We start from the raw sequence: 230,686 nt of genomic DNA, 5'->3' as shown, positions 1-230,686 counted from the left end.
ACTAAATAAGTTAGGTTATTCCAATGCCGCAGTGAGTGGAGACACGCGTTTTGACCGCGTCGCCCGCCAGCGCACCTACGATAACAGGCTTGATTTTATTGAGGAGTTCAGGCAGGATCAAGTGCTTCTGGTTTGCGGAAGTACCTGGCCTGAAGATGAAAAGCTGTTGATCGATTTTATTAACAATACCGCGGCTAAGGTCGTAGTCGCTCCACATAAAATTGAAGCAGAAAAAGTAGATCGTTTTATCAAACAACTTAAGCGTAAGACGCAGAAGTATTCCGGTTACGACAAAGACCAGCTGAGATCTGCAGGTGTTTTGGTATTGGACCATGTGGGGCTTTTGAGCAAAGTTTACTACTATGCAGATGTGGCCTATGTAGGCGGGGCTGCCGGTAACACAGGTCTGCATAATATACTCGAACCGGCAACCTTTGGTATTCCCATCGTTACCGGAATGCATATCGAAAAGTTTCAGGAGGCTCAGGATCTGCGGAAATTAGCAGGATTATTTACAGTGTCAAATCCTGACGAAGCAAATTCTGTTTTAAATAAACTAATAGCTGATAAAGCCTTCCGGGAACAAACCGGGATGATAGCCGGGCACTTTATATCGAGCCAAACCGGGGCAACCAAAACAATTTTAGATTATCTCAACTCTCAGACACTCACCGCCTGATTAAGATAGTTGCGAAAGGGCAGCATTTCTTTATAAACATCGATCACAATTTCTTCAAAATCGTCGCCTGTTACAATTTTCTGAGTAAGGTCATACTGTACGGCAAAGGACTTCATGCGCAATAATTCAATATACCTGTGTTCCTGAGAAAAACCCTTGGGGGCTGTTTTCAGACTGTCGCCGTCATCAATTAAACTGCCAAATTTCTCTTTAAACGAGGGTTTTTCAAGAATTTCAATAAACTCTTCTCCATTGTAATCGAGTGCTTGTCTTATACTATGCAGTAATTCATTCTTCGGTTTATAAAACCCGCCTGCTATAAAACTTTCTGAAGTGCCCAGATGAATGTAAAAATCCCCGTGATTGGGAGCCACATCAAGACCGGCACCAAAATGATCTTTATAGATGGGTTTATTAGGATGGTATAGTAAGTTATTATTGATGCGGTTTATGGCTTTCTTGCCCGTTGTAGGATGATAATCAGGGTCCACATCAGCAAGTTTCATATCCATTTGGTTCAGCCAGGCGATGTAAAAATCACGTACCTCGTGATAGTAGCTACGGTGTTCATCCATCCATTCTTTTGAATTGTTTTTCTGTAACTCCCGTAGAAAATCATACAATTTGTAAAAGCTCATTTTTGCTTTAAAAATACTGGGAATACCTCTGGAAAAGCCTTAAAACACTCGTATTTAACGCATTGTTAGGCTAGTTTTGGCAATCATTTATAATTGTTACAAACCAACACAATTAAAATCCTGCTACTTTTGAACATTGAATTAAACCTAATTAATTATGAAAAAGGCAATTTTATTCTTGACTTTAAGCCTTTCTGCTTTAGTAACTTTTTCATGTAGGGAAGCCGAAGAAAAGGAAAAAGAAACGGTTATAGTAAAAGAAGTTGAAGTTGAGAAACCCGCAGAACGTGAAGGCATTCTGGAGCGTACTGCCAAGAAAGTAGATGAGGAAGTCAATAAAGAAATTGATCAGGAAATCGATAACATCGGAGACGATAACAAATAATAAGATTATGAAACGTTATAGCTATTTAGCAGTAGTTCTTCTCGGTTTAACTTTGTCAGTAACATCCTGTCGCGAAAAAAGTGAAAAGGAAAAACTGATTGAAGAAATGAAAGAGGATGGGGCTAACATCAAAGAAAAATCAGACGACGGGGATTACAAACTCAAGATGGAAACTGATGACAAAGAGGTTAAAATCAAGGAGGATGCCGACGGCGAAACCAAAATAAAGATAGACAACTAGTCGCAATCATCATCACTTAGTACTAAAACCACCGGATTTCCGGTGGTTTTTTATGGGTATCGCAAGAAGGCTATACTGATGCTTGCCTTGAAATTAAAAAAGCATGCCCCGACGGGCTTCTATTAGTGGGTTATTGCAGGTTGCGCATTTGGTTTTTCAATTCTTCCATTCCCTGTTGTAATTCGCGCAACAAACTGCTTTCTGAAGGGGCATCAAGATTAAAGGTAAGTTTGCTGTTTACCTGCCACAATTCCTGAATATCACTCACCTGAACCTCGTAAGGCACGTATTCCTGATTAATTGAAATCAAAAGAACTTTTGAAGGATCGGGTAATTTCTGAAGTTTTTTAACTACAACGGCATCGGGCATGACCACCACATATACCTTGTTGGACGTTACCTCGTTCATGCTGGCAACGGCTTTGCCCAGCACCCAGTCATCAGGCATAAAATTTGGCAACATACTGTCTCCCTCAACCTGAAAACCGCGATAGGTGGCGTTTCGGTATTGCGGAAGCGGTAAATCAAAGGCCGGTAACTGCTGGTACCACTCCACATCCTGAACATTCTGCGGGTATCCGGCAGCAGCTTTTTGGTTAACCATAACCAGGTTTTCCTGATCTGCAGAGTCTACCGTTACCACTTTTGGGCTTACATCCCCTTTACCGGCGTGAATCAGCTTTTGATTACTGTAACCAAAAAGCCATAATGGATTTACATTGTACAGGCGCAACAACTCGGTTACTACCTGACCGGAAAGTTTTGTTCTTCCGCGCTCTATGTCTGCGGTAGAATTTTTAATGCCTAAAGCCTCGGCAAACTCGGTTTGCGTAAGGTTTTGTTCTTCCCGTATTTGTTTAAATCGGCGAATATCGCCGGTTACATCGTTGATTCCCATAACGTAAAAATAGTATTATTTGGAAAAAATCCTATTTAAAGTTAGGAAAAAATCCGTAATACGGAAAAATTCTTTATTTTCGTAAATATTCCGAATCGATTGCAGGCACAATGGTATTTGATTATTACAATGCCTGAAAGCCAAAACCTTAATCTGCCAGACTTTTAAATTATGAATTTTGAACGCCTTCGCGAAAAACTGAATATCCTTGCAGATGCTGCCAAATACGACGTGTCCTGTTCCAGCAGCGGCAGCAAGCGCACCAATACAAATAAAGGTCTGGGCGACAGTAGTGGAATGGGCATTTGCCACAGCTACACCGAAGATGGTCGCTGTATCTCACTGCTCAAAATTTTACTTACCAACCATTGTATTTTTGATTGCGCCTATTGCGTAAGCCGAAAGAGTAATGACATCAAACGTGCAGGATTTAAAATTCAGGAAGTTGTAGATCTTACCATCAATTTTTACCGGCGTAACTATATAGAGGGTTTGTTTTTGAGCAGCGGTATTTTTTCAAGTCCTGATTATACGATGGAACGGCTTATTGCGGTAGCCAAAAAACTGCGCCTCGAAGAAAATTTCAACGGGTATATTCACCTGAAATCCATACCCGGATGCAGTGATGAGTTGATGCAGGAGGCCGGTCTTTATGCAGACCGACTTTCCATAAATATAGAAATCCCTACGGTCTCCGGGCTTAAATTATTAGCTCCCGAGAAAGATCATAAGGATTTTATAAGACCTATGGAAACGGTAAAGAATAGCATTTCCATTTATCAGGCCGAGAAAAAACTATTCCGGAAAACACCGGTTTATGCTCCTGCGGGTCAAAGCACCCAGATGATTGTGGGGGCAACCGGGGAGAGTGACAAAGACATTATGTACAGTGCCGTGCATTATTACAGCACCTACAAGATGAAAAGGGTTTATTATTCGGGTTATGTTCCTGTTTTGGAAGATAACAGGCTACCGGCATTGGGAACCGAAGTGCCGATGCTTCGGGAAAACCGCTTGTATCAAACAGATTGGCTGTTGCGGTTCTACGGGTTTGATGTGCGCGAACTTTTAAATAAAGACCATCCCAATCTGGATGTGGATATAGACCCTAAACTCAGCTGGGCACTGCGCAACCTGCAGCATTTTCCGGTGGATGTTAACAAGGCAGATAAGCGCATGCTTGCCCGCATTCCGGGACTGGGGATGAAATCGGTTTATAAAATTATTAATGCACGCAGATACCGAAAGCTCAATTGGGAACATCTTAAGGCAATAGGTATTGCGATGAACCGGGCCAAGTATTTTATGGTGTGCGATTCTAAAGACTGGGAGCGCAGGGATCTCGAGCCGCAACGCATCAAAAGCATGATTTTACAAAGCAGTCAAAGCAAATATCAGAAAATGTATAACCAGCAATTGCAATTATTTTAAAGCAATTATGACCAGACTCATTTATGACGGAAGTTTTGAGGGTTTGTTAACCGCAATTTTTCAGGTGTATGAAGAGCGCCTGCAGGACGTTGCTATAATTCCTGTAAGCAGTTTGCAACCCGATTTTTTTAGTGAAGATCTTAGGGTGTATACCGACGCAAATAAGGCAGATCGCGTATGGCAGGGGCTAAGCTCTTTTAGTTTATTAAAACAGATGATTTATAAAGCCTATTTGAGAGAAGCGGCAGGAGCCGAAAAGAGTATTCTGGAAGCCGTGCGCTATGTGCTCAAAACCAAAAATGAAAAAGATTACGGGCATCCTGCAATTTTGCAATTGGCAAACTGGACTAAAGAGGTAGGCCGTGAGAAGCATCGCATGGAGGCTTTTGTGCGTTTTAAGCGGGCTAGAGATGATACCTATATCGCAGTCATAGAACCTGATTTCAATGTGTTGCCGCTTATTGCCAAACATTTTAAAAACAGATATGCAGATCAGGTTTTTGTGATTTATGATCTGAAGCGTGACTACGGCATCTTTTACGATCTTCACAAAACCGAATTTATAAGTCTTGATGCTGCCCGTCTAAATAATTTAAACGCGATCATCCACGAAGAAGAACGCGGCTATGATGCGATGTGGCAGGATTATTTTAAAAGTACCGGGATTAAAAGCAGGGTGAATAAGAAACTGCACCTAAGGCACGTTCCCAAACGCTATTGGAAATATTTAAATGAAAAAAATCCCGATTAAAGAGAAAAGAGTAATTTTAGTTTAAACAATAAACCATTATTATGAAACGTATTTTTTTAAGTTTTGCGATGCTTGCAATCCTGGCCACAACCTATTCGTGTAGAGAAACCACTCAGGAAAAAACCGAAGATGCGGTAGAAGCCATAGGAGAGGATATTGAGGATGCGGCCGAAGAAACAGGGGAAGCAATTAAGGAAGGAGCAGATGAACTCAACGATGAGATTCAGGGCAACGATGATATGTAATTAATATTAGAAAGCCTTTTTCAACGCAATTAAACCGTAAAAAAGCATCTTAAAATTCAATTTTAAGGTGCTTTTTAGTTTGGGTAATACTTCGGAATTTTGAAAAAATAAAATTCAACCCACTTATAATCATTAAATTAATTTATGTGTTGCACAATTTTTATCAAAAATATAATTCGTTAAAAAATTTAATAAAAATTAAGAATAAGCCTCATTAATTTATATACATTTGACAGCAATTAACGCTAATTAAATTTAATACGATTATGAAAAAATTTATGTTTAGTGCTTTCGCACTTTTACTAATGGTTTCTGTTTCTGCTTGTCGCGAAACAACTGAAGAAAAAGCTGAAGATGCAATGGAAAGCGCTGCTGACGACATGGGTGATGCTATGGATGATGCAGGTGATGCTGTTGAAGAAGCTGCTGAAGATACCGGAGATGCAATCGAAGAAGGTGCTCAGGAAGTAGAAGATGAAGTTGAAGGAAACGACGACAACATGTAATCTCTTCTTAGAGAAATATATTAAAAGCCCGGTTTTACCGGGCTTTTTTAGTTTTAAAATAGTGCTATTTAACCGCCATACACTCTGGCGTGTTACACCGAAGCGCTGCTGGTCTCTGCATTGCGATCTACTTTTTTGACCAGACCCTGCAACACTTTACCTGGGCCAACTTCTATAAATTGAGTAGCACCGTCCTTAAGCATATTTTCAACACTTTGAGTCCATTTTACCGGAGCGGTTAATTGGAATAAAAGGTTCTTTTTAATTTCAGCAGGATCGGTTACTGCAGTGGTGCTTACATTTTGATAAATAGGGCAGCTGGGTTCGCTAAATGTGGTTTTCTCAATTGCAGCAGCAAGTTCTTCACGCGCAGGCTCCATAAGAGGCGAGTGAAATGCACCGCCTACAGGAAGCAGAAGTGCGCGTTTTGCCCCACGCTCCTTGAGTCTTTCGCAGGCCTCTTCAACCGCTTTAATTTCTCCTGATATGATGAGCTGGCCGGGGCAATTGTAATTTGCAGCGACTACAACTCCGTCTACGTCGGCGCATACGGCTTCAACAAGTGCGTCCTCAAGACCTAAAATTGCTGCCATAGTCGAAGGTACGTGGTCACAGGCTTTTTGCATAGCCTGCGCTCTTTGGGCTACAAGTCGTAGACCGTCTTCAAAACCTAAAACCCCATTAGCAACAAGCGCCGAAATTTCACCAAGCGAATGCCCGGCAACCATTTGCGGAGTGGCTTCTGATCCCAATGCTTTAAAAAGAGCTACCGAATGTAAAAAAATAGCAGGCTGCGTAACTTTGGTTTCCTTAAGCTCATCGGCGGTGCCTTCAAACATAATTTTGGTAAGGTCAAAACCCAGAATTTCATTAGCTTTTTCAAACAATTCACGGGCTGTGGCAGAGGCTTCATAAACGTCTTTACCCATTCCTGTAAATTGTGCTCCCTGTCCGGGGAAAATATATGCTTTCATAATTTGATTTTTCTAGTTAATGCAAAAATACACATACCATTAGGTATTTAGAAATTTAAAAGCTTCTTCAAAATCCCTACATTTAAATCTGAAATCTGTATTATGAAATTTACACTGCTCATCTTTTTCCTCAGTTTTTCTCTGGCTGTTTGCGCACAAACAGAAAAGCCAGACGAATTGATGCTCTCTACCACTGCGCCCAAAGATACCTGGTATTATCAGGGTAAAAAGGCTGCGCTTAAGGAGGCAACAATGCAGTTAGAATACGCACTTACGCGCCCAGATTCGCTTAGCTATCTATTTGTAGTAGATGGCCAGTATTTGTCACTACAGAAGTTTAAAGATTATAAAACGAGTATTCTGCAGCAGCTGCTTAGCCTGCATTTTGTAAAATCTATAGACAGCCTTATGGGCTATCCTTCACCTGGAAATCGTACGCTGGTTTTAATCACAACGGAAGATTAGCAGCCTAAACTTGTAATGATCCGGTTTCTCCTAAATCTGTTTTTTCTCCCGTAACGGCTCCGTAGGCCATTTTTAAAAGGCTTACGAGTTTATTGGATTTTGAATCCCAATACTGAGCGCTGATGGGTCTAAATTTAATCGCAGTTAAATTAGGATCGTCTTTCCCATCAAACCAGGCGTCGTCACTTTTACCATACAATTCACCTAAAATAGTGCGATCACGCGTAATCTCAGCCTTACCGTACACGCTTAAAAATTCAAAATCTCCTGGCTTTGAGTAAAATAGCTGCGCTTTAGGGTCATTTTGAATATTTGCGTTGTGATCACTATTTGCGTTGCTCAAAAACCAAATGCTTCCGTCATCATCAACCCTCTTTGTAGACATGGGTATTGCATCAATGGGCTGGTTTTTAAGGTCTGTTGCCAAGAAGGCAAAGTCAATTGAGGTTGCGAGTTTTTTTAATTTCTTAAGGGCTTCGGTATTCTTTAAATTTTCGGTACTCATGATTTTTTCTTTTAAAGGTACAGCGAAGGCGTATTTGGAAACTTTAATTTGAAGCCAATTATTTCGGTCAAAAAACTAAAGTTTGTTAAGGCTACAAATACTGCTTAAGTATCGCTTTCGCGGAAGCATAATAAGGACCGCCAAAAAGATTTACGTGAACCAGAATGTAGTAAAGTTGCCAGAGTTTAATACGGCTTTCCCAATCTTGGGTTAATGGGTGGGAAGAATTATAAGCTTCAAAAGTAAGGGAAGAAAAACCGCCGAAGAGCTGCATCAGGGCTAAATCCATTTCCCGCGGGGCGTAGCAGGTAGCGGGATCAATGAGTGCGGGTTTACCCGCTTCGCTTACCATATAATTACCGGACCACAAATCGCCGTGAATTAGCGCAGCGGGTTCCCTTGGAATCAGGCTTTCGATGTTTTTGTAAAAAGGATCTAATTTCTCGAACGAATAGCCGCGTTCGCGGGCCATTTTAAACTGAGGTTCAAGACGTTGATTGATGTAAAACGAAACCGCATCGGGCTCCTCGGTGTTAGCTTGTGGTAAACTGCCTATATAATTATCTTTTACAAAGCCAAAGGCCGCCGTGTTGCGATGCATTGCAGCAAGCTGTTCGCCAAAGCTTTGGTCAAAGGTTTCGGCCTTGGGCGCAGCGTCTATATATTCGAGAATCAGAAAACTTTGATCTTCAAAAGTGCCGGTATGCAATACTTCGGGGATTCGAAAGGTTTTGGTTTTTGCAAGCTCTTCAAGCCCCAGTTTCTCCAACTCAAACATATTGGGGAAGGCTGTGGCATCATTTACTTTAACCACAAAACTTTTGGTAACCGTATCTATTTTGTAGACATCATTGATATCACCTCCTGTCAATGCTGCGGTGTTTGTGATGTTTTGGTCTAAATGGTCTGAAAGGTGTTTTTTAAGATTTTCGTTTAGCATAAGTGAGGTACGTAAATGCGTAGTCGTGCCGCTCATCGGTATCGTGAAACGCGCTTGAAACCAGTTCCCACTTGTCGGGATCAATTTCAGGAAAAAAAGCGTCTGCTTCAAAGCTGCCGTGAACACGGGTGAGTTCTATATGCGTTGCCGGTTCCAGGGCAAGTTTATAAATCTCTCCACCGCCAATTATCCAGATTTGCTCCTCTTTTTCAGCCATTTTGAGTGCTTCTTCCAGATTTTTGGCCACAAGAACGCCTTCAAATTTTGGCTGATAATTTTCTTGTCTGGTGATGACGATGTGGGTGCGATTGGGTAAGGGAGTTGGAAAAGACTCCAGTGTTTTTCTACCCATAATGATGTAATGATGGGAGGTAAGCTTTTTAAAGCGTTTGAAATCATCGGGCAAATGCCAGATCATTTGATTGTCTTTACCAAGGGCATTATTTTCGGCTGCTGCTGCAATAAGGGTAATCATAGGGGTTCAGGAATTAAAAGGTCGGTCTGTTGCAGAGGTAATGCCCGAGTTGCTTTTAGGAAGCGGATGATCGTTTTCTGCTTTTGTCTGAAGTTTGGCAATTTTGGCTTTTTGTTTGGCTACCAGTTTGTCTAATTGCTCATTTTCCCATTTTTTAGTCATAAAAGAATTGAGCAAAAACACATTTAAGGCGTGTATAAGAAACAGGAAGAACCAAATCAACACTGCCCATACAAACCAGTCTACCGAAGCCGGCCGGAATGCCGAACCAAAATCAAGAAACTTATTGAGAATGATAAAGAGCACACCGCCTGCCAGAAAAACAATAAAATGTCTGAAGAGGTTTTTTTTCTGTTTAACCCGTTTTTGCGCATACTCGATGAGTTCGCGCTGCTCCGGATCAATTTTGGAACTTTCCTGTTTTTTTGAGAACATAGTTATAGGGTAAATGTATTTGTATAAATAGATTTTGCAGATTAACAGCAAATTGTAAAGTAATGCGCTATCTGGGCTTTACCTTTACTGGAACTGGTTAAATTTACAAGAAATACTTATGCTTTTACCTTATGAAAAACCTAAAAAAGGAATTTCCTCTTACATCAAGTTACGTACATCTTAATACTGCCGGGTCTGGATTATTGTCCGAAACGGTTTTAGACTTCAGACAAAATCACGATCTTGACTATCTCGTGCTGGGTAGTATTTTGAAAGATGAGCAGGGGGCATTTATTGATAAGGTGCGCGAAGATGTTGCCCGTTTTTTTCACCATACCCCGCAATATACCTCGCTGCATCCCAGCTTTTCGATTGGTTTTAATGCCTTGCTGGAAGCATTTGACGCCAACACCCGTTTTTTGCTGCTTGATGTAGATTACCCATCTATAAACTGGGCGGTAGAGCAGCGTGGTTTTGATATCCAGTATGCGCGAATTGATGAATGGCTCGAAGATAATATTGAGCAGGCCGTTATAAAACACAAACCCGATGTACTTTGCCTGAGTCTGATTCAATATTTGAATGGAATACGCATTGATTTTGAATTTCTGAAGCAATTAAAGGAGAATAACCCCGGCCTGCTGATTATTGCAGACGGTACCCAATATGTGGGGATAGAAGATTTTGATTTTGGCCAAAGCGGAATAGACATCCTTGGGGCCAGCGCTTATAAATGGTTGAATGCCGGTTATGGGAATGCTTTTTTCCTCTTTAAACCCGCAGTAGAAGAACGCCTGAAGCCCAAAAATCTGGGTTTTGGCTCAGATAGAGGTAAGTATAAGTCTGAAGATTTTAATTTAATAAGCCGAATGGAGCCCGGTCATCTGGACACCTTAAATATGGGTAGCCTACAGGCGGCACTAGGTTTGGTAAGGAAAATAGGTTTTGCTTCGATCACCGATCAAATTCAAAAATTACAGCAGTTTGCATTTGAAGCTTTCGCAGAACGCAATTTGCTTAGTGACGAAGTGCTCAAGCGAAAAATTCACGGGCCTTTTTACACGATTAAAGGCGATGAGAAAACTTTCGAAAAGCTTCGGGCTAATGATGTCATCTGCTCTTTGCGCGGATCGGGAATTCGGGTTAGTTTCCATTATTTTAATACAGAATCAGACATACAGAAGCTTTTGAAGTTAATTTAGCATTATCGATAAGGTTTTGAGCGTTAATATATTATGGATTTATTTTTCAAAAACGATTTCGTAATCAGGAATATAAGATAGTTATCCGCTCTGACTGAGATATTCGAAAAAATGAGCATAAATACCTGATTTTTTGGGTTTTATGCGATTTCAGTTTTAAATTTGAACCAACTTAAATGAATTTGTTATGCCAATTACGAAACAATTTTTAAAATCGAAACCCGAGTGTAAAGTTACTTTTACCGTGCTTGATGCTGATGCAAATGCAGTGGCTGTTGCCGGTGATTTTAACGACTGGGAAAAGACTGAACTTAAAAAACTAAAAAACGGTTCTTTTAAAGGACAACTCAATATACCTGTTGATGCTACTTACGAATTTCGTTATTCTGTAGATGGAGAATGGGTAAATGAGCCTGAAGCAGACGGCTATAAGTTTAATGAATTTGCCGGAGCCGAAAACAGTCTTTTGACGCTTTAGCAGAAAGTGTTGTACACCTCAAAAGCCGTCAAAACCATTAGGTCCTGACGGCTTTTTTAGTTACCGCTTTTTTAAAAGGAGTTCTGTGTTTTAAAGTTTTTTAAACACGTAGTCTGTAAAATAGCGTTTTGAATCTTCAAATTGTTGAATAACCCGAAGACCAGATTGGCGTGCAAGCCAGTCAACAATGTGGTCGTCATACTTTTGGGATATTTCGGTATGAATGCTTTCCCAGGGCGATAGGTTAATCTCGAGGTTCAACTTATTCAGATTTACTTTTTGGGCTTTGGTGCTAACCAAAAAGCTCTTTGTTGTACCCGTCTCGGGATCGTAAGTGGGCCAGTGTTTAAAGGCTTCGCAATCAAAATTAGCGTCTAGGCTTTTATTGATGCGTTTCAGTACATTTTTATTAAATGCTTCGGTCACACCCTGACTGTCATTATAGGCATTTAGAATAACCGTGGGATCTTTTTTCCGATCAAAGCCCATAAACAGCAAGTCATCTGCCGTCATGCATTTTTGAATGTCTGAAAGGAAACTCACGGCGTGCTCGTGATTGAGATTACCTATGTTAGAACCCAAAACCATTATTACGGTCTTCTTTTGGCCAGATCGCTTGCACAGCTTTTCTAAAACCTCAAAGTAAGTTCCCTGTTGGGTTACAACCTGTAAATCCGGTAAGCTTATCTGTAAATCCTGTTCCAGATTGTCTAAAGCATTTTGACTGATGTCAATAGGCTTGTAGGTTACGGGAATGTTTTTGGCTACGAGATGGTTTAGTAAAACCTTTGTTTTTTTACCGTCACCGGCGCCCAGTTCTACCAGTTCAAAGCCATCTTTTCCTGAAAATAAAGAAGCAATTTCGTTAGTATGAGTATCTAAAATTTCATACTCACAACCGGTAAGGTAATATTCCGGAAGATGCATGATTTGCTGAAAAAGATGATCTCCTTCCTTATCGTAGAACCATTTGGAAGAAATGTATTTCGGGAAGGCAGTAAGGCCCTCGTAAATTTCCTTATGAAAGGTAGTGTCGAACTGCTGTCCGGTTTTTTTCGTCTTCATAATGCTGTTATTTCGCTAAACGAATCCCGGTGAATTGCCAGCGTAGATGGGGATGGAAAAAATTGCGGTAGGTAGGACGGGTATGATTTGCTGAAGTGGCTACCGAACCACCGCGAAGCGTTTTTTGATTAACCATAAATTTGCCGTTGTATTCACCCAATGCTCCCGGAGCTTTGGTGTAACCGGGGTAAGGCAAATAAGCACTTTCGGTCCATTCCCAACGCTCTCCCCAATTGAAATGCTCCTGAGCAGCTTCCCACTCATACTCGGTAGGAAGGCGCAGACCGCGCCACTGGGCATAGGCGAAAGCTTCGTAATAGGAGATGTGCGTCACGGGTGCTTCAAGATTAAGGGGTTTATAACCGCCGAGGGTATAATGCATGCTCACACCGTCTGCGGTATGCCAGTATTGAGGTGCTTTAATGGTGTTTGCAGAAACCCAGGCCCAGCCTTCACTATGCCAGAGCAGGGCATGCTCATAGCCGCCTGCCTCTATGAATTCAAGATATTCTGCATTGGTGACCAGTGTGTTTGAAATCTCAAATGGGTTGAGATATACCTTGTGCCTGCCCAATTCATTATCGTAACAGAAATCTGAGCCCTCGTGGCCTATTTCATAAATTCCGGCGTCGATCTGAATCCATTTTTGAGAATCAGAAACAGGCTTATTTTCCTGAAAACTTTCAGAATAAGTGGGCAGCAGCGGATTATTTCCCAGAATGTATTTGATGTCGGTAAGCAACAGTTCCTGATGCTGTTTTTCGTGATGAATGCCTATTTCTACAAGGCTCTCAATTTCGGGCGTCAGGTTTTTTTCATCGCTCAGCCAATCTTTCAATTGTGCAGTGACGTAGTTGCGGTAGTCGTAAATCTCATTAACTGTGGGGCGTGAAAGGTTTCCGCGATCGGTGCGCACCACGCGGGCACCCATACTTTCGTAGTAACTGTTGAAAACAAAGGAAAATTGCGAATTGTATTCTTTGTAACCGGGTTTGTGTTTTTTCAGAATAAAATCTTCAAAAAACCAGGTGGTGTGACCCAAATGCCATTTTGGCGGCGATACATCTTCGATAGGCTGCACCACGTAATCCTCGATCTGTAAAGGTTTACATAGGGTCTCGCTATGCTTGCGGGTTTCCAATAAAAAGTCGAGAAGAGCAGTTGTGCTAACAATCATACCAATGAATTATAACTAAGAGTTATTCTCAAAGTTACAATTTAAAAAGTATAGCTCCTGATTGCTAGAAGTTAAGCCCGCGTTAAAAGGTAAAGGGCATCGAGTATTTAATAGCCCGGGGTTTACCGCCTGCCTGTCCCGGTGTCATTTGAGGGATGGCCATTATGTTGCGCTTGGCTTCTTCCTGAAGGGGTTTAGTGCCTCCTTTAACACCTAGGATTTGCGGTTTCCCCTCTTCATTGATCACAAAATCAACGATTACCGGTTCTTTAACCGTTCCTTTTTTATAACCTTCCGGAAATTTGAAATTGGTAACTACGTGATTTACCAGTTGTTTTTTGAAGCAGGCTTTTTTGTCTGCATCAGAACCTGAGCAACCCGGCCACACCGGTGGAACTTCACGGATGCTAATGGCATTTCCCGATACGGTGATTCCTTCCTGTGCATAGGTGTTGCCAAAAAAGGCCAGAAGGGCGATGATTAAGAATTTTTTCATGACTTGAAGATTTGGGGTTATACAGCGACTGCTCCTTTAATATGAGGATGCGGGTCGTAATTTTCTAAAGTAAAGTCCTCAAACGTAAAACTAAATAAGTCTTTTACTTCAGGATTTAATTTAATCGTCGGTAAGTTGCGTATTTCCCGGCTCAATTGCAAATTTAATTGCTCGATGTGGTTGTTGTAGATGTGGGCATCGCCAAAGGTGTGTACAAAATCACCGGGAGCATAATCGCAAACCTGAGCGACCATCATCGTAAAAAGTGCGTAGGAAGCGATATTGAAGGGCACTCCCAGAAATACATCTGCACTGCGCTGATAAAGCTGGCAGGATAAGCGGGGGCGTTTGTCTTCGGCATCGGGATTACCGGGTGCCACATAGAACTGAAAAAACGCGTGGCAGGGAGGCAGCGCTGCTTTGCCGTTAGCCACATTTTCTGCAAACGATTTGCGGGTATCTGGCATTACACTGGGATTCCAAGCCGAAACGAGCATGCGTCTGCTGTTGGGGTTGGTTTTTAGCGTTTCAACAACTTCGGTGATCTGGTCGATCTCCTCACTGTTCCAGTTGCGCCATTGATGGCCGTAAACAGGGCCAAGATCTCCATTTTCATCGGCCCATTCATTCCAGATGCGAACCCCATTTTCCTGTAGATAGGCAATATTGGTGTCTCCTTTTAAAAACCAGAGCAATTCGTAAATAATCGATTTCAGATGCAGTTTTTTAGTGGTTACCATCGGGAAACCTTCACTTAAGTCAAAGCGCATTTGATAGCCAAAAACGCTCAGGGTTCCTGTACCGGTGCGGTCTCCCTTTTGAACGCCTTCATTCAGAATATGTTTTACTAAGTCGTGATATTGCTTCATAGTTTGAAAATTTTCAGCCTTTAAAATTAAATATAAGCTCTGCTTTGAAACTCCAATTTTGGAATTTTTACTAAATACTTATTAACGTATATTCGCTCACTCGTTTTTACAATAATTTGTTACTTTTATTCGATGCTGTTAAAAACCATTACCTATTCCTTCGGAGAGGCAAAATATTACGCCAAGTTCATTCATTTCAAGTTTAATGAAGACTTGAAGGAGGTTGTACTCGAAAATTCTAAACAAATTTTTGCCGATGTTGAAAGCTTTTACGGCTCTGATAAGTACGTATTTATTTCTGAAAGAGGTCTGGGGACCTCACTAGATCCCAGTTTTATTAAATCGCTGAATCTTTCTAAAATGAAAGCGGTAGCGGTTGTTTCTCCGGATGTGGCTAAAAGGCGCGATGAATTGATTAAAGAGCAGAATTACATCAAAGGCTCTTTTGCTTTTTTTACAAGCTACGAAGCTGCAGAGCACTGGGCACGAACCTTCGATTAACGCTTCCGGCTTCTTTATCCTATAATCATACCTGCTATAGTTGCAGATAGCAAGGACGCAAGCGTACCACCAATCACGGCTTTTAAACCAAATTCAGACAAGGTTTTTCGTTGTTTAGGTGCCAAAGAACCAATGCCGCCTATTTGTATTCCGATAGAGGCAAAATTGGCAAATCCACAGAGCATATAGGTAGCCATAATCACCGACTTTTGATAGGTAAAGCTCAATTCGTTAAGCGGATTTTTAAGCTCGGCCAGCTGAATGTATCCTACAAACTCACTCGCAGCGAGTTTGATACCCAGCAATTGTCCCATAAGCATCACATCTTCTGAAGCAACACCTATAAGCCACATAAGCGGGGCAAATAAAGTCCCCAAAACAGACTCTAAGGAGAATTTAGGATACGGGGTGTTTTCCGCTAGGAAGCTGTTGAGCGTGGTGACTTCACCTATTTTTTCGAAGCCGTAGTTGATCATCGCTATAAATGCTACAAAAACCAGTAACATCGCACCAACGTTTGCGGCAAGTTTTAGACCCTCGGTTGTACCTGTAGCAATAGCGTCAAGAATATTTGCGCCAATTTTATCCTGCGAAACTTCCACACGGGAATCAATAGGCTCCTGTTGCGGATATAAAAGTTTTGAAATCACGATTGCTCCTGGTGCTGCCATTACCGAAGCAGCAAGCAAATGCCTCGCAAACTCAAGTCTTAAGGCGTTGTCATCGCCTCCTAAAAAACCTATGTATGCAGCGAGTACGCCGCCGGCCACAGTAGCCATTCCGCCAATCATGACCAGCAGGATTTCAGAACGCGTCATACGCTCCAGATAGGCTTTAATCATCAGTGGGGCTTCGGTTTGTCCCAGAAATATGTTTCCGGCAACCGATAAACTTTCGGCACCTGAGATATTCATTAATTTGGTAAGTACCCAGGCCATTCCCTTTACAACGATCTGCACAACGCCCAGATAAAAAAGAACTGAAGTAAGTGCTGAGAAAAAGATGATTGTGGGCAATACCTGAAAAATAAAAATAAAGCCATAACTGTTAACGTCCATCATTCCGCCCAAAAGAAACTCACTTCCTGCTGCGGTAAAATCAAGGATTTTGACGAATATTTTGCCTACAAACTCGAAGGCTCTCTGCACAAACGGGACGCGCAAAACGCCAATGGCCAGTAAAAGCTGTGCTGCAAGCCCAACCCCAATGGTTTTCCAGTTTATCGCTTTCCTGTTGTTGCTCAATAAGTAGGCGATCACCAATAGGCAAAGCATTCCCAAAACCCCGCGCCAAAGGCTGTCAAATGAAAAACCGGCGTTTGGGATAATTTCTTTAGAAGCGGCTACCGGTAAGGTTTCCTGCAGACTTTGCGCAAATGAACTAACTGTACTTAAAAGAAGGATGAGTAACGGGAGTAATTTTCGCATCAAGTTTAATTGCGTTTAGAAATTTCGTCCCTGATTTTAGCTGCGGCTTCGTAGTCTTCAGCCGCAACGGCTTGCTCGAGCAGGGAATTGAGTTCACTAAGCGAAAGCTTTTTGTAATCGCTTCTTGGCTCTGCTTCTTCAGGATCGTCAACAACCAGCTGATCTACCAGTACATCATCTTCGGGTCTGGAATCACTTTCAGAACCTTTTAAATAGATACCGGCTTTTTCCAGAATATTTTTATAGGTAAAAATAGGAGCGTTAAAACGCAGCGCCAGCGAGATTGCGTCACTGGTGCGGGCATCGATGATCTCTTCGGTGCCCTCGCGCTCGCAGATAATGCTGCTGTAAAACACCCCGTCTACAAGCTTGTGAATAATCACCTGCTTTACCTGAATGTCAAACCGGTCTGCAAAATTTTTAAAAAGATCGTGGGTAAGCGGCCGTGGAGGCTTGATCTCTTTCTCTAAAGCGATAGCGATAGATTGAGCTTCAAAGGCTCCTATGACAATAGGCAACTTACGGTCACCTTCTACTTCACTCAGAATTAATGCGTACGCGCCGTTTTGCGTCTGGCTGTACGATATCCCTTTTATATTTAAGCGCACTAAACTCATAGGGTGTAAAAATATAAAAAAGGCTGTTTAAAACCGGATTAACATCACAATTTAAACAGCCTTTAGACTTTTATGCTTTTAAAACTAGGAGTTGTTTGCTTTAAACTCTTTTAATTTTTCATTTAAACGGGGCACCACATCAAAAGCATCACCTACAATCCCGTAGTCTGCGGCCTTGAAAAAGGGAGCTTCAGGATCGGTATTGATGACTACTTTGGTTTTAGAGGCATTGATTCCTGCGAGGTGCTGTATCGCTCCGGAAATACCAATAGCAATGTACAGGTTAGAGGCTACAGGCTTACCGGTTTGCCCCACGTGCTCGCCGTGCGGTCTCCATCCCATATCTGATACGGGTTTAGAACAAGCGGTAGCGGCACCCAGAATATCAGCCATTTCTTCAATCATTCCCCAGTTTTCAGGGCCTTTAAGTCCGCGACCACCGCTAACTACGATTTCTGCATCGGCAATGGTAACCTTGTCTTTGGCCTTGTCAACAGATTTTACTTCAATATTGAAATGTTTATCATCAAGACCGGGTTCAAAAGCTGCTTCCGAAGCTTCTTTTTGAGACTCTTTAAGGCCAAAACTGTTTTTAGAAAGACCTACGATTTTCACATCGGTTTTAATTTCGGTATGATTGAACGCTTTATTGGTAAACGCCGTACGTTTTACTTTAAAAGGAGATTCGCTTTCCGGTAGCGCCACTACGTTTGAAGCATAGCCTGCTTGCAGGTCAATAGCGAGCAATGGAGCGAGGTATTTGGCATTAGCACTGCTGCTTAACACGATTACTTTAGCGCTTTCCTGTTGTGCTGCCTGAGTAATGGCTGCTGCGTAGGCATTGGCGTTAAATTTGCCGAGCTTGTCATTTTTAACGTGCATGACCTTGTCTGCACCATAAGTGCCCAGCGAAGCGGTTTCATCAGCATTAAACGCCACAGCGGTTACGGTGGTGCCCAGCATATCTGCAATACCACGGGCATAGCTTACTACTTCGTAAGCGGTCTTTTTAAATTTTCCTTCTTCTGATTCTGTATATACTAAAACTGACATATTCTTTATTTTTTTAGGATTTCGCAATTGCGAAAAAAAATTCGTTCCTGATTATTGAGGTTGATCTTAGATGGCCTTGGCCTCGTTGTGAAGCAAATCAATAAGTTGATCCAGATTATCAGGATCTATGAGTTTTACTTCGCCTTTTGGAGCAGGCTTTTCAAAAGATACTGCTGCGGTTTCTGCGGAAGCACCAGCGGGTTCTTTAACCGTAAGCGGTTTTTTACGGGCCATCATAATTCCGCGCATATTGGGGATGCGTAAATCGCTTTCTTCAACCAAACCTTTCTGACCACCTATAACAAGAGGCAGTTTTGCAGAAACGGTTTCCTTACCACCGTCTATTTCGCGAATGGCAGTAGCAGTATCTCCCTCTACTTCAAGGCTGATGCAGGTGTTTACAAAGCTGGCACCGATAAGGTTAGCCAACATTCCGGGAACCATCCCGCCGTTATAATCAATAGACTCACGACCGGCGATGATTAGATCGTAGTTGCCTTCTTTAGCTACAACACTCAGTTCTTTAGCAACCTGAAAACCATCAAGAGCTTCGGTGTCTATACGTATCGCAGTATCTGCGCCAATGGCCAGGGCCTTACGCAGGGTAGGCTCGGTTTCAGTACCACCAACATTTACAATATCTACAGTCGCACCCTGCTTTTCTTTAAACCACATAGCGCGGGTAAGGCCAAACTCGTCATTAGGATTTATCACAAACTGTACTCCGTTTGTGTCAAATTTGGTATTATTGTCTGTGAAATTGATTTTCGAGGTCGTATCAGGCACGTGACTGATGCACACTAAAATTTTCATATATATTGCTTTAAAAAGTAACTATTTCGTTTTCGCTACGAAAATAAGCATTAATATCTGAAATTTCCTATGCACGCATAACAAAATTTAGTTAAAAGCAATTCCTTGCCGACGATTTAATTCCTATTTTTGCTCTCCCTGTTTAAAATGGGGTTTTTCCTCAGAATGCAGTGATATATATGTCGTTCTAATGCGGTTGTTAGTTTCAGCATTAAAGGCATATCACATTAAAAATTAGTTGAAAGAAAAGACACGTTACATCCATTTTTATTTATGAAAACAATACAATTTAGGGAAGCCGTTTGCGAGGCTATGAGCGAAGAAATGCGTCGTGATGAGGCTGTTTACCTTATGGGTGAGGAAGTGGCAGAATACAACGGTGCCTATAAGGCTTCAAAAGGCATGCTCGATGAGTTTGGCCCAGACCGTGTGATCGACACTCCCATCTCTGAGCTTGGTTTTGCCGGGATTGCGATAGGTAGTGCTATGAACGGATGCCGCCCTATTGTAGAGTATATGACCTTTAACTTCTCTCTGGTAGGTATTGATCAGATCATCAATAACGCTGCAAAAATACGCCAGATGTCAGGAGGTCAGTTTAACTGTCCAATCGTTTTTAGAGGTCCTACGGCTTCTGCCGGTCAGTTAGGTGCCACGCACTCTCAGGCTTTTGAAAACTGGTTTGCAAATACTCCGGGTCTAAAAGTTATCGTGCCTTCTAACCCTGCTGATGCTAAAGGATTGCTTAAATCTGCCATCCGTGATGACGATCCGGTTATCTTTATGGAAAGTGAGCAGATGTATGGGGATAAAGGCGAAGTGCCCGAAGGTGAGTACCTGATTCCAATAGGTGTTGCAGACATCAAGCGTGAAGGTACCGATGTGACTATCGTTTCCTTTGGTAAAATCATCAAGGAAGCTTACACCGCTGCTGAAGAACTTGAAAAAGACGGAATCTCCTGCGAGATTATCGACCTGAGAACCGTTAGGCCACTGGATATTGATACCGTACTTAAGTCGGTAAAGAAAACAAACCGTCTGGTGATTCTTGAGGAGGCCTGGCCATTTGGTAACGTATCTACCGAGATCACGTATCAGGTTCAGGAAAAGGCATTTGATTTTCTGGATGCCCCAATCGTAAAAATAAATACTGCAGATACACCTGCACCGTATTCTCCTGTACTGCTTAAAGAATGGTTGCCTAATAGCAATGATGTTGTTAAAGCGGTTAAAAAAGTACTGTACAGGTAGTCTGAGACTACTATCTTTGAAGCTTCATTTGATCATTCAGATGAAGCTTTTTTTATTACTAGCGGTTTCTAATCAAAATAGTTTAGACCTTAGCGTAAGGAATTCCCCAAAAGCCTACTTAGCCTTTATGAAGTATTTAATTCTTGTTCTGCTACTTTTTACAACTCCTTTAATGCTAAACGCGCAGACCAAAGCAGGTGGACTCGTTGTAGATCAGGGTGGAAATGCCATACCTTTTGCAAATGTGGTTTTTGCAGGTTCTACTGAAGGTACCATAACAAATGAGGACGGAAGGTTTTACATTCAGTCTGATGCTACTTACAATCAATTGAAAGTTTCCTTTGTAGGTTTTGAGTCTCTCGTGGTCGATCTGCCCCAAAAGGTGAATTACAATCTCGAAATCACGCTTAAAGAAGAAACCGAAAGCTTAAGCGAAGTAGTTATTTATAGCGGAAAGCAATCTAAAAAGAACAACCCGGCGATTGATATCCTGCGAAAAATATGGGCAAACAAACGCTCTAACGGACTCAGCCAGTTTAAGCAGTATGAGTACGATAAATACGAGAAGGTAGAGTTTGACCTCAATACCATAGACAGTTCGCTTATAAACAGCAAGATTTTTAATAAAATGGAATTCATCTTTGACCAGATGGATACCTCCCGAATTACCGGAAAAACATACCTGCCCATCTTTATAAACGAGCGCAGCAGTAAGGTGTATGGAGATAATGTTTTGGGCAAGGAAAAAGAAGAGCTTAAAGGAAACCGAAACAGCGGTTTTAATACCAATCAAACCTTGATAGCTTTCATTCAGGAATTGTACAATGACTTCAACGTATATGACAATTACCTGAAGTTTTTTGATAAAAGTTTTGTGAGTCCGCTTTCTACAACCGGTATTGACACCTATAATTATGTGCTGGCAGACAGTGCTTTCATCAAAAACAAATGGTGTTACAACATCATTTACTACCCGCGGAGACCGGCTGAACTTACCTTTAAGGGAGATTTTTGGGTAAATGATACCACCTGGGCGATTAAGGAAATCAACCTGCAGGTTAATAAAAGTGCCAATATCAACTGGGTTAAGGAGATTTATATTGAGCAGGAGTTTGAGGTGCTAAACGATTCGGTTTTCCTGATCACACGGGATTATTTCCTTTCCGATTTCGCTTTGCGAAAAAAAGAAGGAAGCCGTGGTGTTTACGGGAAGCGTACCACGCTTTTTGACGATTACAAGTTTGATCAAAAGCGCGAAGAAGATTTTTACGATGAGCGCGTCACGCAGTACGATGAAACGGTCTATACCAAGCCCGATGATTTTTGGGAAGAGAAGCGCCTTGAGCCCTTAAGCAAGGACGAAAAGGGAGTTTATGTGATGCTCGATTCCCTTAAAAAAGTGCCTAAGTTTCAGCGGTTTTATGATGCCGGAGCCATGCTGGTAAGCGGTTATTATGAGTGGGATCGTGCCAATCTGGATATAGGCCCTATCTTTTCGGTATTTGGTTTTAATGATGTGGAAGGTTTGCGCTTGCGTCTGGGCGCCCGCACCTATTTTGGGCAAAATGATCCCTGGCGACTGGAAGGTTTTGGAGCTTACGGCTTTAAAGATGAGAAATTTAAGTTTGGTATTTCGGGTAAGGTATTGCTCGATGCTAAATCCCGACTCATTTTGAGTGGCGGTTACCGCCAGGATGTGGAGCAAATTGCCGCAAGTCTCACGACTTCTACCGATGTTTTGGGCAGAAACCTGGCCTCGTCTTCGCTCGTAACGGTGGGGAATAACGATCAGCTAACGAGTATTAAGTTGGCCAACTTTGCCATTGAAGCTGAATTTTTAAAGAACCTGAAAGTGCGTTATGATTTGTCGTATCGCACGCTTGAATCTGCTTCGCCTAGCTTCAATCTGGATTATTATACCGATTTTACGCAAAGCGAAATCAAATCTCAGGTAAAGCAAACCGAGATGGTGGTAAGCACCATTTTTGAGCCGGGTAAGCGCACCTCGGGATACGGGGTAGAGCGTACCACGAGCAACGAGTGGTTTCCTACCATTTTTGTGGGGTATACCAAAGGCGTTGAAGGACTTTTTGAAAGCGATTTTGACTACGAAAAAATTCAGCTTTCCTATAGACAACCCTGGCGAATGGGAGGTTTGGGGACCTTTAGTTCGGTTATTGAAGCCGGTAAAACTTTTGGTGAAGTGCCTTTGGGACTTATGAGTGTGATTCCCGGTAACCAAAACCTCTTTTCGATTTACGGTACGTTTCCGCAGTTGAACTTTTATGAGTTTGTGACAGACACCTACCTCACCGCGCATTTAGAGCATAATTTCGGCGGAAGAATCTTTGGTCGCATTCCCTTCTTAAGAAAATTGAATCTTCGGGAAATCGTGGGCATCAAGGGTGCCTGGGGATCGGTATCCGATGAAAACCGCCTCATCAATGCTTCGGGCGTTGAATACCTCGCTCCTGATGACAAACCCTATTATGAATACAGTTTTGGGGTAGGCAATATTCTTAAGGTTTTACGTATTGATTTCAACTTCAGAGGTAATTATCTGGATTTGCCTGAGGCGCGTAAATTTGGAATAACCGGGGCTTTAGAATTTTCATTTTAAAAATCAAGCTTCTGTAAATCAGTATTTAAAGAATTTCGTTTTACGAAAACGATATAAAATACCGGATGCTTTTCTTTTAACCTGTTTTACTTGTGACAGCCTGAGTTTTGGCCTATTTTTGCAGCCCTTTTAAGGCGAAAAGAAAATTTAACCAGAAATAAAATGACAGCAGATAAAATTACCACTTTTGATGTCCTGATCGAGATTCCAAAAGGAAGCCGCAATAAGTACGAGTACGACTTCAAGCTGAAAAAAATACGTTACGATCGTATGATTTTCTCTTCAATGATGTATCCTGCAGATTACGGTTTTATACCTAAAACACTTGCGTTAGATGGAGATCCACTTGACGTTTTGGTATTAGTGACAGAGCCTACTTTCCCCGGTTGTGTTATGGAGGTGAAGCCTATTGGTGTTTTTCATATGACCGACGAGAAAGGTCCTGATGAGAAAATTATCTGTGTACCTGTGAGCGATCCTATCGCAAGCAGCACTACAGATTTAAGTGAACTAAATCCACACCTTATCAAAGAAATCGAGCATTTCTTTCAGGTTTATAAAGATCTTGAAAAGAAAAAGGTAGATGTAGGAGGTTTTGGAGACGTGGCTGAAGCTAAGGAAATCATCGGTCAATGCATAGACCGTTACCGCACCAGTGATGTACCCAAAGAAGAAGTGAGTATCGATTAATTAAGATACCTTCAATAAATTTATAAAGGCCGCAATTTGCGGCCTTTTTTTGTTATATATTCTCGGTGAATTAAGCTTAAGTTTATATTTATCGCATTTTTGTTACATTAGCACTTCATTTTTAACAATCAAATACATATTTATGGAACAAAATATCATCTACGTGCCTATTGCACTGGCCGTTTTAGGACTGGTTTTTATGTTTATCAAAATGGCCTGGGTCAAGAAGCAGGCTGCCGGTAATGAGCGTATGCAAAGCATTTCAAAAAGTATTAAGGAAGGTGCACTTGCGTTTCTGGCTGCAGAATATCGCCTGTTACTCATCTTTGTGGTGATCGCTTCAGCCTTGTTATTTGGGATCTCGTATGTGGTAGATACCACCAGCTGGATGATTGTGCCCGCTTTTATCATCGGTGCATTTTTCTCTGCACTTGCCGGAAACATCGGGATGCGTATTGCTACAGATGCTAACGCCCGTACTGCAGAAGCTGCAAAAACCAGTTTGCCACAGGCGCTTAAAGTTAGTTTTGGTGGTGGAACTGTTATGGGGCTGGGTGTTGCCGGTCTTGCGGTTTTAGGTTTGAGTCTGATATTTTTATTCCTAATGGGAAGCTTCCTTACCGAAGGTGGAAACTTCTATAACGAAATGACTGTTGTTCTCGAAACCCTCGCCGGTTTCTCTCTGGGAGCAGAGTCTATTGCACTATTCGCCCGTGTGGGTGGCGGTATTTATACCAAGGCTGCCGACGTAGGTGCAGACCTTGTAGGTAAGGTAGAAGCAGGTATTCCTGAAGATGATCCGCGTAACCCGGCTACTATTGCCGATAACGTTGGAGATAATGTAGGGGATGTTGCGGGAATGGGTGCCGACCTTTTTGGCAGCTATGTAGCAACCGTACTTGCCGCAATGGTTTTGGGTAACTATCTGGTACAGGATATGTCTCAGGGCGCACAGTTTACCGATGCCTTTAACAATATGGGGCCTATTTTACTCCCGATAGTGATTGCGGGAGTTGGAATTTTGGCTTCCATCATTGGTACATTCCTCGTAAGCATTAAAAATAATGAAGCTAAAGAACCTCAGGTTCAGCGAGCGCTTGATTTAGGTAACTGGGTTGCGATCATCCTGACCCTGATCGCGAGTTATTTCCTCATCGACTGGATGCTACCTGAAATGATGTCTATGCAATTTTTTGGCGAAGGCTATAAAGACATTCCGTCTCTAAATGTGTTCTGGTCTGCGTGTATTGGCCTTGCTGTGGGCGCTTTAATTTCGGTGGTGACTGCACATTACACCAGTCTGGGTAAAGGTCCGGTTCTCGATATTGTGAAAAACTCGTCTACCGGAGCGGCGACTAACATCATCGCCGGTCTTGCGGTTGGGATGAAATCGACGTTCCTTTCGGTATTGCTTTTTGCTGCTGCGATCTACGGTTCGTATGAACTGGCCGGCTTTTATGGTGTTGCCCTTGCCGCTTCAGCGATGATGGCGACCACAGCGATGCAATTGGCTATTGACGCTTTTGGACCTATTGCAGATAATGCCGGTGGAGTTGCCGAGATGAGTGAACTCGACGATCACGTGCGTGAGCGTACCGATATTCTGGATTCGGTAGGAAATACGACTGCTGCGGTAGGTAAAGGTTTTGCGATTGCTTCAGCAGCACTTACGGCTTTGGCACTTTTTGCTGCCTACGTAACTTTTACGGGAATTGACGGAATCAATATTTTTAAAGCCGATGTACTCGCCGCGCTGTTTGTAGGGGGAATGATTCCGGTTATATTCTCGGCTTTAGCGATGCAATCTGTAGGTAAAGCTGCGATGCAAATGGTGCAGGAAGTACGCAGACAGTTCCGTGAAATCCCCGGAATACTGGAAGGGACCGGTAAGCCGGAATACGGTAAGTGTGTGGCTATTTCTACGCAGGCTGCGCTGCGCGAAATGATTCTGCCCGGTTTGATAACTATCATCACGCCTATTCTTATGGGATTGATTTTTGGTGCAGAGCCTCTTGGGGGGTATATGGCAGGTGTTTGTGTTTCCGGAGTAATGTGGGCAATTTTTCAAAACAATGCCGGTGGTGCCTGGGATAATGCCAAGAAGTCATTTGAAGCCGGAGTAGAAATCAATGGTAAAATGACTTACAAAGGTAGTGATGCGCACAAAGCAGCCGTTACCGGAGATACGGTAGGGGATCCCTTTAAAGATACTTCAGGACCTTCAATGAACATTTTAATCAAGCTGACCTGTCTGGTAGGCCTTGTAATTGCTCCGATTTTAGGAGGGCATTCAGAAGAAATAACCGCTTCAAATGAAAATGATGTTCAAGTGGAGATGAGTGTTGTAGTCACTGGTGATGATGATGCCGTTGCTACTATTACAGAAACCAGAATTCTTGAAGGTGGTATAACTTCATCTATAAAAAAGGAAATTGAGGGAACTGAAGCTGAAGTAATGGCTGAACTCGCAAGAATCCAAAAAGAAAAACAATAACCAGAAGTTATTTTTCAGAATAAAGTTCTTCAGAAATCCCGGATTTACGTCCGGGATTTTTTCTTTTTGATCGATTGACTGCGCGGTTCTGGTAAGTTAAAAAAGGATTAATCTTTCGTAGGTTGTGTAAGAAGTGACTAACTTATAGTATGCTTAAAGATATACTACAACGCCTGAGATTACGGGCGAAAGACCCCCTGCAAATTCACGGTTACCAAAGTTATGGTACTGATGAACATTTATATCTTTTAGGTCGCGCACTTGAGGATGAAGGTGTTGATCTGGATAAAACAGGAGTGGCCAGTGTTTTTAAAAATGCCTGGCATCAGTTTCGCAGTGATGAACTGCCGCACGCAAAAATTAAAATACGTCTGCCTGATGATCAGGTTTTGTATACCAAAACCGATGCAGAGGGTTATTTTAAAGTAGATCAAAAGCTCAAGGGCCTTAGAACACTTACCAATGAAGAGGGTTGGTTGCAGGTGGAACTGGCTTATGATGATGAAAATCAAAAACGCCTCATCAAAAACAACAATCGCTTTTCGGGGCAGATGCTTATTCCTTCTGAAAAAGCAGAATATGGTGTGATCAGCGATATTGACGATACCATTTTAAAAACCGGTGTCACCTCGCTTTTAAAATGGCGTGTCATTTTAAATACGCTTTTTACCGGAGTGCAAAAGCGCTCCCCATTCAAAGGAGCTTCCAGCTTTTATACCAAACTGCATCAGGGCAAATCAGGTAAAGCGGCAAATCCTATGTTTTATGTAAGTAACAGTCCGTGGAATCTATACAAATACCTGGAAGCCTTTATTAAGCACAATGACTTTCCGAAAGGAGCAATTCTACTTCGTGATTTTAGAACGCCATTTGACCGCACTCCAAAACCCGAAAAACCCCATAAACAACACGAAATACGCAATATTTTAAAAACCTATCCCAATATGCAATTTGTTCTTATTGGGGATAGTGGCGAGCACGATGCTGATATTTATATTGAGATCGCCGAGGAATACCCCGAGCGAATCAAGGCGATTTATCTGCGAAGTGTAAATCACGAAAAGCGGGTTTTTCGCGTACGCGGACTTATAGAAAGTTTTGAGCTTACTCCTGCATTGCTGGTTAAAGACAGTCAGACTGCTGAAGAACATGCAAGGGAGATTGGCCTTATTCAATAGGAATGGAATAGTTTTTTGGGTCAAAAAACTCAAAAACCGGTAACGCCCCATTGCTTTGTGAAGCGTCAAAAAACGTGGCATTATCCCAATGCGAACCGGTGCCCCAGGGTGTGGAACAGGATGAAGTTACCCAGGCAGGCTCCCAATACATAACTCCAAGGCCGCCGGCATCCAAAACATTTTGAGTTAGCTGCAGCATGTAGTTTTTTTGACCTTCGGGTGTTGCAGTGTAGCCTTCAATCAACGCGTCTTCACCCAGAATATTTCCGGCGGCATCGGCATTATTAAGACTATGAGGATAGGCGGTTTCCACAATCACTACCTCTTTTTTAAACCGGGTCTTTAACGAATCAATCGCAATTGACAATTCTTCAATAGGATAGGTGGACCATTTGGAGTAATACGAAAGACCGATGATGTCAAAATCAGTCACCCGGTATTCTTCCGCTTTGCGGAACCAGTTCAGGGCATTTTCAGGCTGAGCGATGTGTAACACGCTTTTGATTTCGCTTGAAAAAGCCCTTTCTGCATCGCTTACGGCTTTCAAACCGCTGTTAAGCAGCATCGCGTTGCGTGACCAGTTAATTGTATCAATAATGATAGTATCAAGTGGCTGAAGGATTTCAATATTGGTTTCATTACCTACCTGAACCCATTGCGGTAACAGGTTTTCTTCAGCAAGACTGACCAGAGTTTCAAAAGTGTAGTTGTAAATACTATCTGCTAAAATACGATCATCGGTAATACCTGCCCAGGCTTTGGGTCGCACCTGTTTATGCGGGTCTGCCCAAAAATCGGAATAATGAAAATCAAGCAGCACAGCGACTCCAGCCTCGTGCGCCCGTCTGATTGATTTTTTGACATCCTCAAAATTGGAATAGGGCGAGTGCTCGGGAGCGTGCCACAAGCGTAACCGAATCACATTTGCTCCCCGCTCAGCAAAATAGGAGTAGGGATCAATCGTATCTCCTTCTGCTGTGTAATAGGCGCCACAGTCTTCAATCTCATTGACATAGGAAAGGTCGGCCCCTAAAATGGGTAATCGCGGCTGGGCAATGGTTTTGGATGTAGGTTTTTCACTCTGGCAAGCTGTAATAAGGGCTAGCAGCATTATAAAAACCCGGAAATAGTTCAAAGTGATACTGTTTTGGTTAAAAAAGTCCGTTGATCTCGGCGTCAATCTTATTGATAATATTCCCCAAATCTTCGGGATTGTCTACAAAGTTTACGTTGTCCACATCGATAATGAGAAGGTTCCCTTTGTTGTAATCGTGAATCCAGGCTTCGTAACGCTCGTTGAGTCGGCTTAAATAGTCAATAGAAATCGAATTTTCATACTCGCGGCCGCGTTTGTGAATCTGGGCTACCAGATTGGGGATGCTGCTGCGCAGGTAGATCAGCAAATCAGGACCTGCGACCACACTCTCCATCAGTTCAAAGAGGGAACGGTAGTTATTAAAATCCCGGTTTGTAAGCAAGCCCATCGCGTGCAGGTTAGGAGCAAAAATATAGGCGTCTTCATAGATCGTACGATCCTGAATCACGTCTTTCCCGCTGTCTTTGATCTCTAATAGCTGTCTGAAACGACTGTTTAAAAAGTACACCTGCAGGTTAAAAGACCAGCGTTCCATCGCGTTGTAAAAGTCATCGAGATAGGGATTGTCTACTACATCTTCAAACTGCGGCTGCCAGTTGTAATGTTTTGCAAGAAGTCTTGTAAGGGTTGTTTTTCCTGCGCCTATATTCCCGGCAATGGCTACGTGCATGAGTATTTTATTTAGGTAGATTAAGGTTATAGTAGCTTATAAAAGCAGAACGGTAAAGATAGAGGATTCCGCCCTTGTAATAAAACTGAAAACCCGCTTCAGGGATGTTTTTTACAGGGCATAGGCTGTTTTGAGTTTTAGCTTTCGCGAAAAGTTTCCCGTTTTGAAGTACGAAGAGCTGTTCATCATAAAGCGCTATCCTATCAAAATCGGCTATTGCCTGTTTGGAGATTAAACTGCCGTAGGCGTTGTATTGATAGAGCCAATTTGATGTAAGTACCCAGCAGGTATTAAAATCGCTGGCCAGATCAAGCGCGTTATCGGGTTGCGGAAGAAAATCACTCAGAATGCGGTTGGTGCGGTAATCAAAAAGCTCCAGGCGCTGCAAGTCGGTATTGAAAATCCAAACCTGACCATCCCTAGCAGTACGGGCGTGGCTTACATTTCTGAAGTTTTCGAGTTCGCTAAAAGTAACGCGGGTAATCTCATTCAGGGTGTTATCAAGAATAACAGCGGTCTGGGTTTCGGCGTAAAAGACGGTAATCTTTAACGGATTTAAAATATCTACCGTGCTGATTTCTCCCAGTCTCAAATCGCTAAATTGAATGCTTTGATTCGTTCCGGCTTTAAAAAGCGCCCGTCCTTTCAGGTAATAGATGTTGTCATAGGAATCAACACCTATAAATTGATCTGCCTTTAGCGGTGTTAGAGTATCCAGCACACTTGCCGCAACAGCAGTGGCTTCCTGAGCAAAGGATAAACCGGGAAGCATGAGTAGTAAAAAGACCAGTAGCCGCATTTCGGAAAAATACAAAAAAGGTGCTAAGCGCTTTGTTAAAAGAATTTTCAGCAGTTCAGATAAGTTTTTACATTGATCTGAGTTTGCTAAACTTAATTATTTCAAGTTAAATTTTTCAATTACGGTTTGTCTGATTGAGTCGTTGGCTATTGGAACTCCCATTTGTGTTCCGTAAATCTGATAGTCATATTTTGAAGAGTAAATACGATCGATCAACATCTTCAAAGGCGACGATTCAAGTTCTCCGGCTGCTACAGCATTGCCGATGACAGGTAAATAAAGCTCTATTGTTTTTACGTTGGAGTGCTGTATTACAAGCCACATTACATTTTTAAATTGAGGCCCAACCAATGAAGATCCTAAATATCGCTTGTGCTTCTTGTATAATGAATCAATACCTTTTAAGTTTTGAGAATCCAATTCTTTTTGCCTAAGTTCGAATTCGTCGATATTTTCAGATCTGAATTTTTGATCGTTGGAACGTATTAAATCAATTAATTGGATCAATTTTAAATCCAGCTTGTGCTCATTACAATAAGTTTCTAAATCAAAATTTGAGTCTTTTATCACATCACAGTTTATCAGGTACTGATCATATAAAGGTTTGATTTCTTCGTAAAAACCTGCGAGATCCCTAAACTCCTTTAGATAATCACAACCTTTTCCAGATTCTGCCATTTTGCGAAATGCTATCACCCATGAATTTTTGTCTTCCTGAAGTTTTCTTAACGCAAAAATTATATTCCAATAATCAGCTGTATTGAAATTTTCTACTTTGTTTTTGACCGCTATTTTGGTTTGGGATAAAACAACTTTACCTGTCGAATAATCGGTATCAGAGACTCCAGGTCTTTGCAGTGGATCATATTCTAGGACTTCACTTTCGAAATTTTCAAAAGTAAAACCAGAGTATTCTGAATCTTGAGAATATAGGTTTAAGGAAACGTGAAATAGAATAAGTATAGAAATAAAGATCGTTTTCATTAGGTTTTAGCAGGTCAATTTATACCCGTAACCGCGTACGTTGATGATTTGAATGCTTTCGTCCTGAGCCAGTTTTTTACGCAGTTTTGAGATAAACACATCCATACTGCGGGCGGCAAAAAAATCGTCAGAATTCCACAGTTTATTGAGGATGAGGCTACGGTCAAGCACCTGATTTTTATTTTTGATGAGGTGAAACAGCAAATGTGCTTCGCGATGCGTGAGCAAAACGAGTTCGTCATCCCGATACTGCAGTGTTTGTTTGGGGAAGTTGAAAAGGTAGCCACCAATCTCTAGCAATTCGGTGTTTTTCTGAAGCGTTTTGCGGCTCACCAGATTGTGAATGCGCACAATAAGCTCTTCCATACTAAAGGGCTTCTTGAGGTAATCGTTGCCACCGATACTGAAGCCTTCTACCACGTCTGCAGTTTGCGATTTTGCAGTGAGAAAAATGATGGGAATGCTATCGTCCTGCAAACGAATTTCTTTGGCCAGAGTAAAACCGTCTTTTTTAGGCATCATCACATCCAGCACCAGAGCATCGTAGTTGTTTTGGGTTGCCAGTTTTAATGCCTTTTCCCCGTCTTCGGCAAGGTCAACCTTAAAATCACGGGTTTCCAGACTTTCTTTGACGATCTGGCCCAGAGCGGCTTCATCTTCAGCAAGCAGGATGTAGGTTTTTTTAGCCATGGGGAAGTTCGATTTTAAAGGTGGTTTGTGGCGCAGTGGCAACGTTTATGCTTCCGCCGTGTTTTTCAATGATTTTTTTGGTGTAGTAAAGCCCAATGCCAAAGCCTTTTACATCGTGGGTGTTGCCTTTTGGCACCCGATAAAATTTCTCGAAAAGCTGTTTGGCTTCGGCTCTACCCAGCGTATTGCCCGAATCTGCCACCTCGATTATAACCTCTTTAGCAACGGATTTTAAAGTTACCGAAATGATTTCGCCCCCATATTTCACCGCGTTATCCAGTAAATTGTTGAGCGCGTTTTCCAGGTGAAAAGGATCGGCGTTCAGAATGATACCGTTTTCCGGGTGCTGAAACCTAAAGTTTTTTTGGGGAGCGAGCGTTTGATGCTTATTGATGAGGTTTTGTAAGAGTTCGTTTAGGTTGATGGCTTCGATATTCAGCGAAAGATCATCACCGTCAAGCGTTGCGGTTTCCAATAGTTTTTCGACCATCATCGAGAGTTTATTCAGCTGGTTTGCCGAAGTATTGACGTAGTTGCCGGTCTTCACCGGGTCGTTTTTGGTATTGAAATTTTTAATGCCTTCTAAAGCTACACTGATGGTGGCGATGGGCGTTTTAAACTCGTGGGTAATGTTGCTGATGAGGTCATTTTTAACTTCGGCGAGTTGTTTTTGACGTTTGATGATGTTGAGTAAAAACAACAGGCAGGCAATGACCGAAGCGACCAATAATGCAGAAAGCAAAATACCTAAAAGGTTGCGTTGCCATACTGTGCCGGCAATATTACTGTAATAGAGGGTGAAGTTGCTTTTGTTAGGGAGGTAGGCCGATTTGGCCTCGGCTTGGAGCGCGGTTGTATCAATTTTGTTGAGGTTATAGGGTTGATTGGTGCCGTTCTTTTTAAGAAAGCGATACGCATAGTCCAGATCCAGTTTTTTCTGATCTAGCTGCTCTCTGATATACCTGTTCATCTCGGGAATCTCAATAGAATCGGTAGTTATGGAAATGATGATGCGGTTGGCGAGGGCAAACTTTCCTTTAAGGCTGTCTGTATTCCGCGGGTTTAAAAAGGATTCGACCACATCTTTACGGTCGTCTGAAGTGATTTTAATGCTGGAAGCCAGCGTATCTATATTTAGGGCACGCAAACCTCTGAAAATTTTAATTTCGTGTAAATCTTCAGGATTAATACTGTCGAGACCGCTTAGCCCATCAGTTGAAAAATCCAGGCGCTTGGTAATCGTGTCCAGTCCTTTATTGTTGAGAATATCCCCGTCGTAAGCAAGACCAACGGTATTTTTTTCGGCTAAATCAATAAAATAATTGTCAATAGCGAGGTCGAGACTGCTTTGTACTTCGTTAATGAGTTGTTGCTTACCTGCCTGATAATTCTTAAAATTCCAATACACCTGAATGGCTAAAGTCGCAGCGATCACTGCGGCAATAAAGTAGATGAGGTAGGTGTATTTCTTGTTTTGCATAGTTCAAAAATAGGCCGAATATTTTTGTGCGGTCTTTTCGCTTAACACACGTTAACACTGGTTAACGCTTTGATATAGATTTCCTAATCATCTTTGCTTCAGAAATCAATCAAAAATCAAACAGTTATGAATTTTAAAATGCTATCTATCCTCGTCTTCGTTCTCGCTTTCGCGGAAGCGCTAAGCGCTCAGGATTTTCAGGGCGTCGCCACTTACAAGTCCAGACGTCAGGTTGATCTTAAAATGGAAGGTAAGAATATGACCGATGCGATGCAGCAACAGATCGCCGATCAGCTTAAAAAGCAATTTGAGAAAACCTACATCCTCACATTTGACCGCAATCAATCGCTTTACAAAGAAGATGAAAAGCTGGCCAAACCTGATTTGGGCGCTTCCGGCGGATTTCAGATAAAAGTGAGTCAAAGCCGCGATATTCTCTATAAAAATACGGCAGCCAGGCGCTACGAGCGGCAGGAAGATGTATTGGGTAAAATCTTCCTGGTGCAGGACAGCCTGCAGAAACCCGACTGGAAACTGGAAAAAGAAACCAAATCCATCGGCGATTATACCTGTTTTAAAGCCACCCGCACCGAAGAGGTGAACAGCCAGACCTTTGAGTCTGATTCCATGAAAACCAAAGACACCACCTTTACCAAAACCATTACCGCCTGGTACACGCCGCAAATTCCTGTGAGTCACGGCCCGGCGATGAACTGGGGTCTGCCCGGTCTTATTCTGGAAGTGCAGGACGGCAAAGAAAGCATTATGTGCAGCCAGATCGTGCTCAACCCCGAGGATAAGATAGTAATCGAAGCCCCTGAAGGCGGTAAAATTGTTGACGAAGCCAGTATGAAAGCCATTCAGGAAGAGAAGATGAACGAGTGGCTTGAGCGCAACAGCAGCAACGGCGAAGACGGTAAAACCTTCACCATAAAAATTGGGGGTTAACTTAAAAACTGCTGTTAAACCTATTTGAAAATCAGGAGTCCAAATGCGATAAACATGTTGACTTATGAAAATCTACAGCATACTCCTGGTCTTTGCAGTATTACTTGCGTTGCCTGTTCAGGCTCAAAAATTTGATGGCGGCATCGCTACTTATCAGTCTAAAACTTCGTTCGATATGAGCAATTTCGGCGGTCGCGAGATGAGCGAGCAGATGAAGAAGCAAATCGCCGAACGTATGAAAAGCCGTCTGGAGAAGACCTTTACGCTTTCTTTCAGTAAAGATGAATCTATTTATGAAGAGGAAGAAAAACTGGAAGCTCCCGGTGCGGGTGGCGGAATGCGCTTTATGGGTGGCGGTTTTTCGCAAGGCGGAATCTATAAAAATATCGCCGAGGATATTTACGCACGTCAAAACGAACTGATGGGCAAAACCTTTCTCGTTAAAGACACGCTCGCAAAACTGGACTGGAAGCTTGAAAAAGAAAGCAAAATGATAGGTCAGTATGCAGCTTTTAAGGCTACTGCGGTAAAAAAAGCAGAACAAAACCCCTGGGATGCGATGCGACGCAGTCGTAATGCAGATACTACAGCCTCAGAGGCGCCTAAGGAAATGGTGATTACGGCCTGGTACACGCCTCAAATTCCCGTAAGCCAGGGGCCTGATGAATACTGGGGTTTACCCGGTTTGATTCTCGAAGTAAGCGCCGGTCCCACCGTGATTTTATGCAACAAAATTGTCATCAATCCTAAGGAGGGTCTCGACATCGAGATGCCTAAAAAAGGCGATGAGATTAGCCGTGCCGAATATGAAAAAGTGGTGGCCGAAAAAACCAAAGAAATGAGTGAGCGTTTTGGCGGAGGTCGCGGCGGTTTCGGTGGTGGAAGAGGCTAGATCAACGCAAACTACATTCACAATCAACCAAAATTCATGAAATACATTTTCACCTTTTTTCTGTTGCTTAGCCTTACGGTGAAAGCCCAAAGCGTACGCGTAAGCGGTACGGTAAAAGACAGCATCGGCACACCGCTCGAGCTGGCTAATGTTATTGCCACCCGCGCCGATACCGGCGAAATGGAATCCTATGCGATTTCCAATTCTGAAGGACGCTATCAGTTTAACCTGCCCACCGGTGCCGGGTATTCACTGGTTGCCAGTTTCCTGGGATTGGCACCCACTACAAAAGAACTTACGATTGCTAAAGATGCAGCAGATATCGATCTTGATTTTGTGTTGATGCCTGCGGCAAACCAGCTTGATGACGTGGAGATCGTTTACGAAATGCCGGTTGTGGTTCGGGGCGATACCATCGTCTACAATACCGACAGTTTTACCAACGGAACCGAGCAGAAACTGGGCGACGTGCTTAAAAAACTTCCCGGGGTGACCGTAGACGAAGACGGGCAGATTCAGGTGGAAGGGCAGACCGTTTCTAAAGTGATGATCGAAGGAAAGGATTTTTTTGACGGCAGCTCGAAGCTGGCGGTTAAAAACATTCCGGCTGATGCTTTGAAAAAAGTGGAAGTTTTGAAAAATTACAATGAGGTTGACCAGATGCGTGGTTTGGGTAACGACCAGAACAATGTGGCGATCAACCTGAAGCTTAAAGAAGGCAAGAAGAATTTTTGGTTTGGCGAAGTGCAGGGCGGCATTGGCGACGGGGGAGAAACCCGCTATCTGGGCAGTGCCAAGTTGTTTTACTACAGCCCTAAAGGCAGCATCAACATTATTGGGAATACTAACAATACCGGTGACGTGCCGTTCACGTTTCGGGATTACTTCAATTTTACGGGAGGTTTCCGCAATTTTAACCAACGCGGGGGAACTTCATTCAATATTTCAGACAGCGGTTTGGGCTTTTTGGTTACCCAAAATAACCGTGCCCAGATGATCGAAACCAATTTTGCTGCGGCGAACTTCAGTTACGAGGCTTCAGATGCCTGGGATTTGAGCGGTTTTACCTTGTTTAGCGACAATTCAACCGATTTTATGCAGCGCTCCCTGCGCAATTACATCGCCACCGAAGCAACGGAGGTAAATTCTGAAACCAGCAACCAAAGCAACCAGCTGGCGATGGCAAAATTCAGCAGCATCTACAAACCCAACGATAAGCTGCAAATAGATTACGATGTTTTGGCCAAAAAATCGCAACAATCTGAAATGACCGATGCACTTTCAATTTTCACCGATGAGGACGGCATCGTAAACAACCCGATCACCGAGCAAAAAGACAATGACCCCTTTAGTTTAAATCAAAACTTAAACGCGTATTATACGCTTGACGACAAGAATATTTTTGCCGGTTTTGTACAGCATTTGTATCAAAATGAAGATCCGTTTTACAATGCAGTGGTTTCGCAGCAGCCCTTTACAGCAATTCTTCCGCTAGACACGCTTCAAAGCAAAACGCGTTTTGATATCAATCAGGACAAGCTCATCAAGACCAGTAAGCTGGACAGTAAGATTGATTATTATTACGTCATCAACGATAAAAGCAATCTCAACCTCACTTTAGGTACGACCCAGAGCAGACAGGATTTCAATTCTAACATATTTCAGATTTTACAGGACGGAACCGTCAACAACTTTGTAGGAGACACGCTTAATAATGATGTGACCTTTAAATTTAGTGACGTTTTTGTAGGGGCGCATTACAAGTTTAAAACCGGAATTTTTACCATTACACCCGGTCTTACGCTGCATAGATACGATGTGTCATCGGTGCAGTTGGGAAGAGAAACCGGGAACAATCAGTTTAAATTGCTTCCCGATCTTTTTGCAATTGCAGAATTTAAGCAAAGCGAAAGCCTACGCCTTAATTATCAAATGACGGCAGACTACACAGACGTCAACAATTTCGCCGAAGGCTATGTTTTTAATAACTACAACCGTATGTTTCGCGGTAACCGCGATATTGAGAATGCGATTTTTCATACGGCCAGCCTCAATTATTTCAACTTCAATATGTTCAACTTTACAAACCTGAATGGGGGCGTGAGTTATACCCGTCGTATTGATGCTATTAAGAATCAGACCGCGATAAACAGCATCAACCAGGCTTCGTCGCCCATCAACAGCAATTTTGTAGACGAGGTTTTGAGTGCAAACGGGCGTTTTCAAAAGACCTTTAGAAAGTGGAAAGCTAATTTAAGCGGAAACGTTTCGTATAGCGAACTCAATAATATTGTAAATAATGAACCGGCTTTGTCGCAAAATTTCACACAGAATTATACGGCGAGTGTGGAGACCAATTTTAAGAACGCGCCTAACTTTGAGTTGGGCTACAACCGAAGCATCAACAACTATCAAAATGGAAACAGCGATCGTACCTTTTTTACAGACCGTCCTTTTGCCAATGTAGATGTACGATTCTTAAAAGGCTTTACCTTTACGGCAGACTGGAGTTATTACAACTATTTTGATAAAGACGACACGGTACAAAACGAATATTCGTTTTTTGAAGCCTCGTTGCGGTATCAAAAACCCGAAAGCAAATGGGAATTCCGTCTGGATGGCACCAATTTGCTGAATGTAGACTCGTTGAACAACGATAGTTTCAATGAAAATTTCAGCACCACAACCGAGTATTTTGTGATGCCCCGCATCGTAATGCTCTCGGTGCGATACAACTTATAGAAAGCAATTTTAGTAGCGTTAAGAAGAAAACCCGGAGACTCAATTGAAGTTCCCGGGTTTTTGATTTTAGGAGAATAGGCTTTATTCAAGTTGTCAGTTTTGCTTTACCTCCACAATTTTAGTTTTTGTAATGCGGTACATATAAAATGAATCATCTTTTCTTTCACTTAGAATTACTTTAATTTTTTTCCAGTGCTTTAAAACTAAATATATTTTTTCCCAATATTTATGGCTGCCAAACTCAAAAGCAAAGACGGAAACTTTGTAACGTTTTAAAACCTTATAGTGAGCTTTTAACGCCTTACGATCGAACGTAATCCAAATGCCTTTGTTGTCTCCTATTTTCTTTATTAGAAGTTGATCTTTTATTCCAGTTTTAAATTCTGAAGATGTAGAAAAAATTTCATTCTCAGGTTCATGAATTTCTAGTGAATTTAATGCTTTAGGTATAGCAGGGGGGAAATTCTCATCGAAATAAAGCTTCATTATGCAGCCTTTTCGTGAAATTCAATTGCATCTTTAATACTCAAATTATCAATTTGATATATTTCGGAAATTAAATCAATTGTATCACCATCTTTATACATTTGATAAATTGTGCTTGTAAGAATATTAGTTCCTTTTATTGTAGGTTCACCAAATTGATGGACCGGATCTACGATTACATTGTGTTTTTTACCCAATGGATAAAATGCTTTTGCAATTTTTTTCGAGTTATATTCAATTTTTTGAGAAAAAGGCTCAATAATATCTCTAATAGCGAGTTGCTTTGCAGAATCGGCTTTAATCAATGTTTTGTCACGGTATTCGAACAAAATATCTGATCCAGAGGCATACAAAGTTGAATGAGCAAAAGGATAATTTGTATTAATCTCCTCGGATAAAAATTTATGAACCTCGAAAACCTTTTGGTAGGATATTCCAAATTCTTTTAGCGTGTAAAAAACTTTCAATTCGATTAATGTCTGAAAATTAACCGAAAGAGCCCCATCTATGTCATAGATAAAATTATGATTTCTATAATTTTTGATTTTGCCATTCCAATACTTTCTAACCAAGTAACTCACTTTGGTTCTTGGAATGCTTAGAATGCCGGCTATATCACTAATAGTGTAAAAGCCGTTTCCGATATCTATAATTTCTTGAGTTTCAGACATAGTAGTAAAAGTAGTTTAAATGTCTAGAAAAACCAATACTTAAAGAGTATACAAATATTCGTTAATACCCCTTTTTCTGCGAAACCGTGTTCTTTAATTCTTCGCCTTTTTCCATCCTTCGGTAATTCTCTGCAATTTGCGGTGCGACCGAAGCGGCGTTGCTCATACTGGCAACGTGCGGAGTGATCAGTATGTCTTTTCGGTTCCAGAATGGATGATCTTCGGGCAGGGGTTCTGTATGAAATACATCCAAAGCGGCACCGCTTAAGTGGTCTTTATCTAAGGCTTCAATCAAATCTGCATCAACCAGATGTCCGCCGCGGGCAACGTTGATGAGGTAGGCACCTTTAGGGAGTTTGCTGAACAGGGAGGCGTTTAAAATACCTTCCGTTTCTTCAGTCAGCGGGAGTAAGCACACTAGAATTTCAGCTTGCGCTAAAAAATCATCCAGCTCATCCTGGGTATAGCTTTTGATGCCTTCGATTTCTTTTCGCGAATGCGACCAGCCACTTACCTGAAAACCGGTTTGCTGAAGCGCCTGTCCTACCGCCTGCCCCAGGGTTCCAAAACCGAGAATACCAACCTGTACATCTGGTACACGCTTATACTGGGTGGGCTTCCATTGGGTTTGATCCTGCAGGTTGCGGTACAAAGGCAGATTTTTAATATGGCTCAGGCATAAAGTCAGCACAAATTCCTCCATATCGCTGGCAAGCTTTTCATCTACCACACGCGTCAGGGTGACATCTTTAGGCAAGGAGGGATCGTTGAACAAATGATCAACCCCCGCACCCATAGAACCGATGACTTTAAGATTGGGATAGGGCTCAAAGCTGCCGTTTGGGGCTTTCCAGGTAACCGCCATCGTAACCGAATTAGGGTCTTTTACCGTTTCGGGAGTTAGGACTTCAAGTGAAGGATCAGCTTCGTGAAGGGCGTCAATCCACGCCTCGTAATCTTTGTTGTTGCGAATAAGTAGCAGAGCCATATATGGAGATGTTTAGGTACAATTTAGAAAAAAGTTCTCAATCGTATTTTTAAGTGGAACATCCCCTCCAACCTCCCCTTCCAAGGGGAGGCTTTTTAAATTCGAGCTCCCTTCCTTTGAAGGAAGGGTTGGGGATGGATGTTTCTAAACTATCCCAAAGGCTTCTTTAACCCGGTCTACATAGTCCAGTTTTTCCCAGGTAAATAATTCCACTTCTTTTTCTACACGACCGCTGTAAGGGCTTTCAAACACTTTGGTTAGGATTTGCGGATCTTTCCCCATATGGCCGTAAGCGGCAGTCTCGCGGTAGATAGGGTTACGCAGTTTAAGACGTTCTTCAATTGCAGCTGGGCGCATATCAAATAACTCACGCACTTTTGCAGCGATTTCACCATTGCTAAGCGATACGTTTTTAGAACCGTAGGTGTCTACAAAGATTGAAGTAGGCTCAACCACACCAATGGCGTACGAAACCTGTACCAAAACTTCATCAGCAACACCGGCTGCAACCAGGTTTTTAGCGATATGACGCGCCGCGTATGCTGCAGAACGGTCTACTTTACTGGGGTCTTTACCGCTGAAAGCACCACCCCCGTGCGCACCTTTTCCGCCGTAGGTGTCTACGATAATTTTACGTCCGGTAAGGCCTGAATCTCCGTGCGGACCTCCAATTACAAATTTTCCGGTTGGGTTTATGTGGTAGATAATCTCGTCGTTAAACAGTTTTGCAAGCTCTTCAGGCAATGCATCTTTAACACGTGGAATCAATATCGAGATAATATCTTTTTTGATTTTAGCCAGCATTTTTTCGTCCTCATCAAACTCATCGTGCTGGGTAGAAACTACAATAGCGACTATCTTTTGCGGCACATTGTCGTCAGAATACTCAATAGTCACCTGAGCTTTGGCGTCAGGACGTAAATAGGTAATGTCTTTTTCCTCGCGGCGCAGCTTAGCCAGTTCGATCATAATGCGGTGCGAAATATCTAACGCAAGCGGCATATAATTCTCGGTTTCTTTGGTGGCATAGCCAAACATCATCCCCTGATCACCAGCACCCTGCTCTTCTTTTGAAGCGCGGTCCACACCCTGATTGATGTCTTGCGATTGCTCGTGAATAAGCGAAATCACACCGCAGCTGTCACCGCTAAACTGGTAGGCACCTTTGGTGTACCCAATGTCATTGATTACGCCGCGTGCGATGTTTTGCACATCGATATAGGTATTGCTTTTCACCTCTCCGGCAAGTACAACCTGACCTGTGGTTACCAGGGTTTCGCAGGCAACCTTAGACTCGGGGTCAAAAGCTAAAAAGTTATCGAGTAGGGTATCGCTGATTTGATCTGCGATTTTATCGGGGTGTCCTTCAGACACGCTTTCTGAGGTAAATAGATAAGCCATCTAAGCAATTTTTAACCACAATGTGGCACATTAAACGTTTTGAAACCAGATCTTTTTCGCGTTTTTAGCGCGCGTAAAAGTTGCTGTGAGTCGTTTGGGAAAGATTTGACAAATGCCGCGTAGGGTAGTGTGGTTACTGCCTTTAGCATTTTTTTAAATCAAAATAGTTTTGATTTAAGAGGTTGCAATCAGTCAAATCTTTCCTCTTTTGAGCGGCAAATGTAGGGATTTTGAAAGTATTACAAAACGCATGGTGTAATCTTGTGAAAAATTTACGCTTCTTAAAATTTCCCTGCTTTTGTTTGCATATCTATAAAAGGTTTTGCAATCTTTGTACCTCACAAAGTTCATACTTTTACTGAAATGTTATCAAGAAAGGCGGAGGGATTAGACCCTGTGAAGCCTTAGCAACCCTTCCCCCGGGATGAAGGTGCTACATTCTACAACAGCGCTGCTGATGATAGATAACTAACGAGTCATTTTTCTTTAAATGACTTTATTGATTTCTTAATAACATTTTTCTTGTAAATGATGCCGAAGGCCGGCAGCAGACTTTGGGTTTAATTTATTTTCAACTCAAAAAAACAGAAAAATGAGTACGCACCAATTTTCGACTCAGGCGCTACACGCCGGTCACGACACTACAGTTAACGGCGGTACCCGCGCGGTGCCTATTTATCAAACCACCAGCTACGTTTTTAACGACTCAGACCACGCGGCGGGTTTATTCAACCTTTCTCAGCCGGGTTACATTTACACCCGTTTGAACAATCCCACAAACGATATTCTCGAGCAACGTCTGGCTGCCCTTGAAGGCGGTATCGGTGCGGTGGTAACCGCGTCAGGTACGGCGGCGATCAACACCGCCCTGCTTACCTTGCTGCGTGCAGGAGATCATATCGTGGCCTCCAGCAGTTTGTATGGCGGGACCTACAATTTGCTTAGCGTAACGCTTCCGCGATTTGGGATCACCACCACTTTTGTAGACCCCTCAGAGGCTTCTAGTTTTAAAAATGCAGTACAGGAGAACACCCGTGCGGTTTTCGTAGAATCTTTGGGTAACCCAAAATTGGATGTACTGGATCTCGAAGCGATTTCCGCTGTCGCGAAAGAAAGCCGCGTTCCACTTATTGTAGACAACACCGTCGCTACACCGGCTTTGCTGAACCCCATCAAACACGGGGCGAATATTGTGATTCACTCGTTAACTAAATACATCAACGGCAACGGAACCTCATTAGGCGGTGCTATCATAGATGCCGGTACCTTTGACTGGTCTAGCGGAAAGTTTCCGGAGTTTACCGAGCCTTCTGCCGGTTATCATGGTTTGGTCTACCACGAGGCTTTAGGACCTGCGGCTTTTATTGCGAAAGTGCGGGTTGAAGGTTTACGCGATCACGGTGCAGCATTGAGTCCGTTTAACGCGTTTCAGATCATTCAGGGTTTGGAAACCCTTACGATACGCATCAGGCAACACAGCGCGAATGCTTTGGCCCTGGCCGAATGGCTCGAAGCTCAGCCCGAAGTAACCTGGGTAAACTATCCCGGCCTCAAGAGCAGTGCGTATTACGATTTGGCTCAAAAATACCTGCCTAAAGGACAAAGCGGTATCGTGACTTTTGGCCTAAAGAGTGGCTTTGAAGGCGCAAAAACCGTAGCCGATAAAACGCAAATCTTTTCCCTTCTGGCAAATATTGGAGATACCAAATCCTTAATTATTCACCCCGCGAGCACCACGCATCAGCAATTGCCTGACGAGGCGCAGGAAGCAACCGGCGTGACCAAAGATTTGATCCGTCTTTCGGTAGGTCTGGAAGATGTTGAAGATTTAAAAAATGATTTAAAAGCAGCTTTTGCACAGATTAAAAAAACGGCAAATGCTTAATAATAAAGCTAAAAGTTAGTGTTCGTGTCAAACTGAGCCTGTCGAAGTTGAGGCTTCGACAAGCTCAGCCTGACAACTATAATGAAGCTTTTTTTAAAAATAAGACTCCCTAAAATGTTACACAAACTGAACCTTCCCGGGTTTAAGACCTTATCCGGTTTTCAACTGGACTTGCCACTCAGCTACGAGACTTTTGGTCAGCAATTGGGCACGGCGCCGGTAATTTTGGTAAATCACGCCCTTACAGGAAATTCGCACGTAAGCGGTCCTGACGGCTGGTGGAATGAAATTATAGGCGACGATAAATGCATCGACACCCGCAAATACAGCATCCTGTCTTTTAATATCCCCGGTAACGGCTATGACGGCTTTTTAATCGAAAACTATAAAGATTTTGTTGCACAGGATGTCGCGCGGGCTTTTTTAGAAGGCCTTAAGGCTCTTGAGATTACCGAGCTTTTCGCCATTATTGGCGGCTCGCTGGGAGGCGGTATCGCGTGGGAAATTGTGACCCAGCAACCGGCGATTACCCAACATTTAATCCCTGTGGCGTCAGACTGGAAATCGACCGACTGGCTTATTGCCAACTGCCAGATTCAGGAGCAGATTCTCAAAAACTCCTCGCAGCCCGTACACGATGCCCGTATGCACGCAATGCTTTGCTATCGCACGCCGGAATCGTTTAAGAGTAAATTTCAGCGCAGCACCAATGAAGACCTCAATATCTTTAATGTGGAAAGCTGGCTCGATCATCACGGTCATAAGTTGAAAGACCGTTTTCAGCTTGCGGCGTATAGGTTGATGAATCAATTGCTGAAAACCATAGACGTGACCCGTGGCCGCGAAGGTTTTAATGAAATCCTGAGTCAGGTTGAAGCCAATATTCACATCATCGGGGTAGATTCAGATCTGTTTTTTACGCCTGCTGAAAACCGCGAGACCTACAAGCAGCTGGCGCAGGTTAAAAATAATGTGACCTATGGCGAAATCAATTCGGTACATGGGCACGATGCGTTTTTAATCGAATTTGAACAGCTTGAGCAGTTGCTGTATCCTGTTTTTAGAGCCGATAGCGCAAAGCTGAAAATTCTCAAATTTGGCGGAAAATCCCTTGCAAACGGAAACGGCCTTGACACGGTTTTGAATATTATTAAAACCAAAGTTGATACTGGCGAGCGCATTGCTGTGGTACTTTCGGCACGGGGTGGCGCCACCGATGAGTTGGAAGCCATTCTGGAAGCAGCATCTTCCGGACTCGAGTTTCAGCATCAATTTGAAGCTTTCAAAAGCTATCAGCAAAGTGATTTTGACGTAGATCTTTCCGATGAATTTAAAGAACTCAAGCGCCTGTTTGAAGGCGTGGCGCTTTTAGGGGATTACAGCAAAAAAGTAAAAGATGAGATTCTGTCTTATGGCGAATTGATTTCGGTAAAAACCGTTACGCATCTGCTGCAAAAGCAGGGAGTAAAAGCTCATTTTGCCGATTCGCGTAAGCTTATTACTACCAATGGAGCTTTTGGTAATGCCCAGCCCAATGACAAACGTTCCAAAGAGCAGGTGGTAAAGCATTTTGCCAAATACAACGGCGATAACGTAAATATTGTAACCGGTTTTATCGCCAGTGATGAAAACAATCATACCACGACTTTGGGTCGTAACGGCAGTAATTACACAGCTTCGCTACTGGCCAATTATCTGGATGCGGGCGAACTGCAAAACTACACCCATGTTGACGGAATTTTCACGGCTAACCCCGATTTGGTTCCCGATGCGCAGAAGATTGAACGGTTAACGTATAGTGAGGCAAATGAACTTGCGAATTTTGGGACATCGGTGTTGCATGCCAAGACCATTATTCCGTTGATTGAAAAGAATATTCCTCTCCGCATTCTCAATACTTTCAAGGCCGATGATGCCGGTACATTGATTACTGCGCAAACCGAGCAGGAGGGGATTAAGTCGCTTTCGGTTCTTAGCGAGATGGCCCTGATCAATCTGGAAGGTCGCGGCCTGCTGGGTAAAGTAGGGGTTGACGCCCGTATTTTTAGAGCCTTGGGGAATAGCGGTGTGAATGTAAGCATCATCGCTCAGGGTTCGTCAGAACGTGGGATTGGCCTGGTGGTAGAAGCCAAACAGGCGCAATTGGCGATTTCTTCGCTGCGTTTTGAGTTTGAAGCCGATTTTCAAAGTCAGGATGTTAACCGCATCGAGATTATTGATGAAGTTGCGGTGATTTCCATCATTGGGCAGGATCTGAGCAGTTTCCACAAACCGTATAGCGAACTCATCAAAAACGGGATTGTTCCGTTGTTGTTTAACAATACGGTAACGGGCAAAAACGTGAGTGTGGTGGTGCGCAAACCCCAATTGACCAAAGCCCTTAATGTGGTGCACGGCGAGATTTTTGGCATTGCCAAAAAAATAAACATCGCCATTTTTGGCCAGGGTCTGGTGGGCGGTACGCTTATCGACCAGATTGTGGCTTCGGCGGCCAGCATTCAGGAGCGCAAAGGCATTGCGCTGAATATTTTCGCGGTAGCAAATTCTAAAAACGTGTTGCTTAATAAAGACGGCGCTACAGAAACCTGGAAAACCGATTTTGAAAATAAGGCGCAGGAAGGCGGTGTGGCTGCGGTTATCGCTTTCGCGAAAGCGAATCACCTTGCAAACCTGATCGCGATAGACAATACGGCAAGTGCAACGTTTATTCAGAATTATCTGGAGCTTGCTAAAAACGGATTCGACCTCGTTTCTTCCAACAAGATCGCTAATACTGTTGGTTTTGATTTTTACCAAAAGCTGCGTCGCGTTTTAGATGAAAACAACAAGCGTTACCTGTATGAAACCAATGTGGGTGCAGGCTTACCGCTTATTGACACCATACGTTTGTTGCATCTTTCGGGCGATAACATTACCCGAATCAAAGGAGTTTTCAGCGGTTCGCTGAGTTATTTGTTCAATACCTTTTCGGTAGAAGACCAGTCTTTTTCAGAAGTCCTGCAACAGGCGATTGATAAAGGCTTTACAGAGCCTGATCCGCGTGAGGATCTGGGCGGAAACGATGTGGGGCGTAAACTTTTAATTCTTGCCCGCGAACTCGACTTACACAAAGAGTTTAGCGATGTGCAGATCGAAAACCTGATTCCCGAAAATTTGCGGGAAGGAGCAGCTTCAGACTTTTTAGGAAGGCTGAAAGAGCTCGATTCGGTTTTTGAAACGCGTAAAAAAGCCCTGAAAGAGGGTGAGGTTTTGCGATATGTTGGCGACCTTTACGGCGATTTATCTCAGGAAGACGGCGGAACCCTCGAGGTGAAGCTGGTGACGGTTTCTAAAAATTCGGCCCTGGGTCAGGTTAAAGGAAGCGACAGTATTTTTGAGATTTATACCGAGTCGTATGGCGAGAATCCGCTGGTGATTCAGGGAGCCGGGGCAGGAGCCGCGGTAACCGCACGTGGGGTTTTTGGCGACATACTCAAACTCGCAGAGCGGAATAGTTAAACGTATTGTTATTATTATTTCCATTATTATTTGGAAATTGAAAAAAGAACAGACCGATGTTTCACCTTTGAAGGGGGCTGAGGGGATGTTGAGGAATAACAATAGCAATAAAAATAATAATAGAATGAAAGTAACACTCGAACGTAAAAACAAAGATTACCTCTTTGAAGCCAAAGGAGCTTCGGGTAATCCTGTGATGATAGATAATAAAACCGGAGATGTGGTTCAGGGCAGCAGTCCCATGGAACTGCTCTTGATGGGAGTAGGCGGTTGCAGTGCGATTGACATCATTTCGATCTTAAAAAAGCAAAAGCTGGAAATTGATTCCTACCACGTGGAAGTTGAGGGCGATCGTATTGAAGTAGGCGGAGCAAAACCTTTTAATGCGATGCGCGTTCACGTGTATCTGGAAGGCGATATCCCGCCGGCAAAGGCCCTGCGCGCCGCCCAACTGAGTTTTGAAAAATACTGTTCGGTTTCAATTACGCTTCAGGCGAGTGTGAAGGTGACCTATAAGGTTTTTCTGAACGGGGAAGAGGTGGAATAGACCTGAGATCGGAGACGTGAGATTTTAGAACAAAGAATAAAGAACAAAGAATAGAGAGAGAAGAGGTAAGAAGTGAGAGGTGAAAAGTTGAAAATCAGTAAGCAGTCGCAGTTGGCAGTAAGCCGTTCTAGCCTGTCACACTGAGCTTGTCGAAGTGCTTTCTAGTGTAAAAATAAAAGAAGCGAGTAGCAGAGATAAAACGATTAAACAGTTCAACGATTCCACGATTAAACCTTTTTTCATAGTCTAAGAAAAACCAAAAAAATAGTATTAAAGTGTGGTAGCTTAGTGAATTACCCTGCGTAACGGGAAATTTGTACCGAAGCTAACCGAAAAACGAAAACCACCAGATTTTAGACCATGTATTTGAGCAAGATAATCCATCTCAAATCTTACGTCTAAAGTCTAATATCTAAGTATAATGAGTAAACATTTTGAAACCGAAGCAATCCGTACCCAATTAAACCGAAGTGAGTTTTTAGAGCATTCTGTGCCGTTATACCTGACTTCGAGTTTTATTTTTGAAGATGCTGAAGATATGCGGGCTTCGTTTACCGAAGAAAAAGAGCGCAACATTTACAGCCGGTTTACCAACCCCAATACCAGCGAGTTTGTTGAGAAAATCTGCAAGATGGAAGGTGCCGAAACCGGATATGCTTTTGCAACGGGGATGGCTGCCGTGTTTTCGACTTTTGCGGCGTTGTTGGATAGCGGTGATCACATCGTTTCGGCGCGTTCGGTTTTTGGTTCTACACACACCTTGTTTACCAAGTATCTGCCCAAATGGAATATTGAAACGTCGTATTTCAAAGTAGATGAGGTCGATAAAGTAGAAAGCCTCATCAAGCCCGAAACCAAAATTCTTTATGTGGAATCGCCTACCAATCCGGGTTGCGATGTGTTAGACCTGGAGCATCTGGGCAATTTGGCTAAAAAGCACAACCTCATATTTGTGGTAGATAACTGTTTTGCCACACCCTATTTACAACAACCCATTAAATTTGGAGCAGATATCGTGATCCATTCGGCAACCAAGATGATCGACGGGCAGGGTCGCGTTTTGGGCGGTGTAAGCGTAGGTCGCGCCGATTTGATACGCGAGATTTATTTGTTCTCTAGAAACACAGGTCCGGCGTTATCGCCTTTTAATGCCTGGGTACTTTCTAAAAGTCTGGAAACCCTGCATGTACGTGCAGACCGGCATTGCGAGAATGCGCTCAAGGTAGCCGAGTTTTTAGAAGCACACGACAAGGTTAATTTTGTGAAGTACCCATTCCTGAAATCGCATCCGCAGTACGAAGTGGCCAAAAAACAAATGCGGCACGGCGGAAATATCGTAGCTTTTGAAGTTAAAGGCGGAATCGATGCCGGACGCAAATTCTTAAATTCGATTAAGATGTGTTCGTTATCTGCAAATCTGGGCGATACCCGCACCATTGTGACGCATCCGGCCTCTACCACACATAGTAAACTGGCCGAGGAAGATCGTCTGGAAGTGGGCATCACCGATGGTCTGGTACGTTGTTCGGTAGGTTTGGAGCACGTAGAAGATATCATTGCAGATCTGGAGCAGGCGCTAAACGCTTAAGTTTCTAAGTTTTTGCCTACTTTTAGGCCGTGTTATCCAAGAAAACCAAATACGGTCTTAAAGCGCTTACCTATGTAGCCAAGCATCAGGGTGAAGATCCTGTGCAGATAGGTGCCATTGCCAAAAGTGAAAACATTTCCCAGAAATTCCTCGAAAGTATTATGCTTACCCTGCGTAAAGCCGGATTTTTAGGAAGCCGAAAAGGAAAAGGCGGCGGGTATTATTTGCGTCGCCAGCCCGAGGATATCAAAATGGTTGAGGTGATGCGCGTTTTGGAAGGTCCGGTATCTATGGTGCCGTGCGTGAGTCTTAATTTCTACGAAAAATGCGACGATTGTCCCGATGAGACTACCTGTTCAGTACACGTACTCATGGCGCAGTTACGCGACAGCAACCTCGCTGTTCTCAATAAGAATACCCTGGCCGACCTTATCGAGTAATGGTTGACAGATTCGGAATAATTGCTCCATTTTCTAAAAATCACTTAAAAATTTAAAAATAAATGCCAAAAGATTTGGTCACTAAGAAGACACACAATACTTTTGCTTTTAAATCCTAGTAATCCGATAGGATTTAAATAAAAATAGATATTCGGTTATGATTTTAGATCAGGTATATAGTCAAACAAAGACTGAAGAGACTCCAAAGGTCTCTTATAAAAAAGATACAACTTCAGAAAAGCCGCTGCGCAGCATCGTTAAATCAATAAGCTGGAGAATCGTGGGTACCATAGATACGGTTTTGATATCGTGGATTATCACCGGTACGCTGGCTCTTGCGTTTTCGATTGGAGCGGTGGAACTGGTGACCAAAATGGCTCTGTACTTTTTCCACGAGCGCATTTGGAATACTATAAACTGGGGAAGATAATGAGTTATTCAGCAGCAGAATTAGAACAGTTAAACGCAGATCTTCGGGAGAAATCGCCGGTTGAGATCGCACAATGGGCAGTGGCGCAAGCTAAAAATCCTATTGTAACTACCAATTTCAGGCCTTATGAGGCGGCAATTTTATTTGCAGCTACTCAGGCAAAACCCGAAATCCCGGTGGTTTGGTGCGATACCGGTTATAATACGCCCAATACCTATCGTCATGCAGAAGAAGTAATTGCCTTGCTTCAGCTTCACATTGACCTTTACGTGCCTCAGCAAACCGCAGCACACCGCGATGTAGTAATGGGAATCCCGCAGATTGACGATCCAAGACATAAAGTTTTTACCGAACAGGTAAAACTGGAGCCTTTCAAACGGGCGATGGCAAATCATAAACCCGATGTTTGGTTTACAAACCTTCGCAAAGGTCAGACAGCGCATCGCGATAACCTCGATATCTTAAGTCAGGGTGCAGACGGAGTACTTAAGGTGAGTCCGTTTTACTACTGGAGCGACGCCCAATTAGATACTTTTTTGGCAGAGCACGATTTGCCAAACGAACATAAATACTTTGATCCAACCAAAGTGTTGGAAAACCGGGAGTGTGGTTTACACGCCTAAAACCAATTGAGATGAGTACGATTTTAAAAACAAATGCATTAGAGAGCGAGGCGATTTACATCTTTAGAGAAGTAGTTGCCCAGTTTGAGAATCCGGTTTTGCTTTTTTCGGGTGGAAAAGACAGCATCACACTGGTGCGTTTGGCACAAAAAGCATTTTACCCTGCCAAGATTCCTTTCCCACTATTGCATGTAGATACAGGGCATAACTTTCCGGAAACTATAGAGTTTCGGGATAAACTGGTTGAGGAATTAGGATTAAATCTGATTGTACGCCATGTGCAGGATGCCATTGATGAAGGTAAGGTAACTGAAGAAACCGGTAAATATTCAAGCCGAAATATGCTTCAAACCACCACGCTTTTAGATGCGATTGAAGAATTTAAGTTTGACGCCTGTATTGGTGGTGCCCGTCGCGATGAAGAAAAGGCGAGAGCCAAGGAGCGCATCTTTTCAGTACGTGATGATTTTGGTCAGTGGGATGAAAAAAACCAGCGTCCGGAATTATTCGATCTGCTTAACGGGAAGATTGAAATTGGCCAGAATGTGCGTGTTTTTCCAATTTCTAACTGGACCGAACTGGATGTATGGAGTTACATCGAGAAAGAGAAAATCGAAATTCCTTCGATCTACTTTTCGCATAAGCGCAAAACCTTTGTACGCGACGGCCTGATCTGGAGTGCTTCAAAATATGTGTACCGCGAGGAAGACGAGGAAGTACTGGAGCGTATTGTGCGTTTCAGAACGGTGGGCGATATGACCTGTACCGCAGCTGTAGAGTCTGAAGCAGATACTATTGCGCGCATTGTGAGTGAGATCAAAACCTCTACTATTTCAGAGCGAGGTGCGCGTATAGATGATAAGCGCTCTGAAGCCGCAATGGAAAAACGCAAGCAACAGGGATACTTTTAGGTCCTCGAGACGACACCTTGAATAATAATAGTAATAGCAATACGAAGAATAACGTGGAAGTTCTAAAAATAGCAACAGCAGGAAGTGTAGATGATGGTAAAAGTACCTTGATAGGACGCCTGCTCTACGATACAAAGTCTTTAACAGATGATAAGCTTGAGGCCATTGAGCGCAACAGCAAAAAGAAGGGTTATGATTATCTGGATTTTTCGCTGGCAACAGACGGTCTTGTAGCCGAGCGTGAGCAGGGAATTACAATTGATGTGGCGCATATTTATTTTTCGACCAGAAAGAAAAGTTACATCATTGCCGACACTCCGGGTCACGTAGAATATACCCGTAACATGGTTACAGGGGCTTCTCAGGCGCAGGCATCCATTATTTTAATTGATGCCCGAAAAGGAGTTATAGAGCAAACCTACCGTCATTTCTTTATCAATAATTTACTGCGGGTTAAGCATGTAATTGTTGCGGTCAATAAAATGGATTTGGTAGATTATGACCAAAGCGTTTTTGAAAACATAAAAACCGATTTTGAAAAGCTGAACGCCCAAAGCAGTTATGCCGAGCAGGAAGTGACGTTCATTCCTATTAGCGCACTAAAAGGGGATAATGTTGCGCAGAAATCAGATACTATGCCATGGTTTAAAGGCGAAAGTGTACTCGATTATCTGGAAGCTTTAAAGCCCGGACAGGAAGAACATACAGCCGCGCGTTTCCCGGTGCAAACGGTAATCAGACCAAAACAGGATGAGTTTCATGACTATCGCGGTTACGCCGGAAAAATCTACGGAAGCAGTTTAAAAGTAGGCGATGCAGTAACGGTTTTACCTTCTTTAACTTCTTCAAAAATCAAGACCATTGAGTTTTTTGATCAAAAGTATGATGAAGCGGTAGCCGGAAGTTCGGTGACCATCACGTTAGAAGATGATATCAACATCACCAGAGGCGATGTTTTAGTGAAGTCTGATGAAGTGCCACAATCCTCAAAATCACTCACGGCAGCTGTTTGCTGGATGGATGGTAAAGCGCTGGTTCCGGGAGCGAAATATGAGATTCAACACAATACCAACCGCATTCTTGCTAAAATTGACAGCGTAGAAAGTGTTATCGCTACAGATTATTCAGGTGAAGACAGCTCTAAGAATCAGTTGACGTTGAATGAAATAGGCAAGGTGAATTTTAAACTGAGTAAAAATCTTTTTTACGATACCTATGCCGAAAATAAGGCAGGCGGTTCATTTATATTAATTGACCTGCAAAGCAACACCACAGCCGGCGTTGGTTTTATAGGCTAACATTTAAAATTAGGAGTATTGCCAATTACTTTGGATACTCTTTTTAAATAATCCTATTATTTCTATAGGATTAAAATAATTAAGAATTAAAAAATAATAAGCTATGCAAAGCTTTAGAACAGAAATAGAAAACCCCGTTGTAGAACGCGATATTATTGAACTTGAAAGAAAAATCAAGCTCTTTAAAGACGGAAAGATTGATGAGGAGCGCTTTAGAAGCCTGCGTTTAGCACGCGGTGTTTACGGTCAGCGTCAGGAAGGGGTACAAATGGTGCGCATCAAATTGCCTTACGGTAAAGTGACCAGCGATCAGCTGTTGCGTATAGCTGATGTTTCTGATGAATATTCCAAAGGACGTTTACACATCACCACCCGTCAGGATATTCAGATTCACTATGTGAGTCTCGACCGCACTCCTGAGCTTTGGGCCGAATTGGAAAAAAATGATGTGACCCTTCGCGAGGCCTGTGGTAACACGGTGCGTAACGTAACTGCGAGTGCAGATAGCGGGATCAACCCTGATGAGGCTTTTGACGCAACACCGTATGCACACGCTACCTTTCAGTTTTTTCTGCGAAATCCGGTTTGTCAGGAAATGGGCCGAAAGTTTAAAATGTCGTTTTCATCAACCGATGATGACTCGGCTTTGGCATTCATTCACGATTTGGGCTTTATCCCAAAAATCAAAGATGGCGAACGCGGCTTTAAAGTAATGCTGGGCGGCGGCCTGGGTTCGCAGCCACGCCACGCAGATGTGTTAACCGAATTTTTACCGGTGAATCAGCTTATCCCAACTATAGAAGGGGTGCTGCGGGTGTTTGACCGTCATGGGGAACGCTCCAGACGTTTAAAAGCGCGTATGAAATTCCTCATCAAAGATTTGGGGCAGGAAGGCTTTATGCAATTGGTGGAAGAAGAGCGAAAAGCATTAGCTTATAAAACGTATGAAATTGATACTGCAGCTTTTGATGGGACGCCAAAAGCTCCGTTGGCCGAAGCTCCACAAGTAGCTATTGAAGATACCAAAGCTTACGAAGCCTGGAAAGCGACCAATGTGTTTAAGCAAAAACAGGAAGGTCTTGTGGCTATTGGGATTCGTGTAAAACTGGGAGACTTTTATACCAAAGAAGCACGCGCTTTGGCGGGTTTGATTAAGAAATATGGTGGGGATGAGATGCGTCTTACCCTGCGTCAAAATATACTGTTAAGACATATACCGGAAGGGGCATTGCCTTTCTTTTACTCACAACTAGCCAACCTCGGCTTTGCCCGCCCGGGATATGAAACCACTACAGACATAACTGCGTGTCCCGGTACCGATACGTGTAACTTAGGGATTGCAAGTAGTACCGGTATCGCAGTTAAACTGGAAGAAGTGCTTGAGGCCGAATATCCCGAGTACTTAAACAATAAAGGCATTACCATTAAAATTAGTGGGTGTATGAACGCCTGCGGTCAGCACAATATGGCGCACATAGGCTTTCAGGGAATGTCTGTGCGTACACCGGAGAAACTGGTTGCTCCTGCACTGCAGGTGCTTTTAGGCGGTGGCGTTTTGGGTAATGGCGAAGGTCGTTTTGCAGACAAAGTGATCAAAATCCCCAGTAAGAGAGGTCCCGAGGCTTTGCGCGCGATTTTAGACGATTTCAAAGCAAACGCCGGTGATCTTGACTTTTTGAGTTATTACGACGAAAAAGGGCAACGGTATTTTTACGATTTCCTAAAACCACTTTCAGATACCGATAATCTGGTGGAGTCTGACTTTGTAGATTGGGGTAATGATGAAAAATACATTCAGGAAGTGGGTGTTGGAGAGTGTGCCGGAGTCGTGATTGATTTGGTTCAAACGCTTTTACTGGAAGCCAAAGACAAACTGGGCAGTGCCATCGAAGCTTTTGAAGAGCAAAAATGGGCAGACAGTATTTACCACACCTATGCGGGGCTGGTAAATGGAGCTAAAGCCATCTTGCTTTCTGAAGACGTAAAAACAAATACCCAGGCCAATATTATCGAGGAGTTTGACAATACCTTTGGTGAAAATGACACGCTTCTTGGAGAAACTTCGTTTGCAGATTTGGTTTACCAAATACAAAAAAACGAACCTACCCGCGAGTTTGCCGAAGCCTATTTAGCCGACGCAAACGCATTTTTTAACCGCGTTGATACCTTCCGCAAAAACCAGCTTGCCAATGTTTAAGAATCCAAAATTAACCGTAGTAGGAGCAGGACCCGGTGATGCAGATTTATTCACTCTAAAAGGCATCAAAGCCTTGCAAAGTGCCGATGTGGTTTTGTATGATGCGCTGGTAAATCCGGAGTTGTTAGAATATGCCGCTGATGCCGAACTCATTTTTGTGGGAAAGCGTAAAGGTTGTTATGCCTATCAGCAGGAGCAAATCAACGATCTTATTATCTCACGCGCTAAAAGTCATGGTCACGTGGTACGTTTAAAAGGCGGAGATCCGTTTATTTTTGGGCGCGGTGCAGAAGAGATGGAAATCGCAGCCGAAGCAGGAATTGAGGTTGCAGTTGTTCCGGGAATTTCTTCATCACTCGCGGTACCGGCTTACCAGAATATTCCGCTGACCAAAAGAGGCAGTTCAGAAAGTTTTTGGGTAATTACGGGTACCACCCGGGCGCATAAACTTTCAGAAGATGTAAAACTCGCAGCGCAATCTTCGGCTACCGTCGTGATTTTAATGGGGATGAGCAAGCTTGCTGAGATTACGGCATGCTTTCGCGAAAGCGGAAAAAACGACCTGCCTGTTGCCATTATTCAAAACGGAACAACGCCCGAAGAACGCATTGGGGTAGGCACCATAGACAGTATCGAAGAAGTTGTACAAGAGTTAAAGCTTACTAACCCATCAATTATCGTTATTGGTGAGGTGGTGCGCCATCGCGAGCAATTGCTTAACTTGCAAAATAAAATGGCATACGCTTCCTAAAATGTCGCAAGAAACCAATACACTTTATCCGGTTTTTCTCAAAGTTCGCAATCTGCAGGTGCTTATTGTGGGTGGCGGAAATGTTGCGCTTGAAAAACTCACGTTTTTGACCAAGTCGAGTCCGGACGCGGTGGTAGAGATGGTGGCTCCTTTTTTTAGAGCGGAAACTTTGGAGCGCGCGAAACAATACAACGTAAAAATCACCAAAAGGAAGTTTAGAAAGTCGATGTTGAAGAAGCGTCACATTGTGATTGCAACCACAGACAGCCCAAAAGTAAACAAGCGCGTTTATGAGCTGGCGCGAAAGCGTTTTTTGCTCTGCAATATTGCCGATGTGCCCGAACTTTGTGATTTTTATATGGGCGGAATTGTGACCAAAGGAAATGTCAAGATTGCGATCTCGACTAACGGAAAGTCACCCACTACCGCAAAACGCCTGCGGCAGTTTTTTGAAGAAGTAATACCGGATAATATTGACGATCTGGTACAAAATTTAAATGAATACCGAAAAACCATAAAAGGGGATTTTGAAGAGAAAGTAGAAACCCTGAATGAGTTTACTAAAGGATTGATCAAGAAGAATTAAGAGTAGAATGAGGAGCTAAGGCTCAAAGAACAGAACAGATGATAAAGACAGATATTTTAATTATTGGAGCAGGCCCTACCGGGTTATTCACCGTTTTTGAAGCAGGATTGTTAAAGCTGAAATGTCACATTATTGATGCGCTGGCGCAGCCCGGTGGTCAGTTGGCTGAGATTTATCCAAAGAAGCCTATTTATGATATTCCCGGTTTTCCTGAAGTGATGGCGGGCGAACTCGTAGACAATTTACTCGAGCAGGGCAAGCAATTTCAACCCGGTTTTACATTGGGTGAACGTGCAGAGACTATCGAAAAACAGGAAGACGGTAGTTTTATTGTAACCACCAATAAAGGTACACAGCATCACGCACCTGTGGTGGCAATTGCCGGTGGTTTGGGAAGTTTTGAGCCGCGCAAGCCGCTTATACCAAATATTCACCAGTTTGAAGACAAGGGTGTCGCCTATATGATTAAAGATCCTGAAGTGTATCGCGGTAAAAAAGTGGTCATTGCAGGTGGTGGTGATTCAGCATTGGACTGGAGTATTTTCCTTGCCGATGTGGCTGATGAAGTTACACTCATTCACCGTAGAAATGAATTTAGAGGTGCACTCGATTCTGTTGAAAAAGTACGTGAATTGAAAATGCTTGGCAAAATTAATCTCGTAACTCCTGCAGAAGTTGTAGGTCTCGCAGGAGCAGATGAGTTGGAGCAGGTAGTTATAGAACACGCCGATAAATCACAAAGCACACTGGAGGCTGATGCATTTATTCCTTTATTTGGGCTTTCGCCTAAATTAGGTCCTATCGCAGATTGGGGTCTTGAGATCGAAAAGAATGCGATCAAAGTTGATAACGCTTTAGATTACCAGACTAATATCCCCGGTGTATTTGCAATAGGTGATGTAAACACCTATCCCGGAAAATTAAAACTTATTTTATGTGGTTTCCACGAGGCCACGATGATGTGCCAGTCTGCATATCAAATCATCAATCCCGGTAAGCGCTATGTGATGAAATATACCACAGTGAGCGGTATAGATGGTTTTGACGGTACGCGTAAAGAAGCCGAAAAAGCGGTAGTGCAGGCTATAGACTAGCAGGCAGGGCGCAATTTATTTTTGAGGTCCAGAATGATATTCTTGTTGAGCGGTTTTATTAAAAAATCAATCACCTGATTATAATTCTGGGCTTTTTCTTTGTCCAGATCGCTTGTGCTTGAAGTTACAATTACAACCCGGGTCTGGTCATCTTTTTCTTTTAGTGCGTCTAAAAAGCTCCATCCGTTAATATCGGGCATATTCAAATCCAGAAAGATCAGGTCTGGTTTTTCCTTCTCCAGTTCAGAAAGAGCTGTACGCGGCAGGGTATAATCAATGATACTTTCGGCAAAATCAGTGACTTCGATAAGTTTTTTGTTGATGAAATTGGCCATTTTTTGATCATCAACCAGCATTATTTTAAGCAGCTTAGTCATACCCATTTTCAATTAAATTAGCATTTGAGGCAGTTTGTTCGCTCTGGCTAACCACTCTTCTAAAAATAAGGTCCAGTTCAAGAGCAGACTCTTTAAGTTTGGGAAGAATACTTTTTCGTAGATCTTCGTCGGTATAAAGTTCAGAGATTTCCAGAAAGCCCAGAATTCGGGTTAGAGGTTCTCTTAGATCGTGAGCATTAAGTTTTGAGAGTTCGAGAAGTTTCTTGTTTTTAAAATGCAATTCTTCCGTTCTGCGGAAAATAATATTTTGTTGATTGTTATTGATGCGCTCAATTTCGGTATTCTTGAGTTCTATTTCTGTAATTGCTTCTTTCAGCCTTAAGTTTTTGGTTTTTAATTGCTGACTCAGATAGATTTGAAAATACCTCGAGGTGATGTTATCAACCAGCAGATTGAGGATTTCCATATCACTGTGGTTAAAGCTTTCGGTATCATCTGAAATTAAGGAAAAGCAAATTTCCCGTTCGCCTGATGTCGTATGCCAGCCCCATAATTTTGGCTTATTCCAGTTTTCATAAAGAGCTGTAGCGTGACCTGGTAAATCGGTTGTGTTAAGCGCTCTCAAAAGAGGAATTTTTACTTTAAACAGTTGCTTTTCGTAATCGAGTAATTCATCGCTATCTACGATTTTTGGTTCTTTCGATTTAAGGAATGTAAAACTTACAGCAGTTTCGTTTTTAAAAAGCATAACAATCCTAAGCATCTTGAAATTAAACAAATACTTAAGATGCCTGTTAGCAACAATTCCAAGCTCTTCAACAGATTCTACTTTGCTGAGACTGCCTGATAACTTGGAAAATGCCTCGTAGGTAATGCGATACTTGGCTGAAGATAGATTCACAGGAATGTAAAGGTTTTAAGCCTGGGCTTCCATCAATTCGTTATCGATCTTAATACCGGAAACATCTGCAAGGGTATTCAGCATATTAACCAGATCGGCCTGAGCCATCAATTCCTGAATTTCAGACTCGTCAAAACCTGCATCGCTTAATGCCTTAAAATCTTCATCGTTGATCTGATTAGAGTGCAGAGCTGCCTTGGTCACCACTTTAATAGCAGTTCTAAAGCTTTCAGGAATCATGGGGCTATCCAGGTTTTCGGTCACTTTAAAGTTTGCCGTCTCATTAACCAGATTGCTCATGCTGTCTGCAAAAATCCCGTGAGCTTCGGCACAGTAGGAGCAATTGCGTTTTTTTGAAACGTTGTAAATAATGAGTTGCTTTAAAACGTTAGGCACGTTACCCTGCATTAGGGTAGCTTTTAATTTAGCCCAATTTCCGGCTAGTAAAATGGGATTAGAGCCCTGGCATTTAAACCAGTTTAGTACAAATGGGATTTGTAGCGTGCGTTTTGTGTCATCATAGATTTCTTTTACGGCATCAGAGGCATTCTCATAATCCACAATTGGAAATCTAGATTCCAGATAAGTAGCGTTTTGCATAGATAAATAGTTACGTTTCGTTATAAAAATGGGGACTACAAAATTAACTTAAATAATCAAACACACAACTCTGTAAATCAGATAGTTGATTTTTTAACAAGTATATTTATGCGTTTTTCGTCCGCATATATTGCCATTTGTCTAAAAAAGAGGCAGGTATTTTTTCAATTGTTTAAACATTAATCCCTTAAAATTTGGGTATTCTCCCGTTGTTTTTTAATCTTTGCAGTTCAGTTCATTATTTAATGCAGTTATCAAGAAAGGCAGAGGGATTAGACCCGATGAAGCCTTAGCAACCCTCCTCCCGGAGAAGGTGCTACATTCTACTCATATGTTGAGATAGATAACAAAAAACGAGTTTTACGAACTCCTCTTTTGCCTTCTTAATAACTTAATTTTGCGCTTTGTTTTGAGCAGATTTAACTGTGCTTAAAACCGAGAGGAGAGGCTACAAGCTTATACGAATTGATTATGAGTAAAGACAAATTATATCAGGCTTTAAAAGAGCGAATTTTGGTACTGGACGGCGCCATGGGGACCATGCTGCAGCGTTACAAGTTTACCGAGGAAGATTTCAGGGGAGAACGGTTTAAAGACTGGCCCAGCCCGGTACAGGGTAATAATGATATGTTGAGTATCACCCAACCCGAGGCGATTGCTAATGTACACGCCAGCTATTTTGCCGCAGGCGCAGACATCGTAGAGACCAATACCTTTAGCGGTACCACCATTGCAATGGCAGATTACGGAATGCAGGAGTTTGTGTATGAACTCAACTACGAGTCGGCTAAAATCGCCAGGAGAGTCGCGCAGGAGTTTACCGAAAAGCAACCCGACAAACCCCGTTTTGTTGCCGGTGCTATGGGACCTACCAATAAAACCGCGAGTATGTCACCAGATGTAAATGATCCCGGCTTTAGGGCAATTTCGTTTGACGAATTACGCATAGCCTACAAGCAACAGGCCGAGGCACTGCTAGACGGTGGCGTAGATATTCTTTTGGTTGAGACTATTTTTGATACGCTTAACGCGAAAGCGGCCCTTTTTGCTATCGAAGAGGTAAAAGACGAGCGCGGTATTGAGGTGCCTGTGATGGTAAGTGGCACGATTACCGATGCTTCCGGAAGAACACTTTCCGGTCAAACTGCGGAAGCTTTCCTGATTTCCATAGGCCATATGCCTTTGCTTTCAGTTGGCTTCAACTGTGCTTTGGGTGCAAACCAGCTTACTCCCTATCTCGAAGTGGTTTCATCCAAATCAGACTTTGCGATTTCGGCTTATCCCAACGCCGGTTTACCGAACGCTTTTGGAGAATATGACGAGACCGCAGAAGAAATGGCAGCGCAAATAAAAACCTACCTCGATAAACAGCTTATCAATATCGTAGGCGGCTGTTGCGGTACCACACCAGAACACATCAAGGCAATAGCAGATCTTGTAAAAGACTATAAACCCAGACCATTGCCCGCATTAGAACAAACGGCAGCTTTATAAAAACCAGTTATGAGTACTACTGTACAGGCAGCTAAGCATACTAAAAACTTCAAACCCCTTAAATTAAGCGGACTTGAGCCGCTGGTCATCACTCCCGAAAGCAATTTTGTGAATGTGGGTGAGCGAACCAATGTGGCAGGGTCACGCCGGTTTTTAAGACTTATTAATGAGGAGAAATTTGACGAGGCACTAGCCATTGCCCGCGATCAGGTAGAAGGCGGTGCGCAAATCATTGACGTCAATATGGACGATGGTCTTATTGACGGTAAAAAAGCAATGGTCAACTTCCTAAACCTGATTGCCGCCGAACCCGATATCGCCCGGGTGCCCATTATGATAGACAGTTCTAAATGGGAAATCATCGAGGCGGGTTTACAGGTCGTGCAGGGCAAATGTGTTGTGAATTCCATCAGTTTGAAGGAAGGCGAAGCCGAATTTATTAGCCACGCCAAAAAGATAAAGCGCTACGGTGCTGCCGTGGTCGTTATGGCTTTTGATGAGGTAGGCCAGGCAGACAATTACGAGCGCCGACTTGAAATCACCAAACGCAGTTATGATATACTCGTTAATCAGGTAAAGTTTCCGCCGGAAGACATCATTTTTGACCTGAATATCTTTCCGGTTGCTACCGGGATGGAGGAGCACCGTCGCAATGCTATTGACTTTATTGAAGCCACCCGCTGGGTGAAAGAAAATTTGCCTCACGTGCACGTGAGTGGTGGGGTGAGTAATGTTTCGTTTAGTTTCCGCGGAAATGATACCGTACGCGAAGCGATGCACTCGGTATTTCTCTACCATGCTATAAAGGCCGGGATGAATATCGGGATTGTAAATCCAACGATGCTTGAGGTCTATGACGACATCCCGAAAGATTTGCTGGAGCACGTTGAAGATGTGATTCTGGATCGCAGGGATGACGCAACCGAACGCCTGCTTGATTTTGCCGAAACCGTAAAAGGCAGTGCCAAAGAAAAAACCGTTGACCTTTCGTGGCGTGAAGAACCGCTTCAGGATCGTATTACACGAGCTCTGGTTAAAGGTATTGATACCTATATTTTAGAAGATGTGGAGGAAGCACGGCAGGCTTCAGAAAAGCCATTGCACGTGATTGAAGGACATTTGATGACCGGTATGAATGTGGTAGGCGATCTCTTTGGAGACGGAAAAATGTTCCTGCCTCAGGTGGTTAAATCGGCACGGGTAATGAAAAAGGCTGTGGCCTATTTATTACCGTATATTGAAGAGGAGAAATTGAAAAACGCAGCCCCCCAACCCCCAATGGGGGAGCAATACTGGCGCACGGCAGACCCGGTATTATATGATTTGCTTAAGGAATTTGCTCAAAAAATGCGTTACAACAATCCCACTCCGGCTGAAAAAGTGCTTTGGGATTATTTAAGCAACAAAAAACTACAGGGCTATAAATTTAGAAGGCAGCACATCATAGGCAAATACATTGCAGATTTTGTCTGTCTCAAAGAACGTTTGGTAATAGAAATTGATGGTTTAATTCATCAATTGCCCGAAAATAAGGAGCATGATCAGGTTCGTACAGAGTGGCTTCAGGAACAAGGGTTCAAGGTAATTCGCTTTTCAAATGTTGAGGTTTTAGAAAATACCGAAGCAGTTTTAGAACGCATCGTTGAAAAGATAGTGACCGAAACTCCCCCTCAGGGGGAAAGGGGGGCTGGCTTGGTTCTTATGGCAACCGTTAAAGGCGATGTACACGACATCGGTAAAAACATTGTTAGTGTGGTTTTGGCCTGTAACAACTATGAGATTATAGATATGGGCGTAATGGTGCCGCCTGAGAAGATAATCGCAACTGCCAAAGAGCGCAATGTTGATATCATAGGCCTTAGCGGACTCATAACACCATCATTGGATGAGATGGTTTTTCTGGCGAAAGAAATGAAGCGTCAGGACTTTACCGTGCCTTTACTCATAGGTGGTGCTACCACCAGTAAGGCGCACACGGCTGTAAAAATTGACCCGGAATATCCGGAAGCAGTGGTGCATGTGAATGACGCGTCCAGAGCGGTAACCGTGGTGGGCGATTTGCTCAATCCGGAAACCAGACTGAAGTATAAAGCAGATATCAAACAGGATTATGCCTTGTTCCGGGACCGCTTTTTAACCCGTGGTAAAAAACGCGACTTTTTAACGCTGGCACAGGCCCGCGAGAATAAATGGAAGCTCGACTGGGATGATTTTGAGGCTTTTAAACCCAACGAGCCCGGCATACAGGTAATCGAAGATTTTGAGCTGGAAAAACTGGTTGATTATATAGACTGGTCACCGTTTTTCCGCAGCTGGGATTTGCACGGTAAATATCCCGACATTCTCGAAGATGAGGTTGTAGGCGAGCAGGCACGCGAACTTTTTACTGACGCGAAAGCGATTCTTAAAAAGATTTTAGACGAAAAGTTGCTGACCGCGAAAGCCGTTTTTGGTCTTTTTGAAGCCAACACTGTAAACGACGACGATATTGAAATTGTAGTTCCCCCTTCGGGGGCCAGGGGGCTTTTTAGAACCTTACGCCAGCAAAGCAAAAAAGCTTCGGGTAAACCGAATATCGCTTTGGCCGATTTCATCGCGCCTAAAGAAACCGGCAAAACCGATTATATGGGTTGTTTTTGCGTTACTGCAGGTTTTGGTACGCAGGAATTGGCTGAAAAATATGAAGCGGAGCACGACGACTATAACAGCATTATGGTAAAAGCCCTGGCAGACCGTCTGGCAGAAGCTTTCGCCGAATACCTGCACGAGCGTGTGCGCAAGCAACATTGGGGTTATGCCAGCGATGAGGAGTTGTCTAATGACGAACTCATCAAAGAGGCGTATAAGGGCATCAGGCCGGCACCGGGTTATCCCGCCTGCCCGGACCATCTGGAAAAACTAACCATTTGGGATGTGCTCGATGTCAAAGAACGCATAGGAGTTGAATTGACTGAAAGCCTTGCGATGTGGCCGGCTGCTTCGGTGAGCGGGTATTATTTTGCACATCCGGAGGCGCGTTATTTTGGTTTGGGTAAAATCAAAATGGATCAGGTTGAAGATTTCGCAAAGCGGAAAGCTATCGAAGTGCGCACCGCTGAAAAGTGGTTAAACCCGAATATCGCAGATTAAAAGCGCCAGGGATTGAGCTGTTGTTGGAGCTCGTCGTGGCGGTAGCCAGGACAGCGACCAGCGAAAGCCCGGCCCGCAGGGAGGCGCCCAAAAATGAATATTAATAGAATAAATAAATCCGGTTCCCGTTCCTTTGGAGCGGGCGGAGGGAGCGAAATATGAAAATTACAGATCACATAAAAAAAGCAGACGGTAAAACCCTTTTTTCTTTTGAATTGATACCGCCACGCAAAGGCCGAAGCATTCAGGAATTGTACGATAATATTGACCCTTTGATGGAGTTTAAACCTCCGTTTATTGATGTGACGACTTCGCGTGAGGAGTTTGTGTATATCGAGAAAGAAGACGGTCTGCTCGACAAAAAAATCACGCGTATGCGACCCGGAACTCTGGGGATTTGCGCGTCTATTAAGCACAAATACGATGTGGATACCGTGCCGCACGTGCTTTGTGGCGGGTTTACCAAAGAAGAAACCGAATATCTGCTGGTAGATTGCCATTATCTGGGTATTCACAACGTGATGGCCTTGCGCGGTGACGCGATGAAAGAGCAGCAGTATTTTGAACCTACCAAAGGCGGGCACGAGTTTGCTTTGGGGCTGGTAGAGCAAATTGCCGATATGAATAAAGGCCGCTATCTTAATAATGTAATTGAAACTTCAGACTGTTCTGATTTCTGCATCGGTGTGGCAGGCTATCCGGAGAAGCATTTGGAAGCTCCTTCGTTAAAAACCGATCTAAAACGCCTTATTCAAAAAGTGGAGGCCGGTGCTGATTATGTGGTGACCCAAATGTTTTTTGATAATAAAAAATACTTCGAGTTTGTAGATATGGTGCGCGCTGAAGGAATTGATATTCCTATTATTCCGGGAATTAAGCCACTTGCGGTTAAACGCCATCTACAACTGCTGCCGCAGGTTTTTAAAATTGATTTGCCTCAGGATCTCATTGATGCTGTTGATGCCTGCAAAAACAACAATGACGTGCGTCAGGTAGGGATTGAGTGGGCGATACAGCAATCGCGCGAGCTTATGGAAGGCGGTGCGCCGGTATTGCACTATTATTCTATGGGGAAAAGCGACAACATCAAGGCAATTGCGGCTGAACTTTTTTAGGGGAATAAATTCGAATACTATTTGATACATTTGCCCGATAGTTAAAATCGAATGATCTACCGAATCCTGTTTTTAGTGTGTTGCGGCTTTTCTGTTATGGCCCAGGAAACCGAAGTTAAGCCGTACAGCCTGGATGCCAACTTTTTTTACGGAACCATCCTGCAGCACAATAAGGACATTGCGCATTTAATTACCGGGCATCCTACGGGTGTAATTCTGAGTTATAATCGTATGACCTATGGTTTTAACGATTGGGAAGCCCGTTACAATTACCCGGATTACGGGTTCTCATTTATTGCGCAGGATCAAAAGAATGAAAATCTGGGTCAGAATTTTGGACTCTACGGTCATTTTAACTTCTACGCCCTCAACCGAAGACTGATGCTGCGTATTGGTCAGGGTATTGCTGCGACGACTAAGCCTTTTGACCTGGATGATAACTTTAGAAATAATGCTTACGGTTCTACCTTGTTGAGTTCAACCTTTGTTATGGTAAACTATAAGCAACCCAATATTATAGATCGAATAGGTTTACAAACCGGTATTTCCTTAATCCATTATTCGAATGCTAATGTAAAGGCGCCTAATGCGAGTACCAACTCGTTTGCCTTCAACCTGGGTTTGAATTACCAGTTGGATGACGAAGAGCGACCCGAGTATATCCCAAATGTCAAAAGCCGCTATACTGAGCCTTTAAAACTGAATTTGGTTTTGCGTGGCGGGGTTAATGAAAGCGACTACATCGGTTTGGGGCAGCGTCCTTTTCTGGTTACTTCGGCATTTGTAGATAAGCGCATTACGCATAAAAGCACGCTTCAGGCGGGTGTTGACTTTTTTCTGAGTCCGTTTTTAAAAGACCAGATCGAGTACGAGAGTATTGCTCTGCCACGTCTGGGTACCACAGGAGACGAGGATTGGAAGCGTTTTGGAGTGTTTCTGGGACATGAACTTCGGTTTAACAAAAATGCCTTTGTAACGCAGTTTGGTTATTATGCTTATTATGACTACGACTTTGAAGGCCGGGTTTATTTCAGAGGCGGTTTAAAACGTTATTTTACCGATAAAATCTTCGGCGCTATCACGCTCAAATCTCACGGAGCAAAGGCTGAAGCGGTAGAATTTGGTATAGGTTACCGCCTTTAGTAATACACCGTCCACTTCTTCATTTTTTCAGCCTGAAAGCCTTGCAACAGGTATTGTAAACTGTCTGGCAGGGATTTCTTATTCTTAATCAGTAAAACGTTGTTTTTATCGGCCAGTAACTTTTTAAGTCGGTCGCTTTGCCCCGGTTCGTTTAGAGGAAGATAGGTTTCTTTCCAGTGATCTGTAGTTTCAAAGCGCGTATCCCGTTTGGCTTCAAAATTAGAGTTGTAGATGGTAATCACCCGGTCACCCAAATAAAAAGGGGCAGAAGACAGCAGATTGTCGTAGACCAAAACTTTATAATCACGATCAGTCCTTTCACTTTTAACAAACGCATACTTCGCTTTAGGTGAATTGATAAGCGTTTGGTTTTGCGCTGCAAAATCAGCATAAATCAAAATCAAAACACTCAACATCGCTGTACTTAAAACAAGCAGACGGTCTACCTGGGCAGCCTTTGACCGAAATAACAAATGAGTACCGAAAGCCAGAGAGATTCCTAGAAAAAGCAGTGTTTTATACCAGGTAAACGTGAATTGAGGAATAAAAAACAACGAGGTGATAATGAGTACTAAAAGCAGAAATGCACCTCTAAAAGAGAACTCGTAGATTTTTGAAAACCGGTTGCCATACTGGATGAAAACACTGCCGCAAAAGAGCGCCAAAAAGGGAAACATCGGGAGGATGTATAAGATTAATTTGGACGAAAAAAGGGAAAAGGCAATCAAAATGGACAATGCTGTATAACCGGTAATTTGAGTGGGTTTATCCCATTTTTCCTGTTTCACCTTAAAGATCGTAATCAGCGTAGGTACTATCCAGGGTAAGGAGAGGGCAGGAACCAATACCAGATAAAACCAAAAGGGTTTATCGCGGTGAAAGGTTTCGGCATGTACGCTTCGGTCGATGATTTGTTCCTGAATAAAATAATCCCAGAGTTCCGGTTTTTGCAGGATCAAAATGATAAACCAGGATGCCGAAATTCCCAGCAGTAAAATAAGTCCTAAAATAGAATGAATATTCACTTTGGGTTTTTCCCTATTGATGATTTTATAACAAAGAATGAATAAGGCAACAGGTAAAAATGCAACCGGACCTTTAGTGAGGCAGGCCAGTCCTAAAACAATATAAAACAGGTAGAGGTAAGTTATCTTTTCGTTTAATTTATTCTGAAGCCATAAATAAATCGCCCAGATAATAAACGTGGTTAAGAATGCATCTGTGGTTAAATTACGCACAGCTATAAGCGCCAGCGGAAATGAAAAATACGTTAGTGCCGAAGCCAGTGCGATTTTGTCGTCCTTAAACCAAAGCCGGGCAATTTTAAAGATAAGTAACAGCTGCAGGATTAAAGCCAGACTTAAAAAAAACCGGGCTCCAAACTCGTTGTAACCAAAAATTTTATACCCAATCGCCGTAATGGCGTAGGTAACAGGAGGCTTATGATAGTGAATGATTCCCAGTAGACTGGGGTTGATAAAATCATTGCTTAAGGCCATTTCGCGGCCAATCTCGGCATAGCGTGCTTCACTGCTTTCGGTAAGACCCCAGCTCCCTAGCCTGATCAGCAAAACGCCAAAAAGCACCACGAGAAGGACATAGAATTTTTTAGTCAAAATATTCCGGACGTTTAATACAACTAAGAATTCAAAGTTCTGTCTTTCTATGCATATGCTAAAATGTAGCCTGCTTATTTTTATTTTTTGAGAGGCACCTTGCTTTCAAAAAACAATCTGTGGGTAGGTTAGGACTTTTTTACCGTACTTTGTGGCGGTTGAGCCAAGGCTCAATGAGCGAGTTGAAGAAGTTTATGAGAAACCTGTTTTTATTTGCATTATTAGTTTTTACCGCCTGTGGTTCAGATAATGCCGGTGATTGTTTTGAAGGAGAAGGCGATCCTGTAGCCATTACCTACGATTTACCTGAGTTTACCAAACTGCGCAGTGAGACCGATGTGATTGTGTACATCAAGCAGGGTCCCGAGCAAAAAGTGGTGCTTAAAACCGGAGAAAATATGGTAAGTGATGCCGTAATCGAAGTGCTTGACGGCGGTATTTTACGCATCAAAAACGCCAAGCGCTGCAACCTGTTTCGCGATTATCAAAACTTTGTGGTCTACGTCACAACGCCAAATCTTACCGAAATACGTAATGCTTCAGGAAACGATATTTTTAGTGAGGGGGTGCTTAATTTTCCAAGTCTTATCCTTGCAAGCGATACGATCTATGATTTTGGAGATACGGCACCGCGGAAAAGCGGTAATTTTCACTTGGAAATAGAATCAACCAGGCTTGAAGTACGCGCAAATGGCAAGAGCGTGTTTTACTTAAGCGGGACTTCAACAAATCTAATTGCTTCTTTTTACAATGAAGGCCCAAGACTTGAAGCCCGGGATCTGGTTGCTCAAAATGTAACCGTAAATCAAACCTCTGCAAACAAGATGATTGTAAACCCACAGGCGAGTATTAAAGGAACCATTTTTGGAACCGGAGATGTTATTTCGGTAAACAGACCGGCTGTGGTTGAGGTTGAAGAAAAATACACCGGCCGCTTAATTTTTGAAAACTAATGCGCAGCATTCAACTTGTTTTACTTGCCGTATGTAGTTTTTCTTTTTACAGTCTGACCGCACAGGAAAACCCCGATTTGAAGGAGAAAAAACCGGTATCACTAGACGCCTCGTTTTTCTACGGAAGTATTCTGGAGCATAACCCCGACATCAATCACCTCATCACCGGTCATCCCACCGGTTTTATAGTAAGTTACAACCGCCGTACCTACGGTTTTAATGAGTGGGAACGCCGCTACAATTATCCCGATTGGGGATTTTCAGCTATTTATCAGGATCTGCACAACGAGTATCTGGGCGAAAACCTGAGTTTTTACGGGCATTTCAACTTTTATTTTTTGAATCGTAATGCCTATTTCCGCATCGGTCAGGGAGTCGCGGTTGCGGGCAGTCCGTATGATCCCGAAACCAATTACATAAACAATGCCTACGGCACCAAATTGCTGAGTTCGACCTACATCGCCCTGCAATACAACAAGCAAAACCTGTATAAAGGCTTCGGATTAAATGCCGGGTTTACGATCATTCATTACAGCAATGCCAATTTGCGCGCACCCAACAACAGTACCAATACCTTTGCCTTTAACGTCGGCGCTAATTACAACCTCGATTACGAGGAGTTTCCCGATTATATTCCCGAAGGCGAGCGTACCAAATATACCGAGCCGGTACATTTCAACCTGGCGCTACGCGGCGGGGCCAATGAAAGCGACATTGTAGGTCAGGGTCAGTTTCCGTTTTTTGTGGTTTCGGCATTTGCAGATAAGCGCATCAACCACAAAAGCACTCTCGTCGCAGGGACTGATGTGTTTTTTGCCTATTTCTTCAAAGAACTTATTAAGCTTCAGGCCGCTTCTTTCCCCGAAACCGGCGTTACCGGCGATGAAGACTGGAAACGTGTAGGGCTTTTCGTAGGTCACGAACTGCGCTTCAACAAGATCGCTTTTGTTTCGCATCTGGGTTATTACGTGTATTATCCGTACGAATTTGAAAACCGACTTTACAACAGACTGGGTCTTAAGCGCTATTTTACCGAAGATATCTCCGCTGCTGTTACCGTGAAAGCGCACGGCGCAAAAGCCGAAGGCGTAGAGTTTAGTCTGGGCTATCGTTTTTAAAAACCGGTAAAAGGCTGTTAGCCGAGTAAGTACTAGTTTTATTCCGCTCGTTTTTACATCTTTGCCAGTGATTTAAGTCATTCCATGATTCGATTTGTAGTTCTTTTGGCGCTTGCCCTAAACCTGTTTTCGTGTAAAGATCTCGAGACCAAAAAAATCTCTTCAGACGATCTGGTGCAGGAAGAACTCAAAACCCTCAATATGAACGAGGTTGAGGAGTATCCCACTTTTGCTTCCTGCGAGAACTTAAAAGATCAACAGGCGCGTTATTCCTGTTTTCAGAACGAATTACAGCGCAATTTTCAGCTTCAGCTTTCTAATAAAACGATGATTGTCGAGACCGAAATCAACGATACGGTCTGGCTTTACCTGAGCATCAGCGAGCTGGGTGATCTCACGATTGAAAAGGCACAAATTCCCGATACCATCGCCAGTCAATTGCCGCAACTGGAAGGTTGGCTTAAAGACAGCCTCGATTCGCTTCCTAAAATCATCGCGGCCCACAAAAGAGGTATTCCGGTTAAGACCAGCTTTAAAATGCCGGTAGTTGTGAAGGTTGAATAAGAGTTTTTAGCGTGCTTTTTGAAATTTTCAAACAGCACCCTTCCTTTGAAGGAAGCGTTGGGGATGGATGTTTACGTAGGTGTCTATTTCTTAAAATCCCTCCCTTTCCAGCTAAACTTACCAAACTGGCTCACCAAGGCTATATACAGGGTGAAAAACGGATAAACAAGCGCAACCCATAGATACTGTTTAAACGGTTTTTTTTGGGCGAAAAGATTTGCGGTGCACCAGATGAGGAGAAAATCTATAGCGACTTTTAGTATCAATAAGTAGTAGATTTCGGCAAAAAATAATCCGGCTACTACCGAAGCATTTCCCAAAAGAACCAAAACCGAAACCAGAACCGCAAACCGGCTTTTGTAGGCTGAGGCCTTCGCTGCCCAGCGTTTCCGTTGATTGATCAGCGATTTTAAATCGGGTTGCGGCGCTGTTGCTACCAACGCGTGCCGGGTTTTAAGATACCCAACCGCTTTAGCATCGGCTTCTAAAAACTGCTGCATTAAAAATACATCATCTCCGCTGGCGATGTGATTGTTCGCAGCATAACCATTCAGTTTTAAAAACGCACTTTTTAAAAATGCCAGATTGGCACCATTACACATAAACGGCCTCTCCAATCCAAAGCTGCCGATGGTTGCCCCTTGAAGGCTCAAAAAGTCGAGCTGTTGAAAGGCATCCAGCAATTTGTTTTGATCTTCATAAAAGCAAACCGGCCCGGCGATGAATGTGCAAGCCTCGCGAAGTATTTTGTAATTGTAATGCTTCAGCCAGTTTGACGGCACCCGGCAATCTGCATCGGTGGTAATGATCCAATCCATTTTTGCTTCAGCAATCCCCAGATTGAGCGCATCTTTTTTTGGTGAGCCTGAAACGCGTTTGTTGTTTAGTGTTTTCAGTTCTAGTCTTTGATGCGCAGCTAGAAAATTTTCAATTACTTCCAAAGACCTGTCTGTAGACCCATCGTTGATGAGAATGATTTCAAACAGCTCATCCGGATAATCCAAACAATCTAATGTTTCCAGTAAAGCTTCCAGATGCCGGGCTTCATTTCTAAACGGGATGACGATAGAAAATCTGGTTTTGATGTCTGAAAACATCTGGTTGTCAAAATTTGTGCTTTCGTTTTTCAGTCTAAAAAAACCAATGCAAAGCCCTGCGATGAGCAAAACATAGAAGATTAAGAGGAGGGCAATGACGATCACGCTTATAATGGTTAGCTTTGCGAAAGCTTCAAAGATGGAAAAAATTTAGCGCTTGAAATCAGAAAAAATCATTTTAGGGATTGACCCGGGAACCACGATTATGGGTTTTGGCCTTATACGCGTGGTCAATAAAAAAATGGAGTTTCTTCAGATGAATGAACTTCAGCTTAAAAAATACGACGACCCCTATATCAAACTCAAACTCATTTTTGAACGCACCATCGAACTTATAGACACCTACAATCCCGATGAGATGGCGCTCGAGGCTCCGTTTTTCGGAAAAAACGTACAGTCTATGCTTAAGTTGGGCAGAGCTCAGGGAGTGGCTATGGCAGCCGGTCTCTCGCGCCAGATCCCGGTAACCGAATACCTTCCGAAAAAAATAAAAATGGCCATCACCGGCAACGGTAACGCCAGTAAAGAACAGGTGGCTAAAATGCTGCAAAGCCTGCTCGGCCTCAAAACCCTGCCTAAAAATCTGGACAGTACAGATGGTCTGGCTGCCGCGGTTTGTCATCACTTTAACGCAGGTCGTGTCGAAACCGGTAAAAGTTATACCGGCTGGGATGCTTTTGTTAAACAGAATGAAAAGCGGGTAATATCCCCCAAACCCCCGAAGGGGGCTTAAAGCATTATTCTATGAAAATCGAAGATTTTCTACAAGACAGAAAAACTCCCCCTTCGGGGGCCGGGGGGCTGGGGATCGGTTTGTACATCCACATCCCGTTTTGTAAGCAGGCCTGTCATTATTGTGATTTTCACTTTTCGACCTCCTTGAAAAAGAAAGACCAACTTGTCGAGGCTCTGTGTGCTGAAATCATCTTGCGCAAAAACGAAATCCCAGGTGTTCTGCAAACCATTTATTTTGGTGGCGGAACGCCGAGTTTGCTTGATGCGGACGAACTCGAGCGTATTTTTAAAACCATTGATGCGCATTTCGCGATTACCGAAAATCCGGAGATCACTCTTGAAGCGAATCCCGATGATCTTACCGAAGAAAAGCTGAAGATGCTGGCGCAATCACGAATCAATCGACTCAGTATTGGCGTGCAGTCCTTTTTTGAAGCAGATTTAAAGCTGATGAACCGGGCGCATAATGCAGACGAGGCGGTGCGCTGTCTGGAACTAGCTAAAGCCTATTTTGACAACATTTCGATAGATCTTATCTACGGCATGCCCGATATGATAAATGCGCGCTGGAAAGAGAATCTGAACAAGGCATTGCAACTGGATATTCCGCATATATCAAGCTATGCGCTTACGGTGGAGCCCAATACGGCCCTTCAAAAGTTTATAGAAAAGGGTGTTGTAAAACCCGTTGACGATGCAGTGGCACAGGCGCATTTTGAGATTTTGGTCGATACGATGCAGCAGGCCGGTTTTGAAAATTATGAGTTTTCTAATTTTGGCAAACCCGGCTATTTTTCGCGAAACAACACCGCCTACTGGACCGGCAAAGCCTATTTGGGCATTGGTCCTTCGGCACACAGTTATGATGGAAATACCCGTAGCTGGAACATCAATAACAACCCCAAATACATCAAAGCTATTGAGGCCGGTGAGCTTCCGGTGGAGCGTGAAACACTTTCGCTTACCGATAAATACAACGAGTATGTAATGACCGGCTTACGCACCATTTGGGGCATTTCGCTTTCTAAAATCGAAGAATCCTTCGGTCTTAAATTTAAAGAATACGCGTTGCAACAGGCCGAAAAACATCTGGAAGAGCACTTGCTTTCTCGGGATGGCGATCGCATTGTAGTCACTAAAAAAGGTAAGTTTTTGAGCGACGGTCTGGCGAGCGATCTCTTCCTGCTCAATCTTTCTTAATTTTTTTAGCTGTAACTTTTTCTGAAAAGACTAACTTATAAGGCAACTTAATGAAATGCCTATGCGAGCAACAATTACTCTAAACAATAAACCCGTTACCGTAGATTTTAGCAAACCCATAGACATCAGCATTCCTGTAGTGAGTGGTGACGCTAATCCCGTGGCCTGGTATCTCAATCCGCCTAAGATTGAACCGGTAGTCGAGGGCAAATGGGTCGCTGCGGTGGCTCAGGGAGCGGTTGTGAATTTCAACAATATCTATTACAATCCGCACGCGCACGGCACGCATACCGAATGTGTGGGCCACATTACCGAAAAAGTGCACAGCATCAATCAAAACCTGAAAACCTTTATGTTTACTGCGGAAGTGATTACGCTGGTGCCCGAGCCGCATAACGAAGATTTTGTGTTTACTAAAAAACTGGCTCAGCGTGCCCTTCAGGGAAAAAATCCGGAAGCTGTGGTGATACGAACCTTGCCCAATACGGCAACCAAAAAAAGCAGAAAATGGTCGCATACCAACTGGCCGTATCTGCTGGAAGAGACGGCGGTGTTCTTTCGCGAAAGCGGAATCAAACACCTGCTTATCGATATGCCCAGCGTTGACCGCGAGGAAGATGGTGGCGTGCTCGCTGCACACAATGCATTTTGGAACACAGCCGGAAAATTAAGATTAGACGCCACCATCACCGAAATGATTTTCGTTCCCCACACCGTTCCGGACGGCTCGTATCTGCTCAATCTGCAAATCGCTTCTTTTGAAAACGATGCCAGCCCCAGTAAACCGGTTCTGTATGCTTTTGAGTAATTCAGAATTCAGAATGCTTGGTACAGAGTTTTCAATATCAAACCAAAAACCACTATTTGCCATAAAGATTTAAAGCATTGCAGGTTGCAGGTTGAAAGAAGCTCGGAAAGCTGAAGGCAAAAATGATTAAGTGCTGGCTGAGTAGATTTTGCGAAGGCCGTGGGCAGCAGAATTTGTATCGAAGGCAGTGCGAATTCTGATGTGTTAAATGACTTATAACTAATAATTTAATCCAAATATATCCTTTAGTTAAAAAGTAGCCTCCCTTTGAAGGGAGGTTTGGAGGGATGTTTTTTCAATGCAGAATGAAGAATTATGAGTTTCAAATAAGAAAGAGTGATTTCAAATAACCCAATAATCAATAACTTCATAAACAAACAGAACCCTTAACTTTACCGGAATACCGAATTTTCAACTTGCGTTATGGAATATCTATTCATAGGTCTCGCAGCAGGCAGTATCATTGCCTATTTTATTTTTTCGCGCTTTTCTAAAAGCCGAAGACAGCAAAATGCCCAGCAACAGTCTGTGGTGTTGATGGAAAAAATACGCAGCGTATGTAAATTCATCACTGTGGAAGGCGATTTTTCCGAAATCTACCATTACCAAAATGTGAAAGATAAATGGCTCAACTTATTTCTCGGGAGTAAAAAGGCCTTGGTGCTTATTGATGCCAAAGCCTATGTGGGTTTTGATCTCACCAAAATCAAAATGCACCCCGATGTGAAAAACCGTACGATTGTACTGACCGATTTTCCGCAGCCGGAATTGCTAAGCATCGAGACTGATTTCAAATATTACGACAAAAAAGAAGGTTGGGCCAACCCGTTTACCTCCACAGATTTAACCGAAATCAACCGGGAAGCCAAACAGCATATTATTGATAAAGTGCCGCAAAGCGGACTCTTTGGCGAAGCTTCAAAGCAGGCATTGAGCACGGTTTCATTAATGGAAAACCTGGTGCAGACCATAGGCTGGAAACTGGATTACAAAGCCCTTGAAACCGCAGCCGAAACCCCAAAATTGAAAGAAGGTGAAGTCTCAAAGTAGTTTTGAGGTAAAGCCTCTGGGCGAAAGGGACTGGCCGGTTTTAAAAAGTTTGGTAGACCGCGTCTGGCCGGTGACTTTTAAAGATATTCTGTCTGAAGAGCAGATCGCCTATATGATGGAGTTTATGTACAGCACTGCTTCGCTGAAAAAACAGGTAGAGACCGGAAGCCGTTTTTACATTTTGTATGAAGCAGCCGAACCTATAGGATACCTGGCGCTGATCCCCAATTACCGAAATGAGAAACTTTCCAAGGAGGGAAGTTGGATGAAGGTAGACAAACTCTACGTGATGCCCGAAAATCATGGCACCGGTGCAGGCCGTTTTCTGATGGATTTCGCTTTCGCGGAAGCTAAAAAAGAAGACGTACAGGGCGTAATGCTTAATGTGAACCGTGACAACAAAGCGGTCAAATTTTATGAGTATTACGGCTTTAAAACCGCCTATTCGGGCGACTTTGACATCGGTAAAGGATACCTGATGCAGGATTATATAATGGTGTATCCGTTCTAAAACATCTTGGAAAAGCGTAGGTACAAGAAGCTATCAAAAAACTTTAGGAGAGGTTATTAGATTTTTAAACCAAATACGAAAATTTAAAGAGTACTCAATTAACACACTTTAGAACCCATTAAATTTTAATATTCAAATCAACTGAAGCCGTTATTTAAAGGAATAGAAAATGGAAACTAACAAGCATTCGCACAAAGGGTTCAAGTTTGGAATTCTGGGAATAGGACTTATTTTAATTATTGTCATCCTTTCTCTACTTCTTCACCTATTGAAATATGATTTTATATCCTTAATAATTGGCTTAACAGTCTTTTCAATTGGAATCGTTAGTATAATAGGATTAATTAAATCTCTAAAAGGAATAAATGAACCTAATACTTTCAAGAAAATTATTGGGATTGTAATAAACTTTTGTCTCGTAGCATTTTTCTTGCTAGTATTTATTTCTGGGGGTTATGATCTATTTAGATTTTTGACAAACAACTAAAAATTCCCTCCCCCCGGGGGAGGGCTAGGGTGGGGACTATGAACATAGATAACTTCAGAACATACTGTTTACAAAAACCGGGTACAACCGAAGAATTTCCGTTTGATAACGAGACTTTGGTGTTTAAAGTAATGGGTAAAATGTATGCCCTAAGCGGACTCGAAAGTTGGGAGGCCGGCACACCGCGCATCAACCTCAAGTGCGATCCTGAGCGTGCACTGGAGCTGCGTGGGGAGTACCCCGAGAGTGTTTTGCCCGGCTGGCATATGAACAAACAGCATTGGAATACCGTGCTGTTAAACGGGGAGATTTCGCTAAAACAACTCTACGAATTCATCGATCACAGTTACGAGCTAATCGTAAACAGCCTTACCAAAAAGCTAAAAGAAGAATTGAAAGGCTTAAACTGATATGCATAAGTTAATTTTACATTTCTTGTTAAATACGTCTGATTGCGATTTAATAGAAAACCAAAAATTATAAAGCTTTTAAGCTTATGCAAAACCCAAAAGATACCTACACTTCCCTTGTAACCGACTATAAAGCGCAGCTAACCAAAGCCCAGTCGGCACTGTTTACTAGTAGTATGATTCGCTTGGCGGTCTTTTTGGTCGGGGTTATCGCAATCTATTTTTTATGGGCGCAGACGCGGTTGGTAATCGGGATTGTGGTGGCTGAGATTGTGCTGTTTCTCATTTTGGTCTCCCGGCACAACAAGCTTCAGTACAAACGCAATTTTTTGCAGGAATTGATTGCTTTAAATGAGACCGAATTACGGGTGTTGAATCGCGACTTTCACGATTTGCCTTCCGGCGAAAAATTTAAAAATCCGCTTCACGCTTTTAGTCAGGATGTAGATCTTTTTGGCCGCGGATCCTTTTTTCAGTACCTCAACCGCACCGCCCTCGAGAGCGGAACCCGCAAACTAGCCGAATTCCTCACCGCAAATGACATTACAGAAATTCCGCAGAAACAGGAAGCTGTGCAAGAACTTGCCGGGCATCTATCGTGGAGGCAGCAATTTCGAGCCACGGCGGCACTCGTCAAAGCCGACTATGATGCCAAAGAAATTCTCAGCTGGCTAAAAAACTACAGCAGTTTTATGCCCAAACTCATGCGTTGGGTGCCCAATAGCTACACCGGTATTTCACTGGTTGCTTTTGTGTTGGCCTATCTGGACCTTATTCCGGGAAATGTTGTGGCATGGTTGTTTTTTATCGGTTTGGGGATCTCCGGGATTTATGTGAAAAAAGTAAATGACCTCTGGGCCAATGCCAGCAAAATGCAATCTACGTTTGAGCAGTATCACAAACTGATGCTGCTGCTTGAAAAACAGGAATTTCAGTCGGTCTACCTGCAACGCCAACAGGTTAAAATCAAGTCGCAAAAGGCTAAAGCTTCGGCTGTAATTGAGCAGTTTTCAAAAATGCTGGGGATTTTAGACCAGCGTTCTAATATGCTTATGGGCATTATTATCAATTCTTTTTTCCTTTCCGATCTTAGACAATGCTACAACATCGAGCGTTGGATCGAAGCCAACGCAGGCGAGGTGGCCAATTGGTTTGAAGTCATCGCCTTTTTTGATGCGCAAAACAGCCTGGGGAATTTCAGCTTTAATCATCCCAATTACGCTTTCGCGAAAATTACAAAGGCCAGTCAAACCCTGGAAGCTAAAAGGCTTTCCCATCCGTTGCTGGATCCTAAAAAGGCCGTTCCCAATGATTTCAGTATCAAAAATGAGCAGTTTTTTATCATTACCGGGGCCAATATGGCCGGAAAAAGTACCTTTCTGCGTACGGTTTCGCTGGCTATCGTGATGAGCAACACCGGGCTTCCCATCTGTGCTCCCGAAGCGTCTTACCATCCCATTAAGCTCATCACCAGTATGCGCACCAGCGACTCACTCACCGATGATGAATCTTATTTCTTTTCAGAACTGAAGCGCCTGCAGTTTATTGTAAACGCCATTAAGGCCGATACTTATTTCATCATTCTCGACGAAATTCTCAAAGGAACGAACAGCACCGATAAGGCCATTGGCTCGCGTAAGTTTATTGAAAAACTGGTAGCTTCCAATTCTACCGGAATCATCGCCACCCACGACCTGAGCCTTTGCGAAGCGGCAGAAGATCTGGAACCGGTAAAGAATTACTATTTTGACGCCCAGATCATCAATGACGAACTCTTTTTTGACTACACTTTTAAAAAAGGAATTTGTCAAAATATGAACGCCTCGTTCCTACTGCGTAAAATGAACATAATCGACGCTTAGATGGATTCTCTAACACAAATTGTATTGGGTGCCGCGGTTGGCGAAGCCGTCCTCGGCAAGAAAGTGGGCAACAAGGCGATGTTGTATGGTGCTATTGCAGGTACGATTCCGGATTTGGATACCCTCGTGGGTAAATTTCTCGATCCGCTTACAGCGATTGAAATTCACCGTGGCATTAGCCACTCCATTGTATTTAGTATTGCGATGGCGCCGTTGCTGGGTTGGCTGGTTTCTAAAATTCATACAAAGGCACAGGCAACCTGGAAAGATTGGTCCTGGCTGTTCTTTTGGGGTTTGATCACACATCCGCTGTTAGACGCGCACACCACCTGGGGAACGCAGTTGTTTTGGCCTTTCGATCTGCGACTGGCCTATCAAAACATTTTTGTGATCGATCCGCTGTACACCCTACCGTTTCTGATCTTCCTGATTTTGGCAATGCGATTGCCTAAAACTTCGTCAAAACGCCGTAAGTGGAACCGATTGGGATTGATTGTAAGTTCGGTTTATATGCTGCTTACGCTCATTCTAAAAGGCATCAGCTATCAAAAATTTACCGATGCGCTTGAGGAGCAAAATATAGAATATACCGCGATTGATACCCGCCCCGCAGCCTTCAATACGATCTTATGGTATGCCAACGTAGATGTGGGAGACGCCTATCTGCTGGGAGATTATTCGTTTTTTGATACTAAACCCATTGAATTTCGATTTGTGCCGAAGGATCATCAGTTTTTAGGCGATTACAAGGATACCGAAACCATAAAGCGACTGGAAGCCATTGCCCAAAACTGGTACACGATTTACCGTAAAGACGGAAACCTGTATTTTAACGACCTGCGTTTTGGAGTCTACGATTTAGATGCCAAAAATCTGAGGTTTGTATTCAGCTATAAATTGATTCCTACCGAAACCGGACTTACCATAAAGGAAACCGAGCGTGACCCGGAAGCGATGAAGCAGGTGCTGCGCAGTTTGTGGGAACGGATGTGGGGGAATTAGATTTTAGACGTGAGATTTGAGAATATAGAATATAGAAAGTAGAAAGTAGAAAGTAGAAAGTAGAAAGTAGAAAGTAGAAAGTAGAAAGTAGAAAGTAGAAAGTAGAAAGTAGAAAGTAGAAAGTAGAAAGTAGAAAGTAGAAAGTAGAAAGTAGAAAGTAGAAATTACCTTTAATAACCCAATAACCCAAAATATGAACTATAAACTCTCAGACATTACTCCAAAAGAAATCATGCCGGGATACCATGGTAAACTGGTACATACTCAGAATACCTCTTTGGCTTTCTGGGAAGTGGAAGAAGGCGCTGAGGTTCCTGAGCACAGTCATATGAACGAGCAAATTATGCACGTAATTGAAGGCGAATTTGAGTTTACCCTCGACGGAAACACGCAGGTATACCATCCCGGCGATATTGTCGTGATCGCTCCGCACCTCAAACACAGCGGCAAAGCCCTTACACCCTGTAAATTACTGGATGTGTTTAGCCCTACACGGGAGGAGTATAGATAATTAGATTTTAGATTTGAGACATCAGACATTAGAATAGAGAGCAAAGACAAAAAACTGTTTGTTCCTTCCGGATGTGTCTCAAATACTAATAATAATAGCAATAAAAATAATCAATGAATATTAACTTAAGCGGAAAGAAAGCACTGGTAGGCGGAAGCACTTCAGGGATTGGGAAAGCAATTGCGATGCAACTTGCGGCAAGTGGCGCGACGGTGACCTTAATGTCGCGATCGCTGGAAAAGCTGGAAGCTGTAAAGGCAGAACTGCCTACTCATCATAAGCAGCAACATCAGATCCTTCAGGTTGATTTTACAGATTTTGAGGCCTACAAAACGATAATTTCAACATACTTTGAAAGCAACACGGTTGATATTCTGGTGAATAACACGCAAGGTCCGGCTGCGGGTACCGCGATCGAGAAGGAGGTAAGCGATTACCAGCAGGCGTTTGATTTGTTGTTTAAAAATGTGGTGCTCACTACCGAATTGGCGCTTAAAGCGATGCGCAAAGCGAAATGGGGACGTGTCATTAACGTTGCTTCGGTTTCGGTTAAAGAGCCGCTGGCACATTTGGTCCTGTCAAATTCCATCAGGGCTGCTGTAGTAACCTGGGCAAAAAGTCTGGCTACTGAAGTCGGTCCCGATCAAATTACGGTAAACAGTATTTTGACCGGCTATTTTGATACTGAACGTATCGCTTCCTTAAATGCTAAAAAAGCCCGGGAGCAGGGTATTTCGGAAGCAGCAGTTTTTAAACAACTCGAAGCCGGTGTGCCCGTACGCCGTATTGGTAAACCGGAAGAATACGGGTTTCTGGTTGCCTTTCTGGCTTCAGAGCAGGCGGCCTACATCACAGGCACTCAAATTCCCATTGATGGTGGTTTGTTGAGTAGTTTGTGAATTTCACTCTCGTTTTTATAAAACTTCTGATTTGAGCAATAAATGAATTTGGCGCGCATTGTTATAGCACTAAAATATTAGTCAAAATATTTTTCCGTTAGAGTCTATGATTTAAATGTTTAAGACTGAATTTTTTTATTTAAACAAGGATTAATTCTTACTCGAAACGGTGATACTATAAAGAAAACTGAGTGTGATCTGGAAGCGATGGTTAAGCAGCTTCTGAGATGGTATTTGTAATTAGACCTAAAATTTCAAATTAACAGATGGTAATAAAGCTATGTGTTCTAAACCATTCAATGAATAACCCAAACGACCCACTATTCCAAGATCTAAGGTTTGATTAATTTTAAAGAAATATCCGAGCGATAAGCTTACCCCAAAATTATCATCTCTTTGTTCATCATTAAAAAGAATATATACAGATTCGTTTTGAATATTGTCCAAATTAATTTCGTTATAATATTCATTATAGTAAAATACACCAAAGGTCAATTCTAATCGATTTTGAAATTTTTTTCTAAAATGAATGTCGTAGTAATTTTTTAGATGAGTTAAGCGATAATTATCTAAAATTAGTCCTCTTCCACTTGTTTGACCTAGGTTAGATTGATTAATATTTTTGGAGTGAATCTGCTTGCTAAAACCAAGCCCTATAAATCGATTTTTTGAAAGAGGTAAGTCTGCTTCCAGGTTAATTAGGGTTCCAATATTACTAAAGCTCAAATCAGGGTAATCCTGAGTGAAATCTTTTCCGTAATCAATTAGAGCTAAACCGTAGCTCAACCTTAATTGTAGTTTTGCATTAGTGGCGTTGTCTCCTTGAGCAATCGCAAAAAGGGGTATGAATAGAAAAAGGAATTTTAGAAAATTCATTAGGTTTTTTAAATTTAAAAAGAGTGTCCTAGAGTTAAAGATACATTATAATGGTCACCAGAAACAGGAATATCGGTCACACCAGATTTTATCGGAATACTATATAAATCAAAATTTAAGCCTATATGTAATTTTTTATGAAACCTATAGAATGTGTGTATACTTGGACTGAAGAAAAATTTGGTCTCGGTTTTAGTGGTTAAAATTTCAGAATAGGCGGTTATTTTTCCTATTTCAGTTGAAAAAATAAGTTCGTCAAGAGAATTATAAGAAGACTTTCCATTATAAAGACCTCCACCTATATTGAAGCTAAGATACCAGCGGTTGCTGTTGATAAATGAGTAATGTATGCGCACTCCCAAAAAATGTGCATTGATTTTATGCCAAAGCGAATAAAAAGCGAGACTTGAAGGATCTTCCGAGACTTCCGGTAGTAACTCATTGTAAAAATTTAGTGTTTCTTGCTGATTACCGTAAAATTCGGGGAATTCAGAACTACTGGCAAAATGGTAAAATGTTTCAAAAGAAAAACTTTCGGAAAAGCGGTTGATATAGGCGACCCCTAGCGTATACTCTTTATTATTCGAGGTCAGATCGTTAAAAAAAGGAACTCCTATTTCAATATTGATTAGTTGTTTATTGACTATTTGGCCAAAGGTAAACAGAGGTAAAAGCAAAAAGAGAATTTTCATTAAGAAAACAAGAATAAAAAATAATGAGTGTTTCTTTGTTACTACTGTTTAAATCAAAACTAACCTATATCTGTGTTTAAATCAAAAATTTATAATTTCAATTTTATGTATTCTTACATCATTACATTCTAATTAACTGGTGCGTTATTACACGTATGCAAATCGCAGACAATTTTTATTAAATTACTTTACTTATAAAATTCTTACTCTCTTTCTGGCTTCAGAGCAGGCGGCCTACATCACGGGTACTCAAATTCCCATTGTGGTGGTTTGTTGAGTAGTTTGTGATTATTACGCACTTAAATTTCGGTACTCGCGCGGCGACATCCCCTTTTCTTTTTTAAAATACCGGTTAAAGTTGGAAACCGAATTAAAACCTGCGGCATAGGCGATGTTAGCGATAGGTTCCTGCTGATCTGGGGTGCGCAGCAACTGGCACGCGTGCTCAATACGCAGGCCGGTCAGAAATTCGCTAAAGGTTTTGTTCGTCCGCTCTTTAAAAAACCGGCAAAAAGCGGTGGGACTCATCACAGCGATTTCCGCGATTTCCTCCAGGCTTATGCGCTCCTGAAAATGACTCAGGCAAAAGTCAAAAACCTTACTCATCCGCTGACCTTCCGTATCGGTATAGCGTGAATTTTCGGTGAAATTGGAGAGCAGTTCTTTAGGAGCTTCGGCGGTTTCGTAAAGCAGGTTGATAAAGTGTAAGAAGCGCTTCATCCCGGAATTCTTCAGTTGCATAAAGCATTTTTTAAAGCTTAAATCCCGGTCTTTAATGCGGAAACCCGACTGGGCCAGATTAAAAAAAGGTTCAAAATCGCGGAGTTCTTCCGTCTCGAAAAAATCGGCGCCAAAGCTTTCGCGGTTAAAAAAAACCGAGAGCATATGCGATTCGCTGTCTTCCTGTATATCGCTTCTAAATACATGCGGCAGATTTCCGCCAAAAACCAAAACTTCACCGGGCTCAAAGCGGGTTACGGTGTTTCCGGTTAACAAGGTGCCGGTGCCGCTCAGGACATAGCTCATCTGTATTTCGGGGTGTTGATGCAGCTTGTCGTAAAAGAGGAATTCGTGATCCTCCTGCACGATGAGGGCCTGCTTGCCCGATTTCGGTATTTTAAACGGTAAAACTTTCACTAAGTAGAATTTGACCTAAATAACTGCCTTAATTTGAAGGTCGCGCTAAAATATGCAAAGATTTGGTTAAATACTACAAAAGAAATGCTTTAGAACTCCAGTAGCTTTGCTAGAGTATTTAAAATTAAACCTATGCAAATCAATTGGGAAGGCGTAATGCCCGCAGTAACCACAAAATTTACTCAGGACGATAAACTGGATCTTGAACTTTTTGAACTAAATATTAAAGCGCAGCTTGATGCCGGTGTTCATGGCATCGTACTGGGCGGTACTCTGGGAGAAGCCAGTACCCTGAGCGATGAAGAGAAAAGTACCTTAACCCGCAAAACGGTTGAGATCGTTGCCGGTAAAGTGCCGGTTATGATGAATATCGCCGAGCAAACTACAAAAGGAGCGATCGTAGCTGCTAAAAAAGCTGAAGAAGATGGTGCAAGCGGACTCATGATGTTGCCTCCTATGCGTTACAAAGCCAGTGATCGCGAGGTGGTTGCTTACTTTAAAGCGGTGGCGCAAAGTACCTCGCTTCCTATTATGGTATATAACAATCCCGTTGATTATAAGATTGAAGTGACCCTCGATATGTTTGAAGAGTTGCTCGAAGAACCCAATATTCAGGCGGTAAAAGAGTCTACGCGCGACATTTCAAACGTGACGCGCATCAAGAACCGTTTTGGAGACCGTCTTAAAATTATGACCGGGGTTGATACGCTGGCTCTTGAAAGTTTATTGATGGGTGCAGACGGCTGGGTTGCTGGTTTGGTTTGTGCATTTCCTGCTGAAACTGTGGCGATTTATGAGCTGCAAAAAGCGGGTCGCATTGCCGAAGCACTTGAAATTTACCGCTGGTTCTTACCGCTTTTAGAGCTGGATATTGACGCTCAGTTGGTGCAAAACATTAAATTGGCAGAAGTACATACCAACATTGGGTCAGAATTCGTGCGGGCGCCGCGTCTTCCGCTTGCAGGAGCACGCAGGGAAGAGGTTCTTCAGATTATTAAGAAAGGTCTGGAAACCCGCCCTGAATTACCTGAATATAAAAACCTGAACGCAGGCGTAACTGCTTAAGCGTAAAACAACCTCGGGGTCAGGCCTTGAGGTATTTTACCCCTTGGCGGAGTCAATTAAATTGGTGAGAAAATGGATCGGAAGCTAGAAACATACTCATGTGCGGCTAAAACTAACTAACAAAGCAGAGGCCATGCCGAAGATCCATTTTTACCGATTTACCCTCGTTTAGGGTTTCAAATACAAGCCGGGCACCTTTCAGAGGTGCTTTCGCGCTAAATAAATACTGTTTTTGGCAGTTAAAGCTGAAAACTACAAGCTGATTTTTCAAAGTGTTTTTGAAAGTCAGACAATCAAAAATGATATGATTACAGGAAAAAATTACATAGGCAACAGCCTTTCGGCGAAAGGAACACAAACCTACAAAACGGTTAACCCGAAGCTTAACAGCGATAATGAGTGGGATTTTACCGAAGCCACAGAAGCTGAGGTAGATGAAGCCGCTCAAAAAGCGACGGAAGCTTTCGCAGTATATAAACAAAAAACAGATAAAGAACGCGCTGCATTTTTAAGAGCTATAGCAGCGGAAATCGAAGCTTTAGGTCAGGAAGTGATAGCTGCGTACACCGCAGAGTCAGGCCTGCCCGAAGGGCGTGCGATGGGCGAGCGCGGGCGGACTATTGGTCAACTCAATTCGTTTGCTGCTTTGCTTGAGCAGGGTGACTGGGTTCAGGCGACTATAGATCATGGCAACCCGGAGCGCACTCCCGCACCAAAACCCGATTTGCGCAAAATGCAAATCGCGGTAGGTCCCGTCGCCGTTTTTGGCGCCAGTAATTTTCCGTTTGCTTTTTCTACGGCTGGCGGTGATACGGCAAGCGCGCTGGCAGCAGGTTGCCCCGTTATTGTAAAAAGTCACCCGATGCATGCGGGTACGGGCGAACTCGTTTCTTCAGCGATTATTAAGGCTGCGGAAAAAACCGGAATGCCTGACGGCGTTTTCTCAAATCTGAATAGTAAAGGAATTACCGTAGGCGAGCAACTTGTTAAGCATCCTGCAATTAAAGCGGTGGGCTTTACCGGAAGCATCAAAGCCGGAACGGCATTGACCAAATTGGGTGCGGGCCGAAAAGAGCCTATCCCGGTTTATGCCGAAATGGGAAGTATAAATCCGGTTGTGATTTTACCCGAAGCTTTAAAAGCAAATGGCGAGGCCTGGGCACAGAAATATGCCGGAAGTATCAATCTGGGAGCAGGACAGTTTTGCACCAATCCCGGACTTATTTTAGGAATTGAAGGCGCTGAACTCGATACGTTTGGGAAGCACCTGGCTGCAGCATTAGGTCAGCAACCGGCTAATTGTATGTTGCACCCCAATATTCACAGTTCGTACGAGAGCGGAAAGCAAAAAATGCTCGACGCAAACGGCACTGAAGTTCTGGCGGTAGCGCTAGAGGCGGAAGGTGCAAATGACGGCAAACCCGCACTGGTCAAGGTAAACGCAGACGATTTTCTGGCTAATCCCGAATTGCATACCGAAGTTTTTGGTCCGTTTTCGATGCTGGTTGCCTGCGCTTCAAAAGCCCAGTTGCTTGAAGTGTTGAATACCTTGGAAGGTCAGTTGACCGGTTCGTTGATTGCCGAAGCCGCAGAAGTTTCAGCATATACCGATGTGATTGACGCCCTGCGTTCACGAGTAGGAAGAATTTTATTTAACGGGGTGCCAACCGGTGTAGAAGTATGCCCGGCGATGCACCACGGTGGTCCGTTTCCCTCAACTTCTGATGCGAAGTTTACATCTGTAGGAAATGACGCGATTTACCGCTGGGTACGCCCGGTTTCGTATCAGGACTGGCCGCAGGAACTACTACCCGAAGCTTTAAAAGACGGAAACCCTTTAGGTATTCTGCGTAAGGTGGACGGGGCATATATAAAATCTTAGCATTTATTTGTCAGTCTGAGCCTGTCGAAGACAAATAATTGTCAATGTATTCAAACTTCGACAAGCTCAGTTTGACAGGTTTCCTCAGTATGATGGACTTTAATATTTAAAACCAAAAGCTTATGAGAGCGTGTAGCTTACTTTTTGTAATTCTTATGAGTATTCCAACAGGCTGGGCTCAGCAAGTGGTTTCCCTGGACAGCATCATCAGCATTTATGAAAACCATCGGGATTACGATTGGCAGGATTATCCGTTGGGGCGTTACGATGAAGAATTGTATAAAGAGCGGGCTGCGTTTGCTCAGGAGCTTTTAGATAAGCTGGCGACCTTGAACGAAGAGGAGCTCACGGCAAGCCAAAAGATTTCAAGTGAGCTTTTAGCATTTGTGTTGCAGGATCAGGTAGCTGAGTACACTTACAAGATGCACCTCAACCCCATTCAGGCCGATCAGGGCTTTCACCTCAACCTCAATTATCAGGTGCGACCCATTCGCAGTTACGATCAGGCGGTGGCTTATCTCAACCGGCTAAAGGCCATTCCGTATTTTGCTGAAAGTCATTTCGCCCTGATGCGCGAAGGTTTTAAGCAGGGTATTGTGCAGCCACGCATCATTTTCAATGGGTATGAGTCCACCTACGAGACGCATATTGTCGACAATCCGCTGGAGAGTTATTTTTATTCGCCCTTTTTAGAATTGCCCGATAACATTTCGCAGTCGCGAAAAGATTCGCTGCTTACCGCCGCAAGGCAGGTAGTTGAAGATAGTGTGATCCCCAGTTTTAAAAAGATCAAAGCCTTTTTTGAGACCGAATATTTACCGGCAAGCCGGGATGCAATAGGAGTCTCGGCACAGCCCGGCGGAGCAGAATTTTACCAAAACCGAATTGATTTTTACACCACTTCGACTGATTATACAGCAAAAAGCATCCACGAGCTGGGCCTGAAAGAAGTCGCCCGCATCAAAGCCGAAATGCAAAAAATCATCAAGGAAGTCAATTTTGAAGGCAGCTTTGCCGATTTCCTAAAGTTTTTGCGTACCGATGCTCAGTTTTACGTTACTACCGGCGATGCTTTGTTAATGCACGCCCGAGATATTGCCAAGCGTATTGACAACGAGTTGCCAGCTTTCTTTTCGCGATTGCCGCGGCAGCCTTACGGTGTAATTAAAGTACCCGATGCGATTGCGCCTAAATATACCGGCGGGCGGTATTCCGGCAGCAGCATAAACGGAACGCAGGCCGGGCATTATTTGGTGAATACCTATCAGTTAGAGAGTAGGCCGCTGTACACCTTGCCATCGCTTACCGCGCACGAGGCCGTGCCGGGACATCACCTGCAGGGAGCCCTTAATCAGGAAATGAGTGACAGCATTCCGCAGTTTCGCAGAAATTTATACCTCTCCGCTTACGGTGAAGGTTGGGGGCTTTACTCCGAGTATCTGGCCGATGAGATGGGAATTTACAGAACGCCTTATGAGAAATTTGGTCAGCTCACCTATGAGATGTGGCGCGCCTGCCGTCTCGTGGTAGACACCGGGATTCACGCCATGGGCTGGAGCCGCCGGGATGTGGTAGACTATATGTCTCAAAACACGGCACTTTCCATACACGAGATCAATACTGAAACCGACCGCTATATCGCCTGGCCGGGGCAGGCACTCAGCTATAAAATAGGCGAACTCAAAATACGCGAATTGCGGGAGCGTGCTAAAAAAGCTTTGGGCGAAAACTTTGACATTAGGGCGTTTCACGAGATCATCCTCAGTGAAGGCACCGTGACCTTACCCATTTTGGAAGAACAGGTTGACGCCTACATCGCGAAGAATGTAAAAGGTTAAGGGTTAAAAGTTAATAGTACCATCAGTTAAGAAATAAACTACAATTAGAAAATAAGCTGTAGTTGAGGGATTGACCTGTAAAGAATCATCAATTCCAAATAATAAATAATAATAACAATAAGAATAGTAATACCGAATGCCCATCCACACTTTTCAATGTATAGACGCGCACACTTGTGGGAATCCTGTGCGTGTGGTTAAAACCGGCGGTCCCGAGCTGGTAGGTAAAACCATGAACGAGAAACGCCAGCATTTTTTAAAAGAATATGACTGGATACGCAAAGGGCTCATGTTTGAGCCCCGCGGTCACGATATGATGAGCGGGAGTATTTTGTTTCCGCCCCACGACCCTGCAAACGACTTTGCGATTTTATTTATTGAGACCAGCGGTTGCCTCCCCATGTGTGGTCACGGAACCATAGGCACCATTACCATTGCTATCGAAGAAGGCCTTATCACTCCTAAGGTGCCTGGTAAGATCAGGATGGAGGCGCCGGCAGGTCTCGTGGAAATTGAGTATCAGCAAACCGGAAACAAGGTAGACTGGGTAAAGCTTACCAACGTAAAAAGTTACCTCGCCGCACGCGATTTGACCATTGAATGCCCGGAACTTGGCGAACTCAAATTTGATGTGGCCTACGGCGGAAATTACTATGCGATTGTTGATCCGCAGAAGAACTTTAGCGGGGTGCAGGATTTTTCGGCATCCAAGATCGTACAGCTCAGTCAGGAATTGCGTCAGCGCATCAATCTGAAATACCCCGATCATTTCATACATCCTGAAAATGATACCATACGCGATGTAAGCCATATGTTGTGGACGGGCTCGCCCATTGATCCTGCTTCATCGGGACGCAACGCGGTTTTTTATGGCGACAAAGCCATTGACCGCTCACCCTGTGGTACCGGGACATCGGCACGTATCGCCCAGTTGCACGCCCGGGGATTGCTTCAGCCGAAGACCGATTTTATTCACGAGAGTTTTATAGGTTCCAAGTTTATTGGCCGTATCGAAGAAGTAACCACTTTGGGGAACTTTCCGGCGATTGTTCCCAGCATCAAAGGTTGGGCGCGTATCTACGGATATAACACGATGACTATTGATACGGAAGATCCGTATGCGTTCGGGTTTCAGGTGATTTAAGCCGCATTGAGGGTTTTGTTTTCGGGGCTTTGCATCGAAATTATGAATTGATTATCAAACCCATATCTCTTCGGCTTGCGCGAGGTTTTTAATAAATAAAATATGAAGGTTTTTAAGTTAAATATTCAGTATATCACGTTTACGCTTTTGTTGATTGCGGGTGTTTCTTTCGCCCAGGAAAAAATGACAAAGGCTGAATATCAGCAGGCGATTGACTATACCTACGGAAACGTGATCAATCAAAAAGCCTTCAACCTCAAAACGGAAGTGCACGAGTTTGAGGAAGGTTCAGGGATTTGGTTTCTGAACTACGATAAAGCCGGAAAAACCTATTTGGGTCTAAACTACAAAGACCTCAGGACGGCTCCGCTTTTTGATCATGTAAAATTGGCGGAAGCCTTATCCAAAGAGCTGGACAAAAACGTCGAGGCAAGAGATTTAGACCTTTCCCGCCTGGAACGCAAAGCAGAAAGCCTGTATTTTCTTTTTGATGGAAAGCCTTTTTCGTGGGATGGTGATAGCCTTAAGCCCGTTGATTCAAAAAATGACAAGGCCAGGGATTCCTGGCGCAACCGCGACCGAAGCACTTCAACTTCACCGGATGGTAAGTGGAACGCTTTTGTAGAAAATCACAATTTATTCCTTGAAGATGCCGGGTCGGGTAAGAGGGTGCAGCTTACCACAGACGGGGAGCCGGGTTACGATTACGCCAGCAGCATCGGTTGGTTTGATATTATAGAAGGCGAAGGCACCGAACGCCCACCGCATTTTGACGTACAATGGTCACCTGATTCCAAATACCTGGTGACGCAGGTGGTTGATACCCGCACTGCCGAAAAAATGTATTTGCTGGATTACAGCATAGACAGTCTGTATAAGCCCAAATTGCTGAGTTATTACCGCGGTTCGCCCGGCGATACCACGATGGTGACTTACAAGCCGGTATTTTTTAATGTGGAAACCAAAGAACAACTCGATATTGATCTGCCCAAAAAAATACACGTAAACAGCATCTGGCTTAAGTGGATGGATGACGAGCCGCATAAAATGATCGCCTCTTACCGCAGTCGCGGCTATAAAGATCAGTACTTAAAAGTGGTTGATCTGGATGTACAAAGCATCAGTCCGCTTTACGAAGAATCGGTTACGACCAGCATCGATAATTTTGAATTTCGTGAGGTTGAGGGTTGGCAGGACCTCGTTGTGCTTTCAGAGCGCAGCGGCTGGAAGCAGCTGTACCTTCTGAATAAACAAAGCGGCAAGCTAAAACCGCTTACAAACGGGGAATTTGTAGTTAATGAGATTGTCAATATCGATACCAAAAACAAGCTTATATACTATCTGGCTTCCGGTGTGGACAAAGCTGCAAATCCCTATCATCAGCAACTCTATAAAGTTTCCCTAAACGGAAAAATAACGAGCCTTACGCCTGAGCCTGTGAACCATGACATTCAGTTTTTAGAAGGATCAGCATATTTTGTGGATGTGCTTTCGGCCGTAGATAAACCTTCTAAAACCCTTTTGCGCAGCAAGAAAACCGGAAAAATTATAGAAACGCTTACCGAAGCAGATGTTGATGCCCTGACCGGCGAAGGCTGGCAATTGCCGGAAGTGTTCAGCCTAAAAGGTAAAGACGGTAAAACGCCTATTTACGGGGCCTTTTGGCGACCGGTAAACTTTGATGCCACAAAAAAATACCCTGTGATTGATGCGACTTATACCGGGCCGCATACGCAGATGTTTCCGCGTTCGTTTGACCGTGCGCTCAGTCATCAGGCTATGGCCAATCTGGGTTTTATCGTTGTGGCCGTTGATGGTCTGGGTACAGCTGCCCGTTCCAAGGCTTTTCGCGATGTTTCGTATATGAATATGGGCGACAACCTGCGCGATCATGTCAATGCGATTCGGTTTTTGGGCCAAAAGTACACCTGGGTAGACACAGACCGGGTCGGGATTTTTGGGCATTCGGCAGGCGGTTATGATGCGGCGCATGCGGTTTTGGCCTTTCCTGATTTTTATAAGGTGGCGGTTGCCAGCAGCGGGGATCACGATTTTAGAATGGAAAAAGCCTGGTGGCCCGAAATGTACATGGGCTACCCCATTGATGAGCGCTACGAGCAGGTCTCAAACGTGACTATGGCGCCCAATCTTAAAGGGAAATTATTGCTGGTTCATGGTGGGATTGACGATAATGTAAACCCTTCGGGAACCTTTAAACTGGCGGAAGCTTTAATCAAAGCCGATAAGGAGTTTGATCTGCTTATCATCCCAAGTCAGCGCCATGGATACAGTGGCAGATTCAACAGCTATTTTCAGAAAAAGCGCTGGAATTATTTTATAAAAAATTTGCTCAACAAAGAACCTTTGTGGGATTATAACATCAACTAACATGAGTAAGAAATGTGTTGTCATAGGCGGTGGGATTATTGGTTTATCCTGTGCTTATTATTTGCAAAAAACCGGTCATGAGGTAACGGTGATTGATCAAAGCGCTATGGATAGCGGTGCATCCTACGTTAACGCCGGTTATTTAACGCCCAGTCACATCATTCCGCTGGCGGCGCCCGGTGTGATGAAACAGGGTTTAAAATGGATGCTCAGCAGTAAGAGTCCGCTTTACATCAAGCCCCGGCTCAATGCAGGTTTTCTGAAGTGGACGATGGCCTTTAACAGCTCGTGTACCTATAAAAATGTAGCTAAAGCCATTCCGGCGATACGCGATATCAATTTGCTTTCAAGGGATTTGTATGCAGCTATCAAAGAAGCCGAAAATTTCAGTTTTCAGCTTGAGAAAAAAGGCTTGCTGATGTTGTGCCAAAGCGATCACATGCTGGAAGAGGAGGGGCATACCGTAGCCATGGCCCATAAAGAAGGTTTGCCCGCAAAAATGCTGAGCGCTGAAGAAGTACAGCAAAAAATGCCTGATGCGAAATTAAATATCAAAGGAGCGGCGTATTACGAGTGCGACTGGCATACCACCCCGGGCGAATTTATGCACGAGTTTAAAGTGTTTTTAGAAGACAGCGGCGTTAAGTTTTTAAAAAACGAGCAGGTAACCGATTTTGGAAAGCAGGGCGAAAAGATCACCAAAGTACAAACCCAATCGGGCAAGAAGATTGAAGCCGATGAGGTGATTCTCGCTACCGGAGCCTGGGCGGGAACACTGAATAAAAAATTAAATCTGAATATCCTGATGCAGGCCGGTAAAGGCTATCGCATCAATTCTACTGCAGAAACCGGAATCACGCTGCCTTCGATCTTATGCGAAGCCAAAGTGGCGATCACACCCATGAACGGCTTTACGCGTTTTGCCGGGACTATGGAAATCGCCGGGATCAATCACGACATCAACAACGCACGGGTAGATGCTATTGCCCGGGCTGTGCCCCGTTATTTTGAAAATGTAACAATCACCGAAGCCGAAAAGGCAGATGCGCAGTGCGGTTTACGCCCGGTAACCCCGGATGGTTTGCCGTATATAGGCCGTACGTCAAAATGGCAAAACCTCACGCTTGCAGCCGGTCACGCCATGATGGGCTGGAGTCTGGGCCCTGCCACCGGACTGCTGGTTTCTGAAGTGATTAATGGAACAAAACCTTCACTGGATTTGAGCGTGTACAATCCGGATCGAAAATTCTAGGTCTTGCAGCCCCGGCAAATAAAGAACTGCCCTCATCTCCCGTCAATCTTTTCCCTAAACCTTGGGGGAGAAGGGGGCTTTTTTCTTAGGCTGTTTTAGAACTATTCGTAAGTTACGAGACTTTCTAAAAAGGTATTCTGTATTGGATTGTCAGTCTGAGCCTGTCGAAGACTATTCGGGTATCTATAGCTTCAAAAACTTATACCCCCGAAGCATCGGGGTCAGTTTGACAGATTAGGTTGCTTTTAGAGCAGGCTCCTGAATTTTACAACAACTTACTCTGGCGTTTGTAAAATGCGTCCTGCTGTTTTTGCATGAGTTCGCGTGCCATTTTCTTTTTGTAATTGTAGAGTTCTTCTTCCTGAGCCAGATCGCCGTAGACTTTGTCGTTTAGCACATTGTCTGCATCGATAAGGTTGCGACGCTGGTTGGCTTTTTGAGTCGCCCAGGATTTGAGTTCGCCCTCAGCATCGGCCAGTTTCAGGTCGTATTCGCCGCGAGGCGAAATCAGTTTGGCAAAAATAGGCGTGGTCTCGATGGCCAGAAACAGCAAAAAGATAAAGAACGAAGGCAGCCAGGGCAATTCGTCTAAAGCTTCAATACGGGCCATGAGTCCGTCAAAATTATCGATGATCGGCTGGGTTTCGGCAACCCGGGTGTCGTAGATGTCGGCTAATTCGGTTTTTTGGGTTTCAAGTGCTGCGATTTTTTCGGTATTGGTTTGCTTCAGTTGTTGCAATTCGGCCAGGGCAGCATCGTGCTTGTCGCGTTTTTCTTTATAAACCGGACCTTTACCCAATCTGCCGGTTCCCGAAGTTCCTTCGGCTTCTGTGATATAGGTGTCGTAAAGTGCATTGACTTCGGCTTCCTTGGTCGTGATTTCGGTTTTCAGATCTTCAATCTGAGTATCCAAAGCAGTGATTTCAGGAGTAAACTGGTCTGCAATCTGGTTTTGATTGGCGAGGGTCAGATCGTTTTTTTGCTCGAGTAAAATACGATCGATTTCCTTTTCAAAGATTTTTAATTCCAGAGGCTTAGCGATAACTACAGCGATGATAAGTGCCAAAATCAAACGGGGGACAGCCTGTAAGAATTCGTCTAAAAAGTTATCCCGTTTTTTTAGGGTTGAAACGATAAAGCGATCCAGGTTGAAGATGAGCAAACCCCACAAAAACCCGAAGCCTATAGCGATGGCTACGTTGTCAAAAACCGTGTACAGCGCGTATCCCGAAGCAATAAAGGCCATTAAGGCGGTAAAGAACACCGTGGCGCCAATACCGGCATATTTGTTTTGCTCGCCGGGAGCGCAGGTGTCTAATAAGGCGTGATCAGCGCCCGAACAGAGAATAAAAAATTTTTTAAGCATAGTTTGATGATTGATGGTTCGACAAGCTCACCACGAGTTATTCGGCAGGCTCACCACAGGTTTTAAGGAAAGCTCTTACGCGCTTTTGAAAAGCCTGTTGTTAATAGCTAAATTTAGAATAACCCGCTGAATAAATTTCGCCTTGTTAATAAGAAGTAGAACGCTGAACCTGTGTGGTTTGTTGTATGGGTTGAAAAAAGAAGTCCTCAGTTGTATAAACAACTGAGGATTGAAAATTACGTCTGAGTTGTATGATCAATTTGCTTTTTCTACTTTTTGCTGAAGTTTTAAAACCTCCTTTTCGCTAAGTTGTTTTGCATAGCGATCGTAATAATTAAAGGCACCAGATTCGGTTTTTACATAATAATAGGTTTGATTATCTATTACTAAATACCCGGCCTTTTTGGTCATTTGTTCCGGGCTAAGGGGTGAGTTGTTTTGGGAATTTTCAGATTCCGCCGGAATTAAGGCTTTCTCCTGAGGTTCTCCGGCAATAATCACTTTGATGCTCTTAACACCGTAATCCCGAAGTGCTGATTTCACATCGGTGATGATACCCATTCTAACCGACGGATCTACGGTGATCTTTACGTCCATCACTTTGGCGCGTTCAGCTTTAGTATAGTCTGAATTATACCGGCTTAAGGCTTTTTCAATACGATCTGAGTCTATCATTTTAGAGTTGATGAAAACCTGATGGTTTTTATCAATTTCGATATAAATGTCTTCAAAAACCTGAATAATTTCAGACTCTTCGGGCACGGGTTTATTTGAAGTTTTATTTGATTTTACTGTTTTTGGTGCAGCAGGCGCTGGTGGCGGTGGTGGGGGAGTTCCTGATTTTGGTGCAGCTGGAGCCGGTGGGGGGATTAATTGTTGTGAAGGATTGATTTTAAACAATTCTGTCTTTTTAAATTCTTTATTTAGCTCTTTCAGAAACTCATCCATTCCCACTTGTGATTTTACATCAAGGATATAGTTTCTGTAGTCTTCAGGCGACCAGTCTGCCGTCATTGCATTAAGATCTTCTGCAAGTTTATCTTTTGAACTGGACTGGCTTATTAAGCTTACGCGATTATTTACTACATATACTGTAATAATCTTAGGAGCTTCTTTGATCTTCTTATAGGTATAGCCATCTGAGCTGGTCATATGGTTTCCATCAACTGTAAAGTAAATATCCTTATCGCCGTATGTGAAATAAAATCCCGTAGAAGTTAAGACGGGGTAATACCTATTTGTACCGAATTGATCTTTTATTGTCCAGATGGTGCCTCCGTTTTCTGAACGGATATAGAATTTCTGATCAATCTCAACTCCTTCCCAATCCCCGGCAAAAAGTTCTCTATAGCTATTTTCAGGCCGAATAAAGCTCTTGTCCTCCAAAAGGAGCTCGTTGTTTTCAGGTTTATAGCTTAGCGAAATCCTTTTATGTGCAGAAAGCGGCTTGTTTTTCCAAATCATTGTATATTGGTTCTTACCTTCTTGCTGTAGAAAAAAGGTATCTTTTGCGAACTTCATCCAGAGCTGTTTATCCTCTTTGTAAATTGTGAACTCTGAGAATTCCCTTTCTCGGTCAACCCATTTTCCCAATATAGAAGGAGACTCTTTTTGTACTACCGGCTTGGCGACAATCTCCTGATTGAAACAGTAGAAGCATAGGGCCAGCACAGGTACAAAAAGCACCAGTCGCAGAAGCATTTTTTTGACCGATTGGGTTTTTGATAACATAAGAATTCGTTTTTTGGTTAATGAATAATTGATCGGGCTTGATAACGCGGTGTGATGAGCACCACCCGAATAGGTAAATAAAAGATCAATATAATTTTCAGTAGTGGTATTTTGAGCCAGTGCGGCGCGGTCTGCGAGAAATTCATGATTCAAAGCAATGCTTCTTTTCAAAAAGACCAGCAGCGGATTAAACCAGAAAATAACCTGTAAAAATTCCACCGCCAGAATATCCCAGGTGTGCTTTTGCGTGACGTGTGCCTGCTCGTGGGCCAGAATTTCCGGAGCGATGGAGTTGGTTTTAAATTCGGTTTTAGGCAGGAAAATGAACTTAAGAAACGAATGCGGAATAACCTTTCCGCCCAGCAACACGTTGATGTGGGATTTTGCCTGTACTTTTTCGTTACTGGTTATTTTCTTTCGAAGCCTGATCAGATTCCGCAGAAACCGAAACCCAAAAAGCATAACACCGGCAACATAAACGATTCCTAAACCAATCAGTAGCCAGTTTGTAGGTTCTGCGACCGGTGCAGCAACCGGAGCTTCGTTAAAAACAGCCGGCTCAAAAACTACGGACTCAGCAACCACGGGTTGGGGTTCTACTTCAACTGTATAGCTAAACGTAATCAGCGGTAAAGTCAAAGCCAAACCCAAACTTCCCAACAGGTAAATCCGCTTAAAGTGGTGCGCAGCCGTTTGTTCTAAGGCGATTTTATAAAATCCCCAAAGCACCAGCAGGCACAAGATTGATTTGATGAGGTAGGCTGTCATGCTTCACATTTAAAATTATCTTTCAGATATTATTTAACAATAAACTGGTTTAATAATCATTTATTTGAACCATAGGGGGTTGGTAGTTATCTCCAAGAGTTGTATGAACAAAATAATTAGTGTTATTCTCTCCTTGTTTTCTTTTTAGAAGGGCTTCTGCTTTTTCAGCTGATATTTCCTTACTTTCATAAAAGAATGTAGCTTCCTTCTCATTCATGTATTCCACAAAACCAGCAGGATTTTCAGCAAAATACGGGATATTTTCTTTTCGAGTATCCCCTGAAGTTACGCTCATTCCTATTCCGACCCCTGCTTTAAACCTCTCAAGATTGTGTCCAAATTCTGAGGCAGAACGAACAACTTTCCCTTTTCCAAATTTGTATATTTCCGTGCCAACTTTACTTACAAAATCTCTGTCTGCATTAGGATATATCTGAATACTTATAAAGAGCTCTTTTTCCAGTCTATCTTCAGAAATTGAACTGTATTTATTTGTAAAATAGTTGTGAATATCCTCCAGTTTTATCAATTCACCATTAATCAGAATGCGATCTTCTAGTATTTCTATCAGTTCTACCTTTGTTTGATATTCATTTTGAGAAAGATTAAGGGGTTCTGAGCTAATTGGCTTCGCCACAATTTCCTGATTAAAGAAATAGAAGCACAAAGCGAGAACGGGTACAAAGAGTGCGATGCGGGCGGCCAGCTTTTTGACCGAGCGGGTTTTTGATAACATAAGAATTCGTTTTTTAGTTAATGAATAATTGATCGGGCTTGATAACGCGGTGTGATGAGCACCACCCGAATAGGTAAATAAAAGATTAGTATAGTTTTCAGTGGTAGTATTTTGAGCCAGTGCGGCGCGGTCTGCAAGAAATTCGTGATTCAAAGCAATGCTTCTCTTCAAAGAGACCAGCAGCGGATTAAACCAGAAAATAACCTGTAGAAATTCCACCGCCAGAATATCCCAGGTGTGCTTTTGCGTGACGTGTGCCTGCTCGTGCGCCAGGATTTCCGGGGCGATGGAGTTGGTTTTAAATTCGGTTTTAGGCAGAAAAATGAACTTAAGAAACGAATGCGGCACTACCTTTCCGACCAATAGGACGTTGATATGGGTTTTCGCCTGCACCTTTTCGTTACTGTTTATTTTCTTTCGAAGCCTGATCAGATTCCGCAGAAACCGAAACCCAAAAAGCATAACACCGGCAACATAAACGATTCCTAAACCAATCAGTAGCCAGTTTGTAGGTTCTGCGACCGGTGCAGCAACCGGAGCTTCGTTAAAAACAGCCGGCTCAAAAACTGCGGACTCAGCAACCACCGTTTGCGGTTCCACTTCAACCGTATAGCTAAACGTAATCAGCGGTAAAGTCAAAGCCAAAACCAAACTTCCCAAGAGGTAAATCCGCTTAAAGTGATGCGCAGCAGTCTGCTCTAAGGCGATTTTATAAAACCCCCAAAGCACCAGCAGGCATAATATTGATTTGATGAGGTAGGCTGTCATAATTGTTTTTTTAAGAGGGGGGAGTTAGAATCCCCCGTCATTTTTATGCTTACTTTTTAGGCCACAAGTATAGAGACATACTGTCCTTGGCTGTTTTTCGGTACTTTACGTAGTCGTATTTGTCGCTCTTCAAGAGGTCAAGCGCTTTGTCACTTGTAATTTTCAATGTATCGTTTAGGTAGAAATTCCCTCCTATGGTTAAAACCTCTTTAATTAGCAGTTCTGGACCTTTAGACATAGGCAATGCTAAGTTGTGAGACGGATCAATTTGATACAGCCTGGTTTTTTTGAAAAGCTTAGCAAGTTTTAGATAGGTAGGGTTTTCCTCACTGTCAAAAGCCAAATTGAGTTTGTAGAGCATAGCTTGCTCTTGCGACCAGTCTTGGGTAATGGAATTGAGTTTTTTCACGAAAAGGTCTATTTCAACATTTTCCCCGTTTATTTTAACGGTATTGCCACTGATAAAGATGGATAGTTCTTCATTACCTTCAATTTTGCGATGATTCTTTATTGCCCACCTCCAAGTTGTACAATTGATGAGAGGAATATTATTATGCTCGAGAAAGTCCTTTCTTTGCTGATACCACTCGAAATCAGGTATACTACTATGATAGTTTATGTTACTGTAATCAATAGAGTCTTTAACAAGCTCTGTATTCAATTTATTTGTAGACGGTAAATCTGTGAGGTAAACCGGCTTCGCCACAATTTCCTCATTAAAGAAATAAACACATAAAGCGAGTACGGGCACCAAAAGTGCGAGACGGGTGGCCAGTTTTTTGACCGATCGGGTTTTTGATAACATAAGAATTCGTTTTTTAGTTAATGAATAATTGATCGGGCTTGATAACGCGGTGTGATGAGCACCACCCGAATAGGTAAATAAAAGATCAATATAATTTTCAGTAGTGGTATTTTGAGCCAGTGCGGCGCGGTCTGCGAGAAATTCATGATTCAAAGCAATGCTTCTCTTCAAAAAAACAAGTAGCGGATTAAACCAGAAAATCACCTGTAAAAATTCCACCGCCAGAATATCCCAACTGTGTTTTTGCGTGACGTGTGCCTGCTCGTGCGCCAGAATTTCCGGGGCGATGGAGTTGGCTTTAAATTCGGATTTAGGGAGAAAAATGAACTTAAGAAACGAATGCGGGACAACCTTTCCGGGCAACAGCACAATGATGTGTGATTTCGCCTGTACTTTTTCGTTACTGCTTATTTTGTGGCGAAGCCTGATCAAATTCCGCAAAAACCGAAACCCAAAAAGCAGAACACCAGCACCATAAACGATTCCTAAACCAATGAGCAGCCAGTTTGTAGGTTCAGCGACCGTTTGCGCAACGGGCGTCTCGGTAAAAACAGCCGGCTCAAAAACAGCGGACTCAGCAACCACGGGTTGGGGTTCCACTTCAACCGTATAGCTAAACGTAATAAGCGGTAAAGTCAAAGCCAAAACCAAACTTCCCAACAGGTAAACGCGTTTAAAGTAGTGCGCAGCCGTTTGCTCTAAGGCGATTTTATAAAAACCCCAAAGCACCAGCAGGCATAAGATTGATTTGATGAGGTAGGCGAGCATCACTTTTTCAATTTTAGGCGTTCGTCAATCAATTTTTTAAGATCCTCCAGTTCCTGCGGGGACAAATCGGTTTCCTTCGTAAAAAAGGAAGCAAACTGCGCGGCAGAGTCGTTAAAGAAATTTTTGATCATTCCATTCACCTGCCTGGCAAAATAATCTTTCTTCTTCACTAGGGGGAAATACTCCCGTGACCGCCCGTATTGCACATAGTCCACAAAATCCTTGTCCTGCATACGCTTCAACAAGGTGGCGACGGTAGTCGTTGCAGGCCGTGGTTCGGGGTACGCCTCAATGAGGTCTTTCATAAAGGCTTTTTCCTGTTTCCACAAGATTTGCATCAATTGTTCTTCGGCATTGGAGAGGTTCATTTTCTACAAGTTTAGAATGTATTCTACAAATGTAGAAATAAATTTTAATTCTACAAGTGTAGAGTAAATTAATTTTGATGTTTAGGGCGATCCTTTGCCGGATTTTTTTTTGGGGACAGCCGAAAGATGTTGGTCTCCCGGCAAAGGCAGGCTTTCGGCAGTCGCTTTTTTGTACCCGCAGCGGTTGGATGATTGTACTAAAAGAAAACAGTATCGAAGCGCCGCGGGACAAAAAGAGCTCCAACAATGCCTCAATCCTTATCGCTTGATTTAACAATAATCTTAACTTTACCGCCCTAACCAATACTTAAAACTATGAGCCTCGAACAGGATTTAAGAGACCGAAGCGGCAATGTATGTGAACTATGCAGCAGCACAACCGATTTAGACGTGTATGCCGTGCCACATTCACCGGAAGGAGATACCGCAGACACCGCGATTTTTGCTTGTGGTACCTGCAGAACACAATTGGAAAATCCAGATCAGGTAGGGCCCAATCACTGGCGTTGCCTTAACGACAGTATGTGGAGCCCTGTGCCGGCGGTACAGGTAGTTGCTTATCGTATGTTGCACCAGCTTAAAGCCGAAGGCTGGCCGCAAGACCTGCTCGATATGATGTATATGGAAGAAGAGACGCGCGAGTGGGCCAAAGCAGGTGTGGCGCAGGAAGCTCCGGCAAATGCATTGGTGCACCGCGACAGCAATGGAGTTATTCTCGAAGCGGGCGATTCGGTGGTGTTGATCAAAGACCTCAAGGTAAAAGGCAGCAGTATGGTGGCCAAGCAGGGCACGGCTGTAAGACGTATTTCGCTAGATCACGAAAACGAAAAATACATTGAAGGTAAAGTTGACGGGCAGCAAATCGTTCTGGTAACTGATTATGTGAAAAAGATTTAGGCCTCATTGAGGCTTTTGATTTTTCCGTTCGTTTAAGTCCTCAATTTTCTGACATTTAGCAGTTTGTTGGGTTTATTATAACATCGGGTTGGGATAAGGCTGCCACGTATATGAATATATTGGCATCACTAACCAATCTGATACTCCAATGAACAATAAGAAAGAAAAACTGGCCCGTGTAGGTATGCTTGCCAAGGGTGTGGTTTATGCTATAATAGGAACGTTAACCGCAATGGCGGCCTTCAACCTGGGCGGTTCTAAAAGCGGAAACGAAAACGTACTTCAATTTTTAGCCGGTCAGCCTTTTGGCCAGGTGTTACTCGCACTTCTGGGCGTGGGTCTTTTTGGCTATACTTTCTACAGGTTTTATGAAGCTTTTAAAGGAAGCGGAGATTCGTGGGGTGAAGTCAAAGGATTTTTTAAGCGTACCGGCTTTATCGTAAGTGGTGTTTTTTATGGCGCACTGGGTGTTACGGCACTGCGTATGGTTTTGGGTGGAAGCTCAGGCTCAGGAGGCAGCTCTGTAATTTCTACCCTGATGGAAAAATCATACGGACCCTATCTCGTGGGATTTATCGCATTGTGTCTGGCCGGGAAAGCCATTTTTCAAATCTACAAGGCCTATTCCGGAACCTTTAGAGATGATGTCAATGAAAGTAGTCTGAGTCAACAGGAACAAAAAACATTAATACGCGCCGGAAAAATTGGCTTTATCAGCAGGGGGATCGTTTCGGGGATTGTGGCCTTTTTATTTTTTAAAGTGGCTACAGGAAGCGGTGGAGATACCGGTGGTAAAGTTGCCGCATTCGAATTTTTACAGGATAATTTTGGAGCAACCGTAATGGGTATTATAGCTCTGGGCCTTGTGGCCTATGCAGTCTTTATGTTTATACAGGCTAAATATGCACAGATTCGGATTTAAGGTTCAAGATTTAAAATTCAAAATTAAAAAACCCGTAGGCTTGATGCTGTGCGGGTTTTTTGTTTAGTTATTGAGTTATTGAGTTATTGAGTTATTGAGTTATTGAGTTATTGAGTTATTGAGTTATTGAGTTATTGAGTTATTGAGTTATTGAGTTATTGAGTTATTTTGGATATTAAACCTCAAAATCTATTTTTTTGGCAATCGTGTAATTCCTGATTTTTTATTCATTATTCAAATTCTGCATTCTTAATTCAGAATTTTCACAACTTGCTTTCGCTCACGGAAATTCACTCAGTCGCCAAATCTTTTATCTGAATACTGCAAACTGTGACTGCAAACTGAAACTGCCTTCGATACGAATTTCAGCTCGCTTTCGCTCACGGAAATTCACTCAGTCGCCAAATCTTTTATCTGAATACTGCTAACTGAGACTGCAAACTGAGATTGCCTTCGATACGAATTTCAGCTCGCTTTCGCTCACGGAAATTCACTCAGTCAGCTAGAAACTGCAAACTGAGGCTGCTTACTGCATACTGAAACCCTGCGTGAGGGATTGAAGCGGCATCCTTTTTAACGGGTCTCCGAGTGATTTGCCTGGTAAGGCAAATTGTATCGAGGAGCCCGATTAAAAAGATAAAGCGTAAAGCCCGACCCCGCCTTTTGCGGGGTCACGCCCAAACGCTTAAAATTAGTTTTCTGCAGATTTTAGTTTAGTAAACTCGTGGTAAAAATGCGGAATGGTCTCGATGCCTTTGAGAAAATTCCAAACCCCAAAATGCTCGTTTGGCGAGTGAATGGCGTCACTGTCCAGGCCAAAGCCCATCAGGATGGTCTTGCTGTTGAGTTCGCGCTCAAATAAGGCCACAATTGGAATACTGCCGCCGCTGCGCTGCGGAATGGGCGTTTTGCCAAAAGTCTTCTCATAAGCTGCCTCTGCCGCCTGATAGCCGATGTTGTCAATGGGTGTAACGTAAGGTTCGCCGCCGTGATGGGGTTTTACCTTGACGCGCACGCCTTTTGGGGCGATGCTTTCAAAATGGGTTTTGAAAAGCTGGGTGATTTCTTTCCAGTCCTGATCGGGTACGAGACGCATACTAATCTTGGCGAAAGCCTTACTGGCGATAACGGTTTTGGCTCCCTCGCCGGTGTAGCCGCCCCAGATGCCGTTGACATCGAGGGTAGGGCGTATGCTGTTGCGCTCGTTTGTGGTGTAACCGGTTTCGCCATAAACCGCGTCGATGTCGAGCGCTTTCTGATAGTTCTCGAGTGAAAACGGGGCTTCGGCCATTTTTTCGCGTTCGGCTGCGGTGAGTTCGTCGACCTGATCGTAAAATCCGGGAATGGTGATGTGGTTGTTTTCGTCGTGCAGGGAGGCGATCATTTTGGTAAGCACGTTGATGGGATTGGCTACCGCACCGCCGTAAAGCCCGCTATGCAGATCGCGGTTGGGGCCGGTGACTTCGACTTCCACATAGCTGAGGCCGCGCAGGCCGGTGGTAATGCTGGGCACGTCTTTGGCGATCATACCGGTGTCTGAAATCAGGATCACGTCGTTAGCCAGTTTCTCCTGATTGCGGGAAACAAACCAACCCAGATTTTCGCTGCCTACTTCTTCTTCGCCCTCGATCATAAACTTGACGTTGCAGGGCAGGTCGTCGTTTTGGGTCATATACTCAAGTGCTTTGACGTGCATATACATCTGGCCCTTGTCGTCACAGGCGCCGCGGGCAAAAATGGCGCCGTCAGGATGCCCTTCTGTTTTTTTGATAACGGGTTCAAAAGGTGCGCTTTCCCACAAGTCTAGCGGGTCTGGCGGTTGCACGTCGTAATGCCCATACACCAAAATGGTGGGCAGGTTTTTATCTTTTAGGATCTCGCCATATACGATGGGATAGCCCGGAGTTTCGCAGATTTCAACTTTGGCACAACCGGCTTCTTTTAGGCGTTCGGCCACGGCATCTGCGGTGTTGAATACATCTTCTTTGTAGGCTTTGTCGGCACTGATAGATGGAATTTTAAGCAGCTCGATGAGTTCGTCGAGAAAGCGTTTTTGATGGGTGTCTATGTATTTTTTAATGTCTTTCATCTATTTAAATTGTATCAGGAACTTAGGGTTCAGTTATTTAATTAATTTGGTGTGTAATAACCTTTATTTGCCAGGTGTCCATTAGGGTTCATAAATAAAACTTGAGTTTGGGTAAAAATACGGATTGACTTTCAGATTTCTATTTTTAAGAGGCTGGAATGGTAAAGGAGGTTGGGGTGAAATACGCGGAAATCAAAATACTTTACCGGATTGAAAAAATATTTTGAAAAAGCATTTTCAAATTCAAAATCTTTGCTATATTTGCACTCGCATTTTTAGAGATAAGGATGCAAGTTTTTAACGGGAGTCCTAAGTACGTTAAAAATAGTATGCAGGCGTGGTGGAATTGGTAGACACGCTAGACTTAGGATCTAGTGCCGCAAGGTGTGAGAGTTCGAGTCTCTCCGCCTGTACAAAGAAAAAACCTCTGATGAAAGTCAGAGGTTTTTTTGTTTCCGGAATTTTGAATTAGCGGAAACATAGTTGAGAGTCGAGTCTGGATGGTTTGGCATATCCTGATTGATGCCAGAGGAAGTTTTTCACCTTATAGACATACCCTTCTCTTCAAATAAGAACAGTCATCAATTTTTACAAAATCTTTATAGAATCTAGGGTATTTTCGTAGAAACAGAAATTTAATGTCTGCGTTGATCTATAGAAAATCCAATCAGTATTTGATAAGTGGCTTGCTCATCGCCTTAGCAACCTTGACTTCTCAACTCTCTCTGAAGTACATAGGCTACCAGGGCGCGGCTTTAATCTATTTGCTTGTCGTCTCGATAAGCGCTATGCTTTTTGATATTTTACCGGTTCTTCTTACCGCCTTATTGAGCGCGATATTGCTCAATTTCTTTTTTATCTCTCCACTTTACACCTTTAAAATAGTTAGTACCGAAGACGTGCTGATGTTTTTTATGTATTTAATTCTGGCTTTGGTAAATACAGTGCTTACTTATAAAATAAGAGATTATAACAGTAAGCGTAGAGATGAAGCAGAGAAAACCAAAACCATCAATTTATATAACATCCTTTTAAATTCACTCTCTCACGAGTTAAGAACTCCTATTGCAACGATAATTGGCTCTATTGATACCATTCAGGATGGTAATGCCAGGATTTCTGAAACGCATAAGCAGGAGTTGTATAATGAAATTGCGATTGCAGGTGCCCGGCTAAACAGGCAGGTTGATAATCTGTTAAATATGAGTCGGCTGGAGGCAGGAATTCTCAAGCCTTCCTTTGACTGGTGCGATGTAAATGAGTCTATTTTTAATGTGCTTCAGCAAAATCAGGAACAGGCCACAAAACATCAGTTGGTTTTCACCCCTCAGAAAAATTTAGATTTAGTCTGGACCGATGGGGGTTTTTTGGAGACCATTCTTCAAAACCTTGTTTATAACGCCTTGCAGCATACTCCTCAGCATACCACAGTTTTGATAGATGTACGACTTGAAGGTCAGCTATTGGAAATTCGCGTTTCAGATAACGGCATCGGTTTTCCTAAAGAAAGTATTGCTTTTGCATTTGATAAATTTTATAAGCTTAACAATCAGGCTACCGGAGGTACCGGGCTCGGCCTGTCTATCGCCAAAGGATTTACCGAAGCTTTGGCCGGAAGTATTTCGTTAGAAAATAAGAAAACAGGCGGTGCTCTTTTTACAGTAAAAATTCCATCTAAAACAGTTGCGATAAAAGATTTTGAATATGAATAAAGCTGAGATTCTCATTATTGATGATGAACCACAGATTCGCAAATTGCTTCAGATTAATCTGGAAAGCAACGACTATAAAGTGGTACAGGCAGCTACTGCCAGAGAAGGTGTTCTGATGGCTGCAAATCATCCTCCTGATCTGATCATTCTGGATATAGGACTGCCCGATAAGAGTGGTCATGAGGTTTTGCTGGAACTACGTCAATGGTACGGCAAGCCTATTATCATACTCTCTGTTCTTGATAACGAAAAAGATATCGTGTCTGCTTTAGATGCCGGGGCGACAGATTATCTCACCAAACCATTTAGAACCGGTGAACTTCTGGCACGCATTAGAGCTGCCATTCGCAGAAGTCAGACCGCGGTTAACGCATCGGTAATTACAGCAAATGAACTGGAGATTGATCTTGTGGCACGGGTTGTAAAGCGCAAGAACGAAATCGTAAAACTCACGGCCACCGAATATACCTTACTGGCACTTTTTGCTAAAAATGAAAGTAAGGTTTTGACGCATCAATATATCCTGAAAGAAGTTTGGGGCTATGGCTATCAAACCGAAACACAATACCTGCGGGTGTTTGTAGGATCGCTGCGGAAGAAAATAGAAGAAAACCCAAATAATCCCCAACACCTCATTACCGAAAGTGGCGTAGGCTATCGTTTTCAATAGTCTTTATAAAATCTTTATACCATCTGCCACTTCTTTGATTTTATACATATTCTTTTCGCTTCAACTTTGTAAAGTCTTAGAAGCTAAGGTCGTTTGAGGAGTTGAAGAAGCTGTGTGTTATGATTTACACATAGCGTTTATCCTTAAAAACCGTACTTCTTGATTTAGGGTAGGACGCCTCTGTCTCACCTTCTAAATTTTATTAGGATGGTACAATCAGAAGCAAATGTACTGGTCGCTGTATTATTTCAAATGCGAGCTCTAGACAATCTGCTTAAAGCGAAGCCTTCGATGTCCGGGTTTAGTGTGGAGCAGGTTGATGCACAATTGAAAGGTTTAATGGCAGAAGCCCTCAGATCTGACCGGGAACCTGATTTTTGGGAGAACCTGATTGCGCTCCGGGATTGTGTAAAGACCACACGGCAAAATCTGGAAATTTTTGAAGAGCTCAACAGCATATTACTTCAAATAGAAACTTTAGTAAATCAATCTGGTATTAAACTGAATTTCCATGTATAAAACAATTGTCAAACAAATCTCGAGCCTTCTTATTATCCTGGGGATTGTTATGCTTGCCCCCTGTCTTGTAGCTGTTGTTTATAAAGAATGGTATTCGCTTCTCGGGTTTGCCACTTCCGGAATTTTCACTTCGGGTCTTGGGTATTTAATTTATAAGCTACTAAGCGAAGCTCAGGAACCAAAATACCAGCAATCCCTAATAATTGCGGCATTGGGCTGGCTTAGTATTATCATTATGGGAGCCTTGCCCTATTATGTCATAGCACATGTTACTCCTACAGATATAATGGAGCAATTTATCCCTGCCGGAGCCGCGTATACCGAATCGAGTTTGCTCAATTTTAAAAACATCCTGCACTGTATTTTTGAAAGTACGAGTGCATTTACAACCACAGGTTTAACCATGGCTTATCATGAGCCCTCGGTAGGTAAGGCGATTCTTTTTTACCGCTCTTTTTCGCAATGGGTGGGTGGCGCCGGTTTTATCGTGATGGCTTTGGCGGTTTTTAAACATATTCCCGGGCAGTCTGCCATTCTGCTCTATGGTTCTGAAGCAAGTGGTACCAAGTTAAAAACAAATGTAATTGAGACGGCGCGATCTATCTGGAAGGTTTATTTCATCGTTACTATACTCATGTTTTTTTACATCGCTCTGGGTACCTATTTTATTTTGCCCGATTATCCCATAACTGAAAATCTTTTTGATGCCATCAACCACGCGATGGCCGGGCAATCTACCGGAGGATTTAGCACTCTTGATGACAGTATTGCGGGTTATAATTCACAGCAAATGGAAATGCTTTTTTTGCTTCCGATGCTGCTGGGCGGACTTTCAATTCCCTTTTTATACCGTTTTATTATTCTGAAAAAAATGAGTGAAGTATGGCAAGACGTTCAAACACGTGCAATACTCATAGCTTCAGTAGCGGGAGGTGTTGTATTATCACTGTTACTGATGCAATCCGGTACAGCTGCGGTGCCTTTCAGAGAAGGAGTCTTTCAGTTTATAAGCGCGTTATCTACAACCGGCTGGCAAACGGCATCAATAGGCGATTGGAGCGATCTCTCTATACTTTTTATCGTTTCAGCAGCAATGATCGTGGGTGGATCTGCAGGGGGGACAGTTGGCGGGATTAAAATCATTCGGGCTTTATTATTACAGAAAGGCCTGCGCTGGCACATCAACAAGATTTTCCTGTCTGAAAACACCATCAAAAGCGTAAAATTTAACAACCGGTATATGATGCCTGCAGAGATGAATCAGGAGCTGGCCCGGGCAGGAATTTTCACGTTGATCTATTTATTGTTTGTCTTTAGCTCAACTATGCTTACGGTTTATTTTATGAATAGCGATTTTACCCTGGCTGATGCCTTGTTTGAAGCCGCGTCTGCACAGGGAACGGTAGGTCTTTCTACCGGAATATCAGATCCTTCTATGTCGCCGGTATTAGAAACTGTTTACATCCTGCAAATGTGGGCCGGCAGAATCGAAATCATCCCCGTGCTGGTGCTCGTTAGAATACTCTTTTACGGAACCAAAGCGCGAAAACTATAATCTTAATTTAAAAAACTACAGCTATGCATATTATTATTGTAGGTTCTGGCAGAACCGGAAAGCACATCATCGAAGCCGCCATAAACGACCGTCAGGATGTTTATGTGATTGAAAAGGATAAGGAAGTAGCCAACCGGGTAGCTACAAATTTTGACTGTGTGGTCATTCACGGTGATGCCACACGATGCGAAATCTTAAAAGAGGCAAAAGCTGAGCAGGCCGATGCCATTATTGTAACAACTCACGATGATGCTGTAAATGCTCTGGTTATACTTCTTGCCAAAGACCTGGGAATTAAACGCCTCGTAAGCTCGGTGAACAATGATGACCTTTTGCCGGTTTTTGAACAGCTGGGGATTGATACGGTTGAAAGCCCGCATCGTTTAAACGGAAGGTATTTGTACAGAGCAGTGCAAGGTCCTAATGTAAAAGAATTTCTCGATTTAGGAGATGGTTTTGAGCTTTTGGAAATCATCGTTGAGCACCAGTCTTCCGTTGCAAACAAATTAATCAAAGACCTTAATCGGGAGAAAATTTTGCCGGCAGATACGTTGATTAACCTTATTAAACGGAACAATCAGATTATCATTCCGGAAGGGGAGACCCGTATTTTCGTAAATGATATTGTGGTGGTTTTATCCCGTAAAAATCAGATTGCTTCAATATCTAAGGTGTTTGGCGCATAAACCTAAATTGAGATAACGAATTGAGACTGCCGGTATGCCTGTTTAAGAACGATTATTGGGGAAGGTAATCAATTGTTTTTGAATCATTTGTGCTTACGCAAACCAGCATCAGGGATGTTGGGATAGGGGGGGACGGATCAAAATCGTTAAGCTCAATTTTTTTCAACTAAAGCAAAAAATAAAAAAAGCCGACTTTTAGGAGTCGGCTTTTTTTATTTTTCTGAATGTTTTTAAGCTTCTAAATGCTCTTTAAAAAAAGCAATTGTACGCTCCCAGGCCAACTCGGCAGCTTCTTTGTCATAGCGTGGTGTCGTGGTATTGTGAAAGCCGTGATTGACATCCGGGTACATAAACATCCCGTACTCTTTGCTGAATTCTTTCAGCTTGGCTTCGTAAGCAGGCCAGCCGGCATTTATACGCTCGTCAAGACCGGCGTATTGCAGCAAAAGCGGAGCTTGTATCTGGTCTATATCTTCGCTCGGCTGCCCGCCGTAAAAGGGCACTGAAGCTGCAAGATCAGGAACTTTAACCGCCATCATATTGGAGATCGAGCCGCCAAAGCAAAAGCCCACAACACCTACTTTGCCGTTACAGTCGGGATGCGCTTTCAGGTATTCAAACGCGGCTATAAAATCTTCCAGCATTTCTTTACTATCCCGCTTGCGCTGCATCTCGCGTCCTTCGTCATCATTACCGGGATAGCCGCCCAGCGGAGTAAGGGCATCGGGTGCGATGGTGATAAAGCCTGCAAGCGCTGCCTGTCGGGCTGTGTCTTCGATATACGGGTTGAGTCCGCGATTTTCGTGAACCACCACAATGCCGCCTAGTTTTTCTGTAGCATTTTTAGGTTTTGAAAGTAAAGCTTTGATTTCACCGCCTCCTTTGGGAGAATTATAGGTCATGTAGTCTGACTCCAGATCGGGATGATTGGGATCAACCAACATCGTATTCTTATAATCGGGCATCAGGAAACTCAGTAAAGCAGGGACGGTAACACTTCCTGCAGCAAATAGCGAAAGCTTTTCAACAAACTCCCGGCGTTCGAGTTTGTTATGCGCATAGGCATCATAAAGATTGAAAACTTCCTGACTGATATCTTCTTTTTTAAGCTTTTTCATAGCGCTATTTTTTAGGACTTATTGCGTGATATACATGACTTCTGAGTCCTCGATATATTTTGAAGGATTGAAAACTGCATTAAAATTGGAATCCACCTGATCGATACTGCTCTGAAGTCCTGTTAATTTACTGCGAAATTCTTCAGCAAAAACGGTATTTTGCGAAAAGAGTTTGATCAGTTCCCGGTATTTTGAAATATTGCTCTTCATACGCAGGGTTAATTGTCCAAATCGCTGGCGAAGCGACTGGGTTTTTACCATAAAACGTTCCACTTCCGTTAGCCATTCCTGACGGTGCTCAAGCTCCTTTTGGGTGATTTTGGCACTGATAACTTTTCTAAAGTCATTTTTAAGGGTTTCCCGTTCACTGTCAAGAGTCGCATTTTGATATTGTTTAAGCCTGCCTGATTCAATACCGTAATAATTAGACTGTTCCTGAAGTAAACGCTGGTATTCATCCTCCAGTTTATTGAGTTCCTCATTGATGCTCTGCCATTCATTATCTATAATACTCTGTTGCTGGCTAAACTGGCTTGCGGTATTCAAAACCTGAAGCATGACGGGGGTTTTGTCACGCAAATCCTTGCCCGCACCGCCTACCAGGTCAATCGCTGAAGAAATTCCGGTAGAAAAGCTTTGGTACAGTGACCCATATAAAGGCACCTGGCTGGCAGGCGTGTTGAGAATATTGAGACTGTTGTTGATGAGGTCGAGCCAATTGTCTTTGCCTTTTTTTCGCTCATACCACTCCTCATATTCTTTAAACCATTCGGTGTAGGCCTTGTATTGAGTAGGGTTATTTATCGCCGCGATTTTGCTGAAAAAATCCTGAGAAGAAAGCAGCAGGTTGCTGGGCTTAATATCCCGCTGAATGCTCATCAACTCGGTAAACGCGAGTTGCCCGTTTAATTTAAGCTGAATCTTTCTGGAATTTTCAAGCAGGCTGATGCGATTTTCCTGCTTTGAAATAATACTGTCTAAGCGTTCTAATCGCTGACTGCCCCGGTTAGGATTCAGATCAGAAAATTCATTTTGCAGCATTTTTAGCTTTACTGCGTTTTCTTCCAATTGCTTGTTTAGGTTGAGTAATAGCGAGTCGCGTTCCTTAATGATTTGGGCCGAAACCTGATCTTGGGCTACAGCGCTAATGCTTAGAAATAAACAGCTTATGAAGCAATACAATCGTGTCATCGAGAACGAAAATTTAGGTATAATCCAAAAATAGGAAATAAAGCCCTCGGTTTTCCAGAGGTTTATTTTGAGCTATTAATCCCGCTCTGCCTGTCTGAAATTTGGGAATCCGTTCTCATCCCATTCGATGATCCGGGCGCGGGCATGTCGGTTAAAATCATAAAGGGAGTTGCCGCGCACCTGCTCATAAACCCGGGCATGGTAGATTAGTACATCATTCTTGCCGTCTTCAGATTTTGTGAAGGAATTATGGCCGGGGCCAAAACGCCGTACTTCAGCATTGGTATAAAAAACGGGAGTTTCAGATTTATTCCAGGATTCGGGGTTCATCAAATCTGAATCTACATCGACCCAGAGCAGACCTAATGCGTAGTTGGCATCTGTAGCACTGGCCGAATACGTAATAAAAATTTTATCATCGTGTTTGAGTACCGCCGGTCCCTCATTTACCTTGTAGCCTTTAAGCTCCCAGTCGTATTTGGGATAAGTGATGATGAGCTCTTTTCCGGTAATGCTGGTAGGAGAGTCCATCTCAGCTAAAACGAGTGAAGTGCCTTCGTACGGACTTTTGGCCTGTGCCCAAATTAAATAACGTTTCCCCTTATGTTCAAACGGAGTGGCGTCTAAAGAGAATGAATCCTGTTCGGTGGTCATCTGGCCTTCTTCTTTCCAGGTTCCTTCGGTAGGATCTGCCGCATCTGTAGAAAGCGCAAACATGCGTATCTTCCATACATCTTCTACTTCGCCTGCCGCAAAATAGACGTACCATTTACCATCCATTTTATGAAGCTCAGGAGCCCAGATGTGAGCGCCCATTTTACCGGTTTCGTGCTTGGTCCAGATTACTTTCGGCTCTGCCGTACCCAAACCATTTAGGGTGTTTGATTTTCTGATTTCGATACGATCATACTCCGGTGCCGTGGCGATAAAATAATAGGTGCCATCACTATCTTTGTAAACAAAAGGGTCTGCGCGTTGCGGAACGATGGGGTTTATGTAAGGCAGTTCTTCGCAGTTATCAGCGGTGTTGGCTGAAGCTACAGCCTTTGTTTGAGCAGTTGCACAAGAGGTAAATGTCAGGATACCTGCAGCTAGCATAAATGCTTTGCGGTAAATTGAAGTAAAAGGAATCATAATTCTGTTTTAGTTTTTATAAATGTACTAAAAACGTTTATAATTTTAGCAAGCGCCTATGAGATCAAAAATGGAGGGCTTCTTCAGTTTGATACCAGTCGGGCTTTTGCTTTGGGATTTCGCCCCTGCTTCATGAGATATTTGGAGCAGAACTAGCTGATAAAGTTGTTTCAGGACAGGAAAAGCCGGGTAAGCGGTCTTGTGAGAACTTCTTTGGCGAGTTGGTTTTAAGGGATTTTGAAAAAAGTAATGTTGCTTCTAAACAGGCATCAAGGGCCGGTTTTTGAAACGGAAACTTTTGGTACAAACCCAAATAAATGCTGTAATTGCGTGCTTTTTTTGAATCCCGGGGAGAGCCCAGACCAGATGCTGTATTTCATGTTCCTGATAGAATTACAAGCCGAAACCTCAATGAAATACCTTATTTAAATACCGGATTTGAGCCTTGCTTCCGGGGAATAGCTATTTATACCAGAGTTAATTTTATTCCCAGCTCCTGGATGCGGTCTGCCAGGTTTTCGGAAAGATCTTTATCTGTAATGATCTCGTCTATCTCATCCAGGTTGCAAATTTTAGCGAGACTGCGTTTTCCAAATTTACTTGAATCGGCCAGAATTATGGTTTTTTGTGCTGCCTGCATCATTTTTTGATTGAGAATGGCTTCTTCAATATTTGTTGTGGTACAGCCAAAATCGAGATCTATACCATCAACTCCCATAAATAATTGGTTGGAAGAGATGTGATTTAAGATGTGTTCTGCATAGTGTCCGGTAACCGAGGCAGAGCGGTGTCTTATGTTTCCACCCAGCTGTATGATATCGATATCCCGGTGATTGAGCAGCTCAATCGTCACCTGAAGTGAAGAGGTGATGATATTCAGTTTTCCTTTGGGTACAATGACTTTTGCAAGCTGTTGCACGGTTGTACCACTGGCAATGATGATCGAATCGTTTTCCTGAATACGGGTTGCGGCCATATCTGCAATTAAGGATTTTTCGGTGGCAGAGATTGCGGCCTTTTCGGTAATATCCCGTTCATTTATGTAGGGATTTTCTAATGAAGCTCCTCCGTGCGTGCGAAAAAGCAATCCTTTATCTTCTAATAATTTCAGGTCCTTTCGTATGGTTACGGCAGAAACATTTAATCGTTCGCAAAGCGTAGCAACTTTAATATGCTTTTCGGTCTTTAATTGATCGAGTATTTTCTGATGTCTTTCCATAGTGCTGAAGGGCGCGCGTAAAATTTTAGTTAAGCATCACAAATATAAGCGGTTCGTGTCGGATTAAAAACTAAGTTTCTTTTAGTTTCGTTTTTAATCGAAATGCATAAAATTTAAATTCAAACGAAAAATTTAACTTTCGTTTATAATCGTTTAATTTCATTTTTTATAAGTTTGTGTGTAATCAGTAATACTTGAAAACCAAATGAAAACCAATATTTTTAATAGAGAGCAACTTATCAGTCAGCTTCCCGGCGTAAAAAAATGGGATGTAATTGTAATAGGTGGTGGTGCCAGTGGACTTGGTGTTGCTGTTGACAGCGCAACCCGTGGTTATAAAACCTTATTGCTGGAACAGGTAGACTACGCCAAGGGTACTTCGAGCCGTAGTACAAAATTAGTGCACGGTGGGGTGCGTTACCTGGCTCAGGGAAATATTGATCTGGTACGCGAAGCGCTGCACGAACGTGGTTTGCTTGAGAAAAACGCACCGCATTTGGTTAAAAATCAAAGTTTTGTGATTCCTAACTACCGCTGGTGGGAGGGTATTTATTACACAATTGGTTTAAAGGCTTATGATTTTTTAGCCGGAAAATTAAGTTTGGGTAAATCTACCCACATCAATAAAACCAATACGGTCGAGCGCCTCTCTACGCTGCGCCAGAAAGGTTTATACGGTGGTGTGGTTTATAAAGACGGTCAGTTTGATGATTCCAGACTGGCAGTGAACCTTGCACAAACCGCTATAGAACAGGGGGCAACTTTGCTCAATCATTTTAAGGTTACAGGTTTAGCGCAGGATACTTCCGGCAAAATCACCGGAGTAGAGGCCCTCGATACCGAGACGAATACCAGTTATTCATTTGATGCCAATCTGGTTATTAACGCAACCGGAGTATTTTCTGATGAAATTTTAAAAATGCAGAATAAGGATGCACGTAAATCTATTGTTCCCAGTCAGGGTGTGCATCTGGTTTTTGATAAATCCTTTTTGCCCGGCGAAGATGCCATAATGATTCCTAAGACAGACGACGGCAGGGTGTTATTTGCTGTCCCCTGGCACGATAAAGTAATCGTAGGTACCACAGATACCAATCTGGATGATCACAGTCTGGAACCCCAGGCTCAGGAACAGGAGATTGAATTCATTCTGCAAACCTTCAATAATTATCTGGATAAAAAAGTAACGCGTGCAGATGTACGCAGTATCTATGCCGGATTACGCCCTTTGGCAGCGCCAAAAGATTCTTCAGAAAAGACCAAAGAAATCTCGCGTAGTCATAAAGTAATTGTTTCAGAATCTGGACTGCTAACCATCACAGGTGGTAAGTGGACGACCTACAGACGTATGGCTCAGGACACCATAGACAAAGCGATTTCTTTAAAAAGACTTCCGAAGCAACCGTGCAGGACCAAAGATTTAAAAATTCACGGGGCAAAACCAACGGAAGACCGCAACGATCACAAATACATTTACGGTACAGATCAAAAAGGTATCGCAGATCTGATTAAAGAAGATGCCTCACTCGGTGAAAAATTGCACCCAAGATTGCCATTTCTAAAAGCAGAGGTGGTATGGGCAGCCCGTTATGAGATGGCACGTACGGTAGATGATGTGTTGGCGAGACGGGTAAGAGCCTTGTTTTTAGATGCTCACGCAGCAATAGATATGACCCCGGAAGTAGCACAGATTTTAGCCAAAGAATTAAATCGTGACGAAGCCTGGAGGATAGAACAGGTAGAAAAATTCACAAAATTGGCCAACCACTATTGTATTGAAAGCAATACCGTAACCGCATAAATAAAACCAATATATGAGGTTGTCTAAAAAGTAAGGCCATGTCATGTTGAGCCTGTCGAAATATGTTTAGCATACTGATCATCAAAATCAGTTTCGACAGGTTAAATCTGACAACTCAAGTTATTAAGTCTTTTTAGACAGCCTCTCTAACCTAAAAACCTAATTAAATGGACCAGTATATTTTAGCCTTAGATCAGGGAACTACAAGTTCTCGCGCAATCGTTTTCGATAAAAGCGGAAGCATTGTTTCCATTGCTCAAAAGGAGTTTAAACAATATTTCCCGAAACCGGGCTGGGTAGAACACGATCCTCAGGAAATTTGGTCCACACAGGCAGGGGTAGCTGCAGAAGCAACGGTTTCTGAAGGTTTAAATGGAAAAAATATAGCCGGGATTGGGATTACCAATCAGCGGGAAACGGTGGTAGTTTGGGACCGAAACACCGGCAAAGCGATTTATAATGCGATTGTATGGCAGGATAAACGTACAGCAGATTATTGCGATGAACTGAAGGAAAGCGGCAAAGCCGAAATGATCCAGGAGAAAACAGGGCTGGTGATTGATTCTTATTTTTCGGGGACCAAAGTAAAATGGATTCTAGATAACGTAGAAGGTGCCCGCGAAAAAGCGGAAGCAGGAGATCTGGTTTTGGGAACTATTGATACCTGGTTGATTTGGAATTTCACCAAAGGTGAATTGCACGTTACAGACGTTACCAATGCGTGCAGAACCTTGTTGTATAACATCAATACGATGGACTGGGATGATGAACTTCTCGAACTTTTTGATATCCCAAAAAGCATGCTTCCCGAGGTGAAGGATTCCAGTGAAATATACGGTCATACAAAAACTACGGTGTTTGCTTCCAAAATCCCAATTGCAGGTATCGCAGGAGACCAGATGGCCGCTCTTTTTGGCCAAATGTGTACCAAAAAAGGTATGGTAAAAAGCACCTACGGCACCGGTTGCTTTATGCTTATGAATATTGGTGACAAGCCTATCTTATCTAAAAATAACCTGCTTACTACAGTTGCATGGCGCATTAACGGTAAAACCGAATATGCTCTGGAAGGAAGTATTTTCATTGGAGGGGCGGTTGTACAGTGGTTGCGTGATGGTCTTGGGATTATTAAAAAATCGAATCACGTCGAAAGATTAGCGGCTTCGGTAGATTCTACAGATGGAGTTTATTTTATTCCGGCTTTTGCAGGATTGGGAGCACCCTATTGGAACCAAAAAGGAAAAGGAACCATCTTTGGGATTACCCGCGGCACAACAGACGCGCACATTGCCAGAGCTTCTATTGAGGCAATCGCTTACCAGACGATGGACATTCTCAAAGCTATGCACGCCGATTCGGATATAGAAATTAAAGAATTACGCGTTGACGGTGGTGCTTCTATCAACGATACCCTGATGCAGTTTCAGGCAGATGTTTTAGACTCTATTACCATACGACCTAAAATTACAGAAACCACTGCTTTAGGTGCGGCCTATCTTGCAGGACTCGCAGTGGGATTCTGGAAAAGCCAGAAAGAAATTGAAGAAATGTGGCAGGAAGAAAAACGTTTCAACCCGGAGAAAGACAGGTCTGCTGTCGAGGAAGGTATTAAAGGATGGTATCGCGCAATTAAGGCGTTAGAATATTGGACAACCGTATAATACCCGAGCTTATGACACCTTTTGTAGCAGAAATTATTGGCACAAGCTTACTCATCCTTTTAGGAGGAGGAATTGTTGCAAACGATATTTTAAGTAAAACCAAAGGACACGGCGGTGGCTGGATGACAATTACCACGGCCTGGGGCCTTGCTGTTTTTGTAGGCGTGGTGGTTGCCGGGCCTTACAGCGGGGCGCATTTAAATCCGGCAGTTACTTTGGGGTTAGCAATAGGAGGACTGTTTCCCTGGGAAGATGTTCCTGCTTATATCGCTGCAGAATTTATAGGAGCCATGATCGGGTCTGCATTGGTTTACCTGATGTATAAAGACCACTTTGACGCCACCGAAGACGCGGGGCTTAAGCGCGCTGTATTCTGTACAGATCCTGCAATCCCCAATAACTTTAGAAACATCATCAGTGAGATCATTGGTACTTTCGTGCTTATATTTTGTGTCTTCTATTTCTCTGGTGCCGAAATTAACGATGGTACCGGTACAAAAGTGGGATTGGGTTCTATAGGAGCCATCCCGGTAGCCTTTGTCGTATGGGGAATAGGTCTCTCTTTAGGAGGAACTACAGGATATGCGATCAATCCCGCACGGGATTTGGGACCTCGTATTGTACACGCATTATTGCCCATTAAAGGCAAAACAGACAGCGGCTGGAGTTATGCCTGGATTCCTGTTTTAGGCCCCATAATAGGTGCCGTCCTGGCGGCCCTGCTTTACCTCGCTTTAAATTAAATAATCGAAAACACCATTATGAAATTTTTAAACACAGCCCTGGCGCTGGTGTGCTTTATGGCATTCCAGCAGCTGGAGGCTCAGGAAGACGTACGCTCATCTCAACTGGAAATCGCAGATTCAACGGCTCAGGAACAGCAGGCTTTTGACTTTAATGTCCGGGTAAAAACCATGCATTTATGGAAAGGTCTGCGGGTAACCGATGCGCCTGTAGTTGATGTCGATCTCAACTATACCTCCAAAGACGGTCGTTTTAAAGCAGGCTTATGGGGTGGTGCAGGTGTGACCGGATACTATACCGAGTTTGATTATTATGCTTCGTACTCGTATCGGGGCTTTTCACTTTCGGTCTGGGATATTAACAATTCCAGTGATTTTCCTGATGCAGACATTTTTGACTACGATCGAAGCACTACCTCTCATTTTATAGATGTAACCCTGGGTTATCAGTTTAAGTCTGTACCGCTTAAACTTTCGTGGAGTACCATCGTTCAGGGAAGGGATACCTATGTTACCGATTCCGGGAACTTACGGAATGCTTTTTCCAATTACGTAGAGGCCAGCTATAAACTCATTCAGAAGAAAGACTGGTCAATCAGTGCGTTTGCGGGTGGTGCATTCTCGTTTAAAAGCGCGTCTCATTTCTATGGGGACAAACCCAATGTGACCAATCTTGGAGTAATTTATACCAAAGAAGTTATGGTGCTTAAGAAATTCAGCTTACCCTTTGCCGCAACAGCGATGTGGAATCCCGAGCAGGAATACGGTGCGATTGAAGTGGCTGTAACCTTGTTTTAATCTAGGAGGCGCTGATGAATTTTTTAATATCCTTATTGGACCCGTACAAGACTAAAATATCGTCTTTTTCGAGCAGCAGATGAGGCGTGGCAACACTTTGCACATCTACGATGGTTTTGGTTTTGCCTACATTGGTGTCAACCTGCGCATTTTTGAGCGTGGTAAGCACCAGCAGGTTATAACGTTCTCTAAATTGAACATCTTCAACCGTCTTATTCTCATACTTTCTGGGCAGTTTTACTTCAACAATACTGAAATAATCATTGAGCTCAAACGAGTCTACCACGCCGTGCATACATAACTTTTTGGCCCAGCGCTCGGCACTTTCCTGCTCCGGGTGCACGATTTCATCAACCCCAATGGCATTCAGGACATTTTCGTGCAGGTTGTTTACGGCCCGGCTGATGAGTTTTTTCACTTTCAGGTTTTTGAGCAGTGCACTTACCATTACATTGGTTCCCTGATTTTCGCCAATCGCCACAATTACAATGTCGGTATCTTTAAGAGGCAATCCGTTTACGGTATGCTCGTCTGTCGCATCGAGGCAAATGGTATGGGATATTTTTTCTTTCATCGCCTCTACCTTCTGCATATTGATGTCAATACCTATAACTTCATTGCCTTGTGCTGTGAGTTTTTCGGCCAAAGAGGCTCCAAAACTACCAAGTCCTATAATGATGTATTTCATAAACGAATGTCTTAATTGATTAAAATTTCTTCGGTAGGATAGCGGTATGCCTGTTGTTTTACTTTTCTAAATAATGCGATCATCAGGGTAAGCATACTTACTCTTCCTATAAACATAACCGCAATAATTACTCCTTTGCTTGCTGCCGAAAGACTTGAAGTAATACCCAGACTGAGTCCTACCGTACTGTAAGCCGAAAAGCATTCAAAAGCAATGCTGAGCAGCGTTTTTTGGGAATCGAAACTCGAAATCGCGATCACCGCAAACCCGATGACAACCAAAGAAAGCGAAATAATAGCAAACGCCCGGCGTACCGAAATTTCTGCAATCTCGCGGCGGTACACCTCGATGCGGGTTTTTCCTTTAGCAAGGCTGAAAAAGTTAAGAGTCGCGATGGCAAAGGTGCTGGTTTTAATACCCCCTCCGGTTGAAGCGGGTGAGGCTCCCACCCACATCAATAAAAAGATAAGCATCAGGGTAGAAAAGTGAAGCTGATTCATATCTACCGTATTGAAACCTGCTGTACGCGGGGTCGCGGCACCAAATAGCGCAGTTACCACTTTCCCAAAACCGTTGTGCTCTGCAAGCGTGTTGGAGTATTCGTTGATGTAGACCAAAACGGTACCGATAAGCAAAAGACTGCTGGTGGTTATAAGCGTTATGCGACTGCTTAGACTAAGCAACCATGGCTTGTAAACAATCTCGTGATCCCGGTCTAAAAGGGGTTTGATGATTTTATATTTCAAATACCGCAAAACGTTGATCACAATGGGGAAACCGAGTCCGCCAAAGACAAACAGCGCTATTAACGTGAGCTGCAAGCCGTAGTTATAGCGGTAGTTGATGTCGTAAATGCCGTTTGATAAGGTTGAAAACCCGGCGTTGCAAAAAGCGGAAACCGAGTGGAAAATAGAAAAAGCGATGCGGTCACCCAATTCGGGAAGCACTTTCGCCTTCAGGCTTAAAAAAATGAGAAATGCGCCTACAATTTCGATAGAAAAAGTAATGGCCAGAATGCGTTTCAGCGTAGAAAAGACCTCGCCAATTTTCTTGGAATTGTTCATATCACTCAGCATCACCTGATTTTCAAAAGAAGAAACCCCTTTAAAAAAGTAGCTGAAGTAACTGGCAAAAGTAAGAATGCCCAGTCCGCCAAGCTGAATAAGAAAAACGATGATATTTTGACCAAAGGCTGTAAAATAACTTCCGGTATCTACCACAATCAAACCGGTTACGCAAACGGCACTGGTTGAGGTAAACAAGGCATCCAGAAAACTGATTCCCTCGTAGGTAGCATTGGGAAGCATCAGTAAAAATGCACCCAGTACAATGATTCCCAAAAAGCTTACAATAAAGAGCTGAGCCGGGTTTAGCGCACTTTTTTTATAGGAAACTTTTTGCTCGGCAAATTCCCGTATAAACGTAAGTAAAATCGCTACTTTGATCCAGTTGTCGTTGTATAGGAAATCGAGATGCCGGTGTGCTTCCTGGCCCAGAAAATGTATGGCAATGATGTAGATGGTAACAGCAATACTGGCATAATCAAATAAGACCACCTGCCTGCTGCGTTTGATGTGTTCGGCAAAATACCGCGTAAGTGTGGCCCCAATACCAATAAACAGAATAATCAGGTAAAAAGCATTGAGCGCCCGCTGTATGGTTGAAGACTGCTCGTAACCAAAGTCGATGATAAAAGCAAAAACACCAATCAGGCTCAGTATAAAGGCTGTACGGTAAATCGTCTTGAGGAACTTAGATTTTGCTGAAGTGTCGTTCAAATCCCAAACATTAAGAATATGCGCAAAGGTATTGCAAATCTAAATTCTGTTGAGATTTGGGTCTTAAAGTATTCTAAAATTTGGTTTTAAAGCGTTAAATGAAATGACTACTGGTGGTGAGCATTGCGCTATGGTATTTTAAAAACTTAATTTTGCCAAAAACCGAAAGATGAAAGCAAAAACAGAGGCTCGTTTGGAGTTGACCGAAGCTCAAATGCGTGAATATGGCTATAAAGTGGTAGATGCCTTAGTCGCTCATCACGCGGGGCAGGAATCTAAAAAACCTGTGGCTGTGGCTAGCAGAGCCGAGATGGATGAACTTTTGACTGAAAACGCACCCGAAGAGGCTACTTCTTTTGAAACGGTGATGCAGGGCGTGATGGAAAAAGTGATTCCGCATATCAATCTCTTGAGCCATCCCAAGTTTTTCTCGTTTGTACCGGGACCCAGCAATTTTGTAAGTGTTTTGGCCGATACCCTGGCGACCGGTTTTAATGTCTTTTCAGGAGGCTGGGCCGCTTCTCCGGCAGCTGCCGAACTGGAGATCATTACCATCAACTGGCTTTTGAATCTCTATGGCTTCCCTAAAAAGCGGGGTGGCGGTATTTTTACCAGCGGAGGTTCTATGGCCAACCTCACGGCTTTGGTTACCGCCCGTAATGTAAAATGCGGCGATGATTTTTCGAAAGCGGTTATCTATCTTTCAGATCAGGCGCATTCTTCTAACGTAAAAGCGATACGGGTGATGGGTTTTACCAAAGAGCAAATACGCATCATCCCAACCGATATGGAGTTTAAGTTTGCCATTAACAAGCTTAAAAACGCGATAAATAAAGACCGATTGGAAGGCTGGAAACCCTTTTGCCTGTTGGCTTCAGCAGGGACGACCAATACAGGAACAGTTGACCAGCTCACCGAACTTTCTGAAATCGCAAAGGCCGAAGATCTTTGGTTTCACATTGATGGTGCCTATGGCGGAGCGGCTATTTTGGCGAAAGACGGAAAACAATTGCTGAAAGGTGTTGATAAAGCCGATTCTCTAACCGTTGATCCGCACAAGTGGTTTTATCAGCCCTATGAAATGGGCTGTTTGCTGGTGCGCAATCATAAATGGCTGAGCGGTACGTTTACCGAAAAGCCCGAATATCTTAAGGATGTAGAAGGAAACAGTTCTGAAATCAATTTTTACGATCACGGCATCCAACTTACGCGCAGATTCCGGGCGCTTAAATTTTATATGAGTGTCAAAACTTTTGGACTGAAAGCCTTTCGCGAAGCCATAGATTACAATTTTAAACTTTGTGATGCGACCGAAAGTCTTTTGCGTAAGAGCAAAAAATGGGAAGTAGTCTCGCCATCAACGCTTGCGATCATCAACTTTAGGTACAATCCTATTGATAAAAAATATTCGGAAGCTGAACTCGATAAGCTCAATTCAAAAATATCGGAAGCGGTAGTACAATCGCGTGAGGCGATGCTGGTAACCACGATTCTAAATGGGCAAATCGTACTGCGTATGTGTTTGATAAATCCGCGTACGACTTTTGATCACGTCAAAGAGACCATTGATTTGTGTGAAGCCGTTGCGGAAAAAATTTAAAGTTCAAGATTCAAAGGTTCAAAATTTCAAATCTGAACCTTGAATCTTAAGTTTTGAACCTTGAATTATTCCTCCATCTTATCTAAAATCTCGTCTTTGGTGATTTTGGGGTTGGCACCTTTTTTACCGGCGACCATAGCGCCCAGAGCACAGGCAAAGCCCAGCGCATATTCGGGTTCCGATTCTTCTTTAAAAAGTTGGTAAAGCAGTCCGCCCAAAAACGAATCTCCCGCCCCAACGGTATCAACCACTGTAGTGGGATAACCGGGGTGTGAGTATAATTTTCCGTCTTTATAAAGTACAGCGCCCGCTTTCCCCAGCGTGACGCAGATCAGTGAGGTGTTGGTTTCTTTGCTTAACTGAGCCAGTTGATCTTCAATAGCACCGCTTTTTATACCGAAATGCTCCGCAAGTATCTCCAGTTCTTCGTCATTCATTTTAACCATTTGCGCCTGTTTCATAAACTGCACCAAATGCTCCATTTTATAGTGCGGTGCCCGAAGGTTTACATCAAAAACGGCATATTTACTTTGCGGAAGCAGTTCTTTTAAAGTTGCGCGCGACGTTTCACAGCGGGCTGCCAGAGAGCCAAACACAAACAAATCGGCATGAGAGACCGCTTTCATGTTTTCGTTAGAGATGGAAATAGCATCCCAGGCAACGGGCTCTTTAATCTCGTAAGAAGCACTACCGGAATCGTCAAGCGTAACCAGTACCTGCCCGGTCTCGAGTTCATCGTCCTCCTGAATGAGGCTTTGGTTTAAATCAAGCACATCTAGTTTAGCCCGGGTTTCTTCAGCCAAAGCATCGGTTCCCAGACGGCTGATCATGGTTGTGGAAACTCCAAGACTTTTTAGGCGAAGACAAAGATTAAGCGGGGCACCGCCCAGTTTTTTTCCGTCAGGGAATACATCCCACAGGATTTCACCATAGCTTACTGCTTTTAAGGAGTCTTTCATAGCATTACGGGTTTACAGATCTTACTAGTTAGTTTGATTTAGAGTGATTTACTTTAATAGTTTTTCTTCCAGCTCTTCGAGCGAAATACCTTTGGTTTCAGGCATCATAAATTTAGTGAACAGCAATTGCAGCACCATCATAAAGGCAAAAAACGCAAAAATAGGCCAGGGATTGTCTTTAAAGATGCCGTCTTCACCATCTAAAAATACAGGAGTGAGTAAGGTTATTAAGGCTGCGAAAACCCAGTGGGTTCCGGTTCCCCAGGATTGCCCGTAGGCACGTACCTTGTTCGGGAAAATTTCAGAAATAAAAACCCAGATCACCGCGCCCTGTCCCACGGCGTGCGAGGCAATGAACACCAAAATAAACGCGAGCAGCAAGGTAGGGCTTGCCGAAGCGTAAAAACACCAGGCTACAGTTGAAAGGCTTATAATATAACCCAGCGAACCGATGTACATCAGGGTTCTGCGGCCCAGTTTGTCAATCAGACCCACACCCACAAAGGTGAAAATCAGGTTTACAAAACCTATGGAAATCGAATTGAATAATGAATCTTCAGTCGCTAAACCGGCTTTTACTAAAATTTCAGGAGCATAATATAAAATGAAATTGATACCCGAAACCTGATTGAAAAAGGCGATCAAAAATGCCAGAATGAGCGGTTTTTTGTAGCGTTTGGTAAACAAGGTGACCTCGTCTGAAGTTTTGGCTAGTTCGGTTTTAATAGCGTCAATTTTTTGCTGTACTTCCGCTTTAGGATACACCCGGTTCAGAATTTCAAAAGCTGATTTTTCGTCTTTCTTTTTATGTAAAAGCCAGCGCGGACTTTCAGGCACGCTCAAAACAAGTATTACATAAAGAATAGCAGGAATGCCTTCTACGCCGAGCATCCAGCGCCAGTCGTTTGCACCCTGAAAACCTTCAAGCAGATAATTGGAGAAAAACGCGATCAGGATCCCAAAAACAATATTGAATTGGTACAACGCCACCAGTTTACCGCGGTTTGAGGCTGTTGAAATTTCAGAAATATAGGTAGGTGCTGCTACCGAAGAAGCGCCTACGCCCACCCCGCCAATAAACCGGAAGAACGAGAACAGATAAGGATCTGGTGATAAAGCCGAACCTACCGCAGATACAAAATACAGCACCCCAATCCAGAACAGGGTTTTTTTACGTCCAAAACGATCACAGGGTATACCGCCGGTGAGTGAGCCTAGAACCGTACCCCAAAGCGCCATAGACATGATAAAGAGTCCATGAAACCAGGGCGATAAATTCCAGAGTTCGCGTACCGGTAAGTTAGCTCCCGAAATTACTACGGTATCAAAACCGAAGAGAAATCCGGCAAGCGCTGCGGTTATTGACCATTTTTGTACTGCTTTCATAATAAATTAGGTTGTGTTTTTTTATTGGTTTTCGGTATTCCAGATTGAAGGGATAGGGGTCAGGCTCAGGTCAGAAACCGGGGCGTCGGTCTTCAATTGAAAATGGGTATAGGGTTTTTTAGGGAAAAATACGGCTGTGAGTGCATTTGCTCCGCCATCGGCAAAAAATTCTATGGATGAGGTATCCAAAAAGATCGAAAAAGGTACGGAATCCCCCGCTGTGAACCGGGCCGGGGCTTTCATAACGGGTTTGGCAAAACTATCGGCAAAATCGGTGAGTCCGCTTAGGGAACGGTCAAGACTATACGTGTTTTGCCCAGCGTTATAGCTAATGCTTAAACGCTCTCCGTCATCATTGCTCAGCATAATTTCAAAGTCAGTCAGGGGTGAGGGTAAACTAAATGAAATTTCGGCTTGATTGAGTTTAGGATTTTTAAAATGAAGGATTCCGTCTTCCTTTATCGTTTCGGGTTTTTGCTTTTCTAATTGGTCAGTTATCGCAGCAACCGGGAAGTTGCTTAAAAAATAGCCGTTGTTGTTATACAAGTTAAGCTTTCGCGGAAGCGTCATCGCGCTGCGCCATTTTTCGGTAGGTATCTGCTGGCCGTATTCCCAGTTGCTCATCCAGCCTATAAAGATGCGATCCTCCCCGGGCAGGTTGTTGTAGGTTATTCCGGCGTAATTATCACGTCCCAGATCAATCCAAAGCTCTTCGGTTTGTGAAGTGGTAAAGTGTTCACCGTCAAATTCGCCCACAAAGTATTGCGTTCCCGAGCCGCTGTTTGGAGCACCCGGATTGATGCTAATGAGTAATACCCATTTGGTCTCGCCGGTCTCTGCGACTTTCAGCGGAAAGAGATCAGGACATTCCCAGACGCCCCCATGAGCGCCGGTGTCTTTTCCAAATTCGCTCAAATAATTCCAGTCTTTAAGATTGTCTGAATTGTAAAATAAAGCGCGGTCACCCGCCACCAGTATTAAAATCCATTTTTGGGAAGCTTCGTGCCAAAATACTTTAGGATCTCTGAAGTCGATAAAACCTTCGGTATTGGGTACTACGGGATTGCCTTCATATTTGGTAAAGGTTTTGCCGTTATCGAGGCTGTAGGCGATTCCCTGATATTGGTAATCGTTTGTTTTAGCCTGCGCACCGTTAGGTTCGTGATAGGTGAACATGGCAACCAGCGGCGGGTTTTCTTCAGTCCCAAAACCGGAAGTGTTTTGATGATCAATCACTGCACTGCCCGAAAAGATATATCCCAGCGAATCGGGCTCAAGCGCAATGGGCTGGTGTTTCCAGTCTCTGAGATTCTCACTGGTTGCGTGACCCCAGTGCATGGGGCCCCATACGGTCGAATCGGGGTAAAACTGATAATATAAATGATAGGTGCCCTTGTGGTAAACCAGCCCGTTTGGGTCGTTCATCCAGTGTGATTTTGGGCTAAAGTGGTATTGTGGACGAAAATTTTCGTGATATAACATATCTGCTGTATCTTTATGGTTTAAATTTTGAGACGGGTCTGTTTTACAGGACCAGAACAGAGACAGTAATGCGCAGGTTATGCCTAGATTTTTGAACATAATCAACATCGTTTGATTAAAATAGCATCGAAAGTTAGCATAATTCAGGTAAACTTAATCGATTTAGTTGGTTAAATTTGCACGCGTAATGGATAAAATTATACGTAAACCTACAGAATTATACTAGAATACCCATGAAAAGGAAATTAACCCTTAAATCAATCGCTAAAGAGATGGATGTTTCCATTTCTACAGTGTCTAAAGCGCTGAGAGATAGCCCCGAAATCAGCGAAGAAACCCGCGAGAAAATCAAAGCTTATGCAAAGCTTTACAATTATAAGCCGAACAACATTGCCTTGAGTCTTAAAAACCGTAAGACCAATACCATCGGTGTTATCATTCCTCAGATTGTGCATCACTTTTTTACCACGGTAATACGCGGTATTGAGGCTGAAGCGCGTGAGAATAATTACAATGTTATTATTTGCCTTTCCAATAACGATTTCGATAAGGAAGTTCTTAATATGGAGCTTTTGGCAAATGGCAGTACAGATGGTTTTATTCTTTCGGTATCAAAGGAAACCATGCAAAAAGAAGATTATCATCATTTAAATGAAGTCATTGAGCAGGGGATGCCCGTGGTGATGTTTGACCGTGTGGTAGAAGGTATTGCCTGTGATCGTGTACTTATAAATGATACACAGGGGGCCAAAAAAGGCGTGAGCCACTTAATACGCTCCGGTTGCCGTAAAATAGGAATTATCACCAGCGAAGATTACGTGAGCGTAGGACGCCTGCGTACCGAAGGTTACCTGGATGCACATGATGATTTTGGTATTGAAGTAGATGAAAACCGCATCTTAAAACTGGATAATATTGACGATTTGGGCGAAGGTTCTAAAAAGCGCATCAAAGAGTTTATCCTGAACAACGATTTGGATGGCTTGTTTACCGTTAATGAACTTTTTGCCGTTTACGCGGCACGGGTAATTGCTCAGTCAGGCAAGAGTATTCCTGACGATATTTCTATTGTTTGTTTTACAGATGGCGAACTTTCAGAGCATATGGTACCCAGTATCACAGCAGTGAGTCAGCATGGTGAGGAAATGGGACGCAAGGCAGCTTCTATACTTATTAATAAGCTCGAACGTCCCGAGGATGAGACCGAAGAATACGGAACCACGTATATCGAAACCAGTCTTATTGAACGCGAATCAACCCGAAAACTCCTGAGATAAAATGGCAAAAAAAGGATTTATTTTTGACCTCGATGGGGTAATCGTAGACACCGCAGGTTTTCATTACCTGGCCTGGAAAAGTCTGGCAAATGAGCTGGGCTTTGAGTTTACCGAAGAGCAAAACGAACAGTTTAAAGGTGTAAGCCGGGTACGTTCATTAGATATTCTTTTAGAAATTGGGGGTATTAATGCCACGCAGGACCAAAAAGACAAATGGCTGGTTTCTAAAAATGAAGAATATCTGAGCTATATTGAGAAAATGACCGATGCAGATATACTGCCGGGCGTATTGAAAACACTCAATTATTTAAAGGCTAAGAATATCCCGATGGCTCTGGGTTCTGCCAGCAAAAACGCTCAGCCTATTTTAAAACGGGTGGGTTTGTTTGATATGTTTGACACCATTGTAGATGGTAATCACGTTCAGAAAGCAAAACCTGATCCGGAAGTGTTTACCATTGGAGCAGATGAGCTTGGCGTAAGCTATAGCGATGCAATCGTTTTTGAAGATTCTATTGCCGGAATTCAGGCCGCTAACTCGGTAGATATGGTGAGTATAGGTATAGGTGATCCCGGTATTTTGCACGAAGCAGATCATAACTTTAGAGACTTTACAGAAATAAATAGTACATTTCTAGACCAACTAATCAACGCTTAATAGTATGAATCAGGATTATATAGTGCCAGCACCCTGGGCCATTATTGAAGAAGGGTTTGAGAAAGATCGCGTAAAATCATCAGAGAGTTTGTTCAGTATCGGTAACGGTGCTATGGGACAGCGTGCCAATTTTGAAGAAGAATACAGCGGCAAAACCTTTCAGGGAAGCTACATTGGCGGAGTTTACTATCCCGATAAAACCCGTGTAGGCTGGTGGAAAAACGGTTATCCCGAGTATTTTGCAAAAGTGCTTAATGCACCCAGCTGGATAGGTATCAAGGTAAAAGTAGACGGGGAGTCTCTGGATTTGAACACCGCTAAACGTGTTTCTAATTTCCGCAGAGAGCTCAATATGAAAGAAGGCTGGCTGGGTCGCAGTTTTGAAGCAGAACTGCAAAATGGCGTAAAGCTTAAAGTTGAGTCTAAACGTTTTCTGAGCCTGGCGCATGATGAGATCGGAGCGATACATTATGAGGTAACCCCGCTTAACAAAGACGTTAGCATCAGTTATGAACCTTATCTGGATAGCGGCATCACCAACGAAGACACCAACTGGGACGATAAATTCTGGAATACTCTGAGTGTTGAGGAAGATGGTAACAAAGCCTACATCACCGCGCATACGATGAAAACCTTTTTCTACGTGTGTACAGCGATGGCCAATACCTTTACCGTAGATGGTAAAGAAATTTCACTTACCCTTAGTACAAATAAAAGCGATACCTACATTGGTCATGTTTACGAGACCGATATTCGCGAAGGCGAGACTTTTGGCATTCAAAAATATGCCGGATATATCACCTCTTTCAACCACGATCAAAACGAGCTGAAACAGGCAGCTCAAAAGGTTCTTGACACGGCTCTAGATGCCGGTTTTGATAATTTGTTGGCAAAACAAAAAGAAGACTGGGCAGAAATCTGGTCAATGGCTGATATCGTGATAGAAGGTGACGTACGTGCTCAGCAAGGTATCCGTTTCAATATTTTTCATCTCAACCAAACGTATCTGGGTAAAGATTCCCGTTTAAATATTGGGCCAAAAGGCTTTACCGGTGAGAAATACGGAGGTTCTACCTATTGGGATACCGAAGCTTACTGTCTGCACTTTTATATGGCGACCAAAAATCAGGATGTTGCCCGCAGCCTCCTGACCTATCGTTACAATCATTTGACTAAAGCGATTGAGAACGCCGCTAAGCTTGGTTTTAAAGATGGAGCAGCCTTGTACCCGATGGTAACTATGAACGGCGAAGAATGCCATAATGAGTGGGAAATTACGTTTGAAGAAATTCACCGTAATGGTGCGATGATTTTTGCCATTCGCGATTACGTAAAATATACGGGTGATTACAGCTACATCCCGGAGAAAGGTCTCGAAGTAATCATCGGTGTAGCCCGTTTCTGGAAACAACGCGCCACCTGGTCTGCTCAAAAAGAAAACTATGTAATTCTTGGTGTGACCGGTCCCAATGAATACGAAAACAACGTAAACAATAACTTTTATACCAATTACCTGGCGAAATGGTGTCTGGAATACGCTGTTGAGCATTGTAAAAATGTAGCAAAAGAATTTGGGTCAGATTACAAGCGTATTGTGGGTCAAACCGAATTAAAGGACGAAGAATTAAAAACCTGGGCTGAAGTTGCCGATAAAATGTACCTGCCTTATTCAGAAGAGAAGGGCGTATACCTGCAGCAGGATAGCTTCTTAGATAAAGAATTGGTTACTGTGGCCGATTTACCAAAATCAGAGCGACCCATTAACCAGAAATGGAGTTGGGACCGTATTCTACGTTCACCTTACATCAAACAGGCCGATACTTTGCAGGCGTTTTATGTGTTTGAAGACGATTTCAGCGAGGAGCAATTGAAGAAACATTTTGACTTTTATGAGCCGTTTACGGTACATGAATCTTCCCTAAGCCCTTGTGTACATGCCATACAGGCTGCAAAACTGGGGCAGATGGATCAGGCTTATGCGTTCTACCTGCGTACCTCACGTTTGGATTTGGATGATTACAACAAGGAAGTTCACGAAGGCTTGCACATCACGAGTATGGCCGGTACATGGATGAGTGTGGTAGAAGGTTTTGGCGGAATGCGTATTAAAGACAATACCCTGTCATTTGACCCTAAAATGCCGGATGCCTGGGATGGATTTTCCTTTAAACTGAATTATAGAGATCAAATCCTTAAAGTAGCCGTGGGTAAAAACAAAACCGTTTTTACGCTCAACGAAGGTGAAGACCTCGATCTTTTAATAAACGGAAAACAGGTAACTGTAAGCGCTGGCAGCTCAGTTGAGGTTTAGATTAAATAGTTTAACTTACAAATCCCCTGCAATTTAAAAAGTTGTGGGGGATTTTTAGTTTAAGTAATATGAGAATACCACATTTTGACCTAACGGAAACGAATGAATTAAAAGCAAGTGAGAAAAAATTGTTGTCTTCGCTAAATAATTTGTTGAAGGCTTTAAATGACAAGAATCTTTCAACCCAAAGCCTAACTATTATTAATCAGGAGATTGATTTGATCCATAAAATCATAAAAGATGGAAAAGGGCTTAAAGTCCAGATATTGAAGTCTCAGAATAAGATTCTTAAACAAATAGAGAAAGAAGAGAATCTAGTGCCGAAGAACCACTATCAAAGATTGTGGTTAGTCTTGGGGATGTCAGCTTTTGGAATACCAATTGGTGTCCTTTTTGGTATTGCTACCGGAAATATGGGTTTGCTGGGTATAGGCCTGGCAATTGGTATGCCCATTGGTTTAATTTACGGAAACCGGTTAGACAAAAAAGCTGCCGAAGAAAACCGGCAGCTTGATTTTTCACATTAATCCACTTCCACCGGACTTTCCTGCTTCAGCGGCATATAGATGTCTGCTTTCCATTCCAGCTCATTGCCACCCATATTCGGGTTGTTAAAAAAGACTTCTAGAGGCTTGGCATCAACTTCGATATTATTTCGCTTTGCGTAAGCCAGCAAGGCATACCAGGCACGGTCTGAAGTGATATAATTTCCATTATACACCGCGTGAAGGGCGTCTTTTTCAAACAAACGCTTGTATTTAATTTCGTCTGTGATGGGTAGATTTTCGGAGCGGATGATAGGGAAACAAAAATTATAGGAAATACTGTCTGTTTCCTGATTCCACTCGGTGACTTCAACAAATGGAGGCCCGTTAAGCTCCACATTATTTCGTGTAAGCACATCGCCAATATACCCGTAGTTGCGCATCATTCCCAGCGCTTTGGCTTCCTGCATGCTTTTAAGGGGAATGTAAGCACAATAGGTTGAAGGTGTTTTCTCAATACCGGTGATTTCGATTTTAATTTGCTTCAGGTGCTCATTTAAAGCTTCGTAAAACTCCATCACATTTGCGGTACTACGCTCCTTAAAAAGGGTATTGGCAAAAGGCACGGTAAGCCGGTTTTTCAGGCTGTGTTCGGCATCTTTAACCCCAACACTCACTTTGGTGATCGAATCGTTGATGGCGTAGGCATGATAGGTATACGTGACCGTAGAATCGCCAAACTGCCGCTCCTGAACAAGTGCTGAAGTCCCATGCTGTTCAGTAATGGTACTCGCCGTTAAATTGTTGTTCCAGGTTTTGATAGATTGAACAACCGTTCCCGGTGTGGTTTTCACTTTAAAATTGATGATGTAATCACTGGGTTTTACAAAAAGATACCAGGCGAGAGCAACAAAGAGCAGGGTAACAACTACAAAACCAATTTTCTTGATCATAGATTTTGATTTAAATCGGGGTGTGATTTAGTATTTTATTAAATGAAAAGTTTTAGTTTCCGCTATGCGAAAGGGCTGTGGCGTTGTTTTTCATCTGCAGGTTATTAACGATATGCTGCCCCAGCTGGCGACCTTGTTTTAAGCCTTCCTCTATGGCCGCACGGTAATGAATACCACCATATAATCTGCTTAAAGCAGCTTCTGATGATGCGGCTCTAAAGGAAGTAAAGCTGCGCACCGGTAAGCCATAAGCGGTCTCCGTGTCGTCATCAAACTGAAAATTATCCCCATAAATTTCGGTAAGTACTTCTGAGGCAGCACCGGAAACTACCGAATGACCGCTGCTGTATTCAGGAAATGGCGGGGTTTGTAATACCGGCGCCCAGCTGTCATCGATATATTGATTGATGAGTGTCTCCGGACGAATGAGGTTACTGCGGTATTTTTCATCCCAGCAGCTGATAAAGCCATCAAACAGGGCGATTGAAGTTTTGGTATACGCATAAACCGTTTCCATCAGGTCTGCATTGTTCTTTTTGGTAGCGATCTTTACAATCCCAATCCAGTGCCCGCCCGGAGTGATTTTTTTGGTAGCAAACATCAGATGGCCTTTGTGGGTTGACACATAAGGGTTACAATCCCAGAATTTTGCGATTTGCGCTTCCTCAGAGTCATCACCCTTAGCCGTCATCTCGTTGCGTACGTTATAGACTTCCATCAATTGCTTGTGGAACTCGCTGCCTTCTTCCATCGAAAAGGCCGGTGGAGGCACAGGCTTAAACTGTGAAGCCGAGTCGAGCACAAAAGGACGAATCTTCATCCAGTGTGGTTCAATCCCGTCCATATAAGCAGGAGGAGTGGGTTGCCAGCGTGAAGGGTTATCAGCATTTACCGAAAATTTGGGCATTGTACGGGTTTGCTTATAATTGTCGCCATCCATCCAGCTTTTGATGTGGTCGGCAACCTGAAGTCCGTATGCTTTTGACGCCGCGAGTTCGTCAGCGTTTTGATTTTCCCATGTTTTATAGAGACTGTCGCGAACTTCGGTGATTCGATCTTCACTAAAAATAAGGCTTTTAGCCATCTCCATTTGTGCGATCAAAGCCGCTACATCATAGTTTACAGCAGGATTTTCCGCCTTTGGCGTTTCGCCCAGACCATTTAATTTACCGGCCAGCGAATTATACTCGGGATGGTTTTGGGCCAAAACTTCATAGGCCGCAATATTGGAATAAGCGTAAATACGACTCGCCACCGGAGGTGAAAAAATATCGTGAATGATAACCTCGGTAACTTTATCTACGGCATTGTTGTAGTCATCTGGCGTAACGCTAAGAGGCTTCTGCTCGGTGTTACACGAGATGAACACACATACACTGAAAATCAGGACTGAAAAATTCTTAAACATCATTCTAAACTTCTTGTTTCTAAAATTAGGGTTGTAAAGCATAAAGCTGAACAGGCGCGTCATTTACAGTTGCCATCAAATAAGCTTTCCCGTTTAAACGAATTACAGACAAATCACGTATGGACTTCCCGGCAAACTTTAACCCGAGTTTTTCACCCGAAATGATGTTGCTTTCACTGTTAATTAAAGCCCCCGTAAAACTGTCGAGCCTTCCGTGAAAGGGTTGTACGCCAAAATAATTTCCACCTGCGAGCACCTCTTCCTTACCATCGCCATCAAAGTCAAACAGGCAAAAAGCCATAACAGGAGCAACCTGTAAATCGCGCGCTAAAGGTACAAAATCAAATGAATTTCCATTATTTTGTAAGTATCCGGTTTTCAGGGTGCTTACGTTTAAAATTTTGGAATTCTTTAACTGTTCGGCGCTAAGAATTTCCTCGATGCTCTGACCTGCAAAATCCCGGTAACTTTGATACTTTTTACGGAGGCTTACCACCTGTGACGCCAGCGCATCGAGACCCATAAGCGGATAGTATTTACCGTCTTTTGCTGTTGTCACAATAGTTTCGGTCTGGCCGTTGTTGTCAAAGTCGCTGTAAAACATTTTCATAGGCGATGCTGCGGAAGCCTGAAACTTGCTGTTTTCGCCCCAATTTCCCACAATATAATCGGTATCGCCATCATCATCTATATCAAACGGAATGATGCTTTGCCAAAGCCCTTCGAGGTTTTTTTCGGTTTTAGAAACCAGTTTGAGTTTGGTGCCTTCGTTTTTTAGAAATGTTGGCGCCATCCATTCGCCCACCACGATCAAATCGGCTTTGCCGTCTGCATCAAAATCGTCCCAAACCGCAGCGGTGACCATTCCGAGCTCTTTAAATTCCTGCGCTACGCGAAAAGTACCGTTAGTGTTTTCAAGCAAATAGGAGGAAGGCAACTTCCCAAAACTTGCCGTGACGCTCTGTGAACCCACAAATACGTCAAGATCGCCGTCGCCGTCGTAATCGTAGGTCGCTAAAACCGAAGTGTTTTCAAACAATTCCGGCAGGGCCGAAGCTTTAAAACTAGCTCCCTCGTTAAGATACAACACATCAAGCAAGGGTTTCGAGCGGTTGTAAAAATCACCTCCGCCGGTACCGGTCATCAAATCGTTTTTACCATCATTGTTGAAATCGGCAATCACAGCAACCACTTCTTCGTTAATCGAATCGTTTTGGATTCCGGGATATTTGGTTTCTACAAAAGTTGAATCGCTTTGCAAATAGATTTTGCTGGATAGGTACTTTGAGCCGCCAAAAAACAAATCAGCTTTACCGTCACCGTTTATGTCGCCCTGAGCTACAGCCGGTCCGCGATCTCCCACCAGATAGGGAATTAACTTTTCGCGGTCAAAATCAGAATAGGCATCCTCGCGATGTACAAAATCAAGACCCAGCGAGTCAGTAACGGGTTTGAAAAGCAGTTGTCGCTTCGGTCTAAGTGTGGCATAGTCAAAGGGCGAAGTGTTTTCCTGTTTGACCTGCAACGTCTGATTTGTAGCAATATTGGTTAGCATCTGGCTGGTACGATCTGGCCAAATGATGCGTATCGAATCTACCTGTTTTTGGTTTCCAAAGCCAAAATGAATCACCGGCTCAGACGATGCCTGAAACCCGCGTACCGGATACAGTTCTTTAAATTGCTGCACCCCGTTTGCATAGGCATAGACTTTCGCGCCCAGCGCAAAATCATTCTGTGTAGCAGACTTCAAATAGAGTTTGAGATAGCTTGCCTTGTCGTTGGTCTGATTGATATAAAGGGTAGGAGCGGTGTTGATGTTATTGGTCACCAAATCGAGGTCTCCGTCATTGTCGAGGTCAGCATAAGCTGTAGCGCCCGAAACCAATGTGTCGTTTGCAATCCAGGTTTCACTTCGGTCTTTAAACTGAAGGTCTTCACTGCCCTCATAAACATAGTTGCGGGTAACGCCGCCGGGCATCAGCTCCAGTGCTTTTTGATCTATCAGCGCCGTGTTGTTGATTTTATTCTGAATCTGATCACTCGAAACAAATTTGATGTAATCCAGGTCGTTAGGTCTTTTTGGGATTCCGTTTGAGATAAACAAATCCTGTTGCATATCCTGATTGTAATCGCCAAAAAGCGCACTCCAGCTCCAGTCGGTCGCAGCAACGCCACTCAATAATGCGGTTTCCTGATAGTCGCCACCCTCACGGTTTATAAACAGCATATTGCGGGTAAATTGATAATGATAGCCGTAGCGGTCTGTACGCAAACGCTGGGTTTGAATGTTGTCATCGCCTTCGGTAGACTTAAGTACATTTTCGTCCTGCGGCAACATATCAAGCGAAATCAAATCGGGCCATCCGTCGTGATTGAGATCAGCCACATCGCTGCCCATAGAAAACCTGCTGGTATGCCCAAAATGACCTTTTAAATCTTCGGTAAAGGTGCCGTCGCCGTTGTTGATATAGTAGTAATCATCCTCGTGAAAATCATTACCAATGTACAAATCGGGATAGCCGTCCAGGTTAAAATCAGACACCGCGATGCCCAGGCCATACGAATTGATTCCGCCGTAAATACCGGCTTCTTCGCTCACGTCTGTAAAACGCCCATCATCGTTGCGCATCAGGCGGTCTCCGGTTTGCGGATTTCGCTCGTAGCGCAATTCGGCTTTGCCAAAAGAGCTCTGCGTATGCACAGCGTGATTGAGGATGTAGATATCCAGATCGCCATCCAGATCGTAGTCTAAAAAAGCAGCAGAAGAAGAGAAGGTGTCAAGGTCCAGGCCGTATTGCGCAGCGCTTTCGGTAAAAGTACCGTCGCCATTGTTAATGAAGAGCTCGTTGTAACCATCCAGACCGTTGAGGCCCACCACGGCGCACACGTAGATATCCAGAAAGCCGTCACCGTTAATATCGCCCATCACCGCGCCGGTATTCCAGTCGCTGTTTCCGGCCACACCGGCGGTTTCGGTTATGTCTTCAAATTGCAAATTGCCCTTATTGAGGTACAACTGATTTTTTACCTGATTTCCTGAGAAATAAATATCCGGCAATCCATCGTTGTTGATGTCGCCTATCGCGAGCCCGCCCCCGTTGTAGAAATAGAGGTAGTCGAGGATGTTCATATCCTCGTTGGCTGTCAGCGTATTTTGAAAGCTAATACCAGCCTTTTGCGTATCGGGATTGGTAAACAAATCGGGCTTATCTGAGCACGAGTAGCTAAGCATCCCAAGCAGGGCCAGCAGGCTTATTTTAGTTATTGAGTTCAAAAATCTTCGGTTTTTTATCGTTTATGGCAGCGATGACAAAGGTGTTTCCGTTTTTATCGCTAAAAGTCGCCAGTTGCTTCACTTCATCTTTTACAAAGAATCCGCTTTTGCTGTAATTCTGCCAATCAAAATTATCGCCGCCGGTGTTGAGCAATACGTTGCCATAGTTGGCATCCAGCTGCGAATATTGCGGTTTAAATTCAAAATTGTTGCCCGCCATAATGAGGTCTGCAAGGCCGTCTTTATTTAAATCTGTAGCCAAAATATCACACACGCAGGACAGTTGCGTCTGGTAAGGCAGGGCTTTAAAGCTGAAATTCCCCTTGCCGTCATTAATTGCGATCACCGATTGGGAGTAGCTCACTTCCTTTTTAATCGCGTTTTTAAGGCTCTCTGGCGAAACGATCTCGTCAATAAAACGCCTCGCGTAGTCTGAAGCTTTCAGGTTTTGCTTTTTAAGCGAAGTCATTTGCGCCGTGATCTCTTTCTTCTGATGCAGCGGATAATCCTTTCCGTTTTTACGCATCGTGGTGATTTGCTCGATGGTGCCGTTGTTGTCAAAATCGTTGATGTACATCACCATCGGGTTTTCAACCGTGGGCAGGTAATGCAGGTTTTCGCCCTCGTTACCCAAAACCAGATCCATATCGCCGTCGTTGTCAATATCGGTTGCCGCAAGGGTATTCCACCAGCCGGTTTTATCGCTCAGGTTACTTTCTTTTTCGGAAAGTCTGCGGCCCGAATTGCGGTAAATGTGTGGCGTGCCCCATTCGGAAACGGTGATCAGATCGTCAAAACCGTTGCCATCAATATCAAGCCAAAGGGCATCGGTGACCATTCCGGCATCTTTGAGATCGTATGCCAGACGCTCAGTCGCATCTACAAAAATGCCGTTGCCGGTATTTTCTAAGAACAACTGCTGCGGATCAACCCCGTAAACGCCCACTACGCTGCGCGAACCGATAAACACATCGATATCGCCGTCACCGTCAAAATCATTTGGCGCTACCACGCTCATATTTTGAAAGGCCGAAGGCAGTTCGTTGGGGGATTTGGTGAAATTCCCTTTGCCGTCGTTGAGGTATAATCGGGGTTGGAAGAGTTCTTTTTTATCTACCTCGTTTCCGCCCGAAGCTACCAACAAATCGAGGTCTCCGTCACCGTCTGCATCAAAAAGCGCTGCGGCGGTGTCTTCAAAATTTTCGTCAGCCGTAAAAACAGCCTGATTTTTAGGAGTCAGTTTTCCGTCACCGGAATGCAGATAGAGTGTAGCCACGCTTCCGCTTGGGGCACCCACAAAAACATCGTCGTTTCCATCTCCATTTACGTCACCCACGGCAAGAGCCGGGCCTTCCTGCGAAAGTTTTTTGGCGATCAAACCTTCATAATCAAAGTCGTTGTAGGCGTTCTCTGGATTGGCTTTAAGGTTCTTATTGCTAATTTCAGTGAGCAATTGAGGTCCTGCGTTTTGCTTACGCGGAACAAAAGTTTCGGTGGCTTCTGCCTGATTGAGGTTTAGGGTTTGATTGGTGGCCACGTCTGTAAGCAATTGGGTTTTGTCGTTTGGCCAAAGTACGCGTAGCGAGTCGAGCTTTTGCGTTTGCCCCAGACCTATGGTCATCTCATAATCCATAGAAGACTGAAAACCACGCACGGGATACAGCTCCTGATAAATCTGCTGATTGTCAAAATACAGGCGCACCGAAGCACCCACGGCAAACGGATTCTTCTCGCCGCCTTTAAGGCTGATGTTGAGGTAGCGGTTTTGGGTTTGCTCTTCGGCCTCATTGCGGTACACAAAAGCCTGCATATTCACATTATTAACCACGAGGTCCAGATCGCCGTCATTATCAAGGTCCCCGTAGGCCGAACCGTTTGACATACCCGGCTGGTCAAGTCCCCAAAGCGTGGCTGCATTTTCAAATTTCAGGTCTTTTTTGTTTCGGTAAACCGCATTCACCAAAGGCTTTTTCGGCATTTTATTGATGATGGAATCAATAGCCTGGCGTTTGCCGGTTAAAGCCATTTTTTGAATGATTTCGTTAGCGAAAAAATCAACGAAATCCAGATCAGTCAGATCGTGATTGATGCCGTTTGTGACGTAAATATCGCGGTAGCCGTCGTTGTCCAGGTCAACCAGCAAGCCTGCCCAGCTCCAGTCGGTCGCATCAACGCCACTGTAATAAGCGGTTTCCGAAAAGCTGCCGTTACCGTTGTTGATCTGTAAGGTATTCTGAATAAATTGCTGGTAGAAGTCTTTGCTCTGCTTGAGTTTGTAGACGTTGTAGCTATCAAATTCCATCACCGATTTTACGCGCTCTTCCGGCTCCGGAAGCATATCGGTGATAAAAATATCCTGCAAGCCATCGTTGTTGACGTCTGAGATGTCAACGCCCATCGCCGAAAGCGACAGATGCGAGGTCCAGTCTTTAATCTCTTCGCTAAATGTACCATCCTGCTGGTTGATGTACAGGTAATCACGCTCGTAAAAGTCGTTTGAAATGTAGATGTCGGGCCAGAGGTCGTTGTTGATGTCTGTGACCATCACGCCCAGGCCAAAGCCAATAAGACTGCCGTAAATACCTGCTTCTTCGCTCACATCGGTAAAGGTATCCCCGTCGTTACGCATCAAGAGATCGCCCACACCTTTAAAGATATCGGGTACGTTTTCCCAGTTTTCAGCACGGGTATCGCGTTGCTCGGCATAGCCCAAACCACTTACAGGCACGTTGCTGTTGTTTAGGATATACACGTCGAGATCGCCGTCTTTATCGTAGTCAAAAAAGCTTGCTTGAGTGGAGAAGCCGGTTTTTGCAAGATTGTATTGTTCTGCTTTTTCGGTAAAAGTAAGGTCTCCGTTGTTGATGTACAGGTCGTTATCGTGGTTGTCGCCTTCCATATTCCCTGCGTTGCTAACGTAAATATCAAGCAGGCCGTCTGCATTTACATCGGCCATCACCACACCGGTAGACCAGGGTTTATCACCAGCTACACCGGCTTTTTCGGTAATGTCTTCAAACTTGAAATCGCCCTTGTTGAGGTAGAGTTTGTTTTGGCCCATATTGGCAGTCAAATAGATGTCTGCAAGTCCGTCGTTATTGATATCGCCAATAGCCACGCCACCGCCGTTGTAGAAATTGCGGTATTTGAAAATATTGAAATCTTTTTCGTTCTGGATGGCATTTACAAAATCGATACCTGTGGTTTCAGGACCCAAAAGACTAAAAAGTTTGGGTTCCTGAGGCCCGGTTTCCTGGGTTTCTGAACTGTCTTTGCCGCAGGCTGCAAAAAGAAGGCATAAGCCGAAAAAGGTAATTTGCTTTAAGCTATTCATAAACACATTTTTCATCAATTATATTTTTTAAGCACAGGTGCGCTATGCTATAATCAGGTTTTCGGATATTAATTATTACAAGCCCATTTTGGGCTTTTTTATAAAAATAGGTTTGTCGTTGTTGCGCCCCAAAATAAGATAGGGTTCGCTGTTTAAATTAAAAAATGCACTGCTGCGCACCGCTCCGGTAATGTTAATTTTCGGTGCATCTGCGTACTCAAATGTTGTGCCTTTATTGAGTAAAAATACACCGTGAGAAGCGTCGAGTCTGCCCAGTTGGGTGCTGATTTCACTATCGTTTCCCAGCAAAAGCAGATCTTCACGTCCGTCTTCATTAAAATCGTAAGCCACGATGTTTTTTACGCTGGTAATTTGAGCCATAAAAGGAAGCTGATGTGCTTTAAAACTGAAATTACCGGTGTTTTCAAAATACGTACTTGCGAGAGTAAATACCTGTTTTTTTTCGGCTTTTTTCAGTTTCTCTGCGGAAAGTAAATCAGTGATGCTCGCTTTCGCGAAAGCTTTATAACTCAGAAAACGCTTGTTGAGGTAAGGCAGCTGTTTTACGAGTTCGTCTTTAGTAGCCAAAACCGTTTCGGTTCCTTTATAAAAATAAGTAGTCACCGGATCAATTTTTCCGTTAGCGTCAAAATCGAAACGGTACAGGTTCAGCGGCTCTTCAACCGAAGCATTAAGGCGGGTATTCAGGCCCCAGTTTCCGGCAACGATATCCAGATCTCCGTCTCCGTCAAAATCGGCGATCTGGAGGCTGTTCCAAAGTCCGTTTGTGTCTTGCAAACTTTCCGAATCCACCGGTTTTAATTGCTTTCCGTCATTAGTAAAGATGGAAATCGGCATCCAATGGCCGCATACGATAGCGTCGGGATAACCATTTTGATCGAGGTCTGCCCAAATGATGTCTTTTACGTTGCCGATGCTTTCAAATTCGGGAGCATAGCTTGAGGTAATGGCTGTAAAATTACCGGAGCCGTCGTTTTTCAACAGGTACTGTTTGGGTGGGGCTCCAAATTCCTGCGGAACCAGGTCAGCTGTAATCGAAAGATCGAGACTTCCATCTGCATTGAGATCTACCGCCTTTATCTGAGAAGCGTTAAGATTAATGCCTTCAAATGCGTTTTGCACCTTCCGGAAGCTTCCGTTTGTGTTGAGGTAGAGGCGGGGAGTAAGTGCTTTTCCCTGGGTGAACTCGTTGCCACCGCTGGCGATGACAATGTCGGGAGTGCCGTTTCCGTCTGCATCAAAAATCGCCACCGCAGTATCCTCGTTGATGGCATCGTCATCGGCTTCGGGTAAAAAAGACTCTGTAAAGCTTCCGTCTTTATTTTGAAGGAAAAGTGACGTTTTTTGAGCTTTGGCACCGAGAATAATAAGGTCATCCAATCCGTCCTGGTTAAAATCTGCCTGTTCAATTTGCGGACCCGTATTAGTGCCGGCGTAAGGCACGAGCGGGTCGCGGCTAAATTCGATGGAAGAACCGTCTTTATGCGTGAAATTGAGGTTCAGAGAATCCTGAATCCAGTTGATTTCGGGCTTTATCAAAGTTCTTGTCAGGGGTTTTACCTGAGCATTTTTTTCTTCTAAAATCAAACCGGTTTTGATGTTTTTCAAAGACTGGGTTTTCCCGGAAGGCCAAAGGACCTGAATTGAGTCAATTTGGGAAGCTTTACCCAAACCGATTACTACCGAAGGCGGTACGGCAGACATAAACCCGATTGTGGTATAATTCTCAAAAAACTGAATGGTATCGCCAGAGAAGGCGGTGAGTTTTGCTCCGATTCCGAAGGTGTTTTCTTTTTCACCCTTAAACTGAATCTGAATCCCGGGGTTTGTGGTTTTATTCTCCAGGATAAAAGCTTTGGCGTTGATGTTATTCACCACTATATCGAGGTCTCCGTCATTATCCAGATCGGCATACGAAGCTCCGTTGCTAAACGAGGGGGTGTTTGCAGTCCAGCTTTGGGTCACATCGGTAAAGGTGCCGTCAGCGTTGTTTTTGTAGGCGTAATTGGGCACGTGGGTTTGCGGTAATTGCTTGATGAATTCGAGTTCGGCTTCAGACATGTTTTTGCCCAATCGCTTTTGAATGGATTCGTTTGAGATAAAACTCACGAAGTCCATATCGTTGGTTGCGCCCAGAATCCCGTTGGCAATGTATAAATCTTTAAAGCCGTCGTTGTCAAAATCAGCCGCCAGCGGACTCCACGACCATTCGGTTGCTGCGATACCGCTTTGAAAGGCGGTTTCGGCAAAGCGGTTGTTGCCCAGATTGAGTTGCAACGCATTTTGCATAAACTGATAATCGTAACCGTTGCGCAATTGATTTTGATAGATGGGGTAGGTGTATTCGGTTCCCGATGCTTTCAATACTTCGAGATCTTCGGGTAACATATCAAGGCTCAAAATATCGGGATGGCTATCGTTGTTGAGATCAGCGATAGCGCTTCCCATTGAAAAGTGGGACGTGTGTCCTAACAAATTCGCGGAAGTATTCACCTCTTTAAAGCTTCCATCCTGATTGTTGAGATAAACGTAGTCGTTTTCAAAGAAGTCATTGGCAATATAGAGATCCGGGTAGTTGTCATTGTTTAAATCAGATACCGAAACCCCAAGGCCGTAGCCTATTTTGCTGCTTAAAATCCCGGCGGCAGAAGTAACATCTGTAAAATAGCCGTTGTTGTTTTGGAAGAGTTTATCGCCGCGCAGGCTGTCTGAAACCGTGCGTATTGCTGCCCGGCCGTAGTTTGAATTGGGATGAACCGAGTGGTTGAGCAGGTACATATCGAGATCTCCGTCAAGATCGTAGTCAAAGAAAGCAGCTTGAGTTGAAAGCCCTGCATAGTCGAGACCGTAATCTGCGGCAGCTTCTTTGAAGCTAGGAACTCCGTTTTTTACGCCCTGATTGACATACAGTTTGTTGCGACCTTGAAGATCCAGATGTCCACTTACCGTACACACATAAATATCGGGGAGACCGTCTGCATTGATGTCGACTGTGGTAACACCGGTGTTCCAGGTGTTGTTGATTATTCCGGCTTCTTTGCTGATGTCTTTAAATTTTAAGTTGCCCTGATTGAGATAGAGCTTATCGTTAACCAGATTTCCGGTAAAGTAAATGTCTTGCAGTCCGTCATTATTAAAATCTGCAATTGCGGTACCGGCGCCATTGTAGAAGTACAGGTAATTGAGAATGTTGAGTTGCGTTGTAGTGGTCAGGTCATTGCTAAAATCAATGCCGGTATCTTCAAGAGCCGTCAGCATAACAGACTCTCGGCTTTGTTTTGTACAGGATGCTACTAGCAACAGAGCAATTAATAAAGAAAGACAACTTCGGGACATGAAGACTTGTTCTAAAATTTGGGGAAATATAGGCACAATGTGCCCAATTTTAAAAGGCTGGAATGACTTAATACGTATTCTTTAAATGTGTTTGCTACTCTAAATACGTGCGTTCTTAAATTTAAAAAGAGGATCATTTAAAAAATGACCCTCTTTTCATATTTGGCAAATTCTAGAAATTAGTAGCCCGGGTTTTGAACTAAATTAGGGTTGAGAATAACCTGAGTGTTAGGTATTGGGAACAAATTCTTGTCTGTATTACCTACTGCAGAAGGATCTTTAAACGCCCAGTCTTTGGTGTATTGACCAAAACGAATCAAGTCATTACGTCTCCAAAATTCACAATATAACTCACGTCCTCTTTCATCAATAATATCCTGATCGGTTAAACTTGTTAAAGGGGTTGCATCTCTTAATGTTCTCAACGCATTCATAAGAGTTAATGCATTATCTGAACTGGTTCCACCATTGTGAATGGCCTCAATTTTCATCAAATAAGCATCAGAATAACGGAAGAAAATTTCGTGCTCTCTAAAGGCACCGTTTCTCGGGTTGTATTTAATTACACGAATCCCCGTTTGCTCGCCGTTTTCTACAAGACTAGGTTGGCCGGTACTGGCGTCAACAAAATCACGTTTAAATTGTAAGGGCACATTACCTCTATCTGTAAGCGGGTTTCCATTTAGGGAGTATTGCTGGCCAATTAAGAATCCATAACCAACGTTTGAAGCATCAGCAAAGCCATCGTTATCAGCGTCAGTCATAAATTCCTGTCCAGTAAAAGCTACACCACGTTGTGCCACATAACCTCTGCGCTCTTCCTGTCCTTCACCTGGGTTGTTACTGTTAGCGGGACCTTCAAAAAGATCGTAATATTCAGCAAGTGTGGCAAAACCATTCCAACCACCACCTGTGTTATCAGGGTGGGTGAAGTTATAGTGCAGCGTATTCCAGATACGGTTACCGGTAGAGGTGTTGATATACCAGATGGTTTCAGTATCAGCTGTAGGCTCAAATAGTTCAAAGTAGCCATCGTGCAATGCGTATCCATCTTCTTCAATTTCTTCAACTAAAGAAATCACTTCATTCATATCTGAAGCAGCAGGACTTCCTGTTCCTTCATATATATGTCTATTCAAATGAAGTTTAGCCAATAGATAACGAGCCGCTGCTTGTGTTGCGCGTGGGTTGTCGTCTCCTGCAGAAGAACTCGGTAAGCCTGAAATAGCATTTTGTAAATCAGAAGCGATAAAAGCTACTGCATCTGCACCGGTAAGAACTTCGGGATTTTCACGTGGATCGGCTGTGGTATCTCTGTACGGAACCTGACCGAAATTATCTAATATCACAAACATACCTAAAGCTCTTAAGAAAGAGGCTTGTGCCCTTGAATCAGATGAAGAAGCAGAGCGTTCGTCAAGTACTGTACTTGCGGTCAATTGCAACTCGTTCCACTGATCGAATACGGTTCTGATATATTGATGGTCTGCAGTCCAGGTGTGCTGGTGAAGCTGCCTCCAGATTCCGTTATCCCCCCAGTCAGATCCTCGGGTAGGTACTAATTGAGCATCGGTAGTAACTTCACTAAGAGCATACAGGTTTGCCTGATCACCAACATATCCTCTAATATTATTGTACATACCACTAACGGTACTAGCCGCTTCCTCAGCTGTAGGAATACCAGTAAAACCGTCAGTAAGTATTGAATCTGTCTCCTCAATTTCTAGATCGGTACAGGCACTAAAAGCTGTAACCGTTAGGACACTGAGAAAAACCAATTTAAATTTGTTTAGTCTTTTCATTTTATCAATTTTTTTAAGATTAAAATCTTGCATTTAAGCCAACTGTAACTGTAGTAGGTCTTGGGAATGACGTATAGTCAATACCTGCACTAGGAATACCACTACCAAAGTCACCGGTTGAAGAGGAAACTTCAGGATCCAAACCACTATACCCCGTGATCAGTAATAAGTTTTGACCAGTTACATTTACGCGCATCGATTGAATTGCAGAGCCCTCACGCATAGGAATGTTGTAACCTACAGAAGCGTTTTGAAGTCGTACAAAATCTCCGCTCTCTAAATAGAGAGTAGAAACTTCCTGTGAAACCAAAGCCAAACCATCAGATGTACTGTTTCTTGAAGTTAAGAATGTAGGTCTGTTTAAGAATGCGTTTGCAGTGTTGTTGTACACATAAAAACCGAACTGACCGGTAAAGAACGTAGAAAAATCCCAGTTTTTAACGCTCAGGTTAAGAGACAAACCGGTGTTCCAGTCTGGTAATGCATCTTTGCCAACAAATACTTTGTCATCTGCAGAGAAATCAGGATTACCACTAGCATCTTCTGCATATTCAGCCATATAGTAGGAGAATAAGGATCTGCCTTCACCAAGTCTTTGAACAAACGCCCCGGTAAGACCAGGTCCATTTACTTCACCAAAATTTGCAACAGCACCATTTAATCCCGTTACCTCGTTATGGTTGTAAGAAATATTGAAAGAAGCTGAGAAGTTTACATCTTCAGTCTGAATAAGATCGTAGTTAAGAGCTAATTCCACACCTTTATTTATTACTTCTCCATCTTCAAGGTTAACAAATCGGAACGGATCAAATGCAGGAGCAGGAGCTGGTGATCTAAAAAGTAAGTCTCTTGTGGCTTTGCGATAAAGGTCAAGTGATCCATTAAAACGGTCATTATTAAATCCAAAATCAATACCAAAGTTTAGGTCTATTGTTGATTCCCATTTAAGATCAGGGTTTTGTACCGCAACAGTTTCGAGACCTGGTCTGTTAACAGTACCATCATCAGTAATACCAGGACCTCCAAAGCGCTGTCTGTTTAAATACTGAGCATAACCTAAACCTTCCTGGTTACCGGTAGAACCTGCACCAACTCTTAATTTAAGGGTTGAGAATGCATCGCCTATAAAATCTTCATCACCCAATTGCCAAGCGAATGCAGCAGAAGGGAAATATCCATATTTATTGTTTTCTCCAAAACGAGAAGAACCATCAGCTCTCATTGTGGCTGTAAGTAGATATTTTTCAGAAAATGTAAACTGTAATCGAGCAAAATAGGATTGTAATTCGTCTGTGTTATCAAAAGTGTCTAACCAAAGAGATTCATAAACTCCGGTAAAAGATGGTAATACACCGCTGTCGTCAAAAGGTACAAGAGAATTTAAGAATGAATTAGCACCATTACTGTCATAACCAAATTGTTGATAAGGTACATTGATTCTTCCGCGAAGATCACTTACAGCACCTCTAAGAGCATCCTGCATATCTAACAGATTTGTTACAGGCGAACCATAACCTTGCGCATTGAATCCCTGACGTCTGAAATCCTGAAATGAATACCCTGCAAGTGCATCAATTTTGAAATTGTCAAATTCTTTAGCATAACGAAGGGTTGCTTCTAATAATTTGCTGGTGTTCTCCAGTGTATTGAAAGATGCCTGCCCATTATCAGTTACACGGTTAAAGTTATTGATGTTCGGAGATACCGAAGCTTGTGCCTCAGCGTCTGAGTTATCATAACCTAAACTTACTTTACCGGTAATGGCATCAGTAAATTTATATTCTGTAGATAAATTGATTAAATACCTGTTGGTATTTGTATTTGCATTGTAGTTGTTCAAATAGTTTGCGGGGTTCAAAAGGTTTCCTGCAAAAAAGAACTCAGGGTCAGCCGGCCAGGTAGGGTTAGCTGAGTAAGCAGCACCAATAAGGTTACCACTGGCTCCACCCTGCCCACTAATAGGTGGTGCCTCATCATTTACACGTGAATACGATGCCTGCAACGCAAAACTTAATTTATCATCAAAGAAACGCTGATTGGCGTTAAGACGCGTAGTGATACGCTCTTGAGAAGAGTTTTGGATAACCCCTTCTATATTACCATAACTTACGGTTGCACGTATATTACCTGAGTTGTAGTTATTCGAATAAGATAGGTTGTTGTTTGTAGATATTGTTGAACGGGTTATATAATCCTGCCAATCTGTATTAAAACCAAAGTCCAAATCATTAGCAATATCCTGCCCTCTTAACTCTTCAGTATTTGCAAGGAATTGTTGAGCATTAAATAAGTCATAGTTTTGAGCAGGAGCAGAAAAACTCATGTTTGAAGAAAATTCGAACACACCTCCCTGTGCACCGCGACCGCTTTTTGTGGTTACAATTACAACCCCATTAGCACCACGAGAACCGTAGATTGCTGTAGCAGAAGCATCCTTTAAGATAGAAATGCTCTCGATATCGTTAGGGTTGATAAAGTTTAACGGGTTTCTTGTAGCATTAGCACCATTGATGATATCACCTCCTGATGGTGTTGTTGACTCACCGGAAAGTGGAATACCATCCACTACGAAAAGAGGATTGTTGTTCGAGCGAATAGAGTTGGAACCACGGATACGAATATTATTACCAGCTCCTGGCTCACCACTATTTTGAGAAATGTTGACCCCCGCAGTTTTACCTTGAATAAGTTGTTCCGGAGATGCGATAGCACCCTGATTAAACTCTTCTGCGGTGACCGAAGAAACAGAACCGGTTGCATCACGTACGGTCGTAGTACCGTAACCAATTACCACCACTTCCTCAAGAGCCGCAGCATCTTCTTCTAGTGTTACATTTACGGTAGATCTTCCGTTAACAGCAACTTCCTGCTGTGCAAAACCTACGTAACTGAAAACAAGTGTTGCATTTGAGGGAACATTATTTAAAGTATAGTTACCGTCAAAATCTGTTGTAGTACCATTGGTGGTTCCCTTAACAAGGACGTTAGCACCTGGTAATGGGCCGTTAGGCTCCGATACTGTCCCGGATACTGTTTGTGCATTCGCCATACCTGCCAGTAAAAGCGAAGCTAAAAACAACATACCTCTAAGTATTACATGCTTCATAAGTTTGAAATTTTTAATTGAATTATTTGGTTTTCCAAAAGTGTTTCTTGGTGATCAAATTTATATAAATAATTATTTAAAAATGGGCACTACAACGTTTAAGTAACGAAATCGATATCGTAATGAAAAATGTAAATTATACGTTTATCGACATTTTTTTATTGATAAATTAATAAGTTGATAAAATATACTTATAATTTTATCAAAAATTCAAAGCTTTTTGGAATAGGTTGAAAATGACCGTGTTGGTCTTCAAGCTTCAAAAAGGCTAATATTTTTATCTTAAAAATGTTAAATTTTATGAATTTTCGACTTAAAATGATAAATCGGACGCTAACAAAAAGCATAAAACGTCAGATTTGCGATTTTTGAGCATTTAGAAAATCAAGAAACCTTTATAGATAAAGAGCCTAAATCGATTAAGTATTTTTTCTGTTTTAATGTAAAACTTACATTCGTTTTTAGCAGACTATATTTGCATTATGAAAGTTGATGTACTTGTACTTGGAGGAGGAGCGGCAGGTTTTTTTTCCGCAATTAATTGTTCCCAATTAAGACCCGATTTATCTGTTGCCATTTTAGAACGCGGAGCCGAAGTTTTAGAAAAAGTGCGGATCTCCGGAGGAGGGCGCTGTAACCTCACCCACGCAGTTTTTGAGCCGAAACCCCTTACCGAATATTATCCGCGGGGCAAGCGCGAACTGTTAGGGCCCTTTCATTCTTTTATGACGGGAGATACGATGCAATGGTTTGAAAATCTCGGAGTTGATCTTAAGATTGAAGATGACGGACGCGTTTTTCCGGTATCTAACAGCTCACAAACTGTAATTGATTGTTTTCTGAATCAGGCTGAGCAATTGGGTATTACTATTTTTAAAAAGGCCACTGTTTTAAAAATCGAAAAGCAGGGCCTGTTATGGAGGGTAACGACAAAAAATCAATCTTTTGAGGCGCGGGTCGTAATCGTGGCTACCGGAAGCAATCCTAAAATACTTCAAATGCTTGGCGTTATGGGTTTTGATATTGTACCTCAGGTTCCTTCCTTATTTACGTTTAATATAACGGATACACGTATAAAAGATCTTGCCGGACTAAGTACAGATGCGGTTGTTTCTCTACTTGATTTGGATGAAAAGTATTTGGATGTAGAAAATTCTGCCGTAGGTAAGGAAGGTGCCCGGGGTCCTGTTCTTGTCACACACTGGGGGCTTAGTGGTCCCGGTATTTTGAAGCTTTCTGCCTGGGGCGCGCGTAGCCTTAAAAATTTAAATTATGAATTTAAGATTAAAATTAACTGGCTGCCCGATTTTTCAAAACAACAGGTTTTTGATTTGTTAAACCGCTATCGCCTGGAACTTGCAAAGCAAAACTTGTTTAAATACACTCCATTTAATTTGCCTAAACGTCTTTGGCAACGATTGATGACAGCTGCAGGTATTTCGGAAACGCAAAAATGGGCCGATCTTACTTCAGCTGAAATTTCAGCCCTCTCTGAGCAATTGTGTTCCGGAATTTTTCGCGTAAGCGGAAAAAGTACTTTTAAAGAAGAATTTGTGACAGCCGGAGGGATTGATCTTAAGGAAGTTGATTTTAGGACTTATGAGTCTAAAAAGTTTGAAGGTCTTTATCTTGTAGGAGAAGTTTTGAATATTGATGCTGTAACCGGAGGCTTTAATTTTCAAAATGCATGGACCGGTGGTTTTATTGCTGCGCGGGACATAGCCGGCAAGTTGGTAGATGTTGAAACTAATTGAGTCTCCAGATTTCAAAATTGAGGGCTGTAGCAAATCCCACCCAAATTATATAGGGTATAAGCAGGTAAGCAGCAACAGGATTTACAACTTTAAACCATTTGTACGTAAAGAGTAACACGATAAAAAGTGTTACAATTATAAGTAATGCCGGTAGTATTAATCGCCCGCCAAAAAAGAAAATAGACCAGGAGGCATTTAAAATGAGCTGAAAACCAAAATGATACAAAGCGGTTTTCACCCATTTGTGATAGAAGCCCCTGTCCCAAACCAGTCCGGCAGCAATTCCCATTAATACGTACAACACAATCCATACCGGTGCAAAAAGCCAGGATGGTGGCGTAAAGAACGGCTTTTCGAGCGTTACGTACCACGTATTCACACTGGTCTGCGTTGCAATGGCAGCCAGAAAGGCCACCAGCAGGCAGATTGCGATGGGAATTAATATATGTAACGTTTTTCTGGTTGCCATGGTTAGTAGCTTGAGCCCAATTTATGAAATAATTGCAAGTTTAAGAGCTTTAAAATTGAGTAAGATACTTTCAAAAGTTGACAGAGGCTTTATATTTGCAGTATGACAATTACAAAATTTTTACCCGTCAAATCTGATGGTGTACTTCAGATGCAGTCGGTTAGCTATCAGTCTCCCAGCAATATTGCCCTTATTAAATACTGGGGGAAACACGGTTTGCAAATACCAAAGAATCCTTCTATAAGTTTTACCCTTAATACGTGCAGGACAACCACCACCCTGAGCTGGAACGAGCGTACTCAGCATAAAGATGATTACGAGGTAAAGGTTATTCTTGACGGTAAGCACAAACCGGGGTTTGAACCTAAAATTCATCAATTTTTTGGTCGCGTGGCCGAATATTTGCCCTTCATAAAGGATTATGCTTTTACAGTAGATACCAGTAATAGTTTTCCGCACAGCTCGGGCATCGCATCATCGGCGAGTGGTTTTAGCGCTCTGGCGCTTTGTTTGATGGAGATGGAACGGGAAATGAATCCGCAGATGAGTCAAAAGGCTTTTGATCAAAAAGCTTCGTTTATAGCCCGTTTGGGTTCCGGAAGTGGTTGCCGCTCTCTGAAAGGACCTTTGGTTGTTTGGGGTGAGCATCCCGAGATTAAGGGTAGCAGCGATATTTATGGAATAGAATATCCCTATCAGGTTAACCCGGTGTTTGATAATTATCAGGATGCTATTTTGCTGGTTGATCAGGGTGAAAAGCAGGTGAGTAGTACCGTAGGCCATAATCTGATGCATAATCACGCCTATGCTCCCAGTCGTTTTAGTCAGGCTATTGAAAACCTTTCGAGTCTCATCCCGGTTTTGGAAAGTGGGGATTTAGACCAATTCATAAATATTGTTGAGAGTGAAGCCTTAACGCTTCACGCCATGATGCTTACGAGTAATCCGTATTTCATTTTAATGAAACCCAATACGTTAAAAATTATTGAAAACCTTTGGCAATACCGCAGGGAAACTAAAATTCCGGTTTGTTTTACGCTTGATGCCGGGGCTAATGTTCACGTTTTATTCCCGCAGGAATACCACGAAGATGTACAAGATTTTGTTAAAACTGAATTAAGCACGTATTGTCAGGATAATCGTTATATTTTTGACACCGTGGGCAATGGTGCTTTAAAATTGTAACTTTGCCTGTATTAATCTGTTAAGCTCGATGAAAGGACCTTTATTTTATTCAAAGATTTTATTGTTTGGTGAGTATGGCATCATCAAAAACTCTAAGGGTTTGTCAATACCTTATAACTTTTATAATGGAGCCTTAAAGGTTGATGAAAATCCGGACGAGGCCGCAAAGGCTTCAAACAGAAGTCTGGCTCGCTTTGCAGATTATCTGGCAACTCTTGAGCAGGAGAAACCCGAATTGGTGCGTTTTGATCTGGCAGAACTTAAGAAAGACATAGCTGCGGGAATGTATTTTGATTCAACCATTCCGCAGGGATATGGGGTAGGTAGCAGCGGAGCGCTCGTTGCCTCTATTTACGATAAATATGCTTTTGATAAGATTACGGTTCTTGAAAATCTAACCCGCGAAAAATTGCTGAAACTTAAAGCTGTTTTTGGCGAAATGGAGTCCTTCTTTCACGGTAAATCTTCAGGTCTTGACCCGCTAAACAGTTATCTGAGCCTTCCTATTTTAATAAACAGTAAAGACGATATAGAGCCTGCCGGCATACCTTCACAAACCCTTGATGGCAAAGGGGCCGTATTTTTATTGGACAGCGGAAGCGTAGGCGAGACAGCTCCTATGGTACAGATTTTCATGGAAAATATGAAGCAGGAAGGTTTCCGGAAAATGATAAAAAATCAGTTTGTAAAACATACCGATGCCTGCGTTGAAGATTTTCTTAAGGGCGATGTTAAGTCGTTATTCGGAAATGTAAAACAACTGTCAAAAACCGTGTTGCGTAACTTTAAGCCTATGATTCCTGCCAGTTTTCACGACTTGTGGAAACAGGGTCTGGATACAAACGACTATTACCTGAAACTTTGCGGCTCGGGTGGTGGTGGTTATATTTTGGGTTTTACCGAAGATATTGACAAGGCACGCGAAGCCCTAAAAGAGTATAAGCTGGAAGTGGTTTACAATTTTTAGATTCGGTTGCTGAATTTTCCGGCTCGCTCAATTCCTTCAGATCTGAAGGTGTAATTACACTACTATGTCACACCTAAGCCGTAAAAACAAACTCTTACTTTTAAAATTCCTGAGTTTGTTTTCGGTTGTACGCGGCTATAATATTCTCATTATAGTAATCGCTCAATATCTGGCGTCCCTGTTTATTCTTTCTCCAGACCTTCCGCTTAAGGCTGTTATTTTTGATCTAAATCTTTTTTTGATTGTTCTGGCCACAGCTTTAGTCATTGCCGGTGGGTATATCATAAACAGTTTTTATGACAGTGAAAAAGATTTGATCAACAGGCCTCATAAAACCCGATTAGATCATTTAGTGAGCCAAAAAAAAATATTGACCCTTTATTTTGTGCTTAACTTTTTGGCGATTATAGTAGCCAGTTATGTTTCCTTTTTTGCGGTGTTGTTTTTTTCGGGATATATTTTCGGGATTTGGTTTTATTCCCATAAACTGAAGAAAATCGCTTTTTTAGGCAATTTGGTTTCTGCATCGCTCGCACTTATCCCTTTCTTTGCGGTGTTTATTTACTACCGAAATTTTGAAACCGTAATCTTTGTTCACGCAACATTTTTGGGTCTTATCATTATGATACGCGAACTGGTGAAAGACCTTGAAAATTTAAAAGGCGATCTGGCACTGGGCTATCATACCATTCCGGTGGCTTATGGGGAACGTTGTGCAAAATCTTTAATCACCCTCCTGGGCGGTCTTACCGTTATACCCACGTATTTTTTGATCAACAAGTTTGATGTGGGCCTCATGAATTATTATTTCTACGGCAGTCTGGTGCTTTTGGTGACTTTTCTATTTTGGCTCTGGCAATCAAAGGCAAAACCCCATTATGTGTTGCTGCATAATATCCTGAAATTGATTTTGGTTCTGGGGGTTTTTAGTATTTTACTCATAGATCCGGGACTTATAATCAAGCGATTTATATAAAAAAAAGCCATCGTTGAGATGGCTGTGGCTAAATTCAAAAAGTAGTTTAGTTATGCTTCGGGTTTCTTCACTTTATAGGTAAAGCTGTAAAAACGCATTTTGGTCAAATCAGAGCCACAGGACTTATAATTTAACCGGTCTTTAATATACTTCTCCATTACCTCATTTTTCGTTTTTACATCCAGGACAATTACAGTGCCTTTTTGTGTGATCATAAAATGAATGGTGTTTTCAATAAGTTCTTCTTCAAACTCGATTTGTGGCACGCCTAATAACTCAATGATCTTTTCCCGTATTTTTTGGCTCTCTGTTGCGGGCTTAGGATCTGTTGCTGCTTGTAAAGCATTAAAACTTGATACAAACAAAAGGCTTAGAATAATGATTGCTTTTTTCATGGCTTTTTAGTTTTCGATTACAGGTCAAAGATATTGGGCTCAGGCGTCTCCGGGCTGATTTTCAGATTATGTAATTGTGTTTAAAAAGGGGTTAAAGCGTAAAATGAAGCAGGCGTAACGATTTATAAACAATTGTAAATTCTTCAGGAACTCCCGGCTTTTTGTTTCAGTTTTAGTTGACTTTATGAGTTTTTGATAGTTAGGATTTGGTCCTAGATACGGATCAATTTGTTTTTAATAAAGCCAATTCGCTCTTACGTAAAGCAGAGGTTACGTTGGGATGAGCGACAGATGACGCAAAAGTATGCAGAGGTGTCTGTGCTTGGATGCCAAATGCTTTATTAAATATGTATCTTTGCCCAAAATTTTAACTATGAGCAGACATCAGGAAAGGAACAAGGGCGGAAAAGCGTCTGGTCGCGGTACTAATAATTCTAAAGGTAAAAGTCAGGCGCGAGGCAATGCACCTATACAGAAGGCAGCGCCTCAGGCAAGCCGTAATGCTACACCTAACCCAAATAAAGGAGGAATCAGACTCAATAAATATATTGCCAACAGCGGTATATGCTCACGCCGGGAGGCTGATATGTATATTTCTACCGGGCAGGTCTCTGTTAATGGCGAAATCATCAATGAGATGGGATATAAAGTCAATCTTGATGATGATGTGCGTTTCGACGGGCGTCGCATAAATCCGGAAGCTAAAGCTTATGTATTACTGAATAAACCCAAAGGTTTTTCGGTAACCACCAGCAATTCTAAAGGGATGACCGTGATGGATCTCGTGGCACCTGCCACAAAATCACGTATTCAGCCGGTGGGAAGATTGGGGCGCAATGCTACAGGCCTTATTCTTTTTACCAATGATGACAAAATGATGCAAAAGCTTACCAACTCTAAAGTGGGGATGCCGCGCCTTTTTCATATAGAATTAGATAAAAACCTTAAAGCCGAAGATTTAGAAAAAATCAAAAAAGGGCTTACGGTTCAGGGAAAAAAATATGAGGTAGAAGATATTAGCTATGTAGATGGAGCGCCTAAAAAAGAAATAGGACTCAAAATTCGCAACATCGGCAGCGGAATAATTCGTACCATTTTTGAACATTTGGAGTATCAGGTGGTTCGTGTTGACTGTGTTACACTGGGGCCTTTAACCAAAAAAGACCTGCCAAGAGGTAAATATAAACACCTGAGTCAGCAGGAAATTAACAACCTGATGATGCTTTAAGCTTTCCGTTTATTAAGTTGACACCTAAAAATACCGCGTTTAAACCTTTATTTGTGAAAGAATTCATTCTTTCACAATACCTTAATAAAATGAGTTTGCGCTATATCATTTTCTTTTTTTATTTTTCAATTTCATAATCAATTAATGAATACTAAGTACATCGATCTTATAGATCAATCGTTTTACTTTCCACAGGAAGATTTTAAACTTGAAAACAATCAGCTTGAGTTTCACGACATCAATCTGATGGAGCTGGTAGAAAAATATGGAGCTCCGTTAAAGTTCAGTTACCTTCCTAAAATATCAGATAATATCAACAGGGCAAAAACCTGGTTTGCAGATGCAATAGCCAAGCATAATTATAAGGGAACTTATAATTATTGTTATTGTACCAAAAGTTCTCATTTTAAGCATGTGCTTGACGAAGCGCTTAAAAATGATATACATATCGAGACCTCTTCTGCTTTTGATATCAATATTGTCAATAAACTGAAGGATAACGGTAAAATCGGAAACGATACCTATGTAATTTGTAACGGTTTTAAACGCGATCAATACATAGATAATATCGCAGATCTCGTCAATGGCGGGCATCAGAACTGTATTCCTATCATAGATAATTATGAGGAAATCAATCTCCTTACAGAGAGCATTAAAGGTGATTTTAGAATAGGAATCCGTATCGCTTCAGAAGAGGAGCCTAAGTTTGAATTCTATACGTCACGACTTGGTATAGGTTACAAGAACATTGTTCCGTTTTACGAAGACCAGATTAAAAACAACGATCAGGTTGAGCTTAAAATGCTGCATTTCTTCATCAACACCGGCATACGTGATAATGCCTATTATTGGAATGAGCTCAACAAATGTCTTAAAGTCTACATCAGGCTTAAAAAGATTTGCCCCACGCTTGACAGCCTGAACATTGGAGGAGGCTTTCCTATCAAAAATTCGCTGGCTTTCGATTATGATTATGCCTATATGGTAGATGAAATCATCAATCAGATTAAAATAACCTGCGATGAGGCCGAAGTGCCTGTTCCCAATATCTTTACCGAGTTTGGAAGCTTTACCGTTGGAGAGAGTGGTGGTGCTATTTACGAAGTATTGTACCAAAAGCAACAAAACGACCGTGAGAAGTGGAATATGATCAACTCCTCATTCATAACCACCTTGCCCGATACCTGGGCGATTAGTAAGCGTTTTATCATGTTGCCTATCAATCGTTGGGACGATGAGTATGAGCGCGTGCTTCTGGGCGGTCTCACCTGCGACAGCGATGATTACTACAACAGCGAGCAGCACAGTAACGCGATTTACCTGCCGCGCTATAAAAAAGACAAACCTTTATACATAGGCTTCTTTAACACCGGTGCCTATCAGGAAACCATAGGTGGTTATGGAGGTTTACAACACTGTTTAATCCCTCAGCCTAAACACATTCTGATAGATAGGGATGAAAATGGTAACTTAACAACCCGTATATTTAATGAACAACAAAAGGCAGAACAACTGCTTAAGATTTTAGGTTATGAGTACAACTAAAAATTATGCCGGCATTCCTGATGAGTTTGCCAAGCTTGAGACTTCAAAGATTGTATTGATCCCTGTGCCTTATGACGGTACCAGCACCTGGGGTAAGGGAGCTGACAAAGGACCGCAAGCTTTTCTGGAAGCCTCTGAGAACATGGAAACCTACGATATCGAGACCGATACCGAGGTTTTTAAACAGGGCATTTATTTGGCTCCGGCGATTACTCAAAACAGCTCACCCGAAGCCATGGTTGCCGAAGTTCATAAGACCACAAAAGACTTCATAAAGCGCAATAAATTTGTCACCCTTTTTGGAGGTGAACATTCGGTTTCTATAGGTGCCATTAGAGCATTTAATGAGCTCTATGACAACCTTACCGTAATCCAGATCGATGCGCATGCCGATCTGCGTGAAGAATATATGGGCAGCAAATGCAATCACGCCTGTGCGATGTATGAAGCCAGCCAGAATACCAATTTGATTCAGGTAGGCATTCGCAGTATGGATGTGCTTGAAAAAACCGTAATGGATGAGGATAAAACCTTTTTTGCTCACCAAATGGTTCAGGACGAGTACTGGTTAGATAATGTAATAGATCTGTGTACCGAAAATGTATTTATAACCTTTGATCTGGACGGTCTTGACCCTTCAATCATGCCTTCAACAGGAACTCCTGAGCCGGGCGGATTGTTCTGGTACGAGACTATGGACTTCCTGAAACGCGTTTTCGCAGAGTGCAATGTGGTAGGTTTTGATATTATGGAGCTTTGCCCTAATCCTAATGATAAATCTTCAGACTTTTTAGCAGCAAAACTTTATTACAAGATGTTGAGCTATAAGTTTGAAGGAGAAGACGCAGAAGAAGAATATGATAACACGTATACCGCAAAAACTGGAAAAGGCGGTGTCAATAAATTCGATTTAGATGACGATGAAGACTAAGGGAGCAATCTCTCAATTTATAGAAAAATACTATTTACACTTCAATGCAGCTTCGGTTGTAGACGCTGCAAAAGCCTATGAAGCACAACTGGAGAACGGGGCCAAAATGCTCGTTTCTCTTGCAGGTGCAATGAGTACCGCAGAGTTGGGTAAGATTTTTGCCGAAATGATCCGTCAGGATAAAGTGCAAATCATTTCCTGTACCGGTGCAAACCTTGAGGAAGACATCATGAACCTTGTGGCGCATTCGCACTACAAGCGCGTGCCTAACTACCGTGATTTAACGCCGCAGGAAGAGTGGGATCTTTTAGAAAAAGGTCTTAATCGGGTGACCGATACCTGTATTCCTGAGGAGGAAGCCTTCCGCAGACTGCAACAACATATTTTCAAAATTTGGAAAGATGCTGATGATGCCGGTGAGCGTTATCTGCCGCACGAATTCATGTATAAAATGTTGTTGAGCGGAGTGCTTGAAGAATACTACGAGATCGACCTGAAGGATTCCTGGATGTACGCAGCAGCCGAGAAAAACCTGCCTATTATCTGCCCGGGATGGGAAGATAGTACGATGGGTAACATCTTTGCTTCCTATGTGTTGAAAGGAGAGCTTAAAGCATCTACGATGAAGTCGGGTATTGAGTATATGACCTTCCTTGCAGACTGGTACACAAATAACAGCGAGAACGGAATTGGATTCTTCCAGATAGGTGGTGGTATCGCAGGGGATTTCCCAATCTGTGTGGTGCCTATGCTGTATCAGGATATGGAACGAGGAGACACGCCTTTCTGGAGTTATTTCTGTCAGATTTCAGACTCAACAACCAGTTACGGTTCGTATTCCGGAGCAGTTCCTAATGAAAAAATTACCTGGGGTAAACTGGATATCAATACTCCAAAATTTATTATAGAGAGTGATGCAACCATAGTTGCTCCTCTTGTTTTTGCGTATTTGCTTGATATGTAAAGCAAATCTGCTAAAAGATTTAAAGCCTCATAAGCCTCGTGTTTATGAGGCTTTTTTCTGTTTTGTGTTTACAGGAGCATTAACAAAACTCATCAATCTTTAGATTTGCCTTAGAAGTATTGCTTATTTTCGCGTACTCATTTTTCACTATGACCTATCAACTAACAGTAGTCGTGCCGGTTTACAACGAAGAAGATAATTTACTTCGTGTAGAACAGGTCTTTAAGGATTACTTCAAAATAGCAGACGTTCCCACACAGGTTTTATTTGTCAATGACGGCTCAAAAGATAACAGTCAGCAGCTTATTGAAGAAATTTGTACGCGCAGCAACGGTTTTCAGTATATATCCTTTCAAAAGAATTGTGGGCTGAGTGCCGCGATCAAAGCCGGGTTTGACTATACCAAAACGCCCTTGGTAGGTTATATTGACAGCGATTTACAAACTACTCCTGAAGATTTTAATATACTGCTCAAATACATTGGTGAGTACGATTTGGTTACCGGTCACCGTGCCGATCGTAAAGATTCTTTCGTAAAAAATATGTCGAGTACGATTGCCAATAAAATTCGCCGCGCTTTTACCCACGATGGGATGGACGACACCGGTTGTCCGCTTAAAATAATCAAGACAGATTACGCGCAGCGCATCCCTATGTTTAAGGGTTTGCATCGGTTTTTACCGGCGATGATTATGCTTCAGAATGGCAAAACCATCCAGGTGCCCATTCGCCATTTTCCACGTATTGCAGGCACAGCCAAGTTTGGCTTGTGGAACCGCCTCATAGGCCCGCTCATCGATTGTTTTGCCTATCTGTGGATGAAGAAAAAGTATATTAATTACCAAGTGGGCAAGAAGTCAGATGCATAGTCCGTTCTGGATATATACCATCGGGTTTTTGGCCCAGCTGATGTTCAGTGGGCGACTCATTATACAGTGGTTTTTATCTGAAAAGCAAAAGCGCGTGCTTACGCCTTCAACTTTTTGGTGGCTGAGTCTGGGTGCTTCCTTTTTGCTTTTCGTTTACGGCTATTTGCGGGATGATTTTGCGATTATGCTGGGGCAAACGCTGACCTATTTTATTTACATCCGCAATCTGCAACTGCAGGGACAGTGGGTTAAATCCCCAAAAGCCATCCGCTGGTTTTTATGGATTTTCCCCGTGCTCATAGTTATTTACGGTTATAATAACGGCGATTATGACGTGGATAAACTGTTTAGAAATGAGAATATTCCGCTTTGGCTTCTGCTTTTAGGCAGTATAGCTCAGGTGATTTTCACCCTTCGGTTTATTTATCAGTGGATTTATTCCGAAAGGAAGAAAAAATCAAGCCTGCCTCTAGGGTTCTGGTTGTTGAGCCTCGTAGGCGGACTCCTGATTTTAACCTACGCTATTTTACGCCGCGACCCGGTGCTTTTCGTAGGGCATTTAATGGGTGTTTTTATTTATTTTAGAAATATGCGACTCTCAATAGGAATTGATAAATCATGAACATTCCTGAAAAATATTATCCCGTTCTCCTCGTAGCGGTTTGCCTGCTGCTGTTTTTCCCGCATCTTGATGTGCTGTACGCAAACATTATGGAAGCGCGCAACTTCAACACTGCCCGCGAAATGCTGCTTTTTGACAACTGGGTGTTTACCACGATGAATGGCGATGCGCGCTATGAAAAGCCTCCATTGCCCACCTGGCTCGCCGCTTTTTCGGCAGCTGTTTTTGGGTTGACTAAACTTTGGGCATTACGTCTGCCATCGGCTTTGATTACGACGGTTTTGGTTTTGTTTAGTTATACGCTTTCGCGAAAGCGTCTCGGTCTCACGGCAAAGCAAAGCTTATATGCAGCACTTATTTTAGCGACTTCGTTTTATGTACTTTTCGCAGGGCGCAATGGTACATGGGATATTTTTGCTCACGGCTTTATGCTGGGAGGTATCTACTTTTTGTTTGCATTTTTCACCGAAACTAGCCGCAAGTATAAAAATGCCATCCTTGCCGGAATTTTTATAGGCCTGTCGTTTATGAGTAAAGGTCCTGTAAGCCATTTTGCGCTGCTTTTGCCATTTTTGATTGCCTATGCCTGGGTGTATAAATTCAGGAGTTTTAGAAGCCGGCTAGTCCCATTTGCGGCACTGTTAATTATTACTCTGGCACTTAGTGCCTGGTGGGCGCTGGCGATCTATTTTGGCGATGCAGACACGGCGCAGGCTATTGCAGATAAGGAGTCGGCTGCCTGGGCCAATCACAATACCCGCGCTTTTTATTATTACTGGAGTTTTTTCACGCAAAGCGGAATCTGGACGGTTCCTGCATTTGTAGCCTTGTTGTACCCCTATTTAAAATCCCGGGTTTCAGATCTCAAGGTGTATCGTTTCAGTCTAATCTGGACGCTGGCGGCTGTGGTTTTGCTTTCATGTATTCCGGAGAAAAAATCAAGATATCTGCTTCCTGTGCTCATTCCGCTGGCGCTTAATACGTCGTTTTACATCGAATATCTGGTGCGCTGCTTCAAAGCGCTTACCGATAAACGCGAGACGTTTCCGGTTTATTTTTATTTCGGTCTGCTAACGCTTATAACTTTACTAGCAGGGCCTGCAGTAATGTATCTTTTTGCTTCAGATATGCAAACTACAGACTGGCTTTGGTTTGCTCTTTTTCAGCTGAGTATGATTGCCATCGCATTCGTTTTTATTCGAAGCTTAAAAAGCAAAAGGATTGAGCCTGCGTTCTATTCGGTGGTTGCTATGTGTTGTGCCATCATCACCTTTGCCTTTCCGCTGGTGCGTTTGACTTTTACCAATCCCGATTATCGTGAGATTGCACCCGTAATTCAGCATTACAAGGAAAGCGGTAAACCGCTTTATTATCTGCAAACCAGCTCACCGGAGTTGATTTGGGATTTTGGAGAGCGGGTACCGGTTTTAATTTCTGAAGACGAAAGAGAATTGCCCAAAGCCGGCAGTTTTTATGTGGTAGTCGAGAAAGATCGGGTTGATGTTTTAGAAGAGCAACTTCCGGAGTATAATCTGGAGCTCACCGAATGTTACGATGGTAACATCACTTCAAAAGCAGATCGCAATTACAAATCGCGGCGTATAGGCTGTATTTATAAAGCTACTAAGCGCTAGAAGGCCGCTGCTTTTTGGTTTTTTACAAACTCCCAAATCATAAAACCTGTCAGGATGAGATACTCCAGGGCGACAAGCCACAGATTTTCTTCCACACCTTCGGGTTTGTAGGCCGAATAGCTTAGGATCACCACAAAACTCCATACAAGCGCAAAGCGAAAGCGTGTAAAAACCGAGAGCAGCAGGGGTGTGGCTATGTACCAGGGATGCACGGTGGTTGAGAGCATAAAATAAGCCGTGCTGCCCAATAGTAGCACGCCAAACAACTGTATAGTAGTGCTGTTTTTCCTCAAAAAACCGAGCAATGCCAGGATGCCGATAACCACGAGCGGCAAAATTTTACCGGCAGTCTCAATAATATTATAACCCTTTACCTGAAATCCTACCCACCGAACGAGATAGTAGATGCTGGCGTTAAACTCAAATTTTTGAAACCAAAGCGCAATCGTTGCGGTGAAATGTTCCAGTAAAGCTGAATTTAAAAAGGGAAGAAAGCTTAGGGCGAAGACTAAAAGCACCACAACGTAATAGCGGCTAAGTCGCCAGAGTGCTTGAGCGAAGTTGTTTTTTAAGTAGAGCCAAAAGTGTTGCGATTCGCTTGAAGGTCTATCAGGCTTTATTAAAAATTGAAACAACAGTGGAAGCATCAGAAGCGGCAACAACTTTACCGAAATGGAGAGCGCCAGTAAAACGGCAGAAAAGAACCATTTCCCGGAATGCAATAAATAAAGGGCTGCCAACAAAAAAAACAACATGACCCCTTCAAAATGCAGGTTGCCGGTGAGTTCGATCACAATAAAGGGATTGAGCATATACCAAAAAATCTGATGCTGTGGAAGCTTTAGTGCTTTGAGCAGCTTGCGGCCAAGCCATAAAACGCCCAAATCTGCTGCGATGATGCACAGGCGTAAAACCACTACACCGCCAAAAATCGATTTGCCGGCAAACAAACCCGCCAGAGCAAAGAAAAACTGATTGACCGGCGGATAGTTTGAATAATGCTGGCGGCTCAAACTGCCCATCCCATTGAGGAGTTCGTTTGCCTGTGCTACGGGCAGGTTTCCGGTTTGTACCCACGCGTCAGGAGTTAATAGATATGGACTGAGGCCCTGAGCGATGAGTCGGCCGTCCCATAAAAAACGGTAGAAATCCTGGGATAAATTGGGTATTGCAACCAGAAATACCAGTCGTACCAGAATTGCCAAAACCATCAGGGTTTTAAAATCAACCTTCAACAGTTGAATGAGCTTAAAGCTTATAAAAAATAAACCTGCGTAAAGTGTGATGAGTTTTATAAAATCACTGCGTTCCAGATCGTAAGCAAAAGCCGCGTAAAAAGCCAGAAGACTCAAAACGAGCAGAAGCTGAATTTTATAGGCTTTTAAAAGTTGAAGCATACGTATGGCACATGAATGTTCAAAAATAGGATTTTAATGCCTGCGCCAGCGATTGCAGCGGCATCCTTTAGGGCTGTGAAGCCCTAAAGATAGAGCGGAAAGCGCGGTGTTTGCGGGCCAAAAGCCCGAAAACAGGCGCCCATATACTTAAACCCGTGAAAAAATAGACTTAAAAGCGACAAAACCAAAGCCTGCAAATAACATCAGATGGAACAGGATGAGTCCAAAATCATTCAATTGAACAGCGCTGTAAATGGCAAAGCCAAAATAAAGGAATAGTAAAGTCTCCAGCAGCGTGTTGAGCGAAAGGCTTTTTTTGAGGTAGATGTTTGATTTCCAGTTATCGCCGAGTTTGCTGATGTTGAATTTGGGCGTGCGTATAAACTCTGATTTTTTCCCGAAATGCCCCTCTAAAACAGCCAGCGAGTTGTGCACACTAAAGCCCATCGCAATCGAGAAAAAGGTAAAAAACATCCCGATGTAATTGACGAAATTCTTAAAACCGCCGCCGTGTATGCGCTTGTAGGTCACCCAGTAGCAACCAAAGAAAATAAGCGTACTCAAGGCAAAACCTGCGATCACGTTGAAGTAGCCACTGTATGCAGGATTGTTGTTTTTGATATAGAGCACCGGGACGCTCAGGATTGCGACCAGTAAGACCAGCAAAAACATACTGCTGTTGAGCAGGTGGAAAAAGCTGTGAAATTTAGTCTTTAAAGAAACCGATGGGTCTTTGAGCAAACGGCCGTACAGCTTCTGAAAATTTTCTGCCGCGCCTTTGTTCCAGCGGAATTGTTGAGAACGCGCCGCGCTAATGGCAACCGGAAGTTCGGCGGGTGTTTCTACATCAACCAGGTATTTAAAATCCCATTTTTTGAGCTGGGCGCGGTAGCTGAGATCGAGATCTTCGGTAAGGGTGTCGCCCTGCCAGTTTCCGGCATCAAGGATGCAGGTTTTACGCCAGATGCCCGCAGTACCGTTGAAGTTGATAAAGTGATGCCCAAAATTGCGGCCTACCTGTTCAAGCACAAAATGAAAGTCTAATGCAAATGCCTGAATGCGGGTTAGCAACGAGTAATCGCGATTTAAGTGAGCCCAGCGGGTTTGTACCACACCGATGTTTTCATTTTTAAAATAAGGCACGGTTTTGCGCAGCCAGTCTGCATTGGGCACAAAATCAGAATCAAAAATGGCGATAAATTCGCCTTTTGCGATGTCAAGACCTTCTTTGAGCGCGCCGGCTTTAAAACCGCTACGGTTGGTGCGGGTGATGTGGGTTATGGGGATTTCGGCATTTTTTAAAACTTCTATTTTGGCGCGGGTGGTTTCGAGACTGGTATCGGTAGAGTCGTCCAGCACCTGAATTTCAAGTTTGTCTTTGGGATAATCCAGTTTCGCGATGTTGTCGAGCAGACGCTCTACGACGTAGAGTTCGTTATAAAGCGGGAGCTGTACGGTCACAAAAGGAACTTCCCCGGGATTGTTCAAATCAAAAACCGGAGCATTTTCTGTTTTTTTGCTGGCCTTGAGGTAGTTGATGAGCAGGTTGAGCTGTGCCAGACTGTACAGAAAAATAACTGCCAGCGCAAGGGTATAGATAATGATGATTGCGGTTTCCATTATTTAAAACTGTACTTAAAAATCCAACTCAGAATTTTTATACCGGCAAATATAGCACCTTTAACGGTTCCCGAAACTTTAGAGACGCCTATACGATTGCGGTATTTTACAGGGATTTCTACATAACTGTAGTTTTTGCGCAGGGCTTTGAGCTGCATCTCGACCGTCCAGCCGTAGGTCTTGTCTTCCATATTTAAAGCCAAAAGCCTGTCGTATTTGATGGCGCGAAAGGGTCCCAGATCGGTAAAACGGGAGTTGAAAAACCAGCGCATCAGGGTAGTTGCGAGCTTGTTGCCGAAGCGCTGCGGGAAGGTCATACTGCCATTTTCGCGCAGGTGTTTTACCCGGGCGCCAATGACAAAATCTATATCTTTTTCAATAATAGGAGCCACCAGTTCCTTGAGTTGCTCGGGATAGTCGCTGTAATCCCCATCCAGAAAGACCACGATGTCTGGCTTTTCAGATTTGGCAGCGATATAGTCCATTCCCTTGAGGCAGGCATAGCCATAGCCGGGTCTGGTTTCTGCCAGCACCGTTGCACCGGCCGCGGCGGCTACGGTTTCGGTGGCGTCTGTAGAATTGTTACTCACTACGATGACTTCGCTTACGATGTCTGGAATATCGCCCACAACCAGGCCTATGGAGTCTTCCTCGTTAAAGGCCGGTATGATTACGTTGATGTTATACATTAAAATCGGGCGTTAGGGTTGTCTTTTTTAAATTGCGAAACACTGGTCCAGGAGCCGATACGAATATCATTTTTATACCGTTCTGCCTTAAAAAGTGTCCCATTTTTATAGATTAAGGCATAACCCTGACGGCTGCCGTATTTAAATTGTACTTTTTCTGAAATGCCGCCCGGTCTGTGGAAAATCCACCAGTCTGCAGCCTCATCATTTTTATAATGCCCTTCTTTAAGCAGTTGCTCGTCTGCTGCGTAAAAATACCAATATCCATTCTTTTTATTATCAATATAAGATCCTTTGGCATTAAGGTTTCCATCCCTGTTGTAAAAATACCAGTAATCGGTTTTTGATTCATTGAGCAACCAGCCTTCGGCTTTGAGGTTTCCGTTGTCATAATAGGTTTTGCTGTAGTGTTTTCCGCTTTGCGAAAAACCTACCGCACACACTAAAAGAATTATCAGTCGTAAAATCATTTGCCGTCTTTAAGTCGAATGAATAAAAAGTACCTGACACCGGGTGTGAGGCATTAAGTATACGAGAATAAAGTGCTTTTGGTTCTTTAACAAAAAATTGGGAAAACCGCGCAGGAGATTCCAGCGTATGTGTTGCTGTAAACCAAAAACAAAAAAGATGAACTTAAATTTACGATTGCTGGCAGGTGCGCTTTTAATGCTTCCTGTTACGATGCTTGCCCAGAGTCCGGTAAGCGGCTTTATGAAGGCGAAGGGAGAAGGGAGCATTACAGCCTCTTTTTCTTCGGAAAAATATGATGAGGTATTTCTGGTACCGCAAAAGGTAGACGGTGTGCCGGTTTTTAACGAGGTGCAGACCACCAGTTATTCCTTATATGCTGAATATGGAATTTCAGATAACTTCAATCTGGTATTTAATCTTCCGTATATCAAATCTGAAGGAGAAGCTACACCCGAAACCTTAGATAATCTAGGTTATGAAAACGAACGCAAAGGCGTACAGGACGTGAGTCTGTATGCAAAATACCGTTTTGCTTCTACTGCCACTCCTAAGGGGATGATCAATTTTATCGCTGCGGCGGGTATTGAAACTCCTTTAGGTGATTACCGCGCAGATGAAGGCCTACAGTCGATTATCGCTATAGGTAACCGTTCTACAGACATCACCGGTCTTGCGATTGCAAACTACAAGCACAACAACGGGATTTTTGCCACGGGGCAAATAGGCTACAGCCTGCGCAGCAACAGCGTTCCCAATGCGTTGTTAAGCGAACTCAAGCTGGGTTATGCCGCTTCTAAATTTTATCTGGATGCGTATATCGCCAATCAATTGTCTGACGACAGCGGCGTGGATATTTTGGGCGAAGGCTTTAACGCGTTCTTCCCTGCAACCCGTGTGAACTATACCCGTATCGGCTTTAATGCGTATGTGCCCGTTTATAAAGGCATTGGTGTTTCCGGCGGATATGCTAACTACATTGAAGGGCGTAACCTGGGAGATGCAGACGGCTTTAACTGGGGTGTAACCTATTCGTTCTAAGATAGATACCGATAATTAATTTCAATAAAACATAAAATATCATGAAAAATCTATATAAATATACCGGTATCGCGCTTGCGTTTTTAGGTACCGTTTTGACCACTTCGTGTGAGACCGATTCAGCTTATGAAGATGAGCCGGCGTCAATTGCAGCTATCGCTGTAGCGAATCCCGCTTTTACCACGCTTGAAGCTGCGGCCATTTTGGGTGATGTTGCGGTAACTTTGAGCAATAGTAATGGAGGGGATCCTTCAGGAGACTTTACGGTTTTTGCACCTACAGACGATGCTTTTGCGCGTTTGGGTTTAAAAGAAACCACTTTAGGTGTTTTACAACAACCCTTTTTGAAAAGCACGCTATTGTATCATGTTTCAAACGGAAACTTATTGAGTAGTTCTATAATGGATGGCGGTACAGCTTCTTCGTTACTTGGACCTACACGTCGCTTTATCGAGCGCGACGGAGCTTTATACATCAATGGTTCAGAGATTTTGGCTACCGATATTTCGGCTTCAAACGGAACGGTTCACGTGATCGATAAGGTGATGATTGCCTCGGGTGCTAATGTCGTACAGACGGCTTTAGCATTAAATGACGGAAATGTATTCAAGAATCCTGAGCTTACTTTTCTTGTCGCTGCAGTTGTATATGCAGATTTAGTTGGTCCCCTTAGCGATTCTGAAGCTAGTTATACTGTTTTTGCTCCTACAGATGCAGCATTTAAAGCGACTTTGGAAACTGTTCTAGGCGGTGATTATACAGGAACAACAGATGATATTGCGAAACTCGATACTGCTCTGGGTGCCGGTACAGTCCAGGCGATTTTATTGAACCACGTATTTGCAGACGCAAGTGCCGGGAAGTTTACTTCAGAATTAAACGCAGGGACTTATGATGCATTGGGTTCTGATGATATTACACTCGGAGCGTTTACAGACGGTGTTCTGAGCGTTAGTGGATCGGGAAATCCCTCACCCGCAAATATGGTAATCCCCGATGTACAAACGACTAACGGAATTGTACATGTAATTGATCAGGTATTATTGCCCACCTTATAATGTTGTTTAAATTTTGATTAGCGGAAAAAGCAGGGACTTCGGTTTCTGCTTTTTCTTTTGGGTTCAATTTAACAGGGATTAGAAAACCGGGAGGAAAATTCGTCCGTATGTATGGTAATTAATGTTTGTTTAGTATTGATTTGTTAGCTGAGGCGCGGGTGGAGATCTGCGCCTTATTTTTTGCGCTTTCGCGAAAGCTTTTCAGCACTAAACCCGTTGCTTTCTGCCCATAGCGAAATACAGCATAGATCCGATGATGTTGAAGAATAAAACAACCAGCACCCAAATGATCTTATCGTTATTACCCTTAAAGTCGTTCCGCAAAATATCGATCAGCGCGATAAGGGGTAAGATGAGCCCGAAAACTCCTAAAATGAGGATTAATAAAATTTGCCAGGGGCCTACCATTCCTAATATCATAATTCGTGTTTGAGGTTATCAAAGTTAACCGATTTGTTTTAAACTAGTTTTGATTTACATAATCCATCAAATCCACATCATTGCCCAGAAGGATTTCGCGGCTGTTGATGCGGTTATCGGTTGCTCCGTTCTCAAGTTTGAGTACTCCTCGTGGGCAAACGGCAGAGCAGATCCCACAACCCACACAACTGGCGCGTACGATGTTTTCGCCTTTTTGAGCATAAGCACGTACATCAATACCCATCTCACAATAGCTGGAGCAGTTTCCGCAGGAAATACATTGACCGCCGTTTGTGGTAATTCGGAATTTTGAAAACAGGCGCTGTTGCAATCCTAAAATCGCAGCCATAGGGCATCCAAAACGACACCACACGCGGTTGCCAAAAATGGGGTAGAAGCCTGTGCCAATTACCCCGCTAAAAATACTACCTATTAAAAAACCATAGGAGGTGCGAAGCGTTTCAGCAGGAATTAGAAAAAGAGTGCTTCCGCTGGAATAGTGAATACCGATTAATGCCAAAACAATTACCAGATACCCAATAGCCCCGTAACGGGCGTCCTGTTTTAATTCTTCCTTCTTAAAAAACCATATTCCTGCAAAAAGCAGGGTAAGAAAAACTGCTACGCCAATCAAAAACACATCTTTGGTGAGCCAGTATTTATCAGCATCGTAGCCCAAATAGGTTGAAACCACCGCAGTAGTCATTACCACTACAAAAACCAAAACGCTGTGCACCACCCAGCGCTCTACTTTCCAGGCAAAAGTGCTTTTGTCGCTGAGGTGTCTAAAGGAATCTCCGGCAGTTTCGGCTAGTCCACCGCAACCGCACACCCAGCTGCAATACCAGCGTTTTCCGTATTTATAGGTGAGAATAGGTGTAATGACAAAGATGGAAGCGATCCCGAAAAGCAATAATGCAAGTCCTACATTTCCGGCAGAGATAAAATCGTTGACGCGGTACTGCTCAAAATTGTAGTAATTGAGCGGCCAGATATTCTTTAAATCATAATACGGCAGATTGAAATTCTCTGAATTGAGCCTCGCCATAAACTCGGGAATCAGAAAGGCAAAAGCGGTCTGAAAAAACATCACGCTCAGCGTACGCAGCCTTTCATAACGGTTGTGGCGGTATTTCCAGATAAATTTGATCCCAAAAGCCAGTATAGCGATGGTATAGAGCGTACCGTACACAAACCATTGGCTTGCAGGGTTGCCGCTCAATAATCTGCTTAGTGGATCAAAAAGCGCGATAAGACCCGTATTTTCACCTTCAGTATTAAGACCTAACCATCCTGCCTTAAAATAAAGGATGATGTAAAATCCTGTCAAAGCCAGCCCGGCCACCCAGGCCAGAAATCCCCTGCTGGAAACCGATTTAAACCAGACGCCGTCGTTTTTAATGCCTTCGTGCTTGCCGGAGTAAGCGCCGTAAGTAAAGATTAGGATTCCGCCAAACAGACTGCCGAGCGCTATAGTGAGCCAAAGCGGTTTTTCCGGAAAATGGACGTTAAACGCCGCCAGAAGCAGAATTAATAAGCCTGCCACTCCAAGAGCAGTTCCCAGTTTTTGAATGGCGTTTATAGAAGCCGGCGGCTGGCCGGTAAGAGACATATCGCGTTGTATGGTGCTCATAAAGCTATTGTTATTTTTATTGCTATTATTATTTAGACCTCACAGGTTTTTAAAACCTGTGAGGTCTTTGGCTAGACTTTAAATTCTTTTTGGATTTCAGATTCATAACGCCTGTAAAACTCGGGGTCAAAATTGGCTTCTTTCAGGTTTTTGATGACGTAGGCCATGTCCCGTTTTTCATTTAGCCAGCGGTCAAGTACCTCGTGGCGTAAGCGAATACCAAAGCTGTTAATGCCTAAAAATTCGCGGGTGTCTTTATGAAAAGCGATAGTCATGCATTTGGTGTCATCCGAATGCTTCCAGTGCAGGTGCTGCTCGTAGTCTTTTTTGTTTTTGTTACTAAAAACCCAGCCGTAGGTCTGGTATTCAATGTCAAAAAACTTGGCGCTGTTAAACCAGTTTCCGGGATTGTACTCGAAAGGCTTACCGCAAATGGTCTGAGCAACCGTTTCGCCCATCATTCGGCCGGTGTACCAAACGGCTTCTACGGGTTTTCGCAGACCAATGGCCTCGCGCTGTTGCGCACAATCGCCAATGGCATAGACGTTTTTAATATTGGTTTCAAGCATTCGGTTGACCAGAATGCCCCGGTCTGTCTCTATTTTAGAGTCTTTGAGAAATTCAATCTGAGGTTTTACCCCGGTAGTAACGCCGACCAGCTTACAATCGATCTGCTCTCCTTTTTTGGTGATTATTCCGCTTACATTCCCCCGGCCGTCATCCAGAATTTTATCAAGTTCTGCTCCGCATCTTAAATCAATTCCATGATTTTTAATGTGTCTGCTGATCATTTCGGCTTCTCCATCAGGTAAAACACCCGACCAAAATGCGTGTTCACGCACGAGCATCGTTACTTCAATCTTGCGAGTGTGCAGCATTTCGGCGAGTTCAACACCTATGAGGCCGCCGCCTACGATGACCGCTTTGGGACAGACTTCGTTATTGGGTGCATTTTTTTCGAGCAGTTCTAAATCCTGTTTAGAAACCAGACCCTGAACGCCGTTTAAATCCTGACCTTCCCAGCCGTATTTTGCGGGAATCGAGCCGGTTGCAAGAATAAGTGTGTCGTAGGTGACGGTTTCGCCCTGTGCCAAATGTAGCGTTTGTGCATCGGTATCAACCCGTTCAACAAAAGCATTTTTAAGATTGATGTTGTTTTTTGACCAAAACTGATCTTCGTAAGGTTTAAGGTCTTTAAAGCGCATATGCCCCATATAGACATACATCAGCGCGGTGCGGGAGAAAAAATGATCACTTTCGGCAGAAATGATGGTAATTTTTTTATCTGAATTTTTCCGGATGTGCCGGGCAGCCGTAACTCCGGCGATGCCATTGCCTACAATGACCACATGTTCCATAAAAAAGCTGTTGCGTTGAGGTTGTTTCTAAAGATAATAACTTAGAATGTTGCCACCTTCAATTTGGTTGTTTTTTTCAACAAAATGACAACAGAGGAGTAATTATTTCAACTATTTTTAGTGGTATGAAATACACGTATTCATTCCTGTTGCTGGTACTAGGTTGCCTCGTGCTTGGAGGTTGCTCTGCCACGCCTTATGTAAGCCAAAAAATTGACGGTGTGAGTTTTGTTGCTTCGGGCGATACGCTGGTGCAAAGGGATATCGATCCGGTTTTACGCGTGGGAGCTAATCACGCTGCCATAATGCCTTTCGGTTTTGTGCGCGATCTCGAAAATCCGCAACTGTATTTTAATGCGGAACGCCAATGGTACGGCGAGCGCTATGAAGGAGCGAAGCAATACATCGAAGCCTTACATCAAAGCGGAATCAAAGTCATGGTTAAGCCCCATATCTGGATTGGCCGCGGCACCTTTACCGGCGATATGCAGATGAAGTCTGATGCAGACTGGCTTGCATTTGAAAAATCCTACAGGGAGTTTATTCTGTTGTATGCAAAGCTGGCTCAGGAAACCGGAGCCGAACTCTTTTGCATAGGTACGGAACTTTACAATTTTGTGAACGAGAGACCTGATTTTTGGAACAGCCTGATTGCAGAGGTGCGTGAGGTGTACAGCGGGAAGCTAACCTATGCCGAAAATTGGGATAAGGTAGACAAAGTGAATTTTTGGTCGCAGCTCGATTATATTGGAGCTGATGCCTATTATCCGGTTTCAGAAGCCGAAACACCAACGATCGCCGAAGCCAAAGCGGGTTGGCAGCCGCATAAACAAATGTTTGTTGCGCTTTCGCGAAAGCATAACAAACCCGTCTTATTTACAGAGTTTGGGTACCGCAGTGCCGATTATGCGGGAAAAGAACCCTGGGTAAGCGATCGTCACGAAGGGAAGATGAATGCCGCGGCCCAGGTGAATCTATATGAAGCCTTGTTTGAAGAGTTTTGGAATGAGCCCTGGTTTGCGGGTGGTTTTGTCTGGAAATGGTTTCCCAATCACGAGCGCACTAGTTCGCAGGAAAATAATCGTTTTACCCCTCAGGGAAAACCGGCTGAAGAAGTGCTTAAAAAGTGGTTTCAAAAAACGTGAAACTTATCTCAATTGGCAAATTCTTAAGGCATTAGAAGAGGCAGGCTCCATACTTTTAGCCTGTACACTAACCAAAAATTTTTACAATGGGAATTATTTCAATTATCATAACCATACTGCTACCACCTCTTGCTGTTGCAATGAACAAAGGTCTGGGCAAAGATTTTATCATCAATGTAATCCTGACGCTTTTAGGATGGTTGCCGGGAGTTATTCACGGTTTCTATGTGCAGAGCAGATAAACGATAACGAATTGACGAAAGAAGGGTTTTGTAAAGTATCTTTACTAAAACCCTTTTTTTATGCGCCATCGTGTACTTCTTTTGCTAGCTTTTTTCGGTTTTGCTCTGGTTTCAAAAGCCCAGGAATCTAATTTTAAACCGGGAGCACTTACCGTTGCTGTGGTCGCGAGCGATGAACAGCAATCCTTACATTTCTACAAAGATATTCTTGGCCTTCACGAAGTGGGCAGCTTTACGGTTGATGCCCCGTTTGCAACCCGTTTAGGGCTGTCGCAAGGCTTGCCTTTTAAAGTTACTCGGTTAGCCTTTGACACCATCCCCGGGAGTTCACAGCTGAAAATTGCATCATTTGATTTGCCTAAAGCGGAAGTCGATTCGGTTAAAGCCGGAATTCAGCAGCAACTGGGATTGCAATACCTGACCCTTCAGGTGTATACGCTTGACGGTATTATGGAAGCAATCAAAAAAGAAGGCGTACAGCCCGAAGCCGATACGCCTATTAAACTTGGAGAAAACAATTATTTGCTGTTACTGCGCGATCCCGATGGCGTTTTTATTGAAGTCATTGGAGATTACAGCAACGGCAATTAGCGATTCGCTTTCATTTCTTTTTGATACGCAGTAGCGATCTCGGTTTTTTGCTTTTCGGTAAAAACTTTTCCGGCCAGCTGAAAAAAGGTGTGTTCCTCATCTTCGAGATGATGCTCTACTTTTTCGCATAATTGCTTGGCATAAACCAGCCAGGCAGGGGAGTCCATCTCAGTCTCGTCAATTTTTTCAATGAGTTCGTCCATTTCGTGATGTTCGGCGATTCCGTGACGGGCGTGTTGCTGCATCATATCATTGTGAATAAGCGGGGAGTAGAAGGTGCGCTCTTCGGCATCAGCGTGGATTTGCAATTCTTTTTTAAGGTCTTCCCACATCTGCTTGCGACCTTTAGACTCGCCACTGGTTGAGGTAAGCATTCGGCAGAGTTCGCGTTGTTTATCGTGGTCTTTGCGTATCGCTTCAAAAATTGTCATGGTTGGTGTTTTTAAATTCAGTTTGAAATTACACCGAAGCCCGGGCGATTGCTGTTAAGAAATTATGAAAATTTAGTATTGAAAATAATAATTCAATTTCAAAGCTAATTTTTTAGCAAAGCCAAAGATTAATTTGGTGCGTTTTTAAACTTCTACTTTTTAAGCACTTTGCAGTAATAGGCGTGAAGTTCTTCGGCCGAAGCGCCCATCCATTTTTTGACGTAAATACTCCAGAAGTGGTATTGCACGTACCAGACTCCGTATTTTTCATACATACGGGCAGAAGATTTCAGCGGCTGCTGAATGACCACAAATTTATTACGGGCATAAAGCTCATTGATGAGGATGTTGTCTTCGTAGATCACATAGCTTTCATCATACCCGCCTATTTCATCAAAAAGTTCGCGGTTGATAAACTGACTTTGATCACCGCCACGACTGGCTCTCCAGCTGAATCTAGTGAGATAACTGGCCAGACGCAGCCACCAATGCTTGCTGTCAAACTGCATTTTAAAGCATCCGGCAGGATTGCCTTTTTCAACTTCATCACGTATATACCGGTCAAAATGTTTAGGTGGAAAAGAATCGGCATGTAAAAAATAAAGAATGCTTCCGCGGGCAGCCCGAGCCCCGGTATTCATCTGTTTGGCCCTGCCTTTTCCGGATTGTAAAAGTTGAATATTTACGCGGTTAGCCGCTTTAAATTTTTCGCCCAAAGCCCGGGTGTCATCAGTACTACCGCCGTCAACCACCAGAATTTCCATAAGATCTGGGGCTTTTGCACTGCGCAGGAGATGCTCCAGCAACACCGGTAGATTTTCAGACTCGTTGTAAACGGGAATAATGATACTCAGCATAAAAGGGAATTCGGCGGGGGCAGAATAAGCATTCAAATCTAAACTAATTCGTCAGGACATAAAATTAAATATCCCGCATGGAGCGGGATATTGCTATATTAAGGGAGAAATCTATTGTTTATTAAGATTCCAATCGTAGTTTTTATACGTCAGCGTAGCACCTTTATTAATTTTTGTCTTGCTGTATTGATTGATGTAATCAATTAGGGTTGGCGTTTTGTCTGTGATAAAATCGCTCTTATACCAGTCAAAAATCGAAGATACTTTAGGATTTGAAGCCGTGATTTCATTTTTGTTTGAATTCACAAACTCTTTGGTCACTTTATCAAGCTGCTCATTAATTTTGCCTGCGGTATAAGCTTCATTTAACAATTTTGGGCAGGAAATCGAAGCACAGTTGATGGCAAAATGAATGCGAGGTTCGTTCATTTTACGCAATACGCCGTTTTCAATTCCGCCTAAAGAAAGTTCGCGATTTCCTACAGGAACAATAGCTTTTGTCCAGGCACCGTTGATGTCTTTAATGCTTTTAACGGGGTAATTATCAAGAATCAACTCAACCGTATACGCATTGTATAAATTGATGTAATAGGCCAGAAGTTCCTGTACCGACCAGTCGTCACCCGGATTATAAGATGATAATTTCTTCAGGTAGGCATCCAGCTTTGCACGGTCTTTCTGAAAACCTTCGTAATCTACCATTCCGGCGTCGTTTACGTGTTTTTTAAGCAAGGCGTCCCAGGCGCTGTGGTCCACATTTTCGGCAGAATTTGCAGTGGTTGAGGTGAGATCCCCGCTTACTTCTTTTGTGGGTTGCCCGGCGCTGCTGAGTCCGGCTGCTGTAAGAAGATTGCAGCTATACAGGGTGAAAGCGGCAAAAAGGCATACTATAATACGTTTCATAATGCGATACATAACTTGTGTTGTTTGCTAATAGATACGTAAGGTACCTGTATACGGATTTTTCATAGCGTGAATTAACATCAGTCTTAACAGTATTTAGTTAAAATTTAGTATTTCAGCTCTCCGGCAGACTAAAAACGAAAGCGTGACAGATGTGCAGGTATTTATCGTAATTTTGCAGCGCTTTTCAAGCACAAAGTATAACATATGAGTATTGTAGCTATTGTAGGGAGACCTAATGTGGGTAAATCAACCCTTTTTAACCGATTGATTCAGCGCCGGGAGGCGATTGTTGACTCGGTAAGTGGGGTAACCCGTGACCGTCATTACGGAAAAACCGACTGGAATGGAAAAGAATTTTCAGTCATTGATACCGGTGGGTATGTAAAAGGGAGTGATGACGTTTTTGAAGAACAAATTGATAAACAGGTAGAACTGGCCATAGATGAGGCAGACGCCATCATTTTTATGGTTGATGTGGAAGCCGGAGTGACCGGGATGGATGAGGATGTGGCCAACTTGCTGCGTCGCCAGAATAAACCCGTTTTTTTGGTAGTAAATAAGGTTGACAACGCGATGCGCGAGGAAAATGCTGTAGAATTTTACAGCCTGGGTCTTGGCGATTATTATACCATTGCCAGTATAAGCGGTAGTGGTACCGGAGACTTGCTGGATGCCCTTGTTAAGATTTTACCGGACAAACCCGAGGTTGAAGAAAATATTTTACCCCGTTTTGCCGTGGTAGGCCGTCCCAATGCCGGTAAATCGTCTTTCATCAACGCCCTGATCGGTCAGGAGCGTTATATCGTGACTGATGTCGCAGGTACGACACGTGATGCTATAGATACCAAATACAACCGTTTCGGTTTTGAATTTAATCTGGTTGACACCGCGGGGATACGCCGTAAGTCAAAGGTTAGGGAGGATCTGGAGTTTTATTCGGTGATGCGCTCGGTACGTGCGATAGAACATTGTGATGTATGTCTGGTTGTCCTGGATGCCACCCGTGGTTTTGACGGGCAGGTGCAAAATATTTTTTGGCTCGCAGAGCGAAACCGAAAAGGGATTGTTATTCTGGTGAACAAATGGGACCTGGTCGAAAAGGAAAACAAAACCATGCGTGAATACGAGAAGCAAATTCGCCAGGAAATGGAACCCTTTACCGATGTGCCTATTGTATTTATTTCAGCTTTAACCAAACAACGGGTGTATAAAGCGATTGAGACTGCTGTTCAGGTTTTTGAAAACCGAAGCAGACGCGTTAAGACCAGCGAGCTCAACGAACTTATGTTGCCGGTTATAGAAGCCTACCCGCCACCGGCAAATAAAGGAAAATACATCAAGATCAAATATTGTATGCAGTTGCCTACACCGCATCCGCAGTTTGCGTTTTTCTGTAATTTACCCCAATACGTTAAAGAGCCGTATAAGCGTTTCATCGAAAACAAACTACGTGAACAATTTGACTTTCAGGGTGTGCCTATTTCGGTATACTTTAGAAAAAAATAATTTTTTTTACAGCCTTAAGCCTTTAAAAGCCCGCTTTTTTCAAAAAAGTGGGCTTTTGGTTTTAAACCATTGTTAGAAATCAGCGTCTTATCAATAAATGTATTCAATACATATATTTATTTTATGAAGTATGCTCTACTGTTTTTCCTAACAATTTTAGGTGCCACGACTCTTTTTGCTCAGGAATTCAAAATTAGTGGTCGTGTAGTCGATACTGGTACTAAAGAACCGCTTGAAGCGGCGACCGTATTTGCTGAGGCGGTTAAAGACAGTTCACTGGTGGTATACTCGATTACAGATGCAAAAGGAAGGTTTGAGCTTGAAGGAAAAACAGCTTTAAAAAAGATCAATTTAATAGTTTCCTTCGTTGGCTTTAAATCCTACACCCAGGTTATAGATTTGAGTTCACAGCGTGAATACGATCTAAAAGAAATTGCTTTGAGTTCTGCAACAGAAAACTTAAACGAGGTTTTAGTGGTAGGCAGAACCCCTCCCATACGTTTTAAGCAGGACACCACCGAATTTAACGTAGCATCCTTTGACACGAAAAAAGATGCGAATGTCGAGGATTTACTGAAAAAATTACCCGGGTTTGAAGTAGATGCGAATGGTGCTGTTACCGTAAATGGAATACCGGTAGATAAAGTGCTGGTTAACGGGAAGCCTTTTTTTGGCAATGATCCTACTATTGCCACCCGCAATTTGACCAAAGATATTGTTGAAAAAATTCAGGTGGTAGACAGCCGTACGCGAACGCAGGCTTTTACCGGGGAGCAAAGTGACGGTGAGAATAAAACGGTTAACATTAAAATCGCAAAAGATAAAAACCGGGGGACTTTTGGGCGTGTTGCTGCTGGAGCGGGTACAGACGAACGCTTTGAATATGCAGGTATTGCTAATTATTTTGATAATGATCTGCGCCTTAGTGTCCTGGGTGGCGGAAATAACATCAACCGCGCCGGGTTTAATTTTGGAGAAGTAAGCTCCACATTTGGTCGCGGAGCTGCCTGGTCGATAACAGGAGGAGGTAATGATGGCGGGATTATTAACTCGAGAGTTGGAGGCGCCAATTATGCTGATGACTGGGGTAAGAGCACCAATCAGGCCACTGCAAATTACATCTATCAGGCATCAAATACTACTCAGGATAGACGGTCCAGTGCTAAAAGTGATATTCCCGAGCGCAATCCGGATACAGATGAACTTGTGTATAGGACTCAATTTAGTGAGAGCATGAGTAATTCCTATAGTACTAACGACCGGCATAGATTCAATCCCGAATATGAAACAGTTATTGACTCAGCGTATTATATAGAGATACGTCCGGATTTTTCCTATAATGAGAGCTTTAATACCAGTAATTCTGAGGAAGACACTTTTGATGAGAATCGGGAAATTCTTAACGAGAGTGAGGGCTTCAGCAGTAGAACTAGTTTTAGTCGTGATTTTAATAATAGGTTAAGCGTAACCCGAAGGTATGGAAGCGGAGGAGGCTACATTAGGTTAGATTTGAACAATTCCTATTCAAAAGACGAAAGCAATTCGTCAAACCAAAACGAGGTTATTGCATACGTTCCCGGCACTCAGGGGCAGGTTATTGATGAAGAAAACAGCTTAATCCGGGATCAAATTATTGAAGGGAATCAACAAAATAACAATTTATATACCCGCCTACGCTGGAAAGCTCCTATCGTGAAGGATTTATTTTTCTTCTCTGCAGAATATAGTTACAATCAGGACTTGAGGGAGGATGAAAATTTTGTTTTCGATCAAAACCGGGATGGTGCTTTAGATACCGAGCAAAGTGCCGATTTTTCAAATGAAAACGTTGCGCACAGGCCAGAACTGGGTCTTGAGTATAGAGACAAAAAACTAAATATTGAAGTGGAAGGAGCCTTTATTTTTAGAGAGCTCGCCAGTAATGAAACAATCACAGATGTTGCTTTTGATAATTATTTTGAAGCACTTGAGATTGAGGTGGATCTGAGGTATCAATTTACCAAGAATACCCGCTTGCGTTTTGGTTATGATCTTGAAAACGACATACCCAATATTAATCAACTTTCCCCTTACGTAGATATAAGTAATCCAACATTTATTAGAACCGGTAATCCGGACCTGGACCCTACCACACAAAACCGTTTTAATTTAAATTTTAATACCTACGATGTAAATAAGGAAGCTAATTTTTATGTGTATTCTAATTATAGTGCCAGTAATAATGAGATCATCTCTAATACGATAAATGAAAACGGTTTTCGAAGGTCAACATTTGCCAATGTTGACGGTAATTATACGTTTTCATCCGGATCGGGATATGGTAAAAATTTTAAGCTTGATAGTCTTAATAGTGTACGCTTAAATTTGGCTATGAATTACAACCTACGTCAAAGGCAAAATCTTGTAAACGGCACACAATTTTCAGCCTTAAATGAATCGTATGGGCCCAGAGTTGATTTCAATTATACCTATTCAGAAATGGTATCTGCCCGTATTGGTTATAACCCCAATTTTGAGTACAATAAATTTGAAAATGAAAATCAGAATGATGTTTATATTTTACGTCATGAGGCATCAGCAGACCTGCGTTTTACCTTTGGGAATCTTGAATTTGAGAATGTATTGAATTACAATTACAACTCAAACATTCAGGAGGGATTTCAGAAAGGGTCCCTTTTCTGGAACAGTTCTATACAATACAGCATACTTAAAGATAATGGCCTGATTACCCTAAGAGGATATGATGTGCTTAAACAAAATAACAACGCCAGACGAATCGTTCAGGGGCAGGGTTATGTAGATGTTCAGTCCTTAATTTTACAACGGTATTTTATGCTTGGGTTTAGTTATAAATTCAACACCCTGGGTGATAAACCTCCCGGATATGACCGGGGTGATGGTGGGCGGCGTTACCGGGGTCGCAGGTATTAAATCATTCCGCACCAAAAGCTTATAGTTGCTGGTTTTTAATACCAGGCTGTGTGATCAATTTCTGGACGAAAAAGCTAAGCTAAAAATTAAGGTCTATGATTTACCGGATCAGGTGGTTGATACCCGAAGGATTACCGGTGAAGATTTTGTACAGGACACAAATAGCCTGATTCTTACTCAATATGCGATGTTGAGTTTTACGTATAGGCTTAAGAGTTTTGTAGGAGCTAGTCAAAATAGAGGCAGGGGCGGTTACCGAAGATAGTTCCTATTCAACACTTTTAGATTTGTTAATTATTTCTTAAAACATTAAACTAATTTTATAGTTTTAGAAATAATGATGTTATTCGCATATCAATCAATCAAAAAACAAAATGAACATCCGTTTTCTCCTTAGCCTGATTTTGGGCCTGCTCTCCTTTTTTTCGTATTCACAGGATTTTACAATTACCGGCCGTCTGGTAGATCAGGAACAAAAGACTCCACTTGAAGCAGCAACAGTTGTTCTCGAAACCCTGAAAGATTCCACAATGATAACGTATACGATTACAGATCGTAATGGGGAATTTAAATTAAATAGTAAGGTAAACCTTAATCAGGCAAATTTGTTTGTAACCTTTGTAGGTTACCAATCTTACGAGCAAAGAATAGACCTGAGTAAAAATCGCACGCAAAACCTGGGTGATATAGCTTTGGAATTTCAGGTAGAGTCCCTGGGCGATGTCGTGGTCAAGGGCCGTGCAGCACCGGTTGTCATCAAGCAGGATACGCTTGAGTTTAATGCCGCCTCGTTTAAAACCAATCCCGATGCGACTTTAGAAGATTTACTCAAGGAATTACCCGGTGCAGAGGTTGATGCAGATGGTAGTATTCGTATTAATGGCAAACCGGTGAGCAATATCTTGGTTAATGGTAAACCTTTTTTTAGCGACGATCCTACCATTGCTACCCGTAATCTTACTAAAGAACTGATCAATAAAATTCAGGTGGTAGATACTAAGACCGAGTCTGAAGAGTTTACCGGAGAGGCCGGGGATAGTGAGAATAAAACGATTAATATCACCATTGACGAGGATAAGAATAAAGGTTTGTTTGGAAGAGTAGCAGCCGGTGGGGGTACCGATGATCGTTTTGAATATGCGGGTATTGGAAACTACTTTGATAACGATTTGCGATTTAGTCTGTTAGGAAGCGGTAATAACATCAACTCGCCCGGCTTTAGTTTTGGTGAGATCGAAAAAATGTTTGGTAATGCCAGCTATATTTCCATAAGTAGTAATGGAGGTTTTAATGTAGGTGGAAGAAGTTTTGGCATGGGAGATGGTATTGTGAACTCTCGCAATGCCGGGATGAATTTTGCCAATGATTTTGGTGAAAAAATTGAAACTTCAGCAGACTATTTTTATTCAGGAGCAAACAGGTTTGAGGAAACCGAAAGGGTTCGGGAAAATATTTTACCTCAAAATCGATTTATTTCCGCCAGTAGTTCACGCAGTGACGTTGAAACAGATAACCACACCGCCAACTTAAGATTTCAAACCAAAATTGATTCAACCTTCTTGGTTGAAGTCCTGCCCTCTTTTGAGTATTCAGAAGGATTTAATCAAAGTTCGGGAAGTTCATTAACGCGTAATGCAAGTGGCGATTTGGTTAATGAAAGCAGTTACGACAACAGCAATGACCGGCAGAGCCGCAATTTTGGTAACCGGCTTACGGCTACCAAACGTTATGGAAACAAAGGTGGTTTTATCCGCTTAAATGGAAACCTCCAATTAGACGAAACACAAAGCGCAGATTTTACCGATTCGGAAACTGAAGTTTACGGGGATGACCCCAATACAATTCTGCGGAACCAGTTTACTGATGGCGATAACAATAATAATAGTATAACGACAAACCTAACCTGGCGTATTCCGCTAATCGCGAAAAAACTTTTTATAGAGTCTGAATATGAGTTTGTAAATCAAAACCGAACCAATACCCAGTTGGTTTATGATTTTGATGGAAATACACAATCTTACGATCAGCTCGTTGAAATCCAAAGTACCGATTTTGAAAGTACCAACCGCAGTCATAAACCTCAACTTGGGCTTACCTATAATTCAAAAAAAATACGGGCCAGTGTAAGAGCCGCATATGTAAACCGAAAGTTAACCGGTGAAGATTTGCTGACAGATATTAACGGAAACCGGGTGCGCGATATCGATTTTGAGAATGATTTTGACGCTCTAGAAGCATCAAGCTATATCAATTTTAATATTTCTCAAAAGTTTAGCTTTTGGACTTCCTATAATTTAAGAAATGACGCTCCGGATGTACGACAACTTTCGCCCTATCTGGATGTTTCAGATCCTATCAATACCCTTCAGGGTAATCCAGACCTAAAACCTACTAATAGTCATAGATTTAGTTTTGGAGCTAATAACTACGACTGGGAAAGCAGAACTGGGTTTTATACGTATGCTGGAGTCACCTTGACCAACGATCAGATAGTAAATCGAACAACGGTAGATGACAACTTTGTAAGACAAACTACTTTCACCAATGTGGATGGTGCTTACGATGCATATGCCAGTATGAGTTACAATAAAAAAATGAAGATAGATACTCTTAAAACACTTACTGTAGAAACGCGTATTTTCGGGAATATTGAGCGGTTTGTCAATTTCTTTAATGAAGATCAATATGCCAGCATCACGAAAAGAATTGGACCTAGTCTGGGTTTACGGTTCACCTGGGCTAATTGGTTTGAGTTGCGTCCTGAGTACGCTATCGAGTTTAACAGAACAGATTTTAACCGGGATTTCTTCGATGGGCAGCGCTTTACGCAGCATAATGCAAGATTGCGTACCACGACTTTTTTTCCGGAATGGCTGACCTGGGAAAATGACATACGTTACATCTATAACCCTAATGTGGGGGCAGGTTTCCAGGGCAATGCCGTCTTCTGGAATTCATCTTTGGCTTATTCCTTCATCAACGATAAGGCGCTCGTAACTTTTAAGGTTTATGACCTGCTTGACCAAAACACCAATGCCAGGCGTAACGCCACCCAATCCTATATAGAAGATGTGCAGAGCACCGTCTTACAGCAGTATTTTATGTTGAGCTTCAGCTATAAGTTTAATACACTGGGTAAAAAAGGTGAGGTTAGTGAGAATGGGTGGTGGGATTGATTTTAAACAAATACAAAATACAAAATCGGAAAAATTAAAAAACAGGAGTTGCTGAAACTCCTGTTTTTAATTTTTAATACTCTCCAAAGCTTTTAAATACCCCAATAAATTAAGCAAGTGCTCTTCAGAGTGCACACGCATTAAGGTGTTGAAGTACCAAAGCGCATCGTCAAGACTGGTATTTTGCAATCTCCAGGCTACTTCGCTGAGGTCAATAATGAGGTCAGAAAGATCGTCTATCGCGTCACCTGTGAGGATTTCCGGTTTTTGGTTGGGATCGAGAAATTGCGCTAACTGCGCATAATCGTGAAACTCGGGGAAATTCACTTTCACGTGCGCGTAAACGAGTCCGTAATCCATGCGTTCAATCTCTTCGTACAAACGCTCATCAAAAGAAGGTTCCAGATTTACATAAAGTGCATATAGATCAACCAGTGCTTTCTTTAAAGCCAATGGCTTATCTGGCTTTGCAATGGTTTCGGTACCGTATTGAGTAATGCGTTGAATGAGATTGAGAAAAGCTTCCAAAAGAGTTTATTAGGTTATTCGATTATTGAGTTATTGGTTTCTTTTGCTTCGCTAAAGCTTTGAGAAATATATTCAGCTACCGCTTAGAGAATTCTGAATTAAAAAACATCCCTCCATACCTCCCTTCAAAGGGAGGTTTTTCATTCTAATCATATTAAAAGCCCCTTCCTTCGAAGAGGTTTCCTGAGTGATGCGACTAGAGGAACATTGTATCGAAGGAAATGGATGTAATTTCCAAATTGCTTAGCAATAACAATAACAATAACAATAACAATAACAATAACAATAACAATAGTAATAATTGCTATTTTACCAACCCCCGGAAGCCCCACCACCGCCAAAGCCACCACCGCCGAAGCCGCCACCAAAGCCGCCACCTCCGCCAAATCCTCCACCGGAAGATCCGCCACCAAAACCACCGCCGCCCAGGCCGCCACGGCCCATACTGCTCAGGATGATGACGTCAAGCAGACTGCCTGCGCCACCGCCTCTTCCGCCATTGCGGCCACCGCCACGCGAGCGGCTCAGGATAAAGATGATCACAATAAAAATGATAAGCACCGGGAAGATATTAAAGCCTTTGGAGTCGTTTTGACGCGTTCCCTGATATTCGCCTTGCAGCATTTGAAACAGCGCGTCTGCACCCTGATCGAGCCCGGCGTAATAGTCTCCTTTTTTAAACTGCGGAATCATAATGCGGTTGATGACCTGCTCGGCCATGCGGTCTGTGATGATGGTTTCAATCCCATAACCGGTATTGATATCTACCTTGCGGTCTTGCGTAGCCAGAGTGATGAGAATACCGTTGTCTTTGTCTTTCTGACCAATTCCCCATTTCTGGCCCCATTTGGCTCCCAGAAAACTGATGTCTTCGCCTTTTGTGCTGGGTATAATCACCACCACGATTTGGGTGGAAGTCGTGTCGCTGTATTTGACCAGTTTGTTTTCCAGAGCAGCTTTTTGCCCCGTGCTCAATAAACCGGCATAATCATAAACGCTGGTTTGTTTTTCAGGAACGGAAGGAATATCGTATTGCGCAAAACTTTTCGCCGTTAGGCAAAAAAGAAATGCCACGAGCAAAAAGTTACGGAATTGATATCGTTGAGTTATATAGGTCAAGAGGTTGATATTTCGTCTGAAAGTTCGTTGACATCATCAGCATCCCACGGGAAAAACTTCGCAAGCTGTTCCCCGGCAGAATTGATTCCCTTTACCAGACCGTCTTTGAACTTTCGGTTTTTAAATTCGGTTTGCATAAGGTCTTTGGTGCTTTGCCAGAAGTTTTCGGGAACCACTTTGTTGATGCCGCGATCTCCACAAATGGCGAACTTTTTAGCGTCAACGGCCACGTAAATGAGTACGCCGTTTTCAGCCTTGGTGTTATCCATCTTCAGAAAGTGAAACAATTCCTTTGCACGTTCAAAGGCGTCTATCTCACACTTGCGTTCGAGGTGCACCCGTATCTCTCCGGAAGTTTTAAGCTCTGCCTGGCGAATGGCTTCTACAACTTCCCCTTCTTCTTTGGCGTTTAGAAAATCTTCTACGACAGATGCCATTAGGCTGCATCGTTATTGAAGTCGAAGTTGACTTCAGGTGCATTTTCGGCGCCGTCATTGGCTTCAAAATAACCCATTTCTTCAAAGTTGCCTATGAAGTTGTTGACGATGTTATTTGGGAAGGTTTTGATGTGCTTGTTGTAAGGTCTAATCGCCTCGTTGTAGCGGTTACGTTCTACATTGATGCGGTTTTCGGTACGTTCCAGCTCGTTGATGAGTTCTTTAAAATTCTCATTAGCCTTAAGATCGGGATAACGCTCTACGGTAACCAAAAGTCTGGATAAAGCCGAACTCACCCCACTTTGAGCCTGTTGAAACTGCGCCAGCTGCTCGGGTGTGATGTTGGCCGGGTCGATATTAACACCGGTTGCTTTAGAACGGGCTTCTATTACGTCAGTCAGTGTTTTTTGCTCAAACTCGGCGTAGCCTTTTGCGGTATTTACAATATTTGGGATGAGGTCTGCGCGGCGCTGGTAGGCACTTTCTACATTACCCCATTGCGCGGTGGCATCTTCTTTTAACGTGATCGCAGTATTGTAAAAACCTTTAAAGAATGAATATCCTATAAAGACTAAAATAACCACAACTATAATTGCAATAATTCCTTTTTTCATGATTTTGATTGATTAGAGTTGATCTTTTAAATCCTGCAGTTGGGCCTTTATGGCTTCCAGCTTGCGGATGAGATCAAATTTATTGAGTGTTTGGTGTTTGTTTTCCTTTAAATGCGTTTTGGCGCCTTCCAGCGTAAAGCCCCGCTCCTTGACCAAATGGTAAATAAGCTCGAGATTTTTAATGTCTTCGGGCGTGAACTTACGATTGCCTTTCGCGTTTTTTTTGGGTTTTAATACATCAAATTCCTTTTCCCAAAAGCGCACCAGCGAGGTGTTGACGCCAAAGGCATCAGCAACTTCGCCTATGCTGTAGTATAATTTTTCGGGCAGGTCAACGTGCATTAATCCAGCGATTGGTTTTCGAGTTGTGCTTTCTGTAAAATTACGTCAAACTCTTCAGGCGATAGGTTTCCGTAGTAGAAATTTATCGGGTTGATGCGCTCACCATCCTTAAAGATTTCATAATGCAAATGCGGGGCTTCAGAACGCCCGGTACTGCCTACAAAACCTATGAGATCACCGCGTTTCACCTTTTGTCCCGGTCTCACATTGTACTTGTACAGGTGGGCATACAGGCTTACATAGCCATAGCCATGATCTACACGGATGTGGTTACCATAACCTGTGGCATTATTATCGGCTCGTTCAACTACACCATCACCTGTCGCATAAACCGGAGTTCCTCGAGGCGCGGTAAAATCCATCCCATAGTGAAACTTACGTTCCTTGGTAAACGGGTCTGAACGATACCCATAACCCGAAGCGATGCGGGTAAGATTTTCATTAGATACCGGTTGAATGGCAGGGATTGCAGCCAGTAATTTCTCTTTTTCTTCGGCCAAAACTGCGATTTCATCAAGCGATTTGCTTTGCACGACGAGTTGTTTGGTCAAAATGTCCAGACGCTTATTCGTTTCAATAATCATTTTAGAGTTATCAAAACCTTCAAGGTCTTTGTAGCGGTTAACCCCACCAAAACCGGCCTTGCGTTGCTCATCAGGAATGGGATTGGCCTCAAAATAAAGCCGGTAAATGGTATTGTCGCGTTCTTCGATTTCGCTCAGAACGGTCTGCACCTGATCCAGTTTTTTATTGAGAACCCCGTATTGCATTTTCATATTTTGCAATTCGCGTGCGAGTGCTTTTTCGCGGGGCGTTTCCAGATCGGGAATATTGAGATAAATGATTAGTAAAATAAAACCTGCAAGAAACGAGGCAACAATAGATAAAGCTACATAACCCAGTTTACGACCCTTGCGCTTCTCTATCTTTTTATAGGAAAGCGTCTCTTTGTCGTAATAATATTTAACCTTAGACATTGTTTAAATTATTCTATTTTTGCGTTAATGAAAACCCGCGAATCGTGGGTGAATCTTGAGTAAAACCTCAGGATTTAACGGAAGATTTTTAATGCTGAAAGCAGTCTAAAATCCTCAAAAATCCCTCCTGAATCAGAAGGGTAACGAACAAATATAAAAAATAGTTTGCCGGTAAACTCATTTTGGCAAAAACCAGTCTAAAATTTACTCATGAAATCCCAGGAAATTCGCGATACTTTTCTTTCATTTTTTAAGTCCAAAAACCATTCCATCGTCGCTTCAGCACCTATGGTGATCAAAAACGATCCCACGCTGATGTTTACAAACGCCGGGATGAATCAGTTTAAAGAATACTTTTTGGGGAATGGAGTGCCCAAAGATACCCGGGTGACCGATACGCAAAAATGTCTTCGCGTTAGCGGAAAACATAATGATCTGGAAGAAGTGGGTAAAGATACCTACCATCACACGATGTTCGAGATGCTGGGTAACTGGAGTTTTGGCGATTATTTTAAGCAGGAAGCCATAGATTGGGCCTGGGAGTTGCTTACCGAAGTGTTCAAAATGGATAAAAACAACTTGTATGTGACCATTTTTGAAGGCGATAGCAGTGAAAATCTGGAGCGCGATACCGAGGCGTATGACATTTGGAGCAAGCACGTGCCTGCAGACCGTATCTTAAACGGAAACAAAAAAGACAACTTCTGGGAAATGGGCGATCAGGGACCCTGCGGACCCTGTTCTGAAATTCACGTCGATTTGCGTTCGGAAGAAGAAAAGGCAAAAACACCGGGAGCTCAACTGGTCAATGCAGACCATCCTCAGGTGGTTGAAATCTGGAATCTCGTTTTCATTCAGTACAACCGAAAAGCAAACGGTTCGCTTGAAAATTTACCCGCAAAACATATTGATACCGGGATGGGCTTTGAACGTCTCTGTATGGCGTTACAAGGCAAAAAATCAAATTACGATACCGATGTGTTTACGCCGCTTATCCGCGAGATTGAAACCATCACCAATTCTAAATACGGAACACAGGAAGAAACCGATATCGCGATTCGGGTGATTGCAGATCACGTACGCGCCGTTGCTTTCTCCATTGCAGACGGACAGTTGCCCAGCAACACCGGCGCCGGGTATGTGATACGCCGTATTTTACGACGCGCGGTACGTTACGGTTTTACCTTTCTGGATACCAAAGAACCGTTCATTTACAAGTTAGTTGGCGTATTGGTTGATGAGATGGGCAAAGCGTTCCCCGAGCTTAAAAAACAACAAAACCTCATTTATAACGTAATCAAGGAGGAGGAGCACAGCTTCTTGCGCACTTTGGATCAGGGCTTGATTTTGCTCGATTCGATCATTGCAGAGACACAAGGTAAAGAAGTATCGGGTACCAAAGCTTTTGAGTTGTACGACACCTATGGTTTTCCTATAGATTTGACCGCTTTGATTTTGGGCGAAAAGGGGTACAGCCTCGACGAAAAAGGATTTCAGGCCGAATTGCAAAAACAAAAAGACCGTTCACGTGCTGCAGGAAAAATTGAAGCCGGAGACTGGACGGTACTCGAGGATGATGCCGAAGAAGAATTTGTAGGTTATGACACGCTCGAAACGCCTGTGCGCATTACCCGCTACCGAAAAATAAATACCAAAAAAGAAGGTGATCAGTATCAACTTGTTTTTAACCTGACTCCGTTTTATGCAGAAGGTGGCGGTCAGGTGGGCGATAAAGGCTATCTGGAAGCACCCAATGGCGATGTGATCTACATCACCGATACCAAAAAGGAAAACAACCTGATTATTCATCTGGCTAAAAACCTTCCGAAAAACTTAGATGAGACCTTTACCGCGGTGGTAGATGCCAGGCAACGCAACCGTACCCAGGCAAACCATACCGCGACACACTTGTTGCATCAGGCACTGCGCGCCGTTTTAGGAACGCACGTAGAACAAAAAGGTTCTATGGTGCACAGCGGTTATTTGCGCTTTGACTTTTCGCACTTCTCAAAAGTAACGCCTGAAGAATTGAAAGAAGTAGAGCAGTTTGTAAACGCCCGTATTCAGGAGCAGCTGCCGCTTGAAGAGCAACGCGGTATTCCGTACGATCAGGCGATTGCGGAAGGTGCGATTGCGCTATTTGGTGAAAAATACGGGGATTCCGTGCGTACTATACGTTTTGGCAAGTCGATGGAGTTGTGTGGCGGTACCCACGCAGACAATACCGGTGACATCTGGTATTTTAAAATCAAATCAGAGGGAGCGGTTGCTTCGGGAATTCGTCGTATTGAAGCGATTACCGGCGACGCGGTGATGCAGTATTTTGAAGAACAGGACGAAACGCTTGAATCTGTACGCGGTCTGCTTAACAACACCAAAGAGCCTGCAAAAGCCATTGAAAACCTCCAGGAAGAAAACAACGAACTCAAAAAGCAGCTCGAGTCTTTACTGGCTGAGAAAGCCAAGAATGTAAAAGGTGAACTCAAAGCAGATCTGGAAGAAATAAACGGAATTCAGTTTCTCGCCCGTGAGGTGGATCTGGATGCAAACGGCATCAAAGATTTATCTTTTCAGTTGGGTGGTGAAGTAGAAAATCTCTTTTTGGTACTGGCTTCGCGTCAGGGCGATAAGGCTTTGTTAAGTTGTTATATTGATAAAGATTTAGCTAAAGCGAAAGACTTAAACGCGGGTACCATTGTACGCGAACTGGGTAAATACATTCAGGGAGGTGGCGGAGGCCAGCCGTTTTTCGCTACCGCCGGCGGAAAAAATCCCGATGGGATTGTAGCTGCTTTGGGAGCGGTGAAGGAGTACCTGGGGTGATGGTTTGATGTTAATCGTTATTAGTCAATTGGGCTTTTGTTAGAAGTAAAAAGTGGGCAGTCTCAGTAGACAGTTAGGAAATACAAAATACAAAATCAGAAATTAGAAATAACCCAATCTTGTCAGGTCGAGCGTGTCACACTGAGTTTGTCGAAGTGCAGTCGAGACCCATCCGCTCCTGCGCGATTGTATCGCGCATTGTTTCTAATATTTTTTAAGGAAAACGGTATATCATTTAACCTCATAAGGACTAAATAAAAATCTGGAATCAATAAAACACCCTAAAAGTGAATTGGTTCTGATAAAACAAAATAAGTGACGATTGATCGTATAGTGCAAAAAAGAATGTTTGTTCTGTTTTTGATTTCACAAATACTAATTGTTTGTATGAACATAATGATATTTGGATCGAATGAAATCACATCTTATAATAGAACCATAGGTTGGGCATTTGATTTTAGGTATTGGGTCATAATTACTAAGCCTTTTCTCTGGATAACAGTGTTTTTAGGCTATGGGGCTCTAAGTTTATTGAGATATTCTACAAATAAGATACTTTCGATAATTCATTTGATAGCTATTTTCCTGATTTTTATAGTAGTGGTAATTTTATCCCTGGGTTCAGGTATCGTCTTGACTCTATTGTTTTTTTCAGCCTTGGTTTTTTTAATGAATTTTGGTTGGGCTATAAAAAATGGAATTAGTAAATCAGCCGAGTTGAGAAAAACGATATAAAAAATAATAAATAGGAATAACAATAAAAATATCTACGTTGTCAGGTCGAGCGTGTCACACTGAGCTTGTCGAAGTGCAGTCGAGACCCGTACTATCTCGCGATTGTAGTGTAAGTTTAAATAACCTAATAATCAACAACTTTCAACCCGAAACAGTTGGCAGTCTCAGTAGGCAGTTAGCGAATATGAAATACAAAATCAGAAATTATAAATAACCGAATCTTGTCAGGTCGAGCGTGTCACACTGAGCTTGTCGAAGTACAGTCGAGAACCATCCGCTATTGCGCGATTATATCGCGCATTGTTTTTTGTCAGTTCAACAATAAATAAGAAATCATAAATACTGGACGCTTTTCAAATAACCCAATAATCAATAACTCTTAACCAAACAGCACCCAATTCCAATAATAGCAATACCAATAAAAATAAGTGCAACTCCAAACCAAAATCCCGCTTCAACCTACCGCTAATCCTATTGATTACGATTCGCAGATTATGCTGGTGGGCAGTTGTTTTGTAGAGAATATTGGGGCGAAATTCGAATATTATAAGTTTAGGAATACCATAAATCCGTTTGGGATTTTGTTTCACCCGGAAGCCATTGCCCGGTTTTTTGAACAGGTGGCTGAGCGTAGAGAATTCAAAGAAAGGGATTTTGAAGAAATAAACGGAAATTTTGTATCGTTTGATGCGCATTCTAAACTTAGTGCAACTTCTGCAAAAGCTGCGACAGAGCAGCTCAATACAGCCCTGGCTGGTGCCTATGACCAACTCCAAAAAGCCACGCATATCTTTATCACGCTGGGCACAGCCTCGGGATATCGTCATAAAGTACAGGATAAAATTGTAGCCAATTGCCATAAAATTCCACAGCGGGAATTTGAGAAAGAACTGGCTTCGGTAGCTGAGGTTGAGGCGGCTTTGCAGCGTACGTTGCCAGCTATAGCAAAACTTAATTCCAATGCTTCAGTAACCTTTACCGTTTCTCCCGTGCGCCATATTAAGGATGGTTTTGTCGAAAACCAGCGCAGTAAGGCGCATCTTATTGCTGCGGTACATTCGGTAGTAGAGCGGAGTGATCGTGCTTTTTACTTTCCGGCCTATGAGATTGTAATGGACGAGCTGCGGGATTACCGCTTTTACGACCGCGACCTCATACATCCTAACGCCCTTGCGGTTGATTACATCTGGGAAGCTTTTGAGTCGGTTTATCTTTCGCCGCAGGCTAAAGAATTAAAAGGGCGGGTTGAAGAAGTGCAGCGTGGTTTAGAGCACAGACCTTTTAACCCAAATTCAGATCAGCATCAGCAATTCCTTGAAAAACTGCAGCAAAAAATAGCCCGGCTGCAGCGGGAAATCCCTCATATTCAATTCTAAATACGGCAATTGCCTTATGGATTGGTGTTTTGGTTTACAGGAGATTTGTCTTGTAATCAAAAACCAAAACCATGAACACAATTATCAAATTCACATCCATTTTTTTTCTGGGTCTTTCCCTAAGTCTCACGTCCTGCTCCACAGATGATGACGGGGGGGACAGCGCCGCAGGTGAAGGCAATCTTACCGCAAAAGTTGACGGAAAGGCCTACAAGTCTATGCCTGCTGCGACTACTGCTCAGGAGAGTTCTTCCGCCAATATCGAAATCATTACCATTAGCGGCGGTAGTGCAGATTCTGAAAACATTCAGATTACCATTATTGGCTTTGAAGGCGTTGGCACCTATACCCTGAACGCGGTAAGTCTGGGCACCTACACCTATCTTAAGGACAAATCTGATTTTATGAGCGCTCAGATTTTTTCTACTGCGACGGGCGCATCATCTAATGGCGAGATTAAAATCGCGGAGTATACCAAAGGTGAAAGCGTTAAGGGAACCTTCAGTTTTACGGGGTATCTTACCAGTGATACCACCAAAAAGGTGGTTGTGAGCGAAGGCGATTTCAACGTAAAAATTAAGTAAGTATTACTATCGAAAATCTCAAGTGTTGAGGTTTTTACACGAAGCCGGAAGCAGGAGTAATTCTGTTTTCGGCTTTATTGCTTGCAGCGGAGGCCATATTTATTTAAAAGAGGTATTTAAACGCTGTTTTATCTCGAGCCTCAGCTCTTGTTTTCTCTTGTACTACGTCAAAATATACGGCAATTGCCCTATTGATTAGCGGTTGATTTTCAGGGACTTTTGGAGTGTAAAAACTTTATAAACCGAAGACTTATGAAAATTCAATTACACCATTTAAGCAGCATCGTATGCTTGTTGCTTTTTACCGGAGGCCTTTTTGCTCAAAAAGCTGAAACTCCAGATTATACCTACGATGTAGGCGGAAATATCAATAATATGACTCTGACTTTGGCCGGAACGATGGTCGTCTCAACCAGTGATGGTCTCGTGGGTATTAAGCCGGGTTCTAACGAGCTGGTATTTAAGTTTACCGATTATGGTAGCGTAAAGCCTGAAGAGGTGACATATATTCCTGCTTCACCTTATCTTATCGTAGATCAGGGAGGCGTAGGGGGTCTTAAAGCTTTGTCGGCTTTATCGAGCAAAAAAGCGGTTATTGATTACATCTCAGGTAAAGTGATTTTCACTACCGAAAGTAAAGGCTGGAAAACCGTTCAAACAGCAGATGTGATTATGCCCGATAACAAGCTCGTCATCAGCGGACTTCAAAAAGAAGGTTCGATGGCTGAGAAAAACACAGCTAAACTGGCTGTTTATGATCTCATTACCGGCAATCTCGATTATTCCTTTTTCCTGAACGAGCCGGGTAAAACAACAGCTAAATATTTTGCTGTAACGGGGACGCCTTTATTATTGAAAGACAAACTATTGGTACCTACAACTCAGGGTATTTATGCGAAAAGTCATTCGGGGCAAACGCTTTGGGAAAATGACGTAAAAGATGTGAACTGGATGACCTCAAGCGCAGATGAGAAAGAAATTTATGCTTTTGACGTAAACGACACCGGGAGTAAAACCGAAATCATAAAAGTGAAGCCCGATGGCGGTGAAGCATGGGGAGACAAGGTAAAAGTTGACGGGGTGGTGAGCAATTTTCAAATCGTACCCCAGGGTCTGATTGTAGTGAGTGATAAAGATACTTCCGGAAAAAGCGTACTTGCCGGTCGGTCTGAGTCAAAAATCAATCTTCTGAGCGCAGCTAATGGTGAGGACCTTTGGGATAAAGCACCTAAAACCGGTGGTTTTGTGCAGCATTTCTATGTGATGGAAGATGGGATTCTATTCGGTATTTATGAAGGTGGAATCAATAAAGTCGCTTTTGACGGTACTCCGTTGTTCAAAAAGCCGCTCAAAACCGGAGAAAACATTCAGATAATGGCCGAAACTCCAAAGGGATTGATCTACATCACCTCTGAAGATGCCAATATTGTAGATCTCAAAACCGGGGAATCGGTTTGGAATAAACCTTTAAAATTCAAGAAGGCTGAAAGCGTTACTTCGGCTTTTGATGAGGCACACAGCCGGTATTTAATCAATGCAGATGACGAGTTATTTGCTGTAGACGCAGCGAGTGGAGACGTATCAACTCTGGCGAATGTAAAGTTTGATGAAAAGGAAAATCCAACCACACTGGCAGTGCGCGATAATGGTATTTTCTTAGGGAGTGATCAAAACATGACCTTACTTGACTTTGACGGAAACGAAAAGTACCATGAGTATTATAAATCTCCGGGCCGAAGCACGTTTGGTAAAATTATGGGCGGTATTACAGCGGTAGCCACTACAACACTTACAGTTGCAATGGCAGCTAAAGCAGGTGCAAACCGTAATGGGATGGATATGAATAATCTGGATAGCTATAATGAAACCGGAAAGGAAGCCAAGCGCGCCCAGGATATGTTTGCATCGATGGCAGGAGCTTCATTTGAATACCTCAGCAAACGCTTCAAAGCTTCTGCGGCGACCGAAGATTCTCAGTTCATCCTTTCTAATCTGGATGACGGTGTAGGACTTGTAAAATTGAGTAAAGCTGACGGGAGTGTGGAAAAAGAAATTCTGCTTAAAGACAAAAAACCGGAGTATGAGGTAGATGATTTTGGAGGCGTATTGTATTACAAAGCCGATAATAAAACCATTTATGCATACAATCTGAGGTAATCTCAAGCTATTAATTAATATTAGAAACTGCCTGAAGCTGCTTCGGGCAGTTTTGTTTAAAAGGATGTATTATTTTTTGATTTTAAGTTCTGTAAGCCTGGTAATTGGGCTGAGTTATTTAGGCTTCCGCTTTATAGAGCACCGCATCGGCGGAAGTTTTTCGCAGTCAAAAATTGCCTTCTTTTATGGTTACGCAGCTTTGGTTTACGCGCTGGCAGCGCTGGTGGTGAGTTGGATGTGGGTGTTTTACATCAACGTGTTCATAGGCGTGCCTTGTTTGATTACCGGTTACTTCTGTGCCAGCAGATACCGAAGGTTGACTGTGGGAGAAAAAATGTATAAACTGTTTTTAGTGTTGGCTTTAATTGCGCTGCTTTTAGCCCTACTGAGTTTAATTGCATTTTTAAATCGCTAACTATTTCGTTTAAATCTATGAAAACCCTGGTTTTTGAATTGCTGAAGCCCAACACCAAAAATTACATGGTGTATGTAAATGCTCTGTTTTTATTGGTTTTGTTGAGTGTGGGTTTTGTGAGTCCGTTGACTGTGGTGATGGCCTACTTTCTCGAAAGTATCATCATTGGGATTTTTAATGTCCTTAAAATGGGTTGGTGTGTGAGGCATACCAATAAACAGGATGGAGGGGGTTTAGGTAATTACAGCATCCTGATTTTCTTTGTCTTTCACTACGGATTTTTTATTGCCATACAGAGCATATTTGCATTTACTTTTTTTGAAATTGAAGGTTCTTCATTTTTTACCGATGGTTTTGCATTGCTGAAAAATTATAAGGCGTTATTGAGATTAGAAGGGATGTGGCTGCTTATTGCCAGTATTGTTTTTACAAACCTTTTGGCTTTTGTGATGAATTTTTTAGCCGAAAAACGCTACGAGCATTTTACCGCGGGCGAACTGATGTCCAAGCCCTATCTGCGCATTTTTGTGCAGCAGTTTGTTGTCATTCTCTCCGGTTTTTTTCTGGTGTTTCTCAAAGCCGGAATGATAGCTGCGGTGCTTCTGATCCTGTTTAGATTGGCGCTCGATCTGTTTTTGATAGGCTTACGCGAAAATACAGAAGCGCTAGACCGCTTTGCGTCCTGGTATGCTGAGAAGAACAGTCAAATGAGTTTTGAGAAAATCAAAAAGCAATTGCTGCTGTTTACCGAATAAATTTTAAGTAATGGATGCGATTTCGGGATCTGTATGGTTGGTTTTTATGGTGGCCGGCTACACCTTGCTGTATTATGTGGCTTATAAATTCGTGTTGTGGATAGCGAGCAAATACGTTTTTGCGACCGAACCAGGCTATTTGAAGGGTATCCTGGCGGTACTGCTTCTCATTCCTATGCTCATTTTGGTATGGGATTTTACATTTACAGGTACCGTATTTACGGCTTTGCCCCCATACCTAACCGGACTTCTGGTTCAGGTTTCGGTATTAAAAAGCAATTTAAAGCCAAGGCTTAAAAGTATTCTTGCGGGTTTCTACGTTATAATAGGGATTGTATTTATCGGGCAGGCTATGATTTAAAACTGAATGGAAATGAGCAGTATTTTTTCAATACCGGGAGCATTAGTTGTAGCGGCAGTATTACTGCTGTTTGTGATGCTAGTGCTGTATTTTCAGAGGTTAAAACGGAAAGATCAAAAAGCTGCCGAAATGCGATTACACTATCTAAATGAAAACATTCAGCGCAACCGGGAGCAACTGGCAAAGCGGAAGCAGCTCCTGAATACCTACAATCTTTTAGCCTATAACCTTAGCGAAGCGCTAATCATTCAGCCTGAAATCGCAGTGAGATAAAATTATTCCGGCCGATTTTTAAAAGAAATCTATTGTGGTATTTTTATATATTAGCTTGTAAAAAGCAAACAATCAGATTTTTATGAAACACTATTACGTTTGGACTTTCTTTCTTTTCTTTAATGCTGGCGTTCTTTCTGCGCAGAATATTCAACAAATTGATTCCATCAACGCGATATTGGTTCAAAACTCTTCCCTAAAGACAGATTCCCTATTGGTTATTTTTAAGAATAACCTTAAAGCTGCTGAGCAGATTGATTATAAAAAGGGTATTGGAGAGGCTTATAAAAACATCGCCACCATTTACGGTTATGAAGCCGACAGCAAAAAACGGGTAGAGTATAATCTGAAGGCCATACGTATTTTTGAAGAGAATGATCTCAAACCGCAGGCAGCCAACCTGTATGGAGAGATGGGCTATGGGATGAAGCGTGACAATATGGAGCGTGCTCAATATTATATGAACAAGGGGATTAAAATGGCTGAAGCAGGAAACTACAAAGAGGTGTTAGACCGTACTTATAATAACTACGGTGTGCTAAAAGAAATGCAGGGTCAACTGGATAGTGCGCTTTATTTTTATAAAAAAGGTCTGGCTATTGTTGAAGAACGAAACTATACCGAAGGTTTGCCCTACAGTTACAGCAATCTTGCAGGGGTTTACGGGCAGATGGGCAACTACGATCTTTCACGCGAGTTTTTTTATAAGGCGAAAGCTATACGTGAAAAGATTAATGACCGCAAGGGTATCGCAGAAAATTATACGCAGATAGGAGAGGTGTATTTAGCTGAAGGTAAACCTGCTGAAGCGATACCTTTTTTCGAAAAATCGTTGCCTATCGCACGTAAGGAGGACTACCGCTTCCTGATGCAATATACCTATCAGCAACTTTCGGAAGCATTTAAGCAAATGAAACAGACCGATTCTGCTTTGTACTATTTTGAAAAATATGCGGTTTTCAAAGACAGTATAAGCAGTTTGGAAACCAGTAAACAAATTGCGGCCTTAGAAGTTGAATTTGAAACCGAACAAAAAGAAAATCAGATTTTAAAACAACGGGCACAGCTGGCAGAAAAGGATCTGGAGGTTCGGCGTAAAAATCTGTACATCTATGGAAGTCTGGGGCTCGCAATTGTTTTAGGCTTGCTGGGTTACCTGATTTACAGCCGTCAAAAATTAAAAAATAAGCAGTTGCAAAAAGAAAGCGAACTTCAGATCGCTCTGGCAAAAATCGAGACTCAAAACCGGCTTGAAGAGCAGCGTCTTCGTATTTCGCGTGATTTGCATGATAATATAGGTTCGCAGCTTACTTTTATTATTATGAGTCTTGACAATCTGAGTTATTTGCTGGGAGATGCAGGACAACAGGTTAAAGAGCGTATTGCCGCCATAAGTACCTTTACATCGGTTACCATTAATGAATTGCGCGACACGATCTGGGCCATGAATAAAGAAAGTATAAGCCTTGAGGATTTGCAGGCCCGTGTTGCCGGTATTATTGATAAGGCCGAAAGCACCGGAACCGAAACGCAGTTCAAGGTTGAGGTTGATAGCGTTCAGGAAGATTTTGAATTTACCGCTTTAGAAGGAATCAATATCTACCGCATCATACAGGAGGCAGTAAACAACGCTATCAAATATGCCCAGGCCAACCGGGTAGATGTGATGATGCAGGTTGACCAGGATGTTTTTGATGTGCGCATAACTGATGACGGGCGGGGTTTTGAAGAGGCGCAGATTTTATCAGGTAACGGGCTTAATAATATGCGGAAACGTGCAGCAGACTTAAATGCAAATCTGCAAATACACAGCAATCCCGGAGCAGGCACAAGCATTCATCTTAGAAAACCCCTAAGCTGAATGCCTACAAATCTACCCGGTTTGAGTTAGGCATCAGTTGTGGTGAAAAGTTTACAAAGATTTCGCTTTACGAATAAAAAGCGTATTTTAAACGCTTAAAATCGAAACTATGACTCCCAGTTCTGCCAGCACGGCACAAGCTCCCAATAATGATTTTTATGCAGCTCACGATAAATTATACGTAGCTACAGACTGCATTATTTTTGGCTTTGATGACGGTGATCTTAAGCTGTTAATCTTTAAAAGAAGGGTAGAGCCAGACTCGGGAATCTGGTCATTAATAGGAAGCTTTGTCAAGATCGATGAGGATGTAGATGAAGCGGCACGCCGGGTTTTAAAAGAAATCACAGGTCTTGAAGCGATCTATATGGAACAGTCAAAAACCTATGGTAAAGCCGAAAGAGACCCGGGCTATCGCTGTATTTCAGTAGCGCATTACGCCTTAATGCGTATTAATGATCACGATCGCGAACTTACCCAGAGCCACGGCGCGTTCTGGTACACGCTGCAGGAAATCCCCAAACTTGCACTCGACCATACCGAAATGGTTAGTGATGCTCTTGATAAATTACGCAGAAGAGCGCGTTACCAGCCTATAGGCTTTGAACTTTTACCCGAAAAGTTTACCATTCCTCAACTGCAAAAGCTTTACGAATCAATTTACCAGCGAGAGCTTGATCCCCGTAATTTCAGAAAAAAGGTGCTGTCGCTCAAGGTTTTGGTCAAACTGGACGAAAAAGATAAATCAGGAAGTAAGCGCGGTGCTTATCTCTACCGTTTTGATTCTGAAAAATACCAGGAGCTGCTTGAAAGTGGCTATAACTTCGAAATTTGATCCCCCATCAATAGTGTAAAAGATGCCTGTACGCATTGCCATAGCCGAGGATAAATTCTTTTTAGCCCAGTCGCTTAAAGAAAAACTCTCCTTTTTTAAGGATTTTGATTTGCGCTTAACTGCAGAGAATGGGCAGGTTTTGATAGAAAAGCTTCAGGAACAGCCAAACATAGACCTGATCTTAATGGATATTGAAATGCCCGTGCTTAATGGTATTGAAGCCACGGCGCAGGTTAAAGAGCAGTTTCCGCATATCAAGGTGATTATGCTAACGGTTTTTGATGACGACATTCATGTTTTTAAGGCTATTCAAGCCGGTGCAGACGGGTATTTGTTAAAAGAAACTCCACCCGAAGCACTAAAATCAGGAATTGAAGAAACCCTTGCCGGTGGGGCTGCAATGAATCCCGCTATCGCAATGCGAACTTTAAAATTATTGCGCAATCCCGATGCGGTAAGCCATTTGGAGCAGCAGGAGCAAATAGCGCTTTCGCAGCGCGAAATTGAAGTTTTAGAGCAGCTGGCAAAAGGGTTGAGCTATACAAAAATCTCCGAAAATTTAGTGGTCTCTCCCAGCACGGTGCGCAAACACATCGAAAATATCTATAAAAAGCTGCAGGTGCATAACAAGCTTGAAGCTGTTAAAAAAGCCCGTAAAAACAATTTAATCTAGTATTACCAGAGATAATTTTGTAATATTAGATTCAAAGCGAAACCGGGAATGCCCGCCCTGTTTCACCACTTAAACTTAACCTCATCCTCTTAGCAGTGCGTAAACTTTTAATTATTTTACTTCTGGTAGTTCTGGGCATTTTCACCTATAACTATTTCGCTGAACGAAATGAATCACGGCAACGTCTTATCGAGAGTTCTTCTTTAATTCAAAAAGAGGTTCGCAATGTGGGTAAGCTCATCGTGACCGAAGGAACCTTTGCTCAGGTTTTTACCTATAACGATTCTAAACGTATGTATTTTGACCTCCTTACCGCCAGTAAAAAGGCGCTTGTGGTGGTCAATGCAAAAGTGAATATTTCATACGATTTGCGCGCTATGGAGACCCAGGTCGATGAAGAAAACAGGACCATAACCATACTGAGTATCCCAAAACCGGAGATCAATATCAATCCCGATATTGAATATTACGACGTTACTCAGGATTACCTGAATCAATTTGAAGCTTCAGATTACAATACCATCAAAAAAAGGGTAACCGCAAGCATCCGTAAAAAAGTAGAAGCATCCGGACTTCCCGAGCAGGCCGAGCAGCGCCTCATTTCAGAACTCGCCAGTATCTACGCCGTTACTAACGCCCTTGGCTGGGAATTGAGATACAATAAGACGGTGATTAAGAGTAATGATGAACTTCAGAAAGTGATTGTAGATTAATGCGGGTATGGCAGCAGTGAAAACATCTCAGATTTTAATTGAGGCGATACGCGAAATGCCCGGCGTTTTTGCGATAGTAGATAAAGATTTGGCCTTAATCTCAAAAAGCAAAGAATGGGATGCGGGCTTGCTTTCATACTTTTCGACTGTGACTGAAGACATGACAAAGCTTCAGCTTAAGTTTAAAACCGCATTTGAGAAGTCAATTCAGGGAGAGAATTCCTATTTCATTCAAAATATTCCACAGAAACAGGTACGCTATAAGTATAAATTCAGCCGGATAGATCCAGAGCCGTGTTTGATACTGATTCAGCAGGTTTTGCTTACACGACCTCAGGATTACCGAAAAGAATTATTGCTACAGGAAACCAATAAGGTTGCAGAAATTGGGTTTTGGGAGTATAATATTATAACAGGTAAAATTTATTGGTCTGAAGTAACCCGAAAGATTCACGAGGTACCTGAGGATTTTGTCCCAAACCTGGAAACCGGGGTTAGTTTTTATAAAGAAGGGGAGAATAGAGAGCGCATAAGCCGTGCGGTACAAAATGGGGTTGAAACCGGTGAGCCGTGGAATGGAGACTACACTATCATTAACCATAAGGGTAGGAAAGTTCACGTAAATGCCCGAGGTAAGGCTGAGTTTGAAAACGGGAAGTGCGTGCGCCTTTTGGGAACATTTCAGGATATTACAGAGCGTACAGAACGCAATATCCGGCTTAAAAAGAGTGAAGAGCAGTTTAGGCTGGCTTTTGAAAATTCTCCGATTGGGTTTTTGATTATTAGTATTGATGGTTTTCATTTATTGAGAAGTAACAGGGCTTTTCAAAAACTAATTGGGCTTGGCGAGAAAGAGCTTGTCAATAAAAAGCTTACTGATTTTTTCGCCCCTGAAGAAGCTAACCGCTATTACCTGAATTTCTTAAAATTAATTGACGGCAAGTTAGCCGAAATTCAAGGAGAACATTTCCTCAGGAATACTAATGGAGTGATTTTAACCTGTAGTGTGTTTGCATCTGTTATCTATGATCCCGACGCTAAGCCGAAAGAAATCATAGTTCAAATACAGGATGTTACAGAACTCAGGAGAAAGAGCCAGGAAATTGATCGTTTTGTTGAAGTCACTACCGAGCAGAATACACGTCTGATCAATTTTGCGCATATTGTTTCTCACAATCTACGTTCTCATACCAGTAACATAGCAATGCTCCTTAACTTTTTAAAAGAAGAAAAGGATTTAGATGAACGTGAGCTACAGTTAGATATGCTCAATCAGGCGTCAGATATGTTGACAGAAACGATTAAGCATCTCAATGAGGTGGTTTCTGTAGATATCGATATTAAGGATAAAGAAGAATTAGTGCTGAAAGATTTTGTAAAAAACACAGAGCGTTCGTTAAGAGGCCTGCTTGTAAACGCAAACTTTAAAATTTATAATTATGTTCCTGAAGATTTAAAGGTTTATGCGGTACCGGCGTATTTAGAAAGTGTTTTGCTGAATTTATTTTCGAATAGCATAAAATATAGAGATCCCAGGAAAAAATCGTGGTTGCAGGTTACTGCCGAAGCTGTTAATGGTTACACCGTAATCAGTGTGAGTGATAACGGTTTGGGGATTAATATGGAGCGTTATGGCGATCGTATTTTCGGTTTGTATAAAACCTTTCACGAGCATTCTGAAGCCCGTGGTCTTGGATTGTATATGACCCAATCACAAATTCAGGTAATGGGCGGTTCAATAGATGTAAAAAGTAAAGTAGGAGAAGGCACCACCTTTATAATTAAACTTCATGAAAAAGATAAAACTGGCATGTCTGGTAGATGATGATCCAATTGTTGTTTTTGGATTAAAGAAAATGATGAAGCTCGTTAAGTTTTGCGAGAATTTTTTGGTTTACAGCAACGGGCAGGAAGCTTTAAATGCACTCACGGCAATTTTTAAGACCGGTGATGAGATCCCTGATTTGATATTATTAGATCTAAACATGCCGGTTATGGATGGTTGGGAGTTTCTTGAAGCCTTTACCAAATATGATCCGCCAAAGAAAATTACCATTTACATTTTAACCTCGTCAATAGATCCCCGCGATCAGGAACGCGCGTTGCAATTTAGCAGCGTTTCTAACTATGTGGTTAAGCCCGTAACACTTGAGCAGCTTGAAGCTATACGGGATACTTTCAGTGATGAAGATTAGATTTTAGCAGCGCGTATAAGTTCAAGGCCGTCTTCAATAAGGTGACTTAAGTTGGGCCGTTGTTCTGAGATTTGATTAAGGTGTTCCTCGATTTCCCTGCAAAATTCAGTTAAGTTTTCATCAATCGCGAGTTCATAGAGCTCTACCGGTAACAGCCAATCCTCGGGATGGTATTTTTTAAGCAGATCAAAAACAGCTTGTGGTGAAAAGCGAGTGTCTTTACCTTCCCGATACTTACGCACTGCGAGATAGAGGCTTTCGAGCTCCTGGCGCTTCTCACTTTTTGAAGCTTTGATGGTTTCAGAGCCGGGTTTGTGATGTATCAGATCAAAAGACCTGAAATCTGCCGGACCCGAGAATGCAGATGTGATTTTTTTGCCTACCCCCAGATGATAAACTCCCCATTCCGGTTTAAAAAGCATGCGCTCCTTGTGAGTTACGGTGCAGTCTTCAAAGCTGATGAGTATAATTTTTCCCTGTAAATTGCGCGTTCCCGTAATTATTTTTCCGGTTACAACAATATCGCCTTCAAATTCCAGCGTGATTTTTTCGCCTTCATAAATTTTATAAGCCTTAAGATCTTTGGGACTCATATCTTCAATCGCGAGATTGATTCCTTTAAGTTTGCCTATTGCGGTACCATAACCCCTGTTGTGATTTAAGGTGCCGTGTCCTACGAGTTCCTTTTCATGGTAAGCCAGAGCAGTTGGTCCCTGCGTTTGTAAGTAGATTACCTTGCCTTTGTGTGTGATCATTTCATCAAAAACCCCCGATATTTGCAGGCCTGTACTCAACTGGGCTGTACCCAGATTGTTGCTTTCGATTAGTTTTTGCAATCCTTCAGGTCCGCCGGTGCGCAATGCCATCGTATTAGCAAATTCTTCGAGTACCTCGCTTAAAAAGGCAAAGTCCGGAGTCACATACAATTGAGGCTGCGGTTTTGTGATATCAAATTCCTTGTGCGCCGCTTCGGGGCCGTAGGGGATTTTTTCAACCGCGTCGGTCATACACCAGGCGCTCTCGCCTATAGATGATAGTAAGCCGGCGCCGTAAATTTTCGGATTTTCGGGAGTGCCTATAAGTCCGTATTCTACCGTCCACCAGTGCAAATTGCGTATCAGAGCCATCTCGCTGGTTTTTCCCATATTTTTCTGAAGATAGTCTACCTGTTCCTCAATTTCCTGTATGACTTCTTCCGGAGTATTTTCGGCTTCTTTAAGAATGGATAGCTTTCGCACCGCTTCATAAAGCTCATAGTCTTTAGCAGACGATATCGCTTTGCAGCCTATTTCTCCAAAACGTCTGAGGTATTCGGCATACTCGGGGTTTGCGATTATTGGGGCATGGCCTGCGCCTTCGTGAATAATATCGGGAGCGGGAGTGTATTCAATATGCTCAAGCTGGCGTATGTCTGAAGCGATAACCAAAACATTATAGGCCTGAAACTCCATAAAGGCTGCGGGAGGAATAAAACCATCAACCGCGACTGCTGCCCAGCCGATTTCTTTTAAAATGCGGTTCATCCCATACATATTGGGAATTTGGTCAATAGAAATCCCGGTTTGTTTAAGTCCGTCGAGATACGATTTATGAGCCACTTTACTGAGGTAGCTCACGTTTTTACGCATTACATAACGCCATACCGCCTGATTAATCGGCGTATAGTCCTCGTAGTTTTGAGGTTTTATATACTGTTTTAAATGCGGTGGCAGGCGGTCTATAAGTGGATTACTTTCAATATTTTTATCTAGAATCTCTGACATGCGATATATTTTTAAGCGGAATTTCCTCAATTCTTTCTCAACGGAGAAACAATACGTAATTTAGAGCTAAATTTGAAGATTATCCAATAAGAACCCACTTTTACTGAATAAAATTTATGCAAGACTCATTTGTTAATCTTGATATTAATGATACTATAGCTTCGGTCACTTTTTTTACACCGCATCACAATGCTTTGCCTACGGCAATTTTAAATCGTCTTAAGACGGTGCTTGATGAAGTGGCAGATAATAGGAACGTTAATGTAGTTATTTTGCAAAGTGGGGGAGATCGTACATTTTGTGCAGGAGCCAGTTTTAACGAATTGATTGCGATTGACAACGAAAGCAAGGGCAAAGATTTCTTTATGGGTTTTGCCAAAGTGATCCTGGCCATGCGCAATTGCCCGCAGCCGGTTATTGTTCGTGTTCAGGGTAAAACTGTTGGTGGCGGAGTAGGTATTGCGGCGGCAGCAGATTATTGTTTAGCAAGTACGTATGCGAGTATTAAACTGAGCGAACTGAGTATAGGTATTGGTCCGTTTGTGATAGGGCCTGCTGTAGAACGTAAAATGGGCCTTTCAGCATTCTCACAAATGACCTTAAACGCGCAGGAATTTTACACACCCGAATGGGCGAAAGTCAACGGACTTTTTGCAGAGGTTCTGGAATCGAATGGAGCCCTTGATAAGCGTGTATCGGAATTAGCAAAGCATCTGGCTGGTTACAATCCTGAAGCTTTAAAAGCAGCTAAAAAGATTTTTTGGGAGGGTACAGAGGCCTGGCAGGATATTCTCAAAGCTCGTGCAGAGACGAGTGGGAAATTAGTGCTCTCTGCGTTTACCAAAGAGAAATTGCAATCCTATAAATAAGAAAAGCCCTCATTTGAGGGCTTTTTGAGTTTTGGGACTTCTGTTTTAGTTAGAAGCCATTTTCTTAGGAGGATATTCCTGCATGATTTCTCCCACAATCTCGTTGATGCGTTCTTGTTTGCGCTCTACATCACGGGCCAGATAACCGGTTCCCTGACCTTGCCATACCAGTTCTTTCTTTTGAGCGTCAATAAGATCTATGTACAAAGTGCCCTCGGTAGTGCGTGACACGGTATTGCCAAAACCACCGCCCCAAGGACCCCAAGGACCCCAGGCGCCCCAGGCACCCCAGCCGTAATTATTGAAAACATCTACACGCTGCTGAGCGGTAGTAAAGATGCTTACCAGCATAGAAGGATTTTCAGATTTCACAAATCCCTTTGCGAGAAGGTTATCTTCAATTGCACGTAAGATTCGTTTTTTATCAAGGTCAGAAATTTCAGCCTTGTCAATACCGGGTTTGAAAAAGGCAAAGGTCTTATATTCGTTAAAATTGGCTGATTGATCATAGTCTGAAGATACGCGCACCGTGCTGCAGGAAGCCAGCATTGCGACAAGCGCTAAAAGCAAAAAGGGTCTAAAATTTTTCATAAGTATATTTTTTTAATTCGACAGAAAAGCAATTTTAAAGGCACAATAATTGTACCAATTGCAGATTATTCTTTGGTTTTATCAAAACCATAAGGACAGTGCCTGCAACCGCTCTTGCAACAGTAGCCTCTTTTTAGATGGTACTGCTCCGTAAAGCATCGATATCCTTCGGGTGTTAGATAATAATCTCCTTCTTCTATAGAAACTTTATTTTTAAAAAGTGTCATGATTTAAATTTACGAAAGAAAAGGTATAAGTTTTGTATCTCTGCGTAAAACTAGGTTAATGATTTGTATCACCGCTCCAAAACTTTTTAAGCGATTTTCAGGTTGTGCGTTCTGGCCTTTTATTTTGGTAAGGGAAGAACGCTTGAAGCGGGATCTGGTTTTTATAAACCATGAACGCATTCATCTAAGACAGCAGGCAGAATTGCTCGTGGTTCCTTTTTATATTTGGTATGCAACCGAGTACTTGTATTATCTGCTAAAAGGCTATTCCAAACAAAAAGCCTATCGCTCCATCTGTTTTGAACGAGAGGCTTATAAGTTTGAAGCCGATTTTACGTATTTAGAAAAGCGAAGATTTTGGGGTTTTTTAAAATCTTAAATTGATTTTCGCTATTTATTGTATCTAAGCTGGCTGGCATTTCCAGTTTTTAACTTAATGAATTATGCAAATCTGGAGCGCCACTACATTTCCCGAAACACCCGTAAACTCAATTTTAAACACAGTTTACTATGATAATCGTGTTGAAGTTGACCTCAAAAGGGAAGATCTGATTGATGCTGAAGTCTCCGGGAATAAGTTTAGAAAGCTCAAATACAACATGCTTCAGGCACTTGAAGAGGGGCATTATTCAATACTAACCTATGGAGGCGCGTTTTCAAATCATATCGCCGCCGTTGCAAAAGCCGGAAAGCTTTTTGGTTTAAAAACCATTGGAGTGATCCGGGGGGAAGAGCTGGGTCATAATTTAGACGAAACGCTTCAGAAGAATTCTACCTTGAGATTTGCACACGACTGCGGGATGCAGTTTGAGTTTGTAAACCGAACCGCCTACCGCGAAAAACACACGGAATCCTTTCGCGTAAGCTTAAAAACTAAATACGGCACCTTTTACGAGATTCCTGAAGGTGGTACGAATGAACTCGCTATTAAAGGTTGCCGGGAAATACTTGATGAAACAACAGCTGATTACGATTACATCACCTGCGCAGTGGGCACGGGTGGCACAATCGCCGGTATTATTGAGGCCAGTTTGCCGCATCAAAAGGTTCTGGGTTTCCCGGCGTTGAAAGGAGATTTTTTAGAGACTGAAATCAAAAAATACACTTCAAAAACCAACTGGCAGCTGATACCTGATTACCATTTTGGGGGTTACGCAAAAACTTCTGATGAATTAATTGATTTCGTCAATAGGTTTAAAGAAGAACAAAGCATTCAGCTTGATCCTGTTTATACGGGCAAAATGATGTATGGTTTGACAGATCTTATCCGCAATGGGTATTTCTCTAAAAATACCCGTATTTTTGCCGTTCATACCGGAGGCCTGCAAGGTATTCCGGGAATGAATGAAAGGCTTAAAAAACAGGGACGATCTACAATTAGTATCTAGAATGATCAAAAAAATAATTGCACTTTTAGTATTAAGTATTTTACTGGCGGGTTGCGGCGGAAGCAAAAGAGCGTCAAAACGTAAAGTAACTGTCAGATCATCCAGAGCTACAGAACGGCCTGTTACCAAGAAAGAAAGCGCACCTGCAGCGGTAACCGAAGAAACAGAAAGGGCTTATGAATATGCGCCTTTCAATAAAGTAGAAGATTATATCGAGCATTTTGCACCCATAGCAAAAGAAGAAATGCGCCTGTATAAAATTCCCGCAAGCATCACGATGGCCCAGGCGGTTTTAGAAAGTGGTGCCGGTAATGGTAATCTTACCAAAAAAGCCAACAATCATTTTGGCATTAAATGCCATAACTGGACCGGTGCAGTGGTCTATCACGATGATGATGAAAAGGGGGAGTGCTTCCGGAAGTATCGCGATCCTAAATATTCTTTTCGCGATCATTCGTTGTTTTTAACCGGAAGAAGTCGGTATGCAGATTTGTTCAAACTTGATCCCGACGATTATAAAGGCTGGGCCCGTGGTTTGCGTAAGGCCGGTTACGCCACAGATCCCAAATACCCGGAAAAACTTATCGCTATTATAGAACGTTATGCGATGTATAATTACGACGCCGAAGTTTTAGGCACAAAGATTAAAGAATTTAAACCTGAACCGTCTGATAAGGTGGTTCTACATACAGTCAAAAAAGGGGAAACGCTTTACAGTATTTCCAGAATGTATAACCTGACTGTAGACGAATTGAAAAAGAATAACGGCTTGCGTGATAACACGATAAGCATTGGGCAACAATTGAATGTTACCCCACAGTATAACGGATTTTAATGATGATTTATAAAAGAAGCAGCTCACTTTTCGCAGAAGCACAACAGGTAATTCCCGGCGGAGTAAACTCTCCGGTACGGGCTTTTAAGGCCGTGGGAGGCGATCCCATTTTTGTGAAAGAAGCTAAAGGTGCTTATTTATATGATGAAGACGGTAACCGCCTTATCGATTATATCAACTCCTGGGGGCCTATGATTTTAGGTCACGCCTATAAACCTGTTGTTGATGCTGTGGTTGAAAAGGCTCAGAAAGGAACCTCTTTCGGTATGCCCACGCAAATCGAGACCGAAATTGCACAACTTGCCGTAAAAATGGTGCCGGGTATTGATAAAATACGTTTTGTAAATAGCGGTACCGAAGCCTGTATGAGCGCCGTACGCCTCGCACGCGGGTTTACCGGCCGCGATAAGATCATCAAGTTTGCCGGGTGTTATCATGGGCATTCCGATTCATTTTTGATTCAGGCGGGTAGTGGTGCGGTGACTTTTGGTACCCCAAATAGTCCCGGAGTAACTGCTGGTACGGCAAAAGATACGTTGCTTGCACCGTATAATAACCTGGCGGAAGTTCAAAAGCTTTTTGAGGCTAATGAACATGAAATAGCAGCAATCATTATTGAGCCCGTTGCCGGAAACATGGGCTGTATTCCTCCCTCCGAAGGATTTCTGGAAGGGCTGAGGGAACTCTGCGATACGCACGACACCCTGCTCATTTTTGATGAGGTGATGACCGGTTTTAGACTGGCCGCGGGAGGTGTGCAGGAATTGATGGGTGTGCAAGCTGATATTGTAACCTTCGGGAAAGTTATAGGTGGCGGTTTGCCTGTGGGAGCCTTTGCTGCACGCAACGAAATTATGAACTACCTGGCGCCTGTTGGTCCCGTGTATCAGGCGGGGACTTTAAGCGGAAATCCGCTGGCGATGGCGGCCGGTCTGGCAATGTTGAAGGAATTAGACTCCGATCCTCAGATTTTCAAGCGTCTTGAAGAAAAAACCGAATACCTGCACAAAGGAATGGCAAAAGTACTCACCGAAAATGGTGTGGTGCATACCATAAACCGATTGGGTTCTATGATATCTGTTCATTTTGCTGAAAAACCTGTGACTGATTTTGCTAGTGCTGCAAACGCGGCTACAGATACTTTTAAAAAATTCTTTCACGGCATGCTGGCAGAAGGTATTTATATCGCACCCAGTGCTTATGAAACCTGGTTTATCACCGATGCCTTGACCTACCAGGATCTGGACGAAACCATCAATGCGGTAGCTAAAGTGGCTCCCGGTCTGAAGTAATTTTATAGCTTTGAATAAACTAAAAATCCCCTTCGATCAAACCGAAGGGGATTCTTTTTTGACATAAAACCGGGGTTATTTGCCTTCGTGGTGATTTCTTCTGCGGCCATCAGGTCGCTCGCCATCTTTACCATCACGCATACTCATACGCTGTTTCTGCTTTGCTTTCATTTTGCGCCATTGGTCAAATTGCTCTTCGTTTAAGATTTTCTGCATTTTTTCCTGATGTGCAATCTGTTTGTCGAGCATTGCAGCGTAGCGATCTTTACGCGCTTCGCGCATTGCTGCGCGTTCTTCTTCGCCTGGTTTTTCACCGTTTTTCATTTGCTCGGCACGTTCCTGCCAATGCGCCTTGCGTTCTTTGGCTGCTGCCAGTTCCAGATCGTAAATTGCTTTCTGCTGTTTGTCGTCAAGAACGAGAGCCAGAGTAAGACGCTTGGTTTGAATATCGGCCATTTCCTCGGGGCTGGCTTCCATCATTTTTTTCATACGATCCTGTCGCCCGTCTTGCTGTGCAAAAACCGAGCAGCTTACCAAAATCGTAAGGATTAAAGCTAATTTTTTCATGATTCTAAATGTTTAAATTATGTTCTTATGACTTTTGGATTTTAAAAAGGTTTAAATCTGAAAATCCGTAATCTTTTGTAACGTTTACCTGATTGGGCTTACTTATAGATAAATACCTAATCTTATGAATCAAATCTATTCACAACCCAACAACAATCTGGGAGCTAAGCGCTGGGCGCTTTATATCTTTATTTCAAGCATTCCCATTATCGGTTTTATAATGCTTCTGGTTTGGGCATTTAGCAGTAGTGAAAATCTGCATTTACAGGAATGGGCAAAAGGTAAATTGCTTATTGCCTTAATTGTACTGATTATCGTTCTTGGCTTTTTATTTCTTGCAGGCGGCATCGGGATTTTAACCGCTATCTTTAATCAATAAAAAAAGCCTTTCAGGTTGACTGAAAGGCTTTAGTTGTTTTGCTTTTTTTAAACTTATTCAATCACAGAGACGGCAAGATTATCACCTTCTTTCTCTACTTTGGCAAGTTTATGTTTGGTAAGGCCTTTAATGCCTTTATCCCATTTCTTATTGCTGAGACCACTTGCGTCTTTAAGCTGATCAAGTGCCATAGATTTTTCCTTTTTAAGGATCGCAAAAATGGTTTTTTCTTCTTCGCTAAGCTCTACTTTCTTACGTTCGGGTTTCATTTGCGGGAAGAACAGAACTTCCTGAATAGACTGATTGTTGGTCAAAAACATAATCAGACGGTCCATTCCTATACCCAGACCCGAAGTAGGCGGCATACCGTATTCCAGGGCTCTTAAGAAATCCTGATCGATAAACTCGGTAGCTTCATCATCTCCTTTTTCAGCCAGTTTAAGTTGCTCTTCAAAACGCTGGCGCTGGTCTATAGGATCATTTAATTCTGAATACGCGTTTGCGATTTCCTTACCACAAACCATCAGCTCAAAACGTTCCGTTAATTCCGGGTTTTCGCGGTGCTCTTTACACAGCGGACTCATCTCTTTGGGATAGTCAGTTATAAACGTAGGCTGAATAAAATTACCTTCGCATTTTTCACCGAAAATCTCATCGATAAGCTTGCCTTTACCCATCGTCTCATCAACTTCAAGACCCATGCCAAGAGCAGCTTCGCGCAGCTCCTTTTCGTTCTTTCCGGTGATGTCATAGCCTGTGAATTGCTTAATGGCATCGGTCATCGTAACTCGTGCATACGGAGCCTTAAAATCTACTTTATGTTGCCCGAAGGTAGCTTCGGTAGTACCATTAACCTCCATCGCGCAATGCTCGAGCAGTGTTTCGGTAAAGTTCATCATCCAGTTGTAATCTTTGTAGGCCACGTAGATTTCCATTGCCGTAAACTCCGGGTTGTGGGTACGGTCCATGCCTTCATTTCTGAAGTTTTTAGAAAACTCATAAACCCCGTCAAAACCTCCTACGATAAGACGTTTTAGATAGAGTTCATTCGCAATACGCAGGTAAAGCGGAATATCTAAAGCATTATGGTGTGTAATGAATGGACGTGCAGCAGCACCTCCGGGAATAGACTGAAGAATTGGCGTTTCTACTTCAAAATAGCCCTTATCGTTGAAGAAATTTCGCATCGCGGCAAAAAGCTTGGTGCGCTTTACAAAAACTTCTTTCACTTTAGGATTAACGACGAGGTCTGCATACCGCTGGCGGTAACGCATCTCAGGATCGTTAAATTTATCAAACTCGTTCCCGTCCTTGTCAACTTTAGGCAGAGGAAGAGGCTTTAGGGCTTTACTAAGCAGGGTGAATTTTTTAACCATTACGGTTTTTTCGCCCACCTGAGTGGTAAAAAGATCGCCCTCAACACCAATAAAATCGCCTATGTCCAGCAATTTTTTGTAAACGTCATTGTAATGGGTTTTATCTTCACCGGGGCAAATTTCATCACGGTTAAAATACACCTGAATACGACCCGTAGAATCCTGCAACTCGGCAAAAGAGGCTTTGCCCTGAATTCTGCGCGACATTAATCTACCGGCAATTATCACCTTTTTGCCTTCCTCAAAATTCTTTTTAATTTGGGTAGCGGTATGATCTACAGGGAATAAATCTGCAGGATAAGGGTTGATGTTTAGTTTGCGTAATTCGGCAAGTTTTTCGCGGCGTATTTGTTCCTGTTCTGAAAGTTGCATATTTCGTTCTTTGTTAAGCAATTAAAATAAATGCTCGCATCGTTTATTGGCAGCGCTAAAGGGCAAAATGCCCACAAGCTTGACCCGAAATTAAAAGTTTGTTTTCAAATGAATGTTCCGGGGACTTGTTTCTAGCTAGTTTATTAGGCTGGCAAATATAGCAACTCAGGGTCTAGAAATCAATGATTGTAACGAAAGCTTATAATTTTACACTTATAGGAACATCAATCATCATCAATCAAATTTAAAATGAGTTTTTTTAGAGCTTTAATCGCAATTTTTCTACCACCTCTTGCGGTGTTGGACAAGGGTTGTGGTTCTATTCTTATCGTTACGGTTTTATGGTTTTGCGGCTGGATTCCGGGAGTTATCGCAGCTTTGGTCATTGTGAATAAAAAGTAAAGCAGGTCTCTTTCCAGGAATCGTATCTTTGCAGTATGAATAAGCAGATACAACTTGAAGATTTAGGAAACAGGGACTATAAAGAAGTTTGGGATTACCAGGAAAAGCTTTTTAAGTCTATTCTGGATTTGAAGATCAAAAATCGAAGGGAAGAGACCAATCATCCCACGCCCAATTACTTTTTGTTTGTAGAGCATCCCCACGTTTATACTTTGGGTAAAAGCGGGGATATAAGTAATCTGCTTATTAGCGAAGAACAGCTCGCGGCTAAAAAGGCTACCTTCTATAAGATCAATCGGGGAGGGGATATTACTTATCACGGACCCGGGCAGATTGTGGGGTATCCTATTCTGGATCTGGAGAATTTCTTTACAGATATTCATAAATACCTGCGTCTGCTTGAGGAAATGATCATTCTTACTCTGGCTGACTATGGCATTAAAGCCGAAAGGTCTCCGGGAGAAACCGGGGTTTGGCTTGATGTAGACACTCCTTTCGCCCGCAAAATCTGCGCGATGGGTGTCAGGGCAAGCAGATGGGTAACTATGCACGGCTTTGCGTTTAATGTAAATGCAAATCTGGGCTATTTTGATAATATCGTTCCTTGTGGGATTAAAGAGAAAGCGGTTACCTCACTTAATGTTGAGTTGGGTAAAGCGCAGGTGGATGAGGCTGAAGTGAAGCAAAAATTGCTTGAGCATTTTAAAATTCTATTTGAAGCCGAATTCGTAAACCTTAATTCTGTACAAAGCCCGAATTAGTTTCAGAAGTATTGATTCCTGTTAAAAGAGTCAATCCGGTCATTTCGCCATTTTTAGTATAATGCATTTGTTTAACAAGACCGATGCCGGGAGCAATCCATTGCTTTAGTCTGCCGTCTTCATCACTTTGAGGAGTGATATGAGTTATAGATTCTACAACAAAACATTCGAAAGTACCCGCTGAAGTGTTCAGAACCTCCCTTTTTGTAAAATGTCTGTTCTTAAGCGTGTATTCTAAAGTGTGTACAATAGGCACAACCCTTAAACTTATAGTGAGTTGTGCATCAGGCAAGTGCTGGCCGGGATAGAAATCGACCGGTATTTCAAAAGTTCCCGATTCTATGTTCAGTTGCATGTTGCTATAGGCATCAAACATATAGCCCGGCAGTATGTTTTTAATACCCAGTGTCATACACTGTGAGTCCTGTTCTAGGTAATTATAAGTTGAATGTGACGGATCCTCTAAGGGTTTTACGTCAGCGAGTAGCATAATCTTTTTGCCTGTTAATGTGTTGAAGCTTGAAGTGACCCGGTAAAAGGTTTCCGAAGTAATTTGGTTTTCGGCATTGTAGGTGGTGTAGCTAAGGTTTGAAACATTTGAAAATACATCAGTAGTAAGGTCCTGTGATTGTCCTTTAGCTAATAGAGGAATCAATACGAAAGCAAGCAGGTTAAAAATAGTTTTCATAATTGGCTGTATTTCTTTTTAAACAAAAAGGGAATTACAGCATATCTGAAAAAAGCTTTAGGGGAAGAAAATAGCTTTTAAATCAGAAAAGGGGAAATGCTTGTACGTATCGAAAATACAATATTATTTCTAACTATACCTATGGAAATTTTAAATTTAACAGATTAACTTTCAGTAAGTTGTGTTTACAGGTTGATTTGGTAAATAAGTACGCTGTCTGACTCACCTTTGCAAGTAAGCAGAAGATTTTTAGCGTTTCCGGAATGTGCGAGATCAACATTTGAGGCTGCATAAACAGGAAAATTTGGAAGAAGATTAGCTTTTGCGTCGTACAAATAGACTCTATTGGTTTGTAAGTCTGTTAATGCAACATACGAGGAGGTTCCGTAGGTAAATACGTGAAGTCCGCTATAGATGCCTAGGTCAAGCTCGTTTTTCTCATTATTTATAGTGAGCACGTTTCCTACCAGTTTGGCTGTTATACTTCCGCCCCGATCGAAGAGGGTTTCGGTACCTGAATTTGATTTTTTTCGTGTGACTTTTCCGCTTTGCGAAATAGAAACGCTGCTTCCGTCTGCTTCGATAAGAACAAAGTCAGATTTTTCAGTAGTGATAGGATTTCCTGAAAAATTGAATTTCTCAGCAACATTTACCCTTAAGTCACCTGTTCTACTCAGAATTTTTAGTTTTCCATTTTCCAAGGGAAAAATGAGATAATCTTTTGAGCCTATGCGCAGATGTTGTGGTTTTGCGTTTACTGGGGCTTCAGCTTTCTCGTATTTAAAGCCTTTTACATTTTTGCCTTCCCGGTCGAGCATACTCACCACGTTATCCTGGATGATTACAAAACGGTAATCCCGGTTTCCATCGTAATCAAATACAGCAAGAGGTTGAGTGAGGGTGTTTTTGTAGTTGATGTCAAAGGGTTGTACAATGACGCCGTCACTTGCAATAACATAGAAGTGGTGTGGTGTTACAAATGCGTATTGCAGTCTTCCGTTTTTATAGAGGTCCACCTGCTCAATTGCGCCAAGAATAGGTCCGTCAAGCTCTTTTTTCCAGTCGATTTTTCCGCTTTGATTTATTTGATATAAGGTGTTTGAAACATCCTGGACTAAAATATTCTGACCTTTGGTACGGTAGTTTTTAAGAAGCTGAGGATTGTTAAGCAAATCGTTGTCCAGTTTTATACTTGCGATTTGAACAACCTGTGATTTCTTTTGGGAAACGGGTGTCTCGTAAATCCCCCCGTTTATATAAACATAATCATCAGAGGCACTCAACTGCAGGGCAGCATGCGGATAGGTCTTGAGGTCGATATGTTTTAGGCCTTTAGCGTGCTCTTTACTGAGTTTTTGATCCAGGTATTGAGCGGTTTTACTGGTGTTTGTATAGTATTCTAAAGTGTAGGTGTCGCTAAGGTTTTTTCTAAATTGTTTATAGGTCTGGTCATTATTTAGAACAGCGCCATTTTGATAATTAGCGGTTAGATCTTTAAGCTGATTTATTGATTTAGCAAAGAAAAAATGAGCATCCAGAGCAATATAGTACTCAAGCGCGGGTAGATTAAGCAGTTCTCTGAATGCGGTTTGAAAAAGGGTAGAGTCATTGAGCTTGCGTATGGGGTATTCTCTAAATATTTCGGCTTCGCCGGAAATGGTCTGGAGCGAAATCCCGGCTTGTTCTGCATCTGTAACTTCAGAAAAAACAATTACATCATCTTCCTGCTGAAGGCTTCCTACTCCGGTAGCATATTGCATATAGTCATCTAGCGGAAGTTTGAAATCTTTAAGTAATGCACCGCGGTATTCTGCCAGATTCGATTTGTAAACCTCCCAATCCTGAAAATTAAAATAGGAATATCCTCTCGCTGAAATTGGGATAAGGCCTTCAAAATTTGTTGTAGCCGGACTTAAGCCTTCAAAAAGGCGTGCGTTTTGATCGGAGTCTTTAGAATATTGAAGCACTCCACTGAGTTCTACAGCATCTGTTTCTATATCAAGATCTACGCCCAACCAGTCAAAAGACTTTTTAGAGCTTTGAAAACGGTGATGATCAAAAATATCTCTGAATAACGACTTATAATAAAAGCCATTAATAAGGAGGTTGGGGCTTTGAGCAGAACTGGTTTTTAAAATATTCTTCAGCGAGGTGTCTTCGGGGTCTCGACCGGAATTAGCCTGAAGCACCGCGTTTTCGAGAATTAGTTTTGATGTACTGGCCAGAAGATACGTATCATTGGTTATAAAGTAAATCTCCTGATCGTCGATCTTGATGTGATTTATAGCTACCCCTTCATAATCATAGTTGTTGAGCTGTTTTGTAAAAGAAGAATCTTTGGGCAGCAGGTTTTTGTGCGCTTCAGTTATAAAGGCAAGGTCATAATCATCATCCCCAAGAGCAATCCAGGCTATATAGGATTCTTTTTCGGGGTTGAAATAATTTAGAAGGTTTCGTTTTTGGTCGAGTTCTTCATATAAACGCGTTTCAGAGACAGATTTTAAAAATTTTGCACTTTGCAGGCTGTTTTTCAAATCCTGCCACTTAGGAACCCGCAGAATCGCTGCAGTTTTTTGAGGAATGAGATGTATGAGATCTGTTTCGGTCTCCGGGTGGCTGGTGCAACTTTGTAAAACGCTTAAAATGATAATTACCCAAATACTATTCCTCATTTCTTGAAAATTGTGCTTTTGTGAGACGCAGGTAAAATTAAAAAGTAAATTGGAGCGGCGGTGATTCTAATGGCATTAAATGTAAGTGTAAAGTACGATAGGTTTATAAATCAAGACTCAGTTGTTCGGGCAAAAGCCTGAAAGACTTTCTATGGAAGGGAGTTGTACCATATTCCTTTATGGCCTGGCGGTGTTCTTTTGTAGGATAGCCTTTGTTCTTTTTCCAGTTATATTGAGGAAATTTTTTATGCATATCAGTTAGGTAGCGGTCGCGTTCTGTTTTTGCTAGAATAGAAGCAGCTGCGATAGACAGGTACTTTTGATCTCCTTTGATGATGCATTCGTGTGAGGAAGATTTGTAGGGTTTGAATTTATTGCCGTCAACGAGAATGTGTTCTGGTTGAGGATTTAGCTTTTCGATAGCCTTATGCATTGCCAGAATAGAAGCGTTTAGAATATTGATTTTATCAATCTCTTCTGGGAAAACGTGGGCAACGGCATAGGAAACAGCTTCATTTTCAATCAATTCCCTTAGTTGCTCTCTGGATTTTGCAGAGAGTAACTTGGAGTCATTAATAAACATATTGTTGAAATCTGCCGGCAGAATTACCGCTGCAGCAGTAACAGGGCCTGCTAAACATCCTCTTCCGGCTTCATCTGTACCGCATTCGGTTAGCAATGTTTGGGATAATAGTGTTAAAGGCATCGGATTAAATATAATCATTAATTCTAAAATAGGATTTTTAGTCTGAGACCAGTCAATGAATTTTTTTTAGAGTTCCTGTAAAAACCTTGGTTTTTCAGTAAAATAAAACGGCGTTGTGGTAAAATTTTACAGATTTGCTATGTTAAATTAAGATGGCATTAAGATTATTGTTGCATTTCATTAAAAGTTTTAAGATGTTTGCGACGGCTAATTCAAATAAATAAATTTATGAAATCAAAAATTACATGGTGCTTTGCATCGGTATTTCTGCTTATGATGCAGTTTGCCTTTGCGCAGCAAAACAAAATTTCCGGAACAGTAACGGATCAGGATGGCGTTGTTCTACCTGGTGTTAACGTTGTTGTTAAGGGGACCAACCAAGGAACGCAAACAGACTTTGATGGTAACTATGCTATTAATGTTAATGTGGGTCAGACTTTGGTTTTTTCTTTTGTTGGGTTGAAGAATTCAGAAAAGAAAATAGGAGAGGGGCAATCTGTCATTAATGTTTCAATGGAACCGGATGCAGATGTACTTGAAGAGGTTGTTGTTCAAGGTTACCGAACTTCAACAAAAGAGAAATCAAGCATTGCATCAGTAACTGTCTCTGCAAAATCAATAGAAAACAGGCCTAACGCAAGTTTCGTCCAGACTTTGTCGGGTCAGGTGGCAGGTCTTAATATCAGTACTGCCTCCGGTCAACCAGGTTCAAATTCAACGGTAATATTACGTGGTATTAACTCGATAAATGGTAATATAGAGCCGTTATTCATTATCGATGGTGCTCCAGTTGATCAGGATAATTTCCGAAGTTTAAACCCTCAGGACATAGCTTCGATATCAGTGTTGAAAGATGCAGGTGCTACGGCGATTTATGGAAACCGTGGTGCTAATGGTGTTATTGTTATTGAAACAAGACAAGGTCGTTTCGAGCAGCCGCTAAGGGTTGATGTAGTTTCCATATATAGCTTTAGCACCTTACAAGATAATGATTACAATTTGATGAACTCTCAGCAGCAGCTTGGGTTAGAGAAACAGGTTGGTTCTGGGTTGGGTTCTACTTTGACTGATGCTGAGATTGCAGGGTATTCAACCACAGACTGGCCTGACTACTTTTTTAGAACTGCAAACATTAGCAATAATACTGTAAACCTTTCTAGTGGTGGTTCTAAATCAACCCAATTTACGTCTTTAGGATACTATGATGCAGAAGGAATTTTGAAGAATACCGGTCTTCAGCGTTTCAATATTAGAAACAATTTGTCAGGTAGAAGTGAAAATGATCGTTTTGATTATTCATCCAATTTTAGTATCAACTTCTCAACTACAAACGAGGATGGGTCCATTGGTACGTCTGGTATAAACAGAAACCCTATTTTAGCTGCTTATCAGTCTGTTCCATATATTAGTCCAGATGATTATGTAGACGGTGCTTCGTTAACTTCTCCTCTTTTATTTAGAAATACCCCTTTATTTATTATTGATAGGTTGAGAACTTACACCAGAGAAGATGAAGAGGTTAAATTAATTGGTTCTTTCTCGGCGGGTTATAAAATTACTAATGATATTGCCGCTAGAGTTGTGTTAAGTGCTGATTATCAAAATGAGGTATTGACTACGTCAGAAGCATCAGACTCCTTTAATGCATTGCTTTTTGGTGGAGCGGCAAACCCATTGGCGGGTTCGCAGTTTCAACAAACGAGACGTGTTTTTTCATATAACCAGGTAACTTCTCTTAACTACAATAAGTCGTTTGGGGAGCACACATTTGATTTGGGTCTCTTTACTGAATATTTTAAGGCTCACCTTCGTCAGTTTGGAGCTGAGGCTAATGGTTTGGACCCCAAAACCTTTTCTCCTGGAGATGGTGCAGGTTATGTGGCTGATAATGGTCAAAATGATTTCTTTGCTGATAATGCATTTGCCCTAAGAAGAAATGCTGGTTTATTCTCTTATTTTGCACGAGCAGATTATGACTATTCTGCTAGATACGGTCTTACTGGTACTATACGTAGGGATGCATCTTATCGTTTCTCAGGAAGTAATAGATGGGCTACTTTTTATTCTATTGCAGGTAGATGGAATATTAGTAACGAGAGGTTTATGCAAAACAGTGTTTTTGATGTGTTAAAACTAAGGGCTTCTTATGGTACTTCTGGTAACCAAAGGATTTCAGGAGATACTTACTTCAGCGCTCCAGACTTATATCTTAACTTATTTGCTACCGGTGCCGGTTATGCGGGTCTGAATTCTATTTTCTTAAGTCAAATAGGTAATACAACATTAAGATGGGAGACTGTAGCTCAAACCAATGTGGGTGTTGATTTTGAGGTGTTCAACAGACGTTTAAGAGGTTCTTTTGATGTTTACAATAAAGAAACTCAAGATCTTTTTCAAAGCACCCCAATATCGGCTATTAACGGGCAGACAGCCCTTAATGCGAACGTAGGGAGTCTAGGTAATAAAGGTTTTGATTTTAATATAAATTATGACGTAATAAGAGGTGGTGTTGATGGTTTTAATATGAATGTTGCTGTTTTAGGTAACTATAATAAAACTGAAATTCTTGAATTACCTGGTGGTGATACAGAATTAATTGGTACTGGCCGTGTTGGAGGTCCTTTGTTTGAATATTATACTATACGCTATGCTGGGGTTAATCCTGCAAACGGTAATGTGTTGTTTTACACTGCTGATGGCGAGGTTACTGAAACACCAAATGCCGATACTGATCGGGTTTGGACAGGTAAGAATATTTATCCGGATTGGAATGGTGGTTTTAATATGAATTTTGACTATAAGGGATTTTTCCTTCAAACCCAATGGAATTATACATTTGGCGTAGATCGTTTTGATAATGACTTAGCAGGATTCCAGAATAGAGATAATATTGGGCAATTTAGAACTTCAACAGATATTTTGCGTGCCTGGACTCCAGATAATCGTGTAACTGATATACCTGCTTTGGGTGCTACTAACGTAAATGTTTACGGATCTACCAGATATCTTAGAAGTGCAGATTATGTAAGATTGCGTTTTGCAAGTTTTGGATATTCATTTCCTAAACGTCATATAGAGCCTGCAGGAATTTCGTCTCTACGTCTTTTTGCGAATGCTGAAAATTTATTCACCATTACCGAATGGAGAGGTTTTGATGCCGAGGCTCAAATTAATACTTCACGAATCTATCCTACTCCACGTACAATTTCTTTTGGAATTGAATTAGGACTATAAAAAAAAATAAAATGAGAAATATAAAATTTAATTTGATATGGGTCATTTTAGTAACATCATTAATTTCTTGTAATGATGCTATTGAGATTGATCAACCGGGAAGATTGAGTGCTGAAGCCACCTTCCAAACAGTAGATGACTTACAAGCAGGTTTGTACGGAGTTTATCTGAGATATGATGTGACTCAAGAGATTTCCTTTGCCTCACGGTTTACAGATGAAATTTCAATTGGTTTCGACAACGGAGGTCAGGCACTTTCGGAATATAGCTTTGTTTTAAACCCAGATGGAGCAGCGCCTGCAGATTTTTGGGTGCAAAATTATGCCGCTCTTAATGCAGCGAACAGATTGCTTGATGCTGCTCTTATCGTTGAGCCATCTGCTGATCAGAGAGATCTTTATGATGATATTGTAGGTCAGGCACTTGCTTTAAGAGCATTTGCTCACTTTACATTGTTGTCATACTTCACCACAGACTACACAGATGATTCTGCTTTAGGTGTTATATTGTTAGACTTTGTGCCAACTATTGATCAAAATTTACTTAGAAATACTAACGGTGAGATCTATGCAAGTATAGAAGAAGATCTGAGTAGAGCATTTAATTTGCTAAGTTATGATCAGAACCCCACATTTATCGGAAGAGATTTTATTACTGCTTTAAGAGCTAGAATGGCAGCTTATCGTCAGAATTATCCTGATGCAGAGCGGTTTGCTAGACAGCTTGTCGATAAATATGGTATTGCTAACCGTGATCAGTATAAGGCGATGTTTTTAGATCAGGATAATACAGAGATTATATTTAAATTAGAGCGAACCCTGAACGGTCCTTACGATGGTCAGGGTAATACAGCTTTTCCAATTGGAGGTGGTTGGGCAGGAGCTAACTTTGCTTTTACCGGTCCAGGAATTGATGGATCACCTTATCTTGAGATGGGTAGAAGTCTTTTCAATCTTTTAGACCCTGCCGATATTAGATATGATGTAAATGTGCATCCATCATCAATAGTAGATCCTAATTATCCTGATCCTGTAAATTTCGCAGCAGATGATATTTTGGTCATAAACAAGTACCCCGGTTCCGAGGGTCGTCCTTTAATGAATGATCTCAAGGTGTTTAGATCTTCTGAGATGCTTCTTATACTTGCAGAAGCAAGAGCTGCTCAGGATAACTTTAATGGTGCTAGCAATAGTACCGCTTCGTTGATCAAGAGGTTAAGAGATGCTAGGTTTGGTGAGGCAACAGCGTTGCCAAATTACGGAAGCAGAGAAGAAGCTTTTGCTGATATACTTGAAGAAAGAAGAATTGAGCTCGCTTTTGAGGGACACCGCTATAAAGACTTGAAGCGCTTAGGCCAGCGTGCTAATCAAGGAGTTGATAAAGATCCTTTAGATTGTGCATTTAATGGTGCTTGTGCGCTTCCTGCAACTGATTATCGATTCACTTTTCCTTTACCGATTGTAGAATTTAACGCTAATCCTGGATTGAGAGAACAACAAAATCCTGGATACTAAACAGTTTTAATTATGAAAAATAGAATTTATATATTAAGTTTTTCCTTAGTCTTACTGGCAATTGGCTTGGTGAGCTGTGAGGATGAGGTAGTGATTTATAATCCCGATAGTTCTTTTGCACAGTTAGAGAGTGCTTCTGCATCTGTTGCCGAAGATGGAGATACTGCTTCTATCACAGTTACGTCTAGTGCTGCAGGTACCGTAAATTTTACAGTTAGTTCTGAGGCTGGTAGCGATAGATATTCTATAACTCCAGCAAATGGGGTGTTAGAATTCACGGAGGGAGATGCGAGTCAAGAAATTGTTGTTACTCCTATTGATAACCTGGATAATGATGGTAATGTTGAAATTACTATTGAATTGGTAGAAGGAGGGAGTTTATCAATTGGAACCGGTGGAGAAGGATTATTTAAGAAGAGTGCTACCGTTTTAATAAGAGATAATGATTGTCCGACTGTAGTTTCAGAGAAGTATGGAGTAAGAGTTTTTGCATTTGGTGAGGAAGCTCCATCTTATACTGCGACTTTAGTTCCTGTTGCAGGAACGGACAACCAGTTTACGGTAGCATCTGCCTGGGGACCAACATTTGTATCTTGGGCAACCGGAGATAGTCAATATGATAATAGATTCCTATATCCTGCGACTATTACTATTAATGATGATTTTACGGTAACAGTAGTAGGAGGTGGTGCTGCATATACCGGAGGTACTGGAACTTATTCTGCTTGTGATGATGAGTTTAGTTTCACATTAACCCAAGCTATTTTTAGTAGTCCTTTTACCGTAGATGTGGTGATGACGGGTAATTAAGAAACGTCTAATTTTGATTTTTTTAAAAACCGAGGAATTTAAATTCCTCGGTTTTTTCATTTTAGTCCATTCGGTTTTTCTACAACCTAATGCGGTTGAGAATTTATGTTGTTTACGCTTTCGAAGAGCAGCTTGAAGTTTGAGATACCATACTCAAATAAATTATAGTAATTTGAAGTTGTTATTTTAGTTTTTGTAAGTAAATATTTATGATTTTATGTTCGAATTTAGTAAGGTATGGAGATGTGAAACATTTTAAATGATAGGATTATCAGCTTATTAATTATGCCTAAATATTATTTCACCCACGTTTGTTATTTTATCAGTATCAGCATTGTAGATTAACTCCTCAAAAGGTAAAGGTTCGAGTTGTTAAATACACTCGTTAAAAAATGATATTAATTAGGACACTATCCTATTAACTGTGTAAGTTAAAAATAACAGGGGTTTGACTTGTTTCAAGTCTGACCTTTTTTTCGTAGATCGTTAGGAACTGATTTAGGATTATGCCCCAGTTCTTTACAGGCATCGATAATTTTTTGGTCGCCTCCCTTACTGACAAATATACGGATTTCATCACCGCATCGTCTGTTTGGAAAGAGAGTTTGTTCTTAGTGTACTTTCTTATCTTTCCATTGAGGTTTTCTATCAGGTTTGTAGTGTATATAATTTTCCTGATCTCAATGGGGAACTCAAAGAACACGGTAAGCTCGTCCCAGTTCTCCCTCCAGCTTTTTATGGCATAGGAGTACTTATCTTCCCATTTACCGGCAAAGTCCTCTAGGGCTGCCTGTCCCGCAGCCTGATTTGGTGCGTTATAGATACCCTTCATATCTGCCGTGAAGGCTTTTTTATCTTTCCATACAACATACATGCAGGCGTTTCTTAGTTGATGTACTGCGCATATCTGGGTTTTGGATTCCGGGAAAACGTTTTTGATGGCATCGGTAAAACCGTTCAGGTTATCGGTAGCGGTGATAAGGATATCTTCTGTACCACGGGCCCGCATATCGGTAAGAACACTCATCCAGAAAACAGCGGATTCGTTCTTGCCCAGCCATAGACCTAGGACTTCTTTCTTACCATCCTTGCGAAGTCCTACCGCAATATAAACGGTCTTATTAATGACCTTTGAGTTCTCTCTTACTTTGAATACGATCCCATCCAACCATACGATAAGATAGATTGGCTCCAAAGGCCTATTTTGCCAAGCAACAATATCTCCTGAGATCTTATCGGTTATTCTGGATATAGTGGATGTAGAAATATCAAAGTTATAGACTTCTCGTATCTGCTCTTCAATATCGCTATTGCTCATACCCTTGGCATAGAGCGACACAATCACGTTCTAGATCCCGTCTACCCTAGTACCTCTCTTAGGAACTATCATAGGGTTAAAACTAGCGTCTCTATCTCTGGGGACAGCAATCTGCGATTCCCCGAAGGAAGTACGCACTGTCTTTGAAGCACACCCATTGCGGGTGTTCCCAGTCTTCGATTTTTGGTTCTTATCGTAATCCATATGCGCATCAAGTTCACCTTCAAGCATTTTCTCAATACCGCGTTTTTGCAGTTCTTTAAAAAAACCGTTGAGCTCATCGCTCGTCTTAAACTGTTTTAAAAAATCATCGTTGAATAATTCCTCTTTCTTCATAATGGTGTAAAATTTAAAGTTAAAAAAATAGCGGGGGCATCCCCCCGCTATTTCTAGTTACACATTTTGTGAGATAATACTTTTCTTAAAGAAGAATTTTTGATCTACTATTTCCAAATAGTATTATTAGGAGTTTAGAAATTCAAGACTTTCTATTACATCTTCTTCTTCACTTAAATTCAGGTCATTTGCCTTGACGAAATTTTTAAATTCCTTATCTGATATGATTTTTAGAATATTCCTTTTACCCAAGCGAATATATTCTGCGGGTTTTCCATTTAGTTTTAAATAATAAGACTGAGTTTCTTTAAATCTAGGAGGTTTGTCTGTTCCGTAAGTTGATTGAGCCTCTTGCCCTGGTAATAGCTCGACATCTTCTTTAAGAAGAAGTTTATTTATGCCAGAGTTTAAAACACTGAAATATGCTTTTCTTTTTTCATTATTATTTATATACTCAAATATTTCATATGTTTTGTTTCCTATTTCTATTCTGCTGTCTTCGAGTCGAAGAAGCGACGAAATCTTGTCTAATTCATTTTTAACTTCAAATTCGTCTCGATAAGCATTGTATCTTATCATTGATTTAAAAGACTTTTCACCTGTGTGAACCGTTCCTATCTTAAAAGATTCATCGATATATTGTGAACCTATGACATTTGTGGGTACGGAGTTTTTTCCACTTAGGGTATTGCGTATATAGTCGCCCGGTACGTCGTAAATTTGAGCGTAAGTTGCTCCGGAAAGCAAAATTAAAAAGAGTGATAAAGATAAATATTTCATAGAATTTAATTTTTATTATACTAAAGGTAGCTAATTTTGTGCCAATTGGCCGTCCAAAGAAAAATAATTCTAAATTTTATATCGATATTAAACTGATTTGGGTTAAATGTAAATACCCTATTTTTGACCCAAATTTTTTAAATGCGATTAAGCTTTATCATATTTCTTTTTCTTGTATTCACAGCGAACCTCTTGGGACAAGATCAAATTCGGGTATCTCAGGATAGAGTAGGTGACACTGATGATTCACAAAGGAACCCGAGATCTCAGCAAAAAAAGCAAGAACGCCCCCCCATCAATCTCTATAAAATCATTTCCGTTGAAAATGATACTACCCTGGTAGATACTTCGCTCACGATAAAGAAATTCTACAAGTTTAATTACCTGCGTAACGATAATTTTGAGTTGCTGCCCTTTTCTAATGAGGGGCAATCTTATAACTCGTTGATGCGTGATTTTTCCAATTCACAGATATTACCTGTATTTGGCGCTCGGGCACGGCATTTCAATTATATGGAGGTAGATGACATCTACTATTACAATGTGCCGACTCCACTTACAGAACTATACTATAAGAGTGTATTTCAACAGGGGCAGAATTTGGATGCATTTTTTACAATGAATAAGTCAAAGCGCTTCAACTTTTCAATAGCTTATAAGGGCTTACGCAGTTTGGGTAATTATCAGAACATTCTTACCAGTACCGGTAATTTTCGATTCACCGTAAATTATCAGAATACGAGTGGACGTTACGATCTTAAAGCGCACTATGTAGCTCAGGATTTACTCAATCAGGAAAATGGCGGACTCACAGAACAAGGTCTGATAAACTTTAGAAGTGACGACTCCCAGTTTGATGATAGAGCTGTACTCTCAGTGAATTTTGAAAATGCCGAAAGTATATTAGACGGCTCACGATTTTACCTTAATCATAAATACGATTTGATCCGGCAGGATACCCTTTCCAAAAACCGGATTGAGCTGGGGCATATTTCAAATTACGAAACCAAATTTTACAAGTACGACCAGACCAGTCCCGCGACAAGTCTATTTGGCAACTCGTTTGTAACACAAAACATTTCAGATAAAACAGATCTTAAAACATTCGACAATACAGCCTATGTGGCTTATACCAATAATATCCTGGGAAGATTGAGTTTTCAGATTTCTCACTCCTATTATAAGTACGGTTATAATTCAGTATTGATACAAGAATCAGGTCGTATTCCAAACCAAATTGTAGGCAATAACATAGCCGCAGGCGCTTCCTATAAAAAAGAATACAAAGGTTTTCAGCTTTCGGGTAAAGCCGCGCTAAATGTAGCCGGAGATTTTGCAGGCTACAATCTCGATGCAGAAGCAGGTTATGCGTATAAAGACAAGGCAACATTTACAGGAGGTCTACATATCAATGCCTCTCCCGCAAATTATAATCACCTGCTCTATCAAAGTAGTTACGAGAATTACAATTGGTACAACTTAGAGGCCTATCAAACCGTTAAAACACAATCGCTGGATTTTAATATGAAGTCCGATTCCTGGTTAAACGCATCAGTCAGTCTGGTTAATATGTCTGATTACGCCTATTTTGGCAGAAGCACTCAGGATACTTTAGTTCAGTCCTTTCAAACAGGCGATAACATTACCTATCTAAAAGCAAAAGTAAATAAGGAGTTTCGCCTGGGTAAATTTGCGCTAGATAATACCATAGCCTATCAAAAAGTAACCGGTGGGGAGCAATACCTCAATGTGCCGGAGTTTATTACGCGAAACACACTTTATTTTTCGGATGAATGGTTTAAAAAGGCACTCTTTATTCAGACGGGTTTAAGCTTAAAGTACTTCACCTCTTATACGATGGATGCTTATGATCCGGTTTTGGCTGAGTTCTACGTTCAAAACCAAGAGGAAATAGGAGATTTTCCGTTGATCGATTTATTTTTTAATATGAAAGTGCGTCAAACCCGTATCTTTTTCATTGGTGAGCACATCAATGCTTTAGTGGCTCCTAACGACTATTTCAGCGCTCCGGGTTATCCGTATAGGGACTTTACGTTTCGTTTTGGCTTGGTGTGGAATTTCTTTCTCTAATTTTTTATGGAGCTTTGATTGCTTTGTGCAATCACCGCGCTGTCGCTACTCGCTTTTTTCACTTCCCTGCGGTCGTAAAAAAGAGCTCACACATGCCGCTCCATCGCTAAGCCGTATTTCAGAGAGATATTTTTTAAAAGCAAAAAGTCTTGTATAGTAAGTTTTTTATTTCTTTTAAATAACCCAATAACCCAATAACCCAATAACCCAATAACCCAATAACCCAATAACCCTCATTTCAGCTTTTCGATAAGAAAGAACTTTCTATTTAAAATAGGTAGAAGCTGCATTTCAACGTTTTTTTTAGGGAATATCAGTGGATTCGCGGTTTTTAAGTTTTTTGTTTCAGGAGTAATTTGAGATTGAGAGCCGGGTTTTTAGAAAACTTTAAAAAAACTTTTGGGTGTAAGTGATTGGCAATTAGGCTTTGGTAAAAAAGATTTCAAAAAGTGGAGTAAAGCTGTTGCAGGGTTAGATAATCGTTCTATATTTGCGCCTCCAAAATCGGGTATAAAAAACGGTTTTACGTTCATTAAAAGGCTTCAAAAAATAAACTTAAAAAAAGTTTGTTAGTAAAGGGAAAAGGGTAGTATCTTTGCCCTCCGCTTTTTCGGCAACGAGGGCGGTGAAGTTCTTGAAAAATGTGCATTTGTCGGGGTAAAAATTTTAACATTTTTATTCTTGTTTGGCAAAGAAAAAAGGTTGTATATTTGCAGCCGCTTTCGCAGAGAGCAACGCACAATGAAATAGAGTGATTTGGTGATTTAGAAATGGGGTTCGATTCCCTAACACTTAGCAAGAAAATTTCTTCTTGAGATATTAGGAGAAAAGTTATTTGACATATTGAATTGACAACGCGTCCCGATTTTATATCGGGATTGAATTAAAACTAGAACGACCATTTTGAGCTTTCTTAGAGATAAGAAGGTGATTAAATTTCCTTATATCGTGGGATATTATATAAGACACTACGATGAAGAGTTTGATCCTGGCTCAGGATGAACGCTAGCGGCAGGCCTAACACATGCAAGTCGAACGGTAACAGGGAAAAGCTTGCTTTTCTGCTGACGAGTGGCGCACGGGTGCGTAACGCGTATGCAATCTGCCTTGTACTGGAGTATAGCCCAGGGAAACTTGGATTAATCCTCCATAGTCTATATTGATGGCATCATTTATATAGTAAAGGTTACGGTACAAGATGAGCATGCGTCCTATTAGCTAGTAGGTGTGGTAACGGCACACCTAGGCAACGATAGGTAGGGGTCCTGAGAGGGAGATCCCCCACACTGGTACTGAGACACGGACCAGACTCCTACGGGAGGCAGCAGTGAGGAATATTGGACAATGGGCGAAAGCCTGATCCAGCCATGCCGCGTGCAGGAAGACGGCCCTATGGGTTGTAAACTGCTTTTATACGGGAAGAATAAGTGTTATGTATAGCACGATGACGGTACCGTAAGAATAAGCACCGGCTAACTCCGTGCCAGCAGCCGCGGTAATACGGAGGGTGCAAGCGTTATCCGGAATCATTGGGTTTAAAGGGTCCGTAGGTGGACTAATAAGTCAGTGGTGAAAGTCTGCAGCTTAACTGTAGAATTGCCATTGATACTGTTAGTCTTGAATTGTTGTGAAGTAACTAGAATATGTAGTGTAGCGGTGAAATGCATAGATATTACATAGAATACCGATTGCGAAGGCAGGTTACTAACAATATATTGACACTGATGGACGAAAGCGTGGGGAGCGAACAGGATTAGATACCCTGGTAGTCCACGCCGTAAACGATGGTTACTAGCTGTCCGGCTCAATTGAGAGCTGGGTGGCCAAGCGAAAGTGATAAGTAACCCACCTGGGGAGTACGTTCGCAAGAATGAAACTCAAAGGAATTGACGGGGGCCCGCACAAGCGGTGGAGCATGTGGTTTAATTCGATGATACGCGAGGAACCTTACCAGGGCTTAAATGTAGTCTGACAGGGGTGGAAACACCTTTTTCTTCGGACAGATTACAAGGTGCTGCATGGTTGTCGTCAGCTCGTGCC

At 42.6% G+C, this 230,686-nt stretch carries 199 protein-coding genes, 1 tRNA gene, 1 rRNA gene, 1 pseudogene and 2 riboswitches (2 of these 204 cut by a window edge); of the genes and pseudogenes, 119 read left to right on the top strand and 83 right to left on the bottom strand.

All coding sequences use genetic code 11. The annotated features are described in order from the left end of the window. Positions 1-679, top strand: the 3' portion of a protein-coding gene (locus tag ACSSS3_RS05330) for a 3-deoxy-D-manno-octulosonic acid transferase (protein ID WP_442846707.1). Its footprint begins 563 nt before the window's first position; only the last 679 of its 1,242 coding nucleotides appear in the window; the start codon falls outside the window, past its left edge; the stop codon is at positions 677-679. Here ACSSS3_RS05330 and ACSSS3_RS05325 read toward each other — a convergent pair. After that, a complete protein-coding gene (locus ACSSS3_RS05325) occupies positions 661-1,317 on the bottom strand; it encodes a DUF2461 domain-containing protein (RefSeq protein WP_442846706.1) in 657 nt (218 codons plus the stop codon). The genes ACSSS3_RS05330 and ACSSS3_RS05325 overlap by 19 nt on opposite strands. A gap of 157 nt (positions 1,318-1,474) precedes the next feature. Here ACSSS3_RS05325 and ACSSS3_RS05320 point away from each other — a divergent pair, with 157 nt between their 5' ends. Both ACSSS3_RS05320 and ACSSS3_RS05315 read left to right on the top strand, forming a co-directional pair. Next, positions 1,475-1,702, top strand: a complete 228-nt coding sequence (locus tag ACSSS3_RS05320; protein WP_228229070.1) for a hypothetical protein — start codon at positions 1,475-1,477, stop codon at positions 1,700-1,702. A 7-nt stretch (positions 1,703-1,709) separates the two neighbouring features. Then, positions 1,710-1,943, top strand: coding sequence for a hypothetical protein (locus ACSSS3_RS05315; RefSeq protein ID WP_442846705.1), 234 nt, complete (start codon positions 1,710-1,712; stop codon positions 1,941-1,943). A 130-nt stretch (positions 1,944-2,073) separates the two neighbouring features. On the opposite strand, the gene ACSSS3_RS05310 is transcribed toward ACSSS3_RS05315, so the two are convergent. Continuing rightward, positions 2,074-2,841, bottom strand: a complete 768-nt coding sequence (locus ACSSS3_RS05310; protein WP_442846704.1) for a LexA family transcriptional regulator — start codon at positions 2,839-2,841, stop codon at positions 2,074-2,076. A gap of 171 nt (positions 2,842-3,012) precedes the next feature. Between ACSSS3_RS05310 and ACSSS3_RS05305 the strand changes: the two genes are divergently transcribed. From ACSSS3_RS05305 to ACSSS3_RS05290, 4 genes are all read left to right on the top strand, one after another. Then, positions 3,013-4,272, top strand: a complete 1,260-nt coding sequence (locus ACSSS3_RS05305; RefSeq protein ID WP_442846703.1) for a putative DNA modification/repair radical SAM protein — start codon at positions 3,013-3,015, stop codon at positions 4,270-4,272. 7 nt (positions 4,273-4,279) lie between these two features. After that, positions 4,280-5,023: a TIGR03915 family putative DNA repair protein gene (locus tag ACSSS3_RS05300; protein ID WP_442846702.1), complete on the top strand. Its 744-nt coding sequence runs from the start codon at positions 4,280-4,282 to the stop codon at positions 5,021-5,023. 41 nt (positions 5,024-5,064) lie between these two features. Beyond that, a complete protein-coding gene (locus tag ACSSS3_RS05295) occupies positions 5,065-5,268 on the top strand; it encodes a hypothetical protein (RefSeq protein ID WP_228229065.1) in 204 nt (67 codons plus the stop codon). Between the two features lie 278 nt (positions 5,269-5,546). After that, the gene (locus tag ACSSS3_RS05290) at positions 5,547-5,774 is read left to right on the top strand and encodes a hypothetical protein (protein WP_350355195.1); all 228 of its coding nucleotides are present in this window, start codon (positions 5,547-5,549) and stop codon (positions 5,772-5,774) included. 92 nt (positions 5,775-5,866) lie between these two features. On the opposite strand, the gene fabD is transcribed toward ACSSS3_RS05290, so the two are convergent. Then, positions 5,867-6,748, bottom strand: a complete 882-nt coding sequence (fabD, locus tag ACSSS3_RS05285; protein WP_442846701.1) for an ACP S-malonyltransferase — start codon at positions 6,746-6,748, stop codon at positions 5,867-5,869. A gap of 102 nt (positions 6,749-6,850) precedes the next feature. Here fabD and ACSSS3_RS05280 point away from each other — a divergent pair, with 102 nt between their 5' ends. Next, on the top strand, positions 6,851-7,213 hold the full coding sequence (locus tag ACSSS3_RS05280) for a hypothetical protein (RefSeq protein WP_442846700.1): 363 nt from the start codon (positions 6,851-6,853) through the stop codon (positions 7,211-7,213). A 4-nt stretch (positions 7,214-7,217) separates the two neighbouring features. On the opposite strand, the gene ACSSS3_RS05275 is transcribed toward ACSSS3_RS05280, so the two are convergent. The 4 genes from ACSSS3_RS05275 to ACSSS3_RS05260 all read right to left on the bottom strand — a co-directional run bounded on the left by ACSSS3_RS05275 (position 7,218) and on the right by ACSSS3_RS05260 (position 9,568). Further along, entirely contained in the window at positions 7,218-7,718 is a 501-nt protein-coding gene (locus ACSSS3_RS05275; protein WP_442846699.1) for a pyridoxamine 5'-phosphate oxidase family protein, read from the bottom strand. 91 nt (positions 7,719-7,809) lie between these two features. Beyond that, positions 7,810-8,658 carry a fructosamine kinase family protein gene (locus tag ACSSS3_RS05270; protein WP_442846698.1) on the bottom strand — a complete coding sequence of 283 codons (849 nt, stop codon included), beginning with the start codon at positions 8,656-8,658 and terminating at the stop codon, positions 7,810-7,812. Next, the gene (locus tag ACSSS3_RS05265; RefSeq protein WP_442846697.1) at positions 8,639-9,133 is read right to left on the bottom strand and encodes a dihydrofolate reductase; all 495 of its coding nucleotides are present in this window, start codon (positions 9,131-9,133) and stop codon (positions 8,639-8,641) included. Before ACSSS3_RS05265 ends, ACSSS3_RS05270 begins: the two co-directional genes overlap by 20 nt. Before the next feature lie 6 nt (positions 9,134-9,139). Next, positions 9,140-9,568 carry a 2TM domain-containing protein gene (locus ACSSS3_RS05260; RefSeq protein WP_442846696.1) on the bottom strand — a complete coding sequence of 143 codons (429 nt, stop codon included), beginning with the start codon at positions 9,566-9,568 and terminating at the stop codon, positions 9,140-9,142. 131 nt (positions 9,569-9,699) lie between these two features. Between ACSSS3_RS05260 and ACSSS3_RS05255 the strand changes: the two genes are divergently transcribed. Both ACSSS3_RS05255 and ACSSS3_RS05250 read left to right on the top strand, forming a co-directional pair. Continuing rightward, positions 9,700-10,770, top strand: coding sequence for an aminotransferase class V-fold PLP-dependent enzyme (locus tag ACSSS3_RS05255; protein WP_442846695.1), 1,071 nt, complete (start codon positions 9,700-9,702; stop codon positions 10,768-10,770). A gap of 187 nt (positions 10,771-10,957) precedes the next feature. Then, the gene (locus ACSSS3_RS05250) at positions 10,958-11,248 is read left to right on the top strand and encodes an isoamylase early set domain-containing protein (RefSeq protein ID WP_228229056.1); all 291 of its coding nucleotides are present in this window, start codon (positions 10,958-10,960) and stop codon (positions 11,246-11,248) included. A gap of 90 nt (positions 11,249-11,338) precedes the next feature. Here ACSSS3_RS05250 and ACSSS3_RS05245 read toward each other — a convergent pair whose 3' ends face one another. The 4 genes from ACSSS3_RS05245 to ACSSS3_RS05230 form a co-directional block, all read right to left on the bottom strand. After that, positions 11,339-12,313 (bottom strand): L-histidine N(alpha)-methyltransferase, encoded by a 975-nt coding sequence (locus tag ACSSS3_RS05245; RefSeq protein WP_442846694.1) that lies wholly within the window; start codon positions 12,311-12,313, stop codon positions 11,339-11,341. Between the two features lie 7 nt (positions 12,314-12,320). Beyond that, on the bottom strand, positions 12,321-13,487 hold the full coding sequence (gene egtB, locus ACSSS3_RS05240) for an ergothioneine biosynthesis protein EgtB (RefSeq protein ID WP_442847402.1): 1,167 nt from the start codon (positions 13,485-13,487) through the stop codon (positions 12,321-12,323). A gap of 85 nt (positions 13,488-13,572) precedes the next feature. Then, on the bottom strand, positions 13,573-13,986 hold the full coding sequence (locus ACSSS3_RS05235) for an energy transducer TonB (RefSeq protein ID WP_228229053.1): 414 nt from the start codon (positions 13,984-13,986) through the stop codon (positions 13,573-13,575). A 17-nt stretch (positions 13,987-14,003) separates the two neighbouring features. Continuing rightward, on the bottom strand, positions 14,004-14,855 hold the full coding sequence (locus ACSSS3_RS05230; protein WP_442846693.1) for a thymidylate synthase: 852 nt from the start codon (positions 14,853-14,855) through the stop codon (positions 14,004-14,006). Positions 14,856-14,987: 132 nt separating this feature from the next. Between ACSSS3_RS05230 and ACSSS3_RS05225 the strand changes: the two genes are divergently transcribed. Continuing rightward, positions 14,988-15,356, top strand: a complete 369-nt coding sequence (locus ACSSS3_RS05225) for a hypothetical protein (protein WP_228229051.1) — start codon at positions 14,988-14,990, stop codon at positions 15,354-15,356. Between the two features lie 14 nt (positions 15,357-15,370). On the opposite strand, the gene ACSSS3_RS05220 is transcribed toward ACSSS3_RS05225, so the two are convergent. The 4 genes from ACSSS3_RS05220 to ACSSS3_RS05205 form a co-directional block, all read right to left on the bottom strand. Continuing rightward, the gene (locus ACSSS3_RS05220) at positions 15,371-16,783 is read right to left on the bottom strand and encodes a NupC/NupG family nucleoside CNT transporter (RefSeq protein ID WP_228229050.1); all 1,413 of its coding nucleotides are present in this window, start codon (positions 16,781-16,783) and stop codon (positions 15,371-15,373) included. Between the two features lie 5 nt (positions 16,784-16,788). Beyond that, entirely contained in the window at positions 16,789-17,400 is a 612-nt protein-coding gene (locus ACSSS3_RS05215) for a bifunctional nuclease family protein (RefSeq protein ID WP_228229049.1), read from the bottom strand. An 84-nt stretch (positions 17,401-17,484) separates the two neighbouring features. After that, a complete protein-coding gene (locus tag ACSSS3_RS05210) occupies positions 17,485-18,453 on the bottom strand; it encodes an electron transfer flavoprotein subunit alpha/FixB family protein (RefSeq protein WP_442846692.1) in 969 nt (322 codons plus the stop codon). Positions 18,454-18,519: 66 nt separating this feature from the next. Continuing rightward, complete coding sequence (locus tag ACSSS3_RS05205) at positions 18,520-19,266, bottom strand: electron transfer flavoprotein subunit beta/FixA family protein (protein ID WP_442846691.1); 747 nt, start codon at positions 19,264-19,266, stop codon at positions 18,520-18,522. A gap of 273 nt (positions 19,267-19,539) precedes the next feature. Between ACSSS3_RS05205 and ACSSS3_RS05200 the strand changes: the two genes are divergently transcribed. The 5 genes from ACSSS3_RS05200 to ACSSS3_RS05180 all read left to right on the top strand — a co-directional run bounded on the left by ACSSS3_RS05200 (position 19,540) and on the right by ACSSS3_RS05180 (position 27,499). Then, entirely contained in the window at positions 19,540-20,517 is a 978-nt protein-coding gene (locus tag ACSSS3_RS05200) for a pyruvate dehydrogenase complex E1 component subunit beta (protein ID WP_442846690.1), read from the top strand. Positions 20,518-20,644: 127 nt separating this feature from the next. Then, entirely contained in the window at positions 20,645-23,137 is a 2,493-nt protein-coding gene (locus tag ACSSS3_RS05195; protein ID WP_442846689.1) for a DUF5686 family protein, read from the top strand. 162 nt (positions 23,138-23,299) lie between these two features. Continuing rightward, positions 23,300-23,827 carry an inorganic diphosphatase gene (locus ACSSS3_RS05190; protein WP_228229044.1) on the top strand — a complete coding sequence of 176 codons (528 nt, stop codon included), beginning with the start codon at positions 23,300-23,302 and terminating at the stop codon, positions 23,825-23,827. A 142-nt stretch (positions 23,828-23,969) separates the two neighbouring features. Further along, the gene (locus ACSSS3_RS05185) at positions 23,970-26,321 is read left to right on the top strand and encodes a sodium-translocating pyrophosphatase (RefSeq protein ID WP_228229043.1); all 2,352 of its coding nucleotides are present in this window, start codon (positions 23,970-23,972) and stop codon (positions 26,319-26,321) included. Between the two features lie 149 nt (positions 26,322-26,470). Beyond that, complete coding sequence (locus ACSSS3_RS05180) at positions 26,471-27,499, top strand: App1 family protein (RefSeq protein WP_442846688.1); 1,029 nt, start codon at positions 26,471-26,473, stop codon at positions 27,497-27,499. Here the strand turns inward: ACSSS3_RS05180 and ACSSS3_RS05175 are convergent. From ACSSS3_RS05175 to ACSSS3_RS05150, 6 genes are all read right to left on the bottom strand, one after another. Then, positions 27,489-28,634 (bottom strand): glycoside hydrolase family 53 protein, encoded by a 1,146-nt coding sequence (locus tag ACSSS3_RS05175; protein ID WP_442846687.1) that lies wholly within the window; start codon positions 28,632-28,634, stop codon positions 27,489-27,491. The two genes, ACSSS3_RS05180 and ACSSS3_RS05175, sit on opposite strands and share 11 nt — an antisense overlap. Positions 28,635-28,650: 16 nt before the next feature. Further along, complete coding sequence (locus ACSSS3_RS05170) at positions 28,651-29,265, bottom strand: deoxynucleoside kinase (RefSeq protein ID WP_099645817.1); 615 nt, start codon at positions 29,263-29,265, stop codon at positions 28,651-28,653. Between the two features lie 7 nt (positions 29,266-29,272). After that, positions 29,273-30,079 carry a hypothetical protein gene (locus ACSSS3_RS05165; RefSeq protein ID WP_442846686.1) on the bottom strand — a complete coding sequence of 269 codons (807 nt, stop codon included), beginning with the start codon at positions 30,077-30,079 and terminating at the stop codon, positions 29,273-29,275. A gap of 81 nt (positions 30,080-30,160) precedes the next feature. Beyond that, a complete protein-coding gene (locus ACSSS3_RS05160) occupies positions 30,161-31,048 on the bottom strand; it encodes a hypothetical protein (RefSeq protein WP_442846685.1) in 888 nt (295 codons plus the stop codon). A 6-nt stretch (positions 31,049-31,054) separates the two neighbouring features. Next, positions 31,055-31,738 (bottom strand): response regulator transcription factor, encoded by a 684-nt coding sequence (locus tag ACSSS3_RS05155; RefSeq protein ID WP_442846684.1) that lies wholly within the window; start codon positions 31,736-31,738, stop codon positions 31,055-31,057. Then, complete coding sequence (locus tag ACSSS3_RS05150) at positions 31,731-33,218, bottom strand: sensor histidine kinase (RefSeq protein ID WP_442846683.1); 1,488 nt, start codon at positions 33,216-33,218, stop codon at positions 31,731-31,733. Before ACSSS3_RS05150 ends, ACSSS3_RS05155 begins: the two co-directional genes overlap by 8 nt. A 126-nt stretch (positions 33,219-33,344) precedes the next feature. On the opposite strand from ACSSS3_RS05150, the gene ACSSS3_RS05145 reads away from it, so the two are divergent. The 3 genes from ACSSS3_RS05145 (at position 33,345) to ACSSS3_RS05135 (ending at position 37,800) form a co-directional block, all read left to right on the top strand. Then, complete coding sequence (locus ACSSS3_RS05145; protein ID WP_442846682.1) at positions 33,345-34,166, top strand: GLPGLI family protein; 822 nt, start codon at positions 33,345-33,347, stop codon at positions 34,164-34,166. Between the two features lie 64 nt (positions 34,167-34,230). Then, positions 34,231-35,058 (top strand): GLPGLI family protein, encoded by an 828-nt coding sequence (locus ACSSS3_RS05140; protein WP_442846681.1) that lies wholly within the window; start codon positions 34,231-34,233, stop codon positions 35,056-35,058. A 36-nt stretch (positions 35,059-35,094) separates the two neighbouring features. Further along, on the top strand, positions 35,095-37,800 hold the full coding sequence (locus ACSSS3_RS05135; RefSeq protein WP_442846680.1) for a carboxypeptidase regulatory-like domain-containing protein: 2,706 nt from the start codon (positions 35,095-35,097) through the stop codon (positions 37,798-37,800). A 93-nt stretch (positions 37,801-37,893) separates the two neighbouring features. Here the strand turns inward: ACSSS3_RS05135 and ACSSS3_RS05130 are convergent, their stop codons facing one another. From ACSSS3_RS05130 to metK, 4 genes are all read right to left on the bottom strand, one after another. Beyond that, positions 37,894-38,286, bottom strand: coding sequence for a hypothetical protein (locus tag ACSSS3_RS05130; RefSeq protein ID WP_442846679.1), 393 nt, complete (start codon positions 38,284-38,286; stop codon positions 37,894-37,896). Further along, positions 38,286-38,957, bottom strand: coding sequence for a DUF433 domain-containing protein (locus tag ACSSS3_RS05125; protein ID WP_442846678.1), 672 nt, complete (start codon positions 38,955-38,957; stop codon positions 38,286-38,288). The genes ACSSS3_RS05130 and ACSSS3_RS05125 overlap by 1 nt, the downstream gene beginning before the upstream one ends. 61 nt (positions 38,958-39,018) lie before the next feature. Then, positions 39,019-39,945, bottom strand: coding sequence for a 2-hydroxyacid dehydrogenase (locus tag ACSSS3_RS05120; RefSeq protein WP_442846677.1), 927 nt, complete (start codon positions 39,943-39,945; stop codon positions 39,019-39,021). 144 nt (positions 39,946-40,089) lie between these two features. Further along, the gene (gene metK / locus ACSSS3_RS05115) at positions 40,090-41,346 is read right to left on the bottom strand and encodes a methionine adenosyltransferase (protein WP_228229032.1); all 1,257 of its coding nucleotides are present in this window, start codon (positions 41,344-41,346) and stop codon (positions 40,090-40,092) included. Between the two features lie 363 nt (positions 41,347-41,709). Then, a riboswitch (SAM riboswitch) is annotated at positions 41,710-41,817 on the top strand. Positions 41,818-41,938: 121 nt separating this feature from the next. Between metK and ACSSS3_RS05110 the strand changes: the two genes are divergently transcribed. The 13 genes from ACSSS3_RS05110 to ACSSS3_RS05050 all read left to right on the top strand — a co-directional run bounded on the left by ACSSS3_RS05110 (position 41,939) and on the right by ACSSS3_RS05050 (position 57,194). After that, positions 41,939-43,231, top strand: coding sequence for an O-acetylhomoserine aminocarboxypropyltransferase/cysteine synthase family protein (locus ACSSS3_RS05110; protein ID WP_442846676.1), 1,293 nt, complete (start codon positions 41,939-41,941; stop codon positions 43,229-43,231). A 114-nt stretch (positions 43,232-43,345) separates the two neighbouring features. Beyond that, positions 43,346-46,729, top strand: coding sequence for a bifunctional aspartate kinase/homoserine dehydrogenase I (gene thrA / locus ACSSS3_RS05105; RefSeq protein ID WP_442846675.1), 3,384 nt, complete (start codon positions 43,346-43,348; stop codon positions 46,727-46,729). A 124-nt stretch (positions 46,730-46,853) separates the two neighbouring features. Next, positions 46,854-47,276 carry an OsmC family protein gene (locus ACSSS3_RS05100; RefSeq protein WP_442846674.1) on the top strand — a complete coding sequence of 141 codons (423 nt, stop codon included), beginning with the start codon at positions 46,854-46,856 and terminating at the stop codon, positions 47,274-47,276. Between the two features lie 421 nt (positions 47,277-47,697). Then, a complete protein-coding gene (locus tag ACSSS3_RS05095; protein ID WP_442846673.1) occupies positions 47,698-48,864 on the top strand; it encodes a trans-sulfuration enzyme family protein in 1,167 nt (388 codons plus the stop codon). Between the two features lie 29 nt (positions 48,865-48,893). Beyond that, positions 48,894-49,304, top strand: a complete 411-nt coding sequence (locus ACSSS3_RS05090) for an RrF2 family transcriptional regulator (protein WP_099645831.1) — start codon at positions 48,894-48,896, stop codon at positions 49,302-49,304. A 157-nt stretch (positions 49,305-49,461) separates the two neighbouring features. Further along, entirely contained in the window at positions 49,462-49,734 is a 273-nt protein-coding gene (locus ACSSS3_RS05085; RefSeq protein WP_228229027.1) for a DUF2061 domain-containing protein, read from the top strand. Further along, the gene (locus tag ACSSS3_RS05080; RefSeq protein ID WP_442846672.1) at positions 49,734-50,357 is read left to right on the top strand and encodes a phosphoadenosine phosphosulfate reductase domain-containing protein; all 624 of its coding nucleotides are present in this window, start codon (positions 49,734-49,736) and stop codon (positions 50,355-50,357) included. Before ACSSS3_RS05085 ends, ACSSS3_RS05080 begins: the two co-directional genes overlap by 1 nt. Positions 50,358-50,368: 11 nt before the next feature. Then, entirely contained in the window at positions 50,369-51,268 is a 900-nt protein-coding gene (gene cysD / locus ACSSS3_RS05075; RefSeq protein WP_099645834.1) for a sulfate adenylyltransferase subunit CysD, read from the top strand. A 53-nt stretch (positions 51,269-51,321) separates the two neighbouring features. After that, on the top strand, positions 51,322-52,566 hold the full coding sequence (locus tag ACSSS3_RS05070) for a sulfate adenylyltransferase subunit 1 (protein ID WP_442846671.1): 1,245 nt from the start codon (positions 51,322-51,324) through the stop codon (positions 52,564-52,566). A gap of 103 nt (positions 52,567-52,669) precedes the next feature. Next, the gene (locus ACSSS3_RS05065) at positions 52,670-54,763 is read left to right on the top strand and encodes a nitrite reductase (RefSeq protein WP_442846670.1); all 2,094 of its coding nucleotides are present in this window, start codon (positions 52,670-52,672) and stop codon (positions 54,761-54,763) included. After that, entirely contained in the window at positions 54,756-55,514 is a 759-nt protein-coding gene (gene cobA / locus ACSSS3_RS05060; protein ID WP_442846669.1) for a uroporphyrinogen-III C-methyltransferase, read from the top strand. The genes ACSSS3_RS05065 and cobA overlap by 8 nt, the downstream gene beginning before the upstream one ends. Position 55,515: 1 nt before the next feature. Continuing rightward, positions 55,516-56,100, top strand: coding sequence for a precorrin-2 dehydrogenase/sirohydrochlorin ferrochelatase family protein (locus ACSSS3_RS05055; RefSeq protein WP_442846668.1), 585 nt, complete (start codon positions 55,516-55,518; stop codon positions 56,098-56,100). Between the two features lie 38 nt (positions 56,101-56,138). Beyond that, a complete protein-coding gene (locus ACSSS3_RS05050; protein WP_228229021.1) occupies positions 56,139-57,194 on the top strand; it encodes an NAD(P)/FAD-dependent oxidoreductase in 1,056 nt (351 codons plus the stop codon). Here the strand turns inward: ACSSS3_RS05050 and ACSSS3_RS05045 are convergent. From ACSSS3_RS05045 to ACSSS3_RS05035, 3 genes are read right to left on the bottom strand one after another with little or no spacing between them, the layout of a single operon-like run. Continuing rightward, a complete protein-coding gene (locus tag ACSSS3_RS05045) occupies positions 57,191-57,571 on the bottom strand; it encodes a response regulator (RefSeq protein ID WP_442846667.1) in 381 nt (126 codons plus the stop codon). The genes ACSSS3_RS05050 and ACSSS3_RS05045 overlap by 4 nt on opposite strands. Next, positions 57,564-58,433: a hypothetical protein gene (locus ACSSS3_RS05040; protein WP_228229019.1), complete on the bottom strand. Its 870-nt coding sequence runs from the start codon at positions 58,431-58,433 to the stop codon at positions 57,564-57,566. The genes ACSSS3_RS05045 and ACSSS3_RS05040 overlap by 8 nt, the downstream gene beginning before the upstream one ends. A 15-nt stretch (positions 58,434-58,448) precedes the next feature. Beyond that, positions 58,449-59,033 carry a carboxymuconolactone decarboxylase family protein gene (locus tag ACSSS3_RS05035; protein ID WP_442846666.1) on the bottom strand — a complete coding sequence of 195 codons (585 nt, stop codon included), beginning with the start codon at positions 59,031-59,033 and terminating at the stop codon, positions 58,449-58,451. 248 nt (positions 59,034-59,281) lie between these two features. Next, positions 59,282-59,383, top strand: a riboswitch (SAM riboswitch). Positions 59,384-59,504: 121 nt separating this feature from the next. On the opposite strand from ACSSS3_RS05035, the gene ACSSS3_RS05030 reads away from it, so the two are divergent. The 4 genes from ACSSS3_RS05030 to ACSSS3_RS05015 all read left to right on the top strand — a co-directional run bounded on the left by ACSSS3_RS05030 (position 59,505) and on the right by ACSSS3_RS05015 (position 65,914). Continuing rightward, positions 59,505-60,527, top strand: coding sequence for a homocysteine S-methyltransferase family protein (locus ACSSS3_RS05030; RefSeq protein WP_442846665.1), 1,023 nt, complete (start codon positions 59,505-59,507; stop codon positions 60,525-60,527). Positions 60,528-60,536: 9 nt separating this feature from the next. Beyond that, the gene (locus ACSSS3_RS05025; RefSeq protein ID WP_442846664.1) at positions 60,537-63,656 is read left to right on the top strand and encodes a vitamin B12 dependent-methionine synthase activation domain-containing protein; all 3,120 of its coding nucleotides are present in this window, start codon (positions 60,537-60,539) and stop codon (positions 63,654-63,656) included. A 158-nt stretch (positions 63,657-63,814) separates the two neighbouring features. Next, complete coding sequence (metF, locus tag ACSSS3_RS05020) at positions 63,815-64,771, top strand: methylenetetrahydrofolate reductase [NAD(P)H] (RefSeq protein WP_442846663.1); 957 nt, start codon at positions 63,815-63,817, stop codon at positions 64,769-64,771. 51 nt (positions 64,772-64,822) lie between these two features. Beyond that, the gene (locus ACSSS3_RS05015; RefSeq protein WP_442846662.1) at positions 64,823-65,914 is read left to right on the top strand and encodes an acyloxyacyl hydrolase; all 1,092 of its coding nucleotides are present in this window, start codon (positions 64,823-64,825) and stop codon (positions 65,912-65,914) included. Here ACSSS3_RS05015 and ACSSS3_RS05010 read toward each other — a convergent pair. Next, positions 65,911-67,530 (bottom strand): ArnT family glycosyltransferase, encoded by a 1,620-nt coding sequence (locus tag ACSSS3_RS05010; RefSeq protein WP_442846661.1) that lies wholly within the window; start codon positions 67,528-67,530, stop codon positions 65,911-65,913. The genes ACSSS3_RS05015 and ACSSS3_RS05010 overlap by 4 nt on opposite strands. Positions 67,531-67,724: 194 nt before the next feature. On the opposite strand from ACSSS3_RS05010, the gene ACSSS3_RS05005 reads away from it, so the two are divergent. The 3 genes from ACSSS3_RS05005 (at position 67,725) to ACSSS3_RS04995 (ending at position 70,165) form a co-directional block, all read left to right on the top strand. Next, positions 67,725-68,483 carry a head GIN domain-containing protein gene (locus ACSSS3_RS05005; protein ID WP_442846660.1) on the top strand — a complete coding sequence of 253 codons (759 nt, stop codon included), beginning with the start codon at positions 67,725-67,727 and terminating at the stop codon, positions 68,481-68,483. Further along, positions 68,483-69,601 (top strand): acyloxyacyl hydrolase, encoded by a 1,119-nt coding sequence (locus ACSSS3_RS05000; RefSeq protein ID WP_442846659.1) that lies wholly within the window; start codon positions 68,483-68,485, stop codon positions 69,599-69,601. Before ACSSS3_RS05005 ends, ACSSS3_RS05000 begins: the two co-directional genes overlap by 1 nt. Before the next feature lie 84 nt (positions 69,602-69,685). Then, positions 69,686-70,165 carry a hypothetical protein gene (locus ACSSS3_RS04995; protein ID WP_442846658.1) on the top strand — a complete coding sequence of 160 codons (480 nt, stop codon included), beginning with the start codon at positions 69,686-69,688 and terminating at the stop codon, positions 70,163-70,165. 83 nt (positions 70,166-70,248) lie between these two features. On the opposite strand, the gene ACSSS3_RS04990 is transcribed toward ACSSS3_RS04995, so the two are convergent. Next, the gene (locus ACSSS3_RS04990) at positions 70,249-71,367 is read right to left on the bottom strand and encodes a glycosyltransferase family 2 protein (protein WP_442846657.1); all 1,119 of its coding nucleotides are present in this window, start codon (positions 71,365-71,367) and stop codon (positions 70,249-70,251) included. A gap of 52 nt (positions 71,368-71,419) precedes the next feature. Between ACSSS3_RS04990 and ruvC the strand changes: the two genes are divergently transcribed. The 10 genes from ruvC to ACSSS3_RS04940 all read left to right on the top strand — a co-directional run bounded on the left by ruvC (position 71,420) and on the right by ACSSS3_RS04940 (position 80,737). Then, positions 71,420-71,995, top strand: coding sequence for a crossover junction endodeoxyribonuclease RuvC (gene ruvC, locus ACSSS3_RS04985; RefSeq protein WP_228229008.1), 576 nt, complete (start codon positions 71,420-71,422; stop codon positions 71,993-71,995). Positions 71,996-72,006: 11 nt separating this feature from the next. After that, on the top strand, positions 72,007-73,197 hold the full coding sequence (hemW, locus tag ACSSS3_RS04980; protein ID WP_442846656.1) for a radical SAM family heme chaperone HemW: 1,191 nt from the start codon (positions 72,007-72,009) through the stop codon (positions 73,195-73,197). Positions 73,198-73,258: 61 nt separating this feature from the next. Continuing rightward, a complete protein-coding gene (locus ACSSS3_RS04975; RefSeq protein ID WP_442846655.1) occupies positions 73,259-74,005 on the top strand; it encodes a cyclase family protein in 747 nt (248 codons plus the stop codon). A 423-nt stretch (positions 74,006-74,428) separates the two neighbouring features. Then, entirely contained in the window at positions 74,429-75,055 is a 627-nt protein-coding gene (locus ACSSS3_RS04970) for a DUF4230 domain-containing protein (RefSeq protein WP_442846654.1), read from the top strand. Further along, on the top strand, positions 75,039-75,566 hold the full coding sequence (locus ACSSS3_RS04965) for a GNAT family N-acetyltransferase (protein WP_442846653.1): 528 nt from the start codon (positions 75,039-75,041) through the stop codon (positions 75,564-75,566). Before ACSSS3_RS04970 ends, ACSSS3_RS04965 begins: the two co-directional genes overlap by 17 nt. Positions 75,567-76,091: 525 nt before the next feature. Continuing rightward, positions 76,092-76,463: an MmcQ/YjbR family DNA-binding protein gene (locus tag ACSSS3_RS04960; RefSeq protein ID WP_099645856.1), complete on the top strand. Its 372-nt coding sequence runs from the start codon at positions 76,092-76,094 to the stop codon at positions 76,461-76,463. 86 nt (positions 76,464-76,549) lie between these two features. Further along, on the top strand, positions 76,550-78,325 hold the full coding sequence (locus tag ACSSS3_RS04955; RefSeq protein ID WP_442846652.1) for a MutS-related protein: 1,776 nt from the start codon (positions 76,550-76,552) through the stop codon (positions 78,323-78,325). Continuing rightward, positions 78,326-79,327 (top strand): metal-dependent hydrolase, encoded by a 1,002-nt coding sequence (locus ACSSS3_RS04950; RefSeq protein WP_442846651.1) that lies wholly within the window; start codon positions 78,326-78,328, stop codon positions 79,325-79,327. A gap of 193 nt (positions 79,328-79,520) precedes the next feature. Further along, entirely contained in the window at positions 79,521-79,838 is a 318-nt protein-coding gene (locus ACSSS3_RS04945) for a cupin domain-containing protein (protein WP_442846650.1), read from the top strand. Positions 79,839-79,951: 113 nt separating this feature from the next. Continuing rightward, on the top strand, positions 79,952-80,737 hold the full coding sequence (locus tag ACSSS3_RS04940; protein ID WP_442846649.1) for an SDR family oxidoreductase: 786 nt from the start codon (positions 79,952-79,954) through the stop codon (positions 80,735-80,737). A 246-nt stretch (positions 80,738-80,983) separates the two neighbouring features. On the opposite strand, the gene ACSSS3_RS04935 is transcribed toward ACSSS3_RS04940, so the two are convergent. The 3 genes from ACSSS3_RS04935 to ACSSS3_RS04925 all read right to left on the bottom strand — a co-directional run bounded on the left by ACSSS3_RS04935 (position 80,984) and on the right by ACSSS3_RS04925 (position 83,442). Beyond that, positions 80,984-81,613: a hypothetical protein gene (locus tag ACSSS3_RS04935; protein ID WP_442846648.1), complete on the bottom strand. Its 630-nt coding sequence runs from the start codon at positions 81,611-81,613 to the stop codon at positions 80,984-80,986. Between the two features lie 14 nt (positions 81,614-81,627). Continuing rightward, positions 81,628-82,305, bottom strand: coding sequence for a hypothetical protein (locus ACSSS3_RS04930; protein WP_442846647.1), 678 nt, complete (start codon positions 82,303-82,305; stop codon positions 81,628-81,630). Positions 82,306-82,596: 291 nt separating this feature from the next. Further along, positions 82,597-83,442: a helix-turn-helix domain-containing protein gene (locus ACSSS3_RS04925; RefSeq protein WP_442846646.1), complete on the bottom strand. Its 846-nt coding sequence runs from the start codon at positions 83,440-83,442 to the stop codon at positions 82,597-82,599. A 132-nt stretch (positions 83,443-83,574) separates the two neighbouring features. Between ACSSS3_RS04925 and ACSSS3_RS04920 the strand changes: the two genes are divergently transcribed. The 6 genes from ACSSS3_RS04920 (at position 83,575) to ACSSS3_RS04895 (ending at position 93,011) form a co-directional block, all read left to right on the top strand. After that, positions 83,575-84,507 (top strand): dihydrodipicolinate synthase family protein, encoded by a 933-nt coding sequence (locus tag ACSSS3_RS04920; RefSeq protein ID WP_442846645.1) that lies wholly within the window; start codon positions 83,575-83,577, stop codon positions 84,505-84,507. Between the two features lie 304 nt (positions 84,508-84,811). Next, positions 84,812-86,389, top strand: a complete 1,578-nt coding sequence (locus tag ACSSS3_RS04915) for an aldehyde dehydrogenase (NADP(+)) (protein WP_442847401.1) — start codon at positions 84,812-84,814, stop codon at positions 86,387-86,389. 155 nt (positions 86,390-86,544) lie between these two features. Next, positions 86,545-88,227, top strand: coding sequence for a DUF885 domain-containing protein (locus ACSSS3_RS04910; RefSeq protein WP_442846644.1), 1,683 nt, complete (start codon positions 86,545-86,547; stop codon positions 88,225-88,227). Positions 88,228-88,363: 136 nt separating this feature from the next. After that, the gene (locus ACSSS3_RS04905; protein WP_442846643.1) at positions 88,364-89,371 is read left to right on the top strand and encodes a 4-hydroxyproline epimerase; all 1,008 of its coding nucleotides are present in this window, start codon (positions 88,364-88,366) and stop codon (positions 89,369-89,371) included. Positions 89,372-89,473: 102 nt separating this feature from the next. After that, complete coding sequence (locus ACSSS3_RS04900) at positions 89,474-91,759, top strand: prolyl oligopeptidase family serine peptidase (protein ID WP_442846642.1); 2,286 nt, start codon at positions 89,474-89,476, stop codon at positions 91,757-91,759. A gap of 1 nt (position 91,760) precedes the next feature. Next, positions 91,761-93,011 carry an NAD(P)/FAD-dependent oxidoreductase gene (locus ACSSS3_RS04895; RefSeq protein WP_442846641.1) on the top strand — a complete coding sequence of 417 codons (1,251 nt, stop codon included), beginning with the start codon at positions 91,761-91,763 and terminating at the stop codon, positions 93,009-93,011. Positions 93,012-93,276: 265 nt separating this feature from the next. Here ACSSS3_RS04895 and ACSSS3_RS04890 read toward each other — a convergent pair whose 3' ends face one another. From ACSSS3_RS04890 to ACSSS3_RS04870, 5 genes are all read right to left on the bottom strand, one after another. After that, complete coding sequence (locus ACSSS3_RS04890) at positions 93,277-94,377, bottom strand: DUF4407 domain-containing protein (RefSeq protein ID WP_442846640.1); 1,101 nt, start codon at positions 94,375-94,377, stop codon at positions 93,277-93,279. Positions 94,378-94,632: 255 nt separating this feature from the next. Then, a complete protein-coding gene (locus ACSSS3_RS04885) occupies positions 94,633-96,876 on the bottom strand; it encodes a M56 family metallopeptidase (protein ID WP_442846639.1) in 2,244 nt (747 codons plus the stop codon). 49 nt (positions 96,877-96,925) lie between these two features. Further along, a complete protein-coding gene (locus ACSSS3_RS04880; RefSeq protein WP_442846638.1) occupies positions 96,926-98,380 on the bottom strand; it encodes a M56 family metallopeptidase in 1,455 nt (484 codons plus the stop codon). 49 nt (positions 98,381-98,429) lie between these two features. Then, on the bottom strand, positions 98,430-99,953 hold the full coding sequence (locus ACSSS3_RS04875) for a M56 family metallopeptidase (protein ID WP_442847400.1): 1,524 nt from the start codon (positions 99,951-99,953) through the stop codon (positions 98,430-98,432). Beyond that, a complete protein-coding gene (locus tag ACSSS3_RS04870) occupies positions 99,953-100,321 on the bottom strand; it encodes a BlaI/MecI/CopY family transcriptional regulator (RefSeq protein ID WP_442846637.1) in 369 nt (122 codons plus the stop codon). Before ACSSS3_RS04870 ends, ACSSS3_RS04875 begins: the two co-directional genes overlap by 1 nt. A 315-nt stretch (positions 100,322-100,636) precedes the next feature. Between ACSSS3_RS04870 and ACSSS3_RS04865 the strand changes: the two genes are divergently transcribed. Both ACSSS3_RS04865 and ACSSS3_RS04860 read left to right on the top strand, forming a co-directional pair. After that, positions 100,637-101,218, top strand: a complete 582-nt coding sequence (locus ACSSS3_RS04865) for a PhnA domain-containing protein (protein ID WP_442846636.1) — start codon at positions 100,637-100,639, stop codon at positions 101,216-101,218. A gap of 148 nt (positions 101,219-101,366) precedes the next feature. After that, positions 101,367-102,140 (top strand): DUF1206 domain-containing protein, encoded by a 774-nt coding sequence (locus ACSSS3_RS04860; protein WP_442846635.1) that lies wholly within the window; start codon positions 101,367-101,369, stop codon positions 102,138-102,140. Between the two features lie 691 nt (positions 102,141-102,831). On the opposite strand, the gene ACSSS3_RS04855 is transcribed toward ACSSS3_RS04860, so the two are convergent. Further along, the gene (locus ACSSS3_RS04855) at positions 102,832-104,229 is read right to left on the bottom strand and encodes a dipeptidase (protein ID WP_442846634.1); all 1,398 of its coding nucleotides are present in this window, start codon (positions 104,227-104,229) and stop codon (positions 102,832-102,834) included. Positions 104,230-104,560: 331 nt separating this feature from the next. On the opposite strand from ACSSS3_RS04855, the gene ACSSS3_RS04850 reads away from it, so the two are divergent. The 6 genes from ACSSS3_RS04850 to ACSSS3_RS04825 all read left to right on the top strand — a co-directional run bounded on the left by ACSSS3_RS04850 (position 104,561) and on the right by ACSSS3_RS04825 (position 109,371). After that, positions 104,561-104,642: transfer RNA gene (locus ACSSS3_RS04850), tRNA-Leu, on the top strand. Positions 104,643-104,867: 225 nt separating this feature from the next. Then, complete coding sequence (locus ACSSS3_RS04845; RefSeq protein WP_442846633.1) at positions 104,868-105,941, top strand: sensor histidine kinase; 1,074 nt, start codon at positions 104,868-104,870, stop codon at positions 105,939-105,941. Further along, positions 105,934-106,611: a response regulator gene (locus tag ACSSS3_RS04840; RefSeq protein ID WP_228230015.1), complete on the top strand. Its 678-nt coding sequence runs from the start codon at positions 105,934-105,936 to the stop codon at positions 106,609-106,611. The genes ACSSS3_RS04845 and ACSSS3_RS04840 overlap by 8 nt, the downstream gene beginning before the upstream one ends. Before the next feature lie 207 nt (positions 106,612-106,818). Next, positions 106,819-107,130: a hypothetical protein gene (locus ACSSS3_RS04835; protein WP_442846632.1), complete on the top strand. Its 312-nt coding sequence runs from the start codon at positions 106,819-106,821 to the stop codon at positions 107,128-107,130. Beyond that, positions 107,123-108,685 carry a TrkH family potassium uptake protein gene (locus tag ACSSS3_RS04830; protein WP_442846631.1) on the top strand — a complete coding sequence of 521 codons (1,563 nt, stop codon included), beginning with the start codon at positions 107,123-107,125 and terminating at the stop codon, positions 108,683-108,685. Before ACSSS3_RS04835 ends, ACSSS3_RS04830 begins: the two co-directional genes overlap by 8 nt. Positions 108,686-108,708: 23 nt before the next feature. Further along, entirely contained in the window at positions 108,709-109,371 is a 663-nt protein-coding gene (locus tag ACSSS3_RS04825) for a potassium channel family protein (protein ID WP_228230012.1), read from the top strand. Positions 109,372-109,601: 230 nt separating this feature from the next. On the opposite strand, the gene ACSSS3_RS04820 is transcribed toward ACSSS3_RS04825, so the two are convergent. The 4 genes from ACSSS3_RS04820 to ACSSS3_RS04805 all read right to left on the bottom strand — a co-directional run bounded on the left by ACSSS3_RS04820 (position 109,602) and on the right by ACSSS3_RS04805 (position 114,033). Then, the gene (locus ACSSS3_RS04820) at positions 109,602-110,489 is read right to left on the bottom strand and encodes a dienelactone hydrolase family protein (protein WP_442846630.1); all 888 of its coding nucleotides are present in this window, start codon (positions 110,487-110,489) and stop codon (positions 109,602-109,604) included. Positions 110,490-110,507: 18 nt separating this feature from the next. After that, entirely contained in the window at positions 110,508-111,680 is a 1,173-nt protein-coding gene (locus ACSSS3_RS04815; protein ID WP_228230009.1) for a hypothetical protein, read from the bottom strand. Between the two features lie 75 nt (positions 111,681-111,755). Further along, complete coding sequence (locus ACSSS3_RS04810) at positions 111,756-112,814, bottom strand: glycoside hydrolase family 43 protein (protein ID WP_442846629.1); 1,059 nt, start codon at positions 112,812-112,814, stop codon at positions 111,756-111,758. A gap of 466 nt (positions 112,815-113,280) precedes the next feature. Next, complete coding sequence (locus ACSSS3_RS04805; protein WP_442846628.1) at positions 113,281-114,033, bottom strand: DeoR/GlpR family DNA-binding transcription regulator; 753 nt, start codon at positions 114,031-114,033, stop codon at positions 113,281-113,283. A gap of 205 nt (positions 114,034-114,238) precedes the next feature. On the opposite strand from ACSSS3_RS04805, the gene ACSSS3_RS04800 reads away from it, so the two are divergent. The 4 genes from ACSSS3_RS04800 to ACSSS3_RS04785 all read left to right on the top strand — a co-directional run bounded on the left by ACSSS3_RS04800 (position 114,239) and on the right by ACSSS3_RS04785 (position 119,036). Continuing rightward, positions 114,239-115,834 carry an FAD-dependent oxidoreductase gene (locus tag ACSSS3_RS04800; RefSeq protein WP_442846627.1) on the top strand — a complete coding sequence of 532 codons (1,596 nt, stop codon included), beginning with the start codon at positions 114,239-114,241 and terminating at the stop codon, positions 115,832-115,834. Positions 115,835-116,001: 167 nt separating this feature from the next. Then, positions 116,002-117,495 (top strand): glycerol kinase GlpK, encoded by a 1,494-nt coding sequence (gene glpK / locus ACSSS3_RS04795; protein WP_442846626.1) that lies wholly within the window; start codon positions 116,002-116,004, stop codon positions 117,493-117,495. 11 nt (positions 117,496-117,506) lie between these two features. Continuing rightward, entirely contained in the window at positions 117,507-118,238 is a 732-nt protein-coding gene (locus ACSSS3_RS04790) for an MIP/aquaporin family protein (protein WP_442846625.1), read from the top strand. Between the two features lie 18 nt (positions 118,239-118,256). Then, on the top strand, positions 118,257-119,036 hold the full coding sequence (locus tag ACSSS3_RS04785; protein ID WP_442846624.1) for a hypothetical protein: 780 nt from the start codon (positions 118,257-118,259) through the stop codon (positions 119,034-119,036). 1 nt (position 119,037) lies between these two features. Here the strand turns inward: ACSSS3_RS04785 and ACSSS3_RS04780 are convergent, their stop codons facing one another. Beyond that, on the bottom strand, positions 119,038-119,724 hold the full coding sequence (locus ACSSS3_RS04780) for a potassium channel family protein (RefSeq protein WP_228230002.1): 687 nt from the start codon (positions 119,722-119,724) through the stop codon (positions 119,038-119,040). An 11-nt stretch (positions 119,725-119,735) separates the two neighbouring features. Beyond that, entirely contained in the window at positions 119,736-121,502 is a 1,767-nt protein-coding gene (locus ACSSS3_RS04775; protein ID WP_442846623.1) for a TrkH family potassium uptake protein, read from the bottom strand. Between the two features lie 169 nt (positions 121,503-121,671). On the opposite strand from ACSSS3_RS04775, the gene ACSSS3_RS04770 reads away from it, so the two are divergent. Beyond that, positions 121,672-123,102, top strand: coding sequence for a pyridoxal phosphate-dependent decarboxylase family protein (locus ACSSS3_RS04770; RefSeq protein ID WP_442846622.1), 1,431 nt, complete (start codon positions 121,672-121,674; stop codon positions 123,100-123,102). A gap of 65 nt (positions 123,103-123,167) precedes the next feature. Here ACSSS3_RS04770 and ACSSS3_RS04765 read toward each other — a convergent pair whose 3' ends face one another. Genes ACSSS3_RS04765 through ACSSS3_RS04755 form a run of 3 tightly spaced genes read right to left on the bottom strand, consistent with a single transcriptional unit; the run spans position 123,168 to position 126,929 of the window. Beyond that, positions 123,168-124,061, bottom strand: a complete 894-nt coding sequence (locus ACSSS3_RS04765; RefSeq protein ID WP_228229999.1) for a carbohydrate kinase family protein — start codon at positions 124,059-124,061, stop codon at positions 123,168-123,170. Positions 124,062-124,109: 48 nt separating this feature from the next. Next, positions 124,110-125,447 (bottom strand): sugar porter family MFS transporter, encoded by a 1,338-nt coding sequence (locus ACSSS3_RS04760; protein ID WP_442846621.1) that lies wholly within the window; start codon positions 125,445-125,447, stop codon positions 124,110-124,112. 21 nt (positions 125,448-125,468) lie between these two features. Then, entirely contained in the window at positions 125,469-126,929 is a 1,461-nt protein-coding gene (locus tag ACSSS3_RS04755; RefSeq protein ID WP_442847399.1) for a glycoside hydrolase family 32 protein, read from the bottom strand. 233 nt (positions 126,930-127,162) lie between these two features. Between ACSSS3_RS04755 and ACSSS3_RS04750 the strand changes: the two genes are divergently transcribed. The 4 genes from ACSSS3_RS04750 (at position 127,163) to ACSSS3_RS04735 (ending at position 131,702) form a co-directional block, all read left to right on the top strand. Continuing rightward, positions 127,163-128,206, top strand: a complete 1,044-nt coding sequence (locus ACSSS3_RS04750; protein ID WP_228229997.1) for a LacI family DNA-binding transcriptional regulator — start codon at positions 127,163-127,165, stop codon at positions 128,204-128,206. Position 128,207: 1 nt separating this feature from the next. Continuing rightward, on the top strand, positions 128,208-128,864 hold the full coding sequence (gene pgmB, locus ACSSS3_RS04745; RefSeq protein ID WP_442846620.1) for a beta-phosphoglucomutase: 657 nt from the start codon (positions 128,208-128,210) through the stop codon (positions 128,862-128,864). Positions 128,865-128,868: 4 nt separating this feature from the next. Next, the gene (locus tag ACSSS3_RS04740; protein WP_442846619.1) at positions 128,869-131,175 is read left to right on the top strand and encodes a glycoside hydrolase family 65 protein; all 2,307 of its coding nucleotides are present in this window, start codon (positions 128,869-128,871) and stop codon (positions 131,173-131,175) included. Between the two features lie 68 nt (positions 131,176-131,243). Beyond that, on the top strand, positions 131,244-131,702 hold the full coding sequence (locus ACSSS3_RS04735) for a hypothetical protein (protein ID WP_442846618.1): 459 nt from the start codon (positions 131,244-131,246) through the stop codon (positions 131,700-131,702). Here the strand turns inward: ACSSS3_RS04735 and ACSSS3_RS04730 are convergent. The 7 genes from ACSSS3_RS04730 to ACSSS3_RS04700 form a co-directional block, all read right to left on the bottom strand. Then, positions 131,699-132,613 (bottom strand): GyrI-like domain-containing protein, encoded by a 915-nt coding sequence (locus tag ACSSS3_RS04730; protein WP_442846617.1) that lies wholly within the window; start codon positions 132,611-132,613, stop codon positions 131,699-131,701. The genes ACSSS3_RS04735 and ACSSS3_RS04730 overlap by 4 nt on opposite strands. Positions 132,614-132,665: 52 nt before the next feature. Further along, positions 132,666-134,021 (bottom strand): vanadium-dependent haloperoxidase, encoded by a 1,356-nt coding sequence (locus tag ACSSS3_RS04725; protein ID WP_442847398.1) that lies wholly within the window; start codon positions 134,019-134,021, stop codon positions 132,666-132,668. 25 nt (positions 134,022-134,046) lie between these two features. After that, positions 134,047-137,253, bottom strand: coding sequence for a VCBS repeat-containing protein (locus ACSSS3_RS04720; RefSeq protein ID WP_442847397.1), 3,207 nt, complete (start codon positions 137,251-137,253; stop codon positions 134,047-134,049). A 25-nt stretch (positions 137,254-137,278) separates the two neighbouring features. Next, positions 137,279-140,629: an FG-GAP-like repeat-containing protein gene (locus ACSSS3_RS04715; protein WP_442846616.1), complete on the bottom strand. Its 3,351-nt coding sequence runs from the start codon at positions 140,627-140,629 to the stop codon at positions 137,279-137,281. 75 nt (positions 140,630-140,704) lie between these two features. Next, positions 140,705-143,908 (bottom strand): VCBS repeat-containing protein, encoded by a 3,204-nt coding sequence (locus ACSSS3_RS04710; RefSeq protein WP_442846615.1) that lies wholly within the window; start codon positions 143,906-143,908, stop codon positions 140,705-140,707. Between the two features lie 257 nt (positions 143,909-144,165). Then, positions 144,166-145,788, bottom strand: coding sequence for a RagB/SusD family nutrient uptake outer membrane protein (locus ACSSS3_RS04705; protein ID WP_442846614.1), 1,623 nt, complete (start codon positions 145,786-145,788; stop codon positions 144,166-144,168). Between the two features lie 19 nt (positions 145,789-145,807). Beyond that, a complete protein-coding gene (locus ACSSS3_RS04700) occupies positions 145,808-148,894 on the bottom strand; it encodes a SusC/RagA family TonB-linked outer membrane protein (protein ID WP_442846613.1) in 3,087 nt (1,028 codons plus the stop codon). Between the two features lie 482 nt (positions 148,895-149,376). Between ACSSS3_RS04700 and ACSSS3_RS04695 the strand changes: the two genes are divergently transcribed. Further along, positions 149,377-150,648: an NAD(P)/FAD-dependent oxidoreductase gene (locus tag ACSSS3_RS04695; protein ID WP_442846612.1), complete on the top strand. Its 1,272-nt coding sequence runs from the start codon at positions 149,377-149,379 to the stop codon at positions 150,646-150,648. Here ACSSS3_RS04695 and ACSSS3_RS04690 read toward each other — a convergent pair. After that, positions 150,641-151,117, bottom strand: coding sequence for a TspO/MBR family protein (locus ACSSS3_RS04690; protein ID WP_228229986.1), 477 nt, complete (start codon positions 151,115-151,117; stop codon positions 150,641-150,643). The two genes, ACSSS3_RS04695 and ACSSS3_RS04690, sit on opposite strands and share 8 nt — an antisense overlap. Before the next feature lie 102 nt (positions 151,118-151,219). On the opposite strand from ACSSS3_RS04690, the gene ACSSS3_RS04685 reads away from it, so the two are divergent. The 3 genes from ACSSS3_RS04685 (at position 151,220) to ACSSS3_RS04675 (ending at position 154,245) form a co-directional block, all read left to right on the top strand. Then, a complete protein-coding gene (locus tag ACSSS3_RS04685; RefSeq protein WP_442846611.1) occupies positions 151,220-152,302 on the top strand; it encodes a diphosphomevalonate/mevalonate 3,5-bisphosphate decarboxylase family protein in 1,083 nt (360 codons plus the stop codon). Between the two features lie 28 nt (positions 152,303-152,330). After that, positions 152,331-153,269, top strand: a complete 939-nt coding sequence (locus ACSSS3_RS04680; protein ID WP_228229984.1) for a mevalonate kinase family protein — start codon at positions 152,331-152,333, stop codon at positions 153,267-153,269. Positions 153,270-153,333: 64 nt separating this feature from the next. Beyond that, the gene (locus ACSSS3_RS04675; protein WP_228229983.1) at positions 153,334-154,245 is read left to right on the top strand and encodes a geranylgeranylglycerol-phosphate geranylgeranyltransferase; all 912 of its coding nucleotides are present in this window, start codon (positions 153,334-153,336) and stop codon (positions 154,243-154,245) included. Between the two features lie 50 nt (positions 154,246-154,295). Here the strand turns inward: ACSSS3_RS04675 and ACSSS3_RS04670 are convergent, their stop codons facing one another. After that, entirely contained in the window at positions 154,296-154,640 is a 345-nt protein-coding gene (locus ACSSS3_RS04670) for a hypothetical protein (RefSeq protein WP_442846610.1), read from the bottom strand. Between the two features lie 373 nt (positions 154,641-155,013). Between ACSSS3_RS04670 and ACSSS3_RS04665 the strand changes: the two genes are divergently transcribed. From ACSSS3_RS04665 to ACSSS3_RS04635, 7 genes are all read left to right on the top strand, one after another. Further along, positions 155,014-155,868 carry a pseudouridine synthase gene (locus ACSSS3_RS04665; RefSeq protein WP_442846609.1) on the top strand — a complete coding sequence of 285 codons (855 nt, stop codon included), beginning with the start codon at positions 155,014-155,016 and terminating at the stop codon, positions 155,866-155,868. A 144-nt stretch (positions 155,869-156,012) separates the two neighbouring features. Continuing rightward, positions 156,013-157,413: an arginine decarboxylase gene (locus tag ACSSS3_RS04660; protein WP_442846608.1), complete on the top strand. Its 1,401-nt coding sequence runs from the start codon at positions 156,013-156,015 to the stop codon at positions 157,411-157,413. Then, positions 157,400-158,344 carry an agmatinase gene (gene speB / locus ACSSS3_RS04655; RefSeq protein ID WP_442846607.1) on the top strand — a complete coding sequence of 315 codons (945 nt, stop codon included), beginning with the start codon at positions 157,400-157,402 and terminating at the stop codon, positions 158,342-158,344. The genes ACSSS3_RS04660 and speB overlap by 14 nt, the downstream gene beginning before the upstream one ends. Beyond that, positions 158,334-159,308: a deoxyhypusine synthase family protein gene (locus tag ACSSS3_RS04650; RefSeq protein WP_442846606.1), complete on the top strand. Its 975-nt coding sequence runs from the start codon at positions 158,334-158,336 to the stop codon at positions 159,306-159,308. Before speB ends, ACSSS3_RS04650 begins: the two co-directional genes overlap by 11 nt. Positions 159,309-159,457: 149 nt before the next feature. Continuing rightward, positions 159,458-160,177, top strand: a complete 720-nt coding sequence (locus tag ACSSS3_RS04645) for a glycosyltransferase (protein ID WP_442846605.1) — start codon at positions 159,458-159,460, stop codon at positions 160,175-160,177. Then, positions 160,170-160,799: a lipid-A-disaccharide synthase N-terminal domain-containing protein gene (locus ACSSS3_RS04640; RefSeq protein ID WP_099647221.1), complete on the top strand. Its 630-nt coding sequence runs from the start codon at positions 160,170-160,172 to the stop codon at positions 160,797-160,799. The genes ACSSS3_RS04645 and ACSSS3_RS04640 overlap by 8 nt, the downstream gene beginning before the upstream one ends. After that, a complete protein-coding gene (locus tag ACSSS3_RS04635) occupies positions 160,796-162,433 on the top strand; it encodes an ArnT family glycosyltransferase (RefSeq protein WP_442846604.1) in 1,638 nt (545 codons plus the stop codon). The genes ACSSS3_RS04640 and ACSSS3_RS04635 overlap by 4 nt, the downstream gene beginning before the upstream one ends. On the opposite strand, the gene mptB is transcribed toward ACSSS3_RS04635, so the two are convergent. The 4 genes from mptB to ACSSS3_RS04615 all read right to left on the bottom strand — a co-directional run bounded on the left by mptB (position 162,430) and on the right by ACSSS3_RS04615 (position 166,609). Beyond that, the gene (gene mptB, locus ACSSS3_RS04630; RefSeq protein WP_442846603.1) at positions 162,430-163,830 is read right to left on the bottom strand and encodes a polyprenol phosphomannose-dependent alpha 1,6 mannosyltransferase MptB; all 1,401 of its coding nucleotides are present in this window, start codon (positions 163,828-163,830) and stop codon (positions 162,430-162,432) included. The genes ACSSS3_RS04635 and mptB overlap by 4 nt on opposite strands. A 147-nt stretch (positions 163,831-163,977) precedes the next feature. Next, positions 163,978-165,450 (bottom strand): cellulose synthase family protein, encoded by a 1,473-nt coding sequence (locus ACSSS3_RS04625; RefSeq protein WP_442846602.1) that lies wholly within the window; start codon positions 165,448-165,450, stop codon positions 163,978-163,980. Continuing rightward, positions 165,450-166,139: a glycosyltransferase family 2 protein gene (locus ACSSS3_RS04620; protein ID WP_442846601.1), complete on the bottom strand. Its 690-nt coding sequence runs from the start codon at positions 166,137-166,139 to the stop codon at positions 165,450-165,452. The genes ACSSS3_RS04625 and ACSSS3_RS04620 overlap by 1 nt, the downstream gene beginning before the upstream one ends. Next, positions 166,139-166,609 (bottom strand): toxin-antitoxin system YwqK family antitoxin, encoded by a 471-nt coding sequence (locus ACSSS3_RS04615; protein ID WP_442846600.1) that lies wholly within the window; start codon positions 166,607-166,609, stop codon positions 166,139-166,141. Before ACSSS3_RS04615 ends, ACSSS3_RS04620 begins: the two co-directional genes overlap by 1 nt. Positions 166,610-166,766: 157 nt before the next feature. On the opposite strand from ACSSS3_RS04615, the gene ACSSS3_RS04610 reads away from it, so the two are divergent. Together ACSSS3_RS04610 and ACSSS3_RS04605 are read left to right on the top strand one after the other, a co-directional pair. Further along, positions 166,767-167,648, top strand: a complete 882-nt coding sequence (locus ACSSS3_RS04610; RefSeq protein ID WP_442846599.1) for a hypothetical protein — start codon at positions 166,767-166,769, stop codon at positions 167,646-167,648. A gap of 41 nt (positions 167,649-167,689) precedes the next feature. Next, on the top strand, positions 167,690-168,706 hold the full coding sequence (locus tag ACSSS3_RS04605; RefSeq protein WP_442846598.1) for a fasciclin domain-containing protein: 1,017 nt from the start codon (positions 167,690-167,692) through the stop codon (positions 168,704-168,706). A 207-nt stretch (positions 168,707-168,913) separates the two neighbouring features. Here the strand turns inward: ACSSS3_RS04605 and ACSSS3_RS04600 are convergent, their stop codons facing one another. The 3 genes from ACSSS3_RS04600 to ACSSS3_RS04590 form a co-directional block, all read right to left on the bottom strand. Then, the gene (locus ACSSS3_RS04600) at positions 168,914-169,126 is read right to left on the bottom strand and encodes a PLDc N-terminal domain-containing protein (protein ID WP_228229970.1); all 213 of its coding nucleotides are present in this window, start codon (positions 169,124-169,126) and stop codon (positions 168,914-168,916) included. A 43-nt stretch (positions 169,127-169,169) separates the two neighbouring features. Then, complete coding sequence (locus ACSSS3_RS04595) at positions 169,170-170,759, bottom strand: 4Fe-4S binding protein (protein WP_442846597.1); 1,590 nt, start codon at positions 170,757-170,759, stop codon at positions 169,170-169,172. A 71-nt stretch (positions 170,760-170,830) separates the two neighbouring features. Continuing rightward, positions 170,831-172,117: an NAD(P)/FAD-dependent oxidoreductase gene (locus ACSSS3_RS04590; protein WP_442846596.1), complete on the bottom strand. Its 1,287-nt coding sequence runs from the start codon at positions 172,115-172,117 to the stop codon at positions 170,831-170,833. Positions 172,118-172,242: 125 nt separating this feature from the next. On the opposite strand from ACSSS3_RS04590, the gene ACSSS3_RS04585 reads away from it, so the two are divergent. The 3 genes from ACSSS3_RS04585 (at position 172,243) to ACSSS3_RS04575 (ending at position 174,095) form a co-directional block, all read left to right on the top strand. Next, positions 172,243-173,262 (top strand): glycoside hydrolase family 113, encoded by a 1,020-nt coding sequence (locus ACSSS3_RS04585; protein WP_442846595.1) that lies wholly within the window; start codon positions 172,243-172,245, stop codon positions 173,260-173,262. A gap of 86 nt (positions 173,263-173,348) precedes the next feature. After that, positions 173,349-173,504 carry a YqaE/Pmp3 family membrane protein gene (locus ACSSS3_RS04580; protein ID WP_099647208.1) on the top strand — a complete coding sequence of 52 codons (156 nt, stop codon included), beginning with the start codon at positions 173,349-173,351 and terminating at the stop codon, positions 173,502-173,504. Between the two features lie 60 nt (positions 173,505-173,564). After that, complete coding sequence (locus tag ACSSS3_RS04575) at positions 173,565-174,095, top strand: VOC family protein (protein WP_442846594.1); 531 nt, start codon at positions 173,565-173,567, stop codon at positions 174,093-174,095. Here ACSSS3_RS04575 and ACSSS3_RS04570 read toward each other — a convergent pair. The 3 genes from ACSSS3_RS04570 to ACSSS3_RS04560 form a co-directional block, all read right to left on the bottom strand. Continuing rightward, positions 174,092-174,526: a hemerythrin domain-containing protein gene (locus tag ACSSS3_RS04570; RefSeq protein WP_442846593.1), complete on the bottom strand. Its 435-nt coding sequence runs from the start codon at positions 174,524-174,526 to the stop codon at positions 174,092-174,094. The two genes, ACSSS3_RS04575 and ACSSS3_RS04570, sit on opposite strands and share 4 nt — an antisense overlap. Positions 174,527-174,678: 152 nt before the next feature. After that, complete coding sequence (locus ACSSS3_RS04565) at positions 174,679-175,383, bottom strand: TIGR04283 family arsenosugar biosynthesis glycosyltransferase (protein ID WP_442846592.1); 705 nt, start codon at positions 175,381-175,383, stop codon at positions 174,679-174,681. Between the two features lie 111 nt (positions 175,384-175,494). Next, a complete protein-coding gene (locus tag ACSSS3_RS04560) occupies positions 175,495-176,286 on the bottom strand; it encodes a DUF547 domain-containing protein (RefSeq protein WP_442846591.1) in 792 nt (263 codons plus the stop codon). Between the two features lie 207 nt (positions 176,287-176,493). Here ACSSS3_RS04560 and der point away from each other — a divergent pair, with 207 nt between their 5' ends. From der to ACSSS3_RS04540, 4 genes are all read left to right on the top strand, one after another. After that, positions 176,494-177,795: a ribosome biogenesis GTPase Der gene (gene der, locus ACSSS3_RS04555; RefSeq protein WP_442846590.1), complete on the top strand. Its 1,302-nt coding sequence runs from the start codon at positions 176,494-176,496 to the stop codon at positions 177,793-177,795. A gap of 123 nt (positions 177,796-177,918) precedes the next feature. Further along, entirely contained in the window at positions 177,919-180,726 is a 2,808-nt protein-coding gene (locus ACSSS3_RS04550; protein WP_442846589.1) for an outer membrane beta-barrel protein, read from the top strand. A gap of 25 nt (positions 180,727-180,751) precedes the next feature. Then, positions 180,752-180,991, top strand: a complete 240-nt coding sequence (locus ACSSS3_RS04545) for a hypothetical protein (RefSeq protein WP_442846588.1) — start codon at positions 180,752-180,754, stop codon at positions 180,989-180,991. 109 nt (positions 180,992-181,100) lie between these two features. Further along, positions 181,101-183,902: an outer membrane beta-barrel protein gene (locus tag ACSSS3_RS04540; RefSeq protein ID WP_442846587.1), complete on the top strand. Its 2,802-nt coding sequence runs from the start codon at positions 181,101-181,103 to the stop codon at positions 183,900-183,902. Positions 183,903-183,968: 66 nt separating this feature from the next. Here ACSSS3_RS04540 and ACSSS3_RS04535 read toward each other — a convergent pair whose 3' ends face one another. From ACSSS3_RS04535 to ACSSS3_RS04510, 6 genes are all read right to left on the bottom strand, one after another. Beyond that, positions 183,969-184,430 (bottom strand): DUF5063 domain-containing protein, encoded by a 462-nt coding sequence (locus tag ACSSS3_RS04535; RefSeq protein WP_442846586.1) that lies wholly within the window; start codon positions 184,428-184,430, stop codon positions 183,969-183,971. Between the two features lie 309 nt (positions 184,431-184,739). After that, a complete protein-coding gene (locus ACSSS3_RS04530) occupies positions 184,740-185,510 on the bottom strand; it encodes a TPM domain-containing protein (RefSeq protein ID WP_442847396.1) in 771 nt (256 codons plus the stop codon). A 35-nt stretch (positions 185,511-185,545) separates the two neighbouring features. Continuing rightward, positions 185,546-185,986 carry a TPM domain-containing protein gene (locus tag ACSSS3_RS04525; protein WP_228229955.1) on the bottom strand — a complete coding sequence of 147 codons (441 nt, stop codon included), beginning with the start codon at positions 185,984-185,986 and terminating at the stop codon, positions 185,546-185,548. Continuing rightward, entirely contained in the window at positions 185,986-186,600 is a 615-nt protein-coding gene (locus ACSSS3_RS04520; RefSeq protein WP_228229954.1) for a LemA family protein, read from the bottom strand. The genes ACSSS3_RS04525 and ACSSS3_RS04520 overlap by 1 nt, the downstream gene beginning before the upstream one ends. 12 nt (positions 186,601-186,612) lie before the next feature. Next, the gene (locus tag ACSSS3_RS04515; protein WP_099647197.1) at positions 186,613-186,942 is read right to left on the bottom strand and encodes a MerR family transcriptional regulator; all 330 of its coding nucleotides are present in this window, start codon (positions 186,940-186,942) and stop codon (positions 186,613-186,615) included. Then, on the bottom strand, positions 186,942-187,919 hold the full coding sequence (locus tag ACSSS3_RS04510; RefSeq protein ID WP_228229953.1) for a M23 family metallopeptidase: 978 nt from the start codon (positions 187,917-187,919) through the stop codon (positions 186,942-186,944). Before ACSSS3_RS04510 ends, ACSSS3_RS04515 begins: the two co-directional genes overlap by 1 nt. A 210-nt stretch (positions 187,920-188,129) precedes the next feature. Between ACSSS3_RS04510 and alaS the strand changes: the two genes are divergently transcribed. The 14 genes from alaS (at position 188,130) to ACSSS3_RS04440 (ending at position 203,675) form a co-directional block, all read left to right on the top strand. Continuing rightward, a complete protein-coding gene (gene alaS, locus ACSSS3_RS04505) occupies positions 188,130-190,742 on the top strand; it encodes an alanine--tRNA ligase (RefSeq protein WP_442846585.1) in 2,613 nt (870 codons plus the stop codon). A gap of 1,163 nt (positions 190,743-191,905) precedes the next feature. Next, on the top strand, positions 191,906-192,853 hold the full coding sequence (locus tag ACSSS3_RS04500) for a GSCFA domain-containing protein (RefSeq protein ID WP_442846584.1): 948 nt from the start codon (positions 191,906-191,908) through the stop codon (positions 192,851-192,853). A gap of 71 nt (positions 192,854-192,924) precedes the next feature. Continuing rightward, complete coding sequence (locus ACSSS3_RS04495; protein ID WP_442846583.1) at positions 192,925-193,437, top strand: DUF6252 family protein; 513 nt, start codon at positions 192,925-192,927, stop codon at positions 193,435-193,437. A 252-nt stretch (positions 193,438-193,689) separates the two neighbouring features. Beyond that, on the top strand, positions 193,690-195,594 hold the full coding sequence (locus ACSSS3_RS04490; RefSeq protein ID WP_442846582.1) for an outer membrane protein assembly factor BamB family protein: 1,905 nt from the start codon (positions 193,690-193,692) through the stop codon (positions 195,592-195,594). 64 nt (positions 195,595-195,658) lie between these two features. Then, positions 195,659-196,009 (top strand): hypothetical protein, encoded by a 351-nt coding sequence (locus ACSSS3_RS04485; protein ID WP_442846581.1) that lies wholly within the window; start codon positions 195,659-195,661, stop codon positions 196,007-196,009. A 17-nt stretch (positions 196,010-196,026) separates the two neighbouring features. Further along, positions 196,027-196,764, top strand: a complete 738-nt coding sequence (locus ACSSS3_RS04480) for a DUF6498-containing protein (RefSeq protein WP_442846580.1) — start codon at positions 196,027-196,029, stop codon at positions 196,762-196,764. A 10-nt stretch (positions 196,765-196,774) separates the two neighbouring features. Next, positions 196,775-197,125, top strand: a complete 351-nt coding sequence (locus tag ACSSS3_RS04475) for a hypothetical protein (RefSeq protein ID WP_442846579.1) — start codon at positions 196,775-196,777, stop codon at positions 197,123-197,125. Positions 197,126-197,137: 12 nt separating this feature from the next. Beyond that, positions 197,138-197,398, top strand: coding sequence for a hypothetical protein (locus ACSSS3_RS04470; protein ID WP_228229945.1), 261 nt, complete (start codon positions 197,138-197,140; stop codon positions 197,396-197,398). A gap of 82 nt (positions 197,399-197,480) precedes the next feature. Further along, positions 197,481-199,259, top strand: coding sequence for a tetratricopeptide repeat-containing sensor histidine kinase (locus ACSSS3_RS04465; protein WP_442846578.1), 1,779 nt, complete (start codon positions 197,481-197,483; stop codon positions 199,257-199,259). Positions 199,260-199,368: 109 nt separating this feature from the next. After that, the gene (locus ACSSS3_RS04460) at positions 199,369-200,094 is read left to right on the top strand and encodes an NUDIX hydrolase (RefSeq protein WP_228229943.1); all 726 of its coding nucleotides are present in this window, start codon (positions 199,369-199,371) and stop codon (positions 200,092-200,094) included. Positions 200,095-200,116: 22 nt separating this feature from the next. Continuing rightward, positions 200,117-200,767, top strand: coding sequence for a response regulator (locus tag ACSSS3_RS04455; protein ID WP_442846577.1), 651 nt, complete (start codon positions 200,117-200,119; stop codon positions 200,765-200,767). Between the two features lie 95 nt (positions 200,768-200,862). Continuing rightward, positions 200,863-201,480 carry a DUF4230 domain-containing protein gene (locus tag ACSSS3_RS04450; RefSeq protein WP_442846576.1) on the top strand — a complete coding sequence of 206 codons (618 nt, stop codon included), beginning with the start codon at positions 200,863-200,865 and terminating at the stop codon, positions 201,478-201,480. Positions 201,481-201,487: 7 nt separating this feature from the next. Next, the gene (locus ACSSS3_RS04445; protein ID WP_442846575.1) at positions 201,488-203,305 is read left to right on the top strand and encodes a PAS domain S-box protein; all 1,818 of its coding nucleotides are present in this window, start codon (positions 201,488-201,490) and stop codon (positions 203,303-203,305) included. After that, positions 203,271-203,675: a response regulator gene (locus ACSSS3_RS04440; RefSeq protein WP_228229939.1), complete on the top strand. Its 405-nt coding sequence runs from the start codon at positions 203,271-203,273 to the stop codon at positions 203,673-203,675. The genes ACSSS3_RS04445 and ACSSS3_RS04440 overlap by 35 nt, the downstream gene beginning before the upstream one ends. Here ACSSS3_RS04440 and ACSSS3_RS04435 read toward each other — a convergent pair. After that, on the bottom strand, positions 203,672-205,438 hold the full coding sequence (locus ACSSS3_RS04435; protein ID WP_442846574.1) for an aromatic amino acid hydroxylase: 1,767 nt from the start codon (positions 205,436-205,438) through the stop codon (positions 203,672-203,674). The genes ACSSS3_RS04440 and ACSSS3_RS04435 overlap by 4 nt on opposite strands. Before the next feature lie 116 nt (positions 205,439-205,554). On the opposite strand from ACSSS3_RS04435, the gene ACSSS3_RS04430 reads away from it, so the two are divergent. Continuing rightward, a complete protein-coding gene (locus ACSSS3_RS04430; protein WP_442846573.1) occupies positions 205,555-206,307 on the top strand; it encodes an enoyl-CoA hydratase/isomerase family protein in 753 nt (250 codons plus the stop codon). 45 nt (positions 206,308-206,352) lie between these two features. Here the strand turns inward: ACSSS3_RS04430 and ACSSS3_RS04425 are convergent, their stop codons facing one another. Together ACSSS3_RS04425 and ACSSS3_RS04420 are read right to left on the bottom strand one after the other, a co-directional pair. Beyond that, a complete protein-coding gene (locus ACSSS3_RS04425) occupies positions 206,353-206,898 on the bottom strand; it encodes a DUF4136 domain-containing protein (RefSeq protein ID WP_442846572.1) in 546 nt (181 codons plus the stop codon). A gap of 65 nt (positions 206,899-206,963) precedes the next feature. Further along, entirely contained in the window at positions 206,964-207,125 is a 162-nt protein-coding gene (locus ACSSS3_RS04420; protein WP_228229935.1) for a DUF5522 domain-containing protein, read from the bottom strand. Positions 207,126-207,183: 58 nt separating this feature from the next. Between ACSSS3_RS04420 and ACSSS3_RS04415 the strand changes: the two genes are divergently transcribed. From ACSSS3_RS04415 to hemL, 4 genes are all read left to right on the top strand, one after another. Further along, positions 207,184-207,504, top strand: coding sequence for a hypothetical protein (locus tag ACSSS3_RS04415; protein ID WP_442846571.1), 321 nt, complete (start codon positions 207,184-207,186; stop codon positions 207,502-207,504). Positions 207,505-207,568: 64 nt separating this feature from the next. Next, positions 207,569-208,513 (top strand): 1-aminocyclopropane-1-carboxylate deaminase/D-cysteine desulfhydrase, encoded by a 945-nt coding sequence (locus ACSSS3_RS04410; RefSeq protein ID WP_442846570.1) that lies wholly within the window; start codon positions 207,569-207,571, stop codon positions 208,511-208,513. A gap of 1 nt (position 208,514) precedes the next feature. Next, entirely contained in the window at positions 208,515-209,348 is an 834-nt protein-coding gene (locus ACSSS3_RS04405) for a glucosaminidase domain-containing protein (protein WP_442846569.1), read from the top strand. Positions 209,349-209,350: 2 nt separating this feature from the next. Continuing rightward, positions 209,351-210,640, top strand: a complete 1,290-nt coding sequence (gene hemL, locus ACSSS3_RS04400; RefSeq protein WP_442847395.1) for a glutamate-1-semialdehyde 2,1-aminomutase — start codon at positions 209,351-209,353, stop codon at positions 210,638-210,640. Positions 210,641-210,715: 75 nt separating this feature from the next. Here hemL and ACSSS3_RS04395 read toward each other — a convergent pair whose 3' ends face one another. Continuing rightward, a complete protein-coding gene (locus ACSSS3_RS04395; protein ID WP_442846568.1) occupies positions 210,716-211,207 on the bottom strand; it encodes a hypothetical protein in 492 nt (163 codons plus the stop codon). A gap of 124 nt (positions 211,208-211,331) precedes the next feature. Here ACSSS3_RS04395 and ACSSS3_RS04390 point away from each other — a divergent pair, with 124 nt between their 5' ends. After that, on the top strand, positions 211,332-211,586 hold the full coding sequence (locus ACSSS3_RS04390) for a hypothetical protein (protein WP_442846567.1): 255 nt from the start codon (positions 211,332-211,334) through the stop codon (positions 211,584-211,586). A 53-nt stretch (positions 211,587-211,639) separates the two neighbouring features. On the opposite strand, the gene lysS is transcribed toward ACSSS3_RS04390, so the two are convergent. Then, the gene (gene lysS / locus ACSSS3_RS04385; protein WP_442846566.1) at positions 211,640-213,334 is read right to left on the bottom strand and encodes a lysine--tRNA ligase; all 1,695 of its coding nucleotides are present in this window, start codon (positions 213,332-213,334) and stop codon (positions 211,640-211,642) included. Between the two features lie 249 nt (positions 213,335-213,583). On the opposite strand from lysS, the gene ACSSS3_RS04380 reads away from it, so the two are divergent. Both ACSSS3_RS04380 and lipB read left to right on the top strand, forming a co-directional pair. Then, on the top strand, positions 213,584-213,736 hold the full coding sequence (locus tag ACSSS3_RS04380; RefSeq protein WP_099647169.1) for a YqaE/Pmp3 family membrane protein: 153 nt from the start codon (positions 213,584-213,586) through the stop codon (positions 213,734-213,736). 35 nt (positions 213,737-213,771) lie between these two features. Beyond that, positions 213,772-214,497 carry a lipoyl(octanoyl) transferase LipB gene (gene lipB / locus ACSSS3_RS04375; RefSeq protein ID WP_442846565.1) on the top strand — a complete coding sequence of 242 codons (726 nt, stop codon included), beginning with the start codon at positions 213,772-213,774 and terminating at the stop codon, positions 214,495-214,497. Here lipB and ACSSS3_RS04370 read toward each other — a convergent pair. The 3 genes from ACSSS3_RS04370 to ACSSS3_RS04360 form a co-directional block, all read right to left on the bottom strand. After that, positions 214,472-215,185: a TapB family protein gene (locus ACSSS3_RS04370; RefSeq protein WP_442846564.1), complete on the bottom strand. Its 714-nt coding sequence runs from the start codon at positions 215,183-215,185 to the stop codon at positions 214,472-214,474. The genes lipB and ACSSS3_RS04370 overlap by 26 nt on opposite strands. A 185-nt stretch (positions 215,186-215,370) precedes the next feature. Further along, on the bottom strand, positions 215,371-217,857 hold the full coding sequence (locus ACSSS3_RS04365; RefSeq protein WP_442846563.1) for a hypothetical protein: 2,487 nt from the start codon (positions 217,855-217,857) through the stop codon (positions 215,371-215,373). A 103-nt stretch (positions 217,858-217,960) separates the two neighbouring features. Continuing rightward, positions 217,961-218,581 (bottom strand): ribonuclease HII, encoded by a 621-nt coding sequence (locus tag ACSSS3_RS04360; RefSeq protein WP_442846562.1) that lies wholly within the window; start codon positions 218,579-218,581, stop codon positions 217,961-217,963. Positions 218,582-218,791: 210 nt separating this feature from the next. Here ACSSS3_RS04360 and ACSSS3_RS04355 point away from each other — a divergent pair, with 210 nt between their 5' ends. From ACSSS3_RS04355 to ACSSS3_RS04345, 3 genes are read left to right on the top strand one after another with little or no spacing between them, the layout of a single operon-like run. After that, complete coding sequence (locus ACSSS3_RS04355; RefSeq protein WP_442846561.1) at positions 218,792-221,797, top strand: SusC/RagA family TonB-linked outer membrane protein; 3,006 nt, start codon at positions 218,792-218,794, stop codon at positions 221,795-221,797. Positions 221,798-221,808: 11 nt separating this feature from the next. Beyond that, a complete protein-coding gene (locus ACSSS3_RS04350) occupies positions 221,809-223,311 on the top strand; it encodes a RagB/SusD family nutrient uptake outer membrane protein (RefSeq protein WP_442846560.1) in 1,503 nt (500 codons plus the stop codon). A gap of 12 nt (positions 223,312-223,323) precedes the next feature. After that, positions 223,324-224,121, top strand: a complete 798-nt coding sequence (locus ACSSS3_RS04345) for a hypothetical protein (protein WP_442846559.1) — start codon at positions 223,324-223,326, stop codon at positions 224,119-224,121. A 418-nt stretch (positions 224,122-224,539) separates the two neighbouring features. On the opposite strand, the pseudogene ACSSS3_RS04340 reads toward ACSSS3_RS04345, so the two are convergent. Continuing rightward, positions 224,540-225,775 (bottom strand): annotated as a pseudogene (locus ACSSS3_RS04340) (IS256 family transposase). A 126-nt stretch (positions 225,776-225,901) separates the two neighbouring features. Further along, positions 225,902-226,555 (bottom strand): hypothetical protein, encoded by a 654-nt coding sequence (locus tag ACSSS3_RS04335; RefSeq protein ID WP_442846558.1) that lies wholly within the window; start codon positions 226,553-226,555, stop codon positions 225,902-225,904. Between the two features lie 192 nt (positions 226,556-226,747). Between ACSSS3_RS04335 and ACSSS3_RS04330 the strand changes: the two genes are divergently transcribed. After that, complete coding sequence (locus ACSSS3_RS04330) at positions 226,748-228,646, top strand: putative porin (RefSeq protein WP_442846557.1); 1,899 nt, start codon at positions 226,748-226,750, stop codon at positions 228,644-228,646. Between the two features lie 970 nt (positions 228,647-229,616). Further along, positions 229,617-230,686: ribosomal RNA gene (locus ACSSS3_RS04325) — 16S ribosomal RNA — on the top strand; it runs 458 nt beyond the window's last position.

The organism is Leeuwenhoekiella sp. H156 (assembly GCF_052218455.1).
GTDB classification, from domain to species: Bacteria; Bacteroidota; Bacteroidia; order Flavobacteriales; family Flavobacteriaceae; genus Leeuwenhoekiella; species Leeuwenhoekiella parthenopeia.
The sequence above is the reverse complement of the archived record's forward strand: the minus strand, read 5'-3'. Positions and strand labels throughout refer to the sequence as shown.

Excerpts from the sequence above, each read along its gene's own strand:
- ACSSS3_RS04695 (WP_442846612.1), top strand. The coding sequence starts at position 149,377 with ATGAAAGTTGATGTACTTGTACTTGGAGGAGGAGCGGCAGGTTTTTTT.
- ACSSS3_RS05035 (WP_442846666.1), bottom strand. The coding sequence starts at position 59,033 with ATGCAAAACGCTACTTATCTGGAATCTAGATTTCCAATTGTGGATTAT.
- metK (WP_228229032.1), bottom strand. The coding sequence starts at position 41,346 with ATGGCTTATCTATTTACCTCAGAAAGCGTGTCTGAAGGACACCCCGAT.
- ACSSS3_RS04935 (WP_442846648.1), bottom strand. The coding sequence starts at position 81,613 with ATGAATTTTCTAAAATTCCTTTTTCTATTCATACCCCTTTTTGCGATT.
- ACSSS3_RS04760 (WP_442846621.1), bottom strand. The coding sequence starts at position 125,447 with ATGAAAGCAGTACAAAAATGGTCAATAACCGCAGCGCTTGCCGGATTT.
- pgmB (WP_442846620.1), top strand. The coding sequence starts at position 128,208 with ATGGCAAAAAAAGGATTTATTTTTGACCTCGATGGGGTAATCGTAGAC.
- ACSSS3_RS04930 (WP_442846647.1), bottom strand. The coding sequence starts at position 82,305 with ATGAAAATTCTCTTTTTGCTTTTACCTCTGTTTACCTTTGGCCAAATA.
- ACSSS3_RS05000 (WP_442846659.1), top strand. The coding sequence starts at position 68,483 with ATGCGCAGCATTCAACTTGTTTTACTTGCCGTATGTAGTTTTTCTTTT.
- ACSSS3_RS05160 (WP_442846685.1), bottom strand. The coding sequence starts at position 31,048 with ATGAAAACGATCTTTATTTCTATACTTATTCTATTTCACGTTTCCTTA.
- ACSSS3_RS04650 (WP_442846606.1), top strand. The coding sequence starts at position 158,334 with ATGAAGACTAAGGGAGCAATCTCTCAATTTATAGAAAAATACTATTTA.
- ACSSS3_RS05310 (WP_442846704.1), bottom strand. The coding sequence starts at position 2,841 with ATGGGAATCAACGATGTAACCGGCGATATTCGCCGATTTAAACAAATA.
- ACSSS3_RS04430 (WP_442846573.1), top strand. The coding sequence starts at position 205,555 with ATGCAAGACTCATTTGTTAATCTTGATATTAATGATACTATAGCTTCG.
- ACSSS3_RS04415 (WP_442846571.1), top strand. The coding sequence starts at position 207,184 with ATGATTTGTATCACCGCTCCAAAACTTTTTAAGCGATTTTCAGGTTGT.
- ACSSS3_RS04460 (WP_228229943.1), top strand. The coding sequence starts at position 199,369 with ATGACTCCCAGTTCTGCCAGCACGGCACAAGCTCCCAATAATGATTTT.
- ACSSS3_RS04495 (WP_442846583.1), top strand. The coding sequence starts at position 192,925 with ATGAACACAATTATCAAATTCACATCCATTTTTTTTCTGGGTCTTTCC.
- ACSSS3_RS05315 (WP_442846705.1), top strand. The coding sequence starts at position 1,710 with ATGAAACGTTATAGCTATTTAGCAGTAGTTCTTCTCGGTTTAACTTTG.
- lipB (WP_442846565.1), top strand. The coding sequence starts at position 213,772 with ATGAATAAGCAGATACAACTTGAAGATTTAGGAAACAGGGACTATAAA.
- ACSSS3_RS04975 (WP_442846655.1), top strand. The coding sequence starts at position 73,259 with ATGCGAGCAACAATTACTCTAAACAATAAACCCGTTACCGTAGATTTT.
- ACSSS3_RS04740 (WP_442846619.1), top strand. The coding sequence starts at position 128,869 with ATGAATCAGGATTATATAGTGCCAGCACCCTGGGCCATTATTGAAGAA.
- ACSSS3_RS04680 (WP_228229984.1), top strand. The coding sequence starts at position 152,331 with ATGAAAGGACCTTTATTTTATTCAAAGATTTTATTGTTTGGTGAGTAT.
- ACSSS3_RS04405 (WP_442846569.1), top strand. The coding sequence starts at position 208,515 with ATGATCAAAAAAATAATTGCACTTTTAGTATTAAGTATTTTACTGGCG.
- ACSSS3_RS04615 (WP_442846600.1), bottom strand. The coding sequence starts at position 166,609 with ATGATTTTACGACTGATAATTCTTTTAGTGTGTGCGGTAGGTTTTTCG.
- ACSSS3_RS04800 (WP_442846627.1), top strand. The coding sequence starts at position 114,239 with ATGAAAACCAATATTTTTAATAGAGAGCAACTTATCAGTCAGCTTCCC.
- ACSSS3_RS04770 (WP_442846622.1), top strand. The coding sequence starts at position 121,672 with ATGAAAGCAAAAACAGAGGCTCGTTTGGAGTTGACCGAAGCTCAAATG.
- ACSSS3_RS04420 (WP_228229935.1), bottom strand. The coding sequence starts at position 207,125 with ATGACACTTTTTAAAAATAAAGTTTCTATAGAAGAAGGAGATTATTAT.
- ACSSS3_RS04970 (WP_442846654.1), top strand. The coding sequence starts at position 74,429 with ATGGAATATCTATTCATAGGTCTCGCAGCAGGCAGTATCATTGCCTAT.
- ACSSS3_RS05150 (WP_442846683.1), bottom strand. The coding sequence starts at position 33,218 with ATGCAAAACAAGAAATACACCTACCTCATCTACTTTATTGCCGCAGTG.
- ACSSS3_RS05300 (WP_442846702.1), top strand. The coding sequence starts at position 4,280 with ATGACCAGACTCATTTATGACGGAAGTTTTGAGGGTTTGTTAACCGCA.
- ACSSS3_RS04635 (WP_442846604.1), top strand. The coding sequence starts at position 160,796 with ATGAACATTCCTGAAAAATATTATCCCGTTCTCCTCGTAGCGGTTTGC.
- ACSSS3_RS04860 (WP_442846635.1), top strand. The coding sequence starts at position 101,367 with ATGAACAATAAGAAAGAAAAACTGGCCCGTGTAGGTATGCTTGCCAAG.
- ACSSS3_RS05065 (WP_442846670.1), top strand. The coding sequence starts at position 52,670 with ATGCAAAGCTTTAGAACAGAAATAGAAAACCCCGTTGTAGAACGCGAT.
- ACSSS3_RS04885 (WP_442846639.1), bottom strand. The coding sequence starts at position 96,876 with ATGACAGCCTACCTCATCAAATCAATCTTGTGCCTGCTGGTGCTTTGG.
- ACSSS3_RS04670 (WP_442846610.1), bottom strand. The coding sequence starts at position 154,640 with ATGAAAAAAGCAATCATTATTCTAAGCCTTTTGTTTGTATCAAGTTTT.
- ACSSS3_RS04360 (WP_442846562.1), bottom strand. The coding sequence starts at position 218,581 with ATGATTATATTTAATCCGATGCCTTTAACACTATTATCCCAAACATTG.
- ACSSS3_RS04830 (WP_442846631.1), top strand. The coding sequence starts at position 107,123 with ATGTATAAAACAATTGTCAAACAAATCTCGAGCCTTCTTATTATCCTG.
- ACSSS3_RS04690 (WP_228229986.1), bottom strand. The coding sequence starts at position 151,117 with ATGGCAACCAGAAAAACGTTACATATATTAATTCCCATCGCAATCTGC.
- ACSSS3_RS05270 (WP_442846698.1), bottom strand. The coding sequence starts at position 8,658 with ATGCTAAACGAAAATCTTAAAAAACACCTTTCAGACCATTTAGACCAA.
- ACSSS3_RS04585 (WP_442846595.1), top strand. The coding sequence starts at position 172,243 with ATGAAATACACGTATTCATTCCTGTTGCTGGTACTAGGTTGCCTCGTG.
- ACSSS3_RS04595 (WP_442846597.1), bottom strand. The coding sequence starts at position 170,759 with ATGAGCACCATACAACGCGATATGTCTCTTACCGGCCAGCCGCCGGCT.
- ACSSS3_RS05275 (WP_442846699.1), bottom strand. The coding sequence starts at position 7,718 with ATGAGTACCGAAAATTTAAAGAATACCGAAGCCCTTAAGAAATTAAAA.
- ACSSS3_RS04855 (WP_442846634.1), bottom strand. The coding sequence starts at position 104,229 with ATGAAAGACATTAAAAAATACATAGACACCCATCAAAAACGCTTTCTC.
- ACSSS3_RS05325 (WP_442846706.1), bottom strand. The coding sequence starts at position 1,317 with ATGAGCTTTTACAAATTGTATGATTTTCTACGGGAGTTACAGAAAAAC.
- ACSSS3_RS05305 (WP_442846703.1), top strand. The coding sequence starts at position 3,013 with ATGAATTTTGAACGCCTTCGCGAAAAACTGAATATCCTTGCAGATGCT.
- ACSSS3_RS05125 (WP_442846678.1), bottom strand. The coding sequence starts at position 38,957 with ATGTCTGAAACTCAAGAAATTATAGATATCGGAAACGGCTTTTACACT.
- ACSSS3_RS05200 (WP_442846690.1), top strand. The coding sequence starts at position 19,540 with ATGAAAACAATACAATTTAGGGAAGCCGTTTGCGAGGCTATGAGCGAA.
- alaS (WP_442846585.1), top strand. The coding sequence starts at position 188,130 with ATGAAATCCCAGGAAATTCGCGATACTTTTCTTTCATTTTTTAAGTCC.
- ACSSS3_RS04805 (WP_442846628.1), bottom strand. The coding sequence starts at position 114,033 with ATGGAAAGACATCAGAAAATACTCGATCAATTAAAGACCGAAAAGCAT.
- lysS (WP_442846566.1), bottom strand. The coding sequence starts at position 213,334 with ATGCAACTTTCAGAACAGGAACAAATACGCCGCGAAAAACTTGCCGAA.
- ACSSS3_RS05055 (WP_442846668.1), top strand. The coding sequence starts at position 55,516 with ATGTCGCAAGAAACCAATACACTTTATCCGGTTTTTCTCAAAGTTCGC.
- ACSSS3_RS05155 (WP_442846684.1), bottom strand. The coding sequence starts at position 31,738 with ATGGCTAAAAAAACCTACATCCTGCTTGCTGAAGATGAAGCCGCTCTG.
- ACSSS3_RS04915 (WP_442847401.1), top strand. The coding sequence starts at position 84,812 with ATGATTACAGGAAAAAATTACATAGGCAACAGCCTTTCGGCGAAAGGA.
- ACSSS3_RS04485 (WP_442846581.1), top strand. The coding sequence starts at position 195,659 with ATGTATTATTTTTTGATTTTAAGTTCTGTAAGCCTGGTAATTGGGCTG.
- ACSSS3_RS04525 (WP_228229955.1), bottom strand. The coding sequence starts at position 185,986 with ATGGCATCTGTCGTAGAAGATTTTCTAAACGCCAAAGAAGAAGGGGAA.
- ACSSS3_RS04600 (WP_228229970.1), bottom strand. The coding sequence starts at position 169,126 with ATGATATTAGGAATGGTAGGCCCCTGGCAAATTTTATTAATCCTCATT.
- ACSSS3_RS05015 (WP_442846662.1), top strand. The coding sequence starts at position 64,823 with ATGATCTACCGAATCCTGTTTTTAGTGTGTTGCGGCTTTTCTGTTATG.
- ACSSS3_RS04910 (WP_442846644.1), top strand. The coding sequence starts at position 86,545 with ATGAGTATTCCAACAGGCTGGGCTCAGCAAGTGGTTTCCCTGGACAGC.
- ACSSS3_RS05025 (WP_442846664.1), top strand. The coding sequence starts at position 60,537 with ATGAGTACTACTGTACAGGCAGCTAAGCATACTAAAAACTTCAAACCC.
- ACSSS3_RS05215 (WP_228229049.1), bottom strand. The coding sequence starts at position 17,400 with ATGAGTTTAGTGCGCTTAAATATAAAAGGGATATCGTACAGCCAGACG.
- ACSSS3_RS04370 (WP_442846564.1), bottom strand. The coding sequence starts at position 215,185 with ATGAAAACTATTTTTAACCTGCTTGCTTTCGTATTGATTCCTCTATTA.
- ACSSS3_RS05235 (WP_228229053.1), bottom strand. The coding sequence starts at position 13,986 with ATGAAAAAATTCTTAATCATCGCCCTTCTGGCCTTTTTTGGCAACACC.
- ACSSS3_RS04580 (WP_099647208.1), top strand. The coding sequence starts at position 173,349 with ATGGGAATTATTTCAATTATCATAACCATACTGCTACCACCTCTTGCT.
- ACSSS3_RS04950 (WP_442846651.1), top strand. The coding sequence starts at position 78,326 with ATGGATTCTCTAACACAAATTGTATTGGGTGCCGCGGTTGGCGAAGCC.
- ACSSS3_RS04790 (WP_442846625.1), top strand. The coding sequence starts at position 117,507 with ATGACACCTTTTGTAGCAGAAATTATTGGCACAAGCTTACTCATCCTT.
- ACSSS3_RS04960 (WP_099645856.1), top strand. The coding sequence starts at position 76,092 with ATGAACATAGATAACTTCAGAACATACTGTTTACAAAAACCGGGTACA.
- ACSSS3_RS05255 (WP_442846695.1), top strand. The coding sequence starts at position 9,700 with ATGAAAAACCTAAAAAAGGAATTTCCTCTTACATCAAGTTACGTACAT.
- ACSSS3_RS04780 (WP_228230002.1), bottom strand. The coding sequence starts at position 119,724 with ATGAAATACATCATTATAGGACTTGGTAGTTTTGGAGCCTCTTTGGCC.
- ACSSS3_RS05130 (WP_442846679.1), bottom strand. The coding sequence starts at position 38,286 with ATGAAGCTTTATTTCGATGAGAATTTCCCCCCTGCTATACCTAAAGCA.
- ACSSS3_RS04665 (WP_442846609.1), top strand. The coding sequence starts at position 155,014 with ATGAGCAGACATCAGGAAAGGAACAAGGGCGGAAAAGCGTCTGGTCGC.
- ACSSS3_RS04755 (WP_442847399.1), bottom strand. The coding sequence starts at position 126,929 with ATGTTATATCACGAAAATTTTCGTCCACAATACCACTTTAGCCCAAAA.
- ACSSS3_RS04700 (WP_442846613.1), bottom strand. The coding sequence starts at position 148,894 with ATGAAGCATGTAATACTTAGAGGTATGTTGTTTTTAGCTTCGCTTTTA.
- ACSSS3_RS05180 (WP_442846688.1), top strand. The coding sequence starts at position 26,471 with ATGCTTAAAGATATACTACAACGCCTGAGATTACGGGCGAAAGACCCC.
- ACSSS3_RS04380 (WP_099647169.1), top strand. The coding sequence starts at position 213,584 with ATGAGTTTTTTTAGAGCTTTAATCGCAATTTTTCTACCACCTCTTGCG.
- ACSSS3_RS04895 (WP_442846641.1), top strand. The coding sequence starts at position 91,761 with ATGAGTAAGAAATGTGTTGTCATAGGCGGTGGGATTATTGGTTTATCC.
- ACSSS3_RS05145 (WP_442846682.1), top strand. The coding sequence starts at position 33,345 with ATGAATTTTAAAATGCTATCTATCCTCGTCTTCGTTCTCGCTTTCGCG.
- ACSSS3_RS05245 (WP_442846694.1), bottom strand. The coding sequence starts at position 12,313 with ATGAAGACGAAAAAAACCGGACAGCAGTTCGACACTACCTTTCATAAG.
- ACSSS3_RS04510 (WP_228229953.1), bottom strand. The coding sequence starts at position 187,919 with ATGTCTAAGGTTAAATATTATTACGACAAAGAGACGCTTTCCTATAAA.
- ACSSS3_RS05045 (WP_442846667.1), bottom strand. The coding sequence starts at position 57,571 with ATGACTAAGCTGCTTAAAATAATGCTGGTTGATGATCAAAAAATGGCC.
- ACSSS3_RS04945 (WP_442846650.1), top strand. The coding sequence starts at position 79,521 with ATGAACTATAAACTCTCAGACATTACTCCAAAAGAAATCATGCCGGGA.
- ACSSS3_RS04470 (WP_228229945.1), top strand. The coding sequence starts at position 197,138 with ATGAGCAGTATTTTTTCAATACCGGGAGCATTAGTTGTAGCGGCAGTA.
- ACSSS3_RS04675 (WP_228229983.1), top strand. The coding sequence starts at position 153,334 with ATGTCACACCTAAGCCGTAAAAACAAACTCTTACTTTTAAAATTCCTG.
- ACSSS3_RS05320 (WP_228229070.1), top strand. The coding sequence starts at position 1,475 with ATGAAAAAGGCAATTTTATTCTTGACTTTAAGCCTTTCTGCTTTAGTA.
- thrA (WP_442846675.1), top strand. The coding sequence starts at position 43,346 with ATGTTACACAAACTGAACCTTCCCGGGTTTAAGACCTTATCCGGTTTT.
- ACSSS3_RS04660 (WP_442846608.1), top strand. The coding sequence starts at position 156,013 with ATGAATACTAAGTACATCGATCTTATAGATCAATCGTTTTACTTTCCA.
- ACSSS3_RS04335 (WP_442846558.1), bottom strand. The coding sequence starts at position 226,555 with ATGAAATATTTATCTTTATCACTCTTTTTAATTTTGCTTTCCGGAGCA.
- ACSSS3_RS05210 (WP_442846692.1), bottom strand. The coding sequence starts at position 18,453 with ATGTCAGTTTTAGTATATACAGAATCAGAAGAAGGAAAATTTAAAAAG.
- ACSSS3_RS04390 (WP_442846567.1), top strand. The coding sequence starts at position 211,332 with ATGAATCAAATCTATTCACAACCCAACAACAATCTGGGAGCTAAGCGC.
- ACSSS3_RS04440 (WP_228229939.1), top strand. The coding sequence starts at position 203,271 with ATGAAAAAGATAAAACTGGCATGTCTGGTAGATGATGATCCAATTGTT.
- ACSSS3_RS04490 (WP_442846582.1), top strand. The coding sequence starts at position 193,690 with ATGAAAATTCAATTACACCATTTAAGCAGCATCGTATGCTTGTTGCTT.
- ACSSS3_RS04550 (WP_442846589.1), top strand. The coding sequence starts at position 177,919 with ATGAAGTATGCTCTACTGTTTTTCCTAACAATTTTAGGTGCCACGACT.
- ACSSS3_RS04940 (WP_442846649.1), top strand. The coding sequence starts at position 79,952 with ATGAATATTAACTTAAGCGGAAAGAAAGCACTGGTAGGCGGAAGCACT.
- ACSSS3_RS04605 (WP_442846598.1), top strand. The coding sequence starts at position 167,690 with ATGAAAAATCTATATAAATATACCGGTATCGCGCTTGCGTTTTTAGGT.
- ACSSS3_RS05085 (WP_228229027.1), top strand. The coding sequence starts at position 49,462 with ATGATTTTAGATCAGGTATATAGTCAAACAAAGACTGAAGAGACTCCA.
- ACSSS3_RS04995 (WP_442846658.1), top strand. The coding sequence starts at position 69,686 with ATGATTCGATTTGTAGTTCTTTTGGCGCTTGCCCTAAACCTGTTTTCG.
- ACSSS3_RS04840 (WP_228230015.1), top strand. The coding sequence starts at position 105,934 with ATGAATAAAGCTGAGATTCTCATTATTGATGATGAACCACAGATTCGC.
- ACSSS3_RS04645 (WP_442846605.1), top strand. The coding sequence starts at position 159,458 with ATGACCTATCAACTAACAGTAGTCGTGCCGGTTTACAACGAAGAAGAT.
- ACSSS3_RS04880 (WP_442846638.1), bottom strand. The coding sequence starts at position 98,380 with ATGACAGCCTACCTCATCAAATCAATATTATGCCTGCTGGTGCTTTGG.
- ACSSS3_RS04445 (WP_442846575.1), top strand. The coding sequence starts at position 201,488 with ATGGCAGCAGTGAAAACATCTCAGATTTTAATTGAGGCGATACGCGAA.
- ACSSS3_RS04480 (WP_442846580.1), top strand. The coding sequence starts at position 196,027 with ATGAAAACCCTGGTTTTTGAATTGCTGAAGCCCAACACCAAAAATTAC.
- ACSSS3_RS04465 (WP_442846578.1), top strand. The coding sequence starts at position 197,481 with ATGAAACACTATTACGTTTGGACTTTCTTTCTTTTCTTTAATGCTGGC.
- ACSSS3_RS04575 (WP_442846594.1), top strand. The coding sequence starts at position 173,565 with ATGCGCCATCGTGTACTTCTTTTGCTAGCTTTTTTCGGTTTTGCTCTG.
- ACSSS3_RS05195 (WP_442846689.1), top strand. The coding sequence starts at position 20,645 with ATGAAGTATTTAATTCTTGTTCTGCTACTTTTTACAACTCCTTTAATG.
- ACSSS3_RS04710 (WP_442846615.1), bottom strand. The coding sequence starts at position 143,908 with ATGCTGACGGCTCTTGAAGATACCGGCATTGATTTTAGCAATGACCTG.
- hemW (WP_442846656.1), top strand. The coding sequence starts at position 72,007 with ATGAAAATCGAAGATTTTCTACAAGACAGAAAAACTCCCCCTTCGGGG.
- ACSSS3_RS04475 (WP_442846579.1), top strand. The coding sequence starts at position 196,775 with ATGGATGCGATTTCGGGATCTGTATGGTTGGTTTTTATGGTGGCCGGC.
- ACSSS3_RS04540 (WP_442846587.1), top strand. The coding sequence starts at position 181,101 with ATGAACATCCGTTTTCTCCTTAGCCTGATTTTGGGCCTGCTCTCCTTT.
- ACSSS3_RS04640 (WP_099647221.1), top strand. The coding sequence starts at position 160,170 with ATGCATAGTCCGTTCTGGATATATACCATCGGGTTTTTGGCCCAGCTG.
- ACSSS3_RS05080 (WP_442846672.1), top strand. The coding sequence starts at position 49,734 with ATGAGTTATTCAGCAGCAGAATTAGAACAGTTAAACGCAGATCTTCGG.
- ACSSS3_RS04815 (WP_228230009.1), bottom strand. The coding sequence starts at position 111,680 with ATGACACGATTGTATTGCTTCATAAGCTGTTTATTTCTAAGCATTAGC.
- ACSSS3_RS04705 (WP_442846614.1), bottom strand. The coding sequence starts at position 145,788 with ATGAAAAGACTAAACAAATTTAAATTGGTTTTTCTCAGTGTCCTAACG.
- ACSSS3_RS04865 (WP_442846636.1), top strand. The coding sequence starts at position 100,637 with ATGAGCCTCGAACAGGATTTAAGAGACCGAAGCGGCAATGTATGTGAA.
- ACSSS3_RS05120 (WP_442846677.1), bottom strand. The coding sequence starts at position 39,945 with ATGGCTCTGCTACTTATTCGCAACAACAAAGATTACGAGGCGTGGATT.
- ACSSS3_RS04870 (WP_442846637.1), bottom strand. The coding sequence starts at position 100,321 with ATGAACCTCTCCAATGCCGAAGAACAATTGATGCAAATCTTGTGGAAA.
- ACSSS3_RS05030 (WP_442846665.1), top strand. The coding sequence starts at position 59,505 with ATGAGTAAAGACAAATTATATCAGGCTTTAAAAGAGCGAATTTTGGTA.
- fabD (WP_442846701.1), bottom strand. The coding sequence starts at position 6,748 with ATGAAAGCATATATTTTCCCCGGACAGGGAGCACAATTTACAGGAATG.
- ACSSS3_RS05225 (WP_228229051.1), top strand. The coding sequence starts at position 14,988 with ATGCTGTTAAAAACCATTACCTATTCCTTCGGAGAGGCAAAATATTAC.
- cysD (WP_099645834.1), top strand. The coding sequence starts at position 50,369 with ATGAGTACGATTTTAAAAACAAATGCATTAGAGAGCGAGGCGATTTAC.
- ACSSS3_RS05295 (WP_228229065.1), top strand. The coding sequence starts at position 5,065 with ATGAAACGTATTTTTTTAAGTTTTGCGATGCTTGCAATCCTGGCCACA.
- ACSSS3_RS04610 (WP_442846599.1), top strand. The coding sequence starts at position 166,767 with ATGAACTTAAATTTACGATTGCTGGCAGGTGCGCTTTTAATGCTTCCT.
- ACSSS3_RS05100 (WP_442846674.1), top strand. The coding sequence starts at position 46,854 with ATGAAAGTAACACTCGAACGTAAAAACAAAGATTACCTCTTTGAAGCC.
- ACSSS3_RS04735 (WP_442846618.1), top strand. The coding sequence starts at position 131,244 with ATGAGAATACCACATTTTGACCTAACGGAAACGAATGAATTAAAAGCA.
- ACSSS3_RS04395 (WP_442846568.1), bottom strand. The coding sequence starts at position 211,207 with ATGAAAAAATTAGCTTTAATCCTTACGATTTTGGTAAGCTGCTCGGTT.
- ACSSS3_RS04515 (WP_099647197.1), bottom strand. The coding sequence starts at position 186,942 with ATGCACGTTGACCTGCCCGAAAAATTATACTACAGCATAGGCGAAGTT.
- mptB (WP_442846603.1), bottom strand. The coding sequence starts at position 163,830 with ATGCTTCAACTTTTAAAAGCCTATAAAATTCAGCTTCTGCTCGTTTTG.
- der (WP_442846590.1), top strand. The coding sequence starts at position 176,494 with ATGAGTATTGTAGCTATTGTAGGGAGACCTAATGTGGGTAAATCAACC.
- ACSSS3_RS05220 (WP_228229050.1), bottom strand. The coding sequence starts at position 16,783 with ATGCGAAAATTACTCCCGTTACTCATCCTTCTTTTAAGTACAGTTAGT.
- ACSSS3_RS05185 (WP_228229043.1), top strand. The coding sequence starts at position 23,970 with ATGGAACAAAATATCATCTACGTGCCTATTGCACTGGCCGTTTTAGGA.
- speB (WP_442846607.1), top strand. The coding sequence starts at position 157,400 with ATGAGTACAACTAAAAATTATGCCGGCATTCCTGATGAGTTTGCCAAG.
- ACSSS3_RS04890 (WP_442846640.1), bottom strand. The coding sequence starts at position 94,377 with ATGCTTAAAAAATTTTTTATTCTCTGTTCGGGCGCTGATCACGCCTTA.
- ACSSS3_RS05265 (WP_442846697.1), bottom strand. The coding sequence starts at position 9,133 with ATGATTACCCTTATTGCAGCAGCAGCCGAAAATAATGCCCTTGGTAAA.
- ACSSS3_RS05050 (WP_228229021.1), top strand. The coding sequence starts at position 56,139 with ATGATAAAGACAGATATTTTAATTATTGGAGCAGGCCCTACCGGGTTA.
- ACSSS3_RS04905 (WP_442846643.1), top strand. The coding sequence starts at position 88,364 with ATGCCCATCCACACTTTTCAATGTATAGACGCGCACACTTGTGGGAAT.
- ACSSS3_RS04455 (WP_442846577.1), top strand. The coding sequence starts at position 200,117 with ATGCCTGTACGCATTGCCATAGCCGAGGATAAATTCTTTTTAGCCCAG.
- cobA (WP_442846669.1), top strand. The coding sequence starts at position 54,756 with ATGTTTAAGAATCCAAAATTAACCGTAGTAGGAGCAGGACCCGGTGAT.
- ACSSS3_RS04875 (WP_442847400.1), bottom strand. The coding sequence starts at position 99,953 with ATGCTCGCCTACCTCATCAAATCAATCTTATGCCTGCTGGTGCTTTGG.
- ACSSS3_RS04345 (WP_442846559.1), top strand. The coding sequence starts at position 223,324 with ATGAAAAATAGAATTTATATATTAAGTTTTTCCTTAGTCTTACTGGCA.
- ACSSS3_RS04785 (WP_442846624.1), top strand. The coding sequence starts at position 118,257 with ATGAAATTTTTAAACACAGCCCTGGCGCTGGTGTGCTTTATGGCATTC.
- ACSSS3_RS05110 (WP_442846676.1), top strand. The coding sequence starts at position 41,939 with ATGAGTACGCACCAATTTTCGACTCAGGCGCTACACGCCGGTCACGAC.
- ACSSS3_RS04410 (WP_442846570.1), top strand. The coding sequence starts at position 207,569 with ATGCAAATCTGGAGCGCCACTACATTTCCCGAAACACCCGTAAACTCA.
- ACSSS3_RS04435 (WP_442846574.1), bottom strand. The coding sequence starts at position 205,438 with ATGTCAGAGATTCTAGATAAAAATATTGAAAGTAATCCACTTATAGAC.
- ACSSS3_RS05140 (WP_442846681.1), top strand. The coding sequence starts at position 34,231 with ATGAAAATCTACAGCATACTCCTGGTCTTTGCAGTATTACTTGCGTTG.
- ACSSS3_RS04365 (WP_442846563.1), bottom strand. The coding sequence starts at position 217,857 with ATGAGGAATAGTATTTGGGTAATTATCATTTTAAGCGTTTTACAAAGT.
- ACSSS3_RS05170 (WP_099645817.1), bottom strand. The coding sequence starts at position 29,265 with ATGCACGTAGCCATTGCCGGGAATATAGGCGCAGGAAAAACAACCCTT.
- glpK (WP_442846626.1), top strand. The coding sequence starts at position 116,002 with ATGGACCAGTATATTTTAGCCTTAGATCAGGGAACTACAAGTTCTCGC.
- ACSSS3_RS04350 (WP_442846560.1), top strand. The coding sequence starts at position 221,809 with ATGAGAAATATAAAATTTAATTTGATATGGGTCATTTTAGTAACATCA.
- ACSSS3_RS04425 (WP_442846572.1), bottom strand. The coding sequence starts at position 206,898 with ATGAAAAATTTTAGACCCTTTTTGCTTTTAGCGCTTGTCGCAATGCTG.
- ACSSS3_RS04825 (WP_228230012.1), top strand. The coding sequence starts at position 108,709 with ATGCATATTATTATTGTAGGTTCTGGCAGAACCGGAAAGCACATCATC.
- ACSSS3_RS05280 (WP_442846700.1), top strand. The coding sequence starts at position 6,851 with ATGAAATTTACACTGCTCATCTTTTTCCTCAGTTTTTCTCTGGCTGTT.
- ACSSS3_RS04765 (WP_228229999.1), bottom strand. The coding sequence starts at position 124,061 with ATGAAAGACTCCTTAAAAGCAGTAAGCTATGGTGAAATCCTGTGGGAT.
- ACSSS3_RS04900 (WP_442846642.1), top strand. The coding sequence starts at position 89,474 with ATGAAGGTTTTTAAGTTAAATATTCAGTATATCACGTTTACGCTTTTG.
- ACSSS3_RS05135 (WP_442846680.1), top strand. The coding sequence starts at position 35,095 with ATGAAATACATTTTCACCTTTTTTCTGTTGCTTAGCCTTACGGTGAAA.
- ACSSS3_RS04685 (WP_442846611.1), top strand. The coding sequence starts at position 151,220 with ATGACAATTACAAAATTTTTACCCGTCAAATCTGATGGTGTACTTCAG.
- ACSSS3_RS04920 (WP_442846645.1), top strand. The coding sequence starts at position 83,575 with ATGCAAATCAATTGGGAAGGCGTAATGCCCGCAGTAACCACAAAATTT.
- ACSSS3_RS04565 (WP_442846592.1), bottom strand. The coding sequence starts at position 175,383 with ATGCTGAGTATCATTATTCCCGTTTACAACGAGTCTGAAAATCTACCG.
- ACSSS3_RS04730 (WP_442846617.1), bottom strand. The coding sequence starts at position 132,613 with ATGATCAAGAAAATTGGTTTTGTAGTTGTTACCCTGCTCTTTGTTGCT.
- ACSSS3_RS04355 (WP_442846561.1), top strand. The coding sequence starts at position 218,792 with ATGAAATCAAAAATTACATGGTGCTTTGCATCGGTATTTCTGCTTATG.
- ACSSS3_RS05095 (WP_442846673.1), top strand. The coding sequence starts at position 47,698 with ATGAGTAAACATTTTGAAACCGAAGCAATCCGTACCCAATTAAACCGA.
- ACSSS3_RS04725 (WP_442847398.1), bottom strand. The coding sequence starts at position 134,021 with ATGTTTAAGAATTTTTCAGTCCTGATTTTCAGTGTATGTGTGTTCATC.
- ACSSS3_RS04810 (WP_442846629.1), bottom strand. The coding sequence starts at position 112,814 with ATGATTCCTTTTACTTCAATTTACCGCAAAGCATTTATGCTAGCTGCA.
- ACSSS3_RS05290 (WP_350355195.1), top strand. The coding sequence starts at position 5,547 with ATGTTTAGTGCTTTCGCACTTTTACTAATGGTTTCTGTTTCTGCTTGT.
- ACSSS3_RS04590 (WP_442846596.1), bottom strand. The coding sequence starts at position 172,117 with ATGGAACATGTGGTCATTGTAGGCAATGGCATCGCCGGAGTTACGGCT.
- hemL (WP_442847395.1), top strand. The coding sequence starts at position 209,351 with ATGATTTATAAAAGAAGCAGCTCACTTTTCGCAGAAGCACAACAGGTA.
- ACSSS3_RS04715 (WP_442846616.1), bottom strand. The coding sequence starts at position 140,629 with ATGAATAGCTTAAAGCAAATTACCTTTTTCGGCTTATGCCTTCTTTTT.
- ACSSS3_RS04720 (WP_442847397.1), bottom strand. The coding sequence starts at position 137,253 with ATGCTTAGCTACTCGTGCTCAGATAAGCCCGATTTGTTTACCAATCCC.
- ACSSS3_RS05250 (WP_228229056.1), top strand. The coding sequence starts at position 10,958 with ATGCCAATTACGAAACAATTTTTAAAATCGAAACCCGAGTGTAAAGTT.
- ACSSS3_RS04820 (WP_442846630.1), bottom strand. The coding sequence starts at position 110,489 with ATGAAAAAGCTTAAAAAAGAAGATATCAGTCAGGAAGTTTTCAATCTT.
- ACSSS3_RS04845 (WP_442846633.1), top strand. The coding sequence starts at position 104,868 with ATGTCTGCGTTGATCTATAGAAAATCCAATCAGTATTTGATAAGTGGC.
- ACSSS3_RS05230 (WP_442846693.1), bottom strand. The coding sequence starts at position 14,855 with ATGAAGCAATATCACGACTTAGTAAAACATATTCTGAATGAAGGCGTT.
- ACSSS3_RS04520 (WP_228229954.1), bottom strand. The coding sequence starts at position 186,600 with ATGAAAAAAGGAATTATTGCAATTATAGTTGTGGTTATTTTAGTCTTT.
- ACSSS3_RS05005 (WP_442846660.1), top strand. The coding sequence starts at position 67,725 with ATGAGAAACCTGTTTTTATTTGCATTATTAGTTTTTACCGCCTGTGGT.
- ACSSS3_RS04955 (WP_442846652.1), top strand. The coding sequence starts at position 76,550 with ATGCAAAACCCAAAAGATACCTACACTTCCCTTGTAACCGACTATAAA.
- ACSSS3_RS05205 (WP_442846691.1), bottom strand. The coding sequence starts at position 19,266 with ATGAAAATTTTAGTGTGCATCAGTCACGTGCCTGATACGACCTCGAAA.
- ACSSS3_RS04570 (WP_442846593.1), bottom strand. The coding sequence starts at position 174,526 with ATGACAATTTTTGAAGCGATACGCAAAGACCACGATAAACAACGCGAA.
- ACSSS3_RS04620 (WP_442846601.1), bottom strand. The coding sequence starts at position 166,139 with ATGTATAACATCAACGTAATCATACCGGCCTTTAACGAGGAAGACTCC.
- ACSSS3_RS05190 (WP_228229044.1), top strand. The coding sequence starts at position 23,300 with ATGACAGCAGATAAAATTACCACTTTTGATGTCCTGATCGAGATTCCA.
- metF (WP_442846663.1), top strand. The coding sequence starts at position 63,815 with ATGAAAATTACAGATCACATAAAAAAAGCAGACGGTAAAACCCTTTTT.
- ACSSS3_RS04750 (WP_228229997.1), top strand. The coding sequence starts at position 127,163 with ATGAAAAGGAAATTAACCCTTAAATCAATCGCTAAAGAGATGGATGTT.
- ACSSS3_RS05260 (WP_442846696.1), bottom strand. The coding sequence starts at position 9,568 with ATGTTCTCAAAAAAACAGGAAAGTTCCAAAATTGATCCGGAGCAGCGC.
- ACSSS3_RS04835 (WP_442846632.1), top strand. The coding sequence starts at position 106,819 with ATGGTACAATCAGAAGCAAATGTACTGGTCGCTGTATTATTTCAAATG.
- ACSSS3_RS04625 (WP_442846602.1), bottom strand. The coding sequence starts at position 165,450 with ATGGAAACCGCAATCATCATTATCTATACCCTTGCGCTGGCAGTTATT.
- ACSSS3_RS04560 (WP_442846591.1), bottom strand. The coding sequence starts at position 176,286 with ATGAAACGTATTATAGTATGCCTTTTTGCCGCTTTCACCCTGTATAGC.